This is a genomic window from Blautia sp. HCN-1074, from assembly GCF_037890165.1.
Taxonomy (GTDB): Bacteria; Bacillota; Clostridia; order Lachnospirales; family Lachnospiraceae; genus Blautia_A.
This window is the reverse complement of sequence record NZ_JBBKBP010000002.1, coordinates 1-230686: the sequence shown is the minus strand read 5'-3', so window position 1 is coordinate 230686 and position 230686 is coordinate 1. Positions and strand designations below refer to the sequence as shown.

Sequence of the window (230686 nt, the reverse complement as noted above, 5' to 3'; positions counted from 1 at the left end):
ACGCTTTATATCTCCTTTTCCGGATATCAGTGTGGAAAAGTTCGCAGTGAGTATCTCTGCCAGGATAAAATTATCCATTATCGTCTGCTTTTCTTTTCGTTTTCTCTGACGTTGTAAACTGTCCATACTATCTATAATCTCGTTTATAGACAATTCCCAGTATTTTTCTGCCGGAATGCCTAAATCTAAAGCATAGAAATATAGCTCAGAAAGCTGATCTGACATCAGGCGTTTTCTACTGCCTCCAAGAGTGCTGTTGCCATCTTCTCTGGCAAAAAACCCGATACCACCATGATTGGAATGATGACTTTCTGATAAAGTTCAATCTGGCTGTTTCCCTCCTCAATCCAGGTATCATACAGTTTCTTTACATCATTATAATCTACTCCATGTTCCCATGGTTCCATTGCCGCCTGGATAATGGTAAGCATTACAGAAAGCGGCGGAATATCATCAATCATATTCATGAGGTTCTGACGGTATTTATTTTCCAGTTTCTCAATCGTGCCCGCCTTTAATTTCAGACGAAATTCTCTTTCTCCGACCTTCCAGTAAGCAAATGGCTGTCTTTTCTTTTTTGATTCTTCTGGTTTTACCGCCTCAGTTTTCTCTGCGTCATCAAGCCCTCCAAGAACCTGTCCTGCATTTTCATAATCTAACATCTCTTATCTCCTCCTTACGCTGGGTCCGTATATTTAAAGTCAGACTGAACTGCCATGCTTAATTCAAATTCAATCACACCATTAACAGCTCCGCCTGTACGTTTTACAGCTACCTGTGCGGTAAACTCAGTGACTGTACCATCTTTCGTTTTTTCCTGGAAATCCAGTACTTTTTTGTCATCCGCTGCTTTTCTCATCACGCGGTAAGGACTTTCTGCTTTTGTATTATCATATTTGAATTTGTATACGATATCTGGGAGATCACCAATCCCGATCTCATACATCTTATGTGGGTCTGTAAGACAAGTATTTTCTTCCTTGTCGATATCCACACCAAGTTCCGGAATCTCCTTCAATCCCGGAAGATCTGTATAAGCTGCACTTGTTGAATCCGTATGTTCCCTGTATCCCAGGGTTGTTCCGTTTGCTAACATCTTTCATTCCTCCTTTTTTATGTCCAATAAACTTCTTCTGAATCCATCGCAATGATGCCCTCATAACGCATCTGCTTATGCTTCATCCCCGACGGGTCCAGGATATCTGCACATTCAGTTCGTTTTAATCCAGTCTTCTTCATTGCCTCATCCACGGCAAGTGTTGTTGTTGACGTGCTCTTTCTGTCCCAGATATCAATCCGGTACCTGACAAAAGCTTTGTCTTCCTGTAAACCATTTTCTGAGCTGGACGCTTCATATACATTGTTCTGTTCTTCCACATACTGAATGGTCGCATCTTCCGCCCATGTACCGGGGTAAGAATCTGATACATGTTTTGAAACCGTCAGAAGTGCTTCATACACCTTATCTTTTATATTTTTCATTTTCTCTCCATATTTGCTCTTATTTCTTTCAAGATGATATCCTCATTATCTTTTAATGCCGGATACATAAACGGATATGCCGGTTGTCCAGTGCATTGATAAAATCTTCCTTTAGGAGTATCAATGTGAAACCAGTGATATTTCTCCGCGACTCTTTCATCCACCTGGCTCTCATGGATCCACCAGGGTGCCTGTGTATATGCAGGAGTAACTTCTGGAGAAATCCCTGCATGGTTTTCCTGTCCTTTGGGACCGGTTCCAAATTCTACGTATGGTGCATATTCCTTGTCCGTCCAACAGGTTCCAATGACTTTCCTATCCTGCTCCGAAACCTCTGCATAAATACTTTGCCTCAGTTCGCCCATATCCACATGGCAGTTCATGACTGCTGCCGATCTTACTATCTGGATTCCAGTAGATACCGCCTGTTTGAGATTTGGATCTGACATCGTTTTTAATTTATGCTCTAATTCTTCAATACCACTTACACTCATATTCGTTCCACCTCCAGTGTCAGGAAACGATACGGTTTAATAGCAATGATCTTATAGTCTGGTTTCTGATCTTTGACCGTATATAAGTGAATTCCGTCAAGCTCCTGGATATCTGTTCCATCTTCCAGGATAAAATGAACATTGCCTTTATCATCTGGATGACTGACATATTTCCCATTAATCCTGACATTCCGTATGTAGTTCAGGCGCTGACCATATTGCTGTGCCTGGACTTTTCCGGATGCAGGCCATGACTCTCCGGAAATAGAAGAGGCAGCACCATACTCTTCGCTGGTACTGCCTTCAGAATCTTTTTTTATGATCCTCTTTCTGTGGTAATATGTTTCAATCCTGTTTCTTCGCATTCTCAAAGGTTATCCCTCCTGTTCTTGCAAGCCGGTACCGGTTCATAATGTCGTAAACCTGTTTGGGAGCTGTTTCAAATGAATAGTTTTCCCCTCCCTCGCTTCTGGAAGTTTCCCCTTCTGTTCCCATCCGATTCAGGGCAATAACAGCAAGATCCCGCACTGCTTTTTCTAACGGTGTAATAATCACACTCCGATTTGTGTAGCTTTTTACAAAGTCGGCAGCTTCTTCCAGATAAGCTTCGATCAGGTTTTCATTCGTCTCGCCTGTCAGGAGTTTTACTCTTTCAATATCTCTGGCTTCTGCCATATAATCACCCTTTCAGAATATCGATAAGGTCCTGTTTGGACAAAGAAGAAATTCCAGTAAGTCCTCTTTTCTTTGCTAACATTTTTAATTCTTCCACTGTCATTTCTTCGATATTTTTCTCTTCGAGCGGTTCCGGTATTGTTTCCTTTGGCAGGCTTTCTACCGGTTCGAATCCATCATTCAACAATTTTTCAGCTACTGCTCCATCTGCCTCCCGCTCAACATTTTTTCTGATCAGTCTCATCACTCTGCCTCCTGAATGCTCAGATAAATAGAATCCAGCTTATTATCCAGAACCCAGATATCATGGAAACGACGGTAATCCATCTGCCATGCGTTCAGTTTCTGATTGATTTCCGGGCTGAAAATACGCATGATATCCTGCTTTGTTACTGCAATCGGTGTTGTTGTCGGGCAGATAAAGAAATTCAAATTCTTGGCTGTAGCACCTTTCTCATATCCACCTTTCTCCTGTCCACCAGTCTTTCCATCATTAATTTTAATTGTAGTATACATACGGTTAGATGGTGTAGAAACCAGCGGTACACCGTCTACAGACGGTACCTGTGTCTGAATGCCGCCTTTAGAAAAGGTTACTGCTGTAATCTTTCCTGCAAGCTCTAATTCCAACTCCATGATAAAATCTGGTGTTGCCTGGCATACAAGCGGACCGTTATAGTTTTCTCTAATCGCCTTGATGCCTTCTTTCACTTTACGCAGGGCAGAGGTTCCCGTTGTTCCCGGGACATAAGAATATCCGATCATTCCTGCTTTATTTGCTGTAATTGTTTCTGTTGCGATCTTAGAAATACGATATGCATCAATTTCCGGAATAACCTGTGTTCTCTGAAATTCTCCCATAACTGCTGAAGCTGTCGGGATAAAATTAGCTTCGTTAATGTCCATAGGGTCAAGCTGGAACAGGCGTCCGCGGTCCTGAGTCATTTTTCTGGTTTCGTATTCCAGAGTAACAGATCCTCTCTGATATCCGTTATCTCGATCATAATCTCCCATTCCCTGTACATTCATTTTCGGGATTTTAACCTCTGATCCACCGTTATAGAGTACCTGTCCGGCATTGGCATCCATCCAGCCGGTGGTTGCTTCCTGTACCGCAATCTTATCAAGAGTAGTCTGGAATAATGTTGCTGTTGCTAATGTATTAATTGCCATATGTGTTCACTCTCCTTTAATATTTGCCCATCATAGCATTGTAGACCTGCTGCTCAAGAGCTTTCTGTGTATCTGTTTCCGGGGCTTTCTTTTGCGGCTTTCCACCTTTTAACTTTTCTTCCACTGCTGCCTCTACAGCTTTCTGAAAAGCGTTTTTGACTTTTTCCATAGATTTCATACAGGAATCTGCATCCGTATAATCCAGGACTTCTGCAAGTTCTACCGGAAGATTATCACTAGCTAATGTATTTTTAGCCTCAGCCATCAGTTCTTTTCTGGTAACAGCCGCCTCTCTGTCTGTCAGATTTTTTTCTCTTTTCTGCTGCAAGTATTTTGTTTTTTCTTCCTCAGTCATCTTTGCAAGCTTTTCTGCTTCAGAAAGTTTATCATCTGTCATTGCCTGCCATTTTTTCTGCTCATTGGTAACGGCAGTGTTGATAGCTTTCTGCAGTCTGCGGTCAAATTCCGCCTGATTATCACCTGTTTTCAGAAAATCATCAAAAGATGGAGGGGTGTCTTCCCCATTAGCACCTGAATTGTCATCTCCTTCAGAGCCACCGCCATTTCCGCCATCTGCGGTTCCAGCGCCATCTCCTTCTGCAAATAACTGCAGGTTCATGGGTACTCTGCACATTGCTTTTACTAATCTGTTTCTCATGTTCTGTCCTTTCTGCCCAGCCTATTCGTTTTCACGCCCGGGCCATTCAGTTTTTGGAGTGACTCGCTTCTTTAACGTCTGGCGGAAAAAGACACAAAAATAAGACGCTTCACCCCGCGTCCCAGAGGGAGATATTCGGATCACCTATTCCTTTCCTTTGTCTGTGAGCTTTTCAGATTCTTTTGTGATCTCTGCAACGCCTTCATGAATCAGGTGCTCTGCCCTGGCTTTTTCTACTTCCAGAACAGTTCCTGCTTCAATAATTTTGTTCAATCGAACATCACTGTAACGTTTAATGCATTTTACTTTCACTTCCTTCACCTCCTCTCAGTTGCGCCGGCGCAAATTTACATATTAAAAAGAGCCTGTTTCCAAGCTCTTCTAATAATCAATATTTCTGTTTTGCCTTAATATCCAGCATTCGGATCATCATAAATGCGGCACGCTCTGCCTGTTCGTTATAATCTTTTTCTAATGGGCTGGTTATCATATTGCCTTGATTGTGATGAATAAAATAATGTGCAAGTTCATATGCTGCTTCATATACAACTTTTTCAAACATCTGATTCTCACAAATTGCAATACGATTACCCTTAAGTACACTCCCATATCCTTCAATTCTCTTGAGTTTTAATACAATTCCCTGTTCTTCTGCCAAAGCCAGCAAATTCTTAAACACGAATATCGGTTCTTCCATATCTGGTATGGATATTTTCTTTTTGACTGATTCTGTTTTGGTCTGAGTTGGAATAACTTCTTTCTTTTCTGAAATTTCCGGCTCATTCTCTTTCGTTCTGAAATAGAAATCTACCAGATACTCATATGATTTCCAGGCTTTATCAGTATTAATGGATTTTGCAAGAAGAAGTGCTCCTTTTTCTGTCCATAAATATAAATGAGCACTGAATTTATGGCAATCTGGAATTTCCCGACTGGCTTTAAACTGCTTTAATTCGTTTCCTTCAAGCTTGATGTAATGCTTCCCCTCTGTATATTTTTTCTTATTATACGAAAAATTATAAGATATTGTTTTTGTATCTGTTTCATACATTTGTGCCACTTGTGCAGAAGTTAATACTCTGATGCCATGATATTCTGTTATTTTTAAACTATTCATTTTGTGTTTATTCCTCACTTTCAAAATTATGATTGCAAGGAATACCCTCTAAATGTTATAATATTTTCAGAGGTTATTCCTCAGTGTATAAGAAGTTGTTTTCGTTGGTAGCGGGGCAACTTCTTATTTCTTTGTGTTTTCGGCATAAACCTTTTTGATACCTTCCATAACAACTTCATATTGCGTTTTTCCAGTTAATATGCAACATTCTTCTAGCAATGCTTTATCCTGCTTAGTTGCTCGAATCTTAATCTGTTCTGATTTCGGATTAATACTTTTAGGTCTGCCAGTCCTTGGACTCATATTCTCACCTCACTTTTTGAGTACACAATAAATATAATATCGTGTACTCAAAAAGTCAAGAGTTTTTTAATAGTCACAAAAACCACCTGTCGTTTCTGACTGGTGGTTATCCTATAACTTTTTCTATATCATCTATTGTTTTATCGTACAATGTTTCCCAATCTTCTGGTGAGCTGCCTACGTCTATGATCAGGGATCCATTGGGAAACACTTCCATAATGCTTCCTTTTCTTCCATCTTTCAGAATTACTGTATCGAATTCTTTTACTTCCATCTACTTCACCTCTTTAATATAGGCACTTGCCATCATTACGCTATTTTCATCAGCAGACTACCCGACAATAACATTTGCCGGCTTTTCCTTCAGACCATTTAATATGATTTTCTGTTCATACATATGCTTTCCGTACCCGTTTACTCCTTTGCTGGTGACTGGATACTTTGGAGCTTTTTCTATAATCACCTGTTTTAACTTGTTCCAATTCTCAGCATCATATCCAAGTCTATCAGAAAAAGCCTTTCCCTTTGCCAGTCCTTCCGGATGCGTGCCTCCAAACAAATACTTTTCAAATTTTGCATCTGTAGCCATTGCTTTCTCTGCATTTGGCAGTTTCAATTCCGGATGCTGTAGCAAATCATTTCTTCTCTGATAATCAAGCTTCATAAATCTCCATTTCTCAGGTTCATTATACTTCATTTCCTGGAAATCCGCAAAGCTTTTCGGCACGTCCTTTCCAAGAAGCTCTTTATATCTATCGTATTGTTCTCTGTCAGAATGTTTATTCTTGACGGATTTTTCTTCTGCCTCCGCCTTTGCATCACCTTTCACATATTTTTCATACCACTTTTCATATGTCATAGTTGCTGGAACTGTCTCTATGTGCCCTGTTTTCGGGTTATAGGCGCTTCGTTTCATATTCTTTAGGATATCTTCATTTATGACGCTAACGGTTGTAGAACGGCACCACGGATGCATGGGCGGATAGTTTTTCCCAACCTTGCGGTCTTTTAAGAAAAATATCTTTCCATCCAGACTCCGACAAATCTCGCTTGTCCTGAGGTCAAGGGTTGCAAGGTAACGGTATTTTTCTATTCCGCATTCCTCATAAGATCTTGCTGTCAGCTCTCCGGATAAAAAACAGCTCTCTGTTCGTACCAGTCGCCTGGCCTGCATGGCTCCTGCTCCACAACGGTTCATGATCACTTCCGAAGTTTCGCGGTCTGTTCTGCCAGTCAATAAGCTTACAAGTAATTCCTGCTTTAATGTTTTGGAAAGGTCCTGTGTGTTCTTCCAGATACGCTGGGAATAATGTCTTCCCGACCAATTCATATAAAGTACTTGTTCCACCTGTTTTTTACTGATATTAGAAAAGCTGAATCTAAGTCCTGTCTGCTTCTGGACATTGTAGATAGAGCGATAATAAACATCTTCGCAGAGATTTCGAAAGAAGCTGGTATCAAATAGCTGTTCCTGCTGGTATGTTTCCTGCATAATTGTATCTACCTGCTGTAAAAGGTCCTTCAGTCGTTCCATTCTGGCTCTGTATGCCGGGGCTTCCAGTTCCTGAAGAAGCTGCTGCTTTGTTTTATCTGAATCCTTATTTTTCAAAGCATTCATTAATTCTTCTAAAGATGTCTGGTCCTGTAAAGTGTTCAGAAGATTCCACGCTTGTGTTTCTGACAGTCCATACTTAGTCATATATTTTTCAAAAATGTCTTTCGCCTTATTGGTTAGCAGCATGGAAACATTTCTATACACCTTTACTATCAGATCCGCTGTTTCTTCCGCATCTTCCATTCGATGGTACATATCCCAGGCAGCTCTGTTTTTCCAATAGGAATCATTCTTCATCTACATTATCCTTTTTCTTATCAGATGTTTTCTCTTCTTCCTCTTTTTCAGTCTGATCTGGAGGGGTGTTTCCCTGCATTCCAAACATCTCCTGCTGCCGTTTCAGATTCTCTTCTGTTTCCTCATCCAGGGCTTTCAGTTCATCATCTACATTGTCCACAAATGGCACCTGTGATAGTAGTGTCTTCCTGCTTACTTTTCCCTAGAGATTTGACACAATCTGTGAGATTTCAAGAAGATTCTTTGGCAGGGCTCTGGTAAATGTCATTGTGATTCCTGTTGGATCCACGCTCTTTCCATACAGTGAAAGGAAATTGCAGAATATCCGGATACGTTTTCTTAAACCTTTTCTGTAGTATCTCGTTTTAATCTTTGTGATATTTTCCATGCCCAACAGTTTAAACTCCATGGCTACGCCTGAGACATTTCCGCCGAAGCTTTCATCTGTCATACAGGGAATATGGGAAAACTTATGAATATCCTGTTCTATCGCTTTTTTCAGGATCTCCACACCAGATTCATCAAACGTTCTGGTCAGATACTCTGCTTTCGCTCCATCTGGTACTTCCAGGACTTTTCTCTTTTTCAGCTGTTTCATTGCTGCGGTTAATCCATCTTTCTTTTCCCCATTCCCATCTTCAACTTCCTCATCTGCAAGCAGCGTTCCATAAATAGCTAAAATCGCATCTATAAACTGTTCTTTATCTGTAACTCGGTCGCTCATCAGAACGTTGTAGGCATCAATCAGTGGAATCTGAAGTTCAAAATCGCCAATAGCTAATTTATTATTAAGGTATTCAATAATAGGGATTTCTCCCAGATAATGTGGTATTGCTGGTTCTGTTGTTGCCTGATATGTACTGTTATTTTCAATATCCAGTTCATATTTATAGTTTGGGGTCACTACCGTTGCCATATAATGGTCTGTTGAAACTCCAGAATCATCCTTCCGGATATAATAATAGACAGCAAAGAGTTCATTTTCCTCGATGCTGTCATCTTTTACCATAAATGTATTTTCTGCTGAAATATTTTTCATGCATAGATAGTTTTCATTTTCTTTTACATAAATATATTCATAGGCAAGACCGTAAATGGAAAGTTCCAAGCCATTATCTCCATCTACTTCATCTGCTCCGGCCAGTTCCAGGGCGTCTGTCAGATCTGTAATATCATTTTCTGATTTATAAGATATCGGATTGCCAATGAAATAACTACTGGCCGTATCTGAGATGTCCCTGGCGTGATTACAGACCAGCTTATTTTCTCGTCCTGAATCATTTAGGATCTCATGCTGTCCTTCATAGTAAGCCATATTCTTTTTTAATCTGCTTACCATGCTGATATGTTTACTGATCAGCTGCCGGATCATCTGCTTACCTGGATTCAGTTCATCGAATCTTTCTCTTGGAATTGTAAATGTATACATGCTTCTCACATCCTTACTTCTTTTAATTTGGCAAGTCTATTACCGATTATGGTGCTACAGAAATAGCGTGTGCTGTCCATGGCGTGATCATGCTGCTTTATTGGTTTATCTTCGCCTCGTTCCAAGGCTTTCTCATCCCAGATATAGGATGCAAACTCCTTGATGGTTTCCTTGCATGAAGAAGCAAAGACAAGTTGTTCCATATTCAGAAGCATTCCTACCAGACGGATTCCATCCAGTACATCATTGTTTGCCTTTATGACCTTGTAACCACGTTTTCTAAGCTCTGCAATAAAAGAAGCAGCGGATGGATCCACGATAACTGCCTTGATCTTCGTTTCATCCAGCCACTCCTTCAGGTCGTCTGCATATTCTGAATCTGTTTTCTGTTTGCCTTTATCTCTTCCGGAATAGTAATACTCCCTGATGCAATACCATTTCCCATTGACCCCTTTATTCCAAAGCAGGAAAACAGTAGCATTCTGGGTACCGTAGTCGCAGGATACATATCTGCTACCATTGATTAACAGTTGAAAAAAATCGCGAATATTCTGAACATGTTTCTCTTCGTCAAACATATCATAGATGATGCCTTCTGCTGCCGCCCACAAACCAAGAATGTAGCGTTTAAAGAAAACGCCGATATACATGCTGCGGTATCTGGTTTTGATTTCTTCACTCAGAGACAGATTATCGTCCATTGTGAAATGAAGATATAACAGTTTCTTTTCCGTTGCTTTATCAATCCAGTTGGTTTTAAACCAATGATACGGACCGTCTGGGTTACAGTTGAACCAGAACTTTGAGCCGGTTACAGAGCATCGTCCTGTAGCCTGATTCACAAATGATTCTGGCATCAGTGCAACTTCGTCGAAGAATACTCCGGCCAGTGTAATACCCTGAATCAAGTCCTGTGAGCGTTCATCTTTTCCGCCAAATATGTAAAAGTAATTCTCTTTTCCTTTTCTTCTGACCACTACAAGATTGTCTGCTCTGTGATCTGTGATCGAATATCCTCTTGACCGTAGCATAAGTTTCAGCCAGAACAGGACATTTCTTCGAAAGGATCCTATTGTCTTTCCACACATGGCAAAATTCTGTCCCTCAAACGAATTCATTGCCCAGAGAACAAAGGACAGCGACATGCTGATTGTCTTTCCTGATCGGATAGCTCCATCAGCAATGATGCCACTGTGATTTTTTACTGGACAATTCTCTGTCCACCAATTTAAAGTCATTCTTTGCTTTTTCGAAAAAGACCGAAACTTAAATACCTGTTTCTTCATCTTTCCAGTCCTCCGCAGCAGTTCCTTTCAGTGCTTCCAAAAAACCATCATCTTCAAACTCATCATTATCGCCTGTCTGCGCTTTCAGTTTTGTAACCTCTGTCTGTGCTCTGATCTGCTCAATTCTGACTTTCTGTTCCTCAGTTGCCATATTCATGTGGTCAGATAGCCATTGTAGTGCCTTCATGCGGTCAGATAATTTAATGCTGGCTCCGTCTCTGCCTTGTTTTACTTCTGCCAGGATGGTTCCGTCCACTTCGGAAGAATCTTTGAATCTGACTGTATTCACAATCTTTGTGAGTGTTTTCTCTTCTCCGGTTTCAGGATCCTTTGTTTTGACTGGACCATATATTGCCATCACCGGTACTTCCTCAGTACCAAATTCTAAGTAATCTGTGATATCTGCGAAGGCTATATCCATGTACCTCTGGAAGATATCTGACTCTGAAAGAAATTCTCGGTTTAGACGTTCCTGCTTCAGTCGAAAGATTTCTTCTTTTATACTAGGTTTTACTAGGTTCTTATATCCTTCTACATTTGCTATTTCATAACTGCACCCATATGCTCTTTGGTACGCTTTTGTAGCATTGAAACTGCGAATGTAATAAACGCAAAAAAGCCGCTGTTTATCAGTCAATTCAGGATTTTCTATCACCTGCTCAACTTCACTCTCAGCCGCTTTCTTTTTCTTCGTCTTTTTCTTTTCCGAACGTTCGCTTTTTTTATCCGAACGTTCGCTATCCCATTTGTGGGTACATTTCCATCTTCTTACAGTGCCTTCTGGAATGTTTAACTGGCTTGCGATTTCTACCAGTTTCTTTCCCTGCTGGTATAGCTGTCTGGCTTCTTCTATTCTTTTATCTGGTGCTCTGGCCAAGCCTCACCACCTCTCATTCGTTTCGTTTTTGAGTATAGAAAAAGCAGCCCGAAGGCTGCCTTATTTTTTTAATGTCTTTTTAACTGTTCAAAATATTTTTCTAAATATTTCATTGTTTCACTAAATATTTCCTCGTCACATAAATACAGCGAAAAATCATTTTGTAAAAACATATGTTGTGAATATCTAAATATGTATATTCCTTCTTGTGAACAAGGGTTTAAAAAATTATCAAAAATAGTTTTATCTATCTCTGCATCATTTGCGCTCTCATTATTTTTTAATTGGCGTACCAAATCTGCTGATATTTTATAATTCTTTAGAATAATCTCACAATTTTCATCTACACTTTTTTCATTGTTTACTTCAAAGGATAAGCCTGCACAAAGAGTTGCGCCTATATTTTGTGAAATCATTTTGTTTTGTGAAAGTAAAACCTTTTTATATTCTGTATCTTCCTGAATAACTTTTTTACCAATATTATTTACCATGACGTCCATTTTTCCCATCATAAGTTTCAATGATTCCATGGCTCCTAATAATTCTGTTTGTTCCTTATCATTTCTTAAAGAGTCTAAGTATTTTTTGAACATATCTGACCATTGTTTGCTTAGAAACTCTTTTATCTGTGATGATTTTCCGAATTCTGTAATGCAAATATTATTAAGGCTTTTTATCTCACGAATGAAACGGAATATATTAATGTTTTTGGTCGTTCTGAACATAATTGAATTTTTCTCATTTTCAATTTGTTCCATGTTCAGTTCATAAATTCCATATTCTGCATACACATTCGCGTCTATAAAAGCAAATATGGGAATATTAGAATCTACAGCCGTTTGAAATTCCTTTCTGGTAATAGACAAAAACTCTTTAAATCCATCATCCTTTTCCCCAGTAGCTGCTGTGCCATACTGTCCTCCAATAATAAGAATAACCATGTCTGAATTTCTCATTGCATCATAGCATGATTTATCTAATGCTTTTCCAGGTGTATATCCAATATCTCCATCTTCAAAAAGAATCGGTTCAAAATCATGTACTCTAATAAATCCCGCCAGGTCTTCTCTTATGTATTTTAAGTCATAAAATGTAGAGCTTACAAATATACGAGGTTTCATACTCACATCATCCTTTAAGCTTTTTCTTTTATAATACATTATTCTTTACCTCACTTCAATAAAAACATCCCATATTTCTACAGGATGTCCACAAAATACACACAATCTTGAATTTCCTGCCAAAGAAAACAGAATATCAGGATTCGAACCTGCGGCTCCATGGCTCACGCTCACTCCCTCTCGGTGAGATGTTCTGGCGATCTGTCAGGTGGGTACTGGCAGTCATTCAAGGGAAGGAGAACTCTGTATGATCTTCCACTGAGTTCAGTTTATACTATAACATTTTGAATCGGGACATTTGGGACATTCGGGACAAATTTTAATTTTCTTTAAAAAATCTTTGAAATTCTTTTTTTATGCTCTCTTCTGTTGCTCTTCTTCCCATCTTTCCAGCTACCTGCTGCCACGTCAGTTCTTCAAACACTTTGTATTTTATGATTCTCTGCATTCTTGGAGGAATTGTATTTAGCCACTCTTCCACGTTTGTTTTTAACTGCTCTGTCTGGGATTTTCTTTCTTCCAAAATCTTCTTCTGATATCGGAGTTGGCTGTCATCTGTATAGTTAAATGTTGTTCCCTGGATTTTAAAATGTTGTGGGTTATAAGGAAACTCAGGATTGCTTCCGGATACATTGGTCTGTATTACTGTCTTTTTCTTTCGGTTTAGCTTTTTAATTTCCTCTTCTGTCTCTCTAATCAGTTCGCAGGCGTCTATGTATTGGCTTAAGATATTCTTGTCCATCGATATCGCTCCCCTCTCACAAATTCTTCAAACTTGCATCACATATTGCTCACATTTTCTGGATATATTATTACCTGTACAGAGCAAAGAGTAATTGCAAAACTTTTTTCTTTTTCATACTTTTAGCCGGGAGCATGATTGTTCCCGGCCTCCTTCTTTTTATGTATCATTTTTACATAAGTGCCAGTAATGGCAGAATAAACAGCAGAATCTGCATTTCTTTCCTCTGGTTTCGAATAACCAGTATCTTAAGCGTTTTCTCATTTTCTGTATTCCCTTCCTGTCTTTTGGTCTCTTAATCCGGTTATCTCCAGTCCCATACGGTATGCCATTGCCCGAAGGATACAATAGTCTTTATATATCTGTTCTGGCATATGTCCTGCTGCCCGGATTGCTTTACTAGCTGTTGGATCCGGATAACCTTCAGCGTTTCTTCCCATTATTCATCCCTCCCGCATAATTTTAACAGCTGTCTTCTGCATACGTCCCATTCTACCCATATCATGTCTTTTCTTTTAATCGTTTCATCTACCATCATCACTCTATATCTACGGTTTGCAAGGTGCCCCCCATAATAGGCATTTGATATCACGTGCGACTTACAGTTGATTTTTTCTGATGCTTCTCTTAATGCTATTACAGGCTCTATCACTTTTCCCGTTTTCATATCTGTAATCTCATATAGGTTCATTTTTTCTCCTTGTAGAATCTGCATTTACGGCATCTCTGTCTGGTTGTTACGAATCTTCCCTTAATCATGCTCATATTCGGGCATGTCGGAAGGACGTATACTGCAAGCTGGCCAATCTGTCCGGTACTGTGTTTGCAGGTCTTTGCTCTGTCATCATTCATCTTGTGTGCCTCCTTAGATATATTCTTCGATCAGCCAGCGGATAACTTCCACCATCTCTTTCTTAGTGATGCCGTTGTGTGTAGCCCATCCACTTACGTCCTGAATAGCTGTAAGTTTGTCCTCTACTTCTGTTTCCTCGTTATAAATGTTTTTAAATATTGCTGCTGCTTTTCCTACGTTCATTTTTCATCCTCCAGGTAATTCTTTCCAAACATCTTTACAAATTGTTCTCTGCTGCCGCATTTGGTTTCAAAAGTTCTCTGGCCGATCCGTTGCAGGGTGTATCTGACTTCTTTGTTCTTATGTGCAGATACATCTGAGGTCCTGTGGCATTCCGGGCAAAGATATACAGTCAAGCCATATTGCTCGGAATACTTACGGTTTGCACTTCCGTAGATGTGATGGCGTTCTGTGTAGCCGGTTTTGCCGCATATGAAGCACTGGCCCTTCATGTCTCTGTCAATGATGCTTTTGTGATGTTTTTTTCGTTTCTTTTTGATGATTCCTTTTGGAAACAGTAATCCTTCCTGATTCATCTGGTGTACCTCCGTAAACGTCTTATTGATCTGTTTCTTTTCCGAATCTCCAAGTTAAAATCTTCTACAGCTTCGGTAGCTTTCAATCTCTTATATTCCGCTAATCCTCCCCATGGTTTGTTAATGGCTGCATGATATCCAGAGTCACCATAAGATATTCCTCTGGGATTGTATCCGGTTATTTTTTTAAACAATTTCTTTTTCTGTCTGAGGTTCATGGCTCAATCCTCCGCTCCAAATGCTTTTCTGATTGCATGCTGATATGCTTTTGCAGCATTGCTTATACTCTTATAAGACCCCCGTAATTTGCATTTTTCTTTATATCCATCGCATTCAGTTCCATATAACCATGTGTTACGGCATATCCCGTCCTGGCTTGCGCAACATTTATACATTGTTTTCTCCTTTCCCCTGCTCCCTCTGACAGGCTCGGGAGCAGGAATAATATCTATGTGAATTTTGAAAGCACCCTTAGTTTTCCCACGGTCTTCCGTTATGGTCTACTTTTTCATTCAGCCATCTTTCCCAGAAAGCAGGATCCAGAAGCATGTTATAGGTTTTGTTTGCAAATGATCTCATTGCTTTTGCAAGATAATCGGCGGTACCATATGCTGTTAAAGAATCCATGTAGGTTTTTCTGGTTATCGGACTTTCTACCGGCTGTTCTGATTGCGCCGGCGCAATTTCTGATTCCGGGCGAACATCCTGTTCGGTTACTGGTTCTGGCATATATTCCGGATGATTCTGGATGTTGTCCTGTCCGGGAATCTGTGGTTCCGGCTCTGAAAGTGGTATTTCTTGACTTTTTCCCGTATTTTTCGGCTTAGGTTCTGATGTCTGAAAATCTGGTTTCAGTACTGTACTTTCCGTGCGCAGTTCTTCTTTTTCTTCAACTGCTGTTTTTTGACATTTATCCACAGAGTTATCCACTTTTTCCACTGGTTCTTTGGTCGGTTCTGGTTGCGCCGGCGCAATTTTCGGTTCTGGGCGAACACTCTGTTCGGTTGTTGGAGATATTTCTTCTTTCTCCGGCTCTGCTGGTGCTTCTTCTGGGATTCCGAAGTAATTTTCGTATGTACGGTTCCCTGCTGCCGCTTCTGCGAATATCTCCTGTGTATAAGCAAAAAACTGTTCCCATGTGATATTTTTCATTTCGCCATTGAAGATCTTCACTGTGATGTCTTCCTGGTGGAACATCAGGAACACTGTTCCCTTTCGGTAGCTCATGCTGTCACCTGGATTGATGATCTGGCTCATTCCTTTGATGTTTCCTGCCTGGTAGGCTTCGCTGCTATAGAGTGTGTTAAGGACTCCCTGTTTTTCATGGAAGAACTCCTGAATAGTGGCTTTTAACTTATCTTCTGTGCTCTGAGCCGACTTCCAGTCAAGCAGGTTCATTGGATTGTTTTCATTCTCCTTGTTGAAATCCTTCAGCTCTCGGATATCTTCTCTCTTGTCTTCCGCATGGAAGATCTGTCTGTCTTCTTCCGGAAGCTGGAGCATCTCTGTCAACTGGGCGAATTTGAAGTCCTTGTACTGTTCCTGAAGTTCCGGTGTATCTCCAGGAAGGGAATATCTTTCATAGACGTTCATAAAGCGGCTGACTCCTGATGGATTCATGCCATATTCTGCTTTGGCAAATTCCGCTATAGTGCTGTAACCATCATGTTTGTATGCTTCTGACTTATTGATTCTGGTCAGCTGCCAGCCGATCCGCACGAAGCTCTTTACAATTCCGCCTAACTCCTGTTTGATCTCATTTTTGCTCTGGATATAGTCATCCATACTTAACTGCATATATTCCATAGTATCCTCCTTATGCTATGCCTGCTGCCGGTACCTGAATCTTTATCTTCTTTTTTCGGATGTTCCGTTTATACCGGTTCAGGACATCATTGATGGTCTCTTTATCCGGCTGTCGGTCATATTCTGAATAGAACTGGATGATATGGTCGTCCTTCAGGCTGATCTCTATGGTGTAGTAGGGCTTTTTCAGTTCTGATTTTTTTCGCAGGAACAGGATCCAGCTGACGCCATCTGCCATCTTTCTCATGTAGGTGTCACTGCTTCCCACACAATGATGAAGAGTTCTTCCTTCATCCATCAGTTCTTTACAAGTCCCTGCCGGTATGATCATGTATTCCCGGTCTTCCCAGAAGTAATCTTTCATGTCCGGAAGCCTTTCTTTTATCCGGTCATCCAGTTTCTTATATCCTTCCAGCCGTTTATCATCCTTTCTCTGATTTCTCACTTCTACCAGCTGATCGTGCCTAGCCTTTAAATCCTTTGGAAATCTCACAATATCGTCAGTGGTATCGTATCCCTCTTCTCTTGCCATACGCAGGTAGTCTCTCCATATGATCGTGAATTTACTTGGAGCTATTTTCTGTTTCTTCAGGTAATTGACCATCCGGTTTACGCTTTCAAGTTCATTAAGGATGTCCTGGCAGTCACTTATTTTTAAATTCTTTCCGGCAATCCATTCCAGACTTTCCTGTGTGATCCGGATGTCATTGTTCTGTTCATATTGGAGCCATCCCAGGATGGCAGCTCCACCGTTTATCGTTTTCAGCCTGTTTAAATGGTTTCCGTCCAGCATCAGTGTCTCCCTGAGATTCCTTCCGTTTCTGTTGATCTCTGCCCAGTGATCATTTACGATATCTGCTGCCAGTCTTGTCAGACCGGATTTTGCCAGATATTCCAGATAAGGGTGGTTGTGGAAGGATATGATATAGATGTTTACGTTGAATTTCATGCCTGCATTTGCAAGGATATCCATTCCGCTGTGTTCCAGTCTTCCGGCTTTTAACACTTCCGGAAGATTTCCGGGATACAGGTATGACGGAACGAATCTCTTTCCATGTGGTTTGTCCCAGAATTCCTGCGAAAATTCATCTGCTTCCGGAATTGTGCCGTACCATACTTTTCCCCAGGTTTCCCCTAGCGGTATGATGGCTCTGATCTTCTCGAACAGTTCTATGTCTTTCTTCCCTGCTGTCCATCTGCAGACTGCCTGGAACTGACGCTCCACCCACTTTTTGCCATATTGCTGTAGAATGGTTACCGGTGCTTTGGCTGTCTTTTCTTCCTGCCTGCTATTTGCTGTAACCGGCGCTTTGCATTTCGGGCATATAGTCTTTTCTCCATGCTTCCATCCATTTTTTCTCCAGCCGGCATAGCCACAGGCGGTACAGTTAAACATAGTCCGCGTTTTTTCTTTTTTAAAGAACAGGATATCTCCTGAAAAGAGTTCGTTTTTCACCCAAGCTTCTGCCTCCTCCGGCACGCAGGGAACTTCTGCCATCATTTCATTGATTCTTTCCTGCTTCCGACTGTATGCCATGTCTCTTTTTGTTTCGTTCACTGTAGTCTCGTAGCTGTCAATACTGTAGGTTTCCAGAAAGTCACATACCCTGTCTTTATCTTCCCGTACAGCCCACTTCATATCCGGAGAACTGTGGTAAAAGTCATTTTTTAAAACCGGTTGGCCCACGCAAAGTCTGAGTACATTTTTGAGTCCGCAGGTTGTCCATGTTTCATTTACCCATGTGCTGTGGTTCTCTTTATCTGCGAAATACCGGGCTTTCAGTTCCCCTTTTACGAACAGGCTGATCTCTACCGCCCGCTCTCCTTCCACTTCAAGAAGCTGGCTTGCAGCAATCACGCTGTCGGAGTCTTTTACTTTTGGGACTGTGCATGGGATGCAGCGTAATAATTTTGTCCGCTTCATGCCTTTGTCCCTCCCATGTAGTAGTCCCGGATCAGTTCCTTGGCTTTTGCCATGCCGGGAACTCCAAATGTCACCTTGCCGGCGCTAACTCCTGCTGCCTTTATAATCGTTTTATCTACCGTGATCTGGTTTTTAAAAGAATATTCCAACAGAACCGCCATGCATCCCTGCAGAGTCTTTCCTTTCTTGCGGATCTGGTGGGCGATCATCTCATTCTCCATACAGAGTCCCTTGATGTACTCTACCCAGTCCAGCATCAGTTCCTTAGGTTTTAATTTCATGCATTCCACATCGATCTTGCCAATGGCTGCAGATGTGGAATCGCAGAGGGATGGGATGGCTTCTTCCAGATACATTTCTACATAATCATCCGGAATGCCGTTTTCCTTTGCCAGCTCTTTTAAGCTGTCCAGATCTCCTTCCTGCAGAAGATTGGCTGCCAGTTCATTGATCTCTGTGTATGAACTCATTTCTCCAAATTTCTCGAACATCATGTTCTCCTTTCGCGTTTTTATATTTGCATTTTGAATCGCACTGCATGGTTACTTAACAGCTTGTCCGCCTGCTGCCAGAGGTCTGCATTGCGTAATTCCTTCTTGTCTTTTCTGGTCCATCCGTTTTCTTTCCATTCCGGAAGGCTGCGGTATCCGTTCTGAAGGTACCCACTGGTTGTGTGGATTGTGACCATGGATGGTCTATGTATTCTCTGCAAGGCATCCACCAGGCATTGCAGAGCCATTCGGTTTACTGTTGTGTTTTCTACATACGCTGATCCGCTGATAGGATTCCCAGGGCCTTTAGGGAAATCCTTGCTGGCAATTATGTACAGGTATTTACCTTTCTTTACTTTTGCACCTTTTTTTCTGACAAGAATAGAAACATCTACTCTTGCCATCCTGGGTTCTCCCATCTTTAAATCCTCCTGTCTATCTTTATGAGCGTATAATGTCGGTACGCATAGCCAGTGAACGGATTGATTCCCATCTTTACTGACTCAGGGTCTATGTAGTATCCCTTTCGGGCAGTTGGGTAGATCATCTGTCCCTGTTTGTCTACCAGACTCCGGCGTTTGACTTTTTTTCTATCCGGTTCCTTTCTGATCAGATTCCGAGAACAGCTGTAACGTTTGATTTCATCCGGTTCATGTTCTTCCAAAGGCTTCGTAATGTACTCTGCAAGTTTTACATATCCGCCGGCATCGTAAAGGGAAGCGAAATATACATGTCCGTTTTCCCAGATCTCTGAAAGTAGCTTGTCCGTACCGGTGGTTTCATTGGCTTCGCGGTTTACCAGAAGATGTACATGGGGACCACCTTTCTTTCCGATTGCCAGACGGTAGATGTATTTCAGCCCCCACCCATTCTTTTTATATTTTGCTCTCAATTTCCTAATCAGCTTTGCCAAATCTTTTTTCATCTGTTCCCACGTGGGACGTTCTCCTTTTTTGTAGGTAAGAGTCATCCAGTAATCGCCTGGGGAGAAGTTCCACTTGATCAGTCTCCTGACGTCTCTTTGCCGTCTCCACTGATTCTGCTTTGCGATCTCTTCCGGAGTGGCTTTTCTTTTTTCTTCTCTTACCTGTCCCTTTGCTCCATATCTTCCTGTATGCTTCTCCTCTATCTCTATGGTGCTGTCAAACTCCCATACCTCTCTGATATATGCCCACCTCATATAAGTGTCTCCTGTCGTAAGTCTAATACCCCTAATCGAGCTTCCAAGAGGCTTTCCGCCCCTGAAAAAGAGTTAAAAATATAGCAGGTTTTTCCTGCTTGAATCTTGACTTTCTGACACCTGGATGTTATATTTTTTATAGGTTTTATTATCCAAGTGGCAGAAAGTCACCCTGACTCATGTATTTGCATTACATGAGTCTTTTTATTTGATCAGTTTCAACAATGCTTCCCTGATTTCGTCCATGCTTTCTTCCATATGTTTATTGTCTGAAACAGTAAACACTTCTTCACCTACAAATACTGACAATGATTCTGATTGATTTCCGTAATGGTAGCTTATATATGTTTCTGTTTTATCTGCCGCTTCGAGCGTAAGTTCTAAAATCTCTTTTAATTTCTGTTTAAACATTACTTTTCCTCCGATTCTTTTTTATTCAATATGTTCGATCGGACCGTACAGGCATTCCATCTCTTTTGCTTTTCTGGTTGCTTCTTCCAGAGTGCCTATATAACTTGCAAGGTTTCCGGCTTTAAATCGAACAATACGGATGATTCTCTGTTCGTTTGAGGGAGTTTTTACGGACTTCTGGGTTTTTCTGGAAATCCGTTCTACTTCTCTCTTTCTCTCTTCTTCTGTCATTTCTACTCCCATTCTCTATTGATCTGGCTTACCGCCCAGTATGCGGATATCCCAAAGAGGACGTTTAACCAGATCGGAATATCTACGTACTTCCCTGCAAGGATGCAGAGGGCTATGATTATGTACTGTTTCATTTATTTCTCCTCTCGGATCATCTTCATAAATTCTTCATCGGGTAACTGTGCTTCTTTGTAAAGGATTCTCAGCTCCCGGAGAGTAAAGAACTCCGGGGCTTTGAGTCTGTTACAGTCTGTCGCATCACTGTATCCCATTAATTTACAGATCTGGGATTTGCTTTTCCCAGCTCTGAAAAAGTGATAAAATCTTTTTGCAGCTTCATTGAGTGGAGCATCGCGGTTTAATTTTACTTTTGGCATTGTTTGCCTCACCTCTCTTTCTGGATATCTAAACCATTACATATATACGCAATATATTGTGTGCAAACATATTTTCTATACATTATATTGACATTCTAGTATTTTTATAGTAACATACTATTAGAACGTTCAATTTTAATAGAAAGGTGGTGTATGTATGGCAAAAAAATATAATTTATTCAGCAAATCTGACATGAATCGTTTTTCCAGAGATTTAGAAAAAACAATGCGTTCTAATATTGAGCAACAAGCAAATTCTCGTTGTTACGATATAGAATGTCCGCATTGTCGCTCCTCAGTTTCCGTAACTCCCGGAAAAAGTCTTTGCCCGTTTTGTCACAATGAAATTGATCTTAAACTCAATATTTCATATAAATAAAAATATTGAGTTTTTTGGAAGCCAGTTCATCTGCCAATGAATTGGCTTCTTTTAATAATTCCACTAAATAGCTTATTTTCTCCTGTGCCTCTGTTATATCCGCAGTTACTTCTAGCTGTATGAGGTCTTTTTCCATTTGCCTATGCTCCTTTCTCTATTTCAAAAAGATAATTTATTTCAACTCCAAGAGCTTTTGCGATTCTTGGAATATCACACGCTTTAATTAAGCATCTGCCTGCAATCATGTCATTTAACTTCTGTGGTGTACAGCCAACACGTTCTGCTACATAAACCTGTTTTAATCCTTTTTCTTTTATGGCCTTGGTGATTCCGGCATTAACAGGGTAATTCATCTCTTTTATATTCATTGCTTTTTATCTCACCTCTCTTTCTGGGTATCTCTATTGACTTTTCTTTGTTTCTCTCCTATTCTTGTATTACAGGGTAGTGACGTACCCAATACATAAGAAAGAAGGTAATAATTATGTCCGATAAAAATTCTCCCCTTATTGATTTGCCTGAACTCCCAGATTCTATCGATAATGCTGTCAAAAATCTTACTGATAAGCCAACACAGGGAATAGGGCAGACATTATCTGATGTATCGTATCTGGTTTTTGGTGGCATCTCACAAGCAGCAGATAAACGCCGTATGAAATATGCCCACAATTTGGAACTTTACAAGCAGGAATTGTCTCAAGTAATTTCATCCATTCCTGAAGAAAACCTCATTGAACCAAATATCCAAATAACAGCACAGGCTCTTGAAAATTCGAAATACTGTATTGAATCAGAAGAACTTCGTAAGCTGTTTGTAAATTTAATTTCCAAATCTATGGATAGCCATTACGTTTCAAATGTTCACCCATCTTTTGCAGAAATTATCAAGCAGATGAGTCCCATCGATGCTAGAATTTTAAAAACGCTTCACCCTAAATATAATTTTCCAGTTGTTGATTATGTGCTTGAAAATCATCTGACTTCCAGTTACGAATTGCAGTTTCCTGCCGTTTATATATCTTCGCTTTCAGATATTGATATATGGAGCACCTCTTCTGCAATTTCATCTTTAGAAAGACTTGGAATAATTGCATTAGATACTAACTCTTCCTTTTCAGATAAGTCAGTTTATATTCCATTCGAGGAAACCGATTACTACAAGGCTTTTTCTTCAAAAGCTATTCGCTTCTACGCTTCAAAAAGGGCAGCTATTCATAAATATCTTGGTTTCTTCACTCCTCTTGGGAAGAATTTTTTTGAAGTCTGTGTAAAGTAGCTAATGTATTTTCATTGCTTTTGATTGTCATTTTGCACATTTCTTTTACATAGCCATCTACTTTCTTAAAATAGTAGGTGGCTACTATTTTGGCAGTAATTGCTGATACAATTACGGATGTCATAATTATCAGCACTTATTTTGTCCCTCCTTTCTGGGTATCTAAATTTTCAACATGTTGAACTATGCTTCAAAAAAAATTTCTGATACTTTTTTATTAAGTGCTTTTGCTATCTTTAAAAGAGTATCTGTCGTAGTCGTTGTGATTGCCCCACTTTCTAAACCAGATATAACAGTTCGCGATACTCCACTTTTTTCCGCCAATTCGCATTGAGACATTTTTTTCTCTTTTCTGCACTCTTTTATCTTATATCCCATTTATTAATCATCTCCTTTCCGTTCATCATGTTGAACTGTTTGTATCATAGCACCCCATTTTCATTTTGTCAAGTATGTTGAACATTTTTGTTGACTATTTTTTCAACATGTTGTACAATATACTAAACAAAAAAGAGGTGATTCAATGACACTAGGTGATATCATTAAAAATTATCGTGACCGCAACAATATTACAATAGGAGAATTTGCAAGTGCTTGTTCTCTAAGTAAAGGTTATATTTCCATGCTGGAAAATAATATTAACCCAAGAAATAATAAGCCAATTTCCCCAACGTTGCCTTCTATGGCAAAAGTTGCATCTGGCATGGGAATTGAATTAGACACTTTATTAAAAATGTTAGATGGCAAGCAGTCTATACAACTTATTGAAGATAATGCAGATTCAATCCAAGCAGTTTCAAGTTCTTCTCAATGCAAGGAAATCATAGAGGTATGTGAACAGTTATCTGCTCACAACCAAAGAAAGGTTCTTACCTATTCCAAGAATCTCCTCTCCACCCAGCAGATGGAGGATGATCTGCTGCCAAACGCTGCACATGAGATGAATCCAACTGAGGAGCAAAAGAAACATGCGGATGATGTTATGAAAGATGATAAAGAATGGATCTAAATCATCCTTAAATAAAATATACCTATATTTTTCAGCAATGAATACTTGACAAAGTCTTTGCATATGCTATAATGTCACTAATTAGTGAATGACTGCTGGGCGGTCGCGGAAGAGCTTTGGGATTGTATTCCAAAGCTCTTTTTGCATTATTTTGGAGGATATTTATGGATAAAGATACTATTCTCTACGCAACAGTAGATGAACAGATTGAAAAATTAAAAAAACAAGGATTGATTATTAGTAACCTCGATTTTGCCCGTTCTGAACTTGCATTATATGGCTATTCAAATTTAATTAAAAGTTATCGTGATCCTTACACGATTATGTCTGAAGAATGTTCAAAAAAATATCGATCAGGTGTTACTTTTGAACAGATTCAATCTTTATATATACTGGACAAAAATCTTAGAAATGCAGTTATGGCTTCTATGCTTGACTTAGAAGAATACGTTAAAGAAGCAGCTGCTGATGTTATCGCTTATAAATATGGCACAAATCAAAACGATTACCTTCAATACCGTAATTATGTTAACAAAAAGAAAAGGAAGCAACGTTTCACTTTGCCTGCAATCCTTGATACATTGAAAAAAACTTTAAATACTGACAAGAATCCTATTGCCCATTACTCTCAAAAATATGGCGTCGTACCGCCTTGGATTCTATTTAAAAGTGTGTATTTTAGCACTATTGTAAATTTTATAAATTTATTTAAACATGAAGAGCAACTTGCCCTTGCACAGAAAATGTATGACGCCAATACTCTTGGCATTCCTGATACTGCACTTATTCCCTTAATGATGGACACCTTGTTTATCTGTATTGAATACCGAAATTTGTCAGCACATGGCGGGCGAGTATATAATCATGAATGCAGTAGCAGACTACGTCCTCCTGCCGAAGCGAACAATCTTCGTGGTTTTAGCCAGTTACTATTTCTATTAAATATGTTGAGATATCAACAACCATTTGAGAATTTAAGCGAAGCTCTAAATCTGCAGCTAAGTCGACACTGTTCTATGTATCCTGAAGATATAACTTACCTTGGGCAAATATTAAACATAAATATAATTCAGCGAACTCCCGTTTGGATTTCGGCCAAAAGTAGTAAGTATCATATAGATCAGCATTGTTGCGGTATAAAAAAGCCTATTGAGTTGGAACTTTCCGATGCTCAAAAACAGGGATTTCAACCTTGTAAAAAATGCTGTCATAAAGATGCTTAACTATTTTACATAAACTTTTTACTATAAATTCGTAAAGGGGCGATTCTATTGACCTACGAAGAACTATTAACTTTATCCGATTCTGAGAATTTGATTGTTAAAGAAAAGGAGCTTTCTGGTTATGGCGGCCGGATATACAAGAACAGAATTGCCATTAATCGGTCACTTCCTACTCAGATAGAAAAGTCCTGCGTACTGGCAGAAGAGCTTGGGCATCATTACACTACTACTGGAGATATTTTGGATCAGAGTAATATCATGAACCGTAAGCAGGAATACCGGGCACGATTATATGGTTATAATCTTAAGATCGGGCTTACCGGTCTGATCGGAGCCTATGAGTCCGGTTGCAGGAATTTTTATGAGATGGCTGAGTGTCTGGATGCTACAGAAGAATATTTAAAAGAAGCTATTGATTGCTATAAATCAAAGTATGGATTATGTGTATCTGTGGATAATTACATAATTTATTTTGAACCATTTGCAGTAATACATCTGATTGCTCCGCCAGATTGATTCTTTTTAGTAATTTGATATACATTTAAGAAAGAAGAAATGTTTGATTATGAGTTCTAAACATTCAAAAAATGATGGTAGTTGCTTGGGATATTTTATCATTATTGCTTTTGTATACTATGTCTACGACAAATATGGCATTAGCATCTTAAATTTTTTAAAAAAATCAGCAAAAATTATTTTCATAATTATTCTGATTTGGTTTACGCTTTTTATACTATATAAAATTATTAAGATAATTTATAATTACATATCCCACAAAAAGAATACTCCTCCGGAGAGTATAGCTTTAAATACCTGCGATTCAATATCAGAAAAGAAGGAAGTTTTTACTCCTATTCAGAATAATCCATCGGACTTTTTATTTCCAACAGTTCCTCCTGAATTATTGTCAGATGAATTAGATTTTTACTTCACAGAAGCAGCTTATTCTGTATTAAAAAAAGAAAAGGCATCTGTTGGTATGATACAAAGATCATGTAAAATAGGATTTAATCGTGCCGAAAAAATATTAAATCAACTTGAAATCGCTGGAATTGTTGGACCCGAAATCGGAACTCAGCCTCGCCAAGTTTTAATGTCATATAAGGAATTTCAAAAGGCCTTAAATAATGGTTTATTTGCAAAATTATGTATCCCTGACAATTTAAAAACATGTCTATCAACGTTCGAATCACCTGTAGTTGCTTCAAATGATAAGCGTTTTAAATATTACAATGATAAATTTGATTATATGAATGGATACGATTTTGAAGAATATTGCGCTCATTTATTACATGATGTTGGTTTTTCAGATATAACTATAACTCCTGCTAGCAATGATTTCGGTGTAGATATCCTAGCTAAATATAACGGGGTTCTATACGCATTTCAATGCAAGCGTTATTCATCAAATGTCGGTGTTCATGCCGTGCATGAAATAACCGGCGGAATGAATTACTACCACGCAAAAGTAGGTGTTGTTATTACAAATCAATATTATACTAATCAAGCGCAAGAATTGGCTACTGAAATAGGTATTCAGTTATGGGATAGAGATTTCTTGCAAAAATTAATAGATGGATCCATTAATGGTTCTGACCTGATTTCTTTAATATTCGCTTCAAAAAGATCTTTTTAATATAAAAACCGCCCCAGTATTGGCGTACTGAGACGGTGAATAGAATCTCCGAAGAGATACCTCTTAAGCAAAGATATTGTATCATCTTCGGAGCAGTTACACAAGCCGAACGTTTGTGTGGCTGTTATTTTTATACCCATTTTTAAGGAGGAGATACTATGGCAACTGCAAAAAAACTTCCATCTGGGTCATGGAGATGTCAGGTGTTCTCTCATTTTGAGGAACAGATCCAGCCTGACGGAACCGTGAAAAAGAAACGGATCTATAAGTCCTTCACTTGTGATGATCCTTCCACAAGAGGGAAACGAAAGTGCGAGGCAGAAGCCGCTGCATGGGCGGCGGACAAAGAACAGTTTTCGGGTATACAATCAATAGACTTCGGGGATGCAATGGATAACTATATTAATTCCAGAGAAAATGTATTGTCACCAAGGACCATATCTGAATACAGAAAGATGCGTAAAAGATATTGTAAAGATTTAATGAAGAAGAAAATAGACCTGATCACGCAGGATGATGTGCAGAAGGCAATAAATTATGAATCTCTTACCCATTCACCGAAAACAGTGAGGAATATTCATGGGCTTATATCGGCGACTTTCAAAGCATACCAGCCAGAATTTGCACTAAATACAGCCCTTCCGAAGAAGAAGCGGGTTGATCTATATATTCCTACTGATAATGAAATAAAGCAGCTCCTTGACTTTGTTAAAGGAACTGAGATGGAGCTTCCTATCCTTCTCGCTGCATTCGGTCCCATGCGTCGTGGAGAAATCTGTGCATTGGAATCGGATGATATCTCTGGAAGTATCGTTCATGTAAACAAGAACATGGTTCTAAACCAGGATCTGGAATGGATCATCAAAACTCCCAAGTCCTATGCCGGCGATAGATTTATTGACTTTCCTGATTTCGTTGTTAAAAAATGGAAGGGAATTCATGGCAGAATCGTGGACCTTAATCCAGATGTTATAACCAAACGGTTTGAACATTGCCTGAAAGGTGCAGGTTTGCCGCATTTCCGCTTTCATGATCTGCGGCATTACTCCGCTTCTATCCAACACGCCCTTGGCGTTCCTGACGCTTATATTATGCAACGTGGTGGCTGGAGTAATGATGGGGTTCTAAAGGCTGTATACAGGCATGCCCTTTCAGATAAAGCAAAAGAATATTCAGACATTGCTAACAATCACTTCAATGATTTATGCAACACGAAATGCAACACGAAAAACAAAAAGCCTTGAAAATCAAGACTTTTTAAATCGGGGCAACAGGATTTGAACCTGCGACCTCACGGCCCCCAGCCGTGCGCGCTACCAAGCTACGCCATACCCCGCAACAAATATAAGTATAACAAATCCATCCTCTGATTTCAACTATTTTCTGTAAAATCACCTAAAATTAACCAGAAAGAAATTTTATATATGTTCTCTGTAATATAAGGCTTCTTCCTGGTTTATCATATGTATTCTAAGTTCCTCTACGCTGTCATAACCACTTTTTCAAGATTATCTACGCGCATTTCCAAACTGGCAACTTTCTCCCTGGTTTCTTTATTCTCTTTCCTATAGCGAAGTTCATCAATATGTGCATCAAAGAGGGCAGATATCTTTCTGTCAATTTCATTTTCCAGTTTAAGTTCGATCTTTTTCACACTTCCCTGCAATTCTTTAATATCTGACTTCACATTTATGATATCAGCTTTCATATTCGTGATATCAGTTTTCATATTCGCGATATCGGTTTTCATATTCGCGATATCGGTTTTCATATTCGTGATATCGGTTTTCATATTCGCGATATCGGTTTTCATATTCGCAATATCGGTTTTCATACCTGCCATATCATTCTTCATATCAGACATATCACTTTGCAAACCAATAATGCTTCCCTGAATAGAAAAAAGAATACTTCTCAATTCTGTATCTTCCATTTACTCTCCCTCCTTTCATAATTCAGTACATTTCGTTCTCTTTTGTATGAATTCATTGTACCATCGAAAGGAATAAAAGTCCATGTCGAAATTATAAGATTTTTATAAAATATATTTCTACAGTTTATGTATAAACAATCCACTCCGGAGCTTCGGTTCGAACCATGTGGATTTTGGCGGCATTAATTTGCTCTCATCAGCAATCTTCATCAGATCTTCCATGGAAGTCGGATACATAACAAAGGCCACGCCACCGGTTTTGTCTGCCAGCCGGGCAAGTTCTGCTGCCTTATGATTTCCCCCTACAAAAGAAATCCTCTGGTCTGTACGTGGGTCTTCGATTCCGAGAATCGGACTGAGAACTTTTTCCTGAAGGATAGATACATCAAGCTGTCCTACCACATCTTTTTTCTCATAAACATCCGGCCATGCCTTCAGATGATACCACTGTCCATCTACATACATTCCCATACAATGCTTTTCTACAGGTTTACATGGAAATCCAGGCATCAGCATCAGTTCAAAATTAAATTTCAGCGCCCCCAGAAACGCTTTTACAGTCAGACCATTCAAGTCTCTGACAACCCTGTTATATGGAAGAATACAAAGCTGATCATACGGAAATACAACGGATAAGAAATAATTGAATTCTTCTTCACCTGTGTAATCTGGATTCTGTTCTCTTCTCTTTAAACCTACTTTTACCGCAGAAGCCGCACGATGATGCCCATCAGCGATATAAAGAGAATCAATTCCTTCAAATTCTTCACGTATTTCACCAATAATCTCCTGATTATCAATCATCCACACTCTATGTGTAATCTGATCATCCTCCGTAAAATCATATGCTGCTTCATGATTTTCTTTCCAGTCATTCATTAGCTTAAGAAGCGATTCCGGATATCTGCATGCAAGAAAAATAGGGCCTGTGTTAGCATTGCAGGAATCCACGTGGTGAATTCTGTCCTGTTCCTTATCTTCCCTGGTCAGCTCATGTTTCTTGACTACACCATTCATATAATCATCAATAGAGCTGCATCCTACAATGCCAGTCTGCGTCCTGCCCTTTCTTACAAGTTCATATATGTAGTAGCAAGGCTTTTCATCCTGGAGAAAAATTCCTGCTTTTTCCATGTCAATAAGATTTTCTCTTGCTTTCTCATAAACCCGTTCATCATATAGGTCAATCTCCGGTTTCAGATCCATTTCCGGTCTGTCTACATGAAGAAAAGATAATGGGTTCTTATCTCCGATTGCCTTTGCTTCTTCTCTGTTTACTACATCATACGGAAGCGCAGCTACATCTGCTGCCTTTTCCTGCACAGGGCGTAACGCCCTGAATGACTGAAGTACTGCCATGATATTCTCTCCTCTCTTGTATCCTTGCCTCATTTCTGCTATTTTTATTATTTTCTTTTCCGGCAGAAAAATAATAAAACTTATTTCGTCTTAAAATCAAACAAATCCTTACAATTGAAACAAGGGACTTATTTGATTTGATTACCATTAAATGAGACACAAACTATTTATTATTTTATCACATTTTTCAACTTATATCAATGCGCATATCAAAACACCTAACTTTTTTTTGAAAAACCTAAAAATTTTTGTATTTTCTATTGCAAAATTTTTTTTATATGGTATGATAGAGTCAGAAATTAAGGAAACCAATTGATAATTTTAAGGGAGGTCATTTTATGACAGAAGGATTAAAATGGACTGTAAATGAGGTTCCGAAATCAGATGATAAACATCTGGAACTGATGTCCGAAGAAAACGTAAAGAAAGCAAATGAGTTTCACAAGAGTTTCCCACAGTATAGTGTGACACCTCTTCAGAACCTTTCATCCCTTGCTGAATATTTAGGAGTAAAGAATATTTTCTGTAAGGATGAATCCTACCGCTTTGGCTTAAACGCTTTCAAAGTACTGGGAGGTTCCTATGCAATGGGACGTTATATCGCAAAAGAAGTTGGCCGCGATATCAGCGAACTGCCATACAATGTTCTCTCTTCTGACAAATTAAGAGAAGAATTTGGACAGGCAACTTTCTTTACTGCCACAGACGGTAACCATGGACGTGGAGTTGCATGGGCTGCGAAACGTCTCGGCCAGAAAGCAGTTATAAGAATGCCAAAAGGCACAACAAAAACACGTTTCGATAATATTGCCAAAGAAGGTGCCACTGTTACAATTGAAGAAGTAAACTATGATGACTGTGTAAGAATGGCTGCTGCAGAAGCTGCCAAAACAGAACATGGTATCATCGTTCAGGATACTGCCTGGGACGGATACGAAGAAATTCCTTCATGGATCATGCAGGGCTATGGCACATTGGTTCTTGAAGCAGACCAGCAGTTAAAAGAAATGGGAATTGACCGTCCGACTCACGTATTTGTTCAGGCCGGTGTTGGTTCTCTGGCTGGTGCTGTAGTTGGTTATTTCGCTCATAAATATAGAGATAACCCGCCGATCATGACTGTCTGTGAGGCAAGTGCCGCTGACTGTCTGTACCGTTCTGCGGTTGCCAAAACAGGTAATCTGGTAAATGTTACCGGAGATCTTCAGACTATCATGGCCGGACTTGCATGCGGTGAGGGAAACACTATTGGATGGGATATTCTCAAGAATCATGTAGATGTATTTGCTTCCTGTCCTGACTGGATGAGCGCAAAAGCAACACGTATCTACGCTAATCCACTTGGAGATGACCCTCACATTGTTTCCGGCGAATCAGGTTCTGTTCCGCTTGGTCTTTGCTATACTGCTCTTCATGACGAAGACGCAAAGGATTTAAGGGAAGCTCTGAAGCTGGATGAAAACTCCGTAATACTGGTTCTTTCCACAGAGGGTGATACCGACCCTGTTCGTTACCGCGAGATCGTATGGGATGGATTATACGGAACAAATGAATCATTAAGTGAATAATCACAGCGATTTCTGGTTTTATAAAAAGTATCGCACACGCGCATTACATACTTTGCAACCAAATAACTTGATCATATAAATATTGGGAGGATACAAAAATGGATTACACAAAAATCAACGAAGCTGCAATGGGTTATAAAGATGATATGACCAGATTCCTTCGCGACCTGGTTCGCATTCCTGGTGAAAGCTGTGGAGAAAAAGGACACATCATGAGAATCAAAGAAGAAATGGAGAAAGTCGGATTTGATAAAGTTCAGATCGACCCTATGGGAAATATCCTCGGATATATGGGAACAGGTAAAACTCTGATCGGCTTTGATGCTCATATTGATACTGTAGGCATCGGTAACATCAAGAACTGGGAATTTGATCCATATGAAGGTTTCGAAACCGATGAGGAGATCGGAGGACGTGGAACATCTGACCAGATGGGCGGTATCGTTTCTGCAGTATATGGCGCAAAAATCATGAAAGACCTTGGTCTTTTAAATGATAAATATCAGGTACTGGTAACAGGTACTGTACAGGAAGAAGACTGTGATGGACTTTGCTGGCAGTATATCATCCATGAAGATGGTGTTCGTCCTGAATTCGTTGTTTCCACAGAGCCGACAGATGGCGGTATCTACAGAGGACAGCGTGGACGTATGGAAATCCGCGTAGATGTAAAGGGTGTTTCCTGTCATGGTTCTGCTCCTGAGCGTGGTGACAATGCTATTTACAAAATGGCTGACATTCTCCAGGATATTCGTGCATTAAATGAAAACGATGCAGCTGATACTACCGAAATCAAAGGTCTTGTTAAAATGCTTGATGAGAAATACAACCCTGAATGGGAAGAAGCTCGTTTCCTTGGACGTGGTACTGTTACAACTTCCGAAATCTTCTTCACATCCCCAAGCCGTTGCGCAGTAGCTGACTCCTGCTCTGTATCTCTTGACCGTCGTATGACAGCCGGAGAAACATGGGAAAGCTGTCTGGATGAGATTCGTGCTCTTCCATCTGTAAAGAAATACGGTGATGACGTAACTGTATCCATGTATGAGTACAATCGTCCATCCTATACAGAACTTGTATACCCGATTGAATGCTACTTCCCGACATGGGTAATTCCGAAAGATCACAAAGTAACACAGGCTCTGGAAGAAGCTTATAAGGGACTGTACGGCGAAGAACGTCTTGGCAATGCTGAAACTGAGGGTATGAGAAAAGCTCGTCCACTCACAGACAAATGGACATTCTCTACTAACGGTGTAACAATTATGGGACGTAACAACATTCCTTGTATTGGATTTGGACCTGGTGCAGAGGCACAGGCACATGCTCCAAATGAAAAAACATGGAAGATCGACCTTGTAAGATGTGCTGCTGTATATGCTGCTCTTCCAACTGCATATTGCAAATAATCGTTCTTTAGACAACGGATTCTTATAATCCCAGAGGCCCGATTTGTGTTCAGACAAAATCCCTGCTCACTGCTTATTGCTCTCCGCAATTGAAGCAGGGGACTTACTTGATCCGGTTAAATAAAAACAATACATAAAATGTTTTGTTACAATTTTATTTTACAATTCATATTCAGAAAGGATAAGCTATCAAAAGCATAGCAGGTACTAATTTTATGAAAACATTACAGGATTACATTGACAAATTAAACAGCTTAAACTTCAAAGAAATGTACAACAACGATTTCTTCTGGACATGGGATAAAACAGATGATGAACTGGAAGCTGTATTCACAGTTGCTGATGCCCTTCGTTTCATGAGAGAAAATAATATTTCCACAAAAGTATTCGAAAGCGGTCTTGGAATCTCTATCTTCCGTGATAACTCCACACGTACACGTTTCTCTTTTGCATCCGCATGTAACCTTCTTGGTCTGGAAGTGCAGGATCTGGATGAAAAGAAATCTCAGATTGCCCATGGCGAAACAGTTCGTGAAACAGCAAATATGGTTTCTTTCATGGCTGATGTAATCGGTATTCGTGATGATATGTATATCGGTAAAGGACATGCATATCAGAAAGAATTCATGGATGCTGTAACAGAAGGAAATAAAGATGGTATCCTTGAGCAGAGACCTACTCTTGTAAACCTTCAGTGTGATGTTGACCATCCAACACAGTGTATGGCAGATATGCTTCACATCATCCATGAATTTGGTGGTGTTGAAAATCTGAAAGGCAAAAAAATCGCTATGTCCTGGGCTTATTCTCCATCCTATGGCAAACCACTCTCCGTTCCACAGGGTGTGATCGGTCTGATGACACGTTTCGGTATGGATGTTGTACTTGCTCATCCGGAAGGATATGATGTAATGCCTGAAGTAGAAGAAATTGCTAAGAAAAACGCTGAAGCTACAGGCGGTTCCTTCACAAAAACAAACAATATGGCTGAAGCTTTCAAAGATGCTGATATCGTTTATCCTAAGAGCTGGGCTCCATTTGCAGCTATGGAAAAACGTACAAACCTTTATGCAGAAGGTGATTTTGACGGAATTGACAAATTAGAGAAAGAACTTCTTGCTCAGAATGCACAGCACAAAGACTGGGCTTGCACTGAGGAACTCATGAAAACAACGAAAGATGGAAAAGCCCTCTATCTGCACTGCCTGCCAGCTGATATCACAGGCGTAAGCTGTGAAACAGGTGAAGTTGATGCTTCTGTATTCGACCGTTACAGAATCCCGTTATACAAAGAAGCAAGCTTCAAACCATACATCATCGCTGCTATGATCATGCTTTCCAAATTTGAAAATCCACAGGATATCCTCAAAAAACTTGAAGTTAAGGCAGCTCCGAGAATTCTGAAATAAACTGTCTTTCAGAATATTAATCTCGAAATCTTAATTATACACAAACAGAATTTATTGTTCATACAGACAGTAATCAGGCAGTCAGCGTGATTACTCAAACGCATTCATTACTATATTGTATAGCAGGCAGGGCTGTCGCAGAAAGCAGACAATGTTTATTGCGGCGGCCCTCTTTGCCCTTAATCAGGAGGTTTTTACAAATGTTTACACGAAAAAGAATTGTTATCGCTCTTGGCGGAAACGCTCTGGGAAATACTCTCCCGGAACAGATGGTAGCTGTAAAAACTACTGCAAAAGCATTATGTGATCTGATTGAAGAAGGTCATCAGGTTGTTGTTGTCCATGGAAACGGACCTCAGGTTGGTATGATTAACAACGCAATGTCGGCTCTTTCCAGAGAAGACGAAAATCAGCCAAATACTCCTCTCTCCGTCTGTGTTGCCATGAGCCAGGCTTATATCGGCTATGATTTACAGAATGCATTAAGAGAGGAGCTTCGTATCCGCGGCTTTGTCCGCACACCTGTTGTAACAGTTGTCACTCAGGTTCGCGTTGATCCAAATGATCCTGCATTCGAAAATCCGTCCAAGCCGATCGGCAAATTCCTTACTAAAGAAGAAGCTGAGTATCAGACTAAAGCTTATGGGCATATCATGAAAGAAGATGCCGGACGTGGTTACCGTCGTGTTGTTGCCTCTCCGAAGCCTGTTGAAATTGTTGAACAGGATGCAATCAATAGTCTTGTCGACGCAAATAAAATCGTTATCTGCTGCGGAGGCGGCGGAATTCCTGTTGTTCTTAACGGACATCATCTCAAAGGTGCATCTGCTGTTATTGATAAGGATTTTGCAAGCTGTCTTCTGGCCAAAGAACTGGATGCAGATATGCTTATCATTCTTACAGCAGTAGAAAAAGTTGCTGTAAACTTTGGCAAAGAAAACGAAAAATGGCTAGATGACCTGACGGTAGAAGATGCTAAGAAATACATTAACGAAGGTCAGTTTGCCCCAGGTTCCATGCTTCCTAAAGTTCAGGCTGCTGTTGATTTTGCAAGTTCCAAGGAAGGAAGAACTGCCATGATTACCTTACTGGAAAAAGCAAAAGACGGCATTCAGGAAAAGACCGGAACCAAAATCCATCTTTAATTCATTTTACAGATACTACGGTATCTGTTATACAAGCGAATACTCTCACAAAAAAGTTCTGACGTTCAAAAGCACCAGAACTTTTTTATTACATTAGTCAATCGGATAAAATCATCCGCTTTCGCTACACGGCTCTACACCAAATAACTGCTTCGCAGTTTGATTCGGTTAAAATAAAGAATGAAATGTAATCTTTATTTTATTTTCGGTGTTATATCACGATAGTCTATATCTTCTAACTCTCTGACATCTTCTATTTCACAAATCTGCGTATCTTCGAGATGTTTCATGATTATTTTCTTCCCACCCTTATCCCCCTCCAGCGCAAGTAATTCATTAAAGTATTTTTTTCTGAAAATACATGGATTCCCTAACTTCCCCTGACAGGAAACGGAGGCAATTCCCCTCTCGCTGTTTAAAAATACTTCTATCAATCTGCAGATTGTCTCTTTACTAAGCCATGGCTGGTCAGAGACTGTAAATAGTACTGCATCTGCATCCAGATTGGCATTCAGCCCAATTTGAATAGTTGAAGAAATTCCCTTCTCCGGATGATGGTTATAGAGAACCTGGATTTGATTTTCTATGGCCATCTCTGCGATCGTTTCATATTGTGTGACTACAGTAATATTACACGTAATATTTTTTAAGCACCCTCTATTTAGCTCAATGACAGTTTCATCCTCAACAGGATTGCCTTCTTTATTTTGTTTCAAAATGTTTTTCACTTCATTTTCCACTTCCATAAGCAAATCCAGAATATGCCTGTACATAGGCATTCCGTCTACTTCATACAGAAGCTTATTTCCACCAAAACGGCGGCTGTTTCCAGCCGCCAGCATAATCATTGCAATTTTCAAAGTTATTTTATTCCTCCCATAGGCTTCCATATGCTGCTATGGTATGTTTTTTTCCCAGTTCCTTTACGATATGCTCCGCAGATGTTTCCTCTGTAAGAACATCTGATTTATTCAGATAAACTCTGTAAATCCGCTCTTCCACGTCTTTAAACAATCCACAGATAGAAGTTGCTATCTTTATAAGATCATCCTCTGTGATCGGAGCTTCCAGACCTTTTTTGAGAAATTCTGATGTTCGTTCCATTCGATATGCGCTCTGACTGATGGGCTGTCCCAAACAATCCAGTCCGATCACACTGATCACAATATCCGCGCAGGCAGGTATTACAGGCTCCCATGCCTCAGGAACCTTTACCGGATGATGTTTCGCACCATCAGCTTCCACAAGCATCACATCACATAAACCTTTCAGTTCCTCCATCTTTTTCTCTGAAAGCGCTGCATATTTACCTGTTTCTTCCTCATATTCAGCTGCAATAACATATCCTTCTCTATCCAACATTTCTTTTACTCTGGCAGCGTCTCCTCCCCTCACAAAGGGAAGTTCTGATTCCCCTGTCATATGTGTGGTTGTCGTAATGATTACTCGTTTGTCTCTGTCAAGCAATTCATCAGTAAGGCGATAGATCAGGCTCGTCTTGCCTCCACCGCCTACGACAGCAATTACAGGGTATCTCTCATAATCAATCTGCAGTAATTCCAGAAAATCGACCTGGTGCTTCATATGGCATCACTCCTTCTGAAAGCAGAATTTCCAGCACGCTGCCTGCAATACAGCGAGCCTTATCGGAAATCGTAAAACAATTTTTCTTTTGCTCCTTACGCGGATCAATATCTGCAATCTTCATTCCTTTCGGCACTGTAAATCCATCACGTATAATACCACGCAACACACCTGTAAGAGAAGCTCTGACAGGCACGTCCCCGATCCACGCAAGTATCTGGTCTTTTTCTACGATATCTGAAATTTTTGAGATACAGTGAATCTCACCAGCTGCCGGTGCATGAATCACTCGCTCTTTGCCAAAGCCAGCGATCACACCCGGGACTCCTGTGTTCGGAAGTGCTGCTCCCCTGGAAATAACTCTGGCAAGATTATGTCCACGCATAGTCTCAATCACGTAGTCTACATCTTCTCCCGCCATAAATCCCGGTCCAAGAGCAATCGTCAGATCTGCCATATTTTTGGTTGTTCCAAGATTTCTTTTGGCAAGAATCGCATCTACTAATGCAGCCGGTCTGTATTTCTGAAGAATTTCTCCCTCTGTATCAACCATAAGAGGTATCTCTCCCGCATTCCAGACAACATCACATTCCTGAATACTGTTTATCTTCCTGCAAAGAACCCCTTCCACTGAAGACTGTCCATCATAAACTGCCTCACAAAACGAAACCATTCGTCTGATTGCGGTCGGTTTCTCGCATTCCAGCACGAGCAGACGGTATCCGCTACGATACAATCTGTGAATTGTACCACTGGCAAGATCGCCTCCTCCTCTTATGATTACAACATTTTCCAATCCATCCCCGGCATTTCTGGCATTAGTATTTATCATCTTACTGTCTTTCCTCTTCTTGTCTCATTTTCATCCATTACTTTTTCTACTGCATTTACTATATTTTCATATCCTGTACAACGGCACAGATTTCCCGCCATATGCTTTCTTATCGCTTCTCTCGACAATTTCTCGCCACGTTCCAGCAAAACAGTCGCAGACATAATAAATCCCGGTGTGCAGAATCCACATTGTACTGCACCCTCTTCGATAAAGGCTTCCTGAATTCTGGTAAGTTCTCCATTCTTCTCCAGACCTTCCAGTGTGCGAATGTTTTTGCCCTCTGCCCATACTGCCAGATAAATGCAGGAATCTATGGTTTCTCCATCTATGATTACTGTACAGGCTCCGCATTCTCCTACCTCACAACCTTTTTTCACAGAGGTAAGTCCAAGACGGTTACGGAGCATATCAAGTAACGACTCCCTTACATCGACATATTCTTCTACTTCTCTTCCGTTTACTATACACCGTACAAGCTGCATCTGCTTTTTCATACGCTGTCACCTCCTGCAAGTTCAATAGTACGTCTCAATGCCCGCGCTGCGATTTCTCCTCCAATCTGCAGGCGGAATGCCTTAGATGCTCTCCAGGAATCTCGTGGATTGATTTCTTCCCGAACCAGCTCAGCTGTTTTCTCATACAGATCTTCTGCAATCTTCATTCCCTTTAATGCTTCTTCTGTCTTTACACAGCGGTATGGAACCGGAGCTGCAACTCCAAAAGTAATACGCACATCTTCAATCACACCATCTGACAGATTCACTTTGCTGACTACACTACAGCTGATAGTTGCGATATCCATGGCATTTCTCATAGAATACTTGATATAGTGCCCACGATAACCCTGATATTCTTTTGCAGGAATGATCACATAAGTCAATACTTCTCCCTGTCTCAGATCTACTTTACCAGGTCCCAGATAAAAGTCTTTCACCGGAACAAGACGACCTCCTTTGCCATCTTCAAGACGCAACAGAGCATTCAGGGAAAATACCGTTGGTGCACTGTCAGCACTTACTGCACCATTACAGATATTTCCACCGATCGTGCCAATATTTCTCACCTGTGGTCCGCCAACCTGATCCACAGCTTCCCCAAGTACCGGAATATATTTCTTTATGATCTCATCGTTCGTAATATGTGAAAACACAGTTCCTGCTCCAATATAAATATCGCCGTTATCTGCCATTTTCACGCCCTTTATCTCTTCAATTCCATGAATACTCACCAGAGAAGTTCCTGCAAATTTTCCTTCTCTGATTTTAATGAGAACATCACTTCCTCCGGATATCACTTTTGCCTCCGGATGCTCATTCAACAGTCTGACTGCCTCTTCTACGCTTTCAGCCTGATAATACTTCTCAATATCGTACATAAAATCCCCTCCCCTCTAAATAAGTCCGGCTTTCATAAAGCCATCGATCAATCTCTGTGGTGTCAGAGGATTTTCGTTAAAGGCAACACCCGTCGCATGAAGAACTGCATTGCGGATTGCAGGTGCCCCCGGGATTGCCGGCGGTTCACCCAGTGCTTTATTTCCAAATGGTCCGATCGGATCATCCAGCTCCACAAAATCGGCTTTGATATCAGGTGTATCCATCATTGTCATCAGCTTATAGTCTAATAATGTTCCATTCAAAGGTCTGCCTGTCTTCTCATCCAGGATCAGCTGTTCAGAAAGACCATATCCCATTCCCATAGACATACCGCCATGAACCTGCATCTCGGCAAGCTTTGGATTAAGCAGCTTCCCACTGTCATGAACATTAATAATATGGAGAATCTTAATTTTGCCAAGTTCAATATCTACTTCCACTTCTGCAAAACAGCAGCCTGTAGCAATCGTATTCTTCTTTACCTGTTCAGATACCTCTGCTGTAAGTACAGATGAATTACTCAGACTATAATAACTCTCAAGTGCAAGATTAGCAAGAGACATTGCATAATCTTCACCAGCCATGATCCAACCATGGTCCAGACTTAATTCTCTTGTCTCTTCCGGCATCAGTTTCTTCGCATAATCAAGAATTTTCTTCTTCATAAGATTTGCACAATCCTTCACCACCGTTCCTGTAACAAACGACTGGCGTGATGCATAAGCACCTGTATCAAATGGTGTCACATCTGTATCCTGTACACTCTGGATATGAATATCACTGATATCCATATTTAAAACTTCCGCTGTCATCTGAGAAAATACAGTGTCTGCACCTTGCCCGATTTCTGTTGCTCCCAACATCAGGCCTACACTTCCGTCCTGATTCAGAGTCATTCTCGCGCCTGCGATTTCCAGAGAGATCGGCCATACACCGGTTTTGTAGGAAAACAGAGACATTCCCACGCCTCTTCGTATCTTTCCTGTCTGATTTGCATATTCTCTTCGTTTTTCATCCCAGTGAATATATTCTGCACCTTTTTTCAGACACTCGAAAATACCATTGGTATTCGCTGCTATCGGCTTCAGATACGCATCTTCATAATAGCCCTTAATCAGGTTCTTCTTTCTGAATTCCAGTGGATCCATTCCGATTTCTTTTGCAATATCATCCATAAAGCACTCAATTGCAAAGCATACCTGCGGAATCCCATATCCTCGCATAGCTCCACCTACCGGTGTGTTGGTATAGACAGTATAGGCCTCTCCTTTAATGTTTTGACATGCATACTGCAGTCTCCATGCAGTCAGGCCATTTGCTGCTATGGCATGTCCATGAGAAGCGTACGCTCCCTGATTTGAGATTGCAAGCATATCCTTTGCAAGAAGATGTCCCTCATTATCTACTCCGGCCGTCAGGTCATATTCTATAGAATGGCGGGTTCTCGTATTACAGAAAGTTTCCTCTCTTGTCACATCAAGCTTGACTGGTCTGCCGCCAACCTGAGTAGTAAGAAATGCATTCAGAGGCTCATAAAGTACATCCTGTTTATTTCCGAATCCACCACCTATGTAAGGCTTGATCACTCTGATTTTTCCCCATGGGATTCCCAATGCCTGGCCAATGACACGACGTACAATATGAGGAATCTGTGTGGAACTTACTACTACGATTCTGCCATTCTCCATATAGGCATAGGAAATCGGATTTTCAATATGACAATGTTGTACGATTGGTGTCTTATAGGTTCGTTTCACTACTGTTGCAGATTCTTTTAATCCTTTTTCTACATCCCCGATAAAATAGTTGGAACGGACAAGTACATTATCCTTCTTGTCCAGATGAATCGGCGGATTACTGCCATACATAGATTTACGCGGATGAATCTCTACCGGATATTCTTCGTACTCTACTTCAATTAATCTCAATGCCCTCTGGGCCGTTATCTCATCTTCAGCTACTACCGCAGCGATATCATCCCCATAATAACGAACTCTTCCGGTAAGGATATTACGATCTGCAATATCCTGATGAGCCAATTCTACCGACCAGGGATGTCCCGGTGTAGGATAACAATGATTCGGTACGTCCTTAAAAGTAACTACTTTTACTACGCCGTCCAGAGCCTCAGCTTTACTTGTATCGATTGATTTCACGATACCATTTCCGATCTTTGCATGATAGACCTTTGCCACCAGACAATTAGCAGGAGCTATATCATCCGTAAATTTCGCACGTCCTGTAACTTTGTCGTAGGCATCTACTCTTGGAACACTCTTTCCAATCATGTTTTCACCTTCTCTATATTTTATTTTTGTTTACTGATACGCAGGAAAGGATTCTGTCTGGATATAGAAAAAGCCGGACTCACCTAAGGTATTCTTTTGTTCCCCTCAGGACTGATGTCCGGCTCCGAACCATGCTACTTTCCTTCCGCCTGTTTTCAGACATCAGGCGAACTTATTTTTTAATTTCCATATTTATTACCTGTTTTATTGTATAAGTATAACACATTTATCTGTTTATTGGCAATCTTTTATTCAATATTTCTTAGTGTATTTTCGTGAACAGGTTACTGTTCACTCCGTGCCCAGTAACACGCTTCGCGATGCACAGAATTTATGCTAATCGCATAAATTCGCGCTGTATGTCTCGGGATTTTGGCATATACATGCCAAAACGCCTCGCGGAATAGTGGCATGTGAACAGTAACGTGAACAGTTACGTAAAAATACCTCTTAAATCATGAATTACATGGCGTGGGCATTTCACTATACACATACCACAACTTAAACATACAGACTCGTCAATCACCGCACAGTTGTCAGACACCTTAATCGCGCCTGCTGTACATGTCTTTTCACAGATTCCACATCCGATACAGCTGACTTCGCACTGTTTCTTTGCCTCTGCGCCTTTTTTCTTATTGGAGCATTTTACCACAATATAATTTGCACATTCATGAATGTGGATCACGCCCTGCGGGCAGACCTTTGTGCAAGCCCCACAGGCAATACACTTTTCTTCATCTACTTCTGCCACACCATATTCATTGATAGAAATCGCTCCGAATTTACATTTATTTACGCAAGCTCCACATCCAATACAGCCGTCCTTACATCCTGTCTCGCCTTCTGCTGCCCTGCATCCGCCATTACATGCTACAACTGCCGAACGATATGGAAACTTCTTCTTTACTGCCATACTCAGCACTTCCTTTCATATGGCGTTCCAGTCAGAGGAAGACTGTATTGTCTCTCACCATCCCGCCTGAAATATGCGTCTGCAATCGCAGGTGCCGTCGGAATCGAAGTGATCTCGCCAATTCCAATAGCTCCGCATGCTACATTTAATCCCGGTTTATCAATAACAATTGCATCGATTTTCGGAATCTCATGAGAACGAAACAGCCCAAGAGAACCATATTTCTCGATAGGTTTACAGTTCTCATCAATCGGATAATGTTCTCGCAGAGCAAATCCTATGGACATAACTACGCCACCCTCGATCTGACCCTCGCATGACAAAGGATTAACCGCTTTGCCTACATCATGGGCAGCAACTATCTCCTCGATTTTTCCTGTTTTCTTATCCAGAATACATACCTGTGTCGCATAACCATATGCAACATGAGAAACAGGATTGGGTACATTTGCACCAAGTGGATCTGTCTTGGCGAGATATTCGGCATAATAAACCTTTCCGATCACATCATCAATTGTTTTTCCTGCATTGCGGTCCTCCATAATCTTATCACAGGCCCTGCGACATGCTTCTCCCGTTACCAGAGTCTGTCTGGAACCAGAGGTTGTGCCCGAGTCAGGTGAAAACCAGGTATTACTTCTCTCATAAACAATATCCTCGTGTTTCAGATCAGTGTTGGTAACTACCATCTGAGTCAGAACTGTGCCAAGTCCCTGACCAATACAGGAAGCTCCCGAATAGATATGAAGTTTTCTGTCTTCTTCAAATACAAGCTTCACACGTCCTGTATCAGGAATTCCAACGCCAACACCGGCATTTTTCATAGCACATCCGATTCCGACTGGTTTTCCAGCCTCAAGTGCGGCATTGTATTTCTCTTTTACAGCTTCCAGAGTTTCTACCAGACCTGTGGAATTATCCACAATCTGTCCATTCGGAAGTGTCTCGCCCGGCCGGATCGCATTGCGGTAGCGAATCTCCCATGGAGTAATTCCCACCTTATCGGCCATCATATTCAACAGTGTTTCTGTCGCAAAACAAGTCTGAGTCACGCCAAATCCACGAAATGCTCCTGCCGGCGGATTGTTTGTATAATATGCTGTTCCTTCAATCTCAAAATTCTCATAATGATACGGACCTGCCGCATGTGTGCACGCTCGCTCCAGCACCGGACCGCCAAGAGAAGCAAACGCCCCTGTATCTGATGCTACTTTCGCCTTTACCCCCATAATATTGCCATTCGCATCGCAGCCCATTGTCATATCCATGTAAAATGGATGACGTTTTGGATGTACCAGAAGAGATTCAGCCCTCGTAAGTTTCATCTTAACTGGTTTCTTAGTTACATAAGTCAGAAGCGCCGCCAGATGCTGGACTGTCATATCTTCTTTTCCGCCAAAACCTCCGCCGACAAGTGCATTCTGCACTTTTACTTTATCTGTTCCGAGCAGCAGAGAACATTCATGTAAAGTCTGATGCGCAGACTGGTCTGTAGAATATATGAAAACATCTCCGTCTTCATCATAAAAAGCCACAGCACACTCTGGCTCCAGAAATGCATGCTCTGTCCAGGGAGTTTCAAAATGATGACTGATCATATATTTGGAATTACGGATTGCCTCTTCTGCATTTCCTCTGCTGATATGCTTATGTGCACAAATGTTATTTTCCTCTTCATCAAATACTTTTGGCGCACCTTCTGCCGCCGCTTCTTCAATCGTATGAACATGCGGCAGTACCTCATATTTGACTTTGATCAGCTTCTTCGCTTTCTCTGCCGTTTCCCTGTCCCTTGCAGCTACAACAGCGATCGCATCACCCAGATAATGAGTTAAGCCTCCTACAGGAATCAAAGTATACTGATCATGCTTCAAATGTCCGATCTTATTTTCTCCCGGAATATCCTTTGCTGTTACAACTGCTTCTACTCCGGAAAGTGCCTCAGCTGCTGTCGTATCAATTTCAAGTACACGGGCACGCGGGTATTTACTTCTCAGTGCTGCCCCATACAGCATTCCATCAAGGTAAAAGTCATCCGGATATTTGCCAGTTCCAAGTACTTTCTCTTCCACATCAATTCTGGATACACGATGACCAAGATTCCAGTTGTCATCCATATCATCCGGAATCACACCTTTACTTAAAACCTTCGCGGCCAGCCGCACTGCATCCATGATCTTTACATATCCTGTACAACGGCAATAATTATTGCGCAATGCATATTTGATTTCATCATCTGTCGGTTGTTTATTTACGTCCAGAAGAGCCTTCGTACACATCACCATCCCAGGAATGCAAAACCCACACTGGACTGCTCCCGCCTTTCCATAGGCATATGTATAAACTTCTTTTTCCCATTCAGTCAGACCTTCTACTGTAATTATCGTTCTGCCATCCAGCATGTCTGTATCTGGAACACATGCCTTACAGATCTTCCCGTCAATAATAACTGTACAGGCTCCGCAAGCACCCTCGCTGCATCCGTCTTTCACAGATGTAAGGTGAAGTTCATCCCGCAAAAAACGCAGCAGTTTCTGATTTCTGATCGTTTCGACCTTCTGTCCATTGACTGTAAATACTGCCATATTGGACTCTCCTTTCTTTCTTGCACGTCTGCCTTTTGGACATTCAGTTGAACTCTTTTAGGAGTTTTTCTCTGTCTGCCTGTGATACCGCATATACACCCCTGATATGCGGCCGCGTTCAGCCTGATATGCACACTGTCCACAGCCTTTGGTACTGTGGACAGTGTATTAATTTCTTTTTATTTTCTGCTATTTTCAGAAAAAGGAATCACCGTCACATAAAGATTATATAAACAGAAATACCTATTTCATGATCAGATAACCGTAATCATCGATCACCGCGCAGATCAGTCTGCGAAGACCCTCATACAGTTTATCATTGGCATCATCCGCCTTACAGTCAGAAATCTGACCCAGCAGACGAACCTTACACTCTTTTGTTTCCGGATTGATCACTGCAAATCCGTCATTTGTGCTGTCTGCCATATCTGCCTCTGAAGCAAATAATGTAAATTTATCTTTATATGGTGCACTTGCATATGGACAGAAGCTCTTACAGTTGCCACATTCATTGCACATATAATCTACGTGGATTACCTGGTTCATAGCCATTCCCGGCACTTTGATGGAAATATTTGCTCTGTTTGGACATACATCCACACAGTTCTCACAGACTTTATTACAAGTCAGGCAGCGTTCACTTTCATTTGCAGCATCTTTACTCTCTTTAAGAATTGCTTTCTTAGAATAGCAGTCTTCTTCTGTTCCAGGTACCGGCTGGCCTTTTACGATATCATGTCCGAGAATTGCTTTTACCGCAATCTGCGCATCACGTATTGCTTCTACGATCGTAGCAGCTCCCTTCGCACCATCACCGGCTACATAAACACCTTCTACACTTGTCTCCATTGTCTTGTCATTGATGCGGGCTTTTCCTCGTTCATTGACTGCAATGCCATTTGCTTCATAGAACTCTGTCGGAACTTTCTCACCTACTGCAACGATCACTGTATCGGCCGGAACCTCTACTGTTTCATCCGTTTCTGTTACGCTGGCACGTCCGGAAGCATCCATGTTGCCAAGTACCATCTTCTTGCAGAAAAGCCTGCCATTCTCCAGAGATACCGGTGAAAGAAGTTCTCTGAATTCAATACCCTCTTCCAGAACTTCCAACAACTCGTCTTCTGCTGCAGGCATATAACGTTTTGTTCTTCTGTATACCAGATAAACGTGCTCTACACCCTCTGTACGTTTTGCAGCTCTTGCCGTATCCATAGCTGTGTTTCCACCGCCGATAACAACAACATTCTTTCCGAGAGAAACTTTGCCATCTGATTCTTTAAAATCTCTTAAGAATTTCAGTGCATTGACCGTTTCGCCTTTTTCAAGTTTCAAGGTTCCCGGTTTGTTTGCGCCTACTGCAACGATCACTGCATCGTATCCTTGTTCTTTTAATTCCTGTACGGATGTGATTTCTGTACCGGTTTTGATTTCCACACCCATTTTCTCAATGAAAGAAATATCTTTATCAATTGCTTCACCAGAAATACGGAATCCCGGAATTACATAACGGATCACACCGCCGGCTTTCTCTTCTTTCTCAAATACTGTTACCGAAGCACCGGCTCTTGCAAGGAAATATGCAGAAGCAATACCTGCAGGACCCGCACCGACAACAGCTACTTTCTTACCATTTGCCGTACCCGCTTTGATTTCACCGATCACTGTGTCATATCCATTCTGTGCTGCAATAAGCTTGGTGTTACGGATATTTACAGGTTCTTCATAGAAGTTACGTGTACATTTATACATACAGTTATGTGCGCAGAGAGTACCTGTGATAAACGGAAGGGCATTCTTCTCAAGGATAACTCTTAATGCCTGTGCATAATCTCCCTCTCCTGCCAGTTTCACATAAGTTGTGATATCCTGATGAATCGGACATCCCTCTTCACATGGAGCAAAGAAGCAGTCAAGAAGCGGAACTTCTGAGTCTGTTTTTCTCTTCGGAAGAGTCTTGATGCTCTTTACATGATGTGCATCTTTCTTCGCATCCTCAGCAAGCTGCTCAAGTGCAGCTACATCAATACCCGTCCATTCTTCAACACCGGCAGCCATAACTTTCTGGGCCATCTGTGTAAATCTCTGATATCCGCCTGGTTTCAGCAAGGTAGTTGCTACTGTCACAGGCCATACACCGCTTTTAACGATAAGGTCAATATTATAGTAATCAGCTCCACCGGAGTAAGCAATACGAAGTTTTCCATCAAATTCTCTGGAAAGCTTTGCTGCAAGAGAAATGGATAACGGGAAAAGAGATTTTCCGGACATATACATTTCTTCGCTTGGAAGCTCATTTCTTGTAACATCTACAGGGAATGTATTCGTGATCTTCACACCAAATGCAAGATTCAGCTCATCTGCAAGTGCCTGCAGTCTCTTAAACATCGGGATAGCATCCTCATACTGTAAATCATCTTTGAAATGGAAATCACCGAATACCATGTAATCATATCCCATGTCATCCATCGTTTTTCTCGCAAATTCATATCCAAGAAGAGTTGGATTACATTTGATAAATGTATTCAGATGTTTCTCTTTAAACAGATGAGTTGCAATGCTCTCAATCTCATTCGGAGGACATCCGTGAAGAGTAGAGATTGTCGCAGAATTACAGATATCAGACGGAATTGCCTCGATATCTTCTTTTGTAACTTTCTCAAATTTATCTACGTTATCTAATAACCACTGCTTACATTCTTTAAAGATTTCCGTATCCTTCGCTTCCATCATGTTATTGATAAAGCCATCAATTTTTGGTGTTTTAATTCCCTCGAGATCATATCCGACAGAAATATTAAACTGGAATCCATCCTGTGCACCAAGATCAAATTCTTTTGCGATTACATGGAGAATAAACCATGCTTTGATATACTCACCCATCGCCTGAGGAACATAAAGCTCTGTAGACCATTCGCAGTTATATCCTTCATCCTCAGCAAGGATACATGGTCTGTTAATACAGGCTGCAAGTTCTGCGCCGTCCATCTTCTGAACAGTTTTCAATTCAAAAAAACGTGCTCCTGCATAATAGGAAGCAACGATATTCTGTGTCAGCTGTGTATGTGGTCCTGCTGCCGGTCCGATCGGTGTCTCTAAATTTCTTTCAAAAATATTCAGCTTCTTATCAGCTTCTGCCACATAAGCTCTGTGCTGTCCGAATACGGTTCCTTTTGTTTTCTTCTCTTCTAATACCCAGTTCATTAACTGTTCAAAGGGCATACAGGTCATGACTTCACTCATAATCCGATCCTCCATTATTTTTTATTCATGTTTATTTCAGCCAGACAGAATTTCCTGTCTGGCCTTTATTATACTTTTTCTTCTCCTCTTGCCTTTAAAAGTGCCAGCAAAATTATTTCAAGAATCAGCCATTAATATCATCAGCAAGTTCTTTTGCAGCCCGACGGCAATCTGCCATCACTTTCGCTTCATCGCATACAAGAACCTCTCGGTCTTTCATAAGAACTTTACCATTACATACGGTAGTCTGAACCATGCTTCCGTTTACCCCAAACATCAGGTGTCCGTTAATATTATTCTCATTCATTGGTGTCAGCGGATCATAATCAATTACGATCACATCTGCGGCAGCTCCTTCTTTGAGCACACCGAGCTGTTTCTTAAAGTATCTGTTGGCAATTTTCGCATTTCCCTCAAAGAGCATCTGCGGAACCTCACCCCACGCCGCATTCGGATCGCAGAGATGATGTTTGTGAAGTACATTTGCAACTTTCCAGGATTCCATCATATCATGAGTATATCCGTCTGTACCAAGACCTGTGAGAATTCCTTTCTGTACCATTCTCATAGTTGGAGGACATCCACAGGCATTTCCCATATTAGATTCCGGATTATGTACCACCATGGTATCTGTCTCCTTGATCAGATCCATCTCATGTTCATTGACATAAATACAATGTCCCAGCAACGTCTTCGGTCCCAGGATATTCCAGTCATAAAGACGGTCAACGATACGCTTACCATGTTCTTTCAGACACTGATGAAGATCATAAATTCCTTCCGCTACATGAATATGATATCCGACGCCTTCCGGCTTCAGTTCGTTGCAAAGAGCCATTGTCTCATCAGAAATTGTAAAGGACGCATGCATACCCATCATTCCGGCAATCATGTCGCTGTCATCTGCAAGTGCATGTTTGATAAAATTCACGTTCTCCATTACAGATTCTCTGGATTTCTCCATTCCGTCACGGTCAGAAATCTCGTAGCAGAGGCAGGTACGCACACCTAAATCTCTGGCTGCTTCTTCAATCGCACTGAGTGAACCTGTAATATGTCCAAAACTTGCATGATGGTCAAATACTGTTGTTACGCCATTTTTAATAGAGTCAATATAGGTTGCATATGCAGAAAGCTTCGTCTGCTCCAGTGTAAGATGTCGGTCTACTGTCCACCACAATCCGTCAAGGATATCCAGAAAGCCCTGCGGATTATATCCGTTAATGCTTAATCCTCGTGCGAAGGAGCTGTAAATATGCTCATGGGCATTAATAAATGCCGGCATGATAACTCCACCCTTCGCATCAACAAATTCGGCATCCGGATAAGCCTTCTTTACTTCTTCAGTTACCCCCACCATTACTATGGTGTTACCATCCATTGCAACAGCACCATTCTCAACAAATGGGTTGGATGCGTCCCGTGTGATCATTCTTCCATTACCAATTACCAGCATATAGTTCCTCCTTTTACTTGTTAAAAATCACCAATTCACTATTGCTTTTTACCTATTGTTTAGGAATTTTATACTAATACTCTAACATATTTCTTCACATAATGCAAGAGAGAATCACAAAATCTTTTTGGTTTTTCAAAATATTTTTAGTTTTCCGTTTTTTTCTCGAAGTTTCTTGTAGATGTGCGGAAATAAAAAAGAACGAAGCGTCCATTTTTAACAAATGAACAACTTCGTTCTTTTATATTGAAAATGATTTCATGACAGATTTTCAGATTTGTCAATATTTTATATTTCAGGATTTTCGTATATCCTCGCCAAACGTGTTGCTGATCACTCCGTGCCCGGCAAAACGCTGCACGATGTGAATCCTAATCAGCCTTCCATAATGGATGATTTTAATTTTAACTGCTTTCTTCCGTTCTTCCACATATTCTCATCCAGTTCAACCTCATAGCCACCACCATTTTTGACATGCCATTCATAAAACTGTTTTTGTATATCTGTATACTCTTCCATAATATTCATGATCGTGCCGCCATGAACCACCAAAGCCACCTCAGTTACGTGACTACGGATACAGCTAGTTACTACTTTTTCAAATCCCCTAAGGTTTCTGTTTCTAAATTCTTCTCTGCTCTCCCCTCCGGGAAACGGTAAAGTTCCATTGCTGTCTATCCATGCCTGATAATTTGGATTTCCATCCAGTTCTTTGTAATTCTTATTCTCAAATTCGCCAAAATCACATTCTGCCAGTTCTTCGATAATATGTACCGGTTTCTCCGGGAAAAGAATCTCAGCAGTCTGAACACAGCGTCTGAGCGGACTTACATAAATCTCCTGCACCTTCGGATAATCCATCTTTTTCAGGAATTCTATTCCCTCCTGACATAACGGTTCATCCGTTGTGCCAATATAACGGGCAAGTTTATTTCCTTCTGTCTTTCCGTGTCTAATCAGCCATAGTTTAATCATCTTTGATCACCGTCCCGATTCCACAGACTACCCTTGTCACCTTATGGCTGTATGCCGCCAGTTTCGTACACACACGGCCTACTGCTTCCCGGTATTTCCTGTCAAAGGCATCTACCGGTACTACTCCATATCCCACTTCCTGAGAGACAAGAATAACATCCGGGTTTTTAAGAATAATCTGCTCAGCAAGTTCTGATACATCTCTCTCTTTTTCCAGTTCTCTGCGGATATATTTCTGAAAATCCGTAACCCCCTGTGCTCTCATCAGTTCCTCTTCGGTTACTTTATCTCCATCCGCCCAGTTTAACAGAGGATATTCCTTTTTTGCATAAACAGTTTTTCCCTGATATGCACCGCCAATGATCATCTCCATATTTTCCACACTCTCCTTATCAATTCCTGCCAGATATTTCATATTCTGACTAAATCAGGTATATTTCCTGCTTTCCATTGCCGAATATCCACATGACTCAGAAATTTGTGATCACAGCAAGGATCACAGCCATTCCAACCTCACAGATACACAGGAAAAATCCCGATATATCCCCGGTCGTTCCGCCAAAATACTTCATTGCAATATGATGATAATATCCAAAGATCAGCAACGCTCCTGCAAAAGCTGCAATTCCCCATACCGGCTCGATCCAGATCATCAAAACTGCAAGAATCACCAGATAAACCACCAGTATATTTCTTGATATCACATCCGAAGAATTTCTTGAAAATTCTGCTACCGTACCATCAGCCTTTGCCTTTGGAAAAGTAATAACACCAATCCCTGAAAGGCATCTGGAAACCATAAAGCCCAGACTCAGAATCCCAATTGCTTTCATATTTTCCTCAATGCCAAATAACTGGCTGTATGCCCCATACCAGCAAACAAAATACACCGCAGCCGTAATAACAGCAAATGCCCCGGCATGGGAATCTTTAAGAATCTCCAGCCTTCTGCTTCTCTCCTGCCAGGAACTGAGCGCATCCGAAGTATCCAGCAGACCATCCACATGAATCCCGCCTGTCACGAACACAGGTGCAAGAACTAAAACCGCAGTCACAAAACCCGGCTGATACTCAAAACGCAGCCCCAGATATGCCACCAGCATCGTCAATGCACCGATTACTGTTCCAATAAATGGAAAAAAGCAAAACATATATTTCATGTTTTCCTTCGTCCAGTCCGCACGGGGCATGGGAATCTTTGAAAACATGGCAAAAGCTACCTTAAAATTATTCCATAGAGATTTCATTTGCACTTCCTCTTTTTCACACTATTTTTAATAGCACTTCTTATTTCTTATCATATTTATTATCATAAATATCTCTTCTACTTCTTCTGATACACTGGGATCCCATAAACAACTTCCACTACCTCATCCGCTCTCAGTGCGACAGCCTGATTGATCTTTCCGAGATATTCTAAGTAAGAAGCCATTTCTTTATCAAATACGACCGCATCTGAAAAAATCTCATTCGTCACGATCACCACATGTGCTGCCTGCCGGACCAGTTCATCAATTCCACTCATGATATCCTTTACTGTCTGTTCATGTGCTCCCTGCTCTTCAAACATCTCATTTGCCACCAGATTAGACATGCATTCCAGCAAGACCACACAGCCAGACGGCAGCTGCACATCTTTCAGTCCGGTATAGCATTCTATCGTCTCAAAGCCTTTTCCGGCACGCATTTTGCGGTGTCTCTCGATTCTTTTATGGCTTTCTTCATCAAACGGATGCATTGTTGCTATGTAAACCCTCTGTGCTTCCCCGAAAGCAAGCACCTTATCCTCCGCAAAAGCCGATTTCCCGCTTCCGCTTCCTCCGGTCACAATTGTCAACATTATTTCAGCTCCTCATACTGTTCCACATTGATATCTTCAAAAGTACTCATAGAATGATAAACAGCCGCCGCCAGATCAAGAATCGGGAATAAAGCTACCGCACCGGTTCCCTCACCAAGACACATATCCGCATAAAGAATCGCTTCTTTCTTCATATGCTCCAGAATCAGATGCGCAGCCGGCTCTTTCGATACATGAGATGCCAGGATATAGTCCCCTGCTGCCGGGCAAATCTGCATCGCGATCAATGCAGAAACGCAGGAAATAAATCCGTCCATTATAACCGGAACATGATAAACCGCTCCGCCAAGGAATACACCCGCCATTCCTGCGATATCCAGACCACCAACCTTCGCCAGGACATCGATTGCATCTGAAGGATCCGGCTGATTCAGCTCAATTGCTTTCCTGATTGCTGCGATTTTTCGTACCAGACCTTCACTTGTCAGCCCTGCGCCACGTCCAGTCATCTCTTCTACCGGCTGATCCAACAATACAGAAGCCACCGCACTGCTGGTAGTCGTATTTCCGATTCCCATCTCTCCTGTTGCAAGAATCTTATACCCTTTATTTTTTAACTCTTCTACCATAGCAATTCCTGCTTCAATACCTTTTATGGCCTGTTCTCTTGTCATGGCAGGGCCTTTGGTCATATTCTGCGTACCATACGCAACCTTGTGATCTGTGCGTACTTTTGTATCAGTTACCATACCCATGTCTACCGGAAAAATCTCCGCATGATTCTGTTTACACATCACACCAACGGAGGTATCATATCTCAGAAAATTCTCTGCCACGATTGCAGTTACTTCCTGCCCTGTCTGAGTCACCCCTTCTTCTACCACACCATTGTCTGCGCACATAGCGACCAGACCTCTTTTAGAAAGGTCAATATCAGCATTCCCTGTAATTCCTGCAACCTGTGTCAACAGAGTTTCCAGTTTTCCAAGAGAATGTAATGGTTTCGCAATACTGTCCCATCTTTTCTGTGCAATAACCATAGCTTTCTGATCTAACGGTTCAATATTGGAAACAGCTTCCTGCAATGTCATGAGTTCTTCCCTCTCTTTCCTGTTGTAAATACAAAAAATTTACTAAATATGTAATTCAATATCAGCACGATAAACTGCGTCAGAAATTTACCGATCATATCATTTAGTCCCATTACTGACACAAGCAGCCAGACACCGCCAACCTCAATCACCATAGTCACTAATCTGGCGCTGATAAATTTACAAAATGGCTGAATATGATCTCTCAGAGTTTCACATTTATCCTGAAAAACAAATTTCGAATTTACCACATAGGCGAACAGAATCGCCAGTATGATAGAAATAATATTAGCAATATTGAGTTCCACATCAAGTTTTCTCAGAACAAAAAAGCTGACCAGATTCACCAGCGTAGTGCATCCGCCAAAAAAAACATAGCGGATTACGGAACTTTCATACATTTTTCTGATCCATTGTTTCATAACTGTTTTATTTCCTTCATTTTTATCATTTAAATATATTCATAGTTATATACCTGATCGTATGTTCAACTTGGTGGTACACCAGTTCAAACATATGGCACGATTGCAATATCTTTCGTTTGTAATGATTAATTATGTTCTCTTCCCTTTTTAATAACTTTGGAAATAATATATCGCGGTCTGCGCTTTACCTCTTCATAAATCTTGGAAATATAATATCCAATGATTCCAAGACTGATCATCATGGCACTGCCCACCAGAAGCAGAACCATCAGCAAAGTCGTATATCCCTCCACAGCGGAACCTGTAAAATACTGAACCAGTGAATAGATCATAAGAATCACAGAGCAGATAAAACAAAGCAAACCTGTGATCGTAACAAACTGCAGCGGAACTGTCGTAAATGCCACAATATTCGTAAACGCATACTTCACTAGTGCCCAGGGAGACCATTTGGAAACACCAGCTTCTCTTTCCTGCACTTCAAATTCTACACTTGTGGTCTTATATCCCACCCAGGAAGAAGTAGCACGAAAGAACATATTCCGCTCAGGCATTGACAGAATGCTGTCCACCGCCTTCCTGTCCATCATCTTAAAATCAGATGCATCCTTCATATTAACTCTCGTAGCCTTTGACATAATATCATAGAAGAAGCCGGCACATTCTTTATGTAAAAAGCCTTCTTTTCCTCTGTCCGCTTTTATGCCCTCGATTACTTCATATCCATTTTGCCACAATCTGTACATCTCAATAAGCGTCTGGGGCGGATGCTGCAGATCACAGTCCATAACAGCAACTACATCGCCACTGGCCTGTGCCAGTCCTGCAAAAATCGCTGCCTCTTTTCCAAAATTTCTCGAAAAAAGTACACCTGTTACATTTGCGTCCTTTTCTCCTGCTTTCTGAATCTCTTCCCATGTCCGGTCACCGGAGCCATCGTTTACCACAACCAGTTCATAGGGAATCTCTGCCTTCGTAAGGACTTCCGCCAGCACACGACAGGTTTTTCCTACCATTAATTCTTCATTATATGCCGGAAGCACTACTGATAATTTACTCATGATGTCATTCCTCATTTTTAATTATAATCCGCTGCTGTTTACTTTGTCATCAGCAACATAACTATTGCAATTCCATTTCAAATTGCCTGTAGCAATAAAACTTTGAATCTAAACTACCTGTTCTATTATACACGACTTTACAGAAAAGTCCATTATTCCATTCTCAGCAACGTTTTTTTCTTCGAACGGCCACCAACATAAAATAAACCACTAAGCCAGCCAGACTGAGTGCCAGGCCTGCCTTTAAATATGGTGTACAATACGTCAATCGTATTTCATGGGAACCAGGTTCGAGTTCCAACGCCATAAACATGGTATTTGCCTTCTGAAGCTTTGTTTCTTTGCCATCCACATAAGCTGTAAATCCTTTACTGTACGGGACAGACAATACAAGAGCTTTCTTTTTGGAAATACTGATATTCCCTGCGATCTCATTTGTTCCCATTTTTACATTCTCGAGAGCTTCTTCACCCAGCTTCACAGTCTTTGCCTCAATCCCCTGTACCGGCTGGCTGACAACCCTTAATTTATCATAGGTATAAACACCTGTATTGGCAAAGGTGATTGTCATAGTACGAACCCCTGATCTGGAATATCCCATATTACAGAGAAAATCATGCCGTCCACTGTAGGCATTATACTTATCCGTAAAAATCTTTATGGTCTTGGTCACATCATTGGAACTGACCGTCATAGCCGCTTCCTTTGACTCCTTCCAGTACCGCCACTGGCTGTCCTCATCAAGAACCTTATTTTGGTCATACTCAGACATCTTCTTCCACTGACTGTTACCAATCAGTTCCCTCGGTGAAAGACTGTCATAATCCAGATTATCTGCGATCAGATAATTCTCACTGTCCGTAAGGCCATGGAACACAAGCTTCAGCTGTGCCCCTTCCTTCGTCACCCTGATTGCTCCCTTAGACAGAGCACAACCATCCCCTGCCTCCATACGATATTGAATATTCTCATCATCAGCATCAACAGATGCCTCAGGCAGTGTACTCTCCTCAAGCACCACACCGTCCATCAGAGCCTGCTGCTTTTTTACCACATCCATTTTCTCATATTCCGATACAGGAATATAGCTGTCATAAGTATAACCCAGAGGCAGTGCATTCTCATTCTCATAAGCCCTGCACTCACTTTTTCCCTTTCCTGCAGAACCCTTCTCCCTGTTATATCCATAGGAAAGATAGCGAAAATTATCACCACTTATCACAAAATACTTCACAGAAGCCAGCCTGTCCAGGATCGTCCTTCCGTCCAGATTCTCATAATGCTGTTCCCATGGTGTATTCAGATACATCTCGCTGAAAAAATCACTGATACTGCTGTTTGCAAGACTGAAATAATAAGCAGTACTGTTCGTACCCATATACATAGAAGTATTATCATAGGGCAATGCCCCATACTGATCATAACGATAGACACCTGAATCCCCGGCAGCAAGAACCGCTTTATCCGTATTCGACTCCAGCTTATCCAGTGACTCCTCTTCGGCTGCAAACTCCGACAGATAATCCTTCTCATAAGAATACTGATAAGAAACATTCAACATAATGCTCACCACAAGCAAAGCACTGAGAAGCCCGCACATATACTTCCCCTGCAGAAAAATATTTCCAAAAGAAGTAACCGTAAACACAGCCAATACCAGAACCAGCACACCGGCCATATTTCTCTGCGTCCTGGCAGCCTTCGCAAACAATGCCAGCACACAATACGCCACGACCATAACAAAAATCTTCTTCTTTTCCCTCACAGTCAGAGTAAACAGCTCAGGATACGCCTTCACAAAAATATATGCGATCATCATCCCATAAGCCCAGATCCACCTGTTGGACACATAGGAGAAACCATTGAGCGCATGCCCTGCAAAAGGCACCAGTAAAAACAGATTCAACAGCCCAAATCCCAATTTCAGATCCAGGTACTTCTTCTTCCTGGAAAAAAGCACAAACACACCTGCCATAGCAACAGCAGAATACCCGGCAACCCCCCATTGGATCATATTCTCCCCGATCAGATCACCCAGATATTTCTCATAATAAATCCTATCATATAAAAGAGGCACATAATTCTCAGCCTGAAACCTGTCCGTACCAAAAAGCGTCATGATCACCGGCAGAAAAATAACCGCCGCGATCATCAAAGCCACCGCATAATACCCAATAAACTTCACCAGCCATCCCAGAACATCCTTCACACTTCTCTCGCTGAAAATTCCAAAATACCGGAAAGCCGCATAAATAAACATAAAAATACAGATCATATAAAAGAAATAGAAATTCGACATAGCTGAAACCGCAGTCGCCCAGATAAACAGCCATGGCTTCTCCCTCTTATAAATCTTATCAATCCCCATCAGAACCAATGGCAGATAAATCATAGGGTTGGAAAAATACGGATGCTTCATAGCCGCATAAATCGTCCATCCCGCAAAAATATAGATCAACGTCCCCATAAACGTTGCCTGCTTCGGATTCTTATGATAAAAACAAAAAATACTAAACGAAATCCCCGCCAGATAAATCCTCAGAAAAATCAGAACCTCATACAAAATCTCCGTCTTATCCGCCGGCACAAACACAGACAACAAAGTCAGCGGATCCCCGATCACATAATAATGCAGCGTCGTAAGAATATCCGAACCATACCCGATATTCATATCCCACATAGGCAATTCCAGCTTATGCTCCACAAAAACTGTATGAAGAACCTCTCTCAGATACCGTCCATAATAAGCCAGCGAATTCAAATGCTGCGGAATCCCATCATGACTCCACACCAAAGACTTCCCATTCCCCGCAAATTGATAATAAATAAACCCCGCAATAACCCCAAATACAAGCGTATATAATAAATAGAAATCCTTCTTACTATCCCTGCTCACAAATCTCCTCATAACCGCTCCTTCATATTCTATCATTCTAAACCGAGTTATAGAGTTCTCACTGATTATAGACAAATATCCAATACTTGTCAAATTTATAGCCAACATTATTTTATTGTTTAAGAACAACGAAAGTATTTAAATCAGCCAGTATCCAGTCAGGAAATGAAATAACTTCTGGGGCGAATTTTGAGGGTTCATTGAATTTCTTAGTATTTGGAAAGCCGCGTTATTCAGAAATCGCTCACTGTCTGAGCCGCAGGCGAGTTTGAGCGATTTCTGAATGCTTTTAGTGGCTTTTCAAATGCTTAGAAATTCAGTGGTTCCGAAACTGAGCCCCAGAAGTTATTTCATTTTCTGACGTCCCTTATAAAAAGGACCGCGATACAAAAAGTACCGCGGCCCACATATATCGTCTGGACACTATAAATAGCTCTATCTATTTATTTTTTAATGATTTATAAACTTGTTTACAGTCGTTCAAAAACCGAAAAGATTATTCAGCACTATGAAGAGCGATCAGCTTCTGCAGATATTCATATCTGGCTTTAGCCTCAGCCTCATTCTTAGCAAACAGTCTTGCAGCCTTCTCAGGATTCTGACGTTTCAGAGAGTTGTAACGAACCTCACCGTCAAGGAATGCCTGATAATCTTCCATGCTCGGAGCCTTGGAATCAAGAGAGAACTTGTTTCCTTCTGCTGCCGGGTTGAATCTGAAGTTGTGCCAGTATCCAACCTTAACTGCTAATTCTTCCTCTGTCTGAGCTTTTGCCATACCTTTCTTGATACCATGGTTGATACATGGAGCGTAAGCGATGATCAGAGATGGTCCCGGATAAGCCTCAGCCTCTGCAATAGCTTTTACAGTCTGGTTGAAGTCAGCACCCATGGAGATCTGAGCAACGTATACATAGCCATAGCTCATAGCGATGGAAGCCATATCTTTCTTCTTAGTCTCTTTACCGCCTGCAGCGAACTGAGCGATAGCACCTGTTGGTGTAGACTTAGAAGACTGTCCGCCTGTGTTGGAGTAAACCTCTGTATCGAATACCATTACGTTAATATCACGTCCGCTTGCGAGAACATGGTCAACACCACCGAATCCGATATCGTAAGCCCATCCGTCACCACCGAAGATCCACTGGGATTTCTTAGCGAGGAAGTCTTTCTGAGCAAGGATTTCTTTTGCTTTGTCACATCCGCAAGCTTCAAGAGCAGCAACAAGTTTGTCTGTAGCAGCACCGTTTGTAGCACCTACAGCAAATGTATCCAGCCATTCCTGACCAGCTGCTTTAACGTCTTCATTTGTTCCGTTAGCAACAACATCTTCAACTTTTGCTTTTAAGCCATCACGGATAGCTCTCTGAGCAAGAAGCATACCATAACCAAACTCAGCGTTATCTTCGAACAGAGAGTTAGACCATGCAGGACCCTGTCCCTTAGCGTTTACTGTATATGGTGTAGATGGTGAGGAGTTACCCCAGATAGAGGAACATCCTGTTGCGTTTGCAATGTACATTCTGTCACCGAACAGCTGAGTGATCAGTTTAGCGTATGGTGTTTCACCACATCCTGCACAAGCTCCTGAGAACTCAAGCAGAGGCTGTTTGAACTGGCTGCCTTTAACAGTTGCTTCTTTAAATTTAGCGATAACATCTTCTTTAACCGGCAGTTTCACTGTGTAGTCAAAGTATTTCTGCTCGTTTTCGCTTGCTTCAAGGTTTTCCATAGCAAGTGCTTTCGCACCCTTCTTACCTGGGCAAACGTTTACACAAGAACCACATCCTGTACAGTCAAGTGCGGATACGGACATTGTGAATTTGTATTCTTTCATACCTGTAAGGTCTAATGTCTTCATGCCTTCAGGAGCATTAGCTGCTTCCTCAGCTGTCAGAGCTACAGGACGGATAACTGCATGTGGGCAGACATAAGCACATCTGTTACACTGGATACAGTTTTCAGGATTCCATACAGGAACGTTAACTGCGATACCACGTTTCTCATATGCAGAAGAACCTGATGGTGTAGTACCATCTACATAATCCTTGAATGCAGATACAGGTAAGGAGTTACCTTCCTGAGCATTAACTTTAGCCTGGATATTGTTAACGAAATCAATAACATCCTGACGTCCTTCTGTTGCATGAGTCATATGAAGACCTTCGTCCTCAGCATCTTTCCAGCTTTCCGGAACTGTGATCTCAACAACCTGTTTAGCACCTGCATCGATAGCAGCCCAGTTCTTCTGAACGACATCATCACCCTTACGTCCGTATGTTGCCTTAGCAGCAGCTTTCATAAGGTCGATTGCCTGCTCTTCCGGAATGATTCCTGTAAGTTTGAAGAATGCAGACTGAAGGATTGTGTTGATACGTGTTGGTCCCATGCCTGTTTCAATACCGATCTTAACACCGTCAATTGTGTAGAATTTGATATTGTGGTTAGCGATGAATGCTTTAACCTGTCCTGGTAAATGTTTCTCAAGACCTTCCATATCCCAAGCACAGTTAAGGAGGAATGTACCGCCATCAACAAGTTCCTGAACCATGTTGTATTTGTTTACGTAGGATGGATTGTGACATGCTACGAAGTTTGCTTTGTGGATCAGGTATGTGGATTTGATCGGTTTCTTACCAAAACGTAAGTGGGACATTGTAACACCACCAGACTTCTTGGAGTCATAATCAAAGTAAGCCTGTGCGTACATGTCTGTGTTGTCACCGATGATCTTGATGGAGTTCTTGTTGGCACCTACTGTACCATCAGCTCCCAGACCCCAGAATTTACAGTTTGTTGTTCCTTCAGGAGTTGTTACGATCGGAGCACCTGTCTCAAGGGAAAGGTTAGTAACATCATCAACGATACCGATTGTGAATTTTTCTTTAGCAGTGTTCTCATAAACAGCTACGATCTGTGCAGGTGTAGTATCTTTGGAACCTAAACCATAACGTCCGGAGAATACTTTTACGCCGCCGAATTTGCTGTCTTTTAATGATGCTACAACGTCAAGGTACAGTGGCTCGCCAAGTGCACCCGGCTCTTTAGTTCTGTCAAGAACTGTAATCTGTTTTACAGAATCCGGAATTGCATCGATGAGTGCCTGTGCGCAGAATGGTCTGTAAAGACGAACTTTAACAACACCGACTTTCTTTCCTGCTGCTGCAAGGTAGTCGATTGTCTCTTCAATTGTATCGTTTACAGATCCCATAGCAACGATTACGTGTTCTGCATCAGCAGCTCCGTAGTAGTTGAATAATTTGTAATCTGTACCGATCTTAGCGTTAACTTTGTCCATGTATTCCTGAACTACTGCCGGAAGAGCATCATAGTATGGGTTACATGCTTCTCTTGCCTGGAAGAAGATATCAGGGTTCTGAGCTGAACCTCTCTGGCATGGGTGATTTGGATTCAGGGCATGATTACGGAATTCAGCGATTGCTTCCAGATCTGCCATATCCTTAAGATCTTCATAATCCCATGTTTCGATCTTCTGGATTTCGTGAGATGTACGGAATCCGTCGAAGAAGTTGATGAACGGAACTTTACCTTTGATTGCTGCAAGGTGAGCAACAGGTGTTAAGTCCATAACTTCCTGTACAGAAGATTCGCAAAGCATTGCGCATCCAGTCTGACGACAGGCCATAACGTCGGAATGATCACCGAAGATTGAAAGCGCGTGAGAAGCAAGAGCACGTGCAGATACGTTGAATACTGCAGGTAACTGCTCACCAGCGATTTTATAAAGGTTCGGGATCATAAGTAACAGACCCTGAGAAGCTGTATAAGTTGTTGTTAAAGCACCAGCTGCCAGAGATCCGTGAACTGCGCCGGCTGCACCAGCTTCAGACTGCATTTCAGTTACCTGAACTTCCTGTCCGAAAATGTTCTTTCTTCCCTGGGTTGCCCACTCGTCTGTTGCTTCCGCCATAACAGATGAAGGGGTGATAGGATAAATAGCGGCTACATCTGAATATGCATAAGAAGCATGAGCAGCTGCATGGTTACCATCCATGGTTTTCATCTTTCTTGCCATAGTTTGTTTTTCCTCCTTAAAGGTTGATGAAAATTATATTATTTTAAGACATATATATGGTATGCCCTAAATTTCATTGTAAATTATAGCATAATCTTTTGGTTATGTCCAATTTGTTTTGGCATATTTTGTATCTTATGAGGTACAAAACAGGGATTTTATCTTATTTTAGATGTGAATATGTATATCTTTTCGAGTTACCTTTATCTAACTTTATGTATTTATAACAATTTACAGTCACACTGCTATGGCTTTGTTTTTTTAACCGAATCAAGTAAGTCCCCTGCGGAGGTTGCGAAGAGCAATAAGTAGTGGGTGGGGACTTGCTTGTATCAGGAGGGGTACAAGCAAGTCCTGATAAACAGAGAAGCAGTTATTCGGTGTAGAGCTACGTAGCGGAAGCGGATGATTTTATCCGATTGACAATGTATTTCAGAAATACAAACGCTTATCCCTAAATCATGTATAAAGAAATTAACGTTATAAAAATATAAAGAGGAGGCATTATGCCTCCTCCATAATCTGCTGTATTGTTTTTCTTTTAAGAAGATTCACCAGTTCATCCTGTACACGTACCAGTTCTTTATGTACCAGACATGGCATACCGTTCTGCCCGTCCCTGATGCAGCTATATTTCGGATCCAGACATTCAATAATGAACATCTCCGGATCGATTGCCGAATAGATATCATACAATGTCAGTTCATCCAGTCCCTCATTCAGGGAATAGCCTCCATGCACGCCTCTGTACCCTTTAACGATCTCCGCTTTCTGAAGTTTCTTCAGAATCTTATAAGCAAAAGGTGCGGTCACTGATTCCTTCTCACAGATATCTGATACGCTCAGCCTGCTCTCTCCCCAAAGCGCACGCACTACACGCACCGCATAATCACACTCTCTCGTAATAAACATAGTCCTTGCAACCTCTCTATAAATTCATTCTTTACATATTATCTACTTCATTATCTTACTTTGCTGCACAGTTCACTGCACTATACGATAGTCAGCCACTGGCATTCTCTCCATTCTCAAGCAATGCCTGATTTCATTTGTCAACGCCTCTTTGTTTATGCCACTAAGAGACCTATTTTGTCTCTTATTATACCAGTGCTTCTTTTTTTTGTAAACAAAAGAACCCAAAAAAGCAAAAAACTGTTGCAAATTTTTCAGTTTACGGTACAATGATAAGCGGTTATGTATAAATAAGAACGATTTTACAAAACGAGGTATGATATGATTTCAGCAAACAATATTACTTTGCGCGTAGGTAAAAAAGCGCTCTTTGAAGATGTAAATATCAAATTTACAGAAGGTAACTGCTATGGTCTCATCGGTGCAAATGGTGCCGGTAAGTCTACCTTCCTTAAAATTCTTTCCGGACAGTTAGAGCCTACCAACGGTGATGTAGTCATCACACCAGGTCAGCGTCTTTCTTTCCTGCAGCAGGACCACTTCAAATATGATGCATATACTGTTCTGGATACTGTTATCATGGGTAACCAGAGACTGTATGAGATCATGAAAGAAAAAGATGCCATCTATGCAAAAGCAGACTTCACAGATGAAGACGGTATCCGTGCCAGCGAACTGGAAGGTGAATTTGCAGAGATGAACGGATGGGAAGCAGAATCCGATGCCGCTACTCTTCTGAATGGTCTCGGAATCGACACAGAATTCCATTATTCCCAGATGGCAGACCTTACAGGTAGCCAGAAGGTCAAAGTACTTCTTGCTCAGGCTCTGTTTGGTAACCCGGATATTCTTCTTCTCGATGAGCCTACTAACCACCTTGACCTGCCGGCAATCGAATGGCTTGAAGAATTCCTGATCAACTTTGACAACACAGTTATCGTTGTATCCCATGACCGTTACTTCTTAAATAAGGTATGTACTCATACAGCAGATATCGACTATGGTAAGATTCAGCTCTATGCCGGAAACTACGACTTCTGGTTTGAGTCCAGCCAGCTCCTTATCAAACAGATGAAAGAAGCCAACAAGAAGAAAGAAGAAAAGATCAAAGAACTTCAGGAATTTATTTCCCGATTCAGCGCCAACGCTTCCAAGTCCAAACAGGCTACCTCCCGTAAGCGTGCCCTGGAGAAGATTCAGCTTGATGACATGCGTCCATCCAGCCGTAAATACCCATACATCGACTTCCGTCCAAACCGCGAGATCGGTAACGAAGTTCTTATGGTAGAAAATCTTTCCAAAACCATTGATGGCGTAAAGGTTCTGGATAATATTTCCTTTACACTCGGACATGACGACAAAGTTGCTTTCGTTGGTGCAAACGAGCAGGCAATCACAACTCTGTTCCGTATCCTTGTCGGAGAGATGGAACCGGATGAAGGAAATTACAAATGGGGTGTTACAACATCACAGGCATATTTCCCGAAAGACAATACAGCAGAGTTTGATAACGACCTTACAATCACAGACTGGCTGACACAGTATTCCGAGATCAAGGATGCTACTTATGTACGTGGTTTCCTCGGACGTATGCTTTTCCCTGGTGAAGACGGTATCAAACGTGTACGTGTACTTTCCGGTGGTGAGAAAGTTCGCTGTCTTCTTTCCAAGATGATGATTTCCGGCGCTAATATCCTGATTCTTGATGAGCCTACCAATCATCTGGATATGGAGAGCATCACAGCATTAAACAACGGACTGATCAAATTCCCGGGTGTTATCCTTTTCACATCCCATGACCATCAGTTTGTTCAGACAACAGCTAACCGTATCATGGAAATTCTTCCAAACGGAACAATGATTGACAAGATCACTACTTATGACGAATACCTGGCAAGTGATGAAATGGCTAAGAAACGTCATGTATTCGAGATCAATGAGGAAGATGCTTCTGATAACTAATTTCGATATTTTATATAAATAGCTTTATCTAATAATATAAAACAGACAAGGTACATTCGTCCGCCTATTTGGGCTTCATATACCTTGTCTGTTTTTGTATACTGAATTCTCACAACATATTGTTCTATGCAGTAATCTCAGCAAGTTTTCCACCTGTCACCTTCAGAAGATCTGCCAGCGGAACTTTCAGCGTCAGACCAATGCGTCCGCCACTGACATAGATTTCCCCAAAGTTTCCTGCTGAAGCATCAAATACTACCGGGTAAGGTTTCTTCATTCCCAGCGGGCTGCAGCCGCCTCGCACATACCCTGTGATCTTTGTGATATCCTTCACATGAATCATATCCACTGTTTTCTCACCGACAGCTTTCGCAGCCGCTTTACGGTCTACTTCTTTCTCAATCGGAACTACAAATACGAAATAACTGCCGCTCTTTCCTTCCATGACCAGAGTCTTGAAAGACTGATCATAAGGTGCGCCTATCTTATCCGCACTGTGAATTCCATCAATAAATTCATCACATTCATAAGAAAATGCCTCATACTTTACTTTCTGTCTGTCCAGCATTCTCATTGCATTTGTCTTAGCCTCTTTTGACATCTTATCACGCCTGTCCTTTCTGTCCTATGTCGTATTTTTTTATTTATTTACGAATCTGAAGCATATCTTCCAAAATACGGTAATAACCATCAATCGTCACAACTGCTTCATTCTCAGAAGTCTTTGTTCCCACACACCGGATCGTCACCTTGCCATGCTGTGGAGAAAATCCTTTATATTCAATCTGTGCCGTCTTATCTGTGACCATCATCGTGTCTCTTGCATCCTTTACATAATCCAGATACTCTTCCGCTATGTTATTGACCCACGCCTGGTAACATTTTTCCGGATCCGCGTCCTTGTCCACACCCAGGAGTTTCTTCATATTCTCATCTACAAGGATTGTGGTATCTCCTGTCATCTTGTCAATCTTCATCTGCCACAGCCCCACGCCCGAAACAGACAAGATATTATGATTCAATTTATTCTCCACAAGTTTATGAAGCATCATTCTTGCGCCATTGTTATCCAGATTATGAAGCAACACCTGTTCAACCAGAAATGCTGTCTTGCAAAGTAATGCCAGCCTGTCCACAACCATTTCCGGATTATCTATACTTATAACTCCCAACAGTTGCTCTTCATGCCAGATTCCACATAACAGACAACTCTGCGCATCCTGTTTAAGGAAACCTTTATACAAAGTTTCATCAATCTCCTTCAAAGACTCTCTGTCTTTGATATAGATTACTTTGTTTTTCCGGATATAATCAAGCCATGGCTGTATCTTCGCCTGAGTCGTAACCTCGAGATAGCGTTCCTTATCCATTACACCCTGATCATGATAAGTCGCAACATCTTCCCACAACTCCAGGCTCTCGTCCCAAAGGAAAAGGGATGCTCTGTCAGCCTGATAATACTTTCCTGTAAAAGTCACCAGTTTTTCCAGAATTCCGTCGTCTTTCTCACCACTCTGCACAAGTTCATACATCTGTATGATTTTCTCCGCCACATAAAGATCCTGATTCAGTTTCTGATTAAGCGGTCCATCTTTTCCGTCTACAGGCAGTGCTGTGATTAGCCTTGCCTCTCGTTGATGCCATAGAATATTCTTCTCACTGACATACATCTTTCTTCCATAAAGATCATAGAACATTTTGCTGGTAATATTTACAACATCTTCTGAATTATTCATCGCACATTCTTCACACTGTTCTGCACGTCCGGTAAAAACCTGAAAGCATTTGCATCCGAGATAATTATAAATCCCCGTAATCTTCTTTGCCTCTGCGTTCATGTAGAGAATTTCAAGATTCTCTTTATCCACCACATAAATGATAGATTTCAGGCTGTCCAGAATATTCTTATATTCGATACTCTCTGTAGAAGCAGACTCCGGTGTCCGGGCAGAAACCGGATGATCATGATAACGCTTGCGAAGTTCCGTAACAAATTTATTATAAGAGCCTTCTGTAGCCAGACAGGTACTTTCAAATTCATCAGCCGACATCGGTTTTCCAAAGAAATATCCCTGTATCAGTTCCGGAGAAAGTGTATCCAGACAACGCAGTTCCTCTTCTTCCTCAACGCCCTCACAGCAGACACGAATCTGTGCTTCCTGTGTAAGTTCCAGCATATTACTGAGTAATCTGTAATTATAAGAGCTCTTATGTATCTGTCTTACAAAACACCGGTCAATCTTAACCTCATCTACCTCCAGCCCTTTCAGATAACTCAGCGAAGAATATCCTGTTCCAAAGTCATCAATAGAAATCTGCATTCCTTTTTCTTTCCAATAGTAGAACATACTGTTGAAATAATTATAGTCCTGCAGCTGCATACTCTCCGTAACTTCCAGAGTAATCGCATTTCCCGGAAGCTTTGCCTCTTTTGCTGCATTAATCACATTCTGGACAATCGATTTATCTTTCAGCTGAATATAGGAAATATTTATACTGATATTAAAATCGCCATATTTCTTACGCCAGAGTGCGCACTGTGCAAACGCCTGCCTCATTACCCATTTCCCGACAGGAATAATCAGTTCTGTCTGTTCCAGCAGCGGAATAAACACAACCGGAGACATGAAGCCACGTTGCTTTGAATGATATCGAAGCAGCGCCTCTGCTCCTTTCAGGCGATATCCATTCGATGTCACCTGCAACTGATAATATAATTCAAAGCCTTCAAAATTATTACGGATACTCTCTCTTAACTCTTTCAGGAGTTCCATTCTGGACGCATTCTCCTTATAATCATCTGAAGAAAAGAACGAAAGTCTGTTTTTTCCATTCTTCTTTGACTGCATCAGCGCATTCTCAGCATAGCTGACAAGTGCACTCATATCTTTCTCATTTTCATTATATGGATAGCATACTGCTCCACCTGAAAATTCGCACATGGATTCTGTCCGTTTCTGAAGACGTTCAAAGAAATCCACTGTTTCTCTCTTACTGCATCCTGCCAGATCCACGCCAAAATGATCGCCATCCATTCTGTAGACACTGCTTTTCTCATTCTTGATTTCTTCCAGAACCTCAGCAACCGTCTTTAACACCTGATTACCATAATCACGTCCCATACGCTGATTGATCTCGCGGAAATCATCAATACCCAGAATGAGCATATGACCTCTTTTACCCTTGGCTATCCCCTTTTCGACATTCTCCAGCATTTTATTATAATTCATAAGTCCCGTCAGCATATCTACCTTCTCTGACAGAACCCTTCTGGACAGACATCCTATCATCAATGGCTGCTCTTTACCACCTTCATTGAGAACATTTCCCCGACAGTTAACCCAGAACTTTTTCCCATGTTTATCCACGTACCGGAAGTTTAAGTCCATCCGTTCATCCGTACCTCTTGTCACATGGCGAATCGCCCGCTCAACTTTTGGCATATCATTCCTGTATACAATATCTTTGATAATCTCCAGTTTATATGCAAAAATATCATCCGGAACTCCATCTTTATACTCCTGTCCGATCAGAACAGTGAGCTGTCTGGAAAAGTATACGATATCTCGCTCCATATCCCACAAAAGAAACGTATCATTTGTAGATTCGTTCAAAAATAAAAGCATCTTATAGTAGTCCTGTGCACGATTATTCACTTTTTCTCCTGATACATTTGTCATTCTCACTTCTGCGGAGATTTTACAATCTGTAAAATCTACACTTTCCCCTTCTTTCTTCACATTCGTACAATTTTACTATTATTTTTCTCTTTCATCTATTTCATAAATGTTGCTGAGCATTCTATTCTCAGCAACTCCCGGATAACATCATCATTACTGTTCATTCCGTTCCAGAGCAACGTATTATTTTTTCTCTCTGTTACGCATCTTCTCAGAATATTCTGTTCTGTTTTCGCCTTGCGGCCGATATCCCTGCATATCAGGATTTTGTGGCATTCTCTGATCTTGTGTATTGTATTCATCCTGAACAGCATACTCTTCATCTGAAACCGGTTTATTAATTGCAAACTGAATCAGCATTCCCAGAACTGCAAATCCCACACTCATTCCCAGTCCATACGGAATATCCTCCAGATTTCCAAGTTTTGCCAGAGAAACACCTGACATTACACCTCCGATCAGACTGGTTGCAACAATCAGAACCTCCCGGCAATATTTCACCGCCATAGAACCAAGTGCTACACCAATAAGAATACATGCAAAAAATGACGCAGAACTGGTCGGATGAAGGAAATAAATACTAAGAGCCCAGCCTATTCCTGCCGCAAGTATAAACACACCCGCCTTATAAATCAAAAATGCGATTACCGCAAACACAACACCTGTTGCCAAAGCTGCGATCAGCATCGTGGATTTCTCCTGCATTCCCATTGTATGTACAACAATAAGCGCCAGTCCCGCACCTACAAAGAAACCTCCGATCATCATCCAAAAGCGGAGCAGGCGGTATCCAAACACGCAATTCAGGATTCCAAATACAAGTATCACTGCAAAAATCGCCATCGTAAAACGATTCACAAAATCAGAATCCAGAAGATTTCCGGTTATATTCACAACCCCATTAAATACATCTGTCATATCACCCATACTTTAATCACTCCTTTTTCTCTCACTCGCATATTCTTAGTCAGTCAAACAATTCCCCACCCACTGCTTATTGCTCTTCGCAACCTCCGCAGGGGACTTACTTGATTTGGTTAAAACATAGAATACAGCGTCTTCATATTGTCAATTATACCGTAATGATAGGAAATCTGTGATAACCCGTGTACTTCCATATAATATCTCGCAATATCCTGAATCCGATTACTATCAATCAGATCCATATACGCTTCATCAAAGGCTTCCTGGCCGCTAAACTTAAACCGCACCACAGCCGCATCACTGTCAATACGCAGCTTACACAACTCATATACGCTGTCCCAGTCATAACTGTCAAAGCAAGCTCCGTTTCTCACATAGAAATTCATATCCGTAGCCGTACACGCCGGAACTGCAAACTCATCAGATGCCGTATAATTCATCTCGTACTCCTGAGGAAACGGGCAAAGATAATCATAAATCGTCGTCCTATGCTCTGCCAGTACTGTGGCATCACCTTCCAGGAAGTCCGGCTGGTCACCATTTGTAGCATCTACATAATAATACTGTCCATTCAGCTGAACAATATTCCATGCATGTCCCTGATCACTGTTTGCAGCATCTCCCTCCACATAAATACATGGAACATTCAGCCGTTCCAGCAGATACTGAACCGCACCCGCATAACCTGCACACACTGCCTGCTTTTTCCAGAAAGTTCCCGCAATGCTCTGATCATCATCAGAAACCACATAATCGGTATTGTCTATGATATACGTGTAAACCGTCATTACCTTGGTATAGTCATCTGCACCTTCTGGAATCTGCGCCAGAACTTCCTGATATGCATTCTCCATAGCCTGCGAAATCTCCTGCCGCTCATCCTCTGTATAAGTATATCCCGGAGAAAACTGGCAGTAATCCCTGCCTGTATAAGTTGTTTTATATACCTTCTCACGATTATGTACCCAGAACACCTCCGGATGATCCTTAAGCACTGCATGATACACTCTGTCTATCTCGTCATCTCCGGAAAGAGACAGGTAAAACTTCTCTTCAAAACTCCTGATACCCTCCAGAATCTCGCGATAGCCTCTCTGCTCATCCTCGTTAAGAAGTCCAAAATAATATTCCTGATGTCCTTCATCTGACTGTGTCACCTGCTGCTTTCTAAGTGTTCTTACCTCCACTGGCTCTCTCAGAGTTCTCTCTCCGGTCACACCAATACCTGCTAATAACACAATCACAAACACAATAAGAATCAGTCGCAATGCAGAAAATCTTTTTTTGTTCATTCAATAATCCTTCTCTTGTCATTCCTCTGATATTCTTTTCCCTTATCGGATATCAGATTATTGTTTTATTCTGTTTTTTGTTCGGTTTGGTTCTGTTTCGTTAGATTTAAAATTATTTTTCCAGTCTGTTTTTCTATTATAGACCAGAACACTATTGATTGTAAACCTGTAAAATCTCTTTTTTTAATCTCTTTTTTGTTACTCATTTTTTTATTTCACTGACCATTTTTTCAAATAAATATTGCATCTTTTTTCCTGAGGGCTACACTTAAGAATAAGTGATCTGCTGTTGACTGTGATATCCAAATGACAACCACCTAAATGACATTGACAAGTGAACAATAACAATTGTCCTTCTTGCAAGATAAACATTGCATCTTTTCAGCTAAAGAGATACACTAAACAATAAGTATAACTGTTCTGCATTCCATCAGATAACAGGAAGTCAGACAGACATATACAGTAGCATATTGAGGGAGGGTATTGTAATAAATGAGCATCAAAATACCTATAGAAACTTCTGCCAGACATCTGCATATCTCGCAGGAAGATTTTGAAAAATTATTCGGAGAAGGAAGCAAACCACATTTTATCAAAGAATTAAGCCAGCCCGGACAATATCTTTGCCAGGAACGAGTGACTGTCAAAGGACCGAAAGGTACTTTCGAAAACATGGCACTTCTCGGTCCTTTCCGCAGCGACACGCAGGTAGAAATGTCCCTTACAGACACCAGAAAACTGGGGATTCCAAGCGTGATACGCCAGTCCGGTGATATCGAAGGAACTCCCGGCTGTATTTTATCCGGTCCATGCGGGGATATCGAAATTCCCAGAGGTGTCATCGTAGCCAAACGCCACATCCACATGACTCCGGATGAAGCACTTGCCCTGCATATCAAAGACAACGACGAAGTCTTCGTCCTGACTAAAAGCTATGGACGCGCACTTATTTACGCAGATGTAGTAGTCAGAGTCCACAGAAATTATCACCTGGCAATGCACGTTGACACCGATGAAGCCAACGCATTCAACAGTGATACAGAACCTTACGGCGTGATCGTCAGGTTCTTTGACAGCAACTTCAACACAGATAAGTGGATAGAAGACGAACTGTCAGGAATACGCAGGTAAAATCCAATTCATCCTGCTTTTCACCAATCTGTATTCCACGTTTTTCGCCAATCTTTTCATACCCCTCTAGTATAGCGTTTTGTTGACAATCCATGTATGAAAGGGTACACTTTCATTATCAGAAATAAATGAATGGAGGGCATAGAGATGAAGATACTTCTGATCAACGGAAGCCCAAAAGGCAAAAGGAGTAATTCATTAAAGCTTGCATACAGCTTTATTAAGGGTTTGGAAAACGGATGTACGAGTAATAAAGAAGAGTTATCTGTTGATGAACTGCATATAGCTTCAATGAATATAGGTGCGTGTAAGGGATGCTTTGCATGCTGGCAGAAAACACCCGGGAGATGCTGTATAAATGATGATATGCAAACAGTCATTAAAAAACTGATTCGTGCTGATCTAATTTTATGGTCTTTTCCACTGTACTATTTTAATGTTCCCGGTATGTTAAAGAATTTGATTGATCGTCAGCTTCCTATGAGTCTTCCTTTTATGAGTTCAAGGCAGGACGGATACGGAAGCGGCAGTCATGATGCCAGATATGATATGGAAGGCAAGAGACACGTATTAATCTCTACCTGTGGCTTTTATTCTGCAGACGAAAATTATGACAGTGTATTGCGGATGTTTGACCATTTCCTTGGCAGGGGAAATTATACGACCATTTTTTGCGGTCAGGGAGAATTGTTTCGTGTAAAGGAATTGTCAGTGAGAACAAATGAATATCTTGCTGCAGTAAAATGTGCAGGCTCTGAATATGCAATGACAGGAGCAATATCGAAAGAAACAGATGCTGTACTCCATACACTTTTATATCCCAGAGATATATTTGAAAAAATGGCAGATGCCAGCTGGGGTATTAACAAAACGACCGGAGAGAAAGAACCTGAGGATCTTGTATTTACCCGGCAAATGGCCGCTCTTTACAATAAAGACGCCTATGACGGAAAACAACGCGTACTTGAGATACATTTTACCGATTTGGATCATACGTATCAGATTCGACTTAACAAGACCGGAAGCCAGATTTTTACAAATGGAAGCCTTTCTCCAACTACTCGCATTGATACACCTTTTTCTGTATGGTCAGCTATTTCTCGTGGAGAAATTGGTGGCGCAGAGGCATTGGGGAAACAGATGTATACGGTATCCGGTGATTTCTCCTTGATGATCAATTGGGATAAATTCTTTGGAAGCACATCTACAGTCAAAAATCCTGAGAAAAAATCTCCAAACATGATTGAGAAGAAAAATCCTTCTATGATGACAATGCTTATACCATGGATTGCCTTTTGGATTGCTGTTTCTATTGCTCCTAAAGTGGGGGCTTTGATAACTCTTATCGTAGTGGCAGGCATACCGTTTATTATGAGAAATCATGAATTTGTGATCTGGGATCAACTCTCTATGATAGCCGTTGCTGTACTTTCCGCAGCAGCAAGTGTAACCGGGAATGGAGATATTCCTACAAATATAGGATATCTTGTGTTTGGATTGTTCTGGCTACTTTCATGCCTGACAAAAGAACCTTTATGCGCTGCTTATGTAAAATACAATTATGGTGGTGAAAGTGCACATCAAAACCCTCTCTTCATGAAGACAAATTATATTCTTGCAGCGGCATGGGGATTGTTATATGTACTGACAGCAGTCTGGACCTTTCTGCTCAGAAGAGCCGGGTTTGGAAATCTGCTTATCATTGTAAACAATTTAGTTCCAATCTTGATGGGATTTTTTACAATGTGGTTCGAAAAATGGTATCCCGCAAAGATGGCAAGAGGCAAGAGAAAAGAAGAAAGCTCTGTACCGTAAAAACATCATAAAGAAAAAAGCCACAGGCTGGGCGGGCTCCAGTCTGTGGCGGGGGGCGCCCCCGCCTGGTATCCTATAAGCCGGCTTTACACAGCTTTGCGTAAACGCCATCTTTATCCATCAGTTCCTGATGTGTTCCCTCTTCTGCAATTCCATCCTCTGTAAGGACAAGGATTCTTCTGGCATTGCGAATTGTAGAAAGTCTGTGAGCAATTACAAAAGTAGTTCTGTCCTTTGCAAGACGCTCCAGCGATTCCTGAACCACCTTCTCACTCTCATTATCCAGCGCAGATGTTGCCTCATCAAAAATCAGAATAGGCGGATTCTTCAGAAAAGCTCTGGCAATGGAAAGACGCTGTTTCTGTCCTCCAGAGAGCTTCACTCCACGCTGCCCAATATCTGTACCATAATTATCCGGCATTTCCATAATAAAATCATGAGCATTTGCCAGCTTAGCCGCCCTGATAACATCCTCGTCTGTAGCATCCGGACGTCCATAGCGAATATTTTCCATAATATTTCCGGCAAACAGATACACATCCTGCTGCACGATTCCTATGTGATCACGCAGATCCTTCAGTTTAATCTTACGGATATCTTTTCCATCCAGATAGATTGCTCCTGATGACACATCATAAAATCTGGGGATCAGACTGCAAAGAGTAGTCTTTCCGGCGCCTGAGGTACCTACAAGAGCAACATAGTCACCAGACTTTACTTCCAGATTCACATTAGAAAGCACCTTCTCATTATGGTCTTCATAATGGAATGATACATTCTCAAAACGAATATCTCCATCCACATGTTCCATAGGCACAGCATCCGGTGCATCTTCAATATCCGGTGCAATGGACATCATTTCCAGGAAACGGTCATAACCGCTGTAACCATTCTGGAACTGTTCAGTGAAATTCACCAGCTTCGTAACGGGCTCAGTAAAATTATTGATATACAAAAGAAATGTCACAAGGTCTGTAGCGCTTAAATTTCCAGATGCCAGGAACACAGCACCGGAAACAAGTGCTGTTACCGTGATCAATGTAGTAAAGGCATCCATTCCTGCATGATAGCCTGCCATATAGCGGTAAGTCACACGCTTAGAATCCACGAAACGCTCATTTCCTTTACGGAACTTCTCAATCTCACGCTTCTCATTTCCAAAGGATTTTACCACCCTGATTCCGGAAAGGCTATCCTCAATCTGGCTATTGATCTCCCCCATGCGCACACGATTCTCTTTAAATGCACTTTTCATTTTCTTATTGTAGATCAGCGCGTAGATCAACATGATGATCACAACAGCAAAACACAGCAACGCCATCTGCGGCTTTACATTCAAGAGAATGATCAGCGCTCCGAACAGCTTGATCACGGAGATCAGAATATCCTCCGGTCCATGATGAAGAAGCTCTGTAATGTCAAAAAGGTCACTTGTAATACGGGAAAGCAACTGTCCTACCTTCTGGTTATCGTAGAATGCAAAAGAAAGCTTCTGATAATGGCTGAAGATCTCATTTCGCATATCGTGCTCAATATAAGCACCCATCATGTGGCCATAATAGGTGATAAAATAGCGGCTTCCTAGCTGCACCAGGATCAGCAGCAGCATTCCCACACCTATTTTCAGAATGATAGTCTTAGCCTCCACCGCTGATAACTCGCTTACCGAATTCATAATATAGCGGACCATCAATGGAATAACAAGGGTAACTGCCGCCCCTAGAAATGCAAAAAACAGATCTGCAAAAAATAATCCCCTATATGGTTTGTAATAGCCAGCAAGCATCTTCAGCTTGCCAGGCTGTTTTTTCTCTTGTTTCATGTGATTCTCCTCCGCTTTTACTGCTATATTTTTATTAGCCAGCAGCAAAAATTTTTATACAGAATTTATTATAAACCGACTGGGAGTGTTTTGTCAAAATGCTTCTGCAAATATTTTCTCCAGTAAAATCCCATTTCCTTATCTGTTTCCTTGCATTAGTGATATATCGTTACCTTGAAAGAAACCTGGAAAATGCCTTCAGCTGCGAAACAATCTTGGATAAATTAAGAACGATGAATTTCGCCGATATACAAGAGCAAGGTTTTATTCCACTTTACACACAAGACAAGCTAACCGATGCATTGCACACTGTTTGCGGCTTTGAAACGGATTATAAATTTATCACCAAAAGGCAGATGAAAAACATTCAGAAAAAAAGTAAAGGCCGGAAATAAAATACTATATTCCAAAACGACACACCAAATCGCCGAACCCCAGTAAAATCAAGAGGTACAGCGATTTTTTTGTTTCGTAACTGTCAAAGACAGGATTTTAGTGTAGCAAATGATGGCCGACGTGTCAACCAGGGAATGAAGAAAGCCACAGGCTGGGTGGGTTCCAGTCTGTGGCCTTAATCGCTGCTTTTTGCTTTTTTATTTTGCAAAAGTAATTCATTACATAATCTTGCGGAACAGATCTTTCAGATCTTCTACACTTGCATCTTTTGGATTTCCTGGTGCGCATGCGTCTGCGTGTGCGGATTCTGCCAGGAACTGAAGATCTTCTTCTTTGATTGCTTCCAGTTTAGTCGGGATTCCTACATCAACAGAAAGCTTCTTAACAGCCTCGATTGCTGCTTTTCTGTACTCATCCTGAGACATTTCATCTACACCTTTGACACCCATTGCTCTGGCAATCTCACGATATTTCTCGCCTGTGCATTCCTGATTGTATTCCATAACGATCGGAAGCATCATTGCACAGGCAACACCGTGTGGTGTATCATAAACAGCGCCAAGTGTATGAGCCATGGAATGAGCAATTCCAAGACCTACGTTAGAGAATCCCATACCTGCGATGTACTGGCCAAGAGCCATTCCTTCACGACCTTCTTTTGTGTTTTCAACAGCACCGCGGAGAGATTTTGAGATCAGCTCAATTGCTTTTAAATGGAACATATCTGTCATTTCCCATGCAGCTTTTGTTGTATACCCTTCGATTGCATGAGTCAGAGCATCCATACCTGTAGAAGCTGTCAGTCCTTTGGGCATAGAAGACATCATTTCAGGATCAATGATTGCGATGATCGGCATATCATGTGGGTCAACACATACGAATTTACGTTTTCTTTCTACATCTGTGATAACGTAATTGATTGTTACCTCTGCTGCTGTACCTGCTGTTGTGGGAACTGCAATGATCGGTACGCAAGGTTTCTTGGTAGGAGCTGTACCTTCCAGACTTCTTACATCTTCGAATTCAGGGTTTGCAATGATGATACCGATTGCTTTGGAAGTATCCATGGAAGAGCCGCCGCCGATTGCAATCAGATAATCTGCACCTGAATCCTTGAATGCCTGAACACCGTGTTGTACGTTCTCAATTGTAGGGTTCGGTTTGATGTCTGAATACAGTTCATATGCAAGTCCGTTTTTCTCAAGAATATCTGTAACTTTGCTTGTTACATGGAATTTTACAAGGTCAGGGTCAGAACAAACGAAAGCTTTCTTAAAGCCATGTGCTTTTGCTTCGTTTGCGATTTCCTCGATTGCACCTGCTCCGTGATAAGATGTCTGATTTAAGTTAATTCTGTTTGCCATAATGATTTCCATTCCTTTCAGTATTTTACATTTTGATATTCTTTACAGATAAGTTTCCGCAACGCTCATCTTTGTTATTATTCTAACAATGTAAATTCAAAAAAGAAAGTTACACTTTCGCTCAAATGTAACTTTCTCACTAAGTTTGTGCAATAAATACGAAAATAATTAGGTAAAATTGTGCACTAATCTGTTATGTTTATGACAATATTTCCAGTTCTTCAAACAACTGGGAGAGTTTCCCAGGCATCCCATCAACTAAAATTTTCGCCAGTCCCTCCGGTGCACATTCCAATTCCCCCAGCACCCATTTTACAGTCATATAAATAGAACTCTGGCAGTACATTTCCAGAATACAATGTATGGTCTCATCCGGAATTTTTCCTGTTTTCTCACGGATCAGATTTTCATAGAAAGCCAGGATCAGTTCAAAATCATGTTGGCGCAGACTGTTCTGGCTGTCATATTTAAAGGCCGCTGCAAAGAAAATGTGCTCTTCCTGAATATAGGTAAACTTCTTTACCAGTGCATCATAAACTGTTTTTCCCATTCCCATATGCTTAAAGGATTTTGCCAGAAGTTTATCAAAATACCAGTTGATCAGATCAAATTTATCCATGAAATTCCGGTAAAAAGTCTGCCTGGTAAGGACACAGTTTTCTGTAATCTGTTTTACCGTAATGTTGTCTACAGTTGTTGTCTTCATACATTCTTTCATCGACTGCGCAAGACGATATTTTGTTTTTTCCCCTTTAACATTTTCTGCTGTCAGTTCCATGGATTTTCCTTTCACAGGTAATTTTGTTTATTATAGTCTTTTGTATTTTGTCACAGTTAATGCCAGGCATACAAGCACCACTACAAACCGTGCTATTTTCCAACAATATAAATATGTATTATTATACCACTTGCTCATCATACAGTACAATAATAATATTTTTTCATTTCATACCCCCTCTGGTTCTGTTGACAATCCACATATGAAAGGGTACACTTGCATTATCAGAAATAAAGGAATGGAGATATTCCTACAAATATAGGATAGCAAGTCATCTATAAACAGGTTTAGACTTGACCGTACATTACAAAAATGCGATTGCAGTCAACTGTAAGCAAGATTAGACTTGACTGAACAGAATAGCTCACCGCAACGAGCAAGAAAGCCCCCAGAGCTGGCACTCTGAGGGCTTTTGCTTTGCTTCACGGAATCTCACCACATTCCTTAGCTACTGTTAGTATATGCGGAATGTGCCAAAAATTCAACTCAAAAACAATGGGTGAAAAAGCCACAGGCTAGGTGAGTTCCAGTCTGTGACTGTCTTAAGATAATCTTATTTAATCTCCGCAGTTTTACATTGCAGAATCTTCTCCAGTTCCGCTACTCTTTTAAGTGCTTCTGCCGTCTCTTTCTGGGCTTTTATTTTTTCTTCTTCAGCAATCATCCTTGCTTTTTCAGCAGAATCCCTTACATTTTCAGCTTCCTCTCTCTCTTTTTTAGCTTCATCCCTTGCTTTTTCAGCAGAATCCGCTCTTTGGCGTTCCCTTTCTGTATTTTTGCGTTCAGCTTCCTGACCTTTTTCATACATGATCGTATCTCTCTCAAAACCCTTCATATAGCTTAAAGACACCTCCCCGTCCCGCTTTACAATATCCACCATTTTCTGGATATCTTTTAGTGTATCATTTACGGCATTTGTCTGGGTTGTGTTCTCCATATAATTCAGGAACTGCCGGAGTTCTTCGGATATGTCATCGTCTTTTGTTCCCTTAGTATACAATACGGTTGTCTGTGCACCATCATCATATGGCATTTCCGGTTCTTCTACGCACATATTTCGTATTGTATATTTCACCCTATCGTAACTAAAAGGATCGTAATTACAGATAAAGATTACGTATACTCTCTTTAACTTTCCAAAATCCTCTCCTGATTTCAGGCTGCGGCTGTCTATGATAGCATGATAAAAGCGGATCCTCTGTGGAAATGCGGCAATATACTTTGCCTTATCATTCTTATCCGGCTCCAGGTCATAAATAGATGCATCTTCTGACGCATCTATCTCCGCACTGTCATCGCATTCTACATAAACATCCAGCCGGGCTCCCCGCAGATCCGTATTCAATCCCCTATAGGATTTTTGTGCGATCACTTTCAGATTTCGAAAATCCCTGTTAAACAGAAGCTTCAGGATCTTTCGTGTAAACTTCTCTCCTATTTCAGGATATGTCATCATGGCATTGAAGAGAAAATCATCCAGCAGGTTTAGCTCTTCCAGTTTTTTCTTTCATTCTGCATCTGCATGCTCCTTTCCTTATGATGGAGGAAGCAGCATCGTTTCTACAGAATTTATATGTGCCGTTGTACTGTTTCCACCATATTTATTTTCGCTTCATATGTGGAATCAGATTGACCGAACAGCCTTAGAACTTTCCCAGATATGTAATTTCAGTGTAGCAAATGATGGCCGGCGTGTCAACCAGGGAATGAAGAAAGCCACAGACTGGGTGGGTGCCAGTCTGTGACTCAGTTAGATTTTTATACTTTCTTTAGAGAACTTTTAAGACAAATTTCGTTTCTTTATTTTCCCGACAGGGGGTGCAACCCCAACCGGCTCGACTTACCCAGTTAAAACAGCAGACAGATATAAAAAGGTTCCGCAGTAACATTCGGTTAATGATACTGCGGAACCAATTTTAATACGTTTCAGCCATCCATTCTTTAATTGTTTTTTCCGTTTCACCAAGGATTCTTGCTATTCTCTCTACGGATTCTCCTTCCTGCGCAAGCGAAATGGCTATGCTTTTTGCCTTTCTTAATTCACCCTGCTTTTCATAAATTGCCTGCAGTTTCTGTTCTTCTTCCTCTTTGTCATACTCAAATATACTCATGGCAATAACCTCCGCGCGGTTGACTCTGAGAAAATCCGCCAGAATTCCTTTCTGAATACATTCATCCACTGCTTCTTTTACAGCAACATCCAGACTCATAGTCTCCGCATTTTTACGTACTTTTTCTACATATTGCGCATATTCTCCAAGAATCCTGCACTGCTCCATCAATTTCCTGTTGCAGTCGCTGTTGATATTGATCGTAACTACCTTTAACTCCAGATTAGGATCTCCCTGCTGATTTTCATAGGATTCTGACAGACAGTTCGTCCATCTGTCCGGCATTTTCCGCTTTCCATTATAGAATACAATAAAATTCGGTGCCGGTAATTTCAGCAATATGGATGAATACAGGGATTTCCTGTCCACTAATTTCTGATATTCACTGGATATATAAAATAAATCCCTCAACGGCATATTGGGATTGTAGGTTGACTGGTGTTCATACAGAAAAAGATTCGTATCAATGATAAACGCCAGATCATTCTTCATTCCCATATAGATTGCATTTTCCAGTGTAACAATCTCCAGCTTCGTTTCATCTGTATACGCTGTTCCATTGATCGCATTATACAGAGAAAGTAGGTTTCTTCTGTCAGAAAACAGTTTTCGGAATACTGTATCCTTGTAATTACGGTTTGCAGTGACTTTTTTGTTCTTTCTTTTTGCCATAGACAGTACCTCCTGTGTCAGCAGGAGCGTAAGAACATACTGCTCTTTTCCAAATTGTTCAGAACCCCTGCTTTTTTAATTGAATTGGAATTAAAAGCATGGATTTCTGAAATGAATTTAGAATATAAGACGGCAAAATGCCCTGAAACTTGAGAGAAATATGCTTTGATTTTATACTAGCATGCTTCTTCAGTAGTTTCAAGGCATTTTTGTAAAAATTGTCAGATGCCAAAAGCCCCGGACCGGGGTAGCTGTGCTGTACCAGTCTGAGGCTTTCAGAATTTGGAGTTATAAAGTTTTTACATCAATCCAAATCAAAAAGCTGGCGTTGACAGATGTTTATTTGCGCAACGGATTGTGCTTCTTTTTCTGTGCCGTAGTAAATGTACTTGCATGAAATTTTAGCATACAGGGTAACCTTTCCCTTATACCCTGCACTTGTTTTTAAATAATTCTCATAGTCTGGCAGATCATTTAGAGTAAAATTATATACCTTTCCGCTGTTGACATAGATGTATCCGTTGGAATCTGTCGTTAATGAATCCTTATTACCAGCCTCATATACTGGAACATCTATCGGCACCACATTTGTGTTTTCTCCTCCAATTCCTTCAACTTTTTTACCACCATCAGACTCTATGTACAATTGAAGTTTCAAATCTTTTGTGTTTGTTCCGGCAAGGGAAGTACCAACCAGGTTGGAATCTGTCACTTTCAAATGGAATTCAAGTGGTTTGTTTTTAATAAGCTCCTGGGATTCATTGAAATTAACATTGTCGAGTGTGTAATAAACAGTCTTTTCCTGCGCAGCATTTATATTTGCCTGCTTTACAAACATCAATTCCGGATTAACTGCCTGTGCATTATATGCGGCTATGATAGTATTGACAAACAACTTCTTTTCCATAAGATTACCCTTATCAGTGACAGGCTTATGCCCTACACCTGTATAAATTATATTTTTATAGCTATAGATATAATAATTATTTCTGACATCATTTTGGGTGAATGAGCATAATATCCATTTCCGGTTTTATTATCTTTATCGCCAAGGCAATACCACACTACAAGATCACCTGAATCATCCTCATCTGCATTTTCTTCCAATGCCAATTGATAATATTGGAAATGTGTGGGGGGCAACGGTTATTTTTTTATCAATTTTATATGGATATTCTGTTATTGCACCTTCATTTACCTGAGATGCTGTAGTTGTTACTTCCGTACTTCCGGTTTCTCGTGTTGTATTTGCAATTCTTAATTTTCCATTGGTGAATCCCTGCGTTTCTGAATATGTTTTTTCTTTGTTTTTGTTCAGATAATATGCCATATCACTGGAATTCTTAGAAATAGCATTCCAATCTGTAGACTGTGCATTTGTATCTAATTCTTTTGCCTGTTTTAATATATCAGAAGTTGACTGCGGGGCAGTGATGCCGTACCTATCCATACCTGAAGCTCTGCGAAGTGTCTGGTTAAAAAAGTATGCCCAACCTTTCCACGTAGAATCACCACTAATACCTCCATTCTGCGCAGTTCTATCATACACAGAGGATGACGTATTATCATGAGCCAAGATCACACTCTTTCCTGTATTTGCAAATTCCAGGATTCTCTGAGCGTCATTCTCTGAAAAGTTTGTAGGATTATTTCCTCCATAACTACTTCCATAACCAGCACCATCGCAAAATCCAATGATCAACATGTTATATTGATTCAGATAGGTTGCATTTGCAGAATACTGGGTTTCATATTGTCCTACAGTAATTGTACTAATCTTAACATTAAAATCTTTTACATTATCAAACAGATTTTGAAACGTAGTATCTGTAGCCAAATTCCATGTACATTCGGCACTATTATTTGGAATAATTTGCAATACATTAATTGTATTTTGGGTTGAAGTTGTATTTTGTCTTTTTGTATATCCAATCTCAGACGTTCGGATCTCGCTGTTATTATTGTTGGTGACTACCAGTTTCCACGGCATTAGTTTGATATATTCCTGCGGGATTTTTCTTGAAACTGTATACGTTGTATTAAGGGAAAGTTGATATATCCCATTCTCCTTTTTTATAACATTTCCATTTTGCATGACTGCAATATCATCCAGCTTCTCAGATTTTGAGAAATTACCATCACAGTTCAGATCAATATACAATTCACAATTATATTCTGCATTAGCAGGTGAAGCCTGCGCCTCGTCAATAATCTGAAACTGAAAAGTCATATTTTCTCCGGTAAGAAATTCATTCGATGGGCCATCCCCTGTTCCAATTGCAGAAGGAGGGTAACTGCTCAATTCAATCTTTGGTTTTGGAAGTTCCGCACAGAAATTTATATCCTCATCTGCTGTAATCTCTCCCTCTTTGTATACATTATCAAATCCTTTTACTTCATTAAGGAAATCATAAATATAGGAAGAATTGTCTACCAGAGTTGTAGATATCGTTTTTTTATTCTCACCATAAATATTTCCTGCAACTACTACCGGATACCCGCTTTTTGCAAAATTCACCAGTTTATTTTTTATTTCTTTTGTAATATCATTTCCAGAACCACGAACAGAGCCAATAGTAGTACCTGTAGTTGAATCTGTTTCCCCCACCGTAGCGGCTTTCTTTTGACTTCCATTCGTGACATAATCATGATTCATCAAACCCTGTAATTCATAGCGTGCCAATCTATTTCCACCAACATGATAATAAAGCACCTTATCATCTGGTCGGAAATTACCATCATAATCCAAATCCTTATCATCATCCCCCAGATAGATCATGTCATACTTTGTATTTAAGTCATCAATATGTCCGACAAATTCAGATGTTGTCATAGTGGTTATTTCTACATTTGCCTGTTTATTATGAAAAATGGGGGAAAATTCTCTGGCACTGGCATATGTATTGGCTGGATAGCCAAATGTACTTGTAAACGACAGGGGGTACGACCCCGCCAGGCCGCTGTCACTGCTTATTTTTTACAATCGGAACAGTGAATTTTTCTAACTTAATTAATCGATTATCGTATACTGCATCATTTCATAGTGTAATTTGCTTCTCTCTACAATATCAAAAGGAAGAAGCGCCCTCGCAACAAGTTTTAATTCCTCATCAGGAACATCTGTCCTGCGCAGATGCGCATAATCTCCATCAATTGATTCTACGATATAATCACACACTAACATAATGAACCTCCAGCTTTTGTTTTTTACAGTTTATCACACTTTTACTTCCAAATCATCAACATTTTCATCTTAATTCCAGATTTTCCAGCTACCTCCTATTGAGAAGATATTTCATAAATGTTACTATTCTTTTGTGCTTAGCTAACACAAATAATAAGAATAAGGAGGACGTAATATCTATGTGTTTTAATTTCAGTAATTGCTCCGAGTTATTTAATGCAATCTGCAAATATTTCCATCTCGGTTGTTAATCCATAATAACAATATTACCGGCAGAATAATTTTTCTGATATTCTGCTGAAAAAACAGCTCTGAACTTTTCGAAAAAAATCAGAGCTGTTTCATTTTATACTTCTCAATGCTTCGTATACTTAATAGATGGTCTGCCACCAGTAGAGTAATCAATCTGACTGTTGATTTCTCTGTTCTCTACCAGATAGTTCACGACAGAGGGTGCGACCCCGCCAGGCCGACACTCCTGATTTCAGGCTGCGGCTGTCTATGATAGCATGATAAAAGCGGATTCTCTGTAGAAATGCGGCAATATACTTTGCTTTATCATTCTTATCCGGCTCCAGGTCATAAATAGATGCATCTTCTGACGCATCTATCTCAGCGCTGTCATCACTTTCTACATAAACATCCAGCCGGGCTCCCCTCAGATCCGTATTCAATCCTCCATAGGATTTCTGTGCGATCACTTTCAGATTTCGAAACTCCTTGTTAAACAAAAGTTTCAGAATCTTTCGTGTAAACTTCTCTCCCATTTCAGGATATGTCATCATGGCATTGAAGAGAAAATCATCCAGCAGGTTTAGCTCTTCCAGTTTTTTTCTTTCATTCTGCATCTGCATGCTCCTTTCCTTATGATGGAGGAAGCAGCATCGTTTCTGCAGAATTTATATGTGCCGTTGTACTGTTTCCACCATATTTATTTTCGCTTCATATGTGGAATCAGATTGACCGAACGGCCTTAGAACTTTCCCAGATATGTAATTTCAGTGTAGCAAATGATGGCCGGCGTGTCAACCAGGGAATGAAGAAAGCCACAGGCTGGATGGGTGCCAGTCTGTGACTCAGTTAGATTTTTATACTTTCTTTAGAGAACTTTTAAGACAAATTTCGTTTCTTTATTTTCCCGACAGGGGGTGCGACCCCAACCAGTCCCTGCGACTACCTCTGCATCCAGGAAAGTAAGAGGACGGGAGTCCCAGTTCCAATCCAATATATCTCTTTATATTAATCTAGCTCAAAAAGCTGACGCTGTTTTAATGAAACTGATGTCACTGATGAATTTTCTTTTAATTCACCATAAAGAGCCGCCTTACTTGTAACTTTAACATAAAGATTACAGTTATTCTTATAATTTCCACCTGATTCCTGCAAATACTGTTCAATATCTGATATACTGATTTTATACGCATCATTATCTCTGTCTTTCAGATGGAATAATCCGTCTGAAGTATCCAGAGTAACTACATCTGCATTCTTATTATACGGAATCATTTTTCCAATTACGGAATTAATAGACACGCTGTCCTCTATACTGTTTCCACCAATATAAAATTCAACAGTCATGTCCTCTTTATCCTGATCCTCCTGGCTGAGACTGGAACTGATCATATTATAATCCTTTATATTAATATAAAAATCCATATCTTTCTCCAGAGTATTGGCATCCGTTTGAGTCCAGCTCGTCTGATCCGTTGCATAATACCGGGTCTTCTCTACCTGCGCAGCAGGATTCAGTGTTTTTACGAAATCCACATAAGGACTAACCGCGGTGATGTTTGCAGCAGCTACAATTGCATTAACAAAAAGATCTACTTCGTCTTTTCCGGTAACCTTTCTGTGTCCCACACCTGTATAAATAACATTACCACGACTGTAAAAATAATAGTTATTTCTTACATCATTAGGCGAATTCTGATAATAATCTCCACTCAGGCAATACCAGACTACAATATCGTTCTTTCCATCGCTGACTCCATTAATATCAAGATCTTTTTCCAGTGCCAGCTGATAATACTGTCCATGAGTGTTCGCAACGGTATATGTCTGACTGACCCCATCTTTTAATTTATAAGGATATTCTGTAATAATTCCATCATTTACTTTTGTGATGCTATTTACTTCATCCCCGGCTTTCATTTTAGTAATTTCTTTATTGATGTATCCCTGCGTCTGCATATAACTCTGAGAACGGTTAGAATTCGTAACATAAGCTACATCACCAACCATCTGTTCCATATAATCAAAATCCACATCTGATGCATTTGCAGACAACATATTTCCGGCTTTCAGAAGGCTTGAGATATTGGTATTTCCCCCTTTAATTGAATATGCCTCATCATTTGTAATTCCATAACGGTCAAGTCCTGCTATACTACGAAACAGAGAATTAAGAGAATATCCCCAGTCCTGTCGGTTAATAGAGTTTTTCCATAACCAGCTGTCTTTAATTTGTTTTCCATCTTCTGTTATCGGCTCATTATTAAATTCCTTATAATTCCAATTGATATTCGATGTAGTATCATGAGTGAAAATAACACTCTTGCCATTCTGTATAAATCTTTTTATATTATCTACCGCACCGTCTGTATTATCTATATTTTCATATACATCTCCAAATCCCAGAATCAGCATATCCTTTCCATCTAGCAGAGATTGATTTTTATCTATGGTACCATTTTTTAACTGCTTCTGATTATCTACATACTCTGCAACTGTTTTTGTTTGAATATTCAACGTAAAATCTTCCACAGCAGACATTTCTTTATAAAACCAGCTGCTATGATTCTTCGTCCAGTCATCCTCCAAATTCCAGGTAGCAAGAGTTGCATCACCTCCAGATGGTACAGATGGTATAATCTGTAAGACATTAACTTTCTGTTTTCCATTTTGCTTATTACGCTTGGAATATCCGGTTACCGAAGTCCTGACGCTGGAATTGGAATTACTTACCAACTGCAATTTCCAGTTAATCGCCTTAAAATAGTCATAAGGAATTTTTCTTGCCACCGTATAAGTCTTGCCAATCCGCAACTGATATACTCCGTCTTTTCTGGATAATACATTTCCTGCGTCATCACATATTTCTATATACTTACTCTGCTCTTCTGCATCGGAAAGGTTACCATCAAAATTCAGGTCAAAATACAGCTGGCAATTATAAGTTGTACTAGCCGGTGCTGCATCTGAATCATTCTTGACAGTAAACGTATATTCTATATTTTCCTTATCTGCCGACAAATAGCCGGTATTGGATGAGTTTTGACCGCCTCCTGTACGCGGAACTTCCAGCGGTCTTCCGGTGTCAGTAAACTCGATTACCGGTTTTGCAAGATTCGCAAAAAAAGTAAATTGTGAATCTGACAATCCACTGACTGTAGATACGTTTTCGTATGAAAGCGACTCATTCAGGAACCTATAATACCAGGATGAGTTATCTACAGTCTGCGTAGATATTTTTCCACTTTTACTGTCTACCAGAGAATTTCCAAGTACAACCGGATATCCACTTTTTACAAAATCCAGTAACTCATTATATTGCTGTCTGGTAATGTCATTTCCTGAACCTCTTAACGATCCCAACCCCGCATATTGTGTCTCGCCATTCTCTCCGGTATTATATAAATTTGTATTACGTATCTTTTTTTTGCCATCTGTCCCTATAACATAATCAATATCTAACATTCCCATAAGAGAGAACTTTCTTATATCGTTCGAACCACTTCCTGTATGTATGTCATTCAAATTAATCGCACCGCCCACATGGGTATATAACATCGGTTTTGTACCATTAATCCTTATATCACGCGAACTTTCATTCAAAGAATCTCCAATGTAAATCATGTCATATTCAGAATTAATATCATCAACATGTCCTACATACTCAGATGCAGTCATAGATGTAACGGTAACCTGTGTCTGTATATTCTCACTATTAAAAAATTCCAGATGCGCACATGACGCTATCGTGTCACTCGTTGTATTGTCATGATATGCTTCCGTTATTCTTATCGTTATTTTCTTTACATTTTTATAAGTTTTTCCATCTTTAAATGTATATGTTTTACTTGTATTATCTGTTCTGTCTGTATATAATTCTTTGTCATTTGTTTCATCCTTTAACAGTTCCTTACCGTTTTTATCATACAGGCTTATTGCAAAATTCAGTATTTTTCCATTCTGATCCCCATTTGTACTATATCTTCTGGGGGTGTATATAAATCCGCTGATATCAGATGCCTTTTTCAGAGTTATCGTTAAAGTATGATTTCCTGATGCATGATAATTCGTTCCACTGCTATTCCATGCTGAATGCCAGAATAAGTTTTGATCAGAATCTAAAATATTAGATGCTGGATGTTTCTCATTTCCTGAATTTTGTTCACAATCAGCTGTCACCGTATCTATCTCAATTGGATCATTCGTTTTTTTGCCCAACCATCCTAATACGGTATTCTGATCAAGTGTACTTCCGGTTTTTGCCGGTTCTATTTCCAACACCTTAATACTGCTTTTCGTATTTAAATTACGTTTATACTGATAATTGATAATATACTCAATCGCTCTTGCCTGTGTCAGCTCTTTACTCAATAACTGAACCTTCGAGTTATTTGCGGAAAACGAACTTTCACTGTCAGAGTTTTCTTCTCCATCTGATAATGACTGCGATTCATCTGTTGTCTGTCCGATCTGACGATACTGGTTTTCACTTTCGATATATTTCAGAATCTCTTCAAATCCTTCCGACCTGCTTCCATCTGTAAATGTGCTTCCCTCTGATTCTGAATTGAAATTTGTATGAAAGTCTCTGTTTATTAAGCCAGAAGGATTGTCATCAGAAAAAGTATTTTTAAAGAAATAAACCATTCTGTCCACATAATGCCTATCTGCATCGTCCGGCTCTGTATAAGCAGAAAATGCCTCCAGCAAATCATTTTCTCTATATGCCTTTACAGAATTAATCATTACAGGGATGGTTCCCATCGCCTGCACTGCTTCAGTTGTGACGATTCCATTTACATAAATCAGATCATATTGTGACAGTTCACTGTCTGCAATTGTCGCAGTCTGTGCTGTCCCCGCTGAAAAGGCACTTGTACCATCGCTTTCACCATCTGAAAAATCGGCATCCGGTGTTCCGGATGTTACAGTCTCACTCTCTGCCTGCTGTGCATCTGTATTATCAGTGTCTGATGCAGCATCTGTTCCATCCTGGAATTCATCGGCTACATTATCATTTATTTCATTTTCAATAGAAACTAACTCAACTCCTGCTTCACTGACCATAGAATCAACCTCAGATGTTTCACCCCCGTCTTCCTGTAGCTCTTCTGTCTGTGATTCTTCTGTCTGCGCTTCTTCCTGCTGAGGTTCCTCCATCTGTGTTTCATCAGAAAGCTGATCCGTTTCAGAATCTGATGAAGCACCATCATCTCCGGCTGCACTGTCAGCAATATCAGCTGCCCCTTCTGCATTTTCCGTACTGACAGCTGCTGTTTGGATACCATATTTTTCGTTAAATTCCTGAGCCGTAATCGTATCAACTTTAATGTCAAAATTCGCAAACTGTTCTTCGTCATCAGGTGATAAATGAAATACGTATCGCTTAAACCAGTCGTGGTTTACATATCCGCCCTGATAAAATATATGATTTACTTCTACTGTCTGCTCCGGTTCCTGTTCATTCGGAATAAAATCATAATCTCCAGTTCCGGGAGTCAATTTATATTCTGCATCGGAAATATAATGCGTTGCAACTTTTCCATCACCGTCTGTTACTTTAATATAGGTATTTCCGTCATTCTGCGGATAAGACGCATAATACCATCCATAATATTGATAATCTGTAGGAAGTTTTGCATCAGCAGAAGCTTCACAGCAGAAATATGCTTTTTCTACAGTGTAATAATAGTTGTAATCCAGACTGCTGTCTATTTTCTTTATGTCACTGTAAGGTACTGCCTGACGTCCGGTCACTATGGAAAGAGGATATCTGGCAAGCTGTCCGCTTGCAGTATCCATTTTCCAGTACCAATATTGTCCATCTTCCAGTGTAATATCTTTCTCATTACGTACGATCTGTGTTTTATTTGTGACACTTTCTGCATCTTTTTTCTGGTTGTCCTGTGCCAGAGCTTTGATCTTCTCCAGATCTCCTACCAGAGTATATTTATAATACGGATACGCCTGTATATTTTCTCCCAGATAAATATACGGATTCTCTGTCGTTCCCTTTGTTTCTTCATTAGCAAATCCAAGTAGGATCGTTCGGCCTTTAGAAGTCTGTTCTTCCGCCTGTGCATTATCAGTCAGCTCATCTGCCATTCCTGCTGTCTGTGAAGTATCCTGTGAAGATGGAATCTGAGCATCGCCATCCGAAGTTCCGTCTCCAAAATCTCCTGTTGAAAACGCATCTGCTCCTGAATTATCTGATGTTTCCCTCGCAAATTCGGACTGTGAAGCAGCTGTTGTCTCACTGCCATCATTTACAGTTGAAAATTCTGCTTCTTCTCCTGCAGTAAATGCCGAAGCTCCCTGTGGAGTATTATCCTGAATCAATACCGCTCTGCTTTCATCTACAACCGGATTTTCTCCTGGAAATTTAAAAATATTATTCTGGATATTATTTGCAATATCTTCTGTGAAATCTGCATATACATTTTCATAATATCCATACTTTCCATTAGAATAATCATATTCTGGAAGAATGGTAGTCTGCCCTCTGTCATTTGCATCTTTTAATGCATTATTAACGTCTTCATTTTTTACTTCTGCAAATGTCAGCGCATATGGAGCTTGTGCTTTTTCATCATCAGAATAATAGAAATTTTCTATATTCTCACGATATTTGTTTGTTTTGGCATTATCTTCTGTGACATTTTTACGAATTGGATAATAAGTCTGTTCCTCTTTCGTATACTGTCCATTTCCGGCAGTGTTTTCCTGATAATGTCCCCGAATCTTTACTGTATCAGTTCTTGGATTGCCATCAGCATCTACGAAATCAACTCTCTTCCATCCGTCTTCAGAGGAAACAAAATACTGCTCCTGATATTCTGAGTATGCAAGCGGATACTCTTCTGCGGAATCTCCGCAAAGACTCTCTATATTTTTCCCTGCGGAAGATACATTTCCGTTTTCGTCTGTTTTTTTATTCGTGGCAAATTCTTTTCGCTGCTTTTCCGACAGCTTACTTAACCCATCTTCCAGACTCGAAAAAGACATGGCATTTCCGTTTTCGTCTTTATACAGTTTGATATACGGCTCCTGACCGGATACATAATACCCGATTTCTGCCTCAGCTTCAGAATCTACGATTTCGAGAATTCGAAAAGGTTCATCTTTGGATGTTTCATTTACGATTTCTTCAATACCTGGCATCATTGCAGGAGAGGCCTGTACGGAAATACTGGTCTGGAGCAATGCTCCAACTCCCAGTACTCCGGCTACAGTTACTGCAATGCCGGATAGTAGTATTTTTTTACGTCTGATTTTCATTTGAAACAATCTCCTCCTTATCCATATACCTCTAGTTATCAGTCACCGTTATCGTATAAGGTTCCGATTCTGTTTCCGTTCCTCTATCTGACTTATAGACAGCTGTAACGACATAAACTCCCATTTTTTTCTTATCATATTCCAGTTTGAAAGTGTTATTTAAATTATTGGAGTACGGCAAAATATCTGTGCGTAACTCACCATCTTTTTTACATCTCCAAGTGATATGATCCGAATTTTTAATTTCCGCTCCATCAATTTCTAAATCAGCAGTTAATTTAATCATATCGTCAATGGTGATTGTTGTGCTCTGATTTTTTCCTTCATCTTCTACTCTAAAACGCGTAATAGGTTTTTCTAAAACTTCAATTGGAACTGAAGCTTCGTATATCTTAGGATTATCTCCAGTTCCAACCCATAAAAGATGGCTATTCTCTACGCTAATGCTTAATGTAGTATTTTGCTGCCATACCTGCACATCCCATGGAGCAACGCCAGAAGAATCAAATCCTCCACTACTTGGATCAATCGACCACTTCGGTGTAGTTAATCCATCTTCTATTTCTGCTGTAGCATATTCTGGTTTCCCATTTGAATATGGATTAGATAAATAAGTTTCTATTACTTTAGCCTTCAATGGATATTTATTTCCTATAACTACTGATGTCTTCGGTGATACTATTTCCACGCCATGCACAACTCCAATATTAGCCACGCCTTTATAACGTCTTTTTATTACCTCTTTATTCTCATTTTCTACATAAAATGTTAATTCAGCAGATATAGAAAATCCCTGCTCACTTTCATCAACATATAATTTAGCAGTATGCTGATCATTATAGAATAAATCATTGCTAACAGACGTCTTTTCACTTGAACTCTTTAAAATTTTCCACTGTACACTATATTTCCAAGAATAATCTGCTCTGTCTGCATCCACATAAAATCCGGTTGAAGCATTATAATAAGAACAATCATATGTATTACCAGGATATACAGTCGTAACATTCTGTCCGGATACTTTATTTTTACACCAGATATTCATACGATAAAAATCTGTATTAACACTAAATGTAGAATGTCCCGTTGCCAAACTTCCACTATTCACTGAAACTGTCGCTTTTGCTTTCCATTCTCCATTTTCCTCGGTTGTAAATGCATTTCCTTCCTGATATGTCATTCCATCTACAGTAAACTGTGGCGTAGAGGACAAGTTTCTTTTTTTACCGCCAATATAATAATTATATTCTGGTGAAACTTTATTATCACCCAGATAATATTCACCCGATGGATTTATTATTTCAAGTCGAGCTAAATTTACAGTCGCTGTAGCCGAAAATGCTTTTCCACCTACTTCATAGGAAGCATTTACAGAAATTACTCCATTTGCCTGAGATGTACCCTCGCTCTTTTCAATATTTATCAGACCATTTTCCTGAACTGTAGTTCCATTTGTCCCTCCGCTCCACACAACTTTTACATAAGAATTTCCCGAATCTGTATTATCACTATATACTTCCGACCATTTTATATAATCATTTAAATCGTATGAAACAGTTTCTTCTGTATCCAAACCTAATATAATTTCGACATTCTCTGTCTTAATCCCCGTCACCGTCTTAGTATTATTAATCTTAATCGTCACCGGTGCAGAAGTTACTGTCTGTTTTCCATCGGATGTTTTTGCAAACACAATTACAGTGACTGTTCCGGTTGCATTGTCATTGACTGTAAGTTTTCCATATGTAGGATCAAGTTCCGGGAAATATCCTTTTTCTGTTCCATCTACAATTTTCCATTTCAATGTTGTCGGATCAATGGAACCATTTCCGGTCAGATTATATCCCAGGATCTTTGATTTACCTGCATCGATAGAATCCGGTGCACCAACGATATTAATCCTTACATCTGTACTGCTGGCTGTTGCAAAAGCATCGTCCGGTTTCATGACCTGAATCCGGTTTCTGAGATTAACCGTGTGAAGTGTTTTCACTTTTTTCCCATTTTCTTCTGTAGTTAAACGGAAACGCACGATCCGTTCACTCTCCACCTTCGTCACATCTGCTGTGAAATTCTCAATTCCCTCTGCAAACACAGAACGTGCAATTAATTCTTTAGAATCTTTTGCCTTATCTGAACTGCCTCCGGAAACAACTCCATTACCACTATCATTGTCGGCTGATGCAAATACAGCAACTCCATTGTCCATGCTTTCTGCAGAAATCCCACTGGTATCCACTGTCTGCTGATTTTCTGAATTGTCGCCTGTGCCATTCTCATTTTCTTCTTCCGTATTGCTGCTTGCCTTTGTGTACTCACGCTGACTGTAATAAAGTTTTCCTTCACTTCCCACCCAGTCAAGCACATCAAAAACATAACGGCTGGTTCCATCGCCATTTTCGTATTCATTGCAGGCAATAAAAGTTTTTGATGCCGCATTAGAGTCATCAATGTCGCTGGTAATCTGCGTTCCCATATCCGTTCCTGAACCGTATGCGTAATAAATACTTCTGTTTGCATCTATGATCAGATCTTCAATCTCATCCAGTGTTTCCTGTGCCTTCACCTGAGATTTCGTATTTCCGGAAACGCCCCTGAAGAGGCTGGAACCCGTAGTAATCAATGTTACCACAACGCCGGAGAAAATTGCGATGATTGCCACTGTAACAATCATCTCTATTAAAGTGAAACCGGCACTGTTATTTTTCTCTTTTCTGATTGTTCTTCTCTGTGTTCCTTTCATGCAGCAATTTCTCCTCTTAACTTATTCTCTCCTTATTTCCGGTTTTGCAGATCCGGTTTTATGCTGTTTTACTGCGCCCTGACCGTGTACTTTCCTGTATCTTTATTCAGAGTAATCACACGGGTGCGCATCCCGCCTCTGACTGTGATTGTCTGGCAATACGGTAAACTTTCATCCCTTTCCAACGGAATATCCTCCCCAAGATTAAGTACTGCCAGAATCTGATTCTGCTCCCATTCATTTGACTGGATAGGAAGAAAACCACCAGTTGCACGGTTATAAGTAAGGATAATAGAATTTCTGTCACCCTCCCACAGATTATATGTCTGCCCTGTACTGTCCGTATAACTGATTCTCGTTCCCGCAGGTGCAATCTTTTCCGAATCATCATTTCTTATTCTGGATGATTCAGCACTTTCTTTGCCTCTGTCCAGATAATACGTAATATAATATCCGTCAGACCGATATTCTAGCTTCATTTCTCCTACCAGTCTGCTCATTGCCTCTCTTCTTGTTTTATCCAGTGCAGATGTTATTGAATTCGTCGCACGCTGAACACGAAAACCAAGCACTGAATTCAGAGAAGGAGTAATCATTCCAAGCAAAATGGCAAAAATAGCTACAGTAATAACCATTTCCACAAGTGTAAAACCTTTATTCTTCTTTTGACCGCAATACTCTGATTTTAATTTATACATATCCTTTTTCAACTCTATTCTTTTCTCCAGTTTTCATAAGTAACACAGTCAGCCAGATCATAAGTATCCAAAACACGTCCACTGTCCGTTGATTCATTCGATGTATTACTATTTCCGAGAACATATTTGTCACCCTCCCAGAAGAAACTCTTCGGTGACATATTTTCATCAGATGCCATCTGTGCCTGGAATACTTTGGCAGCCTCTAACGGAGCAGATTCAAGACTTGCTCCCGAACCAAGAGTAATTCTTCCTTTTGCCATGATAATTCCCTGAAAATGAACCCCAGGTTCAATTACTACATCACCGGTACATACAACAAGTCTCAGCTTATCCACCATGGCAGAAGTAATGATTAAAGGTTCATTTGTTCCGTTAACAGTCGTTTCTGATTCTGTACCGTCTGCACTCTTTACCTTAAAAGTACTGTATTCTCCATTATGTGCCATGATTGCCTGAAGACCGTCATCTTTTGCACCCGCTTCAAATGTAAATTTCAGAGTTCCGGGCTGTTTTTCCTGAAGAAACTGTATCATCTCTTTTTCATTAACCATATTGTCAAAAACGCCTCTGCTGCTGTCCGTCTCATCATGTGTAATTCCATCTGAATCTTTTACTTCCTTATTTAAAAGATCCACACTGGTGATCATCTTTCGATTCAATGCATACCACATATTCTGATAATTCTTCTGTTCCTGCAAAAGAGCCTGAGAAACTTCTGCACTGGTAGCAGTAGTCATATTTCCCTGTGCACCTGTTCCACCTTCTGTCGCTTCTCCGCCCTCATAAGAGAGAACATTTCCGTTTGTGACATAACGGATATAATTCTTCATGTCCTTCACTTTAATTCCACTGTTGGTATTGCTGAAATAGAAAGATAGATATTTATCCAGATTTGTTTTCACAGTAGAATTATTCATATAATAATTATACATAAAATCTGAAGCAGCACGGTTTCCTTCACTTGTATTGCTGAAATTCAGATAAAAATATACATATCCTTCATCCGCATTATTGTTATAAAAAACTTCCTGCACAGGTCTCTGAGAATCCACACCGATTTCATTGAGTGTTTTATTTCCAAGCTCTGCTGATGCAGTATCCATTTTTAAAGGAATCGAATCCATCTGCATCAGACCACTTTCTTCATAATCTGAATAAGACATTGGATTCTTAATATCCATATCCGGCGTCTTTAATCCGGAGGTATCAATCAGTTCCGGCGGAAGCAGATATGCAAGCTGTGTCCCCTTCACGGTAATACTTTCGCCCATCATAACATCATTTGAATTACTTGTCCCACTGACAGGTCTTACATCCGATGTACCAATGTAGCTTCTTCCTGCAAGCATCAGCTTTCGAACGCCAGACAGATCTAACGTCGTACTTTTTCCATTGATCACAATTGAACTGCTAAGTGCAGTATCACTCCACTTCCCATCAGCGGCATCATACATATAGTCATTCTTTGAGTTTCTGGCAGATTCCGGATATCCATATCCATAATACTCACCCTGAATCATTACTCTACTGCTATTTCCTGATTCTATCGTTAGGTCATCTGAGAAATAGGTAGTTCCCAGAAGATTTACCTGTGCAGAAGATAATTTCACACCTTGTGCCCAGAGTGTCACTCCTGTCTCACTGGTAAACGTTGCATTCTGATCCGTATAAATCTCACCTGCGCTGACAACTTTATCACCGCTTTGAATATCCAGATTTGCCCCGGACTGAACCCAGATACTCGTCCGTGGATTCTTTTCCAGAATCGTGTTATCTGTAATATTCTTTAAAATACCAGAGTAAATACTTCCTGATATTGTAGTCGTCTCATTTCCCCCGGCCTTACAGATAATGCCTTTATCGGCAACAACAATCATATTCATAAGATCCGGAAGCGTAGACGGTGTCGGGAACTGTACTTTCGGAATTCCAAGACGGATATCGGTTTCTATTATTGAAGCATATCCCTTCGGGTCAACATAGATTACTTTCAGATTTTTTAACAAAATTCCACTTTTTTTATCCTTTGTCATTACAGGTGTTTTGTCAGACGGTGTAGTAACGATCAGTGTTTCTTTTGTGGAATCAAACTTTTCGCTGTTGTTAAGATCAAGATAATCTGTCAGATGTTCCAGGTTATATTCATTCTGATTTGTTCCGTTTTTTAACCTGCCAGCCAGTTTTTTGATAAACTCATCTATAAAATCGCTCTGTCTTTGCTTGTCAAGCACTATATCTGTTGAATCCGCATCTTTGTTATAGGTTTCCAGAACCTTAATATATGCTTCAGACATGGAATCACCCACGTCTTCCTGTAAACCTACACGGATTTCCTCAATCGCCCGCTCAGCTGTGTAAAAGCTGTCTTTGCCTTTTAAATCTGTGATCTTCATCTGAAAATTACTCAATGCCATATACAGAACAAGAAGTCCGAGAATTCCGATAAAAGCTACCGCAATAATCACAGTAATCAGCGAAAAACCTTTATTCTGTTTTCTGGCTGTATCTTTCCAATCGTTCATATCTTTACTCCCTGTTATCAATTCTCTTTCGCTCCGTCAAGGCTTGCTACCAGATCCTCTTTCGGAAATCCCTTTGCAGCCGCCCCTGCTTTATAGACATCCACTGTCGCAGTATAGATTCTGTCTGTTTCTATCTTATCATCCAGACCGTTGTAGCTTAGAATCTGCTTTGCAGCGGCTCCGGTCTTCTTTCTGTCATTACGGCCATCTTTCGTAACAGCCTGATAAGTCAGCTGCATCTGGCTGATCTTCGGGCGGGTAAGAATTTTGTCAAAATCACTGATATTATAATCAAGATTTGTTCTTAACTTTGTCTGTGCCTTGTAAAGGCTGGGGTTTGTATTCCAGTTTGTCTGTTCCAGCTTGACCGGAGATTCTTTAACCGTCAAAGACATACGATAGGAATTCTCCTGCGCAGAAGTTGGCGTATTCTCTTCCTCATCTCTTTGTTTTGTTACATATACATTAGCCGTATAGTTATCTGTATTCTCAATAACTATTCGGTCCAGAGGCTTCGTACTGCTTTTTGATTCATAATTCGGATAATAAAATACATAAAGATTTTTCAGTTTTGTGTCAGCTTCTGAACTGTAGAATGTCCAGTAAGCACTCTCATATGTGCAGAAACATCCGCTGACTTTACCATTTTCTGACTGCCCATGGCACGGACAGATATCCATTCGCTCATATTTATTTCCGCCCTTTTTCACATAATCATATGTATTCAGGACATACTTCGCTTCTGTCTTAATTGTTCCGCCGCTCTCTCCAATCTTCACATAAAGCGTTCTCTTTGTCTGTGCATAAATATCTTCCGTACTCAGCTTTTCTGTCGGCCTTGGATATTGTGAAGTAAATTCCTCCGTCAGCCTTTTCTGCTCTTCCTCGGACGCTCCGCGGATATAATCAGCCAGATCCTGAGCCCATAACTTCTGCGCTGCCTGAAGCTGTTCTGTTGCAATCACATTCATCGCATTCTCATCCCAGTTTTTACCCATGATCAGGAATGCATTTGTCTTCGTATCCAGCTTCGAAATATTCGGAGCCAGATAATCATTCTTTCCTTCTTCATTATTCGTGGCTGTTTTTTTCTTATATCCGGAACTTCTTCCTCCGTCAAACTTCACCAGCGCATCAAATGTCTCATGATTATTTGTTACATTTGTAAGTTCAAAATAATATTTTCCTGCATTATCTCCTGTTTTTCTGGGATTAAATTCATAGGTTACGCCATTATCCTTAGAAATAACCGATGCAGTTACCCTCGATGTATTATCTCCATCCAGAGAATTATAAAGACGTACATCTTTATACTCATCTCCATCTTTCACAATTTCCCTCACACCAATGGAATTCGCTTCTCCGGTATTAATTCTGCTATTGTCCGAATTAAGAAAAGATAGTCTTGACTGACCGGTAAGAACATCGATCGGATAATTAAATGCCAGAGACACATCCTCAAAATCTTTGGATTTAATCTCCTCCATGATATTCTGTGCCACCGTAGTTGCCTCCAGATATAGATTTGATTTCTTGTTGATTCTCTGTGAGGTAACAAAGCTCTGAAGAAGCACCGCCGCTGCTATGGAAAAAATACTGACCGCAACGATCACTTCGATCAATGACATACCTGCATTTGATCTTTCCCTTCTTTTACTGTCCATCCCGATGCTCCCTCCTGTCTTTTTTATCATTTATCTGCAAGATTATTTCTACAATGTTGAAATTTCTCATAAAATCTTTTCAAAATTATACTTTCATTCCGTATTTTTTATTTCGTACAGGAATCCATCATTTCCTAAAAATGCAAATAGAGGGGCCCTCTACCTCTCCCCTCTAACATACTTTCCTTATTGTGCCTGTGCGGCGCTATCAGCAGGGGCTGCTGCATCCTGCGTATTTTCTCCTTCCTGACTGTTGGTATTCTGGCCGTCAGCGCCAGTATCGGAAGCCGCCTGGTCTGTCGTGCTGTCTGCACTCTGTGCATCAGCTGTCTCTGCGGCTTTCTTTTTACTCTTTTTGCTTTTCTTACTCTTCTTACCAGACTCAATAGTACCGAAAATATTGCTGGTTCCGTACGCCACACTTCCTGCATCCGGCTCAGTGTAAGTCTTGCCGGTTCCTGCCATGGAGAACATATTGACGGTAACACTTCCTGTAAGATTTCCGGTAGTGGAGTCAAAGGAAGCATTTACATTGTCCAATGTCATCCTGCCTGTCTGGTCAGCCAGATAGTCGACCATATCCTTAAGGCTGGCATAGGTTCCTGTAAACTGCATGGTATCCTGTGTCCGGTAGAGTACAGGACTGGTGAACACACTGTTCAGATTCTCCACTTCTGCATCAGAAGCAGCCTGACGCTCTTTCTCTCCTATTACATCTGTGCCCTCGATTTCATCAAGCTGAGACTGGATCTGATCATTTGCCTGCTCTGAGAGAGTCTGGTCTGGCAGACCTGCCAGAGGGTCTTCTGTACTTCCGTCCAGGGAAGCCACAAACTCTCTTGTGCCCAGACCTACATTGGAGATCTGCATATCCAGGGAGTTCTCCATATTCATAGAAAGTACGATTCCGTCTTCAGGACGGATATCTGCCGGAAATGCAGATGTATATTCGCTGACCTTTGCATTGATATCTTCTGTCTCCTGCAGATAAAAATCCCTGTCTGCAGCCAGCTTCAACAGGTCATCCAGCCTTGTCTTCAAAGGTTCGGTTGATGCCTGGATGCTCTGTGCCTCTTCCATCTGCGGTCTGTATCCGAAGAAATATCCTGCTACAAAAACACCTACTCCAAGAAACATCAGCAGTATTTTTTTATCACGCATAGAAATATTCATGTCCATAATTAATCCTGCCTCCCTATCATTCCTCAGAACTGTCCAGCGGTGCCGGATCTGAATATGTACAGAGTACACTTAAGGATACTGTTCCATCCTCAGCCTCGTCAATTCCTGTAGTGGTTACAGTAGACAGGCTCTCAAAGGTACGAAGCTGCATGATCGTGTTTGCTGCTGCTGATTTGCTTCCCACACGCATGGAAAAGCTGACCTGCGTTCCCGTAGAGCTGAAGTTCTCTACTGTGATATCCGAAGGCATTTTCTCCTCCAGTTCTTCGATAAATGTCTTAAGTCCCTCATTGGGGGTATTTGTATACTGATACATATTCTGATAATTGTCATACTGTGCCTTTGCATTGGTATAGGCACTGTAAATCTCCTCAATGGAGCTCTCTTCTGAGATTCTCTGGTTCAGCCGCTCCTGCTCATGCTGCTGATAAATACGGTTTGCATATCCTGCAGCTGTCAGTACAACTCCTGCCACTGTTCCCACCACACAAATAATGATAGCACCGCTTAAAGTTTCTTTTTTCTCATTCTTCTTTCTGTTAACCTTGTCCATCAGGTTTACGCCTGAAGTGCCCGGTGAAAGAACTGCAGCGTAAAGACAGACTTCCTGTGTATCCCTGCTGGCAGGCAGGGCAAAATTCTTAAACTCCTGTAAAACGTCCACCTGCTGTCCCAGCTCATTGGTGAGAAGCTGCATCAGCCCCTTTACCTGAGCCCCAAGACCGCAGCATACAATGGAATCAAAATTTGTATCCGTATGGCGGGAAATATAATAATCCATAATACGGGAAATATTTCCGATCAGGTATCTGAGACTCTCTGTCACCTCAGCTCTGGCAGTTTCCAGCTTTCTGTCCTCATCAGAGATTTCTTCGTCAAAAGACTCCATATCAAGGAAAGGATTGATACATTTTCTGCTGCAAAGCACATCCAGAGCCTCATTCGCATCCAGCCTGTCCCCAAACTCAGGGAATGCTCTCACTGTCTCTGCCGCACTGTCCACACCATAGTTAATATTACGCTGTAGGGTCAGTTCACCGTCCCGGATAATCGTAATGCTGGTTCCCGTATATTCCACCTTAACCAGAATATGAGTTCCTTTTGCATACTCATCCTTTACCGAATGATAAATACTGTCACCTGTGTAGGTGATCCCTGTCATTGTCAGTCCTGCATTCTCCGCAAACTCACTGTAAGCTGCTGAGATTGCTTTGGGAGCAGCATAAACCATCAGATGATACTGCTTTGTTTCTTCCTTCCCATCCTCAGATTTCTGACTTTCCACATCGACCACACTGTAGGACAGCACATACTTGCTCACATCAATGGGAAAATAATCTGTGGCATTTGCCTCTACGATGCTCTGTATTCTGTTTGCCTTCACAAAAGGGATACGGACTTCCCTGCTCGCGATTCTGGTAGAACCTGTGGCAAAATATACTTTCTTTGTCTTAATCTTTCTCTGGGAAAGCTCTGCCTTAAGATTCTCTCCGAGAGTTTTCGTATCACGGATCTGTCCATCCTCCACAGCCCCCTGGGGTGCCGGTATACAGAAACAATTATAAATCCTTCCCTTTTTTCCACGTACTTCAACTTCCGCAACTCTGATCTGAGATGCCTCTGCCTCTATACTCAAAATTTTCGCCATTTGTATTTTCCTCCGTATGAGCCGCTGCCCTCTGCAGACAACCGCCCTTTTTCAATTACAAAAATAAATTTTAACAGATAAAACATCTTAAAACTCATTTTTCTAACTGAAAAGTTTTATGATTTTCAGTTAAAAATTAATGACAGATACCAGCTGATCCACCTGTTTCCCCACAAAGCAGCCAGCAAAATCCCGGCTGACAGATAAGGACCCATGGCAAGCATACGCCCTGCCTTCTTCCTCACCATGCGGATAATATGAACCACAGAACCAATAATACATCCCAGCACAAAAGCCAGCAAAGTCAGCTTCCATCCAAGAATCAGACCACAGGCAAACATCAGCTTAATGTCACCCCCGCCGATTGCTCCGCCGCCACTGACCAGATAAAGAATCTCCAGCACACCGCTGACACAGATCATCCCAATCAGATGCTCTGCCAGATTCCCCCTGTCAAGCACAGCCATTGCAATCCCAAGAACAAACAAAAACACATTGATCCCAAACGGAATCTCATACGTCCGCCAGTCAATCACACTCAAAACCAGAAGAGCCGACGCCATAAGGCAATAAATCACGCTACTCCACACCAGTCCATTAACAGCAAATATCACCACATAGAGGATGCCATTGACACCCTCTATGATCGGATACTGAACTGAAATTTTTGATTTACAGTTACGACACTTACCACCTAACACCAACCAGCTAAACACCGGCACCATATCATACCACCGAAGCTTCTGCCCACAGGTCATACAATGGGAGGGGGCTGTCACCACCGACTCCCCAAGAGGGAGTCGATAGATACAGACATTCAGAAAACTACCGATGGTGATGCCGAATATGAAGATTGTTATGTATGGGATTGTGTCTAGGAAAAAAAGCATAGGTTAATCCTTTCAACTATAATATATTATTTCTGATTTTCACTACCAGCAGCAGGAGTTGTAGTTGCTTTACCAGCAGCATCAGCAAAAGATTTTGGCGAATATGTAACAGTTGTATTACCATCTTTATCAACAACAATGGTTGCAGTTACAGCTTCGACTGGGTTACCGCTAACGCCATCTGCACCATTTAACCATTTTTTTGATTTCAGTCTTGTACTTGCATAATCAGCTATTGTATCACTAATAATTTTTTTCTGATCAGTGTTTGCATCTGCACCATCAATCTTAAATTCAACATCTTTTGTAGTAGAAATTGTGATCGTATATGTTGCCTTTTTCAAATCATTAGCTGGATCTGCTGCATATACCTGTACTGCTCGTACCATTTCATCCATATTAGCTGTATCTGCTGATTTTCTGGATTTTTCTACATATTTTGTATACTGTGGTGCAAGTAAGCCAACTAAGATTGCAAGAATTGCAACTACAATTACGAGCTCTACTAATGTAAAATCTTTATTATCTTTTTTCTTTCTGTTAAATAATTTTAACATATTACTATCTCCTTAATTTTCATTATATACAAGATAGTAACATCGTTCATGCACAGCAAAGAATTGTTATGCATTCATCGAAAAGCTTATTTTGCTTTCTGTGTACTTAAATCTTTAATTGCTTCAGGAGTATATGTTACAGTTGTAGCACCTTCTGAATTAACAATAATCTGTGCACTTATGCTTCCATCCGTTGCTGCTCCTGTTACTTCTTTCCACTTTTTTGATTTTGTTACAGTAGATGAATAACTATCATTAATAAACTCTTTTATTGCATCCTCAACTTTAGTTGCGTCTGCACCATCACCTGTTGCAGCAATAGTTGTACCTTTTTTATCATCTCCTGCTGCTTGCTTAATAGTAATTGTATATGTACCAGCTGGAATGCTTTCACTAGCATCTGCTGCCGCTACTTCTACTGCTTTAACCATATTTTCAAGATTAGTAGCATCCGCAGCTTTTCTGGATTTCTCTACATATTTTGTATACTGTGGTGCAAGTAATCCAACCAGAATCGCAAGGATAGCGATTACGATAACCAACTCAACAAGAGTAAATCCCTTGTTATCTTTCTTTTTTCTGTCTTTCAGAAATTTAAACATAACTCATTCTCCTTCAAAATTAATTTAATTCTTTTCAATCCGGATAGAGTCATATCGTGTCGAAAGATACAAGAGCAGCACATCATATATGCCAGACAATATATTCAACTTTTCGATGAATACATAACTCTCCTGTTGCTGTCACCACGAATGTCACTATCCGGTGATTGATTCAACGAGCGAGAACCCTGATGGGCTCTCCACCCCCCCCCCTGTAAAAATCGCTTTTCCAGGAGGGAGGGAGTTATGTTTATAAACTCGTTATTCAGTTTTCATGTTACAATTTTGTTTCTCACTTCCGGTTCAGGAAAAACCTTCCCGTTATCAGGAATCCAGTCACTGCCAATACTAGCTCCGGGATATAAATATATTTATCTGCATCTGCAGGAGACTTAGTCATACTTGGCATTTGGGAATCTGCGTTATTCTGCGAAAAAACTCACTGTCTGAGCGAAGCGAGTTATGAGGTTTTCGCAGAATGCTTTTAGCAGATTTCCAAATGCTTAGTATGACTGGCTCCGAAGCCGTAGATAAATATATTTACATCCCGGAGCGTCCACCTGACAGCATATTCCTTCAGATAATCTCAGCCTTTCTCTCACCGTATAATTAAATCACTAAAATCCCGCTTTTTCCACGCGCCCCCTTCCATATCTTACAAGAAAACACGACATTTCCATGATTTCTATGATGAACACAGCCCCCTATGCAAACTGTGATACATCCAAATTTGGTTATTTCAGCAACTTTTAATGCGGTTGCCACTCGCAAATGATCCTTTAATCATCCAAACAATCAGATATCTAAGATAATTTAATTTCTTTTTATCCATTTCAGACTATAATCTACATGCACTGTATAATTAAATTTTTATTACAGATTATCCAGCCCATTATACATAGCCCCAATCGGTGAAACCACCGCCACAACCAGCGTACCAACCACAACAGCCATAAACACAATGATCAACGGCTCCATAGCCGCCAGTACACTCTGGGTAGTCATCTCCACCTCTTCATCATAGTAATCCGCTAGCTTCTCCAACATGTCCTCAATATTACCTGTCTCCTCACCGATCCCTGTCATATGACACACCATAGGCGGGAAGATTTTTGAGGCTGTCAGCGGTTCTGACAGCGGAATACCTTTCATTACCTCCTCACGTGCTTTCAACAGCGCATTTGTGTAATGGATGTTATTGACGATCTTTGACACTGTCTCCAGTGCATCAATCGTGGAGATACCCGACGACAACAATGTGCTCATTGTCCTTGCAAACTGTGCGCAGGCAGTCTTCACTGTCAGCTTGCCAAACAAGGGCATCTTCATCTTCACCTTATCGATGGCAAGTCTGCCCTGTTCTGTCTTGTAGATCATCTTATATGCCACGATCACCAGAATGATCAGTGCAAGAATCATATACCAGTGTTCTGTCATCCACTTACTGGTGTTCATAACCCACATAGTGATCCCCGGCATCTCCACATCCAGGTCTGCAAACATATCAATAAAGATGGGAATAACGAACAGAAGCATAACAGCCACAACACCGATCGCTGCAATGACCAGAATAATCGGATAGATGGTTGCCTTTCTGATGGTTGCCTTCAATTTGGCTTCCTTCTCAAACTGTACTGCCATTCGTGTGAAAGCCATCTCAAGGCTTCCGGAGTTCTCACCTGCCTCTACCATATTGATAAGCATTGGCGGAAAAATATCTGACTGGCCTCTCATGGAGTCTGCCAGTGTATTTCCCTTCTCCACACTGAGAAGTACCTCTGAGATAGCGCGCTTCAGCCATTTGTTCTCTGTCTGTTCCGAGAGCATCTGCAGGGCTTCCTTCATCGGGACACCTGCCTGTGTGATGCTGACGAACTGACGGCAGAATACACTGAGATCTCTTGGCTTTACTTTCTTTCCTATGGAGAAATCTATCTCTTTGTTCATGGCGCCCTGTTCTTTTACAGAGACAGGGATCAGCCCGTCGTTTTTCAGGATATCTATAACTTTCTCTCTGGTGTCAGCCTCAATATTTCCTTTTTTCTCTTTTCCCTTTTTATCTACTGCCACGTAGGTAAAACCTGGCATTTTATCACTTCTTTCTCTCAGTCAGGCTCAGAGTGTCTGCCAGATCGGGTTTCTGTCAGAAGTCAAAGCTGACTTTTTTGTTCATGCTGACCGGATCCTGGGCATATGTCACTGCATTATCCCCATCGATCAGTTTTCTCATATATAAGTCATACAGTGCATCATCCATTGTCTGCATTCCTGCACGTCTGTTGGTCTGCATCACAGAGGATATCTGATAGGTCTTGCTCTCCCTGATCAGGTTTCGCACTGCATTATTTGCAAAAAGTATTTCAAGTGCAGCCACACGGCCGTTTCCATCTGCTTTCTTAAGAAGCTGCTGGGATACAACGCACTCTAATACAGAGGCAAGCTGTATCCTTATCTGCTGCTGCTGATTTGGCGGAAATACATCAATGATCCTGTCAATGGTCTTGTCCGCACCAATGGTATGCAGGGTGGAGAATACTAAGTGACCGGTCTCCGCTGCTGTGATCGCTGTGGAGATAGTTTCCAGATCTCGCATCTCTCCTACCAGGATAACATCCGGGTCTTCACGCAGTGCAGCCCTCAGTGCCTGTGCGTAACTCGTTGAATCACTGCCGATCTCCCTCTGGTTAACCACTGACTTGTCATGTCTGTGAAGATATTCAATCGGGTCCTCCAGAGTGATAATGTGATATGGATAATTCCTGTTTATCACATGGATCAATGAAGCCAGTGTAGTTGATTTCCCGCTTCCTGTCGGTCCTGTTACCAGAACGAGGCCTCTTTTCCGCGAGGTCATCTCCACTACCTCTGCAGGAATACCAAGATCCTCAGGTTCCGGGATATTGAAAGGAAGGCTTCGCATAACGGAAGCAAGTGTTCCTCTCTGTTTAAATACATTTACGCGGAAACGTCCCACACCTGAGATGGCATATGCAAAGTCTGTCTGTCCGTTATTCTGCAGTTCTTCTCTGTGACGGACATCCATCAGGGGCATGAGAATGTCTTCAAGCATCTGAGGAGTCAGGCGTTCTCCCTCTATGGGAGACAGCACACCATCGATTCTGTAACTGGGCGGTCTGCCGGTTGTCAGGTGGATATCGGAAGCCTTTACCTTCACTGACTGTATCAGTATTTCATCTAAATCATACATATTTCCTAATCTGCCTCGTAACTCCCTGTGATCTCCGGAGGACTCCGGTTCCGCAGGAATTCCTTCTATATTAATAGTCGTAAAATTAATAATCTGTGAGTCTCGATCACTCATAAGATGCCTTGAGCATCTCTTCCACAGAGGTGGTTCCATTCAGCACATAGCTGATACCATTATCTCTCAGTGTGCGCATTCCGCTGTTTCTGGCTGCGCGTTCCAGTTCTTCTGTTGTCCCATTCTCTGCGATCAGGTCACGGATCTCGTCATTGACCTCCATGATCTCGAATACACCGATACGCCCGTAATATCCTGTATGGCTGCAGAAATCACAGCCACAGGGTTCGTAGACATTTACTTCCTCCTGTGTATTCATTCTCAGAACTCTCTTCTCCTCAGAGGTTGCAGGGCGCATCTTCTTGCAATGGCTGCACAGCTTGCGCACAAGGCGCTGTGCAATAACTCCCACAACAGAATCTGCGATCAGATATCTCTCCACTCCCATGTCCGCCATACGGTTCAGAGTACCTACTGCATTATTTGTATGCAATGTAGAAACAACCAGATGTCCTGTTATGGAAGCCTGTACTGCAATAGCAGCAGTCTCCCTGTCTCGGATCTCACCGATCATAATGATGTCCGGATCCTGACGTAGGATAGAGCGAAGAGCTGACGCAAAATTCAGTTCTACCTTATTGTTGACCTGTACCTGATTTATTCCCTCAATATCTGCCTCCACAGGATCCTCTACTGTGACGATATTGACCGCTTCTTTATTTAATTCACTTAATGCTGTATACAGGGTAGTGGATTTACCGCTTCCTGTCGGTCCTGTTACAAGGATGATCCCGAAAGGACTGGCCAGCATATGGTTGAAACGTTCCATCTCATCGGGTGGAAGTCCCAGTTCTTTCTTGTTACGTGTAAGATTCAGTTTGGAAGAGATTCGCATTACAATCTTCTCTCCATGTACGGTCGGAAGAGAGGAAATACGGATATCATAGTCCTGTCTGTCTACCATAATAGACATTCGGCCATCCTGCGGTTTCCTTTTCTCTGAAATATCCATACCGCCAAGAATCTTGATACGAGTGGAAATTGCTGGAAGAAGACTATTATCATAGACCATTCGCTCATAGAGCGCACCATCAATCCTGTAACGGACACGAACTTTGCTCTCAAGCGCTTCAATATGAATGTCGCTGGCTCTCTGTCTGATCGCCTGCTCCAGTAAAGAACGTACAAGCTGTACGATAGGTGCATCGCTTACGTCTGCATCTGTGTCCTCATCTGCTGTATTTCCACGAAGCTGTGCTCTCTCCTGTGTAAATCGTCTGGCTGCATCCAGTGTCTCTGATGCACCGTAGCATCTGTCGATTGCTGCCAGTACATCCCTGGTAGATGCGATATACGGCTCTACCTGCAGATTCGTTACAATGGAGATATCATCAATGGCCGCCATATCCATAGGGTCTGCCATTGCAAGATGAAGGATATTCGCATTGTACGGGTCAAGTTCAAAAGGAATACAAGTGTATTTCTTAAGCAGATCAACACTGACCAGTCCTCTGACTTCCTTCGGAATTGTCACACCTGTCAGCTGGACTACCTTAAGGCCTAACTGCATCTGAAGTGCACGTACGATCATGTCTTCTGTGATAAATCCGTTATCTACCAGGACTTCACCGATCTTCTTGCCGCTTCCCTTCTGTAATGCAAGGGCTTTCTTTAATTCATCTTCAGTTAATACATTCTGCTTGATGAGCAGGTCACCAAGTCTCATTCGTTCACGTCTTAATGCCATCTATGCGTCTCTTTTCCGAATTTAGCAATGCCCTGTTTCTGATACGGCTAAGCTGCCTGCATACCGATCACTCATACTTCCAGGTACGCTAAATGCTGTATCTAATATATATCAAATACAGCAGAAAACCGGAATCATATTATAGACATTACTATTCTCTTATCTTCAGATTTTTATGCTACTGTCCACTTCGTTCTCAGTAACATTTTTATTGATTTAAACTTAATATATCTTGTACAGTTTGTCAATTTTTGTTTCCCTATTTGCACATATTTTTCACATTTTCCAGACATATCCCGCAGATTATCAGGCAAAAAGCTCAAATTTAGCTTTAACGTTTCAGTTCTAATGCTGATGGTTTATTCCGGAAATATATAGAAAGCGCAAAAAGGCAAAAGCCCTGGGCAGTAAGTTCTGTCAGGCGCTTTTGCCTTTCTTATGCTATTTAATTTCCGAGCAGTTATTCGGTGTAGAGCCACGTAGTGAAAGCGGTTTTCGAATATCCGATTGACTTATTTCGCCTTAAATACTGCAACATCCTCTGTAGACAGGTCAATCTTATCAGAAATAATAGATATTGTATTTGAAGAAGAATCCGGTGCTGTCAGTCCTGTTGCGGAAGAGCTTGCAGAACCGCTGTTCTTCATTGCATCCTGCAGGGTATTGCTTACGGTTACATTTGAACTGAAGATATCTGTGCCGGAACTGATTGCTGTGCTGCTGTTCTGCATCTCCTGTACCTGCTCAGAAGTCGGATAGAAGGATGGCTGACGGATATATCTGAAGCTTGCACTATATGCTTCACCTACCGTTACACCATTCTTTCCGGAAGAACAATGTACTGCGATCCAGTCACCTGCGTCTGTCTTACCACAGAGAATACCTACATGGTTATCGCTTCCTGCTTCTGGTCCTTTCTGGAATACGAGATCGCCAGGCTGTGCATCTGCTTCGCTTACTACGTTTGCTTTCTCCCACTGGTCTGAAGTTCCGTCTCCTACGGCTTCCTGCATAGCTTTTTCCTGATATCCGTTGATTACTGCCCAGGTAACAAAACCGCTGCAGTCCAGACCATATGCACGAATTGTACCGGTACTCTTGCTTCCTTCAGCGGATACTGTCTCAGATGTTCCCCAGCTTGGATCATCTCCGATTACTGTGGATTTACCACCCCAGAAATATCCAACCTTACCAACCAGTGAATAAGCTGCGGAGATAACATTTACTCTCTCCTCAGAAACATCATCACCAACGCTCTCACGGACGAAGCCATTTGCCGCTGTTACAACCGCGCACAGAAGCTTGCAGTCTGTTTCTACATATTTCTTAAGAATTGTACGGTCTTTCTTGGCAATTTTATTCTTCTTGATATAGTAGTTGATCTTACGGTTACCGTATGTAACGTGAGTAATATTCTGCTTGTCTCTTACGATTGGATTCATCTCTGCGAAAATCTTCGCCAGATCTTCCTTACAAGAGGAATCAAGTGTGAATTCTGTCTTGCCGTCTTTGCTCTGCTGGTATACATATACTGCAAGGATATCCTGCCAGTTTCTTACCAGAAGACTGTCTGCGGATGTGGTGGTCTTGCTGCCGTCAGTGTCGCTGGCATCTGAAACTTTATTCTTCTCTTTATATTCTTTCTCGATTTCATCCATAACAGTGGCAAAATCATCTGAGAAAGTCAGGTTGTAATTGCTCTTTAAGCTGTCCAGATAGAAATCCTTACCGGCATGGATATTAGATGCATAGTATACCGGAGTTCCAGTCTGCGCTGTGCCGGTGGTATTATCTGTAAATGAATTGTTTGTGTTGCTGTTTGTATTATTCTTCTGCTGTTCTTCTAACTGGGCAATCTTAGCCTCTGCCTGAACCAGAAGATTATAATTTGAAACCTGTGCTTTCTCTTTATCAGAAAGGGCATTGTAAGCTGTACGGATACTCTGAACAATAGATTTCTTCTCCAGAGTTACTTCCTGCGCATTCAGTTCAGTAATTCTTTTGATCACATCCTGTGCTGCCGCTGTAATCTGATCTGCCGGTGTCGGTGTAGGGTCTGCCGGTGTAGGCGTTGGGTCTGCCGGTGTCGGTGTAGGATCCACCGGTGTCGGAGTCGGGTCTGCAGGAGATGGTGTCGGATCTACAGGATCCGGAGTTGGGTCTACCGGTGCTGGTGTCGGGTCTGCCGGTGTCGGTGTAGGAACTTCAGGTTCTGAACCAAAGTCGCTGGAGTCGCTGAAGTCTGAACTGCCGCCTTCTGATGTATATGCAGGTACTTCCTCCGCTGCAAGTATGGACGCAGGACCTGATAATACCATACCTGACATCAATGTCAGACATAAGAACTTGGTAAGATACTTGTTTTTCATATATCTAAATTGCTCCCTTCTTACTCTAAGCATGTCCTTATCCCCCTGTCAGTAAGGGCATACTGTTTATTCTTTCCTATCACTCAACAGCATTAATTATGCTGTTTGTAAGTTTATTTATATTTTTTACTAAAACATTAACCTGTTTTATTCTAGCATAATCATTTTGTGAAATCAACCGCTGTGGCCGGTCAATTTCCTCATTTAACCAAAATTCATTTTTTCGTCACATTTTAACCAAAGCAGGTTATGAGCAAGTAGCAAAGCGGATTGCGAATTCATCTTCTTTCAAATAAACCGCGGAGCGGTTATTTGGTATAGAGCCACACAGCGAAGCGGATTGCGAATATTGGTCGCGCACAAAGAGACTGTGTGTAAAAAAGCTGTGCAGAAATTTCTTCCGCACAGCCTTTCCTTATTTTATCAGCATGTATTTTTTCGCTTCAGGCTGCCTGTGCAGTCTTTGCAAAACTCTGTCCGATGCAGATCTGTACCAGCCCCTGGATTACCTGAAAACACATATTCAGAATGAAGCGAATATCTTCTTCCACACAACGAAGTTTATTAAGATATCTCTCATGATTTGCCTCAATATAATCGACCAGTGTGGAAAAATCCGCAAAACGTATCGCAGGTTCCAGATATTTATGTGCTTCTCCCTGCTGTATACAGGCTTTCAGTCTGTTCTTGAGCACTTTCTCATAATGGTTATGCTGAGCAAGTGTGCCCGTATATGTCTTATTATGAGGAAAGGTAAAATAATCCGCCATATAGTGGATCACTTCGCCGAACCGACGCCAGTAAACTCTCTGGTTGCTCTCATCCAGTCTGACATCCGCCAGTTCTCTCATTCTTCTCTTGACATCCTCAAATGTTCCGTAGAACTCATGTCTCTTAGTAATGAAAGACGGCTTGATATCCGGCAGAATGCTGCCCAGGCAGAAAGCCTTTCTGTGAGACTGCAGGCTTGCTGTGGTCTGCATCTGATCCGCAAGATACCTTGCTAATAAAATATGTGATTTTTTACGCAATTTTCTTCCTCTTTCTTTCTTGTGAGAAACTATTGTCCGAATCTGCAGCAGATGTTTCAATTTACTGTTTCATAAGACATCCGGATAAGTGCTGGTCATCTGGATATCCGAGTATAAAAATGTATGTTTTGAAGCATTTTGTTACCGATTGAGTGAACAATAACTAACTATAACCAACATAGTATACTATAACAGGTTTATACATAATATTCAAATAAAAATTTTGTAAAATCTGCTCCGGCCGATTATTGCGTTACTGCTTATTGCTTATTCTGATAATTGTCTTAATAATTCCAGATCGCTGTTTTTCACCTTGAGATTTGTCTCGATTTTCTCTCCTTCAGGAGTGGTAAATACAATCTCAATAATGCTTCCCTCTCTGATTCCCTTGCGTGAAACCGCCTGACAGAATGCAGGGAATTTCGGATGGTTTCTTTTGAAGGTGTTCCATGCACCTGTAAACTTCATCATATTTCTAATATTCATTGTATCAGATATCCTTTCTGCCCTTTAAATCTCGCTGAAATCCGGTGTTCCGTACAGGTCGAATGGAGTGCTCTGATATACATAATAATTCAGCCAGTTTGTATAGAGGTTGTTTGCATGAGCTCTCCACATAAGAAGTGGTCTGTTCTCCGGGTTATTGTCTTTGTAATAGTTCTCAGGTATCTCTATCGGAAGATTTTTGCTGACATCTCGCTTGTATTCTCCGTCAAGTGTCACGCGGTCATATTCCGGATGTCCCATTACGAAAATCTTGCGGCCACCATCTGCCATTGCGAGGAAAAGTCCTGCTTCTTCTGATTCTGCAAGTACTGTCAGTTCTTTACAGTTATGGATATCTTCGATTGGCACTTCGGTGTGTCTGGAATGTGGTGCAAGGAACATATCGTCAAAGCCTCGTACCAGCGGGATCTTACGATTCAGCACTTTATGCCAGAAAAGGCCGAACATTTTTTTATCCAGTTTACGTTTCTTCAGGCCATAGTGATGATAAAGTCCAGCCTGGGCAGCCCAGCACAGATAAATCGTAGATGTCACATGATCATTCGTCCAATCCATAATCTCTGCCAATTCGTTCCAGTAGTCCACTTCTTCAAACTCCATCTGCTCTACCGGCGCACCTGTGATGATCATTCCATCATACTTATTATCCTTTAACTCCGGAAATGTCTGATAAAATTTATTCAGGTGACTCATGGAAGTATTCTTGGATTCATGGCTCTGTACCGCCATAAATGTTACATCCACCTGAAGCGGTGTATTGGAAAGAGAACGAAGGAGCTGAAGCTCTGTCTCCTCTTTCAGAGGCATCAGATTCAGAATAAGGATCTGAATCGGGCGGATATCCTGATGGGACGCACGGGATTCATCCATTACAAAAATATTTTCTTTTTCCAGAATTTCTTTTACGGGCAGATCACCCTGTATTTTAATTGGCATTTTTCTTTTCTCCTGTTGTCTTATTTTTTATTTACACTCACTGCTGTGCCATCTTAAGGAAGTCTTTCTCCGAAAGAATCGGAATTCCCAGCTCCTTAGCTTTCTTATTCTTGGAAGAATTAGAAGTCGTATCATTATTGATCAGGTAATTCGTCTTAGATGTCACAGAGCCTGTAACCTTGCCTCCCAGTGATTCAATAAATTCCTTCGCCTGCGCTCTGTTTGCAAAATGTTCTACGCTTCCGGTGATAACGAAATTCATGTTCCGGAAAATCTGCTCACCGGTCTTTTCTTCTTTCTTGATGGTCAGATAGCTCATCAGATGATCCAGTTTCTTATTATTCTCTTCTTTTGCAAAATAATCTGTCAGGCTTCTGGCAATCACCGGTCCAATAGTGTCAATGGAGCTGACCTCTTCTTCATCCGCATGGCGGATTTTCTCCAGGTCATCATCAAAATGGCGGCAGATTACTTTTGCATTCGCAAGTCCGATATTTGCAATTCCCAGACTGTAGATTACTTTTGCCAGAGTCGTCTCTTTTGCCTTATCCAGGCTGGCGATCAGGTTCTCAAAGGATTTCTCCCCGAATCCATCCATCTCTACGATCTCATCTCTGTGTTTCGCAATCTCAAAAATATCTCCGAAATCATGGATAAATCCTCTGGCAATAAATTTCTCCAGTGTCGCTTCAGACAATCCATCTATATTCATGGCATCTCTGCTTGCAAAAAGGGCAAAGGATTTAATCTTCTTGGCTGCGCAATCCGGGTTTGTGCAATAAAGTGCTTCTACATCATTCACCTTCTGAATCTCTGTGGCATGTCCACAGGCCGGACAGGTTTCCGGTATCTCCAGTTTACTGCTGCGGGTAAGATTCTCTGCAATCTGTGGAATGATCATATTCGCCTTGTACACCGTGATTATATCCCCGATACCGAGTTCCAGTTCTTTTACGATGCTGACATTATGCACACTGGCACGGCTGACAGTTGTCCCCTCCAGTTCAACCGGTTCAAAAACCGCCACCGGATTGATCAGACCGGTTCTTGACGGGCTCCACTCAATTTCCAAAAGGTGCGTTTCTTTGATCTCATCTGCCCATTTAAAAGCAAATGCATTTCTCGGAAACTTCGCGGTTCTTCCCAGGGAATCTCCGTATGCAATGTCATCATAAAGTGCCACCAGGCCGTCTGACGGGAAATCATTCTCTGTAATCGCTGTCGAAAAATATTCCATCGCTTCATCCAATGTAGCACCAGTCACTACCCGGTATTCAACCACATCAAATCCCTGTTCTTTCAGCCACTCAAACTGTCTTTCTCTTGAGTTCCGGAAATCTACATTCTCTGCGCTTACAAGCGCGAACGCATAGAATCGTACATTTCTGCGAGCTGTGATCTCATTGTTGAGCTGACGTACGGATCCGCTGCATAAGTTTCTGGGATTTTTATATTTGGCATCTACATCCTCTATCGACTCATTGATCCGTTCAAAATCGGAATATGTGATGATTGCTTCCCCACGAAGTACAAGTCTTCCCTGATAAGGAATCTTGAGCGGAACATTCTTAAATACTCTGGCATTATTTGTGACAACCTCACCTACTACACCATTTCCACGAGTGACAGCTTTTGCAAGTTCACCATTTTCATAAGTAAGAACGATCGTCAGTCCGTCCAGTTTCCATGACAGAAGCGTTTTGTGTTCTCCCATGAAGTCCCGCAGGACCTCTCTGTCTTTCGTCTTATCCAGAGACAACATCGGTGACTCATGCTCTTCTTTCGGAAGCTGGTCAACGGCTTCGTACCCTACGCTGATGGTTGGACTGTTTGCCAGAATGGTTCCGGTTTCCTTTTCCAGTGCCTGTAGCTCGTCGTACATCTGATCGTACTCTCTGTTGCTTATGAGTTCTATATCCTGCTGGTAATACGCCTTTGCTGCTTTGTCCAGTTTCTGCACCAGCTCTTTCATTCGCGTGATTGCTGCTGTTTCCATTGTATCCTCCTGTTTCGATCACTGTTTCGCTGGAAGAAGATACCAGCAAACGGTTCAGTTCTTCCCATTCCCTGGCAGTGATCTCTCTGTATTCGCCTTCTTTAATTCCATCCAGAGTCAGATTCATAATTCTGATTCTCTTTAACTTCTGTACTTCGTATCCCAGATACTGACACATTCTGCGGATCTGCCGGTTCAGTCCCTGAGTCAGGATAATCCGGAAGCTGCATTCTCCCGTCTGTACTACCTTACACGGTCTTGTCACCGTATCCAGAATCGGAACTCCCCTGCTCATTCTGCGGATAAATTCTTTATCTAAAGGCTTGTTTACTGTAACAAAGTATTCTTTCTCGTGATAGTTACCTGCACGCATGATCTTATTTACCAAATCGCCCTCATTTGTCAAAAGCAGCAGCCCCTGTGACTCCTTGTCCAGTCTGCCTACAGGGTAGATCCGTAAAGGATAATCCAGGTAATCTGTCACTGTTGTTTCCTGGCGCTGTTGTTTCGTGCTGCACACGATTCCTCTGGGTTTATTAAAAAGAAGCATTACTTTTTTTTCATTTTTATGGACAGGTACATTGTCTATACAGATTTCATCTTCTGTGCTTACCTTCTGACCGCTTACAGCTTTCTGGCCGTTCACAGTGATCCTTTCTTCTTCGATCATCCGGTCCGCCTCACGTCTGGAGCATACACCCGCCTCGCTTAAATATTTGTTAATTCTGATTTTTTCGTTCATTTTTCTATTATATAATTTTTTTCCCGTCTTATCAACGGGGAAATAAACCAAAATTTGCCAAGGGGGATTTACCTTGTATTTTGTCGTTCTTTATTGTATGATAGGGCTAGCACAGTGTGTTTGAAAATTACTTTTCGCAAATATACCGCAAAGTTACCATGCATCCGTAAGGAGCTGCCAGTGGCAGATCCTGTAGGTGGGGTGTTCAGATTGCGGGGTTGATTTTTCAAACACGCTCTAAGGTTGTTGGATTTATCTGACTCCGTAAAATGCCGGATATTTCACCACAGCCTTATTACAACTACACAAAGGAGGCTTTTATGTCAGGCCATTTACCACGTACAAACCGCTGGCTGATCCTGCTTTCCATTGTTCTGTGTCTGATCTTCGGAGGAATTTTTACCCGTTCTTCTGCTGGTCCTTCACAGGTCAGCGCAGACAGTGATGCCGGAGTTTTTGTATCAGAAGATCAGGATTCTTCGGAGTTTTCTTCTGAAGGAACAGTGGCTGATAATAATGATAATTTTACAGATATTTCTTCCGATAGGTCCGATGATCTTTCACTTGACAGTTCAGATAATGCTTCGGCAAAAAATTCAACCGACAATGCATCCGAAACATTATCTGAATCTACAGAAGAAAAATCTGGCAAAAGCTCACAGAAAAACTCTTCAAAGAGTTCTTCCGCGGCTTCATCAGGCGGTCCTGCATTAAGTTCTGATATCTCAAAAGAGGCATCAAAAGGTCACTGGGCTTCCAGCGGAAGTAACTGGATGTTTCTTGTAAACGACAAGCCATATACCGGCTGGCTGACCGACACTGATGGCAAGCAATACTATATGGATGACACCGGAATCATGCAGACAGGCTGGATCGATATCGGAAAGAAACGATATTATTTCGACATGGATGGTATTTTGCAGACCGGGACTATTAAAGTTGATAAAAAAACTTATGAACTGAATGCGGACGGATCACTGAAAGATTATGTTCCAGCGAAGGATTCTTCTGAGAAATCCAGGAAATCTTCCAAAAATTCGGATTCCAGGAATTCGGAAAGTTCCGGCAGCTCCGGCAAAGAGGCAGATGCCTCTGGCAGTTCCCGTAACTCCGATACTTCTAAAGGAAACAATACTTCTAAAGAAAACGATACTTCAACAACCCAGAAGGCAATCGCCCTTACATTTGATGACGGGCCAGGTTCCTTTACCAACCGTCTTCTGGACTGTCTGGAACAGAATAATGCCAAGGCTACTTTCTTTATGGTCGGCACTGAGATTGCCAGTTTTCCGGATGAGGTGAAACGTATGAAGGAGCTGGGCTGTGAACTTGGAAATCATACCTATGATCATACTGAGCTGACAACTTTATCTGCTGATCAGATCAGTTCAGAAATTGCTAAAGTGGATGAGCAGCTCGTCAATCTGACGGGCCAGGGAGCATCTGTTGTCCGACCACCTTATGGTTCCGTCAATGATACTGTTAAGGCTGCAATTGGAACACCTATGATTCTGTGGTCTATCGATACACTTGACTGGAAGACACTTGATGTCGAATCCACTGTAGAAGAAGTTATGAACAATGTAAAAGATGGTTCTGTTATCCTGATGCATGATATTTACAGTACTTCTGTAGACGCTGCTGAGATTCTGATTCCGCAGCTGATTGAAGACGGATATCAGCTTGTGACAATACACGAGCTGGCCGCACTGCATCAGACAGAATTATCCGGTGGAAATACATACAGTGAATTTCATAATGCTTCTTAGTTTATCATTATTACAGCACAAAAAATACTGCCTATCATCATTTTCCGATGAGTGGCAGTATTTTTTATTATCCGTATTTAATTGTTATTCAAGCAAGTCTCCCCTGATGTATCCGGTCTCACCATCATAATCAATCTGAACCCATTCACCATCAGTGCCTTTCTTCTCAACCTGCTCGCCTGCCGAAATCACGCCAAGGATCTCAGCATCTGTGCTTGCTTCAGCACGCACATTACATTCATCTGTAGTAGTAAGCATTGTGCCATCCTCTGCATCTGTTGACACACTTGCTTCCTCTCCGAGGCCATTTAAGAATTCTGCAAGAGATGAATCTGACTGCTGTGCCTGATCCAGCTCATTTTGTACTTTCTTTACAAGGTCAGAAACATCACTGTCTGACAACTGGTTCTCCATATATGCAGAAATTTCAGAATCCTGTAAAGCTCCGTTATCGATTACCCAGTTACCTTCACTGTTTTTATACACATAGAACTGAGTCAAAGCCGGTGCTTTCGTCTCGATACCCTGACAGATGTAAGAGAAACAGGCGTAAACCACGTAAGAATCATCTGTCATACCTTTCTTCGTGTACACATCGCCCACTTCATACCCTTCGATATAATCTTTCAAATTTGTGACTTTTGACTCATCGGATGGTGTAAAATCATCTTCAAGAGTCTTCAGCGTTGCAATATCTTTTTCCCCCAGAGCCTGATAATAGCTCTTAATCAATGCAGTGATATCTGCATCTGCTGTTTCCATGGGATTGGCGTCTTCTTTCTTCTCGTCAGACTCCCCTTCACTTGTCGGAGAAGAAGGAACATTTCCCTGGTCTGTGGATGTGGTCTTCTGTCCATCTCCGGAATTCCCCTTATTACTTCCGGAACAGGCACGAATGCTAAAAAACAGGACAACCACGATTATCAGAATCGCACCACCCAGCATAAAATACCGGAGGTTGTCTGACAACCATTCTCTGAAATCATCCAAGTTCTTGTCCTCCTTATGAGTCACTGTTCACTTCGTTTCTCAGCAACTCCTATATGATACAACGCACCGGAACTGTACATACGTCCCAGGCAGCACACCTGAAGGGAATCGAACCCCCGCACATGGTACCGGAAACCACTGCTCTATCCACTGAGCTACAGGTGCAGGTAAGACAATAAATTCAGTAACCTTCAATGTTCTTTAGTTACTAAATTTCCATTTATCATTCTATCACAGCCCTATGTAAAAGTAAAGTTTTTTTTGGAATATGCATAAATGTACCAAACTTATCTACTATTACGATAATTTACGAATCAGGCTGAAAATTTACGATATATTATAACAAAAATACCATGTTTTTAAAGTTTCTCTGCTACTGACATTTTTCACATTCTCTGAAGCAAAAATTTCTGTAACATAATCAGAAACTATGCAGAGCAGCAGTTTCGGCTATCCAAAGCAGAAATTCACTTCCTGCTCCGGATAGCCAATCCGCTACTCTGTCAATTTCTATCTGATGCCAGTACTGTGAATATTAAGTAATTCCTGTTTTAACATAAAAGCTTAATTTCAACAGTACTCATCTCTTTATATCTTCAGATCATCAAATTTCAGTCGGATAATCACCAGTGTAATCGCCATCAGAATGATTCCGGCCGGAAGTGCAATCCAAGGTGTCTGTACAAATCCTGCGATAATATAAGTCAGGAAAGATACAACCGCTGCAACCATTGCATACGGAAGCTGTGTGCTGACATGGTTTACATGCTCACACTGTGCACCTGCTGAAGCCATGATCGTTGTATCAGAAATCGGTGAGCAGTGGTCACCACATACAGCACCTGCCATACAAGCAGAAATAGAGATGATCATCAGTTCATGGTTTGTTCCTGAGAATACATCAACTACGATCGGAATCAGGATACCAAAAGTTCCCCATGAAGTACCTGTCGCAAATGCGATCACAGCACCGATTACAAAGATGATAGCCGGCAGGAAATTCATCAGTCCGCCCGCGGAGCTCTTAACAACTCCATATACGAAATCAGATGCACCCAGGCTGTCTGTCATGGCTTTCAGTGTCCATGCAAAAGTAAGGATCAGGATTGCAGGTACCATTGCTTTAAATCCATCCGGGATACATGCCATGCAGTCTTTGAAATTCATAACGCGGCGTACCAGATAGAGTACAATTGTGATCACAAGTCCAAAGAAACTTCCCAGTACAAGTCCAATAGAAGCATCACTCTGTGAAAAAGCAGTTACAAAATCAGTTCCGCTAAAGAACCCACCAGTATAGATCATACCAATAACACAGCATACTACAAGGCTGATGATAGGAATCAGAAGATCAATCACCTTGCCACGTGGATTACCCTTCTCATCCTCGGCAGCGTTTGCATAAGGACGTGCAAGTGTTGTATAAATATCACCTTTTAACGCATTTGTTTCATGAACACCCATCGGGCCAAATTCTACTTTCATAAAGACCATGGCGATCATCATGAAGATTGTAAGCAAGGCATAGAAGTTATATGGAATTGCATGTACAAACAGTGAGATTCCATCCTCTCCCTTTACGAACCCGCTGACTGCTGCTGCCCATGAAGAAATCGGAGCAATAATACATACAGGGGCTGCTGTCGCATCGATCAGATAAGCCAGCTTTGCACGGGATACGTTGTGCTTGTCAGTTACAGGACGCATAACGCTTCCTACTGTCAGACAGTTAAAATAGTCATCGATAAAGATCAATACGCCGAGAACAACTGTTGCAATCTCAGCACCGGCTCTTGTCTTGATTCTCTTACTTGCCCAGCGGCCAAAAGCTGCTGAACCTCCGGCTCTGTTCATCAGGCAAACCATGGTTCCGAGGATAACCAGGAATATCAGGATACCCATATTATAGGAGCTTGTCAGAACACTGATCATTCCGCCTTCAAAGATATGAAGGATCGTTCCCTCAAAGCTAAATCCTGAGTAAAACAGTGCGCCAACTAAAATTCCGATAAACAGCGAACTGTATACCTCCTTTGTGATCAACGCCAGCGCAATGGCAACGATCGGCGGAACCAGCGCCCAGAATGTACCATAAAATTTTGCAGATGCTGCCGCTTCTTCCTCTGCTGCAAGTACAGTCAACGGACTTGCAAGGATCATCAGCATGATCACTGACAGAACAGCTGATAATTTTTTTACATTTTTTTTCATGAATGTACCTCCCTCTTTTGTAGATATGTACGATATGTTACAATCCTGCCCGAAAGGCCTTTCATATCGCAAGAACATTACTGAGTAATTTCCTGTGATATTTTTATGTAACAGGAGATTCCAGCAGAATTTTCTATTACATAAAAAATACCACAAATGCATTCTGAAACACATTCGTGGTATCTGTTATACATTACAGTATACGTTACATCCGATAGCGCTTCACCCAGGTGACAGTACGGCGCATATTCTGCGACGTCCCAGGAATCTGCCCCCTGACCTGTCAGATTCCTTCGGCGGTTTTCCCTTTCTCCGGATGGGTGTCATTCCATCTCTCCCGGACTACTGATGAATCCCGCGCCTCTATCATTACATATCATATCACTTACTGTATCAGTTTTCCTGACAAATAGCAATAGGTATCTGCTTCTTTTTCATTAGTTATTTTATTAACGAAAATTGCCCATGCACTGCTATTTTTGAGGAATTTTGGCATAATATACCCAAAACAGGTTCTTCGGATAAGATTCCTTTCCGGCAAACTCTGTTTCCGGCAAGCCTAGCCATTATATTTATAAACATAATGAGTCTCTGTCTGTGCGACCAGTTCACATCCGTTATTTACCAGAAACTCATGATCTACCTGCCCGATTGCGGTTACCACAAAATCGGTCTTTGTCTTCCTGAGAGCTTTTTTGAATTGATCAGGGCTGTCATAAATATGATAATCGATCACATCCAGCAATGCCTTCTGCCGTTTATAAAAGCCACTGTTTTCATCGAAACTTCCAGCTACCGTACTTCCCGCGCGATAAATACTTGCATTTCGGCTGATCACAAGACCGATACCTGCATCATACTGTCTCACAATACTGTTTAAGCTGCTGTCAAATACAACCCTTGGGAAATCATTCTCCTGATTTTGGTGAATCACATCGCAGACTGCCCTCAGATCATCCGGAACTTTATATATATTCTCCGTCATCGCAAAATTGGTCACCACACCGTCAAGCGGATTCCCCAGTAACACAAAGCAGCCAAGTACGACTATCGCCGCAAGCACGCGCTGCCATTTTTTTCTGAAAACACTTACCAGTTTTACCCCGTAATATGCTACGGCAGGAATCACCGGCAAAATCCAGATAAACCTGTAATATTCGTTTTCGAACTTTACTTTCGCGATCAGATATTTCACAACCAGCGGATTATAAACTGTGAGCAATAAGAAAAGGACATATCCTATAAAAATTCTGGAATTCTTTTTACGTCCCCAGATCAGCGTGCATATGATACCCACCACAAACAGAAAAGGATACCAGCAGGAACTCCAGTATAACTTCATACATGCGCTGACAAAGCGGAGTCCATATTCCTGAATCGTTACACCTGCCATTATTATCTCCTCCTATTTAAGATGCCGCCAGCGTCAGCAGACCAATCCTGCATGCAAAAAAGACAGCCGCATACAATATTGACGGGATCATACACACAACACAATATACCAAACCCGAAATTTTCTTATTCATAACTGCTACAGGTGCCATCCCCGCCGCGATTACGATTGGGAAAATAATCGCTGAACCGGAAAATGTCAATGCACTGACAGCTGTGATAAACAATACGATCCAGACATTTCTGTCGTTTTTTTCCTGAAGATACCATATCGCACACATCAGCACTGCCGGAATGGCGATATTGGCAAGAATTGCCTTTCCCTCATAACTTCTTGTAAAGAAAAAAGTACCTGAAGAATAAATCGTTCCACAAAACAGCTGTAACACACATGTGAATACCGTCATCAGGTCTGCTTTCTTTCTGTTTCCGTCAAACAGTCTCTTACCAATCTGGTAGATAATCAGGTTAGCTGTTATCATATTCATACATGACATCACAAGCTTTGCCTGTACAATCGGGTGTATTCCCAGAAGCCTGCACCAGACTGCATTATTCATCGGATATGCAGAGAAAACATATCTGGCCTGAAAAACTTTCAGGATTATTCCATTGTAAGGATTATATCTGCCAAGCGTATCTGTATATACAGAAGTGCTCACCGTTCCCACATAATATGCCGCATCTACCGTCGTATCTTTATAGAAGATTACAATCAGGCACTGCAGAAGAACTACAGCACCTGCGATAATGATCATTATCGAATGCCTTTTCCATATATCAGAAATACTGTTGCCTTTTTTCGGTGTGATATCTCCGGAAATTCCTGCTGCATCTGGCAGATTCTTACTATACTTATCTTTTGTTTTTTTCTTTACAGCACAGATAATTGCCACTATAACAGTAATAATCATAAGTCCTGCCCATATACAGGCAGCCGTAGTAAGAGAAACCCATTTTAAAGTCATAGGCACTGTCACCAGTTCAAATACAGCAAAATACGTCAGATATCCAAGAATAAACGTCAAAGAAACGTCTTTTTTCATTTTCAGTATTCTTGTCAGAAGACTGCCCACAGCATAAAAAACTGCAAATTCCAGCACAAATCCTATACATGCAAGGCATAGTTCTTTCATCTGTCAACCTTCGCCTCTGTTTTGGCATTCTCTTTCATCTGGTCTTTTGCTTCCATTTTATTCTTCAGGATTCCCATCGCGATTTTCTCCGGAGTCATCGGAAGTTCTGTCAGACGTACACCTGTTGCATTGTAAATTGCTTCTGCAATTGCCGGACACGGGGTATCAATAACCAGTTCTCCGATTGATTTAGCACCAAATGGGCCTGTCTTTTCGTAACTGCTCTCGAATGCCACACGAATATTTCCAATATCCTGTCTGGTCGGAATCTTGTACTGCATGAAGGAGTTATTGCGGATTTTTCCCTTGTCTGTGTACTGTACATCTTCCCAGAGTGCCATACCTATTCCCTGCGCAATACCACCTTCGGTCTGGACGCGGGCAAGATTTGGATTGATTGGCGTACCACAGTCAACTGCCGCTACATAATCAAGTACATCCACATTTCCTGTCTCTGTATCGACTTCCACTTCTACCATGCCAACCATGAATGGCGGCGGAGAAATCGGGGAGGAATGCTGCTGTACGACCTGAAGCTCGACATTGTTAAAGAATGTGCTCTTCAATGCGATATCTTCTATAGAAACTTTCTTTTCGGCCAGATCTGCCTTGTCATCTGCGGCCGTAGAAGCCATACTATTTTCATCTGCTGTGGCAGCATCACCATCTTCATCACAGTCATAATCATAGAAGACATAGGAACCATCAAAATCAACCTTGTTCTCGTCAACTTCCATCATCTCTGCACCAAGCTTACAGATTTTCTTCTTAAGCTCCTCGCAGGCTTTCATTACTGCCACACCGGTAGTATATGTAGTGGAAGAAGCATAAGATCCTGAATCATACGGGGAAATATCTGTATCTACGCTGAATACTACAATATTATCCATCGGAGTATTCAGACAGTCTGCTGCAATCTGTGCCATAATCGTGTCACAGCCTGTACCCATGTCAGTACATCCAAGCGCAAGAGTATAGGATCCATCTTCATTTAACTTGATATCTGCTCCGCCGACGTCTACTCCCGCAATGGAAGACCCCTGCATTGCCATGGCAACACCAATTCCACGGACTTTGCCATTACCCTTATCGCGGCGTGGGTATTTTGCATCCCAGTCCATCATCTCTTTGGCACGTGCCATACAGCGATCCATTGCACAGCTCTGTGCATATGGCACATCCGGATAACCCGGAAGAGGGCCGCCTTCTACCGGCATATTCAGTTCCTTGATTTTAACAGGATCCATTCCAATCTGATGTGCAAGTTCATTTACCGCAGACTCTACCGCAAAAATACCCTGGGTAGCACCATAACCACGATAAGCTCCTGCTGCCTGTATATTTGTATATACAACATCAAAAGCAAACTTGTACGCTTCTGTATGTCTGTAAAGACCGATTGATTTATGCCCACTAAGTCCTACCGTTGTAGAACTGTGTTCGCCATATGCCCCTGTATTGGATAAGGTATAGACATCGATTGCCTTAATGATACCATTCTCATCTGCCCCGGCACGTACTGTAATCTCCATCTCATGACGTGGAGAAGAACAGATCATGGATTCATATCTGGAGAAAATCATCTTAGATGGACGGCCGGTTTTCCATGTAACGATTGCCGGATAAATCTCGCTGACAGATGTCTGTTTCGCACCAAAGCCTCCTCCAATTCGCGGCTTGATCACGCGGACTTTGGAAGCCGGAATGTCGAGTGCTCTTCCTACGATTCTTCTTACATGGAAAGGAATCTGTGTAGAAGACAACACGATCAGTCTCCCAAAATGGTCCAGATAGCAGGCGGTACGGAAAGTCTCCATCATTGTCTGCTGATTTGCTTTTGTATGGTAAGTACGCTCAACTGTATATTTACATTTGGAAAGAACCTCATCTACGTTTCCATGCTCTTCCACCGCAGAGGCACATAGATTTCTCTTATTATCTCCGCCAAGCGGAATTTTCAGTTTCCAGTCTTCCTCCGGATGGACAAGGATCGGGTTATCTTTCGCTTTGTGAATGTCAAGAACAGGGGCTTCCACACGATAATCCACACGGATTCTCTTTAGTGCCTTATCTACTGCTTCCTCAGTCTCACCGGCTACGATAGCAACCGCATCTCCCACGAAACGGACATGGCGGTCAAGGATCAATCTGTCATCCGGACTCATTTCCGGAGCAGTCTGACCGGCAAGAGTGAAACGCTTCTTTGGTACATCTTTATAGGTAAGGATACAGGCGATACCTGCCACTTTCTCTGCTGTACCTGTCTTAATATCCTCTACCCACGCATTGGCATGAGGGCTTCTTAGAACTTTGACAATCAGGCAGTCCTTTGGCGCCAGATCATCTGTATAGACAGGCTTTCCTGTCACCAATGACATCGCATCTGTTTTTCGTACAGGTTGATTTACATATTTCATCTTATGCTTCCTCCTGTGCTTTCTTATATTTCAGGAATTTCAGGATACTCTTTGTCTGAGAAACGAAACCGGAACATCTGCATAAATTTCCGGCAAGATACTCTTTGATCTGTTCCTCTGTCGGTTCTTTGATCTCATTTAACATTGCAAACACATTCATAATAAATCCAGGATTACAGAAGCCACATTGTTCCGCACCTTCATTCGCCAGGAAACTTCCAAACTCTTTCGCTTCCCTCTGCATTCCTTCCAGTGTGACAATCTTCTTTCCCTCAACGCGGGCTGCAAGTGTACTGCAGGAGAGTACCGGACGTCCGTTTACCAAAACTGTACACAGACCACAGTTTGCTGTCTCGCACCCTCTCTTTACGCTGTAACATCCCTGCTCTCTCAAAAAATCAATCAGCAGTGTGTCAGGATAGATCTCCGCATGGCGGTTTACCCCGTTAAGCCAGAAATTAATATTCATTCTTCATCCCTCCTACTGCTTCCCAGGCTCTTCTTGTCAGTACTTTTACAAGAAGACTTCTATATTCTTCTGATCCTCGCATATTGCCTGCCGTCGGAACATTCCCGGCCGCATATTCGGCAAATTCTTCGATTGCCTGCGCTTTCTGCTTCTTTGTCATGTTTTTAAAATTCTTAAGAATCTGTTTCTTATCTTCTACGACCATGGCTCGTGCAGGTCTGGCACCGATTACTGTTCTTGCCTCATCTCCGATCACTGAAGCAGTACAGGTCAGTACCGGGAAATCTGTCTTTGTGTTTCTTTGGCTTAAATAACAGGTAAGAAGCGGCTCTTTGCGCACAATAATATTCACAAGGATGTCATTATCTTTCTTCATGTTTACAAATTCAGTCAGTGGAATGCGGCCTGCATCATATAATTCTACCCATGTGTCCATTCCAAGGAACATGGTCAGAACATCTGAGAAACCAAATCTTCCATAAATGCTTCCTCCCACAGTGGCACAGTTTCGAAACTGTACTCCCACAATATGGCAAAGGCTTTCTTTCATAGCTCCATGTGTGTAGGTGTTCAGAGCCTCATTTGTCTCCAGGTCACGAAGCGGAGTCATGCAGCCAATCACGAATTCATCATCATCCTCAGAGATCGTATCCAGTCCCAGACCGGAGAGATCGATTGCTGTAGATACTGCTCTGTTGCCCATCTTCATCCAGACCATTCCGCCAAGAACACGGGCTGTTTTTTTCTGGTTCAGCTCATAAGCCTCTGCCAGACTGTTTACCTTTACATAGCTTTTGATTTTCAGCATTATGTATTGTATCCCTTTCTTCCATACTTATCATTTATCATAAGAGTTACGGACTGCTGTTTCTTCAGGTTTCCAGACTCTGCGCATTGTTCTCCTGAGTCTGTTAAACAGCAGTATATTTACGGACATTTATGCACAATCCGTAAACGTCTGTCGGCATCTGCCAGACAGCCAATTAAGTATAATAACATAGCTTAAAGAAAAAATCTATAAATAACCACTATCTTATAAATAAATTTTCCAATTTAATTTTATCATACGCAAAATATCCACGTCTATTGATAAATTTGTCCAAAAAAGCAGCAAAAAAATAGCAGGAATTACCAGAGGACTATCACTGATCTGCTCTTCAAGTTCTTTGATTTCTTCTTTCCCTCCATTTGTTTTGACCTGATAGCCAAATATTATCTGGAAAATATGTGCAAATTTTGAGATGCCTGTGAAATCCGGGTGAAAAAGATGTGTTCAGAATGTGACTTTCTATTTCACTCAGATATAACAATGTCTTTCGTAAAGGTCTGTTTGTTTTTGTGTAGTATATATAAATTTTCTTGTATTATTTTTGTTTTTTTATGTATTTTACTGGTATTTTTCTGACATTAGTGTTATAATGTTAACAAATAAAAGACTTGTTACTATTGACAGGTGATACGATATCAGGATTATGAGAGCTTTGGCTCAGGTATCATAAGATAACAGTAACAGGGATGTCATAAGGAGGTTTTGATTATGAGTAAACGCGTGATTACAATAAACAGAATGCTCGGCAGTAATGGCCGTCTGATCGGTAAGGCTCTGGCAGAAGAACTTGGATTTGCTTTTTATGACAAAGAACTGATCGATATTGCAGCTCAGAAAGAGAATATTCCTTTTGATGTGCTTGCTAAAGTTGATGAGAAACGCGGCAGTCAGTGGCGTTTTCCTATCGATCATGAACTTCAGATGGACAGCGATTTCCACTTCGTTCCGATGAATGATGTTCTCTTTGATCTTCAGCGCAAGATTATTCTGGATGCAGCGGAGAAGGAGGACTGCGTAATTGTCGGACGATGCGCGAATTATATTCTGGATAATAAATGCCTGAGCGTATTTATCCATGCGCCATTTGATTATCGTGTACAGACTATCATTGAGCGTACCGGACGGGAAGAAAAGAGTGCTCAGAAACTCGTTAAGAAAGTTGATAAAGAACGCCGTACTTATTATGAATATTTCACTGATAAGAAATGGAAAGATATTTCCCAGTATCATCTGGCATTTGACAGTAGCAAATTTGACCAGGATACGATCGTTAAGATGATTAAGATGGCATTATAGATTGCAAATAAAAAACAGGTTCGTAAACGAACCTGTTTTTTATTTGTTCAGAATATATTGTTTCAGGAAATCATAGATCTGATTTTCTGTAGGCGGGCATCCGTTTACATTGTGTTCAAATTTACAGGTGCAGGCACCAACGCCCATTTTTCCTGTTTTGCCACGGTAACCCTGCCCGATACAGATCTTTGTATCCAGTTTTTCAAAAAGCCCATCATTTTTGAGCATTTCCAGTGCAGGGATAAGGTATCCATAGCAGGCACTGCAGGATTCTACTTCTTCTACAGCATCCTGAAGTTCTACTACCTTTCGGGATTTCGGCAGTTCCTTTCGGGCAGATTCCTCACAATAGATGATGTGAGCATTTTTCAGATCTGTACTTCCAACTCCCAATTCTTCTGCCAGTCCGATATAAGGAACATCTTTTGTCTCATAGTGCATGACCTGACAAACATAGGAATCAATCAGCACCGGGTCCATTCCTGCCCAGATTCGATTCATCACTACCGGGTTTCCACCATCCTCGAAATCCAGATCTCCACAGATATTGTCGACTACGATAAAGTCCTGATGAATTCCGGCATTGAGATGTGCGATTGGCTTATGTAGTCCCATTGCATGGAATCTGCGTTTCTCGGTGTTTGGGATCAGGCCTTTCATATTTTTTAATGCACAGGTTATCTTTGTCTGACAGTGGCCTTTCAATACCGGAACGTTGATCAGAAAATCAACTTTTTCTACTCGTTCACAGATATTTAATTTCACGCCTTTACAGTCGCGTTCTATTCCTTTATCTTCCTGCATATCCCAGAAAGGCACCTGATATTTCTCTGAAAGTTCCTGATAACCACATACCTCGTAACTCTCTTTCGTCTTGTCTCCTACCCAGGAACCTTCCAGAATTGCAATATTTTCATATCCATTCTCCTGCAGATATTCGATAATTCCCGCCACGATCTCCGGATGTGTGGTAGCTCCCCAGGAGGCTTCAGATGGTGAGACAAGATTTGGTTTGATGCCGATCTGTATTTTCTTATCTGTTATCTGAGATACAAGGTCACATTGCGCAAGGAGTTCTTTTGTCATTTCTTTGTATTGGGTACCACTTTTTATATAGATTTCATTTTTATTCATTGTGTTGTCCTTTTTTCTATGTAAATTGTGTAATTTCTCTTGTGCATTGTATCACAACTATTCCTGACCTGCAATAATCCGCCACTCACCACACACCACAAATAAAAATGCCATCAGTTACAAACTTATTCTGTAACTGACAGCATTTCATTTTACAAATAGTTTTACAAATATTTCTGCATATCATCCCGCAGATTCTCTTCCATTCCAATAAGCTTCTTTGCAATGGAAATACTTTCGGACGACGCATCTTTGCATTGGTGCATGGCTTCTGTGATAGACTGGGTTCCCATGTTGCAGCCATTCATGATGATCTTAACCGCCTGTTTATTCTCATCTTCTCCGGTCATCATTTTTACACCTGTCGTCATCCACGAAAATGTGGATACCATAACACCCGGTTCTTTCTCCGGCTGGCCTGCGCGAAGAAGTATTTTGGAAATTTCCTCTTCCAGTTCCTTGTGTTTTGAACAGGATTTTTCAATCGTTGCTGCGATTTTGGCATCTGTCACATGATGCTGTACCTGTTCCATGCTCTCAATTCCCATCTTGCATCCGACACTGCATTCTTCTAATAGTTTCTTTGTGCTGTTGTCCATGTCTGTCCTCCTGTATAAAAGTTTACTTTCTACATGGAAGATAGTATACGTACTTTTTTGGCTATTTATGTATCACAAGTAGCCATTCATCACTTTTTATCACAATGCAATCCAAAAAAATAATCGCTTATCTGTGCAAAGCAATTGCTATATTCAGATATGCCGCAAAAGTAAGCCAGATCAGATATGGGATCATAAGCTTTGCCGCACCTTCATCAATTTTTGCAAATTCTTTTATCATAACAAATACCAGATACCATAACAGCAACAGCCAGACTGCCGCAAATAATTGCCAGCCGAAATTAAAGAAAAATATCGGCCATAAGAAGTTTATCGCCAGCTGAATCAGGTATAACTTTAATGCTTTTGCTTTTGGATCTTTCATGTATATTCTGTATGCAGCAATTCCCATCAGTGCATAAAGAAGCAGCCAGACCACCGGGAACACCCACCCCGGCGGCGACAATGGCGGGCGGTACATTTCCTGGTATTGTTCCATACTTGTGAAGGTAAGAAAGCCTGCAATCACTCCGGTTCCCAGAGAAATTAACAGGCTGATCAATAAGGGTTTTTGCTTCATTAAAGAGCTCCCTTTGTTTCTAAAATTAATTTATTATATTCTGCTGTCATGGCAGACATTCTACTTTTGGCTGCGTTACTGAGAATATTATCTATTGTCTGCTTTATTGGTTTTTCTTGTGAAAATACTCATTCTCTGCACCAGATTCATTTCTTTGATATATGTAAGTGCTGTCTTGATTGCAGCGCCCTTTCCCATGTTTGTCTCATCTCCATTTATGAGAAAGACCTTATGACTGCTCCTGCATTTTTTTCTGATATGCTGACATCAGATGATATACCAGTGTGCTTGCAAATACTGCTATCAGAAATCCTCCCAGAACATCTCCCGGATAATGGACTCCCAGGTAAAGTCTTGAGAAGGCTACCATTCCTGCCAGGATCACTGCCGGAATTCCGAATTTCTTCGGAAGCATTCTAAATAGTATCAGCGCGCACGCAAATGATGCACATGTATGACCAGACGGGAATGAAAAATCCGTTGGTTTTGTGATCAGAGGAATAATCTCTGTATAAGCGTCAAAAGGTCTTGGGCGGGCAACAATATTCTTCAGCAGCACATTCGTGATAAGGAAGCCTGTTGCAATGGAAAGTAATGCCGCAATCCCCGTCGGACGTGTTTTCTTGTAAACCAGCAGTCCTGCTGCCAGCACAAGCCAGAACCATCCTCCATTTCCCAGAAAAGTGATAACTTTCCAGAAAGGTGTCAGGGCATCCGCTCTTAAATGTTCCTGTATCCACAATAAAATACTCATATCGATCTGCTGCAATGTCATCATAAAAATTCACCCACCATGTTTTTATTTATCGTTTTTTAATTGTTCAAAATCTTTTCGGTAAGAACACGGATATTTACATTTATCATCATAGGCTGCTAAATCCATATATAGATTATACCAGTCCAGTACTTTTAGCGCAATACAGACCATGCTACATATGATACACAAGTTTAACCGAATCAAGTAAGTCCCCTGCGGGGGTTGCGAAGAGCAATAAGCAGGGGACTTACTTGATTCGGTTAAAAAACGAGGATAAAAAGATAAATAATTTATGGAATACCAACAAGCAAACAGCCATAAAAGTCATAATAATGTATAAATTTGTCAAAATAGAGATAGCGCATTCCCCGCATGAAAGCTATGATAAAAAAAGATGAAATAATATGCTCTGATCAGACAAAAAGAAAATTTATAATTTATTATGGGGGTAAATATGACAAATACAGTATCAGCCGGTAAAGATGATTTCTATCGGCAAATGTTTCGGCTGACGATTCCGATCATTATTCAGAATCTACTCAGCGCAGCGGTCAATTCCGCAGACGTAATTATGCTCAATTACGTCGGACAGTCTGCAATTTCCGCAGTGTCCCTGGCTGCCAATTACTCCAATATCCTGTTTATGGTATATTACGGACTTGGCACCGGCGCCTCTCTTCTGTGCGCACAATATTTTGGTAAAAACAATATACAGGCAATTCATGCGATTGAGGGAATTGCGCTTCGTTTTTCAATCGCAATTTCCGCGATTGTAGCGCTGATTGCTTTCACTGCTCCTCAGCATATGATGAAAATATTCACATCTGACCCTAAACTGATCTCCATTGGTTCTTCTTATCTCAGAATCATGGGCATTACTTATCTGTGCTGGGGTGTTACGGAAGTTTACCTGGCGATCCTGCGCAGTGTTGGACGTGTAACAATCAGTATGGCTTTGAATATGCTGGCTTTTGTCCTGAACATTATTCTGAATGCAACCTTTATCTTTGGGCTGTTCGGAGCACCAAAGCTCGGAGCTACAGGTGTTGCAATCGCAACAGCTTCTTCCAGATTCATAGAATTGATTGCCTGCGTGATTGTATCTTCCCTGAGCAAGAATGTGAAACTGAACCTGACATATATGTTTATCCGCAGTAAAGTATTGTTCCGGGATTTCATTAAATTGTCACTTCCTGCGCTTGGAAATGATGTCTCATGGAGCGTAGCATTCTCCATGTATTCTGTAATCCTCGGACACCTTGGCACGGATGCAGTTGCCGCCAATTCACTGGTTACTGTTGTCCGCAATATTGGCTCTGTTTTCTGCTTTGCCATTGCCAGTGCCGGGACGATTCTTCTTGGAAATGTTATGGGAAAAGGTGATCTGGAGAAGTCAAAAGTATATGCTTCCAGAATGCTGAAAATGACCGTCATCGCCGGAGTGATCGGTGGTGTGATCGTATTTGCCATCACTCCTCTGGTTATGAGATTTGCCTCTTTAAGTGATGGTGCAATGCATTATCTGAAATATATGCTGCTGATCAATACTTATTACATTATGGGTTCTGCAGTCAATACTGCATTGATTGCCGGAGTATTCCGGGCAGGTGGAGATACGAAATTTGGTCTCATCTGCGATACGATCGATATGTGGGTATATGCAGTACCACTTGGATTCTTCGCAGCATTCGTGCTGAAACTTCCTGTGCTTTGGGTATACTTCCTGTTATGTACAGACGAATTCGTCAAGTGGCCATGGGTATTCCACCACTATCGCCAGGGGAAATGGGCACAGAATATTACAAGAGATGATTTGTTTGAACAGGAACAAACTTCTTAGATGTCTGATTTTTCAATATGAATGAAATGTAAAAGGCGTTAAAAGTAGCGATTTACGTAGTAAATCAGCGGATTTCGAAAACATAAAAATAGCAGGAGCGCTCATTAAGAGAACATTCCTGCTGTTTTTATGTCTGCAAGCCTTCGCTCACAGGCATTCATTTTCAGTTATAAAAATGATTATAATGTATTCAGGTCGATCTTGTAATCGCCAGATCCCTGACCGTCTACTGTGTAGTATGCGGCTTTCTGCTCAACGTTTACATAAACACTGATATCTTTTCCTTTGATGTCTTTCGCTTTAATGTCTTCTTTGATTGCTTCCTCGATGGAGCTCATTGTAACTGCAAAACCAGGTAATTCGATAGTTGTTTCTACGAATTTTTTGATGTCGATATTTTTAGCCACTTCTTTTACTGCTTTCTTTACAGTTTCTTTTGCTTCTTCTACAACTGGTGCTTTCGCAATATCAGATGCAACGTCTTTTGCTTCTTCAATCACTTCCGGAGCTTTGGCAATTGTTTTCTCTACTGTTTCTTTCACTGCCTCTGTTGCTTTGGTTGTAGCTTCTTTGATAGTTGCTGTTGCTTTTGAAGTTGATTTTTTTCTCATAATAATCTCCTATTCCAACTGATTGGTCTAACAGTTTCCTACTTACCGTAACACAAAATCCAGATAATGTCAAATTTTTGTCAGATTCTGCTTCCCGCCTCTGACGCGTTATTGAAAAAATCATACGCTCATTACTCAACATTTTTCAATGCTTCATCCATCGGAACTTTCTTCACTCTTCTGAATTCCAGCAATGCCACTAACCCATATGTAACAATTCCCGCCCCAAACATCTGTACATAGATCATCGGGTCAATCCAGAGTGTGATCCATCCCGAAATGCTCGCCAGCATCATTTCACGAAACAGCACATTCATCACTGCCGTTTCAATTGGGAGACTGAGCAGAAGGCAGAGTACCACTACAACAGACGTAGACAGAATATAAAGTCTGCTGATCTCACCATTTGTGTATCCCAATATCTTTACCATGGAAATAGACTGGGCATTTTTCTCAATAATAATCTTTGAAAGCAGATAAATAAGCACCATATAAATCATAATGGCAAATCCATTCACCAGACCCATCATACTTCCCATTGATACATCCAGCTGCCTGGAAATCTTCGTCAGTGCATCCAGATTGACAACTGAACCGATATACTGATTCTTGATATCTGTAATCTCTGTATCAGAGAAATAACCGCTGTAATAATCATCTCCCAGATCAAACAGGTCATTCAGATCACTACGTGGCATAAAGACACAAAGCGCCGCTGTATAATCATAAATACCCACTATTTTAAAAGAATACTCGTCTTTTTCATATTTTTCCTTCAAAGTAATCGTATCCCCTTCATGAAGCAGGAATTTATCTGCATATGCCTTGGAAATATATACACCTGTGCTTTCTTTTTTTATTTCATCTGCAGGTTTGTCTGTTTTACCTTCATTCTTTTTCTCTTCTGTATTACCAGACTCTATCTTATCCTGTGTATCATCAAAATTAATTTTCACATATTTACTATCCGGTTCAATACCGTAAAGCAAGACTTCCTCGCTCTTATATTTCCCCGGCAAAGTGTTTAAAGAATACGCAGAAAACTTCTCCGCATCCTCGTTTTTCGTTTCAGAATCCATGTAAAATTCAAGCAACGAAACCAGACTTTCGAATTTATTTCCACTCACCGCACTGACAGGAACCTGCAACATGTACTGATATTTCGCCAGCATATTATCCTGAATCTCCAACTGATAGTGAGACAATACCGACGGCAGCAGTAACCCAAACATCAACAGCAGATTTGCAAATAAAATCCCGATAAACAAAACGATATAGTTACTCATATTCTGAAAAATCACGCGAAGACGAAATCTTGAGAAAATTTTAATCTTCGGGCTCAGACGAATTGCTCTCTTCTGCTTACGCCCTGACAAATCCCTGCGCAAAAACTTCAGCGGAGACAATTTTAACTTATGTCTTAAAATTCCATAATTTACCACCAGCATAATAACAACAGGAACCACTGTTGTGAGAAGGAACGCTTCTGCATTCCAGATCGTCACGTAAGTCGGAAGACTGTAACTTCCATAATACATCCCTGCGCAAACATCCTTAAATACTGTATATCCAAGAATATTTCCGATCAATGCGCCAACAAGTGTAATCAGCACCGGAAGTGTCATATAATGCATGACAAGCTCTCTTCTGGTATATCCGGAAGCCCGAAGCGTACCGATCACACCTGCTTCTTTTCGGATCGTGTTGCTGATCGTAATGCCAAATACAAACGCCATGATCACAATTACAATATAAAGCAACATGATTATCATCGCCTTATCGCTACCCATATCATCTCCGGTAAAATTAATCGCCTGATTCTGATACTGCGGCACAAATGCTTCCAGCGTAACAATCTTTCCGATGTCCTCCATCAAATCCTCAGAAACTTCCTTTTCCTCTTTCTCAGTCTTCGGTTTCTGATCATATTTCCATGAATAACTATACTGTAATTTATCCTGTTTCAAAGAATCAAACTCATCCTCTGTCACAACAGAAACCCCAAACTTCACAGAATCAAACATAGAATCATTATTATTCTGAAACAGACAGCTATAATCAGAAAGCGCCACAAACCCCGTAATTTTCCATGTCTTTTTTCCACTTTGCAACGTATCCCCAACAGACAAACTGTTATTATCTGCATACATTCTGTCAATCGCGATCTCCCCTGTTTTTGCCGGAAGTTCACCTTTCATCAGGCAGACCTTATTAACCTCTTCCCTGTTCTTAAAGATACGCATCGTACTGCCATTATCCAATGGCTCTTCCAGATAGAAATTCTCATATAATTTTATGCCAAGCTTCTCAATTTCCTCTCTCTGCGTCTTATAAATCTGCTCTGCCGTACGCAAATTTCCATCTTCAATATTATATTTCTCAAAACTCTCATTGTAAGCAATAAGCATACTGCCATCCGCAACCAGAAAGCCCGAAACGAATCCAATCGTAGTTACCATCAGAATAAATACAACCAGGTATTTCCCAATCTCACTTTTTAACTCTCTGGATAAACGCTTTCTCAAAGGACTCTTCATCTCTTTCGTCCTCCTTACCAGTCAAGCTCTGCCGCAGGAATCTTATGTTCATTGATATAGTTCTTTCGAATCATACCATCTCGAAGCTTCACCACACGATCCGCCATATCCTTAATTGCATCATTGTGCGTAACCATAACGATCGTATTTCCATACTTCTGATTCACTGTCTCAATCAGCTTAAGAATTTCCTTTGATGTATTATAATCCAGTGCCCCAGTCGGCTCATCACACAAAAGAATATCCGGATTCTTCACGATTGCCCTGCCGATAGCCGTCCTCTGCTGCTGTCCACCGGAAAGCTGGTTTGGAAGTTTTCTCTGGTGTTCATAGATTCCAAGTGTATGAAGCAGCTCATCTACATCCAGAGGTTTATCACTAAGATAAGCGCCTACTTCAATATTTTCCCTGACTGTAAGATTTGGGATCAGATTATACATCTGGAAAATATAGCCAAGATGTTTTCTTCTGTATAATGAAAGTTTCTTCTCCGACATATCCGCCAGACGTTCTCCGTCTATCACTAAGTTCCCCTCGTCTGCACTGTCGATTCCGCCAATAATGTTTAAGAGTGTAGACTTTCCTGAACCCGACGGACCAAGCAGAACACAGAATTCTCCTCTTTCAATCTCAAGATCTAAGCCTTTCAGCACATCAACACGACTGTCACCTGTGCCAAAGGATTTTTTGATTCCCTGTATTTGCAGAAACATTTTTTCTTTGCTCCTCCCTCATATTGCCTTATAAGACAATTTAGCAATGTGTTTGTTATAACCGTATAGTTTTATCATGTGGTTACCTATTGCTAACTTTATGTTAGTTTAAACTTACTCGGTTGTCAACTGGTTTTCGGAGTTTCGTAAAGTTTCGTAACATTTTTCATTGAAACTCTGAGGGCTAGTATGGCTCATGCTAGGGAATAAACAAATCATAAGGGACGGTCAGAACTATGTTTTATTTTCGGGACGGTTTCCACGGTCTAAGATATTCTAAGTCTTCAGAAATCTGCTAAAACCATGAGCCGCCCTGTCAAACTCGCTCCGCTGCTGGCTTCGCTCAGACACGTGAGGCGGGCGGCTCATAACGCAGATTTCTGACGACTAAGAATATCTAAGACCGCTCCAAATGCCCCGAAAATAAAACATAGTTCCGACCTGGATTATTGGCTGGTACTATAGAATTATAAAAGCTTCGCTTTTAATCATTAATTTTCCTCTAAGTTTGTTCAATGGCGCACTTCCACAAATTTGGCTCTGCTCATAAGCGGATGTGCCAGCTTAACAGCACCTGTCGGGCAGACCATTACGCAGGCACCGCAGTAATAACATTCTCCCGGATACATAACGATCGGATGTTTCCCCTTCTCGCTGCAGAGAAGCTTCGCAGCCAGCTTACGATTTTTTCTAATTTGTATGAGACTCAGTCCGAACCTCAACACAATATCGGACATATGCATAGGCTGATTTTTGAAGCATATAAAGCCGGCGAGTTGATGAAGAAGCATCTGGACGATTCTCTGCAGTATGCTTTATCTTGTCTGTAATTTATTAAGTATTCCATACTTTTTGAATGTCAAAATATATTGACTTTTCTTTTTTGCCTTGCTATATTTTTCTTGATTACATATTACAGAGGAGAATTATCATGAATCCTATCAGAAAAATATATTGCAGGGCTTTTCAGAAAGCTTTTCACATCGCTATCCCATTTTTACCTTACCGCAAACCGAAAATCGCCGGAAGTGTTAAAGAACTTCCGGAAATCATCATGCGCCATAAATGTACACATGTGCTGATCATCACAGACGCGGGAATTGCCCGTCTCGGACTTACCAGACGTCTGGAGAAAACACTGAACGAAGCCGGAATTCCTTATACAATCTATGATAAAACAGTTGCCAACCCTACTACCGTAAATGTTAAGGAGGCACTGAATCTTTATCACGAAAACGGTTGCGATGCTATCATCGGTTTCGGCGGCGGTTCCAGTATGGACTGTGCAAAGGCTGTCGGTGCACGCGCAGTAAAGCCAAAACAAACTCTGGCTCAGATGAAGGGAATCCTGAAAGTACACAAGAAACTTCCACTTCTTATGGCAGTTCCTACTACTGCCGGTACCGGAAGTGAAACTACTCTCGCAGCTGTAATTACCGATGCAGATACCCGATATAAATATGCGATCAACGACTTTCCACTAATTCCCCGCTATGCAGTACTTGACCCGAAAGTAACCTTAAGCCTGCCGCCATTTATCACCGCCACCACAGGCATGGATGCCCTCACTCACGCAGTCGAAGCATACATCGGAAACTCTACCACAATAGATACCCGCAGGGACGCTTTAAAAGCTGTAAAACTGATTTTTGAAAATATTTACACTGTTTATGAACATGGTGATAACATCCAGGCGCGTCGGAATATGCTCCATGCTTCTTTCTATGCAGGCTGTGCATTTACCAAATCTTATGTAGGATATGTTCACGCAGTTGCTCACTCACTTGGAGGAGAATATAACGTGCCTCATGGACTTGCCAATGCGATTCTGCTGCCTATGGTGCTTCGTGAATATGGATGCTGCATTGATAAAAAACTCCACAATCTGGCTGTTGCTGCCGGACTCGCGGATAAGAACACACCAGATCATGAAGCTGCAGAACTTTTTATTCAGGCAATCGAAGAAATGAAACAGAAATTCGGAATCGGAGATACTGTAAAAGAGATCCAGAAAACAGATATCCCGAAGCTGTCACATTATGCAGATAAAGAGGCAAATCCTCTGTATCCTGTGCCAAAGCTGATGGATGCATCAGAACTTGAGAAATTTTATTATATGCTGATTCCTGAATCTGATAAATAATACAGAAAAAGTATGGAGGGACTATTCAATGACAGAAACAGAAATTAAAGAAATCGTCCAGAAACAGCGTACCTATTTTTATACCGGCGCAACTTTACCAGTTGATAAAAGAATTGAAGCTTTAAAAAAATTAAAATTCTGTATTCAGAAATATGAACCATTGATCAATGAGGCATTAAAGCGCGACCTCGGCAAGAGTAACTTCGAGTCCTATATGTGCGAGGTCGGACTTGTACTCTCCGAACTCAGCTATATGATTCGCCATACGCCATCCTACGCAAAGGAAAAAAACGTAATAACCCCTCTTGCACAGTTCGCCTCCAGAAGCTATAAAAAGCCGTCCCCTTATGGTGTAGTTCTTGTTATGAGTCCTTGGAATTATCCGTTCCTGCTCACCATCGATCCACTGATAGATGCGATTGCCGCAGGAAACACCGTAGTATTAAAACCAAGTGCTTACTCACCCAATACAAGTCGTGTCATTGAAACTATCATCTGCGAATGTTTTGACCCGCATTATGTAACCGTTGTAACAGGCGGACGCACAGAAAATACTGCGCTCCTCAATGAACATTTCGACTATATCTTCTTCACCGGAAGCCAGAATGTCGGTCGTGAAGTTATGTCAAAGGCATCTGCACACCTGACTCCTGTTACCCTGGAGCTTGGTGGAAAAAGTCCCTGTATCGTAGAAAAAAGTGCCAACCTGAAACTGGCAGCCAGACGGATTGTATTCGGAAAATATCTCAACTGCGGTCAGACCTGCGTTGCACCAGATTATATCTACTGTGATAAGGAAATTAAAGATGAACTTATCCGCCAGATTCAGAAACAAATTAAAAAACAGTTTGGATCTGCACCTCTGAATAATAAAAATTATGGCAAAATCATCAATGAGAAACACTTTACCCGTATCAGCAATCTTATCAATCCGGATAAAGTAATCTGCGGCGGTGACAGCAATCCAAAAACACTTCAGATTTCACCTACCGTTATGGATCATGTTACTTTCCAGGATGCCGTTATGCAGGAAGAAATTTTCGGCCCGGTGCTTCCGGTATTGACTTATGATTCACTGGATGAAGCTATCGTAACCGTTAACTCCATGGCACATCCACTGGCTCTGTATATCTTCACTTCCGACAAGGATGTCGCCCGCAAAGTCACCTCTCGCTGTGGATTCGGCGGTGGCTGTGTGAATGATACGATCATCCATCTGGCAACCAGCGAGATGGGATTTGGCGGCTTTGGCGAAAGCGGTATGGGATCTTACCACGGCAGAGACGGGTTCAATACCTTTTCTCACTTCAAGAGTATTGTAGATAAAAAAACATGGATGGACCTCCCTATGAGATACCAGCCATATAGAAAAATCTATGAAAAACTGATCAGAAAGTTCCTGAAATAAGGAACTTTCTTCTATTATTACTACTTTTCTCACACTGCATCTTTATATACTCTCTGTATATGCATCGCCAGATATCCAATCTCCGTCTCATCCAGCTTATGACCTATACATCCTTCCAGATTCTTGCATATCTCCGCTGCGATTTCATAAGCCTGTGGATACTGGTCCAGCATATATTCGTTCATATCCAGATTCAGTTTCTCCCCTGTTGATGCACGCGCCACCATATATTTCATATGGTTCATCAGACGGTTATAAGACAGAGAAAGTACATCTATCGGCTTGCCTGTCGCCTTCTCGATCATGTCAATACACTCTCTCACTGCCCTAGCAGTCTGCATCGCAACAGATACCTTCTCATCACCGATCGCAGAGTGAATATGAAGTGCCACATATCCAACTTCATGGTCATCAATTGCTATCTGAAGTCTCTCCTTCAAAATTGCTTTCAACGTCTCTGCAACCTTAAATTCACTGTAAAAAAGCACTTTGATATCCTCAGTCAGAGGATTACTGATCTGCTCATTTCGGCGAATTCTTGCAACTGCAAAAGAGATATGGTCTGCAAGCGGGAAAAGAATTCCTCTGTCTACAGAATCTCCAAACACTTTCTGCGCCTCTGTCAGAATCTCATCTGCAATTTCCAGATACTCCGGCTCGATTCCCTTTACCAGTTCTTTCGCAGATCCACGCTCCGTCTCCTGCTCCAGCCGATACAAGGTACACTCTGCAGGTTTATCAAAACGCTGGCTGACTTTCTTGCCAAAGCCAACACCCTTGCCAAGGATTACATATTCCTGATTTTCTTCCATATCAATAGCTATTACACCATTGTTATTTAATACTTTGCTTACTCTGTACATCTTACGATCCCCTCATTTATTATCAATGTTATAAATATTTTAATTTAGTCATTTTTCCATAAAATGACTAAATTGAATTTGAAATGACTAAATTGAATTTCCATCTTATCAGATCTTTAATAGCTATTTTCCCAATATTTTCTTTAAAAATCCTTCATCCGGACGTTCCGGATTTTCAAAGAAGATATCTATCTTCCCATGCTCTGCGGATCTGTCCTCGAATGCAGGAAATATAAATCCACATTTGGGTTTTCCTGCATTATAGTCTTTATCTACCGGTGCAGCTACACACACAAGGAAGCTATAAACTTCTTCCGATTCCCATTGTTCGCTCTGATCTGAGCCTTTCTTTGGAATATCGTAGATTCCATGATAAATATAAATTCCAAATTCCTGCCCGCGTAAATAATTTGTCCTGTTGGGCTTGTCTTCTGTGCCGCAGATTCCCTCTGCCAGCTGTTCGCAAAGTGTCTGCACAAGAAGATCATCTTTTAAACCATATTGCGATAATGCCATTAGCAGTTTATGAATACTATCATATGCCAGATCTCCTGCCGGAAATTTATAACATTTTAACTGCTCATTTGTTTTTGAAAACGGAATCGTTTTCGCAATATCCAGATTAACTTGCTGGTCATGCTTTCCCATGTTTTTAAAATTTACATTAAAAGTATTATCGATATATCCATCTTCGTCTATGTAAGCACCTGCTGCACGCATAAAACAATTTCTGGATAAGGTCATCCTGCGGGTTAACTCCAGCATATCATTTCTGTTTATCATACTTTTTCTTTTCCTTTATATCTGTCTGATTTCTTTTATTGTTTACTCCCTGTTGTTTCTTATTTTATTGACTATACCTTTTTTTCAGGTGAATCTTTAACAGCAATTGTGCGATTTGCTTTTCTACCATATTCTCTGGCTTTCTGCTTCATAACTGCTCCCCTTACCAATACTTCTCTCGTTTCCAGATTTTCTTTCCTTCCTGAAAAAGCTGAAGATACTTGATTTTCTTCTGTGCGGTTTCTGCTATCTTTTCTACTCTTTCTTCTGGCATTTTCGTATATTGTTTTAATAATCAAAATTTATTTGATTTATCTTATACAAGCATAAGTGTACCATATTTTTGTCAGGAATCCTACCTGTCTGTTTAATTTACTTTGTTTTCCTGACTAACTTTCCTGTCATGGATTTCTCATAAAAGATTGTTAACTACCGTAAAATATGCTATTCTAAGAGAAAATTGGGAGGTGACAGGGATATGAAGTATAATCTTCCAGAAAGAGTTTTAAGAGAGATTTCTTTATTTGCCAGGAAACATTCTGTTACAAAAGTGATTCTCTTCGGTTCACGTGCCAGAGGAACAAATACAGAAAGAAGCGATATAGATATAGCTGTATACGGTGGAGATTTTGATTCTTTTTATTGGGACATCAAGGAAAACGTACATTCTCTTTTGATGTTTGATATAATTGAAGCTGATTCCCCCATTTCCGATGAATTAAAAAAAGAAATCAAAAAGGATGGTGTCGTGATTTATGAAAAAGCTTGATAATTTTTCAAACTGCCTTTCTATATTAAAAAATGCAGATTTCAAACTTGCAGATAACAATGAAATATACAGAACCGGAATTATCGGGCAGTTTAATTTAACCTTTGAACTTGCATGGAGGGCTTTGCAGGAAACACTAAAATTGCATGGCGTAGAGGAAGCAGCTACCGGTTCACCACGTGAAATTCTACAATTGGGTTATAAAGTTGGTTTTGTAAGTGATTCTTCCGTATGGCTGCTCATGCTAAAAAAGCGCAATACATCCGTTCATATTTATAACGAAGATGAAATTGATGAAATGATTCTTCTTATACGCGACAGTTTTCTTCCGGCTTTCGCTATTCTCGAAGAAACCTTAAAAGCTAAATTGAAAGAAGTCGAAAACGATTGGAATTGATTTCTTGTTTTTACGGCATATAAAGAACAGCCAGATAATTCAGATGTTCTATATTCTCTGATTATCTGGCTGTTCTTTTATTTGTTCTGCGAATATTCGCAGCCTGTTTGGTTCAGTTTTCTCAAAACTATACTTATTATTCCAGTGTCTCTACCGCAAATAACGGTTCTCCTGCCTTAATCTCACCATTTGCGAGAAGTCGGATTCTCTGGTTGTCTTCCGGTTCTGTGTCGAGGATCGGAGAAACGAGGGATGGTGCATTTGCTGATAAGAACTCTAAATCAAGTTTCATCATTGGCTCGCCCATCTTTACTTTCTGTCCTTCTGTTACCAGAATTTCAAATCCTTTTCCTTCCAGTTTCACAGTGTCGATTCCCATGTGAAGGAGCATTGGAATGCCGGAATCTGTCTGGAATCCGATGGCATGTTTGGTGTCGAAGATAAATTCTACTTCACCGTCTGCAGGTGCATATACAGTGCCTTCTGTCGGCGTTACGACTGCACCGTCACCCATCATCTTTCCTGCAAATCCTTCATCCGGTGCAGTAGAAAGATCTGCTGCGATTCCGTCTACCGGGCTGTAAATGATGGCTGTTTTTCTGATCTTTTCTTCTTTTACAGGTGCTGATGTCTGTGCTGCATTGTCTACATTTTCAGTTCCTGTGCTCTGCTTCTGTGCTGTCGCGCTATTCTGTCCATTTGCGTTCCCTGCTGCGTTATTTCCAGTTTCTGCTACACTATTGTTCTGTGTTTCCAGTACATTCTTCTGTACATCTTCTGCAAATTCATTCGGAGCAGTTTCCAGATATTCTTCCAGTTTTGCTTTGATAACAGTTACATGAGGGCCATAAATAACCTGTACACCCTGTCCTTTTTTCACGATTCCTCTGGAATCTGTCTGTTTCAGGAGATCATCTCTGACTCTCTCCGGCTCTGCGACTGTGACACGAAGTCTTGTCGCACAGCAGTCGACATCTACGATATTTTTCTTTCCGCCAAGTCCCATTGTGATCAGCTCGCTTACCGGATCATTAGAAGTTGCTGTAACTGTACCTGCAGCTTTTCCGGCTTCTTTTCTGGCATTTACATCGGCCTTTGTATAGAGTTTGGTTTCTGTATCATCATCCTCACGTCCCGGAGTTTTGAAGTCAAACTTCTTGATCATAAATGTAAAGATCACATAGTACAGAATGAAATAAATAATACCAACCGGGATAATTCTCAGCCAGCTCGTCTTTGCATTTCCCTGCAGGATACCAAACAGGAACAGGTCAAGAAAACCACCTGAGAAGGTAAGTCCTACCGCAATGTTCAGCATATGTGCAATCATATAAGCCGCACCTGCCAGAATTACCTGCACTACAAACAGCGCCGGAGCTACAAACAGGAATGAGAATTCCAGCGGCTCTGTAATACCTGTAAACATACATGCCAGTGCTGCGGAAAGAAGAAGTCCGCCTGATGCTTTTTTCTTCTCAGGTTTTGCGCAGCGGTACATAGCCAGTGCTGCACCCGGAAGACCGAAGATCATAAAAATAAATTCACCGGAGAAATATCTGGTTGCGTCTGCACTGAAATGTGCTACATTTGCAGAGTCAGCAAGCTGTGCAAAAAAGATATTCTGTCCACCCTGCACCATCTGTCCCGCAACTTCCATGGTACCGCCAACTGCAGTCTGCCAGAATGGCATATAAAACACATGATGAAGACCAAATGGAATCAATGCACGCTTGATAATACCAAAGATCAAAGTTCCGAAATATCCGCTTCCTGTTACCAGACCGCCCAGCGCATAAATACCGTTCTGAACTACCGGCCATACAAAATACATCAGAATTCCCACAAACATATATACGATTGTAGAAATAATCGGTACAAATCTGGAGCCGCCAAAGAAGGACAGCGCATTCGGAAGTACGATCTTATGGAAACGGTTATGAAGCGCTGCAACGCCAAGACCTACGATAATACCGCCAAATACACCCATCTGCAGGGACTGGATTCCACATACAGAAGTAACGGTTCCTTCCAGTACATCTTTGGCAATCTGACCGTCAGCTGTAATCTCACCATTGATAAGAAGCATAGCACTGATTGCCACGTTCATAACGAAATATGCGATCAATGCCGAAAGAGCTGCAACCTCTTTCTCTTTCTTTGCCATACCTATGGCAACACCTACTGCAAAGATCAATGGCAGGTTGTCAAATACCGCACTTCCGACTTTATTCATAATGATCAGAAGTGAATTAAGTAACGTACCGCTCCCAAGGATTTTCTGTAATCCATAGGTAGCAATAGTTGTTTCATTTGTGAAGGAACTGCCGATTCCAAGCAGCAGACCTGCAACAGGGAGAATTGCAATCGGAAGCATAAAGGATCTTCCCACACGCTGCAAAACTCCAAAGATTTTGTCTTTCATGTTTCTTTGTTCTCCTTTTTCTGATAGTGTTGGCGCAGTTATCTATTCCCGTATTATTTTTGACATGACGTTTCTCAGGAACGACAGCTGCCGGATTTCTTTGGAGATTAAAACCTTCTGACAACTTATTATTCCGGTATTCACCGCAAAAAATGCATCAAAAAAGGCACTAACCCCCATAAATATTAAAAATAACATTTATGACCGGTTAATGCCTGCCTGTCCAGTAACACACCAAATCTGTTCTTTACTATAAGTGATTTTTTACTGTTTGTCAATGATATTTTTATGAAATTATTTTACCGGAATAATGGAATCTCTTACAGATATTTTGGAAGGAACTATTATCTTCTCAAAATTTTCTATGTGTCCATTTCCCTCTATAATATCCAGCAATGTCTCAGCTGCTTTAATGCCAAGTTTCTTTCTCGGATGACGTACAGAAGTAAGATAATGGCCATCATCCAACTGTACATTTTGATCATCGAAAGCAACCATGGATAATTGTTGCGGAATACTGATGGCAATTTTCCTGGCTTCCATTACAAATTCTTCTGCAAGCATATCATTATAACAGACATATCCCGTAACATCCTTTATGCTCTCTGTTTCCATGCTTATTCCATAACGATTCTGCGTCCATAATTCCTTTTTGGATGCAAACCATTTTACATGGTCGTCCACAACTGGAATTCCGGCACTGTTTAAAGCCTCTGCAAATCCCTGGAATCTACGGTGACCCTGCAGATCATCGTACTTAAATGCACATCCGATATTTACATGACCTGCCTTGATCAAAAGCATCGTTATCTCCCTTGCCATTTCAATATCATCCATTAAAACAGAAGGTACTGCCAGTTCTCTGTAATAATTGTGAATAAATACAATTGGAATACCCCGTTCAATAAAGCGTTGATACAAATGAAGGTTAGGATTCGGCAGAGCACTTTTAGTTCCCTCCACAATGATGCCTGAAATTCCATCTCTTTCCAGAAGTTCAAGGCATTTTCGCTCTCTGTCAAAGCAATTCTCCGTAATGCCCAGATGCATGCCATATCCATTCTCTAAGAGAACCTCTTCTATCCCGCGCAGGATACTTGGAAACATATGGTTTGCTACATATGACATTATAATTCCAACAGTTTTCGTGCTTTGTCCGTAAGTGCTTTCTCTTTTTACGTAATATCCACTTCCATGAATACTGTAAACATAGTCCTCCATAGTAAGTGCAACATATGCCTTACGCACACTCTGACGACTAATATTAAATTTCGTACACAGAAAGTTTTCACTTGGAAGTTTCTGACCAAATTTATATACCCGATTATCAATTTTTTCTTTTATCCAGTCATATACAACTTTATATTTATACTCTGCCATTTCCACCTGTACTATTCTCAAAAGAGCTTAAACACTCTCGCAGTTTTTATATTTCTTAATTTTGCTGTTATTGTCTTATTTGAATAAATCATTGCCTTATCATCAGAAAAGCCCGGATAAATTAATTCTGCGGAAGTAAATTTCTCAAGTTCCTTTGTCAACTGCATATTTAATGTTTCTTCTCCTCCAATTCTCCATACTGCCAGATATGCATGTGTTCCACAGTTTAAGCCAAATGTAAACCAGTCATCACTAAATTGCGGCAAACCTGTTAACCAGAACGGCGTAGCTGATTTTATATCATCTCTTATTTGCTTATATACTTCAATGCCTTCCCGAACAAATTCGAATTGTTCTTTCGGCAAATTTCCCAGATGACCACTTTGATGAATTCTGAGAAGCATTGCATTCACCATGTTCATAACCGTTATTTCTTTATCCTGACCGCTCATCGGATACGACCATATCGCACATTGCTCCGGATTTACCGCCGTAACACTTGAAGCTGCAATACACGCATTTTTAATATAATCTGTCTGATCACTGGAAGACTGAATACTGTGTCTGCTGAGCATAGCGTAGTCCATCCTCAGGCCACCCGATCCACAATTTTCAATTACCAGATTAGGATATTTTTCAAAAATACTGTCTAACCAGGACAAATATGCTCTGTTATGCTCCAGAAGTCCATCCCCTAAACTGTCCGAATCCACTTCTGTTCCAATTCCGCTGTTAATATTGTAGTCCATTTTAATGTATCCTACGCCAAATTCATTTACCATTCTGTCGATCACTTTTGTTGCATAATCGCGTACTTCCGGATTTCTAAAATCCAGCTGGTACCTGCACTGATCACTGACAACACAGCCATGTCTCTTAAAGAACCATGTATCTGGAATATTTTCAAAATGTAGACAGTCAAATCCAACTACTTCTATTTCCAGCCACAGTCCCGGAATCATTCCTTTATCTCGTATATACTGAATTGGTTTATCTATTCCGCCAGGGTATCTTCTTTTTGATGGCTGCCATTCACCAACACCGGCCCACCAGTTCTGATCTGTATACCACCCACAGTCAATAACAAAATACTCACATCCCGCTTCTGCTGCTGCATCAATTAACGGGATAAGCTTTTCAGTAGTAGAATCACCAAATAAGCAATTCATATAATCATTAAAAATTACCGGTAACGTTTCATTATCCTGATTTTTTCTGCGAATGATTCGTCTGTATTTTACCATTTCTGCAAAAGAATCTTCAAATTTTCCATTCAGCGCAGCAACTGCAACAGGAACACTCACAAAAGTTTCTCCCGGTTTTAAAGATTTGTGCCATTGACTCTCCCACTCTGTAGGACCTGACATCTGAAAATATATTTCACCGATCTGATCTCCGGTACTGGTAATCATTAAATTATGATTCTCCTGCGTAAACATTGTTCCAAGACTTTCTGCAACCTCCCAATACCAGGAACCATTATGTTCAATCTCCCACAAGTATTCCGTTCCCGTTTCCTCATTCCGAAGACATCCCATAGGAAGATGTTCTTCTGTTGACCAGGAACCTTCATTTTGTAAATAGATCCTTTTCGTTGATTGTGCCAGATTGATAGGATTTAATCCAAGCTCAGGTAAAGTATTGGAAAACCATCTGCATTCATCATACCACGAATTACTTGCCTGATAAAGTCTCATTTTCTTTTCCCAGCCGGTCATTCCTCCATAGGATGCAAAAGAATACATAAACGACGATACATATTCAATTTCCCTTGTCTGTTCGCTGTTATTGATTACCTCCGTCCAGCTTCGGATTACTTTTATCCCATCAAAAAACTGATAATGGCTTACAAGTTCAACGCCATTATATTCCTGTATTATTTCAAGTTTTCTTCCAAATTCAGTTCTTGTATCTTTAAAATTCTTATATTTCATCCAGCATCCGGGATTACAGCCAATATGTTTTCTGCCGCGATGATCACTGCTTCCCATTCCGGTTTCCTGATACTCCGCCAGATATCCATTCTGCTGTAAAACCTCATTCATTCCTTCTTCAAACTTGTCCGTATCTGAAAAGTTTATTAATCTGACAGTTTCTCCGGCAATCAAAAATGTCATATGAATTCCATTTTCAACAATCGCTATTTTTTTGTTCATATTCATTTCCCCCTTTTATTTAATAACAGCTAATGATTTTCTATCTGTAGTAACTGCGACAATCACTAAGAAAATCACTCCTCGAATCAATTGCTGTAAATTGGGCTCAATCTGAAGCAAAACTAATCCATTATTTAAAATACTCAGCATAAAAACACCCAATATTACACTGCTGAATTTCGTTTTTGCACCCCCACTTACGGGAAGTCCCCCAAGCACCAGCGCGATCATAACGTTTGTTTCTGCCAGATTACCGGCTGAAGCTGTAATTGATCCCACACGTATCACATTAATCGTTGATGCCAGTCCGGCAAGTGCACCGGCTGCTGCAAATGAAATAATTTTTATTTTTTCAATCTTTATTCCCGAGAATCTTGCAGCAGTCTCACCGGCTCCGATCATTCGGACATACTGTCCGATTTCAGTATATCTCGACACAAGAACTCCACCAAATAAGACTAACGCCACAATAGGAATTGCAAATTTATCCGCATCCATCATATACATATATATTGGTGCAGAATATGGTGCATCTGTTGTAAGAAAAGCGCATAATCCTCTAAAGGCCAGCATTGTACAGATTGTCACAATAAAAGATCCTATTTTAAAATGGGCATGGAGTATTCCATTTATTAACCCAATTACAGTTCCCACAATAATTCCGGCAATTAAACCTAATGCAATATGTTCCTGCCCTGCAAGAATAACTGCGATTGATGCAACACCAATAATCGCCCCCTGTGAGAAATCAAGGCTTCCCATGCTCATCACAAAAAAAACGCCGGTTGCACAAATCAGCAACACATAGGATTGTTGTAATATCAAAAGCAGATTTCCCACTGTTAGAGATTTAAAACCTGTAACAATACCAAAGAAGGCCAGAAGAATGACGATACCAATATAAGAGAAGCATCCATTTATATTTATTTTCATTTTTTTGCTCATTGCATATCTCCTGTTAAATCATCTTCCTAATTAAATCCTGTTCCTGAAGAGATTCCTTTCGCATAAATTCTCCATTAATTACTCCGTTTTTAAGTATTAATATCCTGTCACACATACCGATCAATTCCATAATTTCCTCAGAAATCATAATTATCGATTTCCCTTCTTTTCTCAGTCCGTCCATGACGTTATAGATATCCGCCTTTACTTTAATATCGATTCCCCGTGTCGGACTGTCAAAAATGAGAATATCCGGATTAATTGCCAGCCATCTTGCCAGTACCACTTTCTGTTTATTTCCGCCTGATAATCCTGCTACATCCTGCTCGATACCCTGCATTTTGACACTAAGCTTCTGTGCAAATTCATTTGCAAAGCTGCCACACTTCGAAGGCGAAATAAAGATTCCTTTTTTCAGTGAATCATATGCCATCATACAAATATTATTTTTTATACTTGCATTTAATATCACTGATTCATTATCTCTGTCCTTTGAAGTATAAGCAATTCCATCAGCAATCGCCTGTGCAATAGATTCAACCTTCCTGCCGTCAGATAGCTTCACCTCACCCGTATAATCTCTTTCTGCTCCAAACATCACCTTTCCAATTTCATGAATTCCACAATCACTTAATCCGCCGATTCCAAGAATTTCTCCCTTATGAAGTTCCAGTGAAACATCCTTAAGCAAACCATGTGTTGTAACATGCTGCATTGAAAATACTACATCTTTAGATATTTCAGTTCCATAATCCATGCGATAATAGCGATTGTCTACTTTTCGCCCTACCATTAATTCTTTTAACTTATCCGCCGTTACCTCTTTTGTATTAACAGTAGTAATGTATTCCCCATCTCTTAGTACCGAAACTCTGTCTGTCCTGTCCATCACTTCATCCAGATCATGCGAAATAAAGATCACTGTCCGACCTGAATTTCTGATTTTCTCCATCTGCCCGTATAAAATTTCCCGGCCATCCTGTGACAATGCAGTTGTCGTTTCATCCACAATTACTAATTCCGGTTTAAAATAAGTTGCCTTCACAATTTCTATCAGCTTTCTGATTTCAAAATTATACTTATCAACAATATCAGACCCTTTTATACTCTCAAAACCATACTCCTTTAAAAGCAGATCCGCAGCCGCATTCATTTTTTGGTTATTTAAAAAGCCTTTTTCAATAAACTCTTTTTCTTTTCCGAGAAACATATTCTGGGCAACCGTTAAACCACTTAATGTTCCTGCTTCCTGAACGATAGCTGAAATTCCCAGAGAATTTGCCTCCAGCTGATTAGCAGCCCTATATTCTTTTCCAAGAAAAATAAATTTCCCGGAATCCTGAGGCTGCAGTCCATAAATCATTGATGTCAGGGTTGATTTCCCGGAACCGTTTTCTCCTATTAATCCATGTATTTCACCCTTATTAATCGTGAAAGAAATATTTTGGCATGCTTTTGTAATGCCAAAGGCTTTTGAAATGTCCGCAATTTCCAATAAAATCTGATTTTCCATAAATTCCTCCTCATTACTTCACTACCGCATCACGCTCAACCTTACATGTCAGTAAAATAATTACTATCAGAGTAACTCCAATCACTAAGTTCTGGAGTGTAGATGGAATTCCAACAACAATCAGTCCAGACATAATCATTGTGATTATAAATTCTCCAACTATGATAGAAACAATAGGATTTATAGAATTTTTAAAAGCCAATGCAAAAAAGCAGCCCATAAGCGGTGTAAAACTTCTTGACATACTTGCCATATTTGTACTGGGAGACATTGCATTTCCGTAGCTGACCGTTAAAACACTCATTAAGCCGGCAAAGAAACCAGCCAATACAAATGCAATAACCTTATATTTTTTTACATTGATTCCCATATTTTCCGCAGATTTTTCGTTACTTCCAATTGCATTGGTATAAATACCGATCCGCGTACATTTCATAAAATAATATGCAATTAAAAACGAGATAAACGCAAAAATTATATTCATAGGTGCACGACCAAATGCTCCAATATTCTTTGACAAAGTAAATACACTTCCAGATGCAAGCAATGCACCCAGACATTCATATATGATCATTAATCCGATTGTCACAATAATAGAAGGAATCCTGCACTTCACATATACAATTCCATTTATCAGGCCCAAAATAGTTGCAACAGCTAAAATAGAAGAGATAAATCCAATATATCCTGTTCTATTTCCAACCATAACTCCCACTAATGCAGATAAAACAATATTGGCACCAATAGAAAAATCAAACAGTCCCATAACCACAATAAAATATAGCCCACATCCCGCCACAGCAGGCATTAAAGACTGTTGAAAATAAGAAAACAAATTGGAAAGGCTTCCAAAATTACCGGGACGAATAATTTTAAAAATTAAATATACTGCCAGACAGCTTCCAAACAGAGCCAGTGTACTTTTTACTCTGCTATCTACTCTTGCTTTTTTCTTCATACATTGATTCCTCATAAACGGAGGAGAGAAACAATTTCTCCTCCATCAGATCTGCTTATTAATCTTCTCCATGCCTCTGTGCAACTTCATCAATGCTAAGTGCTGCCGCCGTTGCCTGCAAGTCTTCAAAAGACTCTTCTGCAATTTCCTTTGTTTCTTCTTCAGTATAAGGAAGAGTTTCTACAAAATATTTATTATAATTGTTGTAATCATCTTCAGAAGAAACATACATCATCGGGAATTTTATTTCAAACAGCTTGCCTTCCTCTTTTACAAAATTTCCACGAATCGCATTATAAACCAACATTAAAGAAAAATACGGATCTGCATAATGTCCTCCTGACATCGCTGCAATTTCTCCATTCTGTAACTGAGTACCTAATGTCTCAGTAAAATCTGTAGATACTACATTGATTTTTCCTACCAGATCTTTAGCTTTCACTGCATTTAATGCGCCTTCCAGGGATGTCGCATTTCCGACAACTACCAGACCATCCATATTACTGTCTGCATCAATCATATTTTCAACAGCCTGTCTTGCTTCTTCTGCTGTCCATTTATCATCTACGACATCTCCTAATTTAACCTGATCATCCGGATTATTTTCATTCCATTCCTCAACATACTTCTGATATCCTGCAATTCTTGCACCGGCAGTTGCATCACCAACACGATAGCTTAACATTCCGATATCTCTGCTGCCTTTATCTTCTACTAAAATTTTACAAAGATCGTATCCGTTTTGCTCTTCATCCTCATGTGTTTCACCTAAGAAATACTTTGTACCCTCTGCCATTTCCAGAACCTGTTCATCTGTTATCTGTCTGAAATACTGTGCCAGATACACTTCATTTTTTTCACAGATAGGAATTGCTTTTGCCATTTCTGCATCAGCTGAATTACAGATAATTATGCCCTGAACGCCTGAAGCGCAAAGATTTTCAACAGAGGATACAACCTCTTCAGACTTCAGCGAATGCTCTACATATACCAGTTTTACACCAAGTGCTTCTGCTTCCGCATCCAGAATTTTTTTACAGGAAGCACCCAAAGGATCTGACGTTCCCCATATAGACACACCAATTGAAATATCATCCTTTTTCTCTTCTGCATATGTTGTAATAGCGCTTCCCATCAACATTGATACTGACATAATCCCAGCTAAAATAGTACAAATTGTTTTTTTCATTTTAACCCTCCAGTTTTGCATAAAATTTGTTATTTACTTGTTATCTTTTAATGCATGTATTTGGCCAAATACTTGATTTTCATTTTTTTCATTTGGTTATTTTTTATATATTTATGTTTGAATTCATTTCTTTATTGTGATTTTATAATAAATCAAATTTGTATTAACATCAATTATATTTGTACAGTAGTTGTACTTACATTTTTGTTTTTCAGTGAATAACTTGTACTTTTAATCAAATTATTCGGAATTATCTAATACCGTTATGTATATTATAACTTTAATATTGTATTTATTTTTGTCTTATTATAATAAAATAAAATAAGAAGAAACCCTCGGTACCGCAAATACCGGGGGCTTCTTCTCAGTTTTTTCATCAGAATCATATCACATAGCATCCTAAACACTGCTCACTTTCGTAACTTACCACAGTTTTGCAGCAACATATGTTCGATTGTAGCCTGAAAGCCTTTTCCCTTATGGCTTACAGGCTTTTTTTATTTTTTACTTTTTGTCATATTTTACTGGATATACATAGTCATATATGGTAATAGTTATATTTAGAGGTGACTATTATGCATTTAAGAAAAACAAAAACTAATAACGGACGCATCTATCTTGCAATTGTTGATTCTTTTTATGATAAACAGAAAAAAATGTCCCGTTCCAAAACAATTGAATCTCTGGGATATCTTGATGTTCTCGAAAAAGAATACGATGATCCAATTACTCACTTTCAAAAAAGAATTGAGCAGTTAAAAAAAGAAAAGCAGGAAAAGACTGCTCCGATCCACTTTACTTTTTATGACTCTGACCGGCTATGCCCCGGGGATGATCTGCGGAAAAATTTCGGCTATGCTTGCACTGAGCCAGATCTATCACGAACTTGGTATCCATACCTTTCTGGCCAATCGACAGCGCCATTCGAAAGAACAGTACGATGCCAACGCCATCATGAAGATGCTGGTCTATTCCCGGCTCCTTTTTCCTGCATCGAAAAGATCTTCTTATGATGGCAGAGAACGTTTTTTTGAAAAAACAGATTACTCCCTGGATGATACTTACCGCTGTCTTTCTTTTCTGAATAAGCACAAAGAAAATATGCAGGTCTGGATAAATGACAGGATCAAAAAGAATTATGGAAGGGATACCAGTCTGATCTATTACGACGTTACGAACTACTATTTCGAAACAGACGAGCAGAATGACTTTCTCCGCAAAGGGGTTTCCAAAGAACACCGTCCAGATCCAATCGTACAGATGGGACTGTTCATGGATAATCAGGGCATTCCTATCACTTACGAACTCTTTCCAGGAAACACTAACGACTGTCTGACCTACAGACCAAACTTCGGGCGTATCAAAAAACAGTTTGACCTTGGCAGGGTGATCTCTATTGCTGACAAGGGGATGACGACGGGTGATAACATCTGGTATACGATCAATACTCCTACTCATGATGGATATGTTTTCAGTATGTCCATCCGGGGTGCTGAAAAAAGCATCAGAGACTATGTTCTTAAAGAATATGGCTATGAGTGGCTTGGTACGGAATATAAACGAAAATCCCGGAGATCTCCAAGAACAATACAGGTTACCTCTGTTACTGGAAAAAAATAAAAAAACAGGTGGATGAAAAGCAGGTGGTCTTTTGGAGCGAAAAATATGCCAAAAGGGCAAAAGCAGACAGGGAAGCTGCACTGACAAAAGCCAGAGATCTCGCCAAAAATCCCGGAAATTATATAAGAGCCACATCTTACGGTGCTGCAAAGTACATCAAAAAAGTGGACTACGACAAAGAAACCGGAGAGATCCTTACTGCCACCTCTGTGTTGGACATTGATAAAGACAAAATCCGGGAAGAAGAAGCATTGAACGGTTACTATATGCTGTTGACCAGCGAAATGGAAACATCTGATGATGAGATCATCGACATGTACCGGGGATTATGGCGTATTGAAGAATCTTTTAAAATAACTAAAAGTGAGTTGGAAGCCAGACCCGTATATGTTTGGACAAGAGAACATATCAAAGCACATTTCCTGACCTGTTTTATAGCTTTGACAATTGCAAGGATACTTGAAAATAAGCTGGAGCGAAAATACAGTATCGGGACCATTCTGGCCTCTCTGTCTAAAGCCGAATGTAGTCTGATCCAGCAAAACTACTATCTGTTTGATTATTATGATGAGGTTCTAAAAGATATTGGAAAGAACATGGATATCGATTTTGGAAAACGTATCCGGACTCTGGGAGAAATAAAAAATTTTGGCAAAGACCAAAAAAGCAGAAAAAACACCATGAAAATCTGACAAACCAGAAAGCCCGCCAAGCTCTGTAATTATTGGGTTTGACGGGTGTTTTTTGTCAATTTACCTGCAAAAGTCAGGTTTCAATAAGTTTTTTTGATATTCTGCACACAAAAAGGACGCAGGATTTTCTCCCACGTCCTCACATCTATCTGACTTTATCTGTCCTAATCATTGGCACTTCATTCTGTGCTTCCACCTTCATATCTGCACTGTCTCTTGCTTCAAATGCATCTGCATTGTATTGGTACTCATGTGCTTCTGCCACCATCGGTGCATAGACAATCTCTGCCTCAACTCTCTCAGGATTATTCTCTATAGGCTCGAACTTTTCAATATCTTCCTTATCTGCCTTTTTTCTTGTGCCTTAGTATTTTCATTTTCCACACGCTTTTCCTTATCCATCTGCACATCCATCACCAGATTATCCAGCTTATCAATGGATGCATCCAGATGAAGCTCCATTGATAAAAGTGTATGCTTTACAGTTTTCATCGGAGCAAGCACTGCTTTTGTTGCCATCGTCGGAATCTTATCTACCACTGCCGCATAGCACTGTGGGAATACAGCCACATCATCGACTTCAATATGATATGGTTCATTCTCATACTTGAAATCCACTCTTTTATTCTTGGTCAAATACTTGATAAAATCATTCTTCTCTGCACCAAATCTTGTAAGAGGAAGTCCCACCGCAAGGAATACCTTTGCTTCTTTAAGACCTCTTCACTTTAGTTCTTTTGCAACTGCCGCAAGTGTCAGAAGATAGAAACTTTCATCATCGACCAGCTATGATCGATGCCGACTACTTCTAATTTGTTGTTCATGCTTTCATCTCTCCTTTTTCTTATTGCCTGCATTACTGCTTCACACAATTTCATTGAATCAACCACCCCCTTCCAAGTGCTCTGTTTTGTCAGATGGAGGAACACCATCTGACCTGCCATAAAAATGCTTTCTCATTAATTCCTCATACAGTTCGTCACTCTCCGCCTTTACTTTCACAAGACTATACAGGAGTACTGTAATAATGATGATTAAGAACCAAATTAACACCTTGCCCATTCGACCACTCCTTCCAATAGAAAAAGAGGACCAAAACAGCAGATGGAAAGTTCCATCACAAGTGCTAATTTAGTCCTCACTAAATGTTTCAATATAAAATTGTACTTAATCTGATTACACAGATTCACTCCCAGACTGATTGTGGACATCTGCGATATTGACTTGAATTTTCGGTTTTGATATAACAGCGCTGCCTTATCCTACCGATAAATTGGTATAAAAATAAGGACTAAATTAGTGCTAACCCATTGATTTTACTGGGGTTCTCTAACTTTTTCCTTATTATAACATCATCATTAAATGGATGAATGCAGAGAAAATCCAGAATAAACATCGGAAGCAATAGCAATACGTCCATTGTCTGCATATTGCAGGCATTCTTAAATGAATCACAAAGATTATTAATTGTTTCTGCCGTTTCCCATACAGGCACTGATTCAAATCTTACTCTTTTCGTTCCATCGGGCAGTTCTTCTGCTATTACGTTGTCTGTAGATTTAAAATTTCCACCATATCCATTTCCGTTGAACTTATATGAGTCCCTGTGTAACTGCAGAATCATATTTGAACTGACAGGAATGTACTCATAATTTTCGTGAATTGTTGCAAGAACATCTCTGTATCCGGCAATTTCCTTTTCGCTTCTTGTCTTTGGCATCGTTTTTTCATGGACAATTTTCCTCAGGCGCTCATCCGTTGTTATAATGCCTTCAATTCTGTTCGATGCTTCCGTACTTTAGATTCGGGCAATTTCCACCAGTTCTGACAATAATTCATCCTGTATCTTTCCATTTGCATATGCACCTTTATACTCATGAATCTGTACAAGATATGACACAATATCAGGAGTATGCAATTTACTATATTCTTTTTCAAAGTTAAAAATTCGCATTGTATCTCCTATTACTTGATATTATCTCTGTTTCATGTTTTCACTCTATCATCAATTTAGTCATATTACAATTCAATTTAGTCATTCTTGCATGAAATGACTAAATTGAATTGTATCTGGTGTAATTAAAATCTGACCAACTTTCTTTTTATAAAATAAGTCAGCCGGATTTTTAAGTATATTCTAAACTTTTATCGTTCTAACTCTTCCATAATTTTCGCATTCATAAAATCATACGATTTCCAGTTTTCTTTTCTGGTGTTTATCTCCCTAATATTTTCTTTAAAAATCCTTCATCCGGATGTTCCGGATTTTCAAAAAAAATATCTATCTTTCCATGCTCTGCGGATCTGTCCTCGAATGCAGGAAATATAAATCCACATTTGGGTTTTCCTGCATTATAGTCTTTATCTACCGGTGCAGCTACACACACAAGGAAGCTATAAACTTCTTCCGATTCCCATTGTTCGCTCTGATCTGAGCCTTTCTTTGGAATATCGTAGATTCCATGATAAATATAAATTCCAAATTCCTGCCCGCGTAAATAATTTGTCCTGTTGGGCTTGTCTTCTGTGCCGCAGATTCCCTCTGCCAGCTGTTCGCAAAGTGTCTGCACAAGAAGATCATCTTTTAGACCATATTGCGATAATGCCATTAGCAGTTTATGAATACTGTCATAGGCCAGATCTCCTGCCGGAAATTTATAACATTTTAACTGCTCATTTGTTTTTGAAAACGGAATCGTTTTCGCAAGATCCAGATTAACTTGCTGGTCATGTTTTCCCATATTCTTAAAGTTTACATTAAAAGTATTATCGATATATCCATTTTCGTCTATGTAAACGCCTGCTGCACGCATAAAACAATTTCTGGATAAGGTCATCCTGCGGGTTAACTCCAGCATATCATTTCTGTTTATCATACTTTTTCTTTTCCTTTATATCTGTCCGATTTTTTATTATTTTTTTCCATACTGCGTTTGTGTTTTATTTATTATACTTTTCTCTCAGATAAATCTTTAACAGAAATTGTGCGATTAGCCTTTCTTCCATATGCCCTGGCAATCTGTATTCCATCTGCAATTTCACACGCCTGCTGATAATAATATCCCACTGCCGTTTTAAAAACCTCCGGGCGTTTCCCTTCTAGTAAATCCGGACTTAGACGAATTTCTTTTTTATATGGAATATTTTCATTTTTACAGCGTATAAAATTTTTCTGCGTTTTCAAATTGACAACCAACTGAGGAGAATCACCAATATATAATCTATCGCCTTCCATCTCTACGCTGTACTTTCCAACCTTCTGTTTCATAGCCTATTCCCCTTACCAATATTTTTCTCGTTTCCAGATTTTCTTCCCTTCCTGAAAAAGCTGAAGATACTCTATCTTTTTCTGTACGGTTTCTGCTATCTTTTCTGCTCTTTCTTCTGGCATTTTCGTATATTGTTTTAATAATTCTTCTACTTCTTTGGGAAATCCTTCAAGTTTTTCTATATCAATTATTTCTTTATTCTTTACATAGGAAAGCATATCTGTTTCTTTTTTACAAAATGAATTGACTTTGACATTTAACAGACCTGATTTGACCGGAACTGGATCTTCATTGTAAAAAAGGCAGTTTCCTGTATCATATACAGGCGCCATTTTTATCAGTGTATGTTTCTCACTGTTATATAAAAATCCGAAATTATTATAATGTCTGTCTGTATTACTCAAGATAAAATCTGTCAAAATCGTATATTCCAGCTGCCTTCTTACTTCCAGCTCATCGAGTCCATATTCTGTTGCCAACCGAATAATCGCCTCATACTCTGATAAATCATTCGGCACTTTATAATTTCTAATCAACTGATATGCCGAAACCAATTCCGTGTCCAGAGAAGTAAACAGCGCATTCAGACTACAGGGGAATTCTTCACCATCTATTTTTGTTCCGGTAATTTCATATGGGACATAATTTCTCCATTCCAGACGTTCATGAAGTCTGGTCGCAATTTTTTCATTTACTGCCTGCTGTCCATAATTATTTGTATTTATTTTCAGCAGATAACGGGTATGATCCCTGATGATCCATTTTTTCTTCATCTCTCCATTTACAGATGAAGCCGGAGAAAAACGCGATATGTGATCGTCTACATCTATTCTGCCAGTATCTGTCAGTAAATTGCCAAGTTCATCTGAAAAATCATTCTCAAAGAAATTAATATCTCTCCAGTACAGTTCTTTTGAAACTGGCTGCATCCAATAATGATCTGTCAGACTTAATCCATATGCTGCCAGCATCAAAGACTGACTTGTTTCTTCTCTCAGAATCTTCAGCGCCTGCTGAATCCCTTTTCTTGTGTCAGGTACTGCACGCATATTCCACCATTCTGCAAGTCCTGTTCCGTCTTTTTTACATCCAACGGGCAGTTCTTCCGGCAGATACACCTCAAGGATATATTCGATTCTTCCCGAAAAAGGGTTGATCTTTACCATGGCTGTGTCCAGGTCTTTATGCTTTAGTATATATAACTCTTCTCCACCCATAAAAAGCCTCCTTTTTCTCTGATAATCTTCATATTGACAGGCAAAAGTATCTCATATATTTTATTACTATTTACTCCGTCCTTAATAATACGGTTATCATATTCAAAATTTATTTGATTTACCTTATACAAGCATAAGTGTACCATATTTTTATCAGGAATCCTACCTGTCTGTTTAATTTACTTTGTTTTTCCAACCAACTTTCCTGTCATTGATTTCTCGTTTTTACGGTATGTAAAGAACAGCCAGATAATTCAGATATTCTCTGATTATCTGGCTGTTCTTTTATTTGTTCTGCGAATATTTGCAGCCTGTTTGCTTCAGTTTTCTCAAAACTATATTTATTATTCCAGTGTCTCTACCGCAAACAACGGTTCACCCGCTTTGATCTCACCGTTTGCGAGAAGCCGGATTCTCTGGTTGTCTTCTGGTTCAGTGTCGAGAATCGGAGAAACAAGGGATGGTGCATTGGCTGATAAGAACTCTAAATCAAGTTTCATCATCGGTTCGCCCATCTTTACTTTCTGACCTTCTGTTACCAGAATTTCGAATCCTTTTCCTTCCAGTTTCACAGTGTCGATTCCCATGTGAAGAAGCATTGGAATGCCGGAATCTGTCTGGAATCCGATGGCGTGTTTGGTGTCAAAAATGAACTCTACTTCACCGTCTGCAGGTGCATATACAGTTCCTTCTATCGGTGTTACCACTGCACCGTCACCCATCATTTTTCCTGCAAATCCTTCATCCGGAGCGGTGGAAAGATCTGCCGCGATACCATTTACCGGACTGTAAATAATGGCTGTTTTTCTGATTTTTTCTTCTTTTACAGGTGCTGATGTCTGTGCTGTATCGCTCTCATTTTCAGTTCCTGCAGCCTGATTCTGAGTTGCATTGCTGTCTGATCCGTTTGCAGTTTCTGCTGTATTATTTCCAGAATTTGCCGTATCATTTTCAACAGTATCTGCTGCAAATTCATTCGGAGCAGTTTCCAGATATTCTTCCAGTTTTGCTTTGATTACAGTTACATGAGGTCCATAAATAACCTGCACACCCTGTCCTTTTTTCACAATTCCTCTGGAATCTGTCTGTTTGAGGAGATCATCTCTGACTCTCTCCGGCTCTGCGACTGTGATACGAAGTCTTGTCGCACAACAGTCAACGTCTACGATATTTTTCTTTCCGCCAAGTCCCATTGTAATCAGTTCGCTTACCGGATCATTAGAAGTTGTTATAGTTGCACTATCTGTCTTTCCAGCTTCTTTTCTGGCGTTTACGTCAGCTTTTGTATAGAGCTTGGTTTCTGTATCATCATCCTCACGTCCCGGAGTCTTGAAATCAAACTTCTTGATCATAAATGTAAAGATTACATAGTACAGAATGAAATAAATAATACCAACCGGGATAATTCTCAGCCAGCTTGTCTTTTCATTTCCCTGCAGAATACCAAACAGGAACAAGTCAAGGAATCCACCGGAGAAAGTAAGTCCCACTGCGATATTTAACATATGTGCGATCATATAAGCCGCACCAGCCAGAATTACCTGTACAACAAACAATGCCGGAGCTACAAACAGGAATGAGAATTCCAGAGGCTCTGTAATACCTGTAAACATACATGCAAGGGCTGCTGAAAGAAGAAGTCCGCCTGCTGCTTTTTTCTTCTCAGGTTTTGCACAGCGATACATAGCAAGTGCCGCACCTGGAAGGCCAAAGATCATAAAGATAAACTCACCGGAGAAATATCTGGTCGCATCAGCACTGAAATGTGCTACATTTGCAGAATCAGCAAGCTGTGCAAAGAAGATATTCTGTCCACCCTGTACCATCTGTCCTGCAACTTCCATTGTTCCACCAACTGCTGTCTGCCAGAAAGGCATATAAAATACATGGTGAAGACCAAATGGAATCAAAGCACGTTTAATAATACCAAAGATTAAAGTTCCGATATATCCGCTTCCTGTTACCAGACCGCCCAGAGCATAGATACCGTTCTGAACTACCGGCCATATAAAATACATAAGGATTCCCACAAACATATATACAATTGTAGAAATGATCGGCACAAATCTGGAACCGCCGAAGAATGACAGCGCATTCGGGAGCACGATCTTATGGAATCGGTTATGGAGTGCAGCAACGCCAAGACCTACGATAATACCGCCGAACACACCCATCTGCAGGGACTGGATACCACATACAGAAGTAACAGTTCCTTCCAGTACATTTTTGGCAATCTGTCCGTCAGCAGTAATCTCACCATTAATGAGAAGCATGGCACTGATTGCTACGTTCATAACGAAATATGCGATCAATGCTGAAAGAGCCGCAACCTCTTTCTCTTTTTTTGCCATACCTATGGCAACACCAACCGCAAAGATCAGCGGTAAGTTGTCAAATACTGCACTTCCGACCTTATTCATAATAATCAGAAGGGAATTAAGTAAAGTGCCGCTTCCAAGGATTTTCTGTAATCCATAGGTTGCGATGGTTGTTTCATTTGTGAAGGAACTGCCGATACCAAGCAGCAGACCTGCGACAGGGAGGATTGCAATCGGAAGCATAAAGGATCTTCCTACACGCTGCAAAACTCCAAAGATTTTGTCTTTCATGTTTCTTTGTTCTCCTTTTCCTGATAGTGTTGGCATAGTTATCCGTTATAACTGCCGGATTTTTCTGGAGATTAAAACCTTCTGACAACTTATTATTCGGAATTTTCCGCAAAAAATACATCAAAAAAAGGCACTAACCCCCATAAATATTAAAAAATAACATTTATGACCGGTTAATGCCTGCCTGTCCAGTAACACACCAAATCTGTGCTTTAATATAAACGATTTTCTACTATTTGTCAATCCCTTTTTACCGAATTAGGTATTAATGGTTACTGGGTATGTAGTAAAATAGTAATGCATTATTCAGTTATAAGCAGCTAATAAAAGTAGATTGCAAATATCTGTATTACTCAAAAAAGGCACTGAAACTTCAGGTTGCCCTAAGTTCCAGTGCCAGTTTTTACGCTTGGACACTATCATGCTTTTGCATGAATCTATATTTTATATTATTTATGCATTCTTCTCAGCGATAGCTGCCTGTGCTGCTGCAAGACGAGCGATCGGTACACGGAATGGTGAGCAGGATACATAGTTCAGACCAATCTTATGGCAGAATTCTACAGAAGACGGATCTCCACCATGCTCGCCGCAGATACCTACGTGAAGGTTCGGGTTAACCGGTTTGCCGAGTTCGATAGCCATCTTCATCAGCTTGCCAACGCCAACCTGATCCAGTTTTGCAAATGGATCGTTCTCGAAGATCTTAGCGTCATAGTATGCATTGAGGAATTTACCTGCATCATCACGGGAGAAGCCGTATGTCATCTGAGTAAGGTCGTTTGTACCGAAGCAGAAGAAGTCTGCCTCTTTAGCGATCTCATCAGCTGTAAGAGCTGCTCTCGGGATCTCGATCATTGTACCAACTTCATACTGAAGGTCAGAACCAGCGGCTTTGATCTCAGCATCAGCTGTCTCAACTACGAATTTCTTAACATATTTAAGCTCTTTTACATCGCCAACAAGTGGGATCATGATTTCCGGTTTGATTGTCCAGTCCGGATGAGCTTTCTTAACTTCGATTGCTGCGCGGATAACTGCTGTTGTCTGCATCTTAGCGATTTCAGGATATGTTACAGCAAGACGGCATCCACGATGTCCCATCATCGGGTTGAACTCATGAAGAGAAGCGATGATAGTCTTGATCTGCTCTACAGTTTTGCCCTGAGCATCTGCAAGTTTCTTGATGTCAGCTTCATCTGTAGGAACGAACTCATGAAGAGGCGGATCCAGGAAACGGATAGTAACAGGGTTACCTTCCAGAGCTTCAAAGAGACCTTTGAAGTCATCCTGCTGATATGGAAGAACTTTTTCAAGTGCTTTTTCTCTCTCTTCTGCTGTTTCGGAGCAGATCATTTCACGGAATGCATCGATACGTCCCTCACCGAAGAACATATGCTCTGTACGGCAAAGACCGATACCTTCTGCACCAAGCTCTACAGCTTTCTTAGCATCTGCAGGAGTATCTGCGTTTGTACGAACTTTCATTGTTCTGTACTTGTCAGCCCATGCCATGATGCGTCCGAACTCACCAGCGATAGTAGCGTCTACTGTCGGGATGATTCCGTCATAGATGTTACCTGTTGTACCATCGATAGAGATGAAATCTCCTTCGTGGAATTCTTTGCCAGCAAGTGTGAATTTCTTGTTTTCTTCGTCCATAGCGATATCACCGCATCCGGATACACAGCACTCACCCATACCACGGGCAACAACTGCTGCGTGAGATGTCATACCACCACGAACTGTCAGGATACCCTGAGCAGATTTCATACCTGTGATGTCTTCAGGAGATGTCTCAAGACGTACAAGTACGACTTTCTCTCCTCTTTCAGCCCATTCAACAGCGTCATCAGCTGTGAATACGATCTTACCGCAAGCAGCTCCAGGAGAAGCGCCAAGGCCTTTACCCATTGGTGTAGCAGCCTTAAGAGCAGCAGCATCAAACTGTGGGTGAAGAAGAGTATCAAGGTTACGTGGGTCGATCATAGCTACAGCTTCTTCTTCTGTTCTCATTCCCTCATCAACAAGGTCACAAGCAATCTTTAAAGCAGCCTGAGCTGTTCTCTTACCATTACGTGTCTGGAGCATATACAGTTTACCATGCTCTACAGTAAACTCCATATCCTGCATATCTCTGTAGTGTTTCTCAAGTGTTTCGCAAACCTGTTTGAACTGTACGAATGCTTCCGGGAATTTCTGTTCCATTTCGGAAATGTGCATAGGTGTACGAACACCGGCAACAACGTCTTCACCCTGTGCATTTGTAAGGAATTCACCAAACAGACCGTTAGCTCCTGTAGCAGGGTCACGTGTGAAGGCAACACCTGTACCACAGTCATCACCCATGTTACCAAATGCCATCATCTGTACGTTAACTGCAGTACCCCAGGAATATGGGATATCGTTGTCACGACGATATACATTTGCACGTGGGTTGTCCCATGAACGGAATACGGCTTTGATAGCACCCATTAACTGTTCCTTAGGATCAGTTGGGAAATCAGCACCGATTTTTGCTTTATATTCAGCTTTGAACTGTTCTGCTAACTCATGAAGGTCTTCTGCTGTAAGTTCAACGTCCAGCTTAACACCTCTGTCAGCTTTCATCTTATCGATAAGTTCTTCGAAATATTTCTTTCCGACTTCCATAACTACGTCAGAGTACATCTGGATGAATCTTCTGTAGCAGTCCCATGCCCAACGAGCATTGCCGGATTTTTCAGCAAGTACGTTAACAACGTCTTCGTTTAAACCAAGGTTCAGGATAGTATCCATCATACCTGGCATAGAAGCTCTCGCACCAGAACGAACGGAAACAAGCAGAGGATTTTCTTTGTCACCGAATTTCTTTCCGGTAACTCCTTCCATTTTGGTGATTGCTTCCATGATCTGAGCCATGATCTCATCATTGATCTGTCTTCCGTCTTCATAGTACTGTGTACAAGCTTCAGTTGTGATTGTGAAGCCCTGCGGTACAGGAAGACCAAGGTTTGTCATTTCAGCAAGGTTAGCACCTTTACCACCCAGAAGGTTTCTCATAGTAGCGTTACCTTCTGTAAACATGTAAACCCATTTTGCCATTTTACATTTTCCTCCTAATTATTGTTCTTTCTTTCACACATAAGTAAATATATTAAATATGTTTCTTATACGCACATAATTATTTTATAGAGTTTATGTCATTTCGTCAAGGTTAATCTGCTAAAATCAGGCATTTTTTTTATACATTCTGCATAATATGATTTATTTTGTCATTTCTATTATTGTCAAAGTTTTTACTGTCCTTTATTCTGGTCTGTATTTTTATCTGTAAATTTTTTTTCGTTTTATTAACAGACATCTTCCAAGAAAACAAATTTAACATTACTACTTTTGACAGTTGCAAAGAAATATTCTGACACATTTATTATTACCTGCAAAATAACGAAATATGCCCTCTGTTACAATCGATTTGAATACAAATAATCAGTACATCTCTTTCGCCCTCTATATTCTGGCAAGATTCTGATAACGTAAAACCAGGCAGCCAAACACATATCCGCTTCGCTGCCTGATTGACTTTCAATTATTTATCTTTTTCTGCCCTTCTTCAGATTCAGTACCAGATGTCTTGGCATACCATTTACCATGATAGGCTGATAGTCTCCCTGAATCAGTGGTTTGATGTAATCTACAAAGTCTTTCGTTACATTTGTGGCATCTTTATTCATCCATTCTCTTGGAACGAGTTTTTCTTCATTTGCGATTCTGTGTACATCATAAATACCAGTAGCTGCCATATATGGATCATCGGAAACACGATCGATAACAACCATCTTTCCTGTATCTCCTTCGTCAGCCGCTTTGACTGCTGCACCACCAACCATAAATGCTTCATCAATATCTACTCTGGATGCCATGTGGGAAGCACTTCTCTGTAAAGTAGAAAGTTCTACTGCTCTTGTCTTGCAGCCACATTCTGCCGCCAGGAAGTTTGCCAGATATGTTGCTGTTCCCTGAAGCTGCTTATGACCAAATGCATCCACATAATCACCTACACTTCCAAGTTCACATACGTATCTGCCGTCTGCCAGCTTGATTCCTTCTGAAACTGCGATTACGATAGATGATTTCTTATTCAGAAGGTCTTTTACCTTTGCAAGGAATTTATCAACATCGAAAGGAACTTCCGGAAGATAGATCAGATCCGGTCCGTCACAGTCTTCGGATTTCGCAAGGGCTGTAGCGCCTGTAAGCCATCCGGCATTGCGTCCCATGATTTCCATGATCGTGATCATATTTTTCTTATAAGTAAGACCCTGCGCGTCCCGGATTACTTCTTTTGTGGAAGCACCGATATATTTAGCTGCGCTTCCGAATCCTGGTGTATGGTCTGTCAGAGCAAGGTCATTGTCGATTGTTTTCGGAACACCGAGGAATTTCTGTGTCTGTCCGGTAAGGATCGCGTAATCAGATAATTTCTTGATGGTATCCATGGAATCATTTCCACCGATATAGATAAATGCGTAGATGTCTAATTTATTCAGAATCTCAAAGATTTTCTCATAGATTGCTTTATCTTCATGAATTTCAGGAAGTTTATAGCGACAGGAACCTAAAAATGCTGATGGGGTCCTCTTCAATAATTCAATGTCCAGTTCTGAATGGATCTGTGTAGATAAGTCAATATACTGCTCATCCAACAGCCCCTGAATTCCATGAAGCATTCCATATACTTTGTCAAATCCACGTTCAATGGCATTCTTGTAAACTCCGGCAAGACTGGAATTGATTACTGCAGTAGGTCCTCCTGATTGTCCAACAATGATATTTCTTTTTTTCGCCATAGTAATGACCTCCTTGTTTTCATGTTCTATTTTTGTATCTTATTTATCATGTTTTATGTCCATAAGACTTGTTGAGGTAAATTGTAACAAAATTTATTTGTTTCGTCAATATTTTATTGTCATTTTTATACATACGATTTTTATTAAACATTATCTTGTTTTTGCATTTTTCGTTCTATATCTATATATTTTCATCGTTTTTTGTACAAATAGCTCATTTCGTTATATTTTTATGCCTGTTTATATCTGTAATCTGCTCTTGGCCAATGGTTCTACATCAAATAACTACTCTATTTTTATCAAAAAATGTTCATGCTTTCAAAAGCGCAAAAGGACTCAGATACGGGAAGATACGGGAATTAATAACGTAAAAGACACAGATACGGAAATCATTTTCGTTACTGTTCACACGTCACTATCCCGCGAGGTGTTTTGGCATGAAAATGCCAAAATCCCGAGACATACCGCGCGAATTTATGCGAATAGCATAAATTCTGTGCATCGCGAAGCGTATTACTGAGAACGGAGTGAACAGTAACTCATTTTCCAGGATCTGTGATTTGTACTCCTTTATACATTGTGATATACTTATAGCAATGATGTCAATTGCAGATATTTCCTTTTACTGAAAACGAAATAGTTACTGTTGACTCCATTTTCAGTAATACGAAATAAGTAGTAACTGTTTTCTTTCATGGCATCCTGTCAATATTTATATCAAGGAGGACACACTTATGATTCATACAATTGAAAACGACTATCTGAAAGTATCCGTAGATGATCACGGTGCTGAACTATGCAGCATTTTTGATAAACTACATAACAGGGAAGTAATCTGGCAGGCAGATCCGGCTTACTGGAAACGTCATGCTCCTGTTCTTTTCCCCAATGTAGGACGTCACTTTGAAGAGCACTATCGCATCAATGGCACTGAATATCCTTCCAAACAGCATGGTTTTGCCAGAGACAGTGAATTTACCTGCGTAGATATGACTGCGGATTCTATTACACACAAATTAAAATCCTCTGATGCTACAAGAGAAAATTATCCATATGATTTCGAATTAAAGATCAAGCACGTTCTGGAGAAAAATCAGGTCAGCGTATGCTGGGAAATCGTCAATCACAGCAATGAGCCAATGTACTTTACAATTGGCGGACATCCGGCATTCAATGTTCCTGCTGACGGCAGCGCTGACAATAAAGAAGATTACCTACTGACTTTCGACGGACAGGAATCTCTTACTTATCTTCTTCTGGATCCAGCTTCCGGAACTGCTCTTCCTGATCAGACACAGACACTTGAACTTACGGATGGTACCTGCAAAATCGATGCACACATGTTTGACCATGATGCGCTGATCTTCGATAATCAGATTGAAAAAGCCGGCATTGCTTTCCCGGATGGCACTCCATATCTGGAGCTTACCTGCCATCGCTTCCCGAACTTCGGCATCTGGTCCGTACCTGGTTCCTCTTTCGTATGCCTGGAGCCATGGATGGGAAGATGTGATGACTGCGGATTTAAAGGTGACCTTTCAGAAAAGGCAAATATCAATGTATTGAATGTGGATGAGATTTTTAACGCCTCCTATGAGATAAAAATTTATTAATTTTTTTCACTTCTTCTGATAGTTGTGCTATAATGTTGGGTAGCATTTGTCCGATGGTTAGCCAGATGCAGATTGCCGGAAATGGCAGTCGTATTGTGAGCTGCATAAATCAGTAACACAATATGTTTATAACCATACGAAACAACTAAACAGGAGGAAATTCCCATGACAAAAGAAGAATTTCAGAAGCTGACACAGAATGTGGTATTGCTTGACGGTGCTACCGGTTCTAATCTGATGGCATCCGGTATGCCGAGGGGAATCTGTACGGAAGCATGGATCATGGATCACAAAGCGGTTCTGCAGAATCTTCAGAAAGCTTATGTAGAAGCAGGAAGCCAGATCGTATATGCCCCTACTTTTGGCGGCAACCGTTACAGTCTCGGACTTCACGGATTGCAGGATAAGCTTGAAGAGATGAACCATGCACTGGTAAATATTTCCAGAGAAGCCGTAGGACACAGCGTCTATGTTGCCGGTGATATTACCACAACCGGAAAGATGATGGAGCCTGCCGGTGATCTCACTTATGAGATGGCATACGAAGCATACTGTGAGCAGATCAAGGTTCTTGAGGATGCAGGTGTTGATCTGATCGCTGCGGAAACTATGATCAATATCGAAGAAACTCTGGCTGCACTGGATGCCGCCGCATCTGTAAGTTCTCTTCCTGTAATGTGTACAATGACCGTAGAAGCTGACGGAAGCATTTTCAGCGGAGGGAATGCTGTGGAGGCTGCGATTGCCCTTGAGGGTGCAGGTGCCGTAGCAGTTGGTATCAACTGTTCTGTAGGACCTGACCAGCTGGTATCCGTTGTCCGCAATATCAAAGAGAACGTATCTATTCCTGTCATCGCCAAGCCTAATGCGGGCATGCCGACAATCGATGAGCATGGTAATGCCATTTACAACATGAATGCACAGAATTTCGCAGAACATATGAAGATTCTGATTGAGAACGGTGCATCTGTCGTCGGAGGATGCTGTGGCACGACTCCGGAATTTATCAGAGAAGTAAATAAAATTCTCGGCAGATAAACAGGCATAATAAAAGCACATGAGTAGAATATGAGAGGTCTCTCATTTTCTGTCATGTGCTTTTTATATTGCAAAACAATCTGTTATTTCACTTTAATTGCCTTTTTGGGACACATTTCCTGGCAGCAGAAGCACCGAATGCATTTCTTATAATCATACACCGGCGGCTTACCTTTCCCTTTTCGGAAATCTACAGCCTTACCTGGAACCGGACAGCTCTGTACGCAGATTCCACAGCGAACGCATTTATCAGCTTCTATATATGGCTTTTTCTGGAAAATATTTAATGCTCCGGCCATTCTCGTCCAGATATTCTTTCTCACTTCTGTACGATCTACATTAAATTGGGGATTCCCATACCTTTTTACTGCCTCTGACATGGAGATTTCTCCATCCGGAGTAAGAAGAGTAATCTCCTCTTCTTTCCATGTTCCAAGCCCCATTTTCTCACCATGATAGTTTGTCGGAACCATCTCTGGTTTCAGATAGACCAGACGGCTGAATACGCTATCCAGCGCAACAGGATCTGTGGACATAAGTATTACATTCATCTGAACAGGATCTCCTGAGCCGGGGCCGTTTCCTTCCATCGCTACAATACCGTCCATCACATACAATTTCGGGGCAACACATTTGTTCAGATCAATCAGCATTCTGGCAAAGCTGTCCGCACTCGGGTACTGTGTGTGACCTTTCGCTTTGTGAAAGCCATACACAAATCCATAACTATTCTTAACCGCACCTGTGATTCTCTCCAGGGCATGAGTTTTCATTTTACTTAGAGAAATCACGCAGTTCTGCTCCAGCAATTCCTTTGGCAGAATAAATTCTTTTGCCTGAATTCCCTGCGGGTAGTCCACTTTTATCCCCTCTGAATAGTCAATCGCCGGAATCTGATATTTTTCCAGATAAGTATCCATTCCTGTTCCGCGAATCACTGCCTGTGTCGTCCCATGTCCGCAGGAATCAGCAAGAACGATCTGCTCATATCCATTTTCTCTCAGGATTCTGGCGAACGCACCAACCACTACCGGATGCGTGATAACTGCCTTCTCCACTTCCGCTCGTTTCAGCAGATTGGGTTTCAGCAGAATCTTCGCATCTTTTGGAATCAGAGCTTCCACTCCACCCACCAAATACAGTCCCTGCTTCAATAATGTATAAACTTTTTCCTCATCATATTCTCCGCAAGGAAGTAATACTACTTTACTTTTCATTAATCTTCTCCTGGGACAGATCAACCTGCCTCAGTGCTTTTCTTACTGGCAGAATACATGCCGGAACGACTGAAAGGCAATCAACTCCCATTTTCAGGAATTCTTCTGTCAGAGCAGTATCAGCTGCAAGTTCTCCACAGATACAGACACGTTTATTCTCCGCATGTCCCGCTTCAACGACCATTTTGATCATACGCAGTACTGCCGGATGATGGTCATTGTATTTATTTCTCAGCAACGGATTCTGTCTGTCCATCGCAAGCGTATACTGACTCAGGTCATTCGTTCCCAGACTGAGGAAATCCACTCTTCTGGCAAGTTCCCGGCTGATCATTACTGCAGCCGGTGTTTCGATCATAATGCCCGTCCTGATATTTTTATATGGAATTCCTTTCTCCTCCAGCCCCTGGACAACTTCCCGGATAATCGCCTCGATCTCATCCATCTCTTCCTCCGAAGTGATCATCGGATACATCAGCGCCAGATTTCCATAAGCACTTGCCCTGAAAATCGCACGAAGCTGTGCCTTAAACATCCTCTTTCTGTCAAGGCAGAGACGGATTCCTCTGTTTCCCATGATTGGATTCGTCTCATCAGGAATGTTCAGGTATTCTGCCTGTTTATCAGCTCCCAGGTCTGCAGTACGGATCACTGCCAGCCTGTCACCCATCGTCTCCGCAATTTTCTTATATGCCAGAAACAGTTCATTCTCACGAGGATAATTCTCTCTTCCAAGATACTGAAACTCACTTCGCAGAAGCCCAATTCCTGCAGCGCCATAATAAAGAACACTGTTTAAATCATCCATGTTTCCGATATTGGCATAGATTTCAATTCTTCTGCCATCTTTTGTAACATCTGGCTCCTCTCTTAATTTCAGGAGTTCTTCCCGTTCTTCCATATCGGCCTGCCTGCGGATCTCATATTCTTTTCTTACTTCTTCATCAGGATTAATATACAGACATCCTGTATATCCGTCCACAATCCCCTGTTGTCCATCCCATTCTGAATCCGTATCAATCTCAATCAATGCCGGAATATTCATGGTCTTTGCCAGAATCGCAGCATGGGAAATATCGGAACCATGGTGTGTAACGATCGCCATCAGTTTATCTTTATCCATCTCCATCAGTTCCGTCGGCGTGATACTCTCTGTGACAAGAATCACTGGCTCATCACCAAGATCGATTCTCGGGGAAATACCCCCAAGTTCACTGATCAGACGGTCTGAAATCTCACGTATATTTTCCAGTCTCTCCTTGATCGCAGGCTCCTCCAAAGTTCGAAAAGTAGAAACCATCTCATCTCTTGTAGTCATTACTGCATAGGCAGAATTTACTTTTTCATTCTGAATGATACTCTCAATCGCACGCTGGAAAGTCTTTCCATCCAGCAGATTCTTTTGCCGGAGGAAAAGTTCCGCCTGGGATTCCTGAATCGTGCAGTTTTTCTCATAAAGTTCCGTCAGCTGTTCCATCACTCTGGCACGCGCCTGGCGGAAAACATTCAGTTCTTCCCTGACATCTGTGATCTCATATTGATGTATCTGATATTCACTCTTGTGGTAATAGAGTATTTTACCGATGGCGATTCCGGAAAAGGCACCGGTTCCCTTGTAAATATCCATGTTAAACTCCTTAGTCGCAGGCAGCCTTAAATTCAGTCCAGTTCTTCTGATACTGTGCGTCTGCGTCCTGGCTTACATTCTGGACGATCTCGCCCTTTGTAACGTCATCCGGAACTACCAGATCCGGATTTACCAGTTCATCTGCTGCTTTATTTGTACTGTAATATCCGATATACTCTGTGCATTTTGCCGCAACTTCCGGCTGCATGATATAATCCATAAAGGAATATGCTGCATCCTTATCCGGTGCTTCACTCGGAATAAACATTCCCATAATTCCAAATCCAAGTCCTTCTTCCGGATATACTACCTTCAGGTCCGGGTTCTCTGCGAGAGCTGCCGTTACCTGAGAAGTATAAAGAAATGCAACACTTGCCTCTCCGTTAAGAAGTGCATTCTGTGTGTTGTCATCCTGAATCAGACGTACATTCGGAGCAAGCTCCAGAAGCTTCTCTCCTGTTTTCTTGATCACGTCTACGTCCTCTTCATTCATGCTCTCTCCCATGGAAAGCTGAGTGATACCATTGATCACACGATAATTGGCAGTCAATGCAATGCTATCCTCCAGAGACGGATCCCAGAGATCTTTATATCCTTTAATATCAATATCTACCTGCTCCGGATCATAAACGATCAGAGGAATACCTGCTCCATACGGAACTGTGTATTCATCATCCGGGTCATAAAACTGTCCCTGATATAAAGGATTGATATTTCCGATATTCTCCAGAGAATCCTTATCCAGTTTCTCAGCCAGTCCGTCTGAAATGGCAGTTTCCAGAATATAATCATCTGCGATTACAATATCGTAATCACCGCCTTTTGCCATGGAGAGTTTCTCAAGCATAGTTTCGTCCGTATCAAAGTTTGAATAGACAACCTTAACACCTGTCTCTTTTTCAAAATCGTCCAGAACTTCCTGTGGGAACATTCCTTCCCATGTAAAAAGTACAAGTTCTTTATCATCTCCTGCATCCTTAAATCCGGTAAATACAGATCCGGCCATTAATGCACACATTACTACTGCAAGTACTCTTTTTTTCATAAACAGTCTCCCTTCTTATGCCCTGCATTGTTGTCTGTAGCAGCCCCAATCCGCCTTCCACTGTATCGGCAGACAGCGGCTATCCTTTTTTACTTTGCTTTTACTTTTGTCCAGAGTTCTGCAAATTTCTGCTTGATCTTTGGTTGCTGATAAGCAAAGATTTCGTTATTCGGGTTGGTTGTATCCGGAATATAAGAACTGATTCCGGCATAGTCCCCCTCCTTCATTGTTTCAAAAGCACTCTTCACTGTAGAAGTATACCCTACTTCTTCCGTATTGGAAAGAGCAGATTTATCACTGATCATAAAATTGATGAATTCATGGGCAAGCTGTACCTCGCTGCAGTCCTTTGTGATAACCATTGCATCGTACCATCTGTTGGTTCCCTGTTCCGGCGTAAAGTAGTCCAGATTCGGGTTTTCGCTGATAATGTAAGATGCGTCTCCGGAATACACAACTGCCAACGCTTTGTTTCCTGAAATCATGTTGTCGATCACATCATCCCCTGCATAGATCGGATCCATAGTGTCACGCTGATCAATCAGCCACTGATAAGCCTCCTCAATCTCAGCTTCATTTGTAGTATTCATAGAATACCCAAGTGCTTTTAATGCTATCATAAAGGAATCTCTCTCAGAATCATACATGTAAATATTTCCTTTATATTCAGGATTACACAGAAGATTCCATCCATCTTTCAGGTCAGCCTCATTTACTACTGTCTTATCATAAAGGATTCCTACTGTTCCCCAGAAATATGGACAGGAATAACGGTTGTCCGGATCATAGCTCTGGTTCATGACATCATTCAGCAGATTTTTCTTATTCGGAATTTCCTTCCAGTCAAGTGCCTGCAGATATTCTTCTTTGATCAGTCTCTCAATCATGTAATCAGACGGAATCAGCACATCATAAGTCTCACCGCTTGAAAGCTTGGTATACATCATCTCATTTGACTCAAAAGTCTCGTATACAATGGTACAATCATACTCTTTCTCGAAATCTTCGAGCAGGGAAAGATCCATGTACTCTCCTGCATTGTAGACTTTCAGCACATGAGTGGACTGTGCCACGAATCCCCATTTGATCAGCCCTGCCGTAACAGCAACAACCAGAACTACAGAAACAGTTTTTACTGCTTTCCTGTTCAGCTTCCTGGCTTTATTCTTAAACTTCGGAAGCAGATTGGCTAAAAGCAGTACCACGATGATGACTACGATCACAATGGTTGACAAAGCATTGATCGTTGGATTGATACGCTTTGTCATATTATATACAACAATAGAGATATTCTTTACACCATTTCCTGATACGAAATAGGAAATAACGAAATCATCAAATGACATGGTGAATGCAAGCAGTGCGCCTGCAAAAATACCCTCTTTGATCATCGGCACGATAACCTTTGTCAGAGCCTGAAAAGGAGTTGCCCCAAGGTCCATGGCAGCATTTGCCATATTCGGATCCAGAGCCCTTACTTTCGGATAAACGCTGGTAATTACATACGGAGTACAGAATGCGATATGTGCCAGCAGCATAGTCAGATACCCTTTTCGAAATCCCAGAGAAGAGAACAAGAGCATCAGACTGATTGCAGTTACGATCTCAGGATTCAGAATCGGTATATTATTAATATTCAAAAGCAGTTCCTTGATTACCTTCTTTGATTTGGATAAACCGATCGCTGTAATGGTTCCAAGTATTGTAGAAACAATGGTCGCAATGATCGCAATGGTAACAGATACATAAACTGCCTTAATTACTTCCCCATTACCGAGAAGTTCCTGATACCAGCGCAGGGAAAAGCCTGTAAATCTGGTCAGTGACTTGGATGAGTTAAAGGAAAATATCATCGTCACCAGGATTGGCAGGTAAAAGAAAGCAAGGCAGAGTACTACATATAACATTGAGAAAAATTTATTATTACGTTTCATGCCGTCCTCCCTTATTCATCTTTATCCATCTTCTTCATCAGGCTCATAAAGATCAGAATGAGCACAGCCAGAATCAGAGAAATCGCACTTCCGAAGTTCCAGTCGCCAACAGAGATAAACTGAGACTCGATCAGGTTACCGATCAGCATGTACTGTCCGCCTCCGAGAAGTTTCGGAATAACGAATGTGGAAATAGACAGCAGGAATACCATCATGATTCCATTGAGCACGCCGGGGATGGACAATTTCCAGATAACCTTTGTGAAGGTCTGGAATTTATTTGCTCCCAGGTCATAGGCAGCCTCGATAAAGGATTTGTCCATTTTGCTCAGGGATGTATGGATCGGGATGATCATAAACGGCATAAAGTTACAGACCAGGCCAACCACTACGGAAAAGTCCGTATACATCATTGTCACCGGAGAAATCCCCAGTAATCCAAGCAAATGGTTAATGATACCATTGTCTGACAGCAGGTTCATCCATGCATAAGTACGCAGAAGCATATTGATCCATTCCGGAATAGTTACCAGCAGGATCAGAAGACTCTGGGATTTCTCCGGACATTTGGAAATAATATATGCCAGAGGATAGCCAAGTCCCAGACAGATGACCGTCGTCAGGATTCCAAGCTTAAAAGACTTGAAAATAACGCTCATATAAGTAGCTTCCAGGAATTTGCGGAAATTCTCCAGAGTAAAGGAGAACGTCAGCACTTCGTTTCCATCTTCTGTAAATGCATATAATGCGATCAGTATCAGCGGGATGACAATGACCACAAATGCCCACACAAGATATGGTTTGATAAGATTTCTGTACTGTTTCATCAGTAGCTTCCCATCTTACACATAACATGGATGTCTTCAGGCCCGAATTTCAGTCCCACTTCCCTTCCGACTTCCGCATAATCTGTGGTATGAACCATATAAGTACGAAGCTCTGTTTCGATCAGGATTTCATAATGCACGCCCTTGAATGTAATATTGCGCACAATTCCCCTGATCTTTGCCTGACCGGGATCTACGATATCCAGATCCTCAGGTCTTAACACAACTTCGATCTCTTCATTATCCTCAAATCCCCTATCCACACATTCAAACTCAAATCCGTCAAAAGCAACTAGATAATCGCGGATCATGGTTCCCTCGATAATATTGGATTCACCGATAAAGCCTGCAACAAAACGGTTTTCCGGCTCATTGTAGATATCTGTAGGAGAACCGATCTGCTGAATCTCACCGTTATTCATAACAACAACCGTATCTGACATGGACAGGGCTTCTTCCTGGTCATGGGTAACATAGATGAAAGTGATGCCTACTTCCTGCTGAATCTTCTTTAATTCTACCTGCATCTGTTTACGGATCTTTGCATCCAGTGCACCCAGGGGCTCATCTAAAAGCAGGACCTTCGGCTCATTTACCAGAGCTCTGGCAATGGCCACTCGCTGCTGCTGGCCACCGGAGAGCAGAGTTACATCTCTTTTCCCAAAGCCTTCCAGACCAACCATCTTCAGCATACGCTCCACCTTCTGGGCGATGACAGTTTTATCGACCTTCTTCAGGTTCAGCCCGAAACCGATGTTCTCTGCCACATTTAAATGAGGAAAAAGAGCATACTTCTGAAACACAGTATTAACCTCTCTCTTGTACGGGGGAAGCTTGGAGATCTCAATTCCGTTAAACAGTACTTCTCCGTCACTTGGTTCTTCAAAGCCTGCAATGATTCGAAGGGTGGTTGTCTTTCCACATCCGCTGGGTCCCAAAAGTGTCAGGAATTCCTTTTCATAAATATCCAGATTGATGCCGCGCAAAACCTGCTGATCATCAAAATTCTTGGTCAGATTTTTTAACTCAATCAGTTTGTTCATCATCTTTTCCTTCCTCTGAATGTATTCTGTTTTTTCTCTGTTTTTTATAATCCGGCTGTTCCAAAAGCATCTGCCGGCTGTTCAGAATGTTCCTAAAAGCTATAACAATTACTTTTTCTTCTTTGTTATCAGTGAATAAACAATAAAAATAACCAGTGTAGCTGCCAGCAATATGGTACATAACGCATTGATTTCCGGCGTCACTCCTGTTTTCAGCTGTGTGTACACCTTGATCGGCAACGTAGACAGACGCGGTCCGTTTACAAAGATACTTATTACCACATCATCCATGGACATGGCAAACGCAAGCAGCGAACCTGAAATTACAGCCGGCATAATTAAGGGCAGCGTAATATCCCGGAAAGCCCTGAACGGTCCTGCACCCAGATCCCTTGCCGCCTCTTCCAACGCAGGGTCCATTCCCGCCAGTCTTGCCTTCACTTCCATCAGAATATAAGGCACACAGAATATCGTATGACCTATTAACAATGTCAGCATGCCAAAAGGCAGGTTCAACATATAAAAGAATGCCATCAGCACCATACCAAGGATGATCTCCGGTATCATTAACGGCAATATGGAAATGTATTCCAGTGCACCTTTTGACTTCCAGTGAATCCTTGACAGGCCAACTGCGCCCAGAGTACCGATCACTGCACTAACCAGACAGCTTAATACCCCAAGGATCAGACTGTTTACCAGTGCTTCCAGCATTGCTCTGTCATGGATCAGTTCCTGATACCATTTCAGGGAAAAGCCTGTAAATTTCACCGGCAGTTTGGATTCATTAAATGAGAAAACGATCACTACTGCAATAGGGAGATACATCAGGAAGAAAATCAGCCCCATATAAAATCCGGCAAATCTTGAATTCTTTTTCATCCGATTCCCTCCAGTTCTCTGGCATTTGTCACTTTCCTGTAGATCATGATCAGTACAGTTGTAAGTACCATCATCACCACAGCAAGTGCTGCTGCAAATGGCCAGTTACTTCCTCTTGTCATCTGATCCTGGATCAGGCTTCCGACAAGTACCACTTTATTTCCGCCCAGGATATCTGCAATAAAGAACAGTCCCATGGATGGCACGAAAGTCAGGATCACACCCGAAAGCAACCCGGGCAGTGTAAGCTTCAGTGTTATGGTAAAAAATGCCTGTATTCTGGATGCACCAAGATCTCTGGCAGCCTCCACATAAGACCAGTCCAGCTTCTCTGCGCTGGAGTATACAGACATAATCATAAACGGGAGTAGCACATAAATCATACCGATCACAATTGCCGGATAGCTGTACAGGATGGACAGCGGTTTCTCAATGATCCCGAGTTTTATCAATACAAAATTCAAAAGTCCTTTTTTCTGCAGAATAATGATCCAGCCATACAGACGAATCAGGGAATTTACCCAGAACGGTGTGGACAACAGAAGCTGTGCCTTTTTCTTTCTGTGCTCCGGCAGCCTCGCCATGAAATACCCGAACGGATAGCCGATCAAAGCGATCACTATCGTACTGGTAAATGCCAGCTTCAGTGATTCCACAAATGTATTCAGGTATACAGGTTCCAGAATATTTCTGTAATTGTCCAGCGTAAATTTCCAGGTCACCCCAAATCCTCTGGACGGCGTAGCAAAACTAAGCGCCACCATATAGATAAGAGGGCATACCACAAACACAATGGTAAAAATGTACAGTGGAAGTGCCATCCATGCAGAACTGTCAGAACGGCTTCTACGCTTCTTCATGAATATCCTCCCTGTCTACCAGTACTGCATCTGCCGGCAGGAAACTGCATCTTACTGTCTGGCCTTCTGCTACGGATGCGTCGATTCCGTATCTGCTGGCAATCAATTGTGTACCATCGCTCAGCTTCAGGGTTACACGAAGCTGACCTCCTGCAAAGTTCTTCTCTGTAACAGTCGCCTGTAAGCCCGATATACTATTCGTATCATGTATATCCGAAATCCCACCTGCCATACTTATATCAACAATGTCTCCGTTATCTGTACCGGTATCACCGATTGCGGCAGCTTCCTGTAACAATACATTTTCACTTCTCACAGCCAGAGTTACGTTCTCTCCTGCTGTAAGGTGCTGTTTTGCCCCTGTATCCTTTGTATCCTGCTGACTTGCTTCAAGCTTTACAATTACCTTGTCATTTCCAATTTTTACGATTGCATTCTGTCCCTGAATACTCTCTGCAACTCCATGCAGGATATTCGCATTTCCTACAAATGTTGCCACATAACTGGTCTTTGGATGATTATAGATCTCATCCGGTGTTCCGATCTGCTCTATACGTCCGTCCCTCATCACCGCGATCCTGTCAGACATATTGATAGCTTCTTCCTGATCATGAGTGATATAGATAAATGTAATTCCCAGTTTCTTCTGCAGATGCTTCAGTTCTATCTGCATCGCACGGCGAAGCTGCAGATCCAGTGCTCCCAGCGGTTCATCCAGAAGCAATACTTTGGGATTATTCACCAGTGCTCTCGCAATGGCAACTCTCTGTTTCTGACCGCCCGAGAGTTCGGAAGGCTTTCTTTTTTCATATCCTTCAAGCTGAACCAGTTCCAGCATCTGAGAAACTTTTTTCCTGATCTCACTCTTAGGAACTTTTTTCAGCTTCAGACCATAGCCAATATTCTCCGCAACATTCATATGCGGAAAGAGCGCATAATTCTGAAATACCGTATTCACATCCCTCTGGTTCGGCTCCAGACCTGTCACTTCCCTGCCGTCCAGCCAGACACTTCCTGCATCGGGCTGTTCCAGACCGGCAATGATTCGCAGCGTTGTCGTCTTGCCGCATCCCGAAGATCCCAACAAAGTAATAAACTCTCCTTTACTGATCTCAAGACTGATATTATCCAGAACTGCTTCGCCTTCTGTAAAACTTTTCTTTATCTCTTTCAGTTCAAGTGAAATCTCTGCCAACTATACTCAGCTCCTTTCATGTAAAAAAGTTACCAACTAAAAAAGATACAAAACCACGCGTAAAAGCTCTCGCCCCTACATCGGCTTATGCCAATGCTGACGCCTGTTACAGTGCCAGTCTCTGCATGGTTTCGCATCTGTATATGTCCATTTTTCCAATTATAGATATATCCGGTCCGTCCTGTTCCATCCAGTCTGCGGGCACTCCTGACCATGATGTCCACATAAGAAAACCGGAAATCAACCATTCTTCTTGATAGATTCCCGGTCATTATTTATTTGGTATAATCCAAAAGTTATATTAAAGGATAGGCCCGAGATTGTCAAGTAAATTTGTTACTGTTCACTCCGTTCACAGTAACTTAGCCAAAATTCATTCCAGATTGCCTGCGGCAATGGAATTTTGGCTTGTATGTCTCGGGATTTTTGCATATTCATGCCAAAACACCTCGCGGGATAGTGGCGTGTGGACAGTAACGTAAATTTCTCTTTACAATCATTTCAATTCCTACCGGCAATTTTAAGGTACTCACCATACGAACCTCCATAAAAACATAAAAAATCCACTATACTCTGCTTTTCAGTATAGCGGATTTTCTATAAAATTACAATTGCCCAATATCTTTCAAGCTGAAAATGAGACTCGAACTCACGACCCCTTCATTACGAGTGAAGTGCTCTACCGACTGAGCTATTTCAGCTTATGCTGTAATCTGTCAGAAATTGATAATTCTGACAGCCACAGCATTTAGTTTATAATATTATTTCTTCTCTGTCAAGTCCTTTTTGACCGGTATTTTCTCCTCCGTTTTATTCACTATTTGGGGTGCTTCTTTTGTCACCTTTTTCGTCACCGGTTTCACTGCAGTTTTTACAGCTGCTTTTGTTTTCCCGGCAGCCTTGCGTACAGTTCTTGTCTTGGTAATGGATTTCTTGATCTGGCCATGCTCGGCAGCGGGCTTTTTCTCTGTTTCTTCCGGAGTGCAGGTAAAGACTGCCACACCAAGTGCCGGAAGCTTTACTGTGATGGAATACTCTCTCTCATCACACTCAGCCTTCTTCGCTGCTTTCACTCTCGTATTTACTACACCATTACCACCGTACTTTTTATCATCACTGTTAAAGATTTCTTTATATTTGCCGGCAAAAGGAACTCCCACATTGTAGTTTTCATATGGAATTGCCGCGAAATTGCAAACAGCCAGAATAGTTTCTTCCGGTTTCTCTGTCTTTCTCATGAATGCGATCACATTCTCCTCATACTTCATCAGCTGAACCCATTCAAATCCATCATATTCATCATCCAGCTGATAAAGTGCAGGATGAGCAAGATACATATTATTGAGGTCTTTGACACATAATTCCAGTTCTTTCGGCATATCTTTGTCCGGTGCCATCATCTTGCATCCCGGATGAAGCATCATATAAGCATAAGCCTCTCTGATCTGCGCATTCTTCTGTTCTTCACTTCCCGGCAGCCTATCTGCGAAATCCTTCAATGTACCAACATCCCTGCTGCCAAGTGTTAGAATATAATGTTCACAGTATGCATAGAGCATGGACATGGTCAGCTGATCATGGTAATTCTTTCTCTCAATAGGATCCTTGCTCAGATATTCAAGCAGATCTTTTGTCCATCCACCACTCCATTTATAGTCAAATCCCAGATGGTCATTTCCCACACTGTCTGTCAGCTCCGGCCAGAGTCCGTTCTCCTGAGCAACTAAAAGCAATCCGGGATTTCTCTCCTTTATCACAGAATTCAGATGCTTCAGAAATTCCAGAGCATCCAGGTTTTCATTGGTTCCGTAAATATTAGGTGTCCACTCTCCCGGATTTCTGCCATAATCCAGATACAGCATGGCATCCACATCATCCATACGCAGACCGTCAGCATGGTAAACCTCAGCCCAGAAGCAGGCATTGGAAATCAGAAAATCCTTAACCATCGGGCTTCCGTAATTATAGAGCAGTGTTCCCCAGAACGGATGAATCGCCTCTGCCGGATTCTGTCTCTCATAAAGAGGTGTTCCGTCAAATTTCTCCAGACCGGAGGCATAACGTGGAAACTGTGCAGGTGTCCAGTCCAGGATCACACCGATCCCCGCCTGATGCAGCTCATCTACCAGCTTCTGAAAATCCGCCACGCTTCCAAATCTGGAAGTAGGTGCATAATATGCATATGTAGAATAACCACCTGTAATATCATCCAGGTATTCCATCACAGGATGGAGTTCCACATGGGTAAAATCTTTCTCTGCCAGAAATTCCACCAGTTCCTCAGCAGATTTCCATTCCTCCAGAGATGTTTCGTATATAGAAACTGGCTGTTTCCTGTCATCAAATCTGTGACGCTCTTTCATCCAGTCTCCGTCATTCCACTGAAAAGCACTTACATCTGCTACCACAGATGCTCCCTCAGAATCATACTCTGCACTGTTCCCATAAGGATCAGCCTTTAACAGAACTTCGCCACCCTTAACTTTAATTTCATATTTATAATGTGTTCCTGCTTCTACGCCCGGAACAAACAGCTCAAAGATACCGGACATAGGCATACGATGCATAATGGTTGCACGTCCGATCCATCCATTAAAATCACCTGCAATATTTACACTCACTGCGTTCGGAGCCCAGACAGCAAAAAGAGTACCTTTCACTCCTTTAATCTCCATAGGATGCGCACCCAGCTTCTTATATGCCTCATAATAAACACCTGCGCAGAAAGCCTTCTCCTCTTCCTCTGTGATCTGGCATGGAAAAGCATAGGGATCATAACATTCTGTCTCTGTCTCTCCCATTTTTATAAGGAATCTGTATTCCGGCACCTTGCGTACAGGAAGCAATACTGCAAAATATCCGGCCTCGTCCTCTTTCTCGCAGGCATAGGTTTTCTTTCCGCTGATCACACTGACTTCTTCTGCATCAGGAAAAAATCCCTGAATAAGAACTCCGTCCTGTGTGATCCTTGGTCCCATCACATCTCTGGGAGCAGTTTCCTCTCCATACACAATAGCTTCAATTCTCGGCCAGTCCATATAGCCGTATACTTTTTCGTCCATAGCTGCGTTACCTCCCCGATTGTCAGAAATATGATGATCGGTTACTCTTACCGGCAGCGTATTTACGGTACATTAAACGTCACCTGTAAACAATAACAAATCAAGTTATGTTTATTTTAGCATCTTTGCACAAAAAAATAAAGAAAATTGTTTGACAAATTCCCTTTCCTGCGCTAAATTTATGTTATTAACCATGGAAGGAATCTTGTTCCGGATACTATGCTTCTTTCCATCACAACAAGGAGGATACAAAATGGGAAACAAAGCCTTTGACGTAACCGCATTAGGCGAATTATTGATTGACTTTACTGAAAACGGCATCAGCGCACAGGGAAATCCTATGCTGGAAGCCAATCCGGGCGGTGCTCCATGCAATGTGCTTGCAATGCTTGAGAAGCTTGGCAAAAAAACTGCATTCATCGGCAAAGTCGGAAACGACATGTTCGGAACCCAGCTTAAGAATGCCGTAGAGGAAGTAGGGATCGACACCCGCAACCTTGTGATCGACAACGAGGTACACACAACACTTGCCTTTGTACATACTTATCCTGACGGAGACAGAGATTTCTCCTTCTACCGTAACCCGGGTGCAGATATGATGCTCACCAAAGATGAAATCCAGGAAGACCTGATCAGAGATTCCAGAATCTTCCACTTCGGAACTCTTTCTTCCACTCACGAGGGAGTACGCGAGGCAACCCGCTATGCCATCGACGTTGCAAAGGAAGCCGGATGTATTGTCAGCTTCGACCCGAACCTTCGTCCGCCATTATGGAAATCTCTGGATGACGCAAAGGCAGAGATCGAATACGGCCTTGGCAAATGCGATATTCTGAAAATCTCAGATAACGAAGTTGAATTCCTCTTCGGAACTACAGACTACGACAAAGGTGCCGCACTTCTGAAAGAGAAATACAACATTCCGCTTATCCTTATCACACTTGGAAAAGACGGAAGCCGCGCTTACTACAAAGATATGAAAGTGGAAGCTGCTCCTTTCCTTCAGGAAAAGACTATCGAGACAACAGGTGCAGGCGATACCTTCTGCGCAAGTTCCTTAAACTATGTTCTGGAACATGGTCTGGACAATCTGACAGAAGAGAACTTAAAAGAACTGCTCACATTCGCTAATGCGGCAGCTTCTCTTATTACTACACGCAAGGGTGCTCTTCGCGTTATGTCCACCAAAGAAGAAGTTCTTGACTTTATGAAATCAAGAGGATGCTGATTGCGAATATCCGCTTGATCATCCAAAACTTTGAAGAAGCCCTCTGGCACCGCCAGACCGGGCTTCTTTTTTATCCTAAAAATAAAAGCAAAAATATCTCCCGGCAATTGAAAATCTCAATTGGCCAGGAGATATTTGAAATATATACATCCTTATTATAATTCAACGATCATTATAAAAATACTGAACCGTTAGCTTCTAACTTACTATTTATTTTACCACACGTACTCTTGATACGCCTTCGATTGCTTTCAGTTCATCCAGTGCTTCTTTGGATGCTGTGCTTTCCAGATCGATCAGAGTATAAGCGTATTCGCCTTTACTCTTATTTGTCATATCTGCGATGTTCAGGCCTTCTGCACCGAGAATCTTGGTGAACTGACTGATCATGTTCGGGATATTTTTGTGGCAGATTGCGATACGTCCTACTGCTACGCAGGTTCCCATATCACAGTTCGGGAAGTTTACAGAGTTCTTGATGTTTCCGTTCTCAAGGAAATCTCTTACTTCTTTCACTGCCATTACCGCACAATTTTCTTCGGATTCCTCTGTGGATGCTCCAAGATGTGGAGTTACCAGAATTCCGGCATGACCTGCTACGGTATGGTTTGCAAAGTCTGTCACATATTTCTTCACTTTTCCGCTGTCTAATGCTTCGATCAGAGCATCCTCATCAACCAGAAGATCGCGGGCAAAGTTCAGAAGTACTACGCCGTCTTTCATCTTGTCTAATGCTTCTTTGTTGATCATCTGTCTTGTGCTGTCAAGAAGAGGTACATGGATGGTGATATAATCGCACTGGGAATAAATCTCATCCAGGCTCTTGATATGTTTGATAGTGCGGGAAAGATTCCATGCAGCATCAATAGAGATGTACGGGTCATATCCGTATACTTCCATTCCAAGAGCAGATGCAGCGTTTGCTACCATTGCTCCGATTGCACCAAGGCCGATGATACCAAGTTTCTTACCCATGATCTCGCAGCCTGCGAACTGCTTCTTCTGTTTCTCGGCAAGTTTGTCAATGTCCTCTTTGTCTTTCTCTTTGGCAACCCATTCGATACCGCCGACGATATCACGGGATGCAAGGAGCATACCTGCGAGAACAAGTTCCTTAACGCCGTTTGCATTGGCACCCGGTGTGTTAAATACTACGATACCTTTCTCTGCGCAGTCTTTGACAGGAATGTTATTGACACCTGCACCTGCACGTGCGATTACTTTTACGCTCTCCGGAAGTTCCATATCATGCATCTTAGCACTTCTTACAAGGATGGCATCGGTTCCTTCCAGTTCTTCTGTTTTCTTATAGTCTTCATCAAATAATCCCAGACCTTTTTCTGCGATGGGATTCAGGCAATGATACTGAAACATTATGCATTCTCCTCCTCAAACTTCTTCATGAAAGCAACCAGTGCTTCTACACCTTCTTTTGGCATAGCGTTGTAGATACTTGCACGCATACCGCCGACTGTACGATGTCCTTTTAAGTTTACAAGTCCTGCCTCTTTTGCTTCTTTTACAAATTTGGCATCCATATCCTTGTCACCTGTTACGAATGGTACGTTCATAAGAGAACGGTCTTTTGCTACGACTGTTCCTTTGAAGAGTTTGCTCTGATCCAGATAATCATAGAGGATCTTTGCTTTCTCTTCGTTGCGTCTCTTCATTTCTTCCAGACCACCCATTTTCTTCAGCCATTTGAAGACTTTACCGCATACATAGATGCAGTAGCAGTTCGGTGTGTTGTAAAGAGAACCTGCATCAGCCTGTGTTTTAAATTTCAGCATAGTTGGGGTGCCTTCCAGAACATCGTCTGTAATCAGGTCTTCGCGGATAATGGAGATTACCATACCCGCAGGTCCGATGTTCTTCTGAACACCGCCGTAGATGATTCCATATTTGGATACATCAACCGGCTCAGATAAGAAGCAGGAAGAAACATCTGCTACCAGAGTTTTTCCTTTTGTGTTCGGGAGTTCTTTGAATTTTGTTCCGTAAATTGTGTTGTTTTCACAAATGTATACATAGTCCGCATCCGGGCTGATCGGCAGGTCACTGCAGTCAGGAATGTAAGAGAATGTCTTATCTTCGGAAGAAGCAATCTTGTTTGCTTTTCCATATTTCTGTGCTTCCTGATATGCTTTCTTTGCCCACTGACCTGTAACAATGTAATCAGCAACTTTATTCTTCATGAGGTTCATAGGAATTGCAGCAAACTGCTGAGAAGCTCCGCCCTGAAGGAATAATACCTTGTAGTTATCCGGAATCTTCATCAGGTCGCGCAGATCCTGCTCTGCTTCGTCAATGATTTTCTGGAAATCAGCGCTTCTGTGGCTCATTTCCATTACAGACATACCAGTTCCCTGATAGTCCATCATCTCCTCTGCAACTTCTTTTAATACCTCTTCCGGCAATACAGCCGGTCCTGCGGAAAAATTATACACTCTGCTCATTGTTTTTCATATCCTCCTCGTCAAAAATGTCATCAATGCTTGCGCCTGCCGGTACCATCGGGAATACGCTGAGATCCTGATCGATCATACAGTCAAGTACGATTGGTCCCGGACATGCAAGTGCTTCTTTCAAAGCAGGTTCCACTTCATCCATGGTAGTGATACGGATTGCCTTCGCACCCATAGCCTCTGCCAGTTTTACAAAATCAACGGAATCATTTAAAATTGTATGGGAATATCTGTGGTCGTAGAACAATGTCTGCCACTGACGCACCATTCCAAGTACATGGTTATTAAGTACGATTTCAATCAATGGTTTGCCGCAGCGGACTGCTGTGGCGATCTCATTCATATTCATACGGAAGCATCCGTCACCTGCGATATTTACTACCGTCTTGTCCGGTCTTCCCATCTTCGCACCGATTGCCGCTCCAAGTCCATATCCCATCGTTCCTAATCCACCGGATGAAAGGAATGTTCTTGGTTCTTTATATTTGAAATACTGAGCTGCCCACATCTGGTTCTGGCCTACTTCTGTGGTGATGATCGCGTCACCTTTTGTCAGCTCGTAAAGTTTCTCGATAATGTATGGACCTGTCAGCTGGGAATGATCATATCTTAGCGGATATTTCTCTTTCAGTTCGCTGATATGTGCTGTCCACTCCGGATGTTTCATCTCCGGGAGTTCTTTCAGAATTCGTTTCAGAACTTCTTTCTCATCTCCTACGATACTTGCATCTACGATAATGTTCTTATTAATCTCCGCAGCATCTACATCGATCTGGAGAATCTTTGCATTCTTAGCGAAAGTCTTTGTATTTCCTGTGACACGGTCGCTGAATCTGGCTCCCAGAACGATCAGAAGGTCACACTCGGAAACGCCAAGGTTTGATGCTTTTGTTCCATGCATTCCAAGCATTCCTGTATAGAAAGGATCTTCGCCGGAAAATCCCCCCTTCCCCATAAGGCTGTCACATACCGGAGCATCGATTTTGTGAGCAAGTTCTGTCACTTCTTTGGATGCTTCGGAGATAATTGTTCCGCCGCCTGTGAAGATGAACGGTTTCTTTGCATCTTTGATCATCCGGACTGCTGTTTCGATGTCCTTATCTTTGATTGTATCTACTTTTGGTGTAATGGCTGCCGGAGTGCAGGCATTGTATTCATATTTCGCGCCTGTCACATCCTTTGTCACATCTACAAGTACAGGACCCGGGCGGCCGCTCTTTGCGATATAGAAAGCTCTGCGGACGGTATCTGCCAGAGTTGTAATGTCTTTTACGATAAAGCTGTGCTTTGTGATGGGCATTACAATTCCTGTAATATCAACCTCCTGGAAAGAATCCTTTCCGAGAAGCGGAGTTCCTACATTACATGTGATTGCCACCATTGGTACGGAATCCATGTATGCAGTTGCGATTCCTGTTACCAGATTAGTAGCTCCGGGACCGGAGGTTGCGAGACATACGCCGACTTTACCTGTTGCTCTTGCGTATCCGTCTGCTGCATGGGAAGCTCCCTGTTCATGGGAAGTCAGTACATGTGTGATCTGGTCTTTATATTCATAGAGGGCGTCATATACATTCAGGATGGCACCGCCCGGATATCCGAATACAGTGTCAACGCCCTGTTCTTTTAAACATTCAACGATGATTTCAGCGCCTGTAAGCTGCATCTTTACGTATCCTCCTAACTTTTCAGGCAGGAATCACAGGTTATGCTGTAATTCCCGCCGGGTACTTGTTCATCTTTATTTTGCTTTTGGTACCTCAAGGATTGCTCCTCTGTTTCCGGAGGTTACCATTGCAGCATATCTTGCAAGATATCCTGTTGTTACCTTTGGCTTGCGAGGCTGCCATTTTGCTTTTCTTGCCTGCATTTCTTCATCAGAAACCTTGATCTCCAGTTTCAGTTCCGGAATGTTGATGCTGATGATATCGCCCTCTTCAACAAGTGCGATCGGTCCGCCGACTGCTGCTTCCGGTGATACGTGTCCGATGGATGCTCCTCTGGATGCACCGCTGAAACGTCCGTCTGTGATCAGGGCTACGGAAGATCCCAGTCCCATACCTGCGATTGCAGATGTAGGATTCAGCATCTCTCTCATGCCAGGGCCGCCTTTCGGTCCTTCGTAACGGATAACTACTACGTCACCCTCTACGATCTTGCCGCCTTTGATAGCTGCGATTGCGTCTTCCTCGCAGTCAAAGACTCTTGCAGGTCCTTCATGGACCATCATCTCTTCTACAACTGCAGAACGTTTTACAACACCGCCGTCCGGTGCAAGGTTACCTTTAAGTACTGCAAGTCCGCCTGTCTGGCTGTATGGATTGTCGATTGGTCTGATAACTTCAGGATTTAAGTTTGCACAGTCTTTGATGTTCTCGCCTACTGTCTTGCCTGTGACTGTCATGCACTCAGTATGAAGGAGTCCCTTCTTATTCAGTTCGTTCATAACTGCGTATACACCGCCTGCTTCGTTCAAGTCTTCCATATATGTTGGGCCTGCAGGTGCAAGGTGGCAGAGATTCGGAGTCTTTGCGCTGATCTCGTTTGCAAAGCTGATATCAAAGTCCATTCCGATCTCATGAGCAATAGCCGGAAGGTGAAGCATACTGTTTGTGGAGCATCCAAGTGCCATGTCTACTGTCAGGGCATTGAGGATTGCTTCTTTTGTCATGATGTCTCTTGGACGGATGTTCTTTCTGTACATTTCCATAACCTGCATACCTGCGTGTTTTGCAAGACGGATACGTTCAGAATATACAGCCGGAATTGTTCCGTTTCCTTTCAGTCCCATACCAAGAACTTCTGTCAGGCAGTTCATGGAGTTTGCTGTATACATACCGGAACAGGATCCGCAGGTAGGACATGTCTTCATTTCACATTCTGTCAGGCCGTCCTCATCAAGTTTCCCTGCTGCGTAAGCACCTACTGCCTCGAACATACTGGAAAGGCTTGTCTTGTGTCCGTTCAGATGTCCGGCAAGCATCGGACCGCCGCTTACAAATACAGTAGGAACATTCAGTCTGGCTGCTGCCATCAGAAGTCCGGGTACGTTCTTATCACAGTTTGGAATCATTACCAGTGCATCAAACTGATGTGCCATTGCCATGGCTTCTGTGGAATCTGCGATCAGGTCTCTGGTAACCAGAGAATATTTCATTCCAACGTGTCCCATTGCAATACCGTCACATACTGCGATTGCCGGAAACATAACAGGTGTACCGCCTGCCATTGCCACACCAAGCTTAACTGCCTGTGTGATCTTGTCAAGGTTCATATGACCCGGTACAATTTCATTGTAAGAACTTACGATACCTACCAGAGGTCTGTCCATTTCCTCTTTTGTCATTCCAAGAGCATTAAACAGGGAACGGTGAGGTGCCTGCTGTGTGCCTGTTTTTACTGCATCACTTCTCATTGTTTTATTTCCTCTTTTCTTACTGTTTTATTTATTTTTTAATGATTCAACCGGAATTCCTGACCCCGTAATCTGCCTGCGCCGGCTGAATCCTCTTAATATCAATTCTTACAGAGCTGCTGCGATCAGATCGCCCATCTCTTTTGTTCCTACAAGTTTGCATCCCTCTGACATGATATCGCCTGTGCGGTATCCCTCTGTCAGGACTTTCTGTACTGCTGCTTCCACTGCATCTGCTTCTTTATCCATGTCAAGGGAGAAACGGAGCATCATTGCTGCGGAAAGGATGGTTGCGATAGGGTTTGCCTTATCCTGTCCTGCAATATCAGGTGCAGAACCATGGCTTGGCTCATAGAGACCGAATTTTGTTTCATTTAAGCTTGCAGAAGAAAGCATTCCGATGGAGCCTGTTACCATACTTGCCTCATCTGAAAGGATATCTCCGAACATATTCTCTGTAAGGATAACATCGAACTGTTTCGGATCACGTACAAGCTGCATTGCGCAGTTGTCAACCAGCATATGCTCTAAGGTAACATCCGGATAATCTTTGGCAACTTCCTCTACCACTTTTCTCCAGAGTCTGGAAGAATCCAGAACATTTGCCTTATCTACGCTTGTCACTTTATTTCTTCTCTTACGTGCGATCTCAAATGCTTTGATGGCAATACGACGGATTTCGTTTTCGTTATAGGAAAGTGTATCAATCGCTTTCTTCACACCGTTCTCTTCAATTGTCTGACGTTCTCCGAAATACAGACCGCCTGTAAGCTCACGTACAATGATCATGTCAAATCCGTCTCCGATGATCTCATCGCGGAGAGGGCACGCTTTTCTCAGCTCATTGTAAAGGTAAGCCGGTCTTAAGTTTGCAAAAAGATTTAATGCCTTACGGATTGCAAGAAGTCCTGCTTCCGGGCGTTTGGATGGCTCAAGCTTATACCATGGAGAAGTTTTTGCATCTCCGCCAATAGAGCCCATCAGTACGGCGTCTGATGATTTGGCAGTGGCAATTGCCTCATCAGTAAGGGGTACGCCGTGTACATCGATGGATGCACCGCCTAACAGAACTTCTGAATAGGAAAAGCTGTGTCCATATTTCTCGCATACCTTGTCCAGTACTTTCTTTGCTTCTCTTACGATTTCCGGTCCGATTCCGTCGCCGGGGATCAATGCAATCTTATAATCCATAATAATTTCCTCCAAAAATACTCTAATTGCGTAATTGTTATTATAATAACGCACTTTCCGACAGATTTCAACCTATTAAAGTGAAAAAATATAAAAGTGTTTTTTTCCGGAGATTTTACTATAAAAAAACAGAACCACAGTCATCACTGACTATAGGTTCTGCTTTTTTATATCTCTTTCATTATTCGGCAGCGCTTCCGGCTTTCTCAACTTCAGCGATTGCCTGTTTTCTCATTGGAATACGGCAGTTTTTGTTGTTACCGAATTCTACGATCACATCTTCTTCTGTCATGTCAATGACAACTCCATAAAAGCCGCTGGTAGTAACAATGCTGTCGCCAACCTCCATGTCATTTAACATTGCCTGAAGTCTCTTCTGCTCTTTTTTCTGAGGGCGAAGCATTAAGAAGTACATAATTCCAAACAGTACTACCATCCAGACAATAGCGCCAACCATACCCATTCCGCTTGATGCGTCCATTTTGATTCCTCCTGTAACTTATCCTGTTATTCTGCATATTTGCAGTCCATCACATATTTACAGACCGTCCTGACGGCTGCTCATACTGAAGAGCTGCTTTGCAATTCACTTATAATCTCTGTTACTTTCTATATGAAATCTTGTATTTCATGCATAACAATCCGATTAAAGCGTCACTACACATCATACACAAAAAACCGCTTTACTTCAAGAGTTTTTGGCATATTTAATAATTATTTTATATACAGATTATCTTTTCGAGTTTATTTTTCCCTCTTCAAAGCCTTCCAGCCGCATTTTCTTATATTCTGCGAAGTTTCCTGCATCAAGAGCATCTCGGATCTCTTCCATCATATGATTATAGAAATACAGATTGTGAAGTACACAGAGACGCATTCCCAGCATTTCCTTTGCTTTCAGAAGATGACGGATATAGGCTCTGCTGTAATGCTGGCATGCAGGACACTGACAGCCTTCTTCGATAGGACGTGTGTCCAGTTCATATTTTGCATTAAACAGATTCATCTTTCCATGATTGGTATATACATGTCCATGACGACCGTTACGGCTTGGATATACGCAGTCAAAGAAATCAATTCCACGTTCAACACCTTCCAGAATATTGGCCGGTGTTCCCACACCCATCAGGTAAGTAGGTTTATTCTGAGGAAGATAGGGGACTACCGCATCCAGGATTCTGTACATCTCTTCATGGGTTTCTCCAACTGCCAGACCACCGACAGCATAGCCATCCAGATCCATTTCAGAGATCGCTTTGGCATGCTCAATACGGATATCTTCATAAACAGCGCCCTGGTTGATTCCAAACAGAAGCTGTTCTTTGTTAATGGTCTCCGGCAGACTGTTCAGTCTTGCCATCTCTGCCTTGCAGCGGGCAAGCCATCGTGTGGTTCTGTCTACAGATTTCTGCACATAATCCCTGTCAGCCACACTGCTGGGGCATTCATCAAATGCCATGGCAATAGTGGAGGCAAGATTGGACTGGATCTGCATACTCTCTTCCGGCCCCATAAAGATCTTATGTCCGTCAATATGGGAGTTAAAATAGACTCCCTCTTCTTTGATCTTTCTCAGCTTTGCAAGGGAAAATACCTGGAATCCGCCTGAGTCTGTAAGGATCGGTTTGTCCCATACCATAAATTTATGAAGGCCACCTAACTGCTTTACTATTTTATCACCCGGGCGCACATGAAGATGATAAGTATTTGATAATTCTACCTGTGTTCCGATCTGCTGTAAATCCATAGTGGATACAGCGCCTTTAATCGCACCGATCGTTCCCACATTCATAAAAACAGGAGTCTGGATCGTACCATGCACTGTATGAAACTCCGCACGTTTGGCACGCCCCTCTGTTTTCAGAAGTTTATATTCTGCCATTTTTCTTCTCCTCTTGATAAAAATTACTTTTTTTATTATATCTTGAAATAGCTGAATTTTCAACTGCAATTCACTCAAACCTTGGTAAACTTTCATATTGTCTTTTCCAGACCATTAGCGTATAATATTACGGAATATTCCATATCTGGAAACAGGTATTTAATAGGAAAGAACAGGATAGATTTTTACTGTTTACTTCATGTCCGGCAACACGCTTTGCATGATATCAGCATGAACAGTAACAGGAAAATTTCAACTTTGTTTATATACAATACGAGGAGGCTTGAATTTACTTTATGAATTACAAAACACTTGGAATTGACATTGGTTCCACTACTGTAAAGATCGCGATCTTAGATGAGAATGAAAATCTCATTTTCGCGGATTATAAGCGTCATTTTGCGAACATTCAGGAAACCCTTGCAGACCTTCTTCAGGAGGCCTTTGATCAGTATGGTGAGATGACTCTCCATCCTGTGATCACAGGTTCCGGCGGTCTGACCCTTGCCAATCATCTCGGCGTTCCTTTTACCCAGGAGGTTATTGCCGTTTCTACTTCTCTGCAGAAGCTGGCACCAAAGACAGATGTTGCCATTGAGCTTGGCGGCGAGGATGCCAAGATCATTTATTTCGAAAACGGAAATGTAGAACAGCGTATGAACGGTATCTGTGCAGGCGGTACCGGTTCTTTCATCGACCAGATGGCTTCTCTTCTCCAGACAGATGCAACAGGTCTGAACGAATATGCCAAAGATTACAAGGCACTCTACCCGATTGCTGCACGCTGCGGTGTTTTCGCCAAAACTGATATCCAGCCGCTGATCAATGACGGTGCAACCAAACCGGATCTGTCAGCTTCTATTTTCCAGGCAGTTGTAAACCAGACCATCTCCGGTCTTGCCTGCGGAAAACCCATTCGTGGACATGTTGCATTCCTGGGTGGTCCGCTCCACTTCCTGTCCGAACTGAGAGAATCCTTTATCCGTACTTTGAAGCTGGATGAGGAACACACTATCATTCCAGAGAACTCCCATCTTTTTGCAGCCATTGGTTCTGCATTAAATGCAAAAGAAGACAATTCTATTTCCCTGACAGAGATGAAAGACAGACTTCGCAATTCCATTAAGCTGGATTTTGAAGTAGAACGTATGGAACCGCTTTTCGCTTCTCAGGAAGAATACGATGCATTTGCGAAACGTCAGAGTTCTTACAAAGTAAAAACAGGAGATCTGGCTACATATAAGGGAAACTGCTATCTGGGTATTGATGCAGGTTCCACCACAACCAAAACTGCGCTGGTAGGCGAAGACGGAACACTTCTCTATTCTTTTTACAGCAGCAACAACGGAAACCCGTTAAAAACTACCATCCGTTCTATTAAAGAGATTTACGAACTGCTTCCCAAAGATGCAAAGATTGCTTATTCCTGCTCTACAGGTTACGGCGAGGCTCTGATCAAGGCTGCCCTGCTCCTGGATGAGGGCGAGGTTGAAACCGTATCTCATTACTATGCAGCTGCTTTCTTTGACCCGGAGGTAGACTGTATCCTAGATATCGGCGGACAGGATATGAAATGTATCAAAATCCGCAATAAGACCGTTGACAGCGTACAGTTGAATGAAGCATGCTCCTCCGGATGCGGTTCCTTTATTGAAACCTTTGCCAAATCTCTGAATTATACAGTACAGGATTTCGCAAAAGCTGCTGTTTTTGCACAGCATCCTATTGATCTTGGTACCAGATGTACTGTTTTCATGAATTCCAAGGTAAAGCAGGCACAGAAAGAGGGAGCTGAGGTTTCCGATATTTCCGCAGGTCTTGCTTACTCTGTTATCAAAAATGCACTCTATAAGGTTATCAAAGTTTCTGATGCTTCCGAACTTGGCAGACACATCGTTGTACAGGGTGGTACTTTCTACAATGATGCAGTTCTGAGAAGTTTCGAAAAGATTGCCGGCTGCGAAGCCATCCGTCCGGATATCGCCGGAATCATGGGGGCCTTCGGTGCTGCGCTGATTGCCCGCGAACGCCATCAGGAAGGTGCAGAAACTACTATGCTCTCCATTGACAAAATCAATGAGCTGAAATATACAACTTCCATGGCAAACTGCCGCGGATGTACCAACAACTGTCGTCTGACTATCAACAAGTTCTCCGGCGGCCGCCAGTATGTCAGCGGAAACCGTTGCGAACGCGGTATTGGCAAAGAGAAAAACAAAGATCATATTCCGAACCTTTATGAATATAAATATAAACGTATTTTCTCCTACACACCTCTCAGTGCTGACAAGGCAACGCGAGGCAAGGTAGGTATCCCGCGTGTTCTGAATATGTTTGAAAATTATCCTTTCTGGTATACTTTCTTTACAGAACTGAAGTACGAGGTTGTTCTTTCACCTACTTCCACCAGAAAGATTTACGAGCTGGGAATTGAATCCATCCCAAGTGAGTCCGAATGTTACCCGGCTAAGCTTGCACATGGTCATGTGACATGGCTGATCCGAAATGGTGTGAAATTTATTTTCTACCCATGTATCCCATATGAACGTAACGAATTTCCGGATGCAGTCAACCATTACAACTGCCCGATTGTTACTTCCTATGCAGAGAATATCAAGAACAATGTAGATGAATTAAATGATCCGTCCATTGATTTCCGCAATCCGTTCCTTGCGTTTACCTCTGAGGAAATCCTGACCAAGCGTCTGATAGAGGAATTCAAGGATATCCCGGTTGAAGAAGTCAAAGCTGCGGCACATAAAGGATGGGAAGAAATGGCTGCTGCCCGCCGCGATGTGCAGAAAAAGGGCGAGGAGACTCTGAAATATCTGGAGGAAACAGGCCGTCACGGTATTGTTCTCGCAGGACGCCCATACCACATTGATCCCGAAATCCATCACGGTATCCCGGATCTGATCAACAGTTATGGAATCGCTGTACTTACTGAGGATTCCATCTCTCATCTGGCACCTATAGAACGTCCGATTCGTGTAAATGACCAGTGGATGTATCATTCCAGACTGTATGCAGCCGCAAACTACATTAAGACTCGTGATGACCTCGACCTGATTCAGCTCAACTCCTTCGGATGTGGTCTGGATGCCGTTACTACTGACGAGGTTTATGAAATTCTCGACGGAAGCGACAAAATCTATACCTGCTTAAAGATTGATGAAGTAAACAACCTCGGTGCAGCAAGGATCCGTATCCGCTCCCTGATCGCTGCGATCCGTGCAAAGAAAGCTCAGGGACAGAAACGTAATATCAAACCGGCTTCTATTGATAAAGTATCCTTCACAAAGGAAATGAGAAAGGATTATACGATTCTCTGTCCGCAGATGTCGCCGTTCCATTTCAGCCTTTTACAGGCAGCTTTCAATTCCTGCGGATATAATCTGGAAGTACTTCCAAACGATAACAAACACGCCGTAGATGTAGGTCTGAAATACGTAAATAATGATGCCTGCTATCCGTCTCTGATCGTGGTTGGCCAAATCATGGATGCATTGCTTTCCGGCAAATATGACCTGAATAAGACAGCCGTTGTCATGTCACAGACAGGCGGTGGATGTCGTGCTTCCAACTACATTGCATTTATCCGCCGCGCGTTAAAGAAAGCCGGTATGGAGCAGATTCCGGTTATTTCCGTCAACTTAAGTGGTCTGGAAAGCAACCCGGGATTCAAACTTACTCTTCCACTGGTGAAAAAAGTTGCGTACGGTGCCGTATTCGGAGATATCCTGATGAAATGCGTATACCGTATGCGTCCTTACGAACTGGAAGAGGGAATCGTAAACAGAAAGCACAAAATCTGGGAACAGCGTGTGATTTCTTTCTTAAGCGGAAGCAGTGTCAGCCACAGCCAGTTTAAGAAAATGTGCCGTGAAATGGTTCATGAATTTGACACAATTCCGATCAGCGATGTGAAGAAGCCTCGTGTCGGCATCGTAGGTGAGATCCTTGTCAAGTTCCTGCCTGCTGCAAATAATCATCTGGCAGAGCTTCTGGAATCTGAAGGTGCTGAGGCAGTTGTACCGGATCTGATCGATTTCATGTGCTACTGTTTCTATAATCAGAACTTCAAGGTAGAAAATCTTGGCTTCAAGAAGTCCAAGGCAACCATGGCAAACTGGGGAATCAAAGCAATCGAATGGGTGAGAAAGCCTGCAAGCGAAGCCCTTGCGCAGAGCCGTCATTTCGCACCGCCTGCTGATATCAGAGATCTGGCAAAAATGGCATCTCCGATCGTTTCCACCGGAAACCAGACAGGTGAAGGATGGTTCCTGACAGGAGAGATGATGGAACTGATCCATGGAGATGTTCCGAATATTGTTTGTATCCAGCCTTTCGGATGTCTGCCGAACCATATCGTAGGTAAGGGTGTTATCAAAGAAATCCGCCGCGAATATCCTACAGCAAACATTGTAGCCATCGACTATGATCCAGGCGCCAGCGAAGTTAACCAGCTGAACCGAATCAAACTGATGCTCTCCACTGCTCAGAAAAATCTGAAAAAAGCACAGAAGAAATAACCGGCAGATAATAAGGGCTTTTATATTCATTTATTTTCCAGTTGAAATAATATTTCCCTATTTAAATTATATCTGTTAAGCAAATAAAAGAGCTGTATCACACAGATATCTGTTTTATATTCTTGCGTAGAAATGTAACAGTATCTGGAATACAGCTCTTTTACTTTTATTTAATTATTATTCTGCCAGAACGGAAGTTTCTCAGCAACTTTTACAAGATAGCTTCCTCCCGGTATTCTTCTCAATTCTGCCTCTGATGGCTTACTGATGATCAGATAAGCAAGCAGATAAACAACTGCCGCGATTGGAATCGAAACGATCAGGCAGATGAAGTTGGATTTCACAAAAATATTCAATCCATAGCAGATGCATCCTGCAACGATTCCCATTGGAACAGATGCAAGAATCGGATACAGGTAACCCTTTTTCCATGGATTCTTGTACTGCAGATATTTCTTCATTGCCAGATCATTCAGCACGCATACAACGATAGAATAAATCACCATCGCAATCAGCAGTGCATAAACTCCCAGGTTTGTCGTAAACAGCAATACCACTACCACAATGATATCCACAACCAATGCAATTGCAGCTGTGATAACCGGAATCTTCTGCTGTCCGATTGCCTGCAGAACACCATTGGAAATATTTGACATTCCGTTTAGGAGAATGGAAAATGATCCAAGGATGAGCAGATTCGCTGCAAGCCCTGTGGAATTTCCATAAAGCAGGAATACAATTGGCTGTGCAAGTACTGCAAGTCCCATCGCACACGGCGCAGAAACTACCATAGAAAGCTGCACCGTCTGATCGATACATTCTCTGGTTGCCTCAATATCTCCTGTAGCATACAACGCAGATACTTCAGGAATCATAGAAGTCGGCGCTGTACTGGATAAGGTCAGTGGGATATTAATAATCGTCATAAAGTAAGTTGCGTATTCTGCATAGAGAATGCCAATCTGTGTTGCGTCTCCGCCTCTTCTGCCAAGAATATCTGAGAAAAGATATCCATTAATATATGCATTGACATTATATACAAATGCGCTGAGGATGATTGGCGAAACTACCAGTACGATCACGCGGAAAATATCTTTATATGACTCTTCCTGGTGCTTATGATCTCTGTTTACACGATGCATAATCTTTCCACGATTCACGCCGTATACCAGAAGCATAAAAATCAATGCGGTGACCACACCGGCTCCTGTTCCTACTGTAGATCCCGCAGCTCCCCATTTCGCAATGCTGTTCTCTGTTCCATCCGCAAATACGTTGATAAATCCCCAGGCTGCCAGAAGACTGACTGCCGCATTAAATACCTGTTCAATAATCTGAGAAATAGATGTAGGCATCATATTTCTATATGCCTGGAAATATCCTCTGAACACGCCCAGGATTCCGGACAGGAAAATGGTCGGCGCAAGGATCTGCAGCGCAAGAATTGCATCTTTCTGATTGCTTGGAATAATCAATCCTGCCCCGAAGAGACAAAACAGTGCTACTGCACCTCCAACGATCATCGCATAGATCATAGCTCCCTTAAAGAACTTATGCGCATTCCTGTAATCTCTCAGAGCAATGCGCTCGGAAATCAGTTTTGATACTGCCTGCGGAATGCTGAATGACGCGATCATCAGAAGAATCATGTACGCATTCTGCGCAAGACTTGTATATCCCATTCCAAGGCTTCCGATAATGTTGGAAAGCGGACTCTTATACAGCAGCCCGATTACCTTGGAAACCATTGCCGCAATCATCAGAAAGGATGCATTTTTTACTAAATTATTTTTCTGATTCATGTTGTTGCTGTGTGTCTTTCTTCTGACTACACATTACCTCTTTTCTTATATATTTTCTATCTGCCAGTCGATCGGTTCCAGACCGTTGGCAATCAGAAATTCGTTTGTTTTGCTGAAATGCTTACACCCAAAGAATCCTCTGTAAGCAGATAATGGACTTGGATGAGGTGCTTCCAGGATCAGATGTTTCGGATTGTTCAGCATGGATTTCTTCATCTGTGCCGGACGTCCCCATAACAAAAATACGATTGGACGATCCTGTTCATTCAGAACCTGGATCGCGGCATCTGTAAACTGTTCCCAGCCAATTCCTCTGTGTGAGTTAGCCTGATGTGCACGTACTGTCAGAACTGTGTTCAAAAGAAGCACACCCTGCTTCGCCCATTTCTCCAGATTTCCGTTATTCGGAATATAACATCCACAGTCATCATGGAGCTCCTGATAAATATTCACCAGCGACGGAGGTGTCTCTACTCCTCTTTTTACAGAAAAGCATAATCCATGTGCCTGTCCGTCATTATGATACGGATCCTGCCCCAGAATCACTACCTTCACCTCATGAAGAGGCGTAAAGTGAAACGCATTAAACAGTTCGTCTGCCGGTGGAAAAATCTTTCTTGTCTGATATTCAGACATTACCGTTTTATAAAGCTTGGCATAATACGGCTGGTGGAATTCACCTTTCAATGCCTCCAGCCAGTCACCTGTAATAGCTGACATAACTATGATACCTCTTTTCTACTTTCTCACGGAAATTCCTCTGTCTGCCAGGTAATCCTTAACCTGTGAAATCTCCAGTTCTTTATAATGGAACAAAGACGCAGCCAGCGCAGCATCTGCTCCTCCTTCTGTAAGCGCATCATAAAAATGCTCCAATGTACCTGCACCGCCTGATGCGATCACCGGAATGGATACTGCATCTGCGATTGCTCTGGTAAGTTTCAGATCATATCCCGCTTTCGTTCCATCGCAGTCCATGCTGGTAAGAAGAATCTCACCTGCGCCAAGGGCTTCCACTTTCTTCGCCCATTCTACAGCATCGATTCCTGTATCCAGTCTTCCACCATGTTTGTAGATATTCCAGCCGCCATCTTCTCTTCTCTTGGCATCAATGGCAACTACAACACACTGGCTTCCGAATTTATCTGCCGCTTCACTGATAAGCTCCGGTCTGTCGATAGCCGCAGAATTTACAGAAATTTTATCCGCGCCTTCTCTTAACAGCTTCTTGAAATCATCTACTGTACGAATTCCGCCGCCTACTGTAAAAGGAATAAATACATTGGCAGCTACACGTCTTACCATATCTACGACGGTGTCTCTCTGTTCGCAGGATGCTGTAATATCCAGAAATACCAGTTCATCTGCTCCCGCCGCATCATAAGCCTTCGCAATCTCCACCGGATCACCGGCATCACGAAGCTGAACAAAATTAACGCCCTTTACCACACGTCCATTATTTACATCCAGGCAGGGAATAATTCTCTTTGTAAACATTTATCTTCCCTCCTTTTCGTCAGTTTCTGTTGTTTTTCCGATAGCAGCAAAATTCTTAAGTATTTTCAGTCCCCATTTGCTGCTCTTTTCCGGATGAAACTGACACGCAAATACATTGTCTTTCTCTACAGATGCATGAATGCAGGTGCTATATTCTGTCGTTGCTTTTATGATTTCAGGATCCTCTGCCTGCAAATAATAGGAATGAACAAAATATACATAGGTCTGTTCCGGAATTCCTTCAAACAATCTGCCATTATTCTGAAGATGCAGAGAGTTCCAGCCCATATGCGGAATCTTAAGTCCTGCTGCCGGTGGAATCTTAACGATTTTACCTTTCAGGATTCCAAGTCCCTCTACACCAGGGGTTTCTTCACTGCTTTCAAAAAGGAGCTGAAGTCCAAGGCAGATTCCAAGAAATGGTATCTTTTTCTCTACAATCTCATGAATCACCGGTACAAGTCCATATGTATGGAGATTCTCCATAGCCTGCCCAAAACTTCCCACTCCCGGCAGAATCACTTTATCTGCACTTAATAAAGTCTGCGGATCACGGGTTACAATTGTTTCTTCTCCAAGATAATGAAGTGCTTTTTCCACGCTTTTGATATTTCCGGCGTCGTAATCGATTATCGCTATCATGTTGTCCTCCTATATCATTATCTTTTTCCTCATTATATAGTAATCCAAGTATACCTCAGAGTACCTGTCAAACTGAATCAACTGTCTGTTTTACCTTTGATTCAGATCCGGCGGATAAGAATATCCGCCCGCTATATTTGCATAGCTACAATACAGTATAACCCAAAAACAGACAGTTGCAAAGTATAATTTCTTTGCAACTGTCTGTTTTTGTTTCTTTTTATTTTCTTTTATTTCAGTCATCTGCTACTATTCATTAGTTATCGCATTATCGCATACTTCTGACTGAAAGACAGGTCTTTTACTTTACAGGAAAGATCATCTGACAATGTTCTCTTAATTTCTTACTGTCTGCAATCCAGCGTAAACCAGAACTCAACACCGTTATCATAGTTACATACGCCATACTTCTGGTTCATGCCCTCAACAATCGCCTTAACAATCGAAAGTCCAATGCCGCTTCCGCCATACTCTCTTGTACGTGCTTTATCTACTTTATAGAATTTATTCCAGAGATTTGGAATATCCTCTTCCGGAATCGGAGTTCCTGTGTTAAATACTGTCACTTTTACGCAATCACCCTCACGGAGTACTTTGATTTCCACCTTACGTTCTCCATCCAGATGATTTAACGCATTGCTTGTATAATTTGTTACAACTTCTTCCGTTTTAAATTCATCTGCCCAGACGTATACGGGCTCTGTCTCTTCAAAAATCACTGTTGCCTCTTTTTGCTCAATCACAATGTGCATAGAGCCAATCACTCCTTTTATCAGAGATACAATATCGAAACGCTCCATCACCGGAGCATCTTTACCGGATTCCAGCTGATTTAAGGTCAACAGATTCTTTACCAGTTTATTCATTTTGGATGCTTCATCCATGATAACTTCACAGTAAAACTCTCTGCTCTCCGGATCATCGGAAATATTTTCATTCAGACCTTCTGCGTAGCCCTGAATCAACGCGATCGGAGTTTTCAGCTCGTGTGATACGTTATCCAGAAATTCTTTACGCATTTCATCAATCTTGATCTTATCTTCAATATCCTTCTGCAATTTGTTATTTGCCGATTTCAGTTCAGAAATCGTACTTTCCAGTTTTCTGGACATCTTGTTGAAATTATCACCAAGCACATCAATCTCATTTCCCGCCCAACTCTGATATCTTGCCTCAAAATCAAGATCCGACATCTTTTCTGATAACTTTGTCAGTTCACTGATTGGTCGGGTAATACGACTTGTTACTACCAGAATGATCAATCCGCTGATCACAACTATGATCGCTCCTACAACAAAATAAAAACTATTAGAAATAGCAGCGCTTTCTTTTATACTTTCCAGTGGAGAACGGATCAGAAAATAATAGCCATTATCAAACTGCCCCCAACATTCTACATATTCCATACCTGCAAATCGGTCATGTACCTGCCACATAGTACAGGTATCTGTCTGTTTGAGAATACGGCTGCGCTCCATATCCTTATCAAGATCATTCACATATCCGAATAATTTACTTCGGAGCATCTTGGCCATATTATTCTCGCCCCAGTAATAATATCCACTGTTCTCCTCATTTACAATGATCCACGTAAGGTTATTTCTGGAACTGTTCCATTCAATCTCATCCGGAATCTCAGCTTTTGCTTCTTTTGTGTCTTCTCCCGAATCTGTGTCATATTCTAGTATATCATCCAGATTCATCTGGGATAAAAGTACTTTTGCTTCTTCTAGTGCTTCCACTTTCTTGGACACGTAATACTTTTCAAGAAACAGACCGTTAATCAGAGTAATGCCGAAAATAGATAATAACAGCAATCCTATAAACAACACTGAAATCTGATGCTTCAGAGAATGAAATTTTTTAGCTTTGACTCGTTTCATACGTTTCTTATTTTTTTGTGATTTTTCAGCAGGCGCTGACTCATTCTTTAATTTCTTTTGAATTTCTTTTTCATCAGTTTTTTCACCTGGAAGCCCTTTCTCACCTGTATTCTCATTTACTGTCATTCGTCTACCTCAAACTTATAACCCATGCCCCATACAGTTTTGATATATTCACCTTTGTCACCCATTTTGCTTCTGAGTTTCTTGACATGGGTATCAATGGTACGGGCATCTCCGAAGTAGTCGTAATTCCATACAGAATTAAGAATCTTCTCTCTGGAAAGAGCTATTCCCTCGTTCTCCAGGAAATAAGTCAGAAGTTCAAATTCCTTGAAGCTTAATTCCATCGGATTGCCATCTACGGTAGCCAGATGTGCGGCTTTGTCTATCACGATACCACCTGCCGAAAGCACATCTTCCGGATTACTCTGACCGGTACGTCGGAGAATTGCTTCTACTCTCGCCACAAGAATCTTCGGGCTGAATGGCTTGGAAATATATTCATCTACTCCCAGATCAAATCCGAGTAGTTCGTCTCTCTCATCGCTTCTCGCTGTCAGCATAATGATCGGCACCTTTGAATTTTTACGGATTTCACGGCAGACTTCCCATCCGTCCATCTTCGGCATCATGACATCAAGAATGATCAGCGCGATATCCTTTTCTTCATAAAAGATATCCATAGCCTCCTCACCGTTACCTGCTTCAAGCACCTGAAAATTCTTCTTTGTCAGGAAGTCCTTTACCAGTTTTCTCATACGACTTTCATCATCTACCACCAGGATTTTCAATGCATCCATCTTTATCTCCTCCGTTTTCTTTTTTATCTTTCAAAGCAGCTCGTATCCTACCCTGCTGCTTCTTCTTTCATCAGCTAAATCATTGTTCATTTTATATGAAATTGAAATATGAACAATCATCTGTAATTTTCTATAACGGTACTATAGCAAAGATTTATGTAGGTTTTGTGAACATACAAAAGAAACAAAAAGAAATTTTAGCAAAAATAGACTTGACAGCGTTTAAATTCTTTCATATAATTAAATTCATCTAGCATATAATATATGCCAACATTAAGAAACACGCTTTCGTCTTACCACCAGTGCAGTTTTATAAAAGGACAGCGTAGCAAGAGTCATATTCAGGGCTTGTACTGGTTTCGACGGGGGCTTTGAAGTTGGGGAAGCCATCCGCAGACTCCTGGACTGCGTACCAACCGGGAACCTAAATATAAACGCAGACGAACAGTACGCGTTAGCAGCCTAATTGCTGCTCGTCAGCCCTGATGCACTCACACTTCAGGAATCTGGCGTCGACTATGTGAGAAACCTTGCCGGGTAAGCTTTGCCCCGGTAGATGTATTATGAAGCTACTAAGGTTGTAAGCCTGTCGGTGGGCGTACATCCGAGGGAATGTTAAAACAGCGACTGTGATGGGAGATGCCTTAATGAATAGGCTTTCGGACGCGGGTTCAATTCCCGCCAGGTCCATAAAAACATCCACAGGGTAATTCCCTGTGGATGTTTTTTATTCACCAAACTGTTGTGCACATTCTTTCAACATTTCGCGAATTGGCAGATGGTACGGACATCTGGTTTCACATTTGCCGCATTCTATACAGGCGGAAGCCTTCACTGCAAGAGAACTGTAACGGTTTCTTGCCCAGTCTCCCAGTCCGTAACGGTTAAGATATCCTGCGAACAGGAACACACCCGAAATATCGATTCCCACACTACATGGAGCACAATAGTTACATCTGCGGCAGAAATTTGTGCCAAGCTGTTCTCTGACTTCTTCAATTTCTTTCAATTCCTTCTCATTTAACGGAGAAGAATCAAGACAGGCTTTGATGTTTTCTTCCATTTCCTTCTCTTCTGCCATTCCAGGAATTACGATTGTGACATTCTTATTGGCACAGATATAGCGAAGTGCCAGTGTTCCATTCTCAATAGCGCCTCCTGCCAGTGGTTTCATATCAATAAATCCGATATTTTTCTCTTTACATTTTGCAATCAGTTCCTCACCCTGACTCTCTACGATATTATATGGGAACATAATCGTCTCTACCCAGTCCAGTTCCAGCGCACGTGCAAATACTTCTGTTGAATGTGCAGTTAATCCAATATGTCCGATCTTGCCTGCCGCCTTTGCTTCCTGTAATGCCTCAAGAGCACCGCCTGCTGCCAGCACCTGATCCAACTGCTCCATACTTGGATTGTGTACCTGGTACAGATTAATATAATCTGTGCGAAGATTATGAAGACTCTTCTCAATATCTGCCGCCATAGATTCTTTTGTGCGCGCCATAGACTTTGTTGCAAGTACAAATTTATCTCTGATGCCTTCTAACGCATATCCAAGATACTCTTCACTTACTGTATAGCCTCTGGCTGTATCAATATAATTCACACCCTGATCTGCCAGTTTATGTAGCAGACTTTTTGTTCCTTCTGCATCAATTCTCTGAATCGGGATTCCACCAAGCCCCATTCTGGAAACTTTTAATCCTGTTTTTCCAAGTGTTACGTATTCCATCACTTCATTCCTCCTATACAAAAACTGCCACCGGTCTTCACCGATGGCAGTCTGATTACGTTCTTATAACCGCAAATCCTTAATGATAACCTGCAATTATACTCTGGAGAGATATTCTCCTGTTCTTGTATCGATTTTCAGTTTATCGCCCTGGTTAACGAACAGCGGAACCTGAACCTGTGCACCTGTTTCTACAGTAGCCGGTTTCGTAGCGCCCTGTGCTGTATTTCCTGCGAATCCTGGCTCTGTCTCAGTAACTTCAAGTTCTACGAACAGAGGTGGCTCGATAGCAAATACGTTTCCGTTATGGGAACAAATCTTAACCATTTCGTTCTCTTTAACGAATTTAAGAGAATCGCCAACCTGATCCTTTGTAAGACCAACCTGATCATATGTCTCTACGTTCATGAAATAGTACAGATCACCATCATCATACAGATACTGCATATCTACACGCTCGATACGTGCTGCCGGGAATTTCTCTGTAGGACGGAAAGATTTTTCAAGAACTGCTCCTGTGATGATATTTTTGTATTTTGTTCTTACGAAAGCAGCACCCTTTCCTGGTTTTACGTGCTGGAATTCAACAATCTGACATACGTTTCCGTCAATTTCAAGTGTGATACCGTTTTTGAAATCACCTGCTGAAATCATAGTTATATTTCCTCCTTAATAGTACAAGTTCAGCGATGCTGTTTCCCGCCGGTTTTCATTCTGAAATGGCATTTACAGCAACAGCCGGTTCAAAGTGTGTGTCTTTCTCATTCTTCATCTTCGTGACACACTCTTATTTAATTTTATAATATTCCGACGCTTTTTTCAACTATTTTTTACATATGTTTTTAATTTTTCTTCAAGCTGGGCGATCAGATCCTCAAAAGGCTTGTCTCCTGTGACCATCTCAACATCCGCAAACTTCGCATAAACCGGATCTCTTTGTTTCAGAAGTTTCTTGATCTTGTCTTCTTTATCTTCACCTTCGATCAAAGGATTATTGCTGGAATTCTCCAGTCTCTTCTTCAATGTAGCGTAAGATCCTTTCAGATATACCACAGTCCCAAGCTTCTTGATATATTTGGCATTCTGCTCCTGCATCGGCAGTCCGGCTCCCAGTGAAATAACTTTCTGTTCCGGATCATCGATTAAAGCCTTAATTACAGTAGTCTCAAGTGCTCTGTAAAATGGTTCTCCAAATCTTTCAAAAATCTCTTTCATTGTAAGGTTCATCTTTTTACTTACTACGCGGTCAACATCTATAAACGGCAGATTAAAATCCTTTGCCAGACGTTTTCCTACTTTTGTTTTTCCTGAACCCATAAATCCTATGATAACAATATGGTTCATGAATTCCCCTCCTCTTTACGGTAAAAATATAGCACAATTCTTTCAAGGTATCTCTTAAGTACGATCTGAATCTCTTCTTTCGGATTGAGTGGTTTCACCAGAATATTACGGATTCCTGCACGTTTCGCTCCAAATATATCAGTAAACAGCTGGTCTCCCACAAAAATCGTATTACTCCTGTCAGTTCCAAGGAGTTCCATTGCCCTGATATAATTCTTCGTTGAAGGCTTGTGTGCATCTTCTATGAAATATTCTCCTATCGCATCATTAAAAGAGGAAACTCTTTCATACTGATTATTCGACAGGAAACAACACTTAAAGCCAAGTTCCTTCAAATGTGCAAACAATGCGCATGCTCTCTCATCTGCCGGTGCGCCATGGGGTACTAAAGTATTATCTATATCAAATAAAAGCCCCCTGTATCCTTGCGCATACAGATTATCAAAGTCAATCACATAAGTAGAATCCACATATTCATCCGGAAAAAAACATTTAAACATTTACAGCTATTCCTTTATTTGTATTTTTTACGATCAACGCTCATTAAGTGGAACGTATACCGCCGGTTCCAGAACGTTCTTGTATGCAGGACGAATGATCTTGTCAGCATTGATAAGCTCTTCCATTCGGTGAGCACTCCATCCTACGATACGCGCAACTGCAAACATCGGCGTAAACAGCTCAAGCGGCAGATCCAGCATACTGTAGACAAAGCCACTGTAGAAATCCACATTGGCACTTACCCCTTTATAAATACGACGTTCCTCTGCAATTACTTCCGGTGCCAGACGTTCTACCATAGAATACAGACCATAATCCTTCATTCTGCCCTTCTCCCTTGCCAGTGTTTCCACATAAGTTTTAAACACTTCGGCTCGCGGATCAGATACAGAATAGATGGCATGTCCCATACCATAGATCAGTCCTTTCTGATCAAATGCTTCTTTATGAAGAAGTCTCTTTAAGTATGCACGGACTTCGTCTTCATCTTTCCAGTCCTTAACTTCTTTCTTCATATCATTGAACATTTTGACAACTTTAATGTTTGCGCCGCCATGTTTTGGTCCTTTTAAAGATCCAAGTGCTGCCGCAATCGCAGAATAAGTATCGGTTCCTGATGAAGAGACAACATGAGTTGTAAATGTAGAGTTATTACCTCCGCCATGCTCCATATGAAGAATAAGTGCAATATCCAGAATCTTCGCTTCCAGATGTGAGTATTTCTTATCTGGTCTTAACATTCTCAGAATGTTCTCTGCCGTTGAAAGTTCTTTCTTCGGATTATGGATATAAAGGCTCTTTCCCTTTATGTAATGGTTATAAGCCTGATAACCATAGACAGACAGCAGTGGAAATACACTGATAAGATTCAGACATTGTCTGAGTACATTTGGCAATGACGTGTCATCTGGATTTGTATCATAAGAATATAATGTGAGCACGCTTCTTGAAAGAGCATTCATAATATCCTTACTTGGTGCTTTCATTACAACATCGCGGACAAAATTTGTCGGGAGTGATCGCTGATCAGCCAGAAGCTCTGTAAAATCAGCAAGCTGCTTCTTGTCAGGAAGCTTCCCAAACAACAACAGATATGTAACTTCTTCAAACCCATATCTGTCGTCTTCAATAAAGCCCTTTGTCAGTTCTTTAATATCGTATCCCCTGTAGGAAAGACTGCCTACACATGGAACTTCTTTACCATCTACGATCTTTGTAGCTTTGACATTGGAAACCTGTGTCAGCCCCGCAAGAACGCCTTTTCCATTAATGTCACGCAGACCTCTCTTTACATCATATTTTCCATATAGAGAAAGATCCAGACTTGTATGCTCCTTGCAGATATCAGTCAGATTTTCAATTTCAGGTGTTACTTTCATTTTAAATCCCGCCATGTAATTAAATCCCCTTTCTTCACAATTTTGTCGATAATAAATCCCCCTCTTCATCCCTGATCTGTTATGAGATACTGATCTGTTATGAGATACTGATCGATAATGTTACTTTTCACTGCTAATATCCCGCAAGTTACCGGGTATAACAAGTATAGAATGAATCGTAACCGAAACCTTAAAACGTTACTGTTCACTCCATTCACAGTAACGTAGCCAAAATTCATTCCAGATTGCCTGCGGCAATGGAATTTTGGCTTGTATGTCTCGGGATTTTGGCATATTCATGCCAAAACACCTCGCGGAATAGTGGTGTGTGAACAGTAACCTTAAAACAATAACTGCTTCCAGCTATTTAATAAAAGTATAGCATTTTTTTTCCATCTGGTCTATATTTTATATAAACTGTTTTTTCTTTCACCAGATCGTGTGTCAATCGGATATTCGCAATCCGCTTTCGCTACTGGCTCATAAATGTTACAGAAATTATAGTGACCAATATCATATGGATGATTCTTAACATTTTCTCATATTTAACTTTTTTTATCAAGTCAAAATTTGTTCACAAAATTTTTATAAAAAAATTTCATTTGGCTCTTTCCATTTGTAACACTTTAGTGTATAATAACGTCGATTTAAAAATTATAACTTAAACGATCGACGAGGAGGAAATCATTATGTCTTATACTGAAGAGGTATACGAGAGAGTCGTAGCACAGAATCCAAATGAGCCTGAATTCCATCAGGCAGTAAAGGAAGTTTTAGACTCCCTTAAAGTCGTAATCGACAAAAATGAAGAAGAATACCGCAAACTTTCCATTCTGGAGCGTCTTGTTGAGCCAGAAAGAATCATTTCTTTCCGTGTTCCGTGGGTAGATGACAAAGGTGTTGTACAGGTAAACAAGGGTTATCGTGTACAGTTCAACAGCGCAATCGGACCATACAAGGGTGGTTTAAGATTCCATCCGTCAGTAAACCAGGGAATTCTTAAATTCTTAGGTTTTGAGCAGATCTTCAAGAACTCTCTTACAGGTCTTCCAATCGGCGGCGGTAAAGGTGGTTCCAACTTCGATCCTAAAGGAAAATCTGACAGAGAAGTTATGGCATTCTGCCAGAGCTTTATGACAGAGCTTTCCAAATATATCGGCGCTGACATGGACGTTCCTGCAGGTGATATCGGTGTAGGCGGACGTGAGATCGGTTATCTGTACGGACAGTACAAGAGAAACCGTGGATTATATGAAGGTGTTCTCACAGGTAAAGGTCTTTCCTATGGTGGATCTTTAATCCGTACACAGGCTACAGGATATGGTCTTGTATATATGCTTGACGAGATGGTTAAAGCTAAAAACGATACAATTTCCGGTAAAACTCTTATCGTAACAGGTTCCGGTAACGTTGCTATCTACGCTGTAGAAAAAGCTACTGAACTTGGCGGTAAAGTTGTTGCTATGTGCGACTCCAACGGATATATCTATGATCCGGAAGGAATCAAACTTGACATCGTTAAAGATATCAAAGAAGTAAAACGTGGACGTATCAAAGAATATGCTGATCGTGTTGAAGGCGCTACTTACACAGAAGGAAAAGGTATCTGGAATATCAAATGCGATATCTATCTTCCATGCGCAACACAGAACGAGCTTGATCTTGACGCCGTTAAAACTCTTATCGCAAACGGCTGCAAATATGTTGCAGAAGGTGCTAACATGCCTACTACCCGTGAAGCAACAGATTATCTTATGGCAAACGGCGTAACATTTATGCCTGGTAAAGCTGCTAATGCCGGTGGTGTTGCTACTTCCGCGCTGGAAATGTGCCAGAACTCTGCAAGACTTTCCTGGACAGCTGAAGAAGTTGATGCAAAACTTCATCAGATCATGGTTGACATCTTCAACAAAGTTGATGATGCTTCCAAACGTTATGGAATGGAAGGCAACTACGTTGTAGGTGCTAACATCGCAGGCTTTGAGAAAGTTGTAGATGCTATGAAAGCTCAGGGTATTGTTTAATTTTTAATTCGTTAACTACCCCATAAAAAATACACATAAAAAGTCGGTGGAATTAATTCTGCCGGCTTTTTATAATGTAAAAATATACTCCATTTTTCGTCTGTATTTTGGATATTTCCAAATAATTTGTCAATCGGATATTCGCAATCCGCTTACCTGTAATATAAAAACTGCTGTCTGATATATGCGGTCTTTCCCCCGCTATCTCAAAACAGCAGCTATCTTTTTTTTCACAGCATCTGATCAATATTAATGTGTTAATTCATAAACTTCTTCAGTTCATCCATAAATGTACTGACATCTTTAAATTCTCTGTACACTGATGCGAAACGTACATAAGCAACCGCATCCAGATCTTTGAGATGATTCATCACGATCTCTCCAATCTTTGTGCTGGAAATTTCTTTTTCTTCCGTATTAAAAATTTCCCCTTCGATGGCATCCATCATTTCTTCCACTTTATCTATAGATATCGGTCTTTTATAGCACGCTCTCAGAATGCCTGCCTGAATCTTGGCACGACTGTACTGCTCTCTGTTCTGATCTTTCTTGATCACCGTAAGCGGAATACTCTCCACTTTCTCATATGTAGTAAATCTTCTGCCACAGGCATCGCATAAACGGCGGCGGCGAATAGAGTTTGTATCCTCTACCGGTCTGGAATCAACTACTCTCGTGTTATCCTGATTACAAAATGGACACTTCATAGGACGTCCCCCCTTTTTAAGTCATATCACGTTTTCTGTGAGATTATGTTGTATAGCTGTAACTATTCAGCAGTCTACTATCCCATGAGATATTTTCACATAGAAACATGGTACTGAACAGTTATGTATGAGTTTATTATACTGTATTTCTATTTGAAGTGTCAATAAAAGGACTTGCATAAATTTTCGCAAAAATACATAAATTGTTATCAGATAACGTTACTGTTCATTTCAATCTCGGTAACGGATAACTCTTTGTATTCAGAAAGGATCTTCCAATTCTATGAGAATCTGCGAATTAAAGCAAAAAGAAGTAATCAATACCTGTACCTGTCGAAGTCTTGGATGTCCTGTTGATATAGAATTCGACTGCAAAACCAATCGTCTGACAGCTTTGATCGTGCCTGGTCCCGGAAAACTGTGTTGTCTTTTTGGACATGACAGCGAATATCTCATTCCCTGGGAATGTATCTGCCGAATTGGTGATGATATTATTCTTGTGGAGATTGAAGAAGAAAAATGTTTACATAAATAACCATATATCCACACCTGCTGCGGCGTCAGGCGGATATAGCGATATGCTTTAAGCCTTTACTTTGTCAAGGGGCAATATTTTTTATATTTTCCAGTTAAAAGTATAATTATTCCTCCATCTGAGAATCATTCTTACTGAAACATTATCAGGTAAATTTTACTGTTTTACGTTTAAGGATAATAAGGAGGATTCAAAAAAGATGGCACTGAACAAAGTAGAAATCTGTGGAGTCAATACGGCGAAACTTCCTGTTCTTAATGCAGAAGAAAAAGAAGAACTGTTCAGCCGTATCAAAAAAGGTGATGAACAGGCACGTGAATTATACATCAAAGGAAATCTGCGGCTGGTCCTCAGTGTGATACGAAGATTTCAAAACAGCAGCGAAAATGCAGATGATCTCTTTCAGATCGGCTGTATCGGCCTGATCAAAGCAATCGATAACTTTGACACAACTCTACAGGTAAAATTTTCAACATATGCCGTTCCCATGATCATTGGAGAAATCCGAAGATACCTAAGGGATAATAACAGCATTCGTGTAAGCCGCTCTCTTCGCGACATTGCATATAAAGCGATCTATACCCGCGAAACTTATATGAAACAGCATCTTAAAGAACCGACAGTCACCGAAATTGCACAGGAAATCGGTATCGAAAAAGAAATGATCGTATACGCTCTGGACGCGATTCAAAATCCGGTAAGCCTCTTTGAACCGGTTTATACCGAAGGAGGAGATACTCTTTATGTTATGGATCAAATCAGCGATACCAAAAATAAAGAAGATCGCTGGATTGAAGATCTGTCTCTCCGGGAAGCCATGAAGCGTCTAAGCAAACGTGAAAAACATATCATAGAACTGCGCTTTTACGAAGGAAAAACTCAGATGGAAGTGGCTCAGGAAATAGGCATCTCCCAGGCACAGGTCAGTCGCCTGGAGAAAAATGCCTTAAAATCCATGCGCAATTATCTGCGCACCTGAAAGTTACTGTTCACTCCGTTCTCAGTAGCACCCGAAAAGCTTTATCATATTTTCCTGTCATAGAAATACTACAAAAAAATTTCTATAATATAAAAAGCAGTCCAGTATTTATACTTACCAGACTGCTTACATAATTTTTTAAAATTTCAGAACTTCCTGCCAGTTTTCTATGTCATATATCTGCTTCACATCCAGTGCACCAGACATTGCAGGGAAAAACTTCTTCATATCTGTAAATACTACAGCATAGTCAAACTTTGACATTCCCAGTATTCTTCGAAGCTCACGTTTATAGAAATCAAGAAGCATCTCAGGCACTTCTGTTTCCTCTGCTTTCATGAACTTCTTATGGCATACATATTCCTCATCTGTAGCAGGATAAGAACGTTTCCAGTATAATACCCTCACTTCTTTTGACAGTTCATTCAATTTCTTTGCAGATTCCTCTTCCTTTGCGCCATTACCAATCAGAGTGACATCAAAATGTTCAAAATCTACTTTGTTCAGGAATTCATAAAATGCCGTTGTCTCAGGTGCATTACTAAAATCACCTGCATATACCAAAAGTTTTACTTTATCTGTTTTATTCAGGTATACCGGATTTACCGGTTCTTTCCCGTCAAACATCACATCAACGATTCGTCTGCAGACATTTCCGTCATCTCTTGGACATATCTGTACTCTGGCTTTCGCATATTTCTCCTGATAAGAACTTACTGCTGCCGGAATATCTTTGAGCAGCTCACCCAGTTTCTCCGGTGAAGATACCGCCGGTCCCGGAAGATTGTCAAATCCATAATATAATCCTCTGTAATCTTCAAAGTTTTCTGCATCAGGCACATAGAACAGAATCGGTTTTCCTGTCAGCATGAAATCGTAGAAAATACTGGAATAATCAGAAATAAGTACATCTGTTACAGACAAAATCTCATTGGTATCCATTGTAGCAGGGATAAATTTCGCCTGAGCATCTCCCAGTTCCACCTGATTCTCTTTCAGATAATGATATACGATCTGATGAAGTTTAACCAATACTTGATACTCTTTTGTATCTATGCTGTTTTCTATGATCTGAATCAGTTTATATACGTCCTGTAAATCTGTATCCGGCTGACTATACTGCTCACCTCTCCATGTCGGAGCATAAAGGATTATTTTTTTATCCGCTTCTGCATTTACGCCATAACTTTGAAGTTTCCGAATAATTTCTGCGCGATTATTCTCAAACAGTTTATCATTGCGCGGGAAGCCTTCTTCAAGGATTGTTCCCTCATACAAATTCTGCATTTTATAAGAATTCTTATATGCCGTCTCAGTCATGTAAGGGCCTGAAGAAACAATATAATCTGCACTGAGAAGATTTCTTGCTGTATTTCCCTGAGAAATATTAGCTCCCGGAATATCAAATCCCATGTTCTTTAACGGAGTACCATGCCAGGTATCGATCAGCACCTGTCCTTCTCTCTTAAGGAAATAACTTGGGAAACTTACATTATTTACCAGATATTTTACCGTTGCAAGATCTTTACAATATTCCTTTGACTTATATTTTACAAATCTTACATTTGGATATTTCTCGTATTTTTCAATCTGCTTCCTGTTGTCTTCAAAATCATCTAAAACCCAGATATGTGTATAATCCTGATACTCTTCTTTTTCCAGAAGGTACAGGAAAAGAGCATACGGATTACAGATCATTCCACGTCCGCCAAACGCTTCGTAAAGAATGGTTTTATCCCTTAGCTGATATTCCTTTACAAATTCAGCATAACTGGTTCTCAACGGATATTTTTCCCTGCATTCAAGAATCTTCTTTTCATTCTTCTGATAAAATGTCTCAATTCCCATCACACGGTTGAAAAGACGGTTCCATTCTTTGACAGCTTTTTCAATTGCAAAATCTTCTGACTTCCAGATTGCATTTCTGGACATTTCCCTGCGAAGCTCTTCGTCATGGGCAAGTTTTAACATTGCATCTGTAAATTTCTTTGTATCAAAAGCTTCCGGCAGGTATCCTGTCTTTCCATCATCTATGATCAGATCCATCGCACCTGTATGGAATGCGATAACCGGAAGACCAAACTCAAAAGCTTCCATGATAACCATCGGCCACCCTTCCCATCTTGACGGAAGAAGGAAAATAGATGAATTCAGATAATATTTCTCCGGTTCATTGGTATAGCCAACAAAGTTAACTCTGTCTTCAATACCACGTCTTTTGGCATCTGCCACGATCTGGTTCCAAAGATCACCGGCTCCGATAATATCTAACTGCCATTCGTCATCCTGTTTGCAGAATTCCTCAAAGGATTCCATCATCAAGTCAAGACCCTTGGCATATACGAAACGGGTAGCCATAAGAAAACGCTTGGATTTTGGATCACATTTGCGTTCGCTTACGAAACTTCTCGGATTGATTTTAACCTCTGTATCAATATCCAGGAATTTCTTATAATCGCGTTTATCATAATCACTGAGGACGATATATCTGTCCAATTTGGGCAGATATTCCTGAAGCAGACATTCCTGTTTCCAGAATACAACATTAGGCACATCCAGATATCCGGCATAGCAGTTATGCTGCCAGCCAATCGTCTTTGCATTCAGTTCCGGTGCCAGCATACCAAGGCGAAGACTCAGACCGGCAGTTGTAATAATGATATCATAGTTCTGCTCATTTAAATACTTCACCCATTTTTCCCTGGTCTTCTTAGGGAAAATCGCATCTGCCAGGATATCGTTAAATCTTTCTTTATTAAAAATTCCATATTTCGCATTCAGTTTCTGAACAAGATAACGCCAGCAGAAAGCCGGTGTATGATGGCGATTGACAAATTCACTGTTGTCAATAAAGTCCACTTTGATATCTTCGCTCATATGGTACATATTGCGGTCTTCTTTAAATCTATCCTGGTATATCATGATCGTTACATCGTGTTCTTTTACAAGTTCATTTGCAAGGAGTGTGACAACTCGCTTAGTTCCGCCAAGATCAAATATCTTAGTACACCAAATACATATTTTCATTTATCTTTCTTCTCCTGTTATGGCTTTACATAGTGATGTTAAAGTAATCCAGTACACGCTGACAGTAATTATCGCACACATTATGTGTTTTCGCTCTTACACTGGCACGCTGTTCCTTATACTTATCATTTCCATTCTTGATATCCAAAATAAAATTCTCAAAATCTTGCATATTGTACATATGTTCACCAGGCATATATTCCAGCGGATCATCAAATACCCATCCTCTGGACTCTGTATAAGCTTCATAATCATCCAATGTGAAGCCCAGTGGTCTGTCCAGAAGCAGATAGTCAATCGCAACAGATGAATAATCTGAAACAAGCGCATCTGAGCAGTTGATGAATTCATAAAGCTGTAATTCGTTATCAGCAAGATCTTTATTTTCCAGATAAACAATATTTGTAAGAACATTCTCACCAAAATCATACGGAATCTGGAGATAATGCTTCTTGATAACGATCAGAATATGATTTTCCTTACAGAAATTATTCAGTTCAAGAAGTTTGTCTGCATCGTCAATGATCGGAATATTAAATTCATTATTCAATGTTTCCTCATTGAGACGTTCGCTGGAAGCATGTCTGTATGTCGGCATCCAGAGAATCATTTTCTCACTGTTCGTTTCTTTCAGCAGCTTCTCCTTAAACTCGTCTGCCTTTTTGCTTCCTCTGAGCATCATATCATAACGCGGGTATCCAAAAGAGAGAAGTTTCTTGGAAGTACATCCAAAGAATTCCATCTTTGTTTTAATAAAGATATCTCCGGGAACCAGACAATAATCAAAAAATACCTTACGTCCATTTTTATTTGCCTTATATCCGCATCCATGCCAGAGATCAATAAAGAGCTGATTTCTTCTTGACATTCCAATCCAGTTAAATGCCTGAGTATAGAAAATATATTTGGATGTCAGAGCATATTTATACGCTTCTGCTCTTCGGATCGTAGAACCTTTCTTAAAGTTTCTTACGAATTTCACATTCTCTACGGCATATTCTTTATATTTTTCCGGCTCATGAACCAGCCATATGATTTCGTATTTTTTGTTGTATCCATTTTCAACCAGATAATCAAACAGTGCACGACCATTATCCGTAAAATCATCATTTGTCTCAAAAAGCATTCTGTTTTCTATTAATGCCGGTGGAAACTTCTTCATACGTCTGATCGTACGTCCATCATAAATTCCATATGTGATGGTTGCCCACAATTCAGAAAGCATTGCTTTTCTGCCCTTTTGGGCTTTTACTTTCTGGATTTTTTTTGCCGCATTTTTAATTTTCTTTATTTTCTTCTTGACTTTCTTCTGGATTCCCATATAAACACTCCTTAAAACTCTTTTAATTTTTCACGAAGCATGGTTGATGAAGTATCTTTCGTATATGGAAGATATACAAGCTTTGCTCCGAGTGCTTCCATCTCTTTTCCTGTTTTTTCCCAGCGCTCGTTACCTTTCCAGTCATCTCCGATATAGATCTCATTGAATCGTATTTTTTCCCATACTTTTTTCTTATCCAGAGTTGTAGTAACAATTACCTCATCTACATATTTGATCGCACGAACGATCTCCGCTCTCTCTTCCAGCGGAATGATTGGTCTTTTATGTTTATATGATTCCACCAGATCATCAGCATTTACACCAACGATCAGATAGTCACAATGACGTTTTGCGTTTTTGATGAGATTCAGATGGCCAATATGAAACATATCAAAAGTTCCCTGTGTGTATCCAATTACCTTTTCCATAATGTTCTCCATTTCTTACATTTTTATTGCATTTTTCAAACACGTTCTAAGCTATTACTGATGATGTCTTCAACCGATAAATCATAGGACTTTATAATTTCAGAAACTCTGCCAATGCCTTAGAATAATTTTCTTTGACAGGCATCTGATGCATAACCGGAAGCAATTTTCTTCGTTCTTCCCGGTACAGGTCCTTTTCTCCTGACACATGTACAGCAAATTCCTCCAGACCTTTAAGATCATAAATTTTCTCGCCTGGCATATATTCCTGTGGATTCTCAAATACAAAGCCTCTGGTCTCTTTATATTGCTGCATATCTGACAGCACAAAAGCCAGTGGCCGATTCAGCAGCATATAATCGACGGCTACCGATGAATAATCTGAAATCAGTCCATCACTGGCACTGATCAGTTCATACAGCTGTATTTCTTTCTGATCCAGCATTTCCTGATTCACAAAACGAATATTCTCAAAAGCATCCTCTTCTATGTCCCATTCTTTCTGCACCGGATGTTTCTTGATAATAAGCAAAACATTCAAATGTTTCAGCGTCTTATCAAGATGTCTCAGCTCTTCTTCATTCTTAAATCCCGGCAGTGGAAACGGAAGTTTGATCTTACTTTCTGCACTGTCCAGAACTTCACTGTTTCTGAATGTAGGCATCCACAAGATCGCCTTATCTGCCTTCATTCCAAACATTTTCCAGATGATATCCTGACTATTCATAGATGGATGCAGCATCCAGTCGTATCTTGGATATCCGAGCGGAAGTATCTTCTCTTTCGGGCATTTCCAGTAACGGGATTTTGTTTCCACAAATGCCTCTCCAGGCACAAGTGCATAATCAAAATGCATCATACTTGCCCCTGTATTCTCACGTTTCTCTCTGGGAACATCCTTATATCCACATCCATGCCACAGATTCACTGTAATCTGTCCCGGACAATGATGCAGATTCAGATAGGCAGTATTATTCGTATAAAAGAAAAATCCGGAAACAGCCCCATAATAATACGCCAACGGACTGGTCCATCCATTCCTGCTCTCTGCTGTTACAAACTTTACATTCTTATATTTGCATTTCCGAAATTTTCTTTTATCCGAAACCATCCAGATAATCTGGTAATTTTTATACGCTTCATTATGGACCAAATATTCAAAGAAGGCCCTGGCATTATCTGTCATATCCTGCATCGTCCTGTTTTTAAATACAATATAATTTCTATGCAGTTTTCCATGATTTGCAGCATAAGTCCCAACTACTTTAAGTGCCGCTTTCGACATGACCCGACAGAAATAAAATTCTATCGTTTTCCAGAATCCTTTTTTCTTAAATTGTTCCTTAATGGAATCTAATATCATTCTTTCCTCCTGAGATACAGATTATGAAATATCAGGGACAAAATCGTTACTTTTCACTCCATGCCCGGTAACACAAAATCCTACGATTCTCGCATTATTATAATTCAAAAGATGATTTCTTTGGCAGAATACTTTCAAAGGACTGAATGATCCGTTTTTTCTGCTTTTCAAAATCACCTACATCTGCCGTATCATTAATGCAGATCATCTGGCACTGCTGTTTTCTGATGGCTGAATGAATCTGTTCATCATGCAGACCGATCGTATAAAATTTTCCAATTTTCGGAGATTGAGGTACAAACTTTCCTTCCATATACTGCCAATATTTCAGTACATACTGATTTACATCAAATGATGTCCGGAACCGATTTCTACATACTTCATCCAGGAATGAACCTTCTTCATCCCACAGCTGCTCGTATGTACTTTTCAGAAAAGCGCTCGGCAGATGTGTATACTTAAAACTTGAAAAGTCTCTGTAAGGAAGCATCAACAGATTTCTTAGTGCCATCTTTCCATAAGATGGATTAAACCATTTTTTCCAGTGTTTTTTTATTACCTCACGCTTGGAATAATGCATATTTATCAACGCCGCATCGTTCATCAGCATTGATGCAAACGGATTTCTGATATCATCCTGCACCAACGCAGTCTCAATACAGCAGTCCCGCGGAAGTCCGTCTTTAAAGAAATCTTCTTCCTTCACAGACTTTAACAGAAACATATCATCATTAAAATAGACAAACTGCTCTGACAATTCCGGTATCCTGTGAAAGTTCAATTCAATAGAGTTGATATTAAAAGTAGGCAGATATTCCGGTTTCATATAATCTGAATGCCTGATCAACTTCAATTTAGGATGAGAAGTATTCAGCCACGGCGGTATATGACCGCAGGTTACAAAATATATCCTGTTTACCCACGGTGCAAATTTCTCTACACCCCTGAACCAGTACTGAAGATTTTCCCAGTCCCGGTATCTTGCAGCTGAATTATCTGCACCTTTTGCAGGATTATATTTACGGCGCTCTTCCAGCCATTCCTTATCTGCCCCATCTACCCAGGCCAGTACAAAATCTATTTTATTCATCCTCCAGCTCCTATTCCAAGATAAAGGTCCTTAAGCCGCTGTGCTTCTGTTGTAATATCAAAATGAGCTTTGCGAATCCCCTCACAGATCACATCCTGTGGTTTTCTTTTCAGATTACCCATCTGTATAATTGTATCAGCCCAGGTCTGATCATCTTTCTGAAGAGACAGACGTTTTACACTTTCAGGAAAGATAACTGCTTCTTCAGAGACAGCATCCGACATGACACATGGCAGTCCGTTTGCCTGTTCTTCGATCAACGCAAACGGTACTCCTTCAAAAAGAGACGGAAAAAGAAATACATCCATCGCAGACAGATATCTTGAAACATTCTCCTGCTTTCCTGCAAAATATACATGCTTTTCCAAATCAGCTTTCTGAACTTTTTCTCTGATTTGTTCATACAAGCCTTCTTTTGGACCTATCAGGCACAATACAACGTCTTTATTCTTTGTGACAACACACTTCATGATGTCAACCATGCGGTCATGATTCTTTGGAATATCAAATCTTCCCACATGTCCGATCACTATCTTATTTTCCCAGCCCATCTTTTTGCGAAGTACATCCCTCTCTTCTGCCTGAAAGCAGAATTTTTCTGCCTGTATCGCATTATTGACCAGAATCACCTTTCCACTCTGGTATGCCTTATCTCCGAACAGCCATCTTCCGGCCATTTCCCCGCAGGCAACTCTCTCTGTGGCATATCTGGCAATTTTCGGCCGGTTCCACCAATCCATTGTTTTTCGGATAAATCCCGGACAGGAGGAACTGTGGCTGTGTGCAATTACCTTTGGTATATTCATTTTACCGGCTATACGAAGCGGAACAATATTCGCTGCTGACAGCATATTTACATGTACCACATCGTATTTCGTCTCTCTCAGGATTCTTTTTAATTGCTTCACATAACCTTGATAATTTTTCTTTACATTTGGGATGTAATAAATCTTTCCGCCGAGCTTTTTTATTTCATCTTCATATGCAATTTTATCATACATACACACAAAATCAAATTGTACATCCATATGAACCAGAACTCTGTAATAATTCATCACAAATGATTCCAGACCTCCGGCAATATTTCCCATTCCAATCTGAAGTATTTTCATTATGCACTCCCTGTTTCTTCTTGATTTTATGCAGCATAATGTCATGTTGCTGTCACCTTTTGATATCCGGTGATCTTTTTGGGGTGATTTTTAATTTGTCATCTTTTCATACTGTTCAGAGATTGTATCAATATCACCGTATGCGATCAGTTTTCCTTTTTCAAGGATCATTGCTTTGTTACAGATTCTCTGTACCTGTGCAAGGGAATGAGATACAAACAGCACAGTCACCCCTGAGTCAAACATACTAAGGACTTTTTTCTCACTTTTCTTACGAAACTTCGCATCACCGACAGATAACACTTCGTCCAGAATCAGAATCTTAGGGGAAACCACTGTCGCAATAGAAAATCCCAGTCGGGATTTCATACCTGATGAGTAGTTCTTGATCGGAACATCAATAAAATCTTTCAGTTCTGAAAACTTTACAATTTCATCATACTTCTCATCAATAAATTCTTTTGTATATCCGAGCATTGCTCCATAAAGGTAAATGTTCTCTTTTCCTGTATACTGTGGATCAAAGCCGGCACCAAGTTCCAAAAGCGGTACCATCTTTCCATGCTTGGTAACTGTTCCTTCTGTCGGTTTAAAAACACCGGCAATTACTTTCAAAAGAGTACTCTTTCCTGCACCATTCAGTCCAAGGATTCCTACTCTGTCACCTTTTTCTACAGTAAAACTTACATTCTGTAACGCCCAGAACTCATTATACTTAATCTCTTTTTTGATTGATTTGATAATATAATCCTTGAGGCTGTCTACTTTTTCTTTGCTGAGGTTAAACTTCATGCTGACATTATCAACAATAATCGCTGGTTTGCTCATCTTTTCTCCTTATTGTTCATAAAATTAGCAAGTCCCTGCCCGCCAATTATTAAGTTACTGTTTATACTGTTTTCAGTATTTTCAGTAACTTTATGGCTCTTCGCATCCTCACAGGGAGCTTACTTACTAGATATAAAGAATAAAATCATCCTGTTTCTTCTTAAAACAGAATAATCCAATTAAAATCATCACGATAGAAAAGCCCAATGCATATTCAAAGTAATGAATATTCATCATTTCTCCAAATACAGAGCATCGGAAAATATCAATCACACAATACAGCGGATTATATTTTAAGATCCATGCCCATCCACTTTTTAAGAGTTTTGTTGGATAGTAAAAAATCGCACATGTATACATGACCAGCATAAGTGCTACAGACCAAAGATACTCCATATCTCTGAAAAATACACCAATCGTTGCCAGGATCATTCCCACTCCGTAAGACATAATAAGAATGAGAATTAATGCTATCGGTGCCTGAATCAGATAAACTGTAGGTTTTACTCCAAGCACTATGCTTACAATTGCCAGCACAATCAGTGAAATTAAAAAAATCACATAGTTAAAAAGCACACTGGACAAGGGATATAAATATTTCGGCACATAAACTTTCTTGATCATCGCCGAATTCTGTCTGATAGATTTCAATGCCGCCTTTGTTGCCTGTGAAAAGAAGCTGTACAACAATCGTCCTGTCAGAATATACACCGGAAATGTCCTGTCTGTATTTCCATATAAGGTACCAAACACAATGGTAAGTACGATCATTGTAAGCAATGGTTCCAGCATGGACCATACGATTCCCAGATAAGAACGTCTGTACTTCAGCTTAATTCCTTTTTTTACCAGTTCCGATAAAAGGAAGCGGTACTGCAAAAAATTATCAACGTATTTTTTCATGTTCTCTCCATCGTTTCCATTTCGTAATATTTTTGCTACTGTTCACATGTGCTGGACAGTAGCCGGTTTTGTGGTCTGACACAAAGCAAACCACTTTGTACTGTAGCATATTCTTTTCCGTCTTGCAACTGATATCCCGATATTTTATATTATTTCCTATTATAAACATATTCGTATAAACTATATAACATCAGAAATTTGTGCTAATTTTACAAAAAGCATGTGATGGCTCACTCCGTCCATGATAATATATTCTGCATAGACAGCAAAGTGTAAGCAGCAGCAAAACTATTTACATATATATAAATCCCTCCAGGAGAGCTTTTTATGTTATAGGAACATTACAGAGTAATTTCCTGTGATATGAGAAAAATCCCGGCTTTTACTTATAATTTTTATAAGACAAAAGCCAGGATCTTTAGATTTAAAATGATCCTCCGGAACCTCCATGTGTCTCTCCCGAAGAACTTGTATGTGTACTGCTTCCACCGCCGGAATCTTCATTCTTTGGCTTCGCTGTACGTGTAACATGATTATACAGGAACATATCACGGCTTCTGTTAATGTGAAGGCTTCCTGCTTTCATATAATCTGCCGCATCAGGTTTCATATGAACTGTTTTCATCTGACATCGCATCACCACTGATACGATCAATGCAAGAACAAAACCGACTGCCAGTGACATAAGGAATAGAAAGCCTGCGGATATAGAGTCGTCCGGCATATTCTCCACATCATACGGTTCTCCATTTTGTGCCTGTATGATAAACTCCTCGCAAAGATCTGCAAACTCTGTAAATCCTTCGTAATAATCACCATCCGTTAATGATGAAACAAATTTATCAGACATGTACTCCTGCCCTGCATCGGTGAAAATCCGGATCGCATCACCATGCGTAGACATCTTCCATTTACGTTCTGACATAGTCAGCAACAGTAAAATACCGCTATTGTCATCTCCCATGCCATAGTCATTATAATCATAGAAATCATCTGCATAGGCCATAGGATCAGCTCCGTCTATGCTCTCTTCTGTAACGATCACAACGTCACAGTCATAATCTTCACTGATCTGATCAAGCTTCTCTTCCAGCGTCTCTGCCTCATCATCTTCCAGAAGGCCTGCATAGTCCACCAATCTTACTGTGTGCAATTCTTCCGCCGCATACGCATTCTCCGAAAATACTTCTGCTGAAACTCCTGCTGTAGCAGATATAGCAAGGACAGAAGCCAGAAATGCAGGTATTATCTTTCTTTTTAACATTCTTCGTCCTCCCTAAAAAATCAGCATTCCTACAAGATAAGCGATAGCAGTAAACACTACCGTCAGACCGGCAAGATATTTCCTATAAATTTTTTCATCGATTGGAAGATCCCCTGTCATCTTTCCAGTCTGCCCGTTCATTGCAAATATGTATCTCGTATCTTTCCAGGTCGTGTTCAAAATCCATACCGGATATAATGCGTACTGTGCCTTGCCTCCTGACATAGATACATTTGAATTCTCCGGAACTACAGTAGTATATCCTCTTACAGTATCAGCAATTACTTCCTCTGCACTCTTCTTCATACGTTCATGTGCTCTGTTCACACTTTGCTCCTGACTGACATCATATTTATCTGCCAGATATCCGGAAAGATATGCAGTCTGAAAATCTACTGCTTTAGACATATCAAATGGCTCTATTGATTCCATAAGATCATCCGGCATTTTCTCAGATCCATCTACAGGGACAGAGGCAAATGCCATATCTCCATTTCTCTCTACGGAATAATAGCTGGTTTCTGTATAATCATAATCATGATCGCTCCATGTTCTCACTTTCGTTGCCCTATAACGGACATCCGCATTGACATCCGCATCAAAAAGCCAGAACGGAACATAGACTCCCTTAATCTCATCTATATGATTTTCTTTTCGGAATGTTTTTGGAAGTAATCGTCTTCCTTTGATATGTTTATAGTAAGCCTCTTTCGCAGCTTTCTTATCTAACTTAAACGGAATCACCAGATCAGGTCTTAAAGCTCCTTTAAATTTCGCTGTCATAATTACAGGATTTCCACAATATGGACAGTTCGTTGCTCCTGTAGTCTCATCTGCAATGATCTCGCCGCCACAGGACTGGCAGGTATAGACATTCATCCCATCTGTCTCACCTTCCTGCCATTCTCCGCCGGCATCCGTCTGCCATCCTGACAGATCATCTTCCTGCGCTGCCTCACGCTTTATCTGTTCGTCAAATTCTTTTAACGTGTCCAGTTCAAATTCTGTATCACAATATGGACACTTCATTTTCTGTAAATGGCTGTCAAATTCGATTGAACCCCCACAGGCAGGACACTTGTATTCTTTTAAATCAGACATAGGTTTCCCCCTCGTACTGTATTCTTATACTACCGTTTCCTGGTAATATGACCGTATACAATCCCTTTCTTATGGTCTTGGTTTTCCGCACTCTGCGCAGAACTTTCCGGTATTCTCAGCTCCACAGCTGCAGATCCATTTGCCTGCCGGTCTCGGGCTACCACACTCAGAACAGAACTTTCCGATATTTACTGCTCCACAGCTACAGGTCCACTCTGCCGGCTGTGGTTTCGGTTTTCCACATTCTGCGCAGAACTTTCCGGTATTCTCAGCTCCACATTCGCATTTCCATGTTCCCACACCGGATGATGGCTGCATTTTCGGCGCTGCCTGAGCCTGTTGCTGTGCTCCCATCTGATAAAGACTCTGCATATTCGCTCCGCCAGCCTGACTTGCCATACCCATTCCCATAAATCCAGTCATAGCACCTGCCTGATTGGAAGCCGCTGCTTTCATAGCCTCTGCCTGCGCTCCGGCAAGTGTAGCTGCCGCCATAGTCGGATCACGCATAATCGCATTCTTCTGGGCATCCTTAATCATCTGCGCGTCTTCTTCCGGAAGTGTCACCGGATTCATGGCAATAGAAACCACTGCAAGTCCTCTTGTTTCCAGCCATTTCTTTGTAAGTGCCTCATTCATGGCATCGCATAATTCCTGCACATGTCCCGGAATCGCACTTGGACGAATCTGAAGCTCTGAGATCTTTGCAAATGCAGGTTGTAAAGCACTGACAAACTCTGTCTTTAACTGACCTTCTATTTCTTCTCTGTCATACTGCTGTTCTACATTTCCACATACATTTGTATAGAACAGAAGCGGGTCAACAATCTTATAGGAATAAATACCATTACAACGTACAGATACATCAATATCAAGACCGATATTTCTGTCAACTACGCGGAATGGAATCGGATTTGCCGTTCCGAATTTATTATCTACCAGTTCTTTCGTATTAAAATAGTACACTCTCTGGTCTTTGCCTGTATCTCCGCCAAATTCAAAACGTTTCTTTACCGTTTCAAAGGTTCTGCTGATTCCCTCTCCTAAACTTCCGGAGAAAATGCTCGGTTCTGTTGATGCATCATAGGTAAACTGACCTGGTTCCGCACATACTTCTACGACTTTTCCCTGTTCCACAATGATCATACACTGGCCATCTGCAACTGCAATTCCGGAACCACTGGAAATAATGTTGTCATTTCCTTTTTTATTAGAAGAACGACCACTTACTCTTTTCTCCCCTTTGACAACCAGAACATCCTTATCTATCGCATCACAATAGAAAAACTCCTTCCACTGATCTGCCATTGTTCCGCCAAATGCACCGGCGGCTGCTTTGATTAATCCCATAATATAAAGTCTCCTTCCCATATACTGTTTCAGCATATTTTCTTAATTTTTATCTAATTGTGCGAATTTTTATCTCTGTGTCCATCATATCATATTTTCCATGGTATGTCATGCGCAAAAACTCCTCTTTTCTGTCATTTTGCAACATCTTACGATGATTTTTCCGAAAATTTCTGTCATTGACTCAAACCCTTTCTGATTCTGCTCTTTGCTTTTTCCGAAATCACCATTGATTAACCGTATAAAAGGCTGCCGGATAGGTTTGATTCCCATTACAGCAGCCTTCTCATAAGCATAAATAATCGTATCATATATAATCTGTGTTTATTTATTATTTATCTCGTTCCATGCTTCATCATCAAATTTCTGTTTTTTGAAATAGTAAATTCTGTCCTCATCTGTGATCTCACGGATCACTCTGCATGGATTTCCAACAGCGATCATATTGTCCGGAATATCTTTGGAAACTACACTTCCGGCACCGATCACTACATTATTTCCAATGGTAACTCCCGGAAGAATCACTGTGTTTCCACCAATCCATACATTGTCTCCAATCGTAACAGGAATTCCATATTCGTATCCGGAATTACGGCTGTCCGGATGAACCGGATGACCTGCTGTGTAGATGGAAACATTCGGCGCAATCTGGACATTTTTTCCAAGGGTTACTTTGCCTACGTCAAGGATTGTCAGATTATAATTGGCATAGAAATTCTCACCAACTTCGATATTCCAGCCGTAATCGCAATGAAATGGTGCTTCCACCCATACACTTTCTCCTGTTTTCCCCAAAATATTTTTGATCATCTGTGGAGCTTCTTTGCTCTGTCTGGACGGTGGCAGCTGATTAAAATCATAAATCTTCTGTTTGCATGCCTGTCTGTCCTCTTCAAGCCCATCTAACCACGCTTTGTACGGAAGTCCGTTTAACATTCTTTCTCTCTGATTCATTTGTTATCTTCTCCTTTACGTTTTTATTTTTAACTG

General features: G+C 41.1%; 197 protein-coding genes, 3 tRNA genes, 1 other RNA gene, 6 pseudogenes and 1 riboswitch (1 of these 208 cut by a window edge). Of the genes and pseudogenes, 34 read left to right on the top strand and 173 right to left on the bottom strand.

All coding sequences use genetic code 11. From position 1 onward, the window contains the following. The 36 genes and pseudogenes from WKT11_RS03250 to WKT11_RS03075 form a co-directional block, all read right to left on the bottom strand. Positions 1-225, bottom strand: the 5' portion of a protein-coding gene (locus tag WKT11_RS03250) for a hypothetical protein (protein WP_119242417.1). Its footprint begins 138 nt before the window's first position; the window shows 225 of its 363 coding nt (coding positions 1-225); it begins with the start codon at positions 223-225; its stop codon lies beyond the left edge, outside the window. Then, positions 225-662 (bottom strand): DUF6096 family protein, encoded by a 438-nt coding sequence (locus WKT11_RS03245; protein WP_119242418.1) that lies wholly within the window; start codon positions 660-662, stop codon positions 225-227. The genes WKT11_RS03250 and WKT11_RS03245 overlap by 1 nt, the downstream gene beginning before the upstream one ends. Positions 663-676: 14 nt before the next feature. Then, positions 677-1096: a phage tail protein gene (locus WKT11_RS03240; protein WP_118516466.1), complete on the bottom strand. Its 420-nt coding sequence runs from the start codon at positions 1094-1096 to the stop codon at positions 677-679. Between the two features lie 17 nt (positions 1097-1113). Beyond that, positions 1114-1482, bottom strand: a complete 369-nt coding sequence (locus WKT11_RS03235) for a hypothetical protein (RefSeq protein ID WP_340282516.1) — start codon at positions 1480-1482, stop codon at positions 1114-1116. After that, positions 1479-1976, bottom strand: a complete 498-nt coding sequence (locus WKT11_RS03230; protein ID WP_119242419.1) for an HK97-gp10 family putative phage morphogenesis protein — start codon at positions 1974-1976, stop codon at positions 1479-1481. The genes WKT11_RS03235 and WKT11_RS03230 overlap by 4 nt, the downstream gene beginning before the upstream one ends. Next, positions 1973-2341: a hypothetical protein gene (locus tag WKT11_RS03225; RefSeq protein ID WP_243101688.1), complete on the bottom strand. Its 369-nt coding sequence runs from the start codon at positions 2339-2341 to the stop codon at positions 1973-1975. Before WKT11_RS03225 ends, WKT11_RS03230 begins: the two co-directional genes overlap by 4 nt. Beyond that, on the bottom strand, positions 2322-2651 hold the full coding sequence (locus WKT11_RS03220; RefSeq protein ID WP_340282513.1) for a phage head-tail connector protein: 330 nt from the start codon (positions 2649-2651) through the stop codon (positions 2322-2324). The genes WKT11_RS03225 and WKT11_RS03220 overlap by 20 nt, the downstream gene beginning before the upstream one ends. 4 nt (positions 2652-2655) lie before the next feature. Next, the gene (locus WKT11_RS03215) at positions 2656-2895 is read right to left on the bottom strand and encodes a Rho termination factor N-terminal domain-containing protein (RefSeq protein WP_119242421.1); all 240 of its coding nucleotides are present in this window, start codon (positions 2893-2895) and stop codon (positions 2656-2658) included. Continuing rightward, complete coding sequence (locus tag WKT11_RS03210) at positions 2895-3824, bottom strand: hypothetical protein (protein ID WP_119242422.1); 930 nt, start codon at positions 3822-3824, stop codon at positions 2895-2897. The genes WKT11_RS03215 and WKT11_RS03210 overlap by 1 nt, the downstream gene beginning before the upstream one ends. 16 nt (positions 3825-3840) lie before the next feature. Continuing rightward, positions 3841-4482 carry a DUF4355 domain-containing protein gene (locus WKT11_RS03205; protein ID WP_243102430.1) on the bottom strand — a complete coding sequence of 214 codons (642 nt, stop codon included), beginning with the start codon at positions 4480-4482 and terminating at the stop codon, positions 3841-3843. Between the two features lie 144 nt (positions 4483-4626). Further along, on the bottom strand, positions 4627-4794 hold the full coding sequence (locus WKT11_RS03200) for a hypothetical protein (RefSeq protein ID WP_181991581.1): 168 nt from the start codon (positions 4792-4794) through the stop codon (positions 4627-4629). Between the two features lie 76 nt (positions 4795-4870). Beyond that, the gene (locus WKT11_RS03195; RefSeq protein WP_118516459.1) at positions 4871-5599 is read right to left on the bottom strand and encodes an ORF6N domain-containing protein; all 729 of its coding nucleotides are present in this window, start codon (positions 5597-5599) and stop codon (positions 4871-4873) included. A 123-nt stretch (positions 5600-5722) separates the two neighbouring features. Beyond that, positions 5723-5902: a hypothetical protein gene (locus WKT11_RS03190; protein WP_119245226.1), complete on the bottom strand. Its 180-nt coding sequence runs from the start codon at positions 5900-5902 to the stop codon at positions 5723-5725. Between the two features lie 106 nt (positions 5903-6008). Then, positions 6009-6176, bottom strand: coding sequence for a hypothetical protein (locus tag WKT11_RS03185; RefSeq protein WP_181991582.1), 168 nt, complete (start codon positions 6174-6176; stop codon positions 6009-6011). Between the two features lie 57 nt (positions 6177-6233). Continuing rightward, positions 6234-7754, bottom strand: coding sequence for a minor capsid protein (locus tag WKT11_RS03180; protein WP_340282499.1), 1521 nt, complete (start codon positions 7752-7754; stop codon positions 6234-6236). Next, a pseudogene (locus WKT11_RS03175) lies at positions 7744-9126 on the bottom strand (phage portal protein). The gene WKT11_RS03180 and the pseudogene WKT11_RS03175 overlap by 11 nt, the downstream one beginning before the upstream one ends. Positions 9127-9188: 62 nt before the next feature. Then, positions 9189-10469, bottom strand: a complete 1281-nt coding sequence (locus WKT11_RS03170; RefSeq protein ID WP_340282497.1) for a PBSX family phage terminase large subunit — start codon at positions 10467-10469, stop codon at positions 9189-9191. Then, positions 10450-11346: a terminase small subunit gene (locus WKT11_RS03165; RefSeq protein ID WP_340282495.1), complete on the bottom strand. Its 897-nt coding sequence runs from the start codon at positions 11344-11346 to the stop codon at positions 10450-10452. The genes WKT11_RS03170 and WKT11_RS03165 overlap by 20 nt, the downstream gene beginning before the upstream one ends. Before the next feature lie 68 nt (positions 11347-11414). Next, positions 11415-12506 carry a DUF4062 domain-containing protein gene (locus WKT11_RS03160; RefSeq protein WP_340282493.1) on the bottom strand — a complete coding sequence of 364 codons (1092 nt, stop codon included), beginning with the start codon at positions 12504-12506 and terminating at the stop codon, positions 11415-11417. A gap of 280 nt (positions 12507-12786) precedes the next feature. Beyond that, positions 12787-13209, bottom strand: coding sequence for an RNA polymerase subunit sigma-70 (locus WKT11_RS03155; RefSeq protein WP_340282491.1), 423 nt, complete (start codon positions 13207-13209; stop codon positions 12787-12789). Between the two features lie 260 nt (positions 13210-13469). Continuing rightward, complete coding sequence (locus tag WKT11_RS03150; protein ID WP_118516451.1) at positions 13470-13649, bottom strand: hypothetical protein; 180 nt, start codon at positions 13647-13649, stop codon at positions 13470-13472. Beyond that, positions 13649-13900 carry a hypothetical protein gene (locus WKT11_RS03145; RefSeq protein ID WP_118516450.1) on the bottom strand — a complete coding sequence of 84 codons (252 nt, stop codon included), beginning with the start codon at positions 13898-13900 and terminating at the stop codon, positions 13649-13651. Before WKT11_RS03145 ends, WKT11_RS03150 begins: the two co-directional genes overlap by 1 nt. Further along, on the bottom strand, positions 13897-14061 hold the full coding sequence (locus WKT11_RS03140; protein WP_181977652.1) for a hypothetical protein: 165 nt from the start codon (positions 14059-14061) through the stop codon (positions 13897-13899). Before WKT11_RS03140 ends, WKT11_RS03145 begins: the two co-directional genes overlap by 4 nt. A 13-nt stretch (positions 14062-14074) precedes the next feature. Then, the gene (locus WKT11_RS03135; RefSeq protein WP_181993242.1) at positions 14075-14245 is read right to left on the bottom strand and encodes a hypothetical protein; all 171 of its coding nucleotides are present in this window, start codon (positions 14243-14245) and stop codon (positions 14075-14077) included. After that, the gene (locus tag WKT11_RS03130; protein WP_118516449.1) at positions 14242-14598 is read right to left on the bottom strand and encodes a hypothetical protein; all 357 of its coding nucleotides are present in this window, start codon (positions 14596-14598) and stop codon (positions 14242-14244) included. Before WKT11_RS03130 ends, WKT11_RS03135 begins: the two co-directional genes overlap by 4 nt. Then, positions 14595-14816, bottom strand: coding sequence for a hypothetical protein (locus tag WKT11_RS03125; protein ID WP_117843814.1), 222 nt, complete (start codon positions 14814-14816; stop codon positions 14595-14597). The genes WKT11_RS03130 and WKT11_RS03125 overlap by 4 nt, the downstream gene beginning before the upstream one ends. 3 nt (positions 14817-14819) lie before the next feature. Next, complete coding sequence (locus WKT11_RS03120; RefSeq protein WP_182364440.1) at positions 14820-14993, bottom strand: hypothetical protein; 174 nt, start codon at positions 14991-14993, stop codon at positions 14820-14822. A 76-nt stretch (positions 14994-15069) separates the two neighbouring features. Further along, complete coding sequence (locus WKT11_RS03115) at positions 15070-16404, bottom strand: hypothetical protein (RefSeq protein WP_340282475.1); 1335 nt, start codon at positions 16402-16404, stop codon at positions 15070-15072. A 10-nt stretch (positions 16405-16414) separates the two neighbouring features. Then, on the bottom strand, positions 16415-18328 hold the full coding sequence (locus WKT11_RS03110; protein WP_340282473.1) for a PcfJ domain-containing protein: 1914 nt from the start codon (positions 18326-18328) through the stop codon (positions 16415-16417). Continuing rightward, complete coding sequence (locus WKT11_RS03105; protein ID WP_340282471.1) at positions 18325-18798, bottom strand: hypothetical protein; 474 nt, start codon at positions 18796-18798, stop codon at positions 18325-18327. The genes WKT11_RS03110 and WKT11_RS03105 overlap by 4 nt, the downstream gene beginning before the upstream one ends. A gap of 41 nt (positions 18799-18839) precedes the next feature. Beyond that, complete coding sequence (locus WKT11_RS03100; protein ID WP_340282469.1) at positions 18840-19238, bottom strand: RNase H family protein; 399 nt, start codon at positions 19236-19238, stop codon at positions 18840-18842. A gap of 2 nt (positions 19239-19240) precedes the next feature. Then, positions 19241-19999, bottom strand: a complete 759-nt coding sequence (locus WKT11_RS03095) for a rolling circle replication-associated protein (RefSeq protein WP_117674619.1) — start codon at positions 19997-19999, stop codon at positions 19241-19243. Positions 20000-20203: 204 nt separating this feature from the next. Continuing rightward, entirely contained in the window at positions 20204-20410 is a 207-nt protein-coding gene (locus tag WKT11_RS03090) for a hypothetical protein (RefSeq protein WP_117674620.1), read from the bottom strand. 21 nt (positions 20411-20431) lie between these two features. Then, entirely contained in the window at positions 20432-20653 is a 222-nt protein-coding gene (locus WKT11_RS03085; RefSeq protein ID WP_182474212.1) for a hypothetical protein, read from the bottom strand. Beyond that, positions 20644-20775, bottom strand: coding sequence for a hypothetical protein (locus tag WKT11_RS03080; protein ID WP_278277942.1), 132 nt, complete (start codon positions 20773-20775; stop codon positions 20644-20646). The genes WKT11_RS03085 and WKT11_RS03080 overlap by 10 nt, the downstream gene beginning before the upstream one ends. Continuing rightward, a complete protein-coding gene (locus WKT11_RS03075; protein ID WP_117674622.1) occupies positions 20776-21018 on the bottom strand; it encodes a hypothetical protein in 243 nt (80 codons plus the stop codon). It abuts the gene before it with no gap. A gap of 157 nt (positions 21019-21175) precedes the next feature. Here WKT11_RS03075 and WKT11_RS03070 point away from each other — a divergent pair, with 157 nt between their 5' ends. Further along, positions 21176-21397: a hypothetical protein gene (locus WKT11_RS03070; protein ID WP_147324760.1), complete on the top strand. Its 222-nt coding sequence runs from the start codon at positions 21176-21178 to the stop codon at positions 21395-21397. On the opposite strand, the gene WKT11_RS03065 is transcribed toward WKT11_RS03070, so the two are convergent. Together WKT11_RS03065 and WKT11_RS03060 are read right to left on the bottom strand one after the other, a co-directional pair. Beyond that, on the bottom strand, positions 21378-21533 hold the full coding sequence (locus tag WKT11_RS03065; RefSeq protein WP_181977654.1) for a hypothetical protein: 156 nt from the start codon (positions 21531-21533) through the stop codon (positions 21378-21380). The two genes, WKT11_RS03070 and WKT11_RS03065, sit on opposite strands and share 20 nt — an antisense overlap. A 4-nt stretch (positions 21534-21537) precedes the next feature. Further along, complete coding sequence (locus WKT11_RS03060; protein WP_117674623.1) at positions 21538-21765, bottom strand: helix-turn-helix domain-containing protein; 228 nt, start codon at positions 21763-21765, stop codon at positions 21538-21540. 116 nt (positions 21766-21881) lie between these two features. On the opposite strand from WKT11_RS03060, the gene WKT11_RS03055 reads away from it, so the two are divergent. Continuing rightward, positions 21882-22673: a DUF4393 domain-containing protein gene (locus WKT11_RS03055; protein ID WP_340282459.1), complete on the top strand. Its 792-nt coding sequence runs from the start codon at positions 21882-21884 to the stop codon at positions 22671-22673. Here the strand turns inward: WKT11_RS03055 and WKT11_RS03050 are convergent. Both WKT11_RS03050 and WKT11_RS03045 read right to left on the bottom strand, forming a co-directional pair. Beyond that, positions 22630-22809: a hypothetical protein gene (locus WKT11_RS03050; RefSeq protein ID WP_340282457.1), complete on the bottom strand. Its 180-nt coding sequence runs from the start codon at positions 22807-22809 to the stop codon at positions 22630-22632. The two genes, WKT11_RS03055 and WKT11_RS03050, sit on opposite strands and share 44 nt — an antisense overlap. A gap of 47 nt (positions 22810-22856) precedes the next feature. Continuing rightward, positions 22857-23051: a helix-turn-helix transcriptional regulator gene (locus tag WKT11_RS03045; RefSeq protein ID WP_117674625.1), complete on the bottom strand. Its 195-nt coding sequence runs from the start codon at positions 23049-23051 to the stop codon at positions 22857-22859. Between the two features lie 145 nt (positions 23052-23196). On the opposite strand from WKT11_RS03045, the gene WKT11_RS03040 reads away from it, so the two are divergent. From WKT11_RS03040 to WKT11_RS03020, 5 genes are all read left to right on the top strand, one after another. Further along, positions 23197-23682: a helix-turn-helix domain-containing protein gene (locus WKT11_RS03040; protein ID WP_117674626.1), complete on the top strand. Its 486-nt coding sequence runs from the start codon at positions 23197-23199 to the stop codon at positions 23680-23682. A 164-nt stretch (positions 23683-23846) separates the two neighbouring features. Beyond that, positions 23847-24905 (top strand): Abi family protein, encoded by a 1059-nt coding sequence (locus WKT11_RS03035; protein WP_117674627.1) that lies wholly within the window; start codon positions 23847-23849, stop codon positions 24903-24905. Positions 24906-24953: 48 nt separating this feature from the next. Next, positions 24954-25421 carry a hypothetical protein gene (locus tag WKT11_RS03030; RefSeq protein WP_117674628.1) on the top strand — a complete coding sequence of 156 codons (468 nt, stop codon included), beginning with the start codon at positions 24954-24956 and terminating at the stop codon, positions 25419-25421. A gap of 49 nt (positions 25422-25470) precedes the next feature. Then, entirely contained in the window at positions 25471-26541 is a 1071-nt protein-coding gene (locus tag WKT11_RS03025; RefSeq protein WP_117674629.1) for a restriction endonuclease, read from the top strand. A gap of 158 nt (positions 26542-26699) precedes the next feature. Next, positions 26700-27785, top strand: a complete 1086-nt coding sequence (locus WKT11_RS03020; protein WP_242986697.1) for a site-specific integrase — start codon at positions 26700-26702, stop codon at positions 27783-27785. Between the two features lie 18 nt (positions 27786-27803). Here WKT11_RS03020 and WKT11_RS03015 read toward each other — a convergent pair. From WKT11_RS03015 to WKT11_RS03005, 3 genes are all read right to left on the bottom strand, one after another. Next, positions 27804-27877, bottom strand: a tRNA-Pro gene (locus WKT11_RS03015). Positions 27878-28021: 144 nt separating this feature from the next. Then, entirely contained in the window at positions 28022-28474 is a 453-nt protein-coding gene (locus WKT11_RS03010; RefSeq protein ID WP_117843829.1) for a hypothetical protein, read from the bottom strand. Between the two features lie 117 nt (positions 28475-28591). Beyond that, the gene (locus WKT11_RS03005; protein ID WP_117674631.1) at positions 28592-29833 is read right to left on the bottom strand and encodes a DUF1015 domain-containing protein; all 1242 of its coding nucleotides are present in this window, start codon (positions 29831-29833) and stop codon (positions 28592-28594) included. A 338-nt stretch (positions 29834-30171) separates the two neighbouring features. Between WKT11_RS03005 and dpaL the strand changes: the two genes are divergently transcribed. From dpaL to arcC, 4 genes are all read left to right on the top strand, one after another. Further along, on the top strand, positions 30172-31401 hold the full coding sequence (gene dpaL, locus WKT11_RS03000; RefSeq protein WP_117674632.1) for a diaminopropionate ammonia-lyase: 1230 nt from the start codon (positions 30172-30174) through the stop codon (positions 31399-31401). A gap of 98 nt (positions 31402-31499) precedes the next feature. Further along, entirely contained in the window at positions 31500-32810 is a 1311-nt protein-coding gene (locus WKT11_RS02995; RefSeq protein WP_117674633.1) for a YgeY family selenium metabolism-linked hydrolase, read from the top strand. A gap of 215 nt (positions 32811-33025) precedes the next feature. Beyond that, a complete protein-coding gene (gene ygeW / locus WKT11_RS02990) occupies positions 33026-34219 on the top strand; it encodes a knotted carbamoyltransferase YgeW (RefSeq protein WP_117674634.1) in 1194 nt (397 codons plus the stop codon). A gap of 200 nt (positions 34220-34419) precedes the next feature. Continuing rightward, positions 34420-35364: a carbamate kinase gene (arcC, locus tag WKT11_RS02985; RefSeq protein WP_117674635.1), complete on the top strand. Its 945-nt coding sequence runs from the start codon at positions 34420-34422 to the stop codon at positions 35362-35364. A 194-nt stretch (positions 35365-35558) separates the two neighbouring features. Here arcC and WKT11_RS02980 read toward each other — a convergent pair whose 3' ends face one another. The 20 genes from WKT11_RS02980 to WKT11_RS02885 all read right to left on the bottom strand — a co-directional run bounded on the left by WKT11_RS02980 (position 35559) and on the right by WKT11_RS02885 (position 62841). Beyond that, entirely contained in the window at positions 35559-36224 is a 666-nt protein-coding gene (locus tag WKT11_RS02980) for a nucleotidyltransferase family protein (RefSeq protein WP_242986699.1), read from the bottom strand. A 7-nt stretch (positions 36225-36231) separates the two neighbouring features. After that, on the bottom strand, positions 36232-36948 hold the full coding sequence (gene yqeC / locus WKT11_RS02975) for a selenium cofactor biosynthesis protein YqeC (protein ID WP_117674637.1): 717 nt from the start codon (positions 36946-36948) through the stop codon (positions 36232-36234). Beyond that, positions 36908-37780 (bottom strand): selenium-dependent molybdenum cofactor biosynthesis protein YqeB, encoded by an 873-nt coding sequence (gene yqeB / locus WKT11_RS02970; protein ID WP_117674638.1) that lies wholly within the window; start codon positions 37778-37780, stop codon positions 36908-36910. The genes yqeC and yqeB overlap by 41 nt, the downstream gene beginning before the upstream one ends. Then, positions 37777-38277 carry a xanthine dehydrogenase subunit XdhC gene (xdhC, locus tag WKT11_RS02965; protein WP_117674639.1) on the bottom strand — a complete coding sequence of 167 codons (501 nt, stop codon included), beginning with the start codon at positions 38275-38277 and terminating at the stop codon, positions 37777-37779. Before xdhC ends, yqeB begins: the two co-directional genes overlap by 4 nt. After that, positions 38274-39158, bottom strand: coding sequence for a xanthine dehydrogenase subunit XdhB (gene xdhB / locus WKT11_RS02960; protein WP_117674640.1), 885 nt, complete (start codon positions 39156-39158; stop codon positions 38274-38276). Before xdhB ends, xdhC begins: the two co-directional genes overlap by 4 nt. Before the next feature lie 15 nt (positions 39159-39173). Next, positions 39174-41447, bottom strand: coding sequence for a xanthine dehydrogenase subunit XdhA (gene xdhA / locus WKT11_RS02955; RefSeq protein WP_117674641.1), 2274 nt, complete (start codon positions 41445-41447; stop codon positions 39174-39176). A gap of 433 nt (positions 41448-41880) precedes the next feature. Then, on the bottom strand, positions 41881-42363 hold the full coding sequence (locus tag WKT11_RS02950) for a 4Fe-4S binding protein (RefSeq protein ID WP_117674642.1): 483 nt from the start codon (positions 42361-42363) through the stop codon (positions 41881-41883). Positions 42364-42365: 2 nt separating this feature from the next. Beyond that, positions 42366-44948 carry a selenium-dependent xanthine dehydrogenase gene (gene xdh / locus WKT11_RS02945; RefSeq protein WP_340282434.1) on the bottom strand — a complete coding sequence of 861 codons (2583 nt, stop codon included), beginning with the start codon at positions 44946-44948 and terminating at the stop codon, positions 42366-42368. A gap of 243 nt (positions 44949-45191) precedes the next feature. Then, entirely contained in the window at positions 45192-48191 is a 3000-nt protein-coding gene (gene ygfK, locus WKT11_RS02940) for a putative selenate reductase subunit YgfK (RefSeq protein WP_117674644.1), read from the bottom strand. Between the two features lie 124 nt (positions 48192-48315). Continuing rightward, positions 48316-49647 carry a putative aminohydrolase SsnA gene (gene ssnA, locus WKT11_RS02935; protein ID WP_117674645.1) on the bottom strand — a complete coding sequence of 444 codons (1332 nt, stop codon included), beginning with the start codon at positions 49645-49647 and terminating at the stop codon, positions 48316-48318. A gap of 375 nt (positions 49648-50022) precedes the next feature. Further along, positions 50023-50622, bottom strand: coding sequence for a histidine phosphatase family protein (locus WKT11_RS02930; RefSeq protein ID WP_117674646.1), 600 nt, complete (start codon positions 50620-50622; stop codon positions 50023-50025). Then, complete coding sequence (locus tag WKT11_RS02925) at positions 50615-50995, bottom strand: bifunctional adenosylcobinamide kinase/adenosylcobinamide-phosphate guanylyltransferase (RefSeq protein WP_117674673.1); 381 nt, start codon at positions 50993-50995, stop codon at positions 50615-50617. Before WKT11_RS02925 ends, WKT11_RS02930 begins: the two co-directional genes overlap by 8 nt. A gap of 97 nt (positions 50996-51092) precedes the next feature. After that, positions 51093-51869 carry an adenosylcobinamide-GDP ribazoletransferase gene (locus tag WKT11_RS02920; RefSeq protein ID WP_117674647.1) on the bottom strand — a complete coding sequence of 259 codons (777 nt, stop codon included), beginning with the start codon at positions 51867-51869 and terminating at the stop codon, positions 51093-51095. 77 nt (positions 51870-51946) lie between these two features. Continuing rightward, positions 51947-52462 carry a bifunctional adenosylcobinamide kinase/adenosylcobinamide-phosphate guanylyltransferase gene (locus WKT11_RS02915; RefSeq protein ID WP_117674648.1) on the bottom strand — a complete coding sequence of 172 codons (516 nt, stop codon included), beginning with the start codon at positions 52460-52462 and terminating at the stop codon, positions 51947-51949. After that, positions 52462-53514, bottom strand: a complete 1053-nt coding sequence (gene cobT, locus WKT11_RS02910; RefSeq protein ID WP_117674649.1) for a nicotinate-nucleotide--dimethylbenzimidazole phosphoribosyltransferase — start codon at positions 53512-53514, stop codon at positions 52462-52464. Before cobT ends, WKT11_RS02915 begins: the two co-directional genes overlap by 1 nt. Next, positions 53511-53936, bottom strand: a complete 426-nt coding sequence (locus WKT11_RS02905) for a GtrA family protein (RefSeq protein ID WP_117674650.1) — start codon at positions 53934-53936, stop codon at positions 53511-53513. Before WKT11_RS02905 ends, cobT begins: the two co-directional genes overlap by 4 nt. A gap of 128 nt (positions 53937-54064) precedes the next feature. Then, positions 54065-55000, bottom strand: coding sequence for a glycosyltransferase family 2 protein (locus WKT11_RS02900; protein WP_117674651.1), 936 nt, complete (start codon positions 54998-55000; stop codon positions 54065-54067). A gap of 163 nt (positions 55001-55163) precedes the next feature. After that, positions 55164-57908 carry a YfhO family protein gene (locus WKT11_RS02895; protein WP_117674652.1) on the bottom strand — a complete coding sequence of 915 codons (2745 nt, stop codon included), beginning with the start codon at positions 57906-57908 and terminating at the stop codon, positions 55164-55166. 484 nt (positions 57909-58392) lie between these two features. Further along, on the bottom strand, positions 58393-61929 hold the full coding sequence (gene nifJ, locus WKT11_RS02890; protein WP_340282426.1) for a pyruvate:ferredoxin (flavodoxin) oxidoreductase: 3537 nt from the start codon (positions 61927-61929) through the stop codon (positions 58393-58395). Between the two features lie 504 nt (positions 61930-62433). After that, positions 62434-62841 carry an RrF2 family transcriptional regulator gene (locus WKT11_RS02885; RefSeq protein WP_117674654.1) on the bottom strand — a complete coding sequence of 136 codons (408 nt, stop codon included), beginning with the start codon at positions 62839-62841 and terminating at the stop codon, positions 62434-62436. 321 nt (positions 62842-63162) lie between these two features. Between WKT11_RS02885 and WKT11_RS02880 the strand changes: the two genes are divergently transcribed. Beyond that, positions 63163-64803: an ABC-F family ATP-binding cassette domain-containing protein gene (locus tag WKT11_RS02880; RefSeq protein ID WP_117674655.1), complete on the top strand. Its 1641-nt coding sequence runs from the start codon at positions 63163-63165 to the stop codon at positions 64801-64803. Between the two features lie 124 nt (positions 64804-64927). On the opposite strand, the gene ybaK is transcribed toward WKT11_RS02880, so the two are convergent. From ybaK to WKT11_RS02860, 4 genes are all read right to left on the bottom strand, one after another. After that, positions 64928-65404 carry a Cys-tRNA(Pro) deacylase gene (gene ybaK, locus WKT11_RS02875; RefSeq protein WP_118246915.1) on the bottom strand — a complete coding sequence of 159 codons (477 nt, stop codon included), beginning with the start codon at positions 65402-65404 and terminating at the stop codon, positions 64928-64930. 43 nt (positions 65405-65447) lie between these two features. Next, a complete protein-coding gene (locus WKT11_RS02870) occupies positions 65448-68543 on the bottom strand; it encodes a bifunctional diguanylate cyclase/phosphodiesterase (protein WP_118590352.1) in 3096 nt (1031 codons plus the stop codon). 123 nt (positions 68544-68666) lie between these two features. Next, the gene (locus tag WKT11_RS02865) at positions 68667-69410 is read right to left on the bottom strand and encodes a TMEM198/TM7SF3 family protein (protein WP_118629268.1); all 744 of its coding nucleotides are present in this window, start codon (positions 69408-69410) and stop codon (positions 68667-68669) included. 110 nt (positions 69411-69520) lie between these two features. Then, complete coding sequence (locus WKT11_RS02860; protein WP_340282416.1) at positions 69521-70699, bottom strand: transglutaminase domain-containing protein; 1179 nt, start codon at positions 70697-70699, stop codon at positions 69521-69523. A 492-nt stretch (positions 70700-71191) separates the two neighbouring features. On the opposite strand from WKT11_RS02860, the gene WKT11_RS02855 reads away from it, so the two are divergent. Continuing rightward, a complete protein-coding gene (locus WKT11_RS02855; RefSeq protein WP_117674660.1) occupies positions 71192-71830 on the top strand; it encodes a PduL/EutD family phosphate acyltransferase in 639 nt (212 codons plus the stop codon). A gap of 147 nt (positions 71831-71977) precedes the next feature. Beyond that, positions 71978-73645: a flavodoxin family protein gene (locus WKT11_RS02850; RefSeq protein WP_340282411.1), complete on the top strand. Its 1668-nt coding sequence runs from the start codon at positions 71978-71980 to the stop codon at positions 73643-73645. A 73-nt stretch (positions 73646-73718) separates the two neighbouring features. Here WKT11_RS02850 and WKT11_RS02845 read toward each other — a convergent pair whose 3' ends face one another. Then, positions 73719-75467 (bottom strand): ABC transporter ATP-binding protein, encoded by a 1749-nt coding sequence (locus WKT11_RS02845; RefSeq protein ID WP_118590346.1) that lies wholly within the window; start codon positions 75465-75467, stop codon positions 73719-73721. 122 nt (positions 75468-75589) lie between these two features. Here WKT11_RS02845 and WKT11_RS02840 point away from each other — a divergent pair. Then, positions 75590-75862 (top strand): annotated as a pseudogene (locus WKT11_RS02840) (IS1634 family transposase); the annotation flags it as partial. Positions 75863-76081: 219 nt separating this feature from the next. On the opposite strand, the gene fucO reads toward WKT11_RS02840, so the two are convergent. The 3 genes from fucO to WKT11_RS02825 all read right to left on the bottom strand — a co-directional run bounded on the left by fucO (position 76082) and on the right by WKT11_RS02825 (position 79461). Next, the gene (fucO, locus tag WKT11_RS02835) at positions 76082-77227 is read right to left on the bottom strand and encodes a lactaldehyde reductase (RefSeq protein WP_118246921.1); all 1146 of its coding nucleotides are present in this window, start codon (positions 77225-77227) and stop codon (positions 76082-76084) included. A 199-nt stretch (positions 77228-77426) separates the two neighbouring features. Continuing rightward, positions 77427-78005, bottom strand: a complete 579-nt coding sequence (locus WKT11_RS02830; protein WP_117674663.1) for a TetR-like C-terminal domain-containing protein — start codon at positions 78003-78005, stop codon at positions 77427-77429. A gap of 553 nt (positions 78006-78558) precedes the next feature. Beyond that, positions 78559-79461 (bottom strand): hypothetical protein, encoded by a 903-nt coding sequence (locus tag WKT11_RS02825; RefSeq protein WP_340282404.1) that lies wholly within the window; start codon positions 79459-79461, stop codon positions 78559-78561. Between WKT11_RS02825 and WKT11_RS02820 the strand changes: the two genes are divergently transcribed. Next, positions 79460-79750: a hypothetical protein gene (locus tag WKT11_RS02820; protein WP_340282402.1), complete on the top strand. Its 291-nt coding sequence runs from the start codon at positions 79460-79462 to the stop codon at positions 79748-79750. The two genes, WKT11_RS02825 and WKT11_RS02820, sit on opposite strands and share 2 nt — an antisense overlap. A gap of 171 nt (positions 79751-79921) precedes the next feature. Here the strand turns inward: WKT11_RS02820 and WKT11_RS02815 are convergent, their stop codons facing one another. The 24 genes and pseudogenes from WKT11_RS02815 to WKT11_RS02700 all read right to left on the bottom strand — a co-directional run. Continuing rightward, positions 79922-80788, bottom strand: a complete 867-nt coding sequence (locus WKT11_RS02815) for a hypothetical protein (protein ID WP_117677728.1) — start codon at positions 80786-80788, stop codon at positions 79922-79924. Positions 80789-81092: 304 nt separating this feature from the next. After that, complete coding sequence (locus WKT11_RS02810; protein ID WP_340282400.1) at positions 81093-81695, bottom strand: hypothetical protein; 603 nt, start codon at positions 81693-81695, stop codon at positions 81093-81095. 180 nt (positions 81696-81875) lie between these two features. Then, complete coding sequence (locus tag WKT11_RS02805; protein WP_340282398.1) at positions 81876-83621, bottom strand: DUF5057 domain-containing protein; 1746 nt, start codon at positions 83619-83621, stop codon at positions 81876-81878. Between the two features lie 177 nt (positions 83622-83798). Next, positions 83799-83972 carry a chorismate--pyruvate lyase gene (locus WKT11_RS02800; RefSeq protein WP_117677730.1) on the bottom strand — a complete coding sequence of 58 codons (174 nt, stop codon included), beginning with the start codon at positions 83970-83972 and terminating at the stop codon, positions 83799-83801. Positions 83973-84373: 401 nt separating this feature from the next. Then, positions 84374-84820: a hypothetical protein gene (locus WKT11_RS02795; protein WP_147348293.1), complete on the bottom strand. Its 447-nt coding sequence runs from the start codon at positions 84818-84820 to the stop codon at positions 84374-84376. 391 nt (positions 84821-85211) lie between these two features. After that, entirely contained in the window at positions 85212-91481 is a 6270-nt protein-coding gene (locus WKT11_RS02790) for a DUF5057 domain-containing protein (protein WP_340282392.1), read from the bottom strand. A gap of 31 nt (positions 91482-91512) precedes the next feature. Next, entirely contained in the window at positions 91513-94224 is a 2712-nt protein-coding gene (locus WKT11_RS02785; RefSeq protein WP_117676085.1) for a prepilin-type N-terminal cleavage/methylation domain-containing protein, read from the bottom strand. Between the two features lie 68 nt (positions 94225-94292). Further along, complete coding sequence (locus WKT11_RS02780; protein WP_117676111.1) at positions 94293-94922, bottom strand: prepilin-type N-terminal cleavage/methylation domain-containing protein; 630 nt, start codon at positions 94920-94922, stop codon at positions 94293-94295. A gap of 14 nt (positions 94923-94936) precedes the next feature. Beyond that, positions 94937-97447, bottom strand: a complete 2511-nt coding sequence (locus WKT11_RS02775; protein WP_119243921.1) for a type II secretion system protein — start codon at positions 97445-97447, stop codon at positions 94937-94939. A 17-nt stretch (positions 97448-97464) separates the two neighbouring features. After that, positions 97465-99111: a type II secretion system protein gene (locus WKT11_RS02770; protein ID WP_119243922.1), complete on the bottom strand. Its 1647-nt coding sequence runs from the start codon at positions 99109-99111 to the stop codon at positions 97465-97467. A 186-nt stretch (positions 99112-99297) separates the two neighbouring features. Next, positions 99298-100290, bottom strand: a complete 993-nt coding sequence (locus WKT11_RS02765) for a hypothetical protein (RefSeq protein ID WP_340282391.1) — start codon at positions 100288-100290, stop codon at positions 99298-99300. Between the two features lie 19 nt (positions 100291-100309). Continuing rightward, positions 100310-101941 (bottom strand): pilus assembly protein PilM, encoded by a 1632-nt coding sequence (pilM, locus tag WKT11_RS02760; RefSeq protein ID WP_119243924.1) that lies wholly within the window; start codon positions 101939-101941, stop codon positions 100310-100312. 125 nt (positions 101942-102066) lie between these two features. After that, complete coding sequence (locus WKT11_RS02755) at positions 102067-102831, bottom strand: prepilin peptidase (protein ID WP_340282390.1); 765 nt, start codon at positions 102829-102831, stop codon at positions 102067-102069. A gap of 26 nt (positions 102832-102857) precedes the next feature. Beyond that, positions 102858-103388 carry a type IV pilin protein gene (locus tag WKT11_RS02750; protein ID WP_340282389.1) on the bottom strand — a complete coding sequence of 177 codons (531 nt, stop codon included), beginning with the start codon at positions 103386-103388 and terminating at the stop codon, positions 102858-102860. 86 nt (positions 103389-103474) lie between these two features. Further along, positions 103475-103990, bottom strand: a complete 516-nt coding sequence (locus tag WKT11_RS02745; RefSeq protein ID WP_119243926.1) for a type II secretion system protein — start codon at positions 103988-103990, stop codon at positions 103475-103477. 873 nt (positions 103991-104863) lie between these two features. After that, positions 104864-106078, bottom strand: coding sequence for a type II secretion system F family protein (locus WKT11_RS02740; protein ID WP_119243927.1), 1215 nt, complete (start codon positions 106076-106078; stop codon positions 104864-104866). A 55-nt stretch (positions 106079-106133) separates the two neighbouring features. Further along, positions 106134-107198: a type IV pilus twitching motility protein PilT gene (locus WKT11_RS02735; protein WP_119243935.1), complete on the bottom strand. Its 1065-nt coding sequence runs from the start codon at positions 107196-107198 to the stop codon at positions 106134-106136. Positions 107199-107304: 106 nt separating this feature from the next. Beyond that, positions 107305-108999, bottom strand: a complete 1695-nt coding sequence (locus WKT11_RS02730) for a GspE/PulE family protein (protein WP_117843836.1) — start codon at positions 108997-108999, stop codon at positions 107305-107307. 512 nt (positions 109000-109511) lie between these two features. Beyond that, positions 109512-111368 (bottom strand): C40 family peptidase, encoded by a 1857-nt coding sequence (locus WKT11_RS02725; RefSeq protein ID WP_243104071.1) that lies wholly within the window; start codon positions 111366-111368, stop codon positions 109512-109514. A 443-nt stretch (positions 111369-111811) separates the two neighbouring features. Further along, positions 111812-112399 carry a zinc dependent phospholipase C family protein gene (locus tag WKT11_RS02720; RefSeq protein ID WP_117676107.1) on the bottom strand — a complete coding sequence of 196 codons (588 nt, stop codon included), beginning with the start codon at positions 112397-112399 and terminating at the stop codon, positions 111812-111814. A 267-nt stretch (positions 112400-112666) separates the two neighbouring features. Then, positions 112667-112885: a hypothetical protein gene (locus WKT11_RS02715; protein ID WP_178760927.1), complete on the bottom strand. Its 219-nt coding sequence runs from the start codon at positions 112883-112885 to the stop codon at positions 112667-112669. Between the two features lie 24 nt (positions 112886-112909). Then, positions 112910-113842: a homoserine O-acetyltransferase MetA gene (gene metA, locus WKT11_RS02710; RefSeq protein WP_117676059.1), complete on the bottom strand. Its 933-nt coding sequence runs from the start codon at positions 113840-113842 to the stop codon at positions 112910-112912. A 37-nt stretch (positions 113843-113879) separates the two neighbouring features. Then, a complete protein-coding gene (gene ligA / locus WKT11_RS02705) occupies positions 113880-115838 on the bottom strand; it encodes an NAD-dependent DNA ligase LigA (protein ID WP_118246942.1) in 1959 nt (652 codons plus the stop codon). A gap of 88 nt (positions 115839-115926) precedes the next feature. Then, a pseudogene (locus tag WKT11_RS02700) lies at positions 115927-116580 on the bottom strand (pseudouridine synthase); the annotation flags it as partial. Positions 116581-116774: 194 nt separating this feature from the next. Between WKT11_RS02700 and WKT11_RS19955 the strand changes: the two are divergent. Together WKT11_RS19955 and WKT11_RS02695 are read left to right on the top strand one after the other, a co-directional pair. After that, positions 116775-116840, top strand: a pseudogene (locus WKT11_RS19955) (DUF6783 domain-containing protein); the annotation flags it as partial. A gap of 60 nt (positions 116841-116900) precedes the next feature. Continuing rightward, on the top strand, positions 116901-118349 hold the full coding sequence (locus WKT11_RS02695; protein WP_340282377.1) for a polysaccharide deacetylase family protein: 1449 nt from the start codon (positions 116901-116903) through the stop codon (positions 118347-118349). An 84-nt stretch (positions 118350-118433) separates the two neighbouring features. Here the strand turns inward: WKT11_RS02695 and WKT11_RS02690 are convergent, their stop codons facing one another. The 8 genes from WKT11_RS02690 to WKT11_RS02655 all read right to left on the bottom strand — a co-directional run bounded on the left by WKT11_RS02690 (position 118434) and on the right by WKT11_RS02655 (position 127772). Then, a complete protein-coding gene (locus WKT11_RS02690) occupies positions 118434-119339 on the bottom strand; it encodes an SH3 domain-containing protein (protein ID WP_243098423.1) in 906 nt (301 codons plus the stop codon). 93 nt (positions 119340-119432) lie between these two features. Beyond that, positions 119433-119504: transfer RNA gene (locus tag WKT11_RS02685), tRNA-Arg, on the bottom strand. Between the two features lie 423 nt (positions 119505-119927). Continuing rightward, positions 119928-121505 (bottom strand): Na+/H+ antiporter NhaC family protein, encoded by a 1578-nt coding sequence (locus WKT11_RS02680; protein WP_445291926.1) that lies wholly within the window; start codon positions 121503-121505, stop codon positions 119928-119930. Between the two features lie 252 nt (positions 121506-121757). After that, positions 121758-121924: riboswitch (Lysine riboswitch) on the bottom strand. A 185-nt stretch (positions 121925-122109) separates the two neighbouring features. Continuing rightward, complete coding sequence (locus tag WKT11_RS02675) at positions 122110-122943, bottom strand: hypothetical protein (RefSeq protein ID WP_118246946.1); 834 nt, start codon at positions 122941-122943, stop codon at positions 122110-122112. Positions 122944-122959: 16 nt separating this feature from the next. Then, a complete protein-coding gene (locus WKT11_RS02670; protein ID WP_340282370.1) occupies positions 122960-124078 on the bottom strand; it encodes a DUF6077 domain-containing protein in 1119 nt (372 codons plus the stop codon). Continuing rightward, positions 124075-126495 (bottom strand): xanthine dehydrogenase family protein molybdopterin-binding subunit, encoded by a 2421-nt coding sequence (locus WKT11_RS02665; protein WP_340282368.1) that lies wholly within the window; start codon positions 126493-126495, stop codon positions 124075-124077. Before WKT11_RS02665 ends, WKT11_RS02670 begins: the two co-directional genes overlap by 4 nt. Position 126496: 1 nt before the next feature. Beyond that, on the bottom strand, positions 126497-126964 hold the full coding sequence (locus tag WKT11_RS02660; protein WP_117676045.1) for a (2Fe-2S)-binding protein: 468 nt from the start codon (positions 126962-126964) through the stop codon (positions 126497-126499). Beyond that, positions 126954-127772, bottom strand: a complete 819-nt coding sequence (locus WKT11_RS02655) for an FAD binding domain-containing protein (protein ID WP_117676043.1) — start codon at positions 127770-127772, stop codon at positions 126954-126956. The genes WKT11_RS02660 and WKT11_RS02655 overlap by 11 nt, the downstream gene beginning before the upstream one ends. 729 nt (positions 127773-128501) lie before the next feature. On the opposite strand from WKT11_RS02655, the gene WKT11_RS02650 reads away from it, so the two are divergent. Continuing rightward, positions 128502-129089, top strand: a complete 588-nt coding sequence (locus tag WKT11_RS02650) for a cytidylate kinase-like family protein (protein ID WP_118246950.1) — start codon at positions 128502-128504, stop codon at positions 129087-129089. A gap of 39 nt (positions 129090-129128) precedes the next feature. On the opposite strand, the gene WKT11_RS02645 is transcribed toward WKT11_RS02650, so the two are convergent. The 4 genes from WKT11_RS02645 to WKT11_RS02630 form a co-directional block, all read right to left on the bottom strand. Then, the gene (locus tag WKT11_RS02645; RefSeq protein ID WP_340282362.1) at positions 129129-130223 is read right to left on the bottom strand and encodes a DUF362 domain-containing protein; all 1095 of its coding nucleotides are present in this window, start codon (positions 130221-130223) and stop codon (positions 129129-129131) included. Positions 130224-130387: 164 nt separating this feature from the next. Next, complete coding sequence (locus WKT11_RS02640) at positions 130388-130822, bottom strand: DUF2383 domain-containing protein (protein ID WP_019162843.1); 435 nt, start codon at positions 130820-130822, stop codon at positions 130388-130390. Positions 130823-130949: 127 nt separating this feature from the next. Further along, positions 130950-131402, bottom strand: a complete 453-nt coding sequence (locus WKT11_RS02635) for a TspO/MBR family protein (protein ID WP_340282359.1) — start codon at positions 131400-131402, stop codon at positions 130950-130952. Between the two features lie 229 nt (positions 131403-131631). Beyond that, on the bottom strand, positions 131632-132180 hold the full coding sequence (locus WKT11_RS02630; RefSeq protein WP_340282357.1) for a phosphatase PAP2 family protein: 549 nt from the start codon (positions 132178-132180) through the stop codon (positions 131632-131634). Between the two features lie 433 nt (positions 132181-132613). Here WKT11_RS02630 and WKT11_RS02625 point away from each other — a divergent pair, with 433 nt between their 5' ends. Continuing rightward, positions 132614-133999 (top strand): MATE family efflux transporter, encoded by a 1386-nt coding sequence (locus tag WKT11_RS02625; protein WP_340282355.1) that lies wholly within the window; start codon positions 132614-132616, stop codon positions 133997-133999. Positions 134000-134178: 179 nt separating this feature from the next. Here WKT11_RS02625 and WKT11_RS02620 read toward each other — a convergent pair whose 3' ends face one another. The 4 genes from WKT11_RS02620 to WKT11_RS02605 all read right to left on the bottom strand — a co-directional run bounded on the left by WKT11_RS02620 (position 134179) and on the right by WKT11_RS02605 (position 138651). Continuing rightward, positions 134179-134610: a DUF6465 family protein gene (locus WKT11_RS02620; RefSeq protein WP_117677660.1), complete on the bottom strand. Its 432-nt coding sequence runs from the start codon at positions 134608-134610 to the stop codon at positions 134179-134181. A 131-nt stretch (positions 134611-134741) separates the two neighbouring features. Next, positions 134742-137147, bottom strand: coding sequence for an ABC transporter permease (locus tag WKT11_RS02615; RefSeq protein ID WP_117677661.1), 2406 nt, complete (start codon positions 137145-137147; stop codon positions 134742-134744). Between the two features lie 14 nt (positions 137148-137161). Then, positions 137162-137860: an ABC transporter ATP-binding protein gene (locus WKT11_RS02610; RefSeq protein WP_117677662.1), complete on the bottom strand. Its 699-nt coding sequence runs from the start codon at positions 137858-137860 to the stop codon at positions 137162-137164. A gap of 512 nt (positions 137861-138372) precedes the next feature. Continuing rightward, positions 138373-138651: a 4Fe-4S dicluster domain-containing protein gene (locus WKT11_RS02605; RefSeq protein WP_243098795.1), complete on the bottom strand. Its 279-nt coding sequence runs from the start codon at positions 138649-138651 to the stop codon at positions 138373-138375. A 140-nt stretch (positions 138652-138791) separates the two neighbouring features. On the opposite strand from WKT11_RS02605, the gene WKT11_RS02600 reads away from it, so the two are divergent. Together WKT11_RS02600 and WKT11_RS02595 are read left to right on the top strand one after the other, a co-directional pair. After that, complete coding sequence (locus WKT11_RS02600; protein WP_118246970.1) at positions 138792-140003, top strand: iron-containing alcohol dehydrogenase; 1212 nt, start codon at positions 138792-138794, stop codon at positions 140001-140003. Continuing rightward, a complete protein-coding gene (locus WKT11_RS02595) occupies positions 139996-141411 on the top strand; it encodes an aldehyde dehydrogenase (RefSeq protein ID WP_340282660.1) in 1416 nt (471 codons plus the stop codon). The genes WKT11_RS02600 and WKT11_RS02595 overlap by 8 nt, the downstream gene beginning before the upstream one ends. A gap of 29 nt (positions 141412-141440) precedes the next feature. Here WKT11_RS02595 and WKT11_RS02590 read toward each other — a convergent pair whose 3' ends face one another. Then, a complete protein-coding gene (locus WKT11_RS02590) occupies positions 141441-142274 on the bottom strand; it encodes a PRD domain-containing protein (protein ID WP_340282346.1) in 834 nt (277 codons plus the stop codon). 123 nt (positions 142275-142397) lie between these two features. Next, the gene (locus WKT11_RS02585) at positions 142398-143057 is read right to left on the bottom strand and encodes a DUF4317 family protein (RefSeq protein WP_340282344.1); all 660 of its coding nucleotides are present in this window, start codon (positions 143055-143057) and stop codon (positions 142398-142400) included. A gap of 478 nt (positions 143058-143535) precedes the next feature. On the opposite strand from WKT11_RS02585, the gene WKT11_RS02580 reads away from it, so the two are divergent. Then, the gene (locus tag WKT11_RS02580; protein ID WP_117677595.1) at positions 143536-143826 is read left to right on the top strand and encodes a nucleotidyltransferase family protein; all 291 of its coding nucleotides are present in this window, start codon (positions 143536-143538) and stop codon (positions 143824-143826) included. After that, on the top strand, positions 143813-144223 hold the full coding sequence (locus WKT11_RS02575; RefSeq protein WP_117677596.1) for an HI0074 family nucleotidyltransferase substrate-binding subunit: 411 nt from the start codon (positions 143813-143815) through the stop codon (positions 144221-144223). Before WKT11_RS02580 ends, WKT11_RS02575 begins: the two co-directional genes overlap by 14 nt. A gap of 136 nt (positions 144224-144359) precedes the next feature. Here WKT11_RS02575 and WKT11_RS02570 read toward each other — a convergent pair whose 3' ends face one another. From WKT11_RS02570 to WKT11_RS02540, 7 genes are all read right to left on the bottom strand, one after another. After that, positions 144360-146645, bottom strand: coding sequence for a PTS transporter subunit IIABC (locus tag WKT11_RS02570; RefSeq protein ID WP_340282339.1), 2286 nt, complete (start codon positions 146643-146645; stop codon positions 144360-144362). Positions 146646-146939: 294 nt separating this feature from the next. Continuing rightward, positions 146940-148046 (bottom strand): GntR family transcriptional regulator, encoded by a 1107-nt coding sequence (locus WKT11_RS02565; RefSeq protein WP_147417041.1) that lies wholly within the window; start codon positions 148044-148046, stop codon positions 146940-146942. Next, positions 148043-150181, bottom strand: a complete 2139-nt coding sequence (locus tag WKT11_RS02560; RefSeq protein ID WP_117677599.1) for a glycoside hydrolase family 36 protein — start codon at positions 150179-150181, stop codon at positions 148043-148045. Before WKT11_RS02560 ends, WKT11_RS02565 begins: the two co-directional genes overlap by 4 nt. Before the next feature lie 15 nt (positions 150182-150196). Then, positions 150197-151126 (bottom strand): ABC transporter permease, encoded by a 930-nt coding sequence (locus tag WKT11_RS02555; protein WP_117677600.1) that lies wholly within the window; start codon positions 151124-151126, stop codon positions 150197-150199. A 13-nt stretch (positions 151127-151139) separates the two neighbouring features. Further along, positions 151140-152639 (bottom strand): sugar ABC transporter ATP-binding protein, encoded by a 1500-nt coding sequence (locus WKT11_RS02550; RefSeq protein ID WP_117677601.1) that lies wholly within the window; start codon positions 152637-152639, stop codon positions 151140-151142. A 13-nt stretch (positions 152640-152652) separates the two neighbouring features. Then, positions 152653-153597, bottom strand: a complete 945-nt coding sequence (locus WKT11_RS02545) for an ABC transporter permease (RefSeq protein ID WP_117677602.1) — start codon at positions 153595-153597, stop codon at positions 152653-152655. A gap of 58 nt (positions 153598-153655) precedes the next feature. After that, on the bottom strand, positions 153656-154786 hold the full coding sequence (locus WKT11_RS02540) for a sugar ABC transporter substrate-binding protein (protein ID WP_117677603.1): 1131 nt from the start codon (positions 154784-154786) through the stop codon (positions 153656-153658). A gap of 575 nt (positions 154787-155361) precedes the next feature. Between WKT11_RS02540 and WKT11_RS19950 the strand changes: the two are divergent. After that, positions 155362-157098: pseudogene (locus WKT11_RS19950) on the top strand (IS1634 family transposase). A 145-nt stretch (positions 157099-157243) separates the two neighbouring features. Here the strand turns inward: WKT11_RS19950 and WKT11_RS19945 are convergent. The 11 genes and pseudogenes from WKT11_RS19945 to WKT11_RS02475 form a co-directional block, all read right to left on the bottom strand. After that, a pseudogene (locus WKT11_RS19945) lies at positions 157244-157881 on the bottom strand (ParM/StbA family protein); the annotation flags it as partial. Then, positions 157854-157976 (bottom strand): hypothetical protein, encoded by a 123-nt coding sequence (locus WKT11_RS19940; protein ID WP_445291924.1) that lies wholly within the window; start codon positions 157974-157976, stop codon positions 157854-157856. The pseudogene WKT11_RS19945 and the gene WKT11_RS19940, both read right to left, overlap by 28 nt. A gap of 4 nt (positions 157977-157980) precedes the next feature. Beyond that, entirely contained in the window at positions 157981-158160 is a 180-nt protein-coding gene (locus WKT11_RS02515; RefSeq protein ID WP_117677605.1) for a hypothetical protein, read from the bottom strand. A gap of 229 nt (positions 158161-158389) precedes the next feature. Further along, positions 158390-158818 (bottom strand): Fic family protein, encoded by a 429-nt coding sequence (locus tag WKT11_RS02510; protein WP_243104254.1) that lies wholly within the window; start codon positions 158816-158818, stop codon positions 158390-158392. A 78-nt stretch (positions 158819-158896) separates the two neighbouring features. Continuing rightward, a complete protein-coding gene (locus WKT11_RS02505; RefSeq protein ID WP_242986950.1) occupies positions 158897-159052 on the bottom strand; it encodes a hypothetical protein in 156 nt (51 codons plus the stop codon). Between the two features lie 262 nt (positions 159053-159314). Next, positions 159315-159974 (bottom strand): DUF4317 family protein, encoded by a 660-nt coding sequence (locus tag WKT11_RS02500; protein WP_340282316.1) that lies wholly within the window; start codon positions 159972-159974, stop codon positions 159315-159317. A gap of 71 nt (positions 159975-160045) precedes the next feature. After that, the gene (locus WKT11_RS02495; RefSeq protein ID WP_117677059.1) at positions 160046-160366 is read right to left on the bottom strand and encodes a hypothetical protein; all 321 of its coding nucleotides are present in this window, start codon (positions 160364-160366) and stop codon (positions 160046-160048) included. 12 nt (positions 160367-160378) lie between these two features. Next, positions 160379-161584 carry a HipA domain-containing protein gene (locus tag WKT11_RS02490; RefSeq protein ID WP_340282313.1) on the bottom strand — a complete coding sequence of 402 codons (1206 nt, stop codon included), beginning with the start codon at positions 161582-161584 and terminating at the stop codon, positions 160379-160381. 344 nt (positions 161585-161928) lie between these two features. Beyond that, entirely contained in the window at positions 161929-164193 is a 2265-nt protein-coding gene (locus tag WKT11_RS02485) for a PTS transporter subunit IIABC (protein ID WP_119244586.1), read from the bottom strand. Between the two features lie 453 nt (positions 164194-164646). Next, a complete protein-coding gene (gene ppdK, locus WKT11_RS02480; RefSeq protein ID WP_019161972.1) occupies positions 164647-167277 on the bottom strand; it encodes a pyruvate, phosphate dikinase in 2631 nt (876 codons plus the stop codon). 488 nt (positions 167278-167765) lie between these two features. After that, positions 167766-169022, bottom strand: a complete 1257-nt coding sequence (locus WKT11_RS02475; RefSeq protein WP_117677056.1) for a 6-phosphofructokinase — start codon at positions 169020-169022, stop codon at positions 167766-167768. A 734-nt stretch (positions 169023-169756) separates the two neighbouring features. On the opposite strand from WKT11_RS02475, the gene WKT11_RS02470 reads away from it, so the two are divergent. Together WKT11_RS02470 and WKT11_RS02465 are read left to right on the top strand one after the other, a co-directional pair. Further along, positions 169757-170635 (top strand): aldose 1-epimerase family protein, encoded by an 879-nt coding sequence (locus WKT11_RS02470; RefSeq protein ID WP_118410576.1) that lies wholly within the window; start codon positions 169757-169759, stop codon positions 170633-170635. A 165-nt stretch (positions 170636-170800) separates the two neighbouring features. Beyond that, positions 170801-171673 (top strand): homocysteine S-methyltransferase family protein, encoded by an 873-nt coding sequence (locus WKT11_RS02465; protein WP_340282306.1) that lies wholly within the window; start codon positions 170801-170803, stop codon positions 171671-171673. Positions 171674-171756: 83 nt separating this feature from the next. Here WKT11_RS02465 and WKT11_RS02460 read toward each other — a convergent pair whose 3' ends face one another. The 11 genes from WKT11_RS02460 to glgB all read right to left on the bottom strand — a co-directional run bounded on the left by WKT11_RS02460 (position 171757) and on the right by glgB (position 185365). Further along, positions 171757-172890 carry a DUF362 domain-containing protein gene (locus WKT11_RS02460; RefSeq protein ID WP_119243790.1) on the bottom strand — a complete coding sequence of 378 codons (1134 nt, stop codon included), beginning with the start codon at positions 172888-172890 and terminating at the stop codon, positions 171757-171759. Then, positions 172880-174517 (bottom strand): phosphoenolpyruvate--protein phosphotransferase, encoded by a 1638-nt coding sequence (gene ptsP, locus WKT11_RS02455; protein ID WP_118410578.1) that lies wholly within the window; start codon positions 174515-174517, stop codon positions 172880-172882. The genes WKT11_RS02460 and ptsP overlap by 11 nt, the downstream gene beginning before the upstream one ends. A gap of 10 nt (positions 174518-174527) precedes the next feature. Further along, complete coding sequence (locus tag WKT11_RS02450) at positions 174528-175562, bottom strand: polyamine ABC transporter substrate-binding protein (RefSeq protein ID WP_118410579.1); 1035 nt, start codon at positions 175560-175562, stop codon at positions 174528-174530. Between the two features lie 89 nt (positions 175563-175651). Continuing rightward, positions 175652-177496: an extracellular solute-binding protein gene (locus WKT11_RS02445; RefSeq protein ID WP_119243789.1), complete on the bottom strand. Its 1845-nt coding sequence runs from the start codon at positions 177494-177496 to the stop codon at positions 175652-175654. Positions 177497-177507: 11 nt separating this feature from the next. Further along, positions 177508-178323: an ABC transporter permease gene (locus WKT11_RS02440; protein ID WP_022381260.1), complete on the bottom strand. Its 816-nt coding sequence runs from the start codon at positions 178321-178323 to the stop codon at positions 177508-177510. Continuing rightward, entirely contained in the window at positions 178323-179369 is a 1047-nt protein-coding gene (potA, locus tag WKT11_RS02435; protein WP_445291923.1) for a spermidine/putrescine ABC transporter ATP-binding protein, read from the bottom strand. The genes WKT11_RS02440 and potA overlap by 1 nt, the downstream gene beginning before the upstream one ends. Before the next feature lie 105 nt (positions 179370-179474). Then, a complete protein-coding gene (locus WKT11_RS02430; protein WP_118410581.1) occupies positions 179475-180248 on the bottom strand; it encodes an ABC transporter permease in 774 nt (257 codons plus the stop codon). Continuing rightward, positions 180245-181108, bottom strand: coding sequence for an ABC transporter permease (locus WKT11_RS02425; protein ID WP_118410582.1), 864 nt, complete (start codon positions 181106-181108; stop codon positions 180245-180247). Before WKT11_RS02425 ends, WKT11_RS02430 begins: the two co-directional genes overlap by 4 nt. After that, on the bottom strand, positions 181095-182303 hold the full coding sequence (locus WKT11_RS02420; protein ID WP_118609555.1) for an ABC transporter ATP-binding protein: 1209 nt from the start codon (positions 182301-182303) through the stop codon (positions 181095-181097). Before WKT11_RS02420 ends, WKT11_RS02425 begins: the two co-directional genes overlap by 14 nt. A gap of 628 nt (positions 182304-182931) precedes the next feature. Beyond that, a tRNA-Thr gene (locus tag WKT11_RS02415) sits at positions 182932-183004 on the bottom strand. Positions 183005-183064: 60 nt separating this feature from the next. Further along, positions 183065-185365: a 1,4-alpha-glucan branching protein GlgB gene (glgB, locus tag WKT11_RS02410; RefSeq protein WP_340282289.1), complete on the bottom strand. Its 2301-nt coding sequence runs from the start codon at positions 185363-185365 to the stop codon at positions 183065-183067. Positions 185366-185618: 253 nt separating this feature from the next. Here glgB and WKT11_RS02405 point away from each other — a divergent pair, with 253 nt between their 5' ends. Together WKT11_RS02405 and WKT11_RS02400 are read left to right on the top strand one after the other, a co-directional pair. Next, the gene (locus WKT11_RS02405; protein WP_019161988.1) at positions 185619-186593 is read left to right on the top strand and encodes a carbohydrate kinase family protein; all 975 of its coding nucleotides are present in this window, start codon (positions 185619-185621) and stop codon (positions 186591-186593) included. Next, entirely contained in the window at positions 186587-186754 is a 168-nt protein-coding gene (locus tag WKT11_RS02400) for a hypothetical protein (RefSeq protein ID WP_182474218.1), read from the top strand. The genes WKT11_RS02405 and WKT11_RS02400 overlap by 7 nt, the downstream gene beginning before the upstream one ends. A gap of 49 nt (positions 186755-186803) precedes the next feature. On the opposite strand, the gene WKT11_RS02395 is transcribed toward WKT11_RS02400, so the two are convergent. From WKT11_RS02395 to tgt, 7 genes are all read right to left on the bottom strand, one after another. After that, positions 186804-187967, bottom strand: coding sequence for a phosphoglycerate dehydrogenase (locus WKT11_RS02395; RefSeq protein ID WP_118516430.1), 1164 nt, complete (start codon positions 187965-187967; stop codon positions 186804-186806). Further along, on the bottom strand, positions 187967-189049 hold the full coding sequence (serC, locus tag WKT11_RS02390; protein WP_062807761.1) for a 3-phosphoserine/phosphohydroxythreonine transaminase: 1083 nt from the start codon (positions 189047-189049) through the stop codon (positions 187967-187969). Before serC ends, WKT11_RS02395 begins: the two co-directional genes overlap by 1 nt. Further along, complete coding sequence (gene ilvB, locus WKT11_RS02385) at positions 189033-190724, bottom strand: biosynthetic-type acetolactate synthase large subunit (RefSeq protein WP_118774988.1); 1692 nt, start codon at positions 190722-190724, stop codon at positions 189033-189035. Before ilvB ends, serC begins: the two co-directional genes overlap by 17 nt. Positions 190725-190799: 75 nt before the next feature. Beyond that, complete coding sequence (gene ilvD / locus WKT11_RS02380; protein ID WP_117677044.1) at positions 190800-192473, bottom strand: dihydroxy-acid dehydratase; 1674 nt, start codon at positions 192471-192473, stop codon at positions 190800-190802. A 108-nt stretch (positions 192474-192581) separates the two neighbouring features. Beyond that, on the bottom strand, positions 192582-193664 hold the full coding sequence (leuB, locus tag WKT11_RS02375; RefSeq protein ID WP_008703487.1) for a 3-isopropylmalate dehydrogenase: 1083 nt from the start codon (positions 193662-193664) through the stop codon (positions 192582-192584). 181 nt (positions 193665-193845) lie between these two features. Then, on the bottom strand, positions 193846-194145 hold the full coding sequence (gene yajC, locus WKT11_RS02370; protein WP_117677043.1) for a preprotein translocase subunit YajC: 300 nt from the start codon (positions 194143-194145) through the stop codon (positions 193846-193848). 249 nt (positions 194146-194394) lie between these two features. Beyond that, positions 194395-195546 (bottom strand): tRNA guanosine(34) transglycosylase Tgt, encoded by a 1152-nt coding sequence (gene tgt / locus WKT11_RS02365; protein ID WP_340282270.1) that lies wholly within the window; start codon positions 195544-195546, stop codon positions 194395-194397. 296 nt (positions 195547-195842) lie between these two features. Between tgt and WKT11_RS02360 the strand changes: the two genes are divergently transcribed. Next, entirely contained in the window at positions 195843-200078 is a 4236-nt protein-coding gene (locus WKT11_RS02360; RefSeq protein ID WP_117677042.1) for a 2-hydroxyacyl-CoA dehydratase, read from the top strand. Positions 200079-200248: 170 nt separating this feature from the next. Here WKT11_RS02360 and WKT11_RS02355 read toward each other — a convergent pair whose 3' ends face one another. The 6 genes from WKT11_RS02355 to WKT11_RS02330 all read right to left on the bottom strand — a co-directional run bounded on the left by WKT11_RS02355 (position 200249) and on the right by WKT11_RS02330 (position 206705). Beyond that, entirely contained in the window at positions 200249-201880 is a 1632-nt protein-coding gene (locus WKT11_RS02355) for a putative polysaccharide biosynthesis protein (protein ID WP_117677041.1), read from the bottom strand. Between the two features lie 45 nt (positions 201881-201925). Beyond that, the gene (gene ung / locus WKT11_RS02350; protein WP_117677040.1) at positions 201926-202600 is read right to left on the bottom strand and encodes a uracil-DNA glycosylase; all 675 of its coding nucleotides are present in this window, start codon (positions 202598-202600) and stop codon (positions 201926-201928) included. An 18-nt stretch (positions 202601-202618) separates the two neighbouring features. Then, a complete protein-coding gene (hisF, locus tag WKT11_RS02345; protein WP_117677039.1) occupies positions 202619-203377 on the bottom strand; it encodes an imidazole glycerol phosphate synthase subunit HisF in 759 nt (252 codons plus the stop codon). Beyond that, positions 203378-204019 (bottom strand): imidazole glycerol phosphate synthase subunit HisH, encoded by a 642-nt coding sequence (gene hisH, locus WKT11_RS02340; RefSeq protein ID WP_117844212.1) that lies wholly within the window; start codon positions 204017-204019, stop codon positions 203378-203380. A 344-nt stretch (positions 204020-204363) separates the two neighbouring features. Beyond that, the gene (locus WKT11_RS02335; RefSeq protein ID WP_117677060.1) at positions 204364-205902 is read right to left on the bottom strand and encodes a sensor histidine kinase; all 1539 of its coding nucleotides are present in this window, start codon (positions 205900-205902) and stop codon (positions 204364-204366) included. Positions 205903-206024: 122 nt separating this feature from the next. After that, complete coding sequence (locus WKT11_RS02330) at positions 206025-206705, bottom strand: response regulator transcription factor (protein WP_117677037.1); 681 nt, start codon at positions 206703-206705, stop codon at positions 206025-206027. A 344-nt stretch (positions 206706-207049) separates the two neighbouring features. Between WKT11_RS02330 and ssrA the strand changes: the two genes are divergently transcribed. Beyond that, positions 207050-207398: a transfer-messenger RNA gene (ssrA, locus tag WKT11_RS02325) on the top strand. Positions 207399-207432: 34 nt separating this feature from the next. Here ssrA and WKT11_RS02320 read toward each other — a convergent pair. The 5 genes from WKT11_RS02320 to WKT11_RS02300 form a co-directional block, all read right to left on the bottom strand. Beyond that, positions 207433-208440, bottom strand: a complete 1008-nt coding sequence (locus WKT11_RS02320) for an aldo/keto reductase (RefSeq protein ID WP_117677036.1) — start codon at positions 208438-208440, stop codon at positions 207433-207435. 96 nt (positions 208441-208536) lie between these two features. After that, entirely contained in the window at positions 208537-209094 is a 558-nt protein-coding gene (gene efp, locus WKT11_RS02315) for an elongation factor P (RefSeq protein WP_008703519.1), read from the bottom strand. Positions 209095-209259: 165 nt separating this feature from the next. Further along, on the bottom strand, positions 209260-209784 hold the full coding sequence (locus WKT11_RS02310) for a shikimate kinase (protein ID WP_118410592.1): 525 nt from the start codon (positions 209782-209784) through the stop codon (positions 209260-209262). Continuing rightward, the gene (locus WKT11_RS02305) at positions 209781-210284 is read right to left on the bottom strand and encodes a YqeG family HAD IIIA-type phosphatase (protein WP_117677034.1); all 504 of its coding nucleotides are present in this window, start codon (positions 210282-210284) and stop codon (positions 209781-209783) included. Before WKT11_RS02305 ends, WKT11_RS02310 begins: the two co-directional genes overlap by 4 nt. Before the next feature lie 33 nt (positions 210285-210317). Continuing rightward, on the bottom strand, positions 210318-211679 hold the full coding sequence (locus WKT11_RS02300; protein ID WP_340282259.1) for a citrate/2-methylcitrate synthase: 1362 nt from the start codon (positions 211677-211679) through the stop codon (positions 210318-210320). Positions 211680-212353: 674 nt separating this feature from the next. Here WKT11_RS02300 and gdhA point away from each other — a divergent pair. Further along, entirely contained in the window at positions 212354-213688 is a 1335-nt protein-coding gene (gdhA, locus tag WKT11_RS02295; RefSeq protein WP_117677032.1) for an NADP-specific glutamate dehydrogenase, read from the top strand. 257 nt (positions 213689-213945) lie between these two features. Here the strand turns inward: gdhA and nrdR are convergent, their stop codons facing one another. Then, positions 213946-214395, bottom strand: a complete 450-nt coding sequence (gene nrdR, locus WKT11_RS02290) for a transcriptional regulator NrdR (RefSeq protein WP_117677031.1) — start codon at positions 214393-214395, stop codon at positions 213946-213948. A 283-nt stretch (positions 214396-214678) separates the two neighbouring features. Here nrdR and WKT11_RS02285 point away from each other — a divergent pair, with 283 nt between their 5' ends. Next, positions 214679-214930: a PRC-barrel domain-containing protein gene (locus tag WKT11_RS02285; RefSeq protein ID WP_117677030.1), complete on the top strand. Its 252-nt coding sequence runs from the start codon at positions 214679-214681 to the stop codon at positions 214928-214930. A 199-nt stretch (positions 214931-215129) separates the two neighbouring features. Then, a complete protein-coding gene (sigG, locus tag WKT11_RS02280; protein ID WP_117677029.1) occupies positions 215130-215909 on the top strand; it encodes an RNA polymerase sporulation sigma factor SigG in 780 nt (259 codons plus the stop codon). A 138-nt stretch (positions 215910-216047) separates the two neighbouring features. Here sigG and WKT11_RS02275 read toward each other — a convergent pair whose 3' ends face one another. The 12 genes from WKT11_RS02275 to WKT11_RS02220 all read right to left on the bottom strand — a co-directional run bounded on the left by WKT11_RS02275 (position 216048) and on the right by WKT11_RS02220 (position 230650). Further along, positions 216048-218936: a CDP-glycerol glycerophosphotransferase family protein gene (locus WKT11_RS02275; protein ID WP_340282254.1), complete on the bottom strand. Its 2889-nt coding sequence runs from the start codon at positions 218934-218936 to the stop codon at positions 216048-216050. A 25-nt stretch (positions 218937-218961) separates the two neighbouring features. Continuing rightward, positions 218962-220257 carry a CDP-glycerol glycerophosphotransferase family protein gene (locus WKT11_RS02270; RefSeq protein WP_117677027.1) on the bottom strand — a complete coding sequence of 432 codons (1296 nt, stop codon included), beginning with the start codon at positions 220255-220257 and terminating at the stop codon, positions 218962-218964. Between the two features lie 11 nt (positions 220258-220268). After that, the gene (locus tag WKT11_RS02265) at positions 220269-220685 is read right to left on the bottom strand and encodes an adenylyltransferase/cytidyltransferase family protein (RefSeq protein ID WP_117677026.1); all 417 of its coding nucleotides are present in this window, start codon (positions 220683-220685) and stop codon (positions 220269-220271) included. Positions 220686-220776: 91 nt separating this feature from the next. Beyond that, entirely contained in the window at positions 220777-222048 is a 1272-nt protein-coding gene (locus WKT11_RS02260; protein ID WP_340282251.1) for a CDP-glycerol glycerophosphotransferase family protein, read from the bottom strand. A gap of 97 nt (positions 222049-222145) precedes the next feature. Beyond that, positions 222146-223138, bottom strand: a complete 993-nt coding sequence (locus tag WKT11_RS02255; RefSeq protein ID WP_340282249.1) for a Stealth CR1 domain-containing protein — start codon at positions 223136-223138, stop codon at positions 222146-222148. After that, positions 223135-224250: a glycosyltransferase family 1 protein gene (locus WKT11_RS02250; protein WP_340282247.1), complete on the bottom strand. Its 1116-nt coding sequence runs from the start codon at positions 224248-224250 to the stop codon at positions 223135-223137. Before WKT11_RS02250 ends, WKT11_RS02255 begins: the two co-directional genes overlap by 4 nt. 90 nt (positions 224251-224340) lie before the next feature. Further along, complete coding sequence (locus tag WKT11_RS02245) at positions 224341-225078, bottom strand: ABC transporter ATP-binding protein (protein ID WP_117677022.1); 738 nt, start codon at positions 225076-225078, stop codon at positions 224341-224343. Positions 225079-225204: 126 nt separating this feature from the next. Beyond that, on the bottom strand, positions 225205-225981 hold the full coding sequence (locus WKT11_RS02240; RefSeq protein ID WP_117677021.1) for an ABC transporter permease: 777 nt from the start codon (positions 225979-225981) through the stop codon (positions 225205-225207). A gap of 424 nt (positions 225982-226405) precedes the next feature. Next, positions 226406-227245 (bottom strand): TPM domain-containing protein, encoded by an 840-nt coding sequence (locus WKT11_RS02235; protein ID WP_117677020.1) that lies wholly within the window; start codon positions 227243-227245, stop codon positions 226406-226408. Between the two features lie 12 nt (positions 227246-227257). After that, positions 227258-228346: a hypothetical protein gene (locus tag WKT11_RS02230; RefSeq protein WP_340282241.1), complete on the bottom strand. Its 1089-nt coding sequence runs from the start codon at positions 228344-228346 to the stop codon at positions 227258-227260. A 69-nt stretch (positions 228347-228415) separates the two neighbouring features. After that, a complete protein-coding gene (locus WKT11_RS02225; RefSeq protein WP_340282239.1) occupies positions 228416-229696 on the bottom strand; it encodes an SPFH domain-containing protein in 1281 nt (426 codons plus the stop codon). A gap of 324 nt (positions 229697-230020) precedes the next feature. Continuing rightward, positions 230021-230650 (bottom strand): sugar O-acetyltransferase, encoded by a 630-nt coding sequence (locus WKT11_RS02220; RefSeq protein WP_178413258.1) that lies wholly within the window; start codon positions 230648-230650, stop codon positions 230021-230023. Positions 230651-230686 lie beyond the last annotated feature (36 nt).

What these genes read in the sequence shown, in the direction of transcription:
- WKT11_RS02635 (WP_340282359.1), bottom strand. Translation starts at nt 131,402, where the DNA reads ATGAAGCAAAAACCCTTATTGATCAGCCTGTTAATTTCTCTGGGAACC.
- WKT11_RS02515 (WP_117677605.1), bottom strand. Translation starts at nt 158,160, where the DNA reads ATGGGCAAGGTGTTAATTTGGTTCTTAATCATCATTATTACAGTACTC.
- WKT11_RS03190 (WP_119245226.1), bottom strand. Translation starts at nt 5,902, where the DNA reads ATGAGTCCAAGGACTGGCAGACCTAAAAGTATTAATCCGAAATCAGAA.
- WKT11_RS02440 (WP_022381260.1), bottom strand. Translation starts at nt 178,323, where the DNA reads ATGAAACAGTACAGAAATCTTATCAAACCATATCTTGTGTGGGCATTT.
- WKT11_RS02880 (WP_117674655.1), top strand. Translation starts at nt 63,163, where the DNA reads ATGATTTCAGCAAACAATATTACTTTGCGCGTAGGTAAAAAAGCGCTC.
- WKT11_RS02655 (WP_117676043.1), bottom strand. Translation starts at nt 127,772, where the DNA reads ATGCTGAAAATCAAAAGCTATGTAAAGGTAAACAGTCTGGCAGAGGCT.
- ssnA (WP_117674645.1), bottom strand. Translation starts at nt 49,647, where the DNA reads ATGCTGGTAATTGGTAATGGAAGAATGATCACACGGGACGCATCCAAC.
- WKT11_RS02825 (WP_340282404.1), bottom strand. Translation starts at nt 79,461, where the DNA reads ATGATGACATATCCTGAAATAGGAGAGAAGTTTACACGAAAGATCCTG.
- ptsP (WP_118410578.1), bottom strand. Translation starts at nt 174,517, where the DNA reads ATGGATATTTACAAGGGAACCGGTGCCTTTTCCGGAATCGCCATCGGT.
- WKT11_RS03145 (WP_118516450.1), bottom strand. Translation starts at nt 13,900, where the DNA reads ATGAACCTATATGAGATTACAGATATGAAAACGGGAAAAGTGATAGAG.
- hisF (WP_117677039.1), bottom strand. Translation starts at nt 203,377, where the DNA reads ATGTTTACAAAGAGAATTATTCCCTGCCTGGATGTAAATAATGGACGT.
- WKT11_RS02645 (WP_340282362.1), bottom strand. Translation starts at nt 130,223, where the DNA reads ATGAATAAAAATGAAATCTATATAAAAAGTGGTACCCAATACAAAGAA.
- WKT11_RS03115 (WP_340282475.1), bottom strand. Translation starts at nt 16,404, where the DNA reads ATGGAATATATGCAGTTAAGTATGGATGACTATATCCAGAGCAAAAAT.
- WKT11_RS03085 (WP_182474212.1), bottom strand. Translation starts at nt 20,653, where the DNA reads ATGGGAGTAGAAATGACAGAAGAAGAGAGAAAGAGAGAAGTAGAACGG.
- WKT11_RS02445 (WP_119243789.1), bottom strand. Translation starts at nt 177,496, where the DNA reads ATGAAACGTAATAATAAATTTTTCTCAATGTTATATGTAGTACTCTGC.
- WKT11_RS02310 (WP_118410592.1), bottom strand. Translation starts at nt 209,784, where the DNA reads ATGAACCATATTGTTATCATAGGATTTATGGGTTCAGGAAAAACAAAA.
- WKT11_RS03135 (WP_181993242.1), bottom strand. Translation starts at nt 14,245, where the DNA reads ATGAACGTAGGAAAAGCAGCAGCAATATTTAAAAACATTTATAACGAG.
- WKT11_RS02425 (WP_118410582.1), bottom strand. Translation starts at nt 181,108, where the DNA reads ATGAAGAAGCGTAGAAGCCGTTCTGACAGTTCTGCATGGATGGCACTT.
- WKT11_RS02305 (WP_117677034.1), bottom strand. Translation starts at nt 210,284, where the DNA reads ATGTTTAAATGTTTTTTTCCGGATGAATATGTGGATTCTACTTATGTG.
- WKT11_RS02320 (WP_117677036.1), bottom strand. Translation starts at nt 208,440, where the DNA reads ATGGAATACGTAACACTTGGAAAAACAGGATTAAAAGTTTCCAGAATG.
- WKT11_RS02610 (WP_117677662.1), bottom strand. Translation starts at nt 137,860, where the DNA reads ATGTTTCTGCAAATACAGGGAATCAAAAAATCCTTTGGCACAGGTGAC.
- WKT11_RS02225 (WP_340282239.1), bottom strand. Translation starts at nt 229,696, where the DNA reads ATGGGATTAATCAAAGCAGCCGCCGGTGCATTTGGCGGAACAATGGCA.
- WKT11_RS02755 (WP_340282390.1), bottom strand. Translation starts at nt 102,831, where the DNA reads ATGCTTTTTTTCCTAGACACAATCCCATACATAACAATCTTCATATTC.
- WKT11_RS02860 (WP_340282416.1), bottom strand. Translation starts at nt 70,699, where the DNA reads ATGAACAAAAAAAGATTTTCTGCATTGCGACTGATTCTTATTGTGTTT.
- yqeB (WP_117674638.1), bottom strand. Translation starts at nt 37,780, where the DNA reads ATGATAAATACTAATGCCAGAAATGCCGGGGATGGATTGGAAAATGTT.
- WKT11_RS03020 (WP_242986697.1), top strand. Translation starts at nt 26,700, where the DNA reads ATGGCAACTGCAAAAAAACTTCCATCTGGGTCATGGAGATGTCAGGTG.
- hisH (WP_117844212.1), bottom strand. Translation starts at nt 204,019, where the DNA reads ATGATAGCGATAATCGATTACGACGCCGGAAATATCAAAAGCGTGGAA.
- WKT11_RS02920 (WP_117674647.1), bottom strand. Translation starts at nt 51,869, where the DNA reads ATGAAATCTCTATGGAATAATTTTAAGGTAGCTTTTGCCATGTTTTCA.
- WKT11_RS02605 (WP_243098795.1), bottom strand. Translation starts at nt 138,651, where the DNA reads ATGCTTCTTCATCAACTCGCCGGCTTTATATGCTTCAAAAATCAGCCT.
- WKT11_RS02795 (WP_147348293.1), bottom strand. Translation starts at nt 84,820, where the DNA reads ATGCAGAATGAAAGAAAAAAACTGGAAGAGCTAAACCTGCTGGATGAT.
- WKT11_RS03080 (WP_278277942.1), bottom strand. Translation starts at nt 20,775, where the DNA reads ATGAAACAGTACATAATCATAGCCCTCTGCATCCTTGCAGGGAAGTAC.
- WKT11_RS02735 (WP_119243935.1), bottom strand. Translation starts at nt 107,198, where the DNA reads ATGTATGATTTAGATGAAATACTGATACAGTCAGTGAAGGTAAAGGCT.
- WKT11_RS02630 (WP_340282357.1), bottom strand. Translation starts at nt 132,180, where the DNA reads ATGATGACATTGCAGCAGATCGATATGAGTATTTTATTGTGGATACAG.
- WKT11_RS02230 (WP_340282241.1), bottom strand. Translation starts at nt 228,346, where the DNA reads ATGTCTGATTTAAAAGAATACAAGTGTCCTGCCTGTGGGGGTTCAATC.
- xdhA (WP_117674641.1), bottom strand. Translation starts at nt 41,447, where the DNA reads ATGATTGGAAAGAGTGTTCCAAGAGTAGATGCCTACGACAAAGTTACA.
- WKT11_RS02665 (WP_340282368.1), bottom strand. Translation starts at nt 126,495, where the DNA reads ATGAAATATGTAAATCAACCTGTACGAAAAACAGATGCGATGTCATTG.
- WKT11_RS02235 (WP_117677020.1), bottom strand. Translation starts at nt 227,245, where the DNA reads ATGTTAAAAAGAAAGATAATACCTGCATTTCTGGCTTCTGTCCTTGCT.
- WKT11_RS02500 (WP_340282316.1), bottom strand. Translation starts at nt 159,974, where the DNA reads ATGATAAACAGAAATGATATGCTGGAGTTAACCCGCAGGATGACCTTA.
- ilvD (WP_117677044.1), bottom strand. Translation starts at nt 192,473, where the DNA reads ATGAGAAGTGATGCAGTAAAAACAGGCACACAGCAGGCACCTCACCGT.
- leuB (WP_008703487.1), bottom strand. Translation starts at nt 193,664, where the DNA reads ATGGATTATAAGATTGCATTGATCCCCGGCGACGGAATCGGACCGGAA.
- ppdK (WP_019161972.1), bottom strand. Translation starts at nt 167,277, where the DNA reads ATGGCAAAATGGGTTTACATGTTTACAGAAGGTAACGCTACTATGAGA.
- WKT11_RS02815 (WP_117677728.1), bottom strand. Translation starts at nt 80,788, where the DNA reads ATGGCAAAAAGAAAGAACAAAAAAGTCACTGCAAACCGTAATTACAAG.
- WKT11_RS02360 (WP_117677042.1), top strand. Translation starts at nt 195,843, where the DNA reads ATGAATTACAAAACACTTGGAATTGACATTGGTTCCACTACTGTAAAG.
- WKT11_RS03180 (WP_340282499.1), bottom strand. Translation starts at nt 7,754, where the DNA reads ATGAAGAATGATTCCTATTGGAAAAACAGAGCTGCCTGGGATATGTAC.
- WKT11_RS02495 (WP_117677059.1), bottom strand. Translation starts at nt 160,366, where the DNA reads ATGAAACAGAAGGTTGGAAAGTACAGCGTAGAGATGGAAGGCGATAGA.
- WKT11_RS19940 (WP_445291924.1), bottom strand. Translation starts at nt 157,976, where the DNA reads ATGAAATTGTGTGAAGCAGTAATGCAGGCAATAAGAAAAAGGAGAGAT.
- WKT11_RS02590 (WP_340282346.1), bottom strand. Translation starts at nt 142,274, where the DNA reads ATGTACAGAGTAAGCAAAGTATTAAATAACAATGGTGTAATAGCTATT.
- WKT11_RS03040 (WP_117674626.1), top strand. Translation starts at nt 23,197, where the DNA reads ATGACACTAGGTGATATCATTAAAAATTATCGTGACCGCAACAATATT.
- WKT11_RS02915 (WP_117674648.1), bottom strand. Translation starts at nt 52,462, where the DNA reads ATGTTGACAATTGTGACCGGAGGAAGCGGAAGCGGGAAATCGGCTTTT.
- WKT11_RS03005 (WP_117674631.1), bottom strand. Translation starts at nt 29,833, where the DNA reads ATGGCAGTACTTCAGTCATTCAGGGCGTTACGCCCTGTGCAGGAAAAG.
- WKT11_RS03235 (WP_340282516.1), bottom strand. Translation starts at nt 1,482, where the DNA reads ATGAAAAATATAAAAGATAAGGTGTATGAAGCACTTCTGACGGTTTCA.
- WKT11_RS03070 (WP_147324760.1), top strand. Translation starts at nt 21,176, where the DNA reads ATGGCAAAAAAATATAATTTATTCAGCAAATCTGACATGAATCGTTTT.
- WKT11_RS02430 (WP_118410581.1), bottom strand. Translation starts at nt 180,248, where the DNA reads ATGAAAAAGAATTCAAGATTTGCCGGATTTTATATGGGGCTGATTTTC.
- WKT11_RS02715 (WP_178760927.1), bottom strand. Translation starts at nt 112,885, where the DNA reads ATGAATATTAGAAATATGATGAAGTTTACAGGTGCATGGAACACCTTC.
- WKT11_RS03195 (WP_118516459.1), bottom strand. Translation starts at nt 5,599, where the DNA reads ATGAATAGTTTAAAAATAACAGAATATCATGGCATCAGAGTATTAACT.
- WKT11_RS02785 (WP_117676085.1), bottom strand. Translation starts at nt 94,224, where the DNA reads ATGAAAGGAACACAGAGAAGAACAATCAGAAAAGAGAAAAATAACAGT.
- WKT11_RS02790 (WP_340282392.1), bottom strand. Translation starts at nt 91,481, where the DNA reads ATGAAAATCAGACGTAAAAAAATACTACTATCCGGCATTGCAGTAACT.
- WKT11_RS02725 (WP_243104071.1), bottom strand. Translation starts at nt 111,368, where the DNA reads ATGAAAAACAAGTATCTTACCAAGTTCTTATGTCTGACATTGATGTCA.
- WKT11_RS02770 (WP_119243922.1), bottom strand. Translation starts at nt 99,111, where the DNA reads ATGGACAGTAAAAGAAGGGAAAGATCAAATGCAGGTATGTCATTGATC.
- metA (WP_117676059.1), bottom strand. Translation starts at nt 113,842, where the DNA reads ATGCCAATTAAAATACAGGGTGATCTGCCCGTAAAAGAAATTCTGGAA.
- WKT11_RS02775 (WP_119243921.1), bottom strand. Translation starts at nt 97,447, where the DNA reads ATGAACGATTGGAAAGATACAGCCAGAAAACAGAATAAAGGTTTTTCG.
- WKT11_RS03130 (WP_118516449.1), bottom strand. Translation starts at nt 14,598, where the DNA reads ATGAATCAGGAAGGATTACTGTTTCCAAAAGGAATCATCAAAAAGAAA.
- WKT11_RS02830 (WP_117674663.1), bottom strand. Translation starts at nt 78,005, where the DNA reads ATGGAACTGACAGCAGAAAATGTTAAAGGGGAAAAAACAAAATATCGT.
- WKT11_RS03110 (WP_340282473.1), bottom strand. Translation starts at nt 18,328, where the DNA reads ATGAAGCGGACAAAATTATTACGCTGCATCCCATGCACAGTCCCAAAA.
- WKT11_RS03210 (WP_119242422.1), bottom strand. Translation starts at nt 3,824, where the DNA reads ATGGCAATTAATACATTAGCAACAGCAACATTATTCCAGACTACTCTT.
- WKT11_RS02640 (WP_019162843.1), bottom strand. Translation starts at nt 130,822, where the DNA reads ATGGACAACAGCACAAAGAAACTATTAGAAGAATGCAGTGTCGGATGC.
- glgB (WP_340282289.1), bottom strand. Translation starts at nt 185,365, where the DNA reads ATGGACGAAAAAGTATACGGCTATATGGACTGGCCGAGAATTGAAGCT.
- xdhB (WP_117674640.1), bottom strand. Translation starts at nt 39,158, where the DNA reads ATGTACGATATTGAGAAGTATTATCAGGCTGAAAGCGTAGAAGAGGCA.
- WKT11_RS02580 (WP_117677595.1), top strand. Translation starts at nt 143,536, where the DNA reads ATGAAGTATAATCTTCCAGAAAGAGTTTTAAGAGAGATTTCTTTATTT.
- ilvB (WP_118774988.1), bottom strand. Translation starts at nt 190,724, where the DNA reads ATGCAGCTTACAGGCGCTGAAATCATCGTTGAATGTTTAAAAGAACAG.
- WKT11_RS03120 (WP_182364440.1), bottom strand. Translation starts at nt 14,993, where the DNA reads ATGTATAAATGTTGCGCAAGCCAGGACGGGATATGCCGTAACACATGG.
- WKT11_RS03025 (WP_117674629.1), top strand. Translation starts at nt 25,471, where the DNA reads ATGAGTTCTAAACATTCAAAAAATGATGGTAGTTGCTTGGGATATTTT.
- WKT11_RS03125 (WP_117843814.1), bottom strand. Translation starts at nt 14,816, where the DNA reads ATGAACCTCAGACAGAAAAAGAAATTGTTTAAAAAAATAACCGGATAC.
- WKT11_RS02740 (WP_119243927.1), bottom strand. Translation starts at nt 106,078, where the DNA reads ATGCCAGGTTTTACCTACGTGGCAGTAGATAAAAAGGGAAAAGAGAAA.
- WKT11_RS02585 (WP_340282344.1), bottom strand. Translation starts at nt 143,057, where the DNA reads ATGATAAACAGAAATGATATGCTGGAGTTAACCCGCAGGATGACCTTA.
- WKT11_RS02400 (WP_182474218.1), top strand. Translation starts at nt 186,587, where the DNA reads ATGCTGATTGCGAATATCCGCTTGATCATCCAAAACTTTGAAGAAGCC.
- yqeC (WP_117674637.1), bottom strand. Translation starts at nt 36,948, where the DNA reads ATGAAGCACCAGGTCGATTTTCTGGAATTACTGCAGATTGATTATGAG.
- pilM (WP_119243924.1), bottom strand. Translation starts at nt 101,941, where the DNA reads ATGGCGAAAATTTTGAGTATAGAGGCAGAGGCATCTCAGATCAGAGTT.
- WKT11_RS02465 (WP_340282306.1), top strand. Translation starts at nt 170,801, where the DNA reads ATGACAAAAGAAGAATTTCAGAAGCTGACACAGAATGTGGTATTGCTT.
- WKT11_RS02330 (WP_117677037.1), bottom strand. Translation starts at nt 206,705, where the DNA reads ATGGATGCATTGAAAATCCTGGTGGTAGATGATGAAAGTCGTATGAGA.
- WKT11_RS03240 (WP_118516466.1), bottom strand. Translation starts at nt 1,096, where the DNA reads ATGTTAGCAAACGGAACAACCCTGGGATACAGGGAACATACGGATTCA.
- WKT11_RS02865 (WP_118629268.1), bottom strand. Translation starts at nt 69,410, where the DNA reads ATGGGTGATATGACAGATGTATTTAATGGGGTTGTGAATATAACCGGA.
- WKT11_RS02505 (WP_242986950.1), bottom strand. Translation starts at nt 159,052, where the DNA reads ATGCGAATTTTTAACTTTGAAAAAGAATATAGTAAATTGCATACTCCT.
- WKT11_RS03170 (WP_340282497.1), bottom strand. Translation starts at nt 10,469, where the DNA reads ATGAAGAAACAGGTATTTAAGTTTCGGTCTTTTTCGAAAAAGCAAAGA.
- WKT11_RS02620 (WP_117677660.1), bottom strand. Translation starts at nt 134,610, where the DNA reads ATGAGAAAAAAATCAACTTCAAAAGCAACAGCAACTATCAAAGAAGCT.
- WKT11_RS02265 (WP_117677026.1), bottom strand. Translation starts at nt 220,685, where the DNA reads ATGGAAAAGGTAATTGGATACACACAGGGAACTTTTGATATGTTTCAT.
- WKT11_RS02850 (WP_340282411.1), top strand. Translation starts at nt 71,978, where the DNA reads ATGAAGATACTTCTGATCAACGGAAGCCCAAAAGGCAAAAGGAGTAAT.
- WKT11_RS02355 (WP_117677041.1), bottom strand. Translation starts at nt 201,880, where the DNA reads ATGAATCAGAAAAATAATTTAGTAAAAAATGCATCCTTTCTGATGATT.
- WKT11_RS03035 (WP_117674627.1), top strand. Translation starts at nt 23,847, where the DNA reads ATGGATAAAGATACTATTCTCTACGCAACAGTAGATGAACAGATTGAA.
- WKT11_RS03185 (WP_181991582.1), bottom strand. Translation starts at nt 6,176, where the DNA reads ATGGAAGTAAAAGAATTCGATACAGTAATTCTGAAAGATGGAAGAAAA.
- WKT11_RS02475 (WP_117677056.1), bottom strand. Translation starts at nt 169,022, where the DNA reads ATGGCGAAAAAAAGAAATATCATTGTTGGACAATCAGGAGGACCTACT.
- WKT11_RS02895 (WP_117674652.1), bottom strand. Translation starts at nt 57,908, where the DNA reads ATGAGGAGATTTGTGAGCAGGGATAGTAAGAAGGATTTCTATTTATTA.
- fucO (WP_118246921.1), bottom strand. Translation starts at nt 77,227, where the DNA reads ATGGCAAACAGAATTAACTTAAATCAGACATCTTATCACGGAGCAGGT.
- WKT11_RS03065 (WP_181977654.1), bottom strand. Translation starts at nt 21,533, where the DNA reads ATGGAAAAAGACCTCATACAGCTAGAAGTAACTGCGGATATAACAGAG.
- WKT11_RS02615 (WP_117677661.1), bottom strand. Translation starts at nt 137,147, where the DNA reads ATGAAGAGTCCTTTGAGAAAGCGTTTATCCAGAGAGTTAAAAAGTGAG.
- WKT11_RS02260 (WP_340282251.1), bottom strand. Translation starts at nt 222,048, where the DNA reads ATGATATTAGATTCCATTAAGGAACAATTTAAGAAAAAAGGATTCTGG.
- ybaK (WP_118246915.1), bottom strand. Translation starts at nt 65,404, where the DNA reads ATGTCAAAAGAGGCTAAGACAAATGCAATGAGAATGCTGGACAGACAG.
- WKT11_RS02885 (WP_117674654.1), bottom strand. Translation starts at nt 62,841, where the DNA reads ATGTTTATTACGAGAGAGTGTGATTATGCGGTGCGTGTAGTGCGTGCG.
- WKT11_RS03075 (WP_117674622.1), bottom strand. Translation starts at nt 21,018, where the DNA reads ATGCCAAAAGTAAAATTAAACCGCGATGCTCCACTCAATGAAGCTGCA.
- WKT11_RS02550 (WP_117677601.1), bottom strand. Translation starts at nt 152,639, where the DNA reads ATGGAAAATCAGATTTTATTGGAAATTGCGGACATTTCAAAAGCCTTT.
- WKT11_RS02930 (WP_117674646.1), bottom strand. Translation starts at nt 50,622, where the DNA reads ATGATTAAACTATGGCTGATTAGACACGGAAAGACAGAAGGAAATAAA.
- WKT11_RS02395 (WP_118516430.1), bottom strand. Translation starts at nt 187,967, where the DNA reads ATGTTTCAGTATCATTGCCTGAATCCCATCGCAGAAAAAGGTCTGGGA.
- WKT11_RS02220 (WP_178413258.1), bottom strand. Translation starts at nt 230,650, where the DNA reads ATGAATCAGAGAGAAAGAATGTTAAACGGACTTCCGTACAAAGCGTGG.
- cobT (WP_117674649.1), bottom strand. Translation starts at nt 53,514, where the DNA reads ATGACATTGCAGGAAGCTGTTTCCAATATTGAACCGTTAGATCAGAAA.
- WKT11_RS03060 (WP_117674623.1), bottom strand. Translation starts at nt 21,765, where the DNA reads ATGAATATAAAAGAGATGAATTACCCTGTTAATGCCGGAATCACCAAG.
- WKT11_RS02490 (WP_340282313.1), bottom strand. Translation starts at nt 161,584, where the DNA reads ATGGGTGGAGAAGAGTTATATATACTAAAGCATAAAGACCTGGACACA.
- WKT11_RS03220 (WP_340282513.1), bottom strand. Translation starts at nt 2,651, where the DNA reads ATGGCAGAAGCCAGAGATATTGAAAGAGTAAAACTCCTGACAGGCGAG.
- xdhC (WP_117674639.1), bottom strand. Translation starts at nt 38,277, where the DNA reads ATGAAAAAGCAGATGCAGCTTGTACGGTGTATAGTAAACGGAAGAGAA.
- WKT11_RS02845 (WP_118590346.1), bottom strand. Translation starts at nt 75,467, where the DNA reads ATGAAACAAGAGAAAAAACAGCCTGGCAAGCTGAAGATGCTTGCTGGC.
- WKT11_RS02900 (WP_117674651.1), bottom strand. Translation starts at nt 55,000, where the DNA reads ATGAGTAAATTATCAGTAGTGCTTCCGGCATATAATGAAGAATTAATG.
- WKT11_RS02285 (WP_117677030.1), top strand. Translation starts at nt 214,679, where the DNA reads ATGAGAATCTGCGAATTAAAGCAAAAAGAAGTAATCAATACCTGTACC.
- WKT11_RS02555 (WP_117677600.1), bottom strand. Translation starts at nt 151,126, where the DNA reads ATGAGCAAAAAAATGAAAATAAATATAAATGGATGCTTCTCTTATATT.
- WKT11_RS03090 (WP_117674620.1), bottom strand. Translation starts at nt 20,410, where the DNA reads ATGTTTAAACAGAAATTAAAAGAGATTTTAGAACTTACGCTCGAAGCG.
- WKT11_RS02810 (WP_340282400.1), bottom strand. Translation starts at nt 81,695, where the DNA reads ATGGAAAAGAAGTTGTTTGTCAATACTATCATAGCCGCATATAATGCA.
- sigG (WP_117677029.1), top strand. Translation starts at nt 215,130, where the DNA reads ATGGCACTGAACAAAGTAGAAATCTGTGGAGTCAATACGGCGAAACTT.
- WKT11_RS02670 (WP_340282370.1), bottom strand. Translation starts at nt 124,078, where the DNA reads ATGAAAGAACTATGCCTTGCATGTATAGGATTTGTGCTGGAATTTGCA.
- WKT11_RS02995 (WP_117674633.1), top strand. Translation starts at nt 31,500, where the DNA reads ATGGATTACACAAAAATCAACGAAGCTGCAATGGGTTATAAAGATGAT.
- efp (WP_008703519.1), bottom strand. Translation starts at nt 209,094, where the DNA reads ATGATTTCAGCAGGTGATTTCAAAAACGGTATCACACTTGAAATTGAC.
- WKT11_RS02925 (WP_117674673.1), bottom strand. Translation starts at nt 50,995, where the DNA reads ATGGAGATGATCATTGGCGGTGCATATCAGGGAAAAACTGTTTATGCA.
- dpaL (WP_117674632.1), top strand. Translation starts at nt 30,172, where the DNA reads ATGACAGAAGGATTAAAATGGACTGTAAATGAGGTTCCGAAATCAGAT.
- WKT11_RS02450 (WP_118410579.1), bottom strand. Translation starts at nt 175,562, where the DNA reads ATGAAAAAAAGAGTACTTGCAGTAGTAATGTGTGCATTAATGGCCGGA.
- WKT11_RS02470 (WP_118410576.1), top strand. Translation starts at nt 169,757, where the DNA reads ATGATTCATACAATTGAAAACGACTATCTGAAAGTATCCGTAGATGAT.
- WKT11_RS03215 (WP_119242421.1), bottom strand. Translation starts at nt 2,895, where the DNA reads ATGAGACTGATCAGAAAAAATGTTGAGCGGGAGGCAGATGGAGCAGTA.
- ygeW (WP_117674634.1), top strand. Translation starts at nt 33,026, where the DNA reads ATGAAAACATTACAGGATTACATTGACAAATTAAACAGCTTAAACTTC.
- WKT11_RS02510 (WP_243104254.1), bottom strand. Translation starts at nt 158,818, where the DNA reads ATGCCAAAGACAAGAAGCGAAAAGGAAATTGCCGGATACAGAGATGTT.
- xdh (WP_340282434.1), bottom strand. Translation starts at nt 44,948, where the DNA reads ATGGCAGTATTTACAGTCAATGGACAGAAGGTCGAAACGATCAGAAAT.
- ung (WP_117677040.1), bottom strand. Translation starts at nt 202,600, where the DNA reads ATGTCAGCTATTACAGGTGACTGGCTGGAGGCATTGAAAGGTGAATTC.
- WKT11_RS02750 (WP_340282389.1), bottom strand. Translation starts at nt 103,388, where the DNA reads ATGTTAAAATTATTTAACAGAAAGAAAAAAGATAATAAAGATTTTACA.
- WKT11_RS02575 (WP_117677596.1), top strand. Translation starts at nt 143,813, where the DNA reads ATGAAAAAGCTTGATAATTTTTCAAACTGCCTTTCTATATTAAAAAAT.
- WKT11_RS03010 (WP_117843829.1), bottom strand. Translation starts at nt 28,474, where the DNA reads ATGGAAGATACAGAATTGAGAAGTATTCTTTTTTCTATTCAGGGAAGC.
- WKT11_RS02745 (WP_119243926.1), bottom strand. Translation starts at nt 103,990, where the DNA reads ATGTTTAAATTTCTGAAAGACAGAAAAAAGAAAGATAACAAGGGATTT.
- WKT11_RS02820 (WP_340282402.1), top strand. Translation starts at nt 79,460, where the DNA reads ATGGCATTGAAGAGAAAATCATCCAGCAGGTTTAGCTCTTCCAGTTTT.
- WKT11_RS02270 (WP_117677027.1), bottom strand. Translation starts at nt 220,257, where the DNA reads ATGGGAATCCAGAAGAAAGTCAAGAAGAAAATAAAGAAAATTAAAAAT.
- WKT11_RS03160 (WP_340282493.1), bottom strand. Translation starts at nt 12,506, where the DNA reads ATGTATTATAAAAGAAAAAGCTTAAAGGATGATGTGAGTATGAAACCT.
- WKT11_RS02805 (WP_340282398.1), bottom strand. Translation starts at nt 83,621, where the DNA reads ATGACAACATCTGAATTTGTCGGACATATTGATGACTTAAATACAAAG.
- WKT11_RS02680 (WP_445291926.1), bottom strand. Translation starts at nt 121,505, where the DNA reads ATGCTGATGATCCTTGCAAGTCCGTTGACTGTACTTGCAGCAGAGGAA.
- WKT11_RS03105 (WP_340282471.1), bottom strand. Translation starts at nt 18,798, where the DNA reads ATGAGTTCATACACAGAGATCAATGAACTGGCAGCCAATCTTCTGCAG.
- WKT11_RS02800 (WP_117677730.1), bottom strand. Translation starts at nt 83,972, where the DNA reads ATGTTAGTGTGTGATTATATCGTAGAATCAATTGATGGAGATTATGCG.
- tgt (WP_340282270.1), bottom strand. Translation starts at nt 195,546, where the DNA reads ATGGCAGAATATAAACTTCTGAAAACAGAGGGGCGTGCCAAACGTGCG.
- WKT11_RS02780 (WP_117676111.1), bottom strand. Translation starts at nt 94,922, where the DNA reads ATGTATAAATTAAAATCAGAGTATTGCGGTCAAAAGAAGAATAAAGGT.
- WKT11_RS03100 (WP_340282469.1), bottom strand. Translation starts at nt 19,238, where the DNA reads ATGGGAGAACCCAGGATGGCAAGAGTAGATGTTTCTATTCTTGTCAGA.
- WKT11_RS02545 (WP_117677602.1), bottom strand. Translation starts at nt 153,597, where the DNA reads ATGAAGAAAAAAGCAAGAGTAGATAGCAGAGTAAAAAGTACACTGGCT.
- WKT11_RS02250 (WP_340282247.1), bottom strand. Translation starts at nt 224,250, where the DNA reads ATGAAAATACTTCAGATTGGAATGGGAAATATTGCCGGAGGTCTGGAA.
- gdhA (WP_117677032.1), top strand. Translation starts at nt 212,354, where the DNA reads ATGTCTTATACTGAAGAGGTATACGAGAGAGTCGTAGCACAGAATCCA.
- WKT11_RS03045 (WP_117674625.1), bottom strand. Translation starts at nt 23,051, where the DNA reads ATGGGATATAAGATAAAAGAGTGCAGAAAAGAGAAAAAAATGTCTCAA.
- WKT11_RS02560 (WP_117677599.1), bottom strand. Translation starts at nt 150,181, where the DNA reads ATGAACAAAAAAATAGCGATTGTTGAAAATGGAATTCATATGACATTT.
- WKT11_RS02240 (WP_117677021.1), bottom strand. Translation starts at nt 225,981, where the DNA reads ATGAAAAAATACGTTGATAATTTTTTGCAGTACCGCTTCCTTTTATCG.
- WKT11_RS02660 (WP_117676045.1), bottom strand. Translation starts at nt 126,964, where the DNA reads ATGAATATTAATTTCTGGCTTAACGGGGTAAACCGCCATGCGGAGATC.
- WKT11_RS03150 (WP_118516451.1), bottom strand. Translation starts at nt 13,649, where the DNA reads ATGGGAAGAAACGCTGAAGGTTATCCGGATCCAACAGCTAGTAAAGCA.
- WKT11_RS02275 (WP_340282254.1), bottom strand. Translation starts at nt 218,936, where the DNA reads ATGAAAATATGTATTTGGTGTACTAAGATATTTGATCTTGGCGGAACT.
- WKT11_RS03155 (WP_340282491.1), bottom strand. Translation starts at nt 13,209, where the DNA reads ATGGACAAGAATATCTTAAGCCAATACATAGACGCCTGCGAACTGATT.
- WKT11_RS03225 (WP_243101688.1), bottom strand. Translation starts at nt 2,341, where the DNA reads ATGCGAAGAAACAGGATTGAAACATATTACCACAGAAAGAGGATCATA.
- WKT11_RS02695 (WP_340282377.1), top strand. Translation starts at nt 116,901, where the DNA reads ATGTCAGGCCATTTACCACGTACAAACCGCTGGCTGATCCTGCTTTCC.
- WKT11_RS02765 (WP_340282391.1), bottom strand. Translation starts at nt 100,290, where the DNA reads ATGGACATGAATATTTCTATGCGTGATAAAAAAATACTGCTGATGTTT.
- WKT11_RS03140 (WP_181977652.1), bottom strand. Translation starts at nt 14,061, where the DNA reads ATGAATGATGACAGAGCAAAGACCTGCAAACACAGTACCGGACAGATT.
- nrdR (WP_117677031.1), bottom strand. Translation starts at nt 214,395, where the DNA reads ATGAAGTGTCCATTTTGTAATCAGGATAACACGAGAGTAGTTGATTCC.
- WKT11_RS02540 (WP_117677603.1), bottom strand. Translation starts at nt 154,786, where the DNA reads ATGAAAAAAACAATTTGTACTATTTTAGCTGGGATTATGTCAGTATCA.
- WKT11_RS02675 (WP_118246946.1), bottom strand. Translation starts at nt 122,943, where the DNA reads ATGGCAGGTGTAACGATTCAGGAATATGGACTCCGCTTTGTCAGCGCA.
- WKT11_RS02245 (WP_117677022.1), bottom strand. Translation starts at nt 225,078, where the DNA reads ATGAGCAAACCAGCGATTATTGTTGATAATGTCAGCATGAAGTTTAAC.
- WKT11_RS02625 (WP_340282355.1), top strand. Translation starts at nt 132,614, where the DNA reads ATGACAAATACAGTATCAGCCGGTAAAGATGATTTCTATCGGCAAATG.
- WKT11_RS02485 (WP_119244586.1), bottom strand. Translation starts at nt 164,193, where the DNA reads ATGAAAGACAAAATCTTTGGAGTTTTGCAGCGTGTAGGAAGATCCTTT.
- nifJ (WP_340282426.1), bottom strand. Translation starts at nt 61,929, where the DNA reads ATGGCAAGAAAGATGAAAACCATGGATGGTAACCATGCAGCTGCTCAT.
- WKT11_RS03095 (WP_117674619.1), bottom strand. Translation starts at nt 19,999, where the DNA reads ATGAGGTGGGCATATATCAGAGAGGTATGGGAGTTTGACAGCACCATA.
- WKT11_RS02460 (WP_119243790.1), bottom strand. Translation starts at nt 172,890, where the DNA reads ATGAAAAGTAAAGTAGTATTACTTCCTTGCGGAGAATATGATGAGGAA.
- WKT11_RS02255 (WP_340282249.1), bottom strand. Translation starts at nt 223,138, where the DNA reads ATGAATAAAATAGATTTTGTACTGGCCTGGGTAGATGGGGCAGATAAG.
- WKT11_RS02950 (WP_117674642.1), bottom strand. Translation starts at nt 42,363, where the DNA reads ATGGCAGTAAAGAAGAAGTTTCCATATCGTTCGGCAGTTGTAGCATGT.
- potA (WP_445291923.1), bottom strand. Translation starts at nt 179,369, where the DNA reads ATGATGAACAAACTGATTGAGTTAAAAAATCTGACCAAGAATTTTGAT.
- WKT11_RS03245 (WP_119242418.1), bottom strand. Translation starts at nt 662, where the DNA reads ATGTTAGATTATGAAAATGCAGGACAGGTTCTTGGAGGGCTTGATGAC.
- yajC (WP_117677043.1), bottom strand. Translation starts at nt 194,145, where the DNA reads ATGGACGCATCAAGCGGAATGGGTATGGTTGGCGCTATTGTCTGGATG.
- serC (WP_062807761.1), bottom strand. Translation starts at nt 189,049, where the DNA reads ATGAGCAGAGTGTATAATTTTTCCGCAGGACCGGCTGTATTGCCGGAA.
- ygfK (WP_117674644.1), bottom strand. Translation starts at nt 48,191, where the DNA reads ATGAGTGAAGTCATGACCTGTATGCCCTTTGAACAGTTAATGAACTGG.
- WKT11_RS02730 (WP_117843836.1), bottom strand. Translation starts at nt 108,999, where the DNA reads ATGGCATTAAGACGTGAACGAATGAGACTTGGTGACCTGCTCATCAAG.
- WKT11_RS02570 (WP_340282339.1), bottom strand. Translation starts at nt 146,645, where the DNA reads ATGAAAGACAAAATCTTTGGAGTTTTGCAGCGTGTGGGAAGATCCTTT.
- WKT11_RS02905 (WP_117674650.1), bottom strand. Translation starts at nt 53,936, where the DNA reads ATGAAACAATGGATCAGAAAAATGTATGAAAGTTCCGTAATCCGCTAT.
- WKT11_RS02405 (WP_019161988.1), top strand. Translation starts at nt 185,619, where the DNA reads ATGGGAAACAAAGCCTTTGACGTAACCGCATTAGGCGAATTATTGATT.
- WKT11_RS03205 (WP_243102430.1), bottom strand. Translation starts at nt 4,482, where the DNA reads ATGAGAAACAGATTAGTAAAAGCAATGTGCAGAGTACCCATGAACCTG.
- WKT11_RS02855 (WP_117674660.1), top strand. Translation starts at nt 71,192, where the DNA reads ATGAGCATCAAAATACCTATAGAAACTTCTGCCAGACATCTGCATATC.
- WKT11_RS03230 (WP_119242419.1), bottom strand. Translation starts at nt 1,976, where the DNA reads ATGAGTGTAAGTGGTATTGAAGAATTAGAGCATAAATTAAAAACGATG.
- WKT11_RS03055 (WP_340282459.1), top strand. Translation starts at nt 21,882, where the DNA reads ATGTCCGATAAAAATTCTCCCCTTATTGATTTGCCTGAACTCCCAGAT.
- WKT11_RS02335 (WP_117677060.1), bottom strand. Translation starts at nt 205,902, where the DNA reads ATGAAACGAGTCAAAGCTAAAAAATTTCATTCTCTGAAGCATCAGATT.
- WKT11_RS02300 (WP_340282259.1), bottom strand. Translation starts at nt 211,679, where the DNA reads ATGGCGGGATTTAAAATGAAAGTAACACCTGAAATTGAAAATCTGACT.
- arcC (WP_117674635.1), top strand. Translation starts at nt 34,420, where the DNA reads ATGTTTACACGAAAAAGAATTGTTATCGCTCTTGGCGGAAACGCTCTG.
- WKT11_RS02600 (WP_118246970.1), top strand. Translation starts at nt 138,792, where the DNA reads ATGAATCCTATCAGAAAAATATATTGCAGGGCTTTTCAGAAAGCTTTT.
- ligA (WP_118246942.1), bottom strand. Translation starts at nt 115,838, where the DNA reads ATGGAAACAGCAGCAATCACGCGAATGAAAGAGCTGGTGCAGAAACTG.
- WKT11_RS02650 (WP_118246950.1), top strand. Translation starts at nt 128,502, where the DNA reads ATGAGTAAACGCGTGATTACAATAAACAGAATGCTCGGCAGTAATGGC.